The organism is Confluentibacter lentus (assembly GCF_002806995.1).
Classification (GTDB): Bacteria; Bacteroidota; Bacteroidia; order Flavobacteriales; family Flavobacteriaceae; genus Confluentibacter; species Confluentibacter lentus.
On sequence record NZ_NIHE01000001.1, the window covers coordinates 403,701 to 634,386 of the forward strand.

205 protein-coding genes and 1 tRNA gene (2 of these 206 only partly in view) are annotated in these 230,686 nt (G+C 34.0%); 76 read left to right on the plus strand and 130 right to left on the minus strand.

Translation table 11 applies throughout. The features are described from left to right. The 8 genes from CDH50_RS01755 to CDH50_RS01790 form a co-directional block, all read right to left on the minus strand. A protein-coding gene (locus CDH50_RS01755) for a cytochrome c oxidase subunit I (protein ID WP_100610162.1) crosses the window boundary here: on the minus strand, window positions 1-505 show its start. Its footprint begins 1,298 nt before the window's first position; only the first 505 of its 1,803 coding nucleotides appear in the window; its start codon is at window positions 503-505; the stop codon falls past the left edge of the window. Between the two features lie 34 nt (window positions 506-539). Next, window positions 540-1,670: a cytochrome c oxidase subunit II gene (locus CDH50_RS01760; RefSeq protein WP_100610163.1), complete on the minus strand. Its 1,131-nt coding sequence runs from the start codon at window positions 1,668-1,670 to the stop codon at window positions 540-542. 29 nt (window positions 1,671-1,699) lie between these two features. Further along, window positions 1,700-3,034 (minus strand): quinol:cytochrome C oxidoreductase, encoded by a 1,335-nt coding sequence (locus tag CDH50_RS01765; protein ID WP_100610164.1) that lies wholly within the window; start codon window positions 3,032-3,034, stop codon window positions 1,700-1,702. A gap of 13 nt (window positions 3,035-3,047) precedes the next feature. Next, window positions 3,048-3,605, minus strand: a complete 558-nt coding sequence (locus tag CDH50_RS01770) for a c-type cytochrome (protein WP_198513419.1) — start codon at window positions 3,603-3,605, stop codon at window positions 3,048-3,050. Between the two features lie 8 nt (window positions 3,606-3,613). Further along, window positions 3,614-4,144 (minus strand): DUF3341 domain-containing protein, encoded by a 531-nt coding sequence (locus CDH50_RS01775; protein ID WP_100610165.1) that lies wholly within the window; start codon window positions 4,142-4,144, stop codon window positions 3,614-3,616. 3 nt (window positions 4,145-4,147) lie between these two features. Continuing rightward, window positions 4,148-5,605, minus strand: a complete 1,458-nt coding sequence (gene nrfD, locus CDH50_RS01780) for an NrfD/PsrC family molybdoenzyme membrane anchor subunit (RefSeq protein ID WP_100610166.1) — start codon at window positions 5,603-5,605, stop codon at window positions 4,148-4,150. Window positions 5,606-5,634: 29 nt separating this feature from the next. Further along, on the minus strand, window positions 5,635-8,751 hold the full coding sequence (locus CDH50_RS01785; RefSeq protein WP_100610167.1) for a TAT-variant-translocated molybdopterin oxidoreductase: 3,117 nt from the start codon (window positions 8,749-8,751) through the stop codon (window positions 5,635-5,637). Window positions 8,752-8,826: 75 nt separating this feature from the next. Further along, complete coding sequence (locus CDH50_RS01790; RefSeq protein WP_100610168.1) at window positions 8,827-10,125, minus strand: c-type cytochrome; 1,299 nt, start codon at window positions 10,123-10,125, stop codon at window positions 8,827-8,829. Between the two features lie 211 nt (window positions 10,126-10,336). Here CDH50_RS01790 and CDH50_RS01795 point away from each other — a divergent pair, with 211 nt between their 5' ends. Next, a complete protein-coding gene (locus CDH50_RS01795) occupies window positions 10,337-10,726 on the plus strand; it encodes an SPOR domain-containing protein (protein ID WP_100610169.1) in 390 nt (129 codons plus the stop codon). On the opposite strand, the gene CDH50_RS01800 is transcribed toward CDH50_RS01795, so the two are convergent. The 4 genes from CDH50_RS01800 to rimP form a co-directional block, all read right to left on the minus strand. Next, window positions 10,716-11,714 carry an O-fucosyltransferase family protein gene (locus CDH50_RS01800; RefSeq protein WP_100610170.1) on the minus strand — a complete coding sequence of 333 codons (999 nt, stop codon included), beginning with the start codon at window positions 11,712-11,714 and terminating at the stop codon, window positions 10,716-10,718. The two genes, CDH50_RS01795 and CDH50_RS01800, sit on opposite strands and share 11 nt — an antisense overlap. A 428-nt stretch (window positions 11,715-12,142) precedes the next feature. Beyond that, window positions 12,143-14,950, minus strand: a complete 2,808-nt coding sequence (gene infB, locus CDH50_RS01805) for a translation initiation factor IF-2 (RefSeq protein ID WP_100610171.1) — start codon at window positions 14,948-14,950, stop codon at window positions 12,143-12,145. A 29-nt stretch (window positions 14,951-14,979) separates the two neighbouring features. After that, on the minus strand, window positions 14,980-16,212 hold the full coding sequence (gene nusA / locus CDH50_RS01810; RefSeq protein ID WP_100610172.1) for a transcription termination factor NusA: 1,233 nt from the start codon (window positions 16,210-16,212) through the stop codon (window positions 14,980-14,982). 12 nt (window positions 16,213-16,224) lie between these two features. Then, window positions 16,225-16,686: a ribosome assembly cofactor RimP gene (gene rimP / locus CDH50_RS01815; protein WP_100610173.1), complete on the minus strand. Its 462-nt coding sequence runs from the start codon at window positions 16,684-16,686 to the stop codon at window positions 16,225-16,227. Between the two features lie 135 nt (window positions 16,687-16,821). Between rimP and CDH50_RS01820 the strand changes: the two genes are divergently transcribed. Then, window positions 16,822-17,646, plus strand: coding sequence for a universal stress protein (locus tag CDH50_RS01820; protein WP_100610174.1), 825 nt, complete (start codon window positions 16,822-16,824; stop codon window positions 17,644-17,646). 57 nt (window positions 17,647-17,703) lie between these two features. Here the strand turns inward: CDH50_RS01820 and CDH50_RS01825 are convergent. Next, a tRNA-Gln gene (locus tag CDH50_RS01825) sits at window positions 17,704-17,776 on the minus strand. Window positions 17,777-17,926: 150 nt separating this feature from the next. Here CDH50_RS01825 and CDH50_RS01830 point away from each other — a divergent pair. Then, complete coding sequence (locus tag CDH50_RS01830) at window positions 17,927-21,277, plus strand: glycosyltransferase family 117 protein (protein WP_100610175.1); 3,351 nt, start codon at window positions 17,927-17,929, stop codon at window positions 21,275-21,277. A 3-nt stretch (window positions 21,278-21,280) separates the two neighbouring features. Continuing rightward, window positions 21,281-21,934: a polysaccharide deacetylase family protein gene (locus CDH50_RS01835; RefSeq protein WP_100610176.1), complete on the plus strand. Its 654-nt coding sequence runs from the start codon at window positions 21,281-21,283 to the stop codon at window positions 21,932-21,934. Here CDH50_RS01835 and CDH50_RS01840 read toward each other — a convergent pair. Together CDH50_RS01840 and CDH50_RS01845 are read right to left on the minus strand one after the other, a co-directional pair. Beyond that, complete coding sequence (locus CDH50_RS01840; RefSeq protein WP_100610177.1) at window positions 21,931-22,227, minus strand: thioredoxin family protein; 297 nt, start codon at window positions 22,225-22,227, stop codon at window positions 21,931-21,933. The genes CDH50_RS01835 and CDH50_RS01840 overlap by 4 nt on opposite strands. Before the next feature lie 148 nt (window positions 22,228-22,375). Further along, a complete protein-coding gene (locus tag CDH50_RS01845) occupies window positions 22,376-23,611 on the minus strand; it encodes a metallophosphoesterase (RefSeq protein WP_100610178.1) in 1,236 nt (411 codons plus the stop codon). Window positions 23,612-23,797: 186 nt separating this feature from the next. Between CDH50_RS01845 and polA the strand changes: the two genes are divergently transcribed. The 4 genes from polA to CDH50_RS01865 all read left to right on the plus strand — a co-directional run bounded on the left by polA (window position 23,798) and on the right by CDH50_RS01865 (window position 29,686). Beyond that, window positions 23,798-26,650: a DNA polymerase I gene (gene polA, locus CDH50_RS01850; protein WP_100610179.1), complete on the plus strand. Its 2,853-nt coding sequence runs from the start codon at window positions 23,798-23,800 to the stop codon at window positions 26,648-26,650. Between the two features lie 17 nt (window positions 26,651-26,667). Beyond that, window positions 26,668-27,513 carry a hypothetical protein gene (locus CDH50_RS01855; protein ID WP_100610575.1) on the plus strand — a complete coding sequence of 282 codons (846 nt, stop codon included), beginning with the start codon at window positions 26,668-26,670 and terminating at the stop codon, window positions 27,511-27,513. Window positions 27,514-27,609: 96 nt separating this feature from the next. Beyond that, window positions 27,610-28,506 (plus strand): alpha/beta hydrolase family protein, encoded by an 897-nt coding sequence (locus CDH50_RS01860; protein WP_100610180.1) that lies wholly within the window; start codon window positions 27,610-27,612, stop codon window positions 28,504-28,506. A 199-nt stretch (window positions 28,507-28,705) separates the two neighbouring features. Then, window positions 28,706-29,686: a LuxE/PaaK family acyltransferase gene (locus tag CDH50_RS01865; RefSeq protein WP_100610181.1), complete on the plus strand. Its 981-nt coding sequence runs from the start codon at window positions 28,706-28,708 to the stop codon at window positions 29,684-29,686. 160 nt (window positions 29,687-29,846) lie between these two features. Here the strand turns inward: CDH50_RS01865 and tyrS are convergent, their stop codons facing one another. Further along, on the minus strand, window positions 29,847-31,142 hold the full coding sequence (gene tyrS / locus CDH50_RS01870; protein WP_100610182.1) for a tyrosine--tRNA ligase: 1,296 nt from the start codon (window positions 31,140-31,142) through the stop codon (window positions 29,847-29,849). A gap of 87 nt (window positions 31,143-31,229) precedes the next feature. Here tyrS and CDH50_RS01875 point away from each other — a divergent pair, with 87 nt between their 5' ends. Further along, on the plus strand, window positions 31,230-32,231 hold the full coding sequence (locus tag CDH50_RS01875; RefSeq protein ID WP_100610183.1) for an NAD-dependent epimerase/dehydratase family protein: 1,002 nt from the start codon (window positions 31,230-31,232) through the stop codon (window positions 32,229-32,231). On the opposite strand, the gene CDH50_RS01880 is transcribed toward CDH50_RS01875, so the two are convergent. From CDH50_RS01880 to CDH50_RS01890, 3 genes are read right to left on the minus strand one after another with little or no spacing between them, the layout of a single operon-like run. Then, on the minus strand, window positions 32,203-32,691 hold the full coding sequence (locus tag CDH50_RS01880) for a DUF4296 domain-containing protein (RefSeq protein WP_100610184.1): 489 nt from the start codon (window positions 32,689-32,691) through the stop codon (window positions 32,203-32,205). The two genes, CDH50_RS01875 and CDH50_RS01880, sit on opposite strands and share 29 nt — an antisense overlap. Further along, a complete protein-coding gene (locus CDH50_RS01885) occupies window positions 32,691-34,031 on the minus strand; it encodes a dihydroorotase (RefSeq protein ID WP_100610185.1) in 1,341 nt (446 codons plus the stop codon). The genes CDH50_RS01880 and CDH50_RS01885 overlap by 1 nt, the downstream gene beginning before the upstream one ends. A 10-nt stretch (window positions 34,032-34,041) precedes the next feature. After that, window positions 34,042-34,767 (minus strand): polyprenol monophosphomannose synthase, encoded by a 726-nt coding sequence (locus CDH50_RS01890; RefSeq protein WP_100610186.1) that lies wholly within the window; start codon window positions 34,765-34,767, stop codon window positions 34,042-34,044. Window positions 34,768-34,886: 119 nt separating this feature from the next. Here CDH50_RS01890 and CDH50_RS01895 point away from each other — a divergent pair, with 119 nt between their 5' ends. Beyond that, window positions 34,887-35,531, plus strand: coding sequence for a DUF4271 domain-containing protein (locus CDH50_RS01895; protein WP_100610187.1), 645 nt, complete (start codon window positions 34,887-34,889; stop codon window positions 35,529-35,531). Between the two features lie 15 nt (window positions 35,532-35,546). Then, window positions 35,547-36,299, plus strand: a complete 753-nt coding sequence (locus CDH50_RS01900; RefSeq protein ID WP_100610188.1) for a uroporphyrinogen-III synthase — start codon at window positions 35,547-35,549, stop codon at window positions 36,297-36,299. Between the two features lie 76 nt (window positions 36,300-36,375). On the opposite strand, the gene pckA is transcribed toward CDH50_RS01900, so the two are convergent. Together pckA and CDH50_RS01910 are read right to left on the minus strand one after the other, a co-directional pair. Further along, the gene (gene pckA, locus CDH50_RS01905) at window positions 36,376-37,992 is read right to left on the minus strand and encodes a phosphoenolpyruvate carboxykinase (ATP) (RefSeq protein WP_100610189.1); all 1,617 of its coding nucleotides are present in this window, start codon (window positions 37,990-37,992) and stop codon (window positions 36,376-36,378) included. A gap of 68 nt (window positions 37,993-38,060) precedes the next feature. Continuing rightward, window positions 38,061-38,453 carry a DUF423 domain-containing protein gene (locus CDH50_RS01910; RefSeq protein WP_100610190.1) on the minus strand — a complete coding sequence of 131 codons (393 nt, stop codon included), beginning with the start codon at window positions 38,451-38,453 and terminating at the stop codon, window positions 38,061-38,063. A 90-nt stretch (window positions 38,454-38,543) separates the two neighbouring features. On the opposite strand from CDH50_RS01910, the gene CDH50_RS01915 reads away from it, so the two are divergent. After that, window positions 38,544-39,035 carry a hypothetical protein gene (locus CDH50_RS01915; RefSeq protein ID WP_100610191.1) on the plus strand — a complete coding sequence of 164 codons (492 nt, stop codon included), beginning with the start codon at window positions 38,544-38,546 and terminating at the stop codon, window positions 39,033-39,035. Window positions 39,036-39,124: 89 nt separating this feature from the next. Continuing rightward, a complete protein-coding gene (locus CDH50_RS01920; RefSeq protein ID WP_100610192.1) occupies window positions 39,125-39,595 on the plus strand; it encodes an Lrp/AsnC family transcriptional regulator in 471 nt (156 codons plus the stop codon). A 49-nt stretch (window positions 39,596-39,644) separates the two neighbouring features. On the opposite strand, the gene CDH50_RS01925 is transcribed toward CDH50_RS01920, so the two are convergent. Continuing rightward, entirely contained in the window at window positions 39,645-41,186 is a 1,542-nt protein-coding gene (locus CDH50_RS01925) for a glycine--tRNA ligase (RefSeq protein ID WP_100610193.1), read from the minus strand. Between the two features lie 125 nt (window positions 41,187-41,311). Here CDH50_RS01925 and CDH50_RS01930 point away from each other — a divergent pair, with 125 nt between their 5' ends. Next, entirely contained in the window at window positions 41,312-41,977 is a 666-nt protein-coding gene (locus CDH50_RS01930; RefSeq protein ID WP_317044644.1) for a ComF family protein, read from the plus strand. A 71-nt stretch (window positions 41,978-42,048) separates the two neighbouring features. On the opposite strand, the gene CDH50_RS01935 is transcribed toward CDH50_RS01930, so the two are convergent. The 3 genes from CDH50_RS01935 to CDH50_RS01945 all read right to left on the minus strand — a co-directional run bounded on the left by CDH50_RS01935 (window position 42,049) and on the right by CDH50_RS01945 (window position 43,217). Continuing rightward, window positions 42,049-42,393 carry a hypothetical protein gene (locus CDH50_RS01935; protein WP_100610195.1) on the minus strand — a complete coding sequence of 115 codons (345 nt, stop codon included), beginning with the start codon at window positions 42,391-42,393 and terminating at the stop codon, window positions 42,049-42,051. A 67-nt stretch (window positions 42,394-42,460) separates the two neighbouring features. Then, entirely contained in the window at window positions 42,461-42,796 is a 336-nt protein-coding gene (locus CDH50_RS01940) for a hypothetical protein (RefSeq protein ID WP_100610196.1), read from the minus strand. Window positions 42,797-42,878: 82 nt separating this feature from the next. After that, a complete protein-coding gene (locus CDH50_RS01945; RefSeq protein WP_100610197.1) occupies window positions 42,879-43,217 on the minus strand; it encodes a hypothetical protein in 339 nt (112 codons plus the stop codon). A gap of 346 nt (window positions 43,218-43,563) precedes the next feature. On the opposite strand from CDH50_RS01945, the gene CDH50_RS01950 reads away from it, so the two are divergent. Continuing rightward, a complete protein-coding gene (locus CDH50_RS01950) occupies window positions 43,564-45,699 on the plus strand; it encodes a CRTAC1 family protein (protein ID WP_198513420.1) in 2,136 nt (711 codons plus the stop codon). 97 nt (window positions 45,700-45,796) lie between these two features. Further along, entirely contained in the window at window positions 45,797-47,407 is a 1,611-nt protein-coding gene (locus CDH50_RS01955; RefSeq protein ID WP_100610199.1) for an Ig-like domain-containing protein, read from the plus strand. Here the strand turns inward: CDH50_RS01955 and CDH50_RS01960 are convergent. Continuing rightward, window positions 47,397-48,173 (minus strand): amidohydrolase, encoded by a 777-nt coding sequence (locus tag CDH50_RS01960; protein WP_100610200.1) that lies wholly within the window; start codon window positions 48,171-48,173, stop codon window positions 47,397-47,399. The genes CDH50_RS01955 and CDH50_RS01960 overlap by 11 nt on opposite strands. Window positions 48,174-48,663: 490 nt before the next feature. Here CDH50_RS01960 and CDH50_RS01965 point away from each other — a divergent pair, with 490 nt between their 5' ends. Further along, complete coding sequence (locus CDH50_RS01965) at window positions 48,664-49,461, plus strand: glycosyltransferase family A protein (protein ID WP_100610201.1); 798 nt, start codon at window positions 48,664-48,666, stop codon at window positions 49,459-49,461. A gap of 41 nt (window positions 49,462-49,502) precedes the next feature. After that, window positions 49,503-50,525, plus strand: coding sequence for a glycosyltransferase family 2 protein (locus CDH50_RS01970; RefSeq protein ID WP_100610202.1), 1,023 nt, complete (start codon window positions 49,503-49,505; stop codon window positions 50,523-50,525). A gap of 41 nt (window positions 50,526-50,566) precedes the next feature. Here the strand turns inward: CDH50_RS01970 and CDH50_RS01975 are convergent, their stop codons facing one another. From CDH50_RS01975 to CDH50_RS02000, 6 genes are all read right to left on the minus strand, one after another. Beyond that, window positions 50,567-52,339, minus strand: coding sequence for a MutS-related protein (locus CDH50_RS01975; RefSeq protein ID WP_100610203.1), 1,773 nt, complete (start codon window positions 52,337-52,339; stop codon window positions 50,567-50,569). A gap of 74 nt (window positions 52,340-52,413) precedes the next feature. Beyond that, complete coding sequence (locus CDH50_RS01980; protein ID WP_100610204.1) at window positions 52,414-53,112, minus strand: zinc metallopeptidase; 699 nt, start codon at window positions 53,110-53,112, stop codon at window positions 52,414-52,416. A gap of 88 nt (window positions 53,113-53,200) precedes the next feature. Further along, complete coding sequence (ald, locus tag CDH50_RS01985) at window positions 53,201-54,301, minus strand: alanine dehydrogenase (RefSeq protein WP_100610205.1); 1,101 nt, start codon at window positions 54,299-54,301, stop codon at window positions 53,201-53,203. Between the two features lie 231 nt (window positions 54,302-54,532). Further along, the gene (locus CDH50_RS01990; protein ID WP_100610206.1) at window positions 54,533-54,787 is read right to left on the minus strand and encodes a SemiSWEET family sugar transporter; all 255 of its coding nucleotides are present in this window, start codon (window positions 54,785-54,787) and stop codon (window positions 54,533-54,535) included. A gap of 3 nt (window positions 54,788-54,790) precedes the next feature. After that, the gene (locus CDH50_RS01995) at window positions 54,791-55,096 is read right to left on the minus strand and encodes a DUF6370 family protein (protein WP_100610207.1); all 306 of its coding nucleotides are present in this window, start codon (window positions 55,094-55,096) and stop codon (window positions 54,791-54,793) included. Continuing rightward, on the minus strand, window positions 55,096-58,059 hold the full coding sequence (locus CDH50_RS02000) for a leucine--tRNA ligase (RefSeq protein WP_100610208.1): 2,964 nt from the start codon (window positions 58,057-58,059) through the stop codon (window positions 55,096-55,098). The genes CDH50_RS01995 and CDH50_RS02000 overlap by 1 nt, the downstream gene beginning before the upstream one ends. A 165-nt stretch (window positions 58,060-58,224) precedes the next feature. Between CDH50_RS02000 and CDH50_RS02005 the strand changes: the two genes are divergently transcribed. The 3 genes from CDH50_RS02005 to CDH50_RS02015 all read left to right on the plus strand — a co-directional run bounded on the left by CDH50_RS02005 (window position 58,225) and on the right by CDH50_RS02015 (window position 60,484). Further along, complete coding sequence (locus tag CDH50_RS02005; RefSeq protein WP_100610209.1) at window positions 58,225-59,130, plus strand: DMT family transporter; 906 nt, start codon at window positions 58,225-58,227, stop codon at window positions 59,128-59,130. Between the two features lie 104 nt (window positions 59,131-59,234). Continuing rightward, entirely contained in the window at window positions 59,235-60,113 is an 879-nt protein-coding gene (locus CDH50_RS02010; protein ID WP_100610210.1) for a cell division protein FtsX, read from the plus strand. Window positions 60,114-60,229: 116 nt separating this feature from the next. Then, window positions 60,230-60,484, plus strand: coding sequence for a DUF3098 domain-containing protein (locus tag CDH50_RS02015; protein WP_100610211.1), 255 nt, complete (start codon window positions 60,230-60,232; stop codon window positions 60,482-60,484). On the opposite strand, the gene CDH50_RS02020 is transcribed toward CDH50_RS02015, so the two are convergent. Next, a complete protein-coding gene (locus CDH50_RS02020; RefSeq protein ID WP_100610212.1) occupies window positions 60,485-61,612 on the minus strand; it encodes a glycerate kinase in 1,128 nt (375 codons plus the stop codon). Between the two features lie 137 nt (window positions 61,613-61,749). Between CDH50_RS02020 and CDH50_RS02025 the strand changes: the two genes are divergently transcribed. From CDH50_RS02025 to CDH50_RS02035, 3 genes are read left to right on the plus strand one after another with little or no spacing between them, the layout of a single operon-like run. Further along, window positions 61,750-62,535, plus strand: coding sequence for an undecaprenyl-diphosphate phosphatase (locus tag CDH50_RS02025; RefSeq protein WP_100610213.1), 786 nt, complete (start codon window positions 61,750-61,752; stop codon window positions 62,533-62,535). Continuing rightward, entirely contained in the window at window positions 62,535-63,224 is a 690-nt protein-coding gene (gene truB / locus CDH50_RS02030; protein ID WP_100610214.1) for a tRNA pseudouridine(55) synthase TruB, read from the plus strand. Before CDH50_RS02025 ends, truB begins: the two co-directional genes overlap by 1 nt. 42 nt (window positions 63,225-63,266) lie before the next feature. Beyond that, window positions 63,267-63,995 carry a hypothetical protein gene (locus tag CDH50_RS02035; RefSeq protein WP_100610215.1) on the plus strand — a complete coding sequence of 243 codons (729 nt, stop codon included), beginning with the start codon at window positions 63,267-63,269 and terminating at the stop codon, window positions 63,993-63,995. Here CDH50_RS02035 and CDH50_RS02040 read toward each other — a convergent pair. Next, entirely contained in the window at window positions 63,979-64,596 is a 618-nt protein-coding gene (locus tag CDH50_RS02040; RefSeq protein ID WP_100610216.1) for a thioredoxin family protein, read from the minus strand. The genes CDH50_RS02035 and CDH50_RS02040 overlap by 17 nt on opposite strands. 94 nt (window positions 64,597-64,690) lie before the next feature. Between CDH50_RS02040 and CDH50_RS02045 the strand changes: the two genes are divergently transcribed. Next, window positions 64,691-65,257 (plus strand): DNA-3-methyladenine glycosylase I, encoded by a 567-nt coding sequence (locus CDH50_RS02045; protein WP_100610217.1) that lies wholly within the window; start codon window positions 64,691-64,693, stop codon window positions 65,255-65,257. Between the two features lie 60 nt (window positions 65,258-65,317). Here the strand turns inward: CDH50_RS02045 and CDH50_RS02050 are convergent, their stop codons facing one another. The 4 genes from CDH50_RS02050 to CDH50_RS02065 form a co-directional block, all read right to left on the minus strand. Then, window positions 65,318-65,953, minus strand: a complete 636-nt coding sequence (locus CDH50_RS02050) for an STING domain-containing protein (RefSeq protein WP_100610218.1) — start codon at window positions 65,951-65,953, stop codon at window positions 65,318-65,320. Window positions 65,954-66,131: 178 nt separating this feature from the next. Further along, window positions 66,132-67,937, minus strand: coding sequence for a glycoside hydrolase family 2 protein (locus CDH50_RS02055; RefSeq protein WP_100610219.1), 1,806 nt, complete (start codon window positions 67,935-67,937; stop codon window positions 66,132-66,134). Window positions 67,938-68,011: 74 nt separating this feature from the next. Then, window positions 68,012-68,647, minus strand: a complete 636-nt coding sequence (gene aat / locus CDH50_RS02060) for a leucyl/phenylalanyl-tRNA--protein transferase (RefSeq protein ID WP_100610220.1) — start codon at window positions 68,645-68,647, stop codon at window positions 68,012-68,014. A 107-nt stretch (window positions 68,648-68,754) separates the two neighbouring features. After that, the gene (locus CDH50_RS02065) at window positions 68,755-69,132 is read right to left on the minus strand and encodes a DUF3127 domain-containing protein (protein ID WP_100610221.1); all 378 of its coding nucleotides are present in this window, start codon (window positions 69,130-69,132) and stop codon (window positions 68,755-68,757) included. Window positions 69,133-69,278: 146 nt separating this feature from the next. Between CDH50_RS02065 and CDH50_RS02070 the strand changes: the two genes are divergently transcribed. Together CDH50_RS02070 and CDH50_RS02075 are read left to right on the plus strand one after the other, a co-directional pair. Further along, complete coding sequence (locus tag CDH50_RS02070) at window positions 69,279-70,439, plus strand: sensor histidine kinase (protein WP_100610222.1); 1,161 nt, start codon at window positions 69,279-69,281, stop codon at window positions 70,437-70,439. Then, window positions 70,432-70,776, plus strand: coding sequence for a hypothetical protein (locus tag CDH50_RS02075; protein WP_100610223.1), 345 nt, complete (start codon window positions 70,432-70,434; stop codon window positions 70,774-70,776). Before CDH50_RS02070 ends, CDH50_RS02075 begins: the two co-directional genes overlap by 8 nt. Here the strand turns inward: CDH50_RS02075 and CDH50_RS02080 are convergent. Together CDH50_RS02080 and greA are read right to left on the minus strand one after the other, a co-directional pair. Beyond that, a complete protein-coding gene (locus CDH50_RS02080; RefSeq protein ID WP_100610224.1) occupies window positions 70,759-71,166 on the minus strand; it encodes an HIT family protein in 408 nt (135 codons plus the stop codon). The genes CDH50_RS02075 and CDH50_RS02080 overlap by 18 nt on opposite strands. Before the next feature lie 95 nt (window positions 71,167-71,261). Further along, a complete protein-coding gene (greA, locus tag CDH50_RS02085; RefSeq protein WP_100610225.1) occupies window positions 71,262-71,735 on the minus strand; it encodes a transcription elongation factor GreA in 474 nt (157 codons plus the stop codon). 164 nt (window positions 71,736-71,899) lie between these two features. Here greA and CDH50_RS02090 point away from each other — a divergent pair, with 164 nt between their 5' ends. After that, window positions 71,900-72,328 carry a Rieske (2Fe-2S) protein gene (locus CDH50_RS02090; protein WP_100610226.1) on the plus strand — a complete coding sequence of 143 codons (429 nt, stop codon included), beginning with the start codon at window positions 71,900-71,902 and terminating at the stop codon, window positions 72,326-72,328. Between the two features lie 46 nt (window positions 72,329-72,374). Here the strand turns inward: CDH50_RS02090 and CDH50_RS02095 are convergent, their stop codons facing one another. From CDH50_RS02095 to CDH50_RS02130, 8 genes are all read right to left on the minus strand, one after another. Then, window positions 72,375-74,492 (minus strand): TonB-dependent receptor, encoded by a 2,118-nt coding sequence (locus CDH50_RS02095; RefSeq protein WP_232731937.1) that lies wholly within the window; start codon window positions 74,490-74,492, stop codon window positions 72,375-72,377. Between the two features lie 473 nt (window positions 74,493-74,965). Next, on the minus strand, window positions 74,966-75,373 hold the full coding sequence (arfB, locus tag CDH50_RS02100) for an alternative ribosome rescue aminoacyl-tRNA hydrolase ArfB (protein WP_100610228.1): 408 nt from the start codon (window positions 75,371-75,373) through the stop codon (window positions 74,966-74,968). Then, window positions 75,373-76,914, minus strand: a complete 1,542-nt coding sequence (locus tag CDH50_RS02105; protein WP_100610229.1) for a DUF4301 family protein — start codon at window positions 76,912-76,914, stop codon at window positions 75,373-75,375. Before CDH50_RS02105 ends, arfB begins: the two co-directional genes overlap by 1 nt. A gap of 6 nt (window positions 76,915-76,920) precedes the next feature. After that, window positions 76,921-77,484 (minus strand): AAA family ATPase, encoded by a 564-nt coding sequence (locus tag CDH50_RS02110; protein ID WP_100610230.1) that lies wholly within the window; start codon window positions 77,482-77,484, stop codon window positions 76,921-76,923. Next, window positions 77,445-78,077, minus strand: a complete 633-nt coding sequence (gene pnuC / locus CDH50_RS02115; protein ID WP_100610231.1) for a nicotinamide riboside transporter PnuC — start codon at window positions 78,075-78,077, stop codon at window positions 77,445-77,447. Before pnuC ends, CDH50_RS02110 begins: the two co-directional genes overlap by 40 nt. Next, the gene (locus CDH50_RS02120; RefSeq protein WP_100610232.1) at window positions 78,061-78,321 is read right to left on the minus strand and encodes a thiamine-binding protein; all 261 of its coding nucleotides are present in this window, start codon (window positions 78,319-78,321) and stop codon (window positions 78,061-78,063) included. Before CDH50_RS02120 ends, pnuC begins: the two co-directional genes overlap by 17 nt. Window positions 78,322-78,375: 54 nt before the next feature. After that, window positions 78,376-79,131: a geranylgeranylglyceryl/heptaprenylglyceryl phosphate synthase gene (locus tag CDH50_RS02125; RefSeq protein ID WP_100610233.1), complete on the minus strand. Its 756-nt coding sequence runs from the start codon at window positions 79,129-79,131 to the stop codon at window positions 78,376-78,378. Beyond that, on the minus strand, window positions 79,131-79,757 hold the full coding sequence (locus CDH50_RS02130; RefSeq protein WP_100610234.1) for a 4'-phosphopantetheinyl transferase family protein: 627 nt from the start codon (window positions 79,755-79,757) through the stop codon (window positions 79,131-79,133). Before CDH50_RS02130 ends, CDH50_RS02125 begins: the two co-directional genes overlap by 1 nt. A gap of 129 nt (window positions 79,758-79,886) precedes the next feature. Here CDH50_RS02130 and ahcY point away from each other — a divergent pair, with 129 nt between their 5' ends. After that, on the plus strand, window positions 79,887-81,203 hold the full coding sequence (gene ahcY, locus CDH50_RS02135) for an adenosylhomocysteinase (RefSeq protein WP_100610576.1): 1,317 nt from the start codon (window positions 79,887-79,889) through the stop codon (window positions 81,201-81,203). 117 nt (window positions 81,204-81,320) lie between these two features. Further along, on the plus strand, window positions 81,321-81,791 hold the full coding sequence (locus CDH50_RS02140) for a very short patch repair endonuclease (protein WP_100610235.1): 471 nt from the start codon (window positions 81,321-81,323) through the stop codon (window positions 81,789-81,791). A 9-nt stretch (window positions 81,792-81,800) separates the two neighbouring features. Here the strand turns inward: CDH50_RS02140 and CDH50_RS02145 are convergent, their stop codons facing one another. The 7 genes from CDH50_RS02145 to CDH50_RS02175 all read right to left on the minus strand — a co-directional run bounded on the left by CDH50_RS02145 (window position 81,801) and on the right by CDH50_RS02175 (window position 88,278). Further along, on the minus strand, window positions 81,801-82,070 hold the full coding sequence (locus tag CDH50_RS02145; RefSeq protein ID WP_100610236.1) for a hypothetical protein: 270 nt from the start codon (window positions 82,068-82,070) through the stop codon (window positions 81,801-81,803). A 109-nt stretch (window positions 82,071-82,179) separates the two neighbouring features. Further along, entirely contained in the window at window positions 82,180-82,578 is a 399-nt protein-coding gene (locus tag CDH50_RS02150; RefSeq protein ID WP_100610237.1) for a Dabb family protein, read from the minus strand. A gap of 128 nt (window positions 82,579-82,706) precedes the next feature. Further along, window positions 82,707-83,726, minus strand: a complete 1,020-nt coding sequence (locus tag CDH50_RS02155; protein ID WP_100610238.1) for a phytase — start codon at window positions 83,724-83,726, stop codon at window positions 82,707-82,709. 8 nt (window positions 83,727-83,734) lie between these two features. Then, window positions 83,735-86,581: a TonB-dependent receptor gene (locus CDH50_RS02160; protein ID WP_100610239.1), complete on the minus strand. Its 2,847-nt coding sequence runs from the start codon at window positions 86,579-86,581 to the stop codon at window positions 83,735-83,737. A 215-nt stretch (window positions 86,582-86,796) separates the two neighbouring features. Beyond that, window positions 86,797-87,057: a 50S ribosomal protein L27 gene (gene rpmA, locus CDH50_RS02165; protein WP_100610240.1), complete on the minus strand. Its 261-nt coding sequence runs from the start codon at window positions 87,055-87,057 to the stop codon at window positions 86,797-86,799. A gap of 38 nt (window positions 87,058-87,095) precedes the next feature. Further along, window positions 87,096-87,746: a 50S ribosomal protein L21 gene (rplU, locus tag CDH50_RS02170; RefSeq protein WP_100610241.1), complete on the minus strand. Its 651-nt coding sequence runs from the start codon at window positions 87,744-87,746 to the stop codon at window positions 87,096-87,098. 76 nt (window positions 87,747-87,822) lie between these two features. Then, on the minus strand, window positions 87,823-88,278 hold the full coding sequence (locus CDH50_RS02175) for a DUF4199 domain-containing protein (protein WP_100610242.1): 456 nt from the start codon (window positions 88,276-88,278) through the stop codon (window positions 87,823-87,825). A gap of 184 nt (window positions 88,279-88,462) precedes the next feature. On the opposite strand from CDH50_RS02175, the gene CDH50_RS02180 reads away from it, so the two are divergent. Then, the gene (locus CDH50_RS02180; protein ID WP_100610243.1) at window positions 88,463-88,888 is read left to right on the plus strand and encodes a hypothetical protein; all 426 of its coding nucleotides are present in this window, start codon (window positions 88,463-88,465) and stop codon (window positions 88,886-88,888) included. A gap of 9 nt (window positions 88,889-88,897) precedes the next feature. Here CDH50_RS02180 and gldD read toward each other — a convergent pair whose 3' ends face one another. The 4 genes from gldD to mutY form a co-directional block, all read right to left on the minus strand. After that, window positions 88,898-89,479 (minus strand): gliding motility lipoprotein GldD, encoded by a 582-nt coding sequence (gene gldD / locus CDH50_RS02185; RefSeq protein ID WP_100610244.1) that lies wholly within the window; start codon window positions 89,477-89,479, stop codon window positions 88,898-88,900. Beyond that, window positions 89,472-90,782, minus strand: coding sequence for a gliding motility-associated protein GldE (locus CDH50_RS02190; protein WP_100610245.1), 1,311 nt, complete (start codon window positions 90,780-90,782; stop codon window positions 89,472-89,474). The genes gldD and CDH50_RS02190 overlap by 8 nt, the downstream gene beginning before the upstream one ends. A 45-nt stretch (window positions 90,783-90,827) precedes the next feature. Beyond that, window positions 90,828-91,280, minus strand: a complete 453-nt coding sequence (locus CDH50_RS02195; RefSeq protein WP_100610246.1) for a single-stranded DNA-binding protein — start codon at window positions 91,278-91,280, stop codon at window positions 90,828-90,830. An 89-nt stretch (window positions 91,281-91,369) separates the two neighbouring features. Then, complete coding sequence (mutY, locus tag CDH50_RS02200; RefSeq protein WP_100610247.1) at window positions 91,370-92,413, minus strand: A/G-specific adenine glycosylase; 1,044 nt, start codon at window positions 92,411-92,413, stop codon at window positions 91,370-91,372. A 137-nt stretch (window positions 92,414-92,550) separates the two neighbouring features. On the opposite strand from mutY, the gene CDH50_RS02205 reads away from it, so the two are divergent. Together CDH50_RS02205 and CDH50_RS02210 are read left to right on the plus strand one after the other, a co-directional pair. Beyond that, window positions 92,551-92,841, plus strand: a complete 291-nt coding sequence (locus CDH50_RS02205) for an HU family DNA-binding protein (RefSeq protein ID WP_100610248.1) — start codon at window positions 92,551-92,553, stop codon at window positions 92,839-92,841. A 502-nt stretch (window positions 92,842-93,343) separates the two neighbouring features. Next, the gene (locus tag CDH50_RS02210; RefSeq protein ID WP_100610249.1) at window positions 93,344-94,891 is read left to right on the plus strand and encodes an Rne/Rng family ribonuclease; all 1,548 of its coding nucleotides are present in this window, start codon (window positions 93,344-93,346) and stop codon (window positions 94,889-94,891) included. Window positions 94,892-94,954: 63 nt separating this feature from the next. Here CDH50_RS02210 and CDH50_RS02215 read toward each other — a convergent pair whose 3' ends face one another. The 3 genes from CDH50_RS02215 to CDH50_RS02225 all read right to left on the minus strand — a co-directional run bounded on the left by CDH50_RS02215 (window position 94,955) and on the right by CDH50_RS02225 (window position 97,929). After that, window positions 94,955-95,995, minus strand: a complete 1,041-nt coding sequence (locus CDH50_RS02215; protein ID WP_100610250.1) for an NADP(H)-dependent aldo-keto reductase — start codon at window positions 95,993-95,995, stop codon at window positions 94,955-94,957. 184 nt (window positions 95,996-96,179) lie between these two features. Beyond that, window positions 96,180-97,139 carry an OmpA family protein gene (locus CDH50_RS02220; RefSeq protein ID WP_100610251.1) on the minus strand — a complete coding sequence of 320 codons (960 nt, stop codon included), beginning with the start codon at window positions 97,137-97,139 and terminating at the stop codon, window positions 96,180-96,182. 25 nt (window positions 97,140-97,164) lie between these two features. After that, complete coding sequence (locus tag CDH50_RS02225) at window positions 97,165-97,929, minus strand: exodeoxyribonuclease III (protein WP_100610252.1); 765 nt, start codon at window positions 97,927-97,929, stop codon at window positions 97,165-97,167. 120 nt (window positions 97,930-98,049) lie between these two features. On the opposite strand from CDH50_RS02225, the gene CDH50_RS02230 reads away from it, so the two are divergent. From CDH50_RS02230 to CDH50_RS02245, 4 genes are all read left to right on the plus strand, one after another. Further along, window positions 98,050-101,460, plus strand: a complete 3,411-nt coding sequence (locus CDH50_RS02230; RefSeq protein ID WP_100610253.1) for a hypothetical protein — start codon at window positions 98,050-98,052, stop codon at window positions 101,458-101,460. Between the two features lie 48 nt (window positions 101,461-101,508). Beyond that, window positions 101,509-101,901 carry a hypothetical protein gene (locus tag CDH50_RS02235; protein WP_100610254.1) on the plus strand — a complete coding sequence of 131 codons (393 nt, stop codon included), beginning with the start codon at window positions 101,509-101,511 and terminating at the stop codon, window positions 101,899-101,901. A gap of 75 nt (window positions 101,902-101,976) precedes the next feature. After that, window positions 101,977-106,287, plus strand: coding sequence for a CusA/CzcA family heavy metal efflux RND transporter (locus CDH50_RS02240; RefSeq protein ID WP_100610255.1), 4,311 nt, complete (start codon window positions 101,977-101,979; stop codon window positions 106,285-106,287). A 3-nt stretch (window positions 106,288-106,290) separates the two neighbouring features. Further along, entirely contained in the window at window positions 106,291-107,427 is a 1,137-nt protein-coding gene (locus CDH50_RS02245; RefSeq protein ID WP_100610256.1) for an efflux RND transporter periplasmic adaptor subunit, read from the plus strand. Window positions 107,428-107,443: 16 nt separating this feature from the next. Here the strand turns inward: CDH50_RS02245 and CDH50_RS02250 are convergent, their stop codons facing one another. The 3 genes from CDH50_RS02250 to CDH50_RS02260 form a co-directional block, all read right to left on the minus strand. After that, the gene (locus CDH50_RS02250; RefSeq protein ID WP_100610257.1) at window positions 107,444-108,364 is read right to left on the minus strand and encodes a M28 family peptidase; all 921 of its coding nucleotides are present in this window, start codon (window positions 108,362-108,364) and stop codon (window positions 107,444-107,446) included. Window positions 108,365-108,448: 84 nt separating this feature from the next. Further along, the gene (locus tag CDH50_RS02255; protein ID WP_100610258.1) at window positions 108,449-110,734 is read right to left on the minus strand and encodes an inorganic phosphate transporter; all 2,286 of its coding nucleotides are present in this window, start codon (window positions 110,732-110,734) and stop codon (window positions 108,449-108,451) included. Between the two features lie 99 nt (window positions 110,735-110,833). Further along, window positions 110,834-112,036, minus strand: coding sequence for a porin (locus CDH50_RS02260; protein WP_100610259.1), 1,203 nt, complete (start codon window positions 112,034-112,036; stop codon window positions 110,834-110,836). Between the two features lie 387 nt (window positions 112,037-112,423). Here CDH50_RS02260 and CDH50_RS02265 point away from each other — a divergent pair, with 387 nt between their 5' ends. Further along, the gene (locus tag CDH50_RS02265) at window positions 112,424-112,774 is read left to right on the plus strand and encodes a toxin-antitoxin system YwqK family antitoxin (protein ID WP_100610577.1); all 351 of its coding nucleotides are present in this window, start codon (window positions 112,424-112,426) and stop codon (window positions 112,772-112,774) included. A gap of 80 nt (window positions 112,775-112,854) precedes the next feature. On the opposite strand, the gene CDH50_RS02270 is transcribed toward CDH50_RS02265, so the two are convergent. The 4 genes from CDH50_RS02270 to CDH50_RS02285 all read right to left on the minus strand — a co-directional run bounded on the left by CDH50_RS02270 (window position 112,855) and on the right by CDH50_RS02285 (window position 118,417). Continuing rightward, window positions 112,855-113,448: a hypothetical protein gene (locus tag CDH50_RS02270; RefSeq protein ID WP_100610260.1), complete on the minus strand. Its 594-nt coding sequence runs from the start codon at window positions 113,446-113,448 to the stop codon at window positions 112,855-112,857. 66 nt (window positions 113,449-113,514) lie between these two features. Then, entirely contained in the window at window positions 113,515-114,924 is a 1,410-nt protein-coding gene (locus tag CDH50_RS02275; RefSeq protein ID WP_100610261.1) for a hypothetical protein, read from the minus strand. Between the two features lie 40 nt (window positions 114,925-114,964). Then, the gene (locus tag CDH50_RS02280; RefSeq protein WP_100610262.1) at window positions 114,965-117,775 is read right to left on the minus strand and encodes a TonB-dependent receptor; all 2,811 of its coding nucleotides are present in this window, start codon (window positions 117,773-117,775) and stop codon (window positions 114,965-114,967) included. A gap of 255 nt (window positions 117,776-118,030) precedes the next feature. Then, entirely contained in the window at window positions 118,031-118,417 is a 387-nt protein-coding gene (locus CDH50_RS02285; RefSeq protein ID WP_100610263.1) for a carboxypeptidase-like regulatory domain-containing protein, read from the minus strand. A gap of 159 nt (window positions 118,418-118,576) precedes the next feature. Here CDH50_RS02285 and dgt point away from each other — a divergent pair, with 159 nt between their 5' ends. Then, entirely contained in the window at window positions 118,577-119,917 is a 1,341-nt protein-coding gene (dgt, locus tag CDH50_RS02290; protein ID WP_100610264.1) for a dGTP triphosphohydrolase, read from the plus strand. On the opposite strand, the gene dxs is transcribed toward dgt, so the two are convergent. Further along, window positions 119,914-121,683, minus strand: a complete 1,770-nt coding sequence (dxs, locus tag CDH50_RS02295; RefSeq protein ID WP_100610265.1) for a 1-deoxy-D-xylulose-5-phosphate synthase — start codon at window positions 121,681-121,683, stop codon at window positions 119,914-119,916. The two genes, dgt and dxs, sit on opposite strands and share 4 nt — an antisense overlap. A gap of 39 nt (window positions 121,684-121,722) precedes the next feature. Here dxs and CDH50_RS02300 point away from each other — a divergent pair, with 39 nt between their 5' ends. After that, complete coding sequence (locus CDH50_RS02300; protein ID WP_100610266.1) at window positions 121,723-122,172, plus strand: nucleoside deaminase; 450 nt, start codon at window positions 121,723-121,725, stop codon at window positions 122,170-122,172. Between the two features lie 55 nt (window positions 122,173-122,227). Here the strand turns inward: CDH50_RS02300 and CDH50_RS02305 are convergent, their stop codons facing one another. The 9 genes from CDH50_RS02305 to CDH50_RS02345 form a co-directional block, all read right to left on the minus strand. After that, a complete protein-coding gene (locus tag CDH50_RS02305; protein WP_100610267.1) occupies window positions 122,228-122,461 on the minus strand; it encodes a hypothetical protein in 234 nt (77 codons plus the stop codon). Window positions 122,462-122,469: 8 nt separating this feature from the next. Next, window positions 122,470-124,284, minus strand: coding sequence for a chloride channel protein (locus CDH50_RS02310; protein WP_394337004.1), 1,815 nt, complete (start codon window positions 124,282-124,284; stop codon window positions 122,470-122,472). Window positions 124,285-124,300: 16 nt separating this feature from the next. Further along, a complete protein-coding gene (gene aspS, locus CDH50_RS02315; protein WP_100610268.1) occupies window positions 124,301-126,055 on the minus strand; it encodes an aspartate--tRNA ligase in 1,755 nt (584 codons plus the stop codon). Between the two features lie 101 nt (window positions 126,056-126,156). Then, complete coding sequence (locus CDH50_RS02320; protein ID WP_100610269.1) at window positions 126,157-129,669, minus strand: efflux RND transporter permease subunit; 3,513 nt, start codon at window positions 129,667-129,669, stop codon at window positions 126,157-126,159. A 9-nt stretch (window positions 129,670-129,678) separates the two neighbouring features. After that, a complete protein-coding gene (locus CDH50_RS02325) occupies window positions 129,679-130,839 on the minus strand; it encodes an efflux RND transporter periplasmic adaptor subunit (RefSeq protein ID WP_100610270.1) in 1,161 nt (386 codons plus the stop codon). Window positions 130,840-130,857: 18 nt separating this feature from the next. Then, window positions 130,858-132,201, minus strand: coding sequence for a TolC family protein (locus CDH50_RS02330; RefSeq protein WP_100610271.1), 1,344 nt, complete (start codon window positions 132,199-132,201; stop codon window positions 130,858-130,860). A gap of 3 nt (window positions 132,202-132,204) precedes the next feature. Then, window positions 132,205-132,810, minus strand: a complete 606-nt coding sequence (locus tag CDH50_RS02335; protein ID WP_100610272.1) for a TetR/AcrR family transcriptional regulator — start codon at window positions 132,808-132,810, stop codon at window positions 132,205-132,207. 118 nt (window positions 132,811-132,928) lie between these two features. Then, the gene (locus CDH50_RS02340) at window positions 132,929-133,252 is read right to left on the minus strand and encodes a hypothetical protein (RefSeq protein WP_100610273.1); all 324 of its coding nucleotides are present in this window, start codon (window positions 133,250-133,252) and stop codon (window positions 132,929-132,931) included. Window positions 133,253-133,262: 10 nt separating this feature from the next. Next, window positions 133,263-133,817 (minus strand): RNA polymerase sigma factor, encoded by a 555-nt coding sequence (locus tag CDH50_RS02345; RefSeq protein WP_100610579.1) that lies wholly within the window; start codon window positions 133,815-133,817, stop codon window positions 133,263-133,265. A gap of 155 nt (window positions 133,818-133,972) precedes the next feature. Here CDH50_RS02345 and CDH50_RS02350 point away from each other — a divergent pair, with 155 nt between their 5' ends. The 6 genes from CDH50_RS02350 to CDH50_RS02375 all read left to right on the plus strand — a co-directional run bounded on the left by CDH50_RS02350 (window position 133,973) and on the right by CDH50_RS02375 (window position 138,336). After that, window positions 133,973-134,947 carry a polyprenyl synthetase family protein gene (locus tag CDH50_RS02350; protein ID WP_100610274.1) on the plus strand — a complete coding sequence of 325 codons (975 nt, stop codon included), beginning with the start codon at window positions 133,973-133,975 and terminating at the stop codon, window positions 134,945-134,947. Beyond that, window positions 134,947-135,297, plus strand: coding sequence for a hypothetical protein (locus tag CDH50_RS02355; RefSeq protein WP_100610275.1), 351 nt, complete (start codon window positions 134,947-134,949; stop codon window positions 135,295-135,297). Before CDH50_RS02350 ends, CDH50_RS02355 begins: the two co-directional genes overlap by 1 nt. Window positions 135,298-135,363: 66 nt before the next feature. After that, entirely contained in the window at window positions 135,364-135,798 is a 435-nt protein-coding gene (locus tag CDH50_RS02360) for an RrF2 family transcriptional regulator (RefSeq protein WP_100610276.1), read from the plus strand. A gap of 47 nt (window positions 135,799-135,845) precedes the next feature. Then, the gene (ric, locus tag CDH50_RS02365; RefSeq protein WP_100610580.1) at window positions 135,846-136,577 is read left to right on the plus strand and encodes an iron-sulfur cluster repair di-iron protein; all 732 of its coding nucleotides are present in this window, start codon (window positions 135,846-135,848) and stop codon (window positions 136,575-136,577) included. A 117-nt stretch (window positions 136,578-136,694) separates the two neighbouring features. Beyond that, window positions 136,695-137,897, plus strand: coding sequence for a hypothetical protein (locus tag CDH50_RS02370; RefSeq protein ID WP_100610277.1), 1,203 nt, complete (start codon window positions 136,695-136,697; stop codon window positions 137,895-137,897). Further along, a complete protein-coding gene (locus CDH50_RS02375; protein ID WP_100610278.1) occupies window positions 137,878-138,336 on the plus strand; it encodes a cation-binding protein in 459 nt (152 codons plus the stop codon). The genes CDH50_RS02370 and CDH50_RS02375 overlap by 20 nt, the downstream gene beginning before the upstream one ends. 6 nt (window positions 138,337-138,342) lie before the next feature. On the opposite strand, the gene CDH50_RS02380 is transcribed toward CDH50_RS02375, so the two are convergent. The 4 genes from CDH50_RS02380 to CDH50_RS02395 all read right to left on the minus strand — a co-directional run bounded on the left by CDH50_RS02380 (window position 138,343) and on the right by CDH50_RS02395 (window position 141,952). Further along, window positions 138,343-139,056, minus strand: coding sequence for an SCO family protein (locus tag CDH50_RS02380; protein ID WP_232731938.1), 714 nt, complete (start codon window positions 139,054-139,056; stop codon window positions 138,343-138,345). Then, on the minus strand, window positions 139,053-139,832 hold the full coding sequence (locus tag CDH50_RS02385) for a formylglycine-generating enzyme family protein (protein WP_100610279.1): 780 nt from the start codon (window positions 139,830-139,832) through the stop codon (window positions 139,053-139,055). The genes CDH50_RS02380 and CDH50_RS02385 overlap by 4 nt, the downstream gene beginning before the upstream one ends. A 1-nt stretch (window position 139,833) precedes the next feature. Further along, entirely contained in the window at window positions 139,834-141,282 is a 1,449-nt protein-coding gene (gene nirK / locus CDH50_RS02390; protein ID WP_100610280.1) for a copper-containing nitrite reductase, read from the minus strand. Window positions 141,283-141,424: 142 nt separating this feature from the next. Further along, the gene (locus CDH50_RS02395) at window positions 141,425-141,952 is read right to left on the minus strand and encodes an alpha-ketoglutarate decarboxylase (RefSeq protein WP_100610281.1); all 528 of its coding nucleotides are present in this window, start codon (window positions 141,950-141,952) and stop codon (window positions 141,425-141,427) included. Between the two features lie 156 nt (window positions 141,953-142,108). Between CDH50_RS02395 and CDH50_RS02400 the strand changes: the two genes are divergently transcribed. The 4 genes from CDH50_RS02400 (at window position 142,109) to ppnP (ending at window position 147,630) form a co-directional block, all read left to right on the plus strand. After that, window positions 142,109-144,850 (plus strand): 2-oxoglutarate dehydrogenase E1 component, encoded by a 2,742-nt coding sequence (locus CDH50_RS02400; protein ID WP_100610282.1) that lies wholly within the window; start codon window positions 142,109-142,111, stop codon window positions 144,848-144,850. A 31-nt stretch (window positions 144,851-144,881) separates the two neighbouring features. After that, window positions 144,882-146,105 carry a 2-oxoglutarate dehydrogenase complex dihydrolipoyllysine-residue succinyltransferase gene (gene odhB / locus CDH50_RS02405; protein ID WP_100610283.1) on the plus strand — a complete coding sequence of 408 codons (1,224 nt, stop codon included), beginning with the start codon at window positions 144,882-144,884 and terminating at the stop codon, window positions 146,103-146,105. Window positions 146,106-146,376: 271 nt separating this feature from the next. After that, entirely contained in the window at window positions 146,377-147,210 is an 834-nt protein-coding gene (locus CDH50_RS02410; RefSeq protein WP_100610284.1) for an OmpA/MotB family protein, read from the plus strand. Between the two features lie 138 nt (window positions 147,211-147,348). Beyond that, window positions 147,349-147,630, plus strand: coding sequence for a pyrimidine/purine nucleoside phosphorylase (gene ppnP, locus CDH50_RS02415; RefSeq protein WP_100610285.1), 282 nt, complete (start codon window positions 147,349-147,351; stop codon window positions 147,628-147,630). A gap of 75 nt (window positions 147,631-147,705) precedes the next feature. On the opposite strand, the gene CDH50_RS02420 is transcribed toward ppnP, so the two are convergent. The 3 genes from CDH50_RS02420 to CDH50_RS02430 form a co-directional block, all read right to left on the minus strand. Next, window positions 147,706-150,177 carry a ribonucleoside-diphosphate reductase subunit alpha gene (locus CDH50_RS02420; protein ID WP_100610286.1) on the minus strand — a complete coding sequence of 824 codons (2,472 nt, stop codon included), beginning with the start codon at window positions 150,175-150,177 and terminating at the stop codon, window positions 147,706-147,708. A 254-nt stretch (window positions 150,178-150,431) separates the two neighbouring features. After that, on the minus strand, window positions 150,432-151,412 hold the full coding sequence (locus CDH50_RS02425) for a ribonucleotide-diphosphate reductase subunit beta (protein ID WP_100610287.1): 981 nt from the start codon (window positions 151,410-151,412) through the stop codon (window positions 150,432-150,434). A 291-nt stretch (window positions 151,413-151,703) separates the two neighbouring features. Next, window positions 151,704-152,270 (minus strand): DUF3109 family protein, encoded by a 567-nt coding sequence (locus tag CDH50_RS02430; protein ID WP_100610288.1) that lies wholly within the window; start codon window positions 152,268-152,270, stop codon window positions 151,704-151,706. Between the two features lie 105 nt (window positions 152,271-152,375). Between CDH50_RS02430 and CDH50_RS02435 the strand changes: the two genes are divergently transcribed. Further along, entirely contained in the window at window positions 152,376-152,963 is a 588-nt protein-coding gene (locus tag CDH50_RS02435) for a MarC family protein (RefSeq protein WP_100610289.1), read from the plus strand. A gap of 16 nt (window positions 152,964-152,979) precedes the next feature. Further along, window positions 152,980-153,183, plus strand: a complete 204-nt coding sequence (locus CDH50_RS02440) for a hypothetical protein (RefSeq protein ID WP_100610582.1) — start codon at window positions 152,980-152,982, stop codon at window positions 153,181-153,183. A 63-nt stretch (window positions 153,184-153,246) separates the two neighbouring features. Here CDH50_RS02440 and CDH50_RS02445 read toward each other — a convergent pair whose 3' ends face one another. From CDH50_RS02445 to CDH50_RS02455, 3 genes are all read right to left on the minus strand, one after another. Then, a complete protein-coding gene (locus CDH50_RS02445) occupies window positions 153,247-154,836 on the minus strand; it encodes a S41 family peptidase (RefSeq protein WP_100610290.1) in 1,590 nt (529 codons plus the stop codon). Further along, complete coding sequence (locus tag CDH50_RS02450; protein WP_100610291.1) at window positions 154,836-155,267, minus strand: deoxycytidylate deaminase; 432 nt, start codon at window positions 155,265-155,267, stop codon at window positions 154,836-154,838. The genes CDH50_RS02445 and CDH50_RS02450 overlap by 1 nt, the downstream gene beginning before the upstream one ends. A gap of 116 nt (window positions 155,268-155,383) precedes the next feature. Then, the gene (locus CDH50_RS02455; RefSeq protein WP_100610292.1) at window positions 155,384-155,974 is read right to left on the minus strand and encodes a HupE/UreJ family protein; all 591 of its coding nucleotides are present in this window, start codon (window positions 155,972-155,974) and stop codon (window positions 155,384-155,386) included. Window positions 155,975-156,080: 106 nt separating this feature from the next. Between CDH50_RS02455 and CDH50_RS02460 the strand changes: the two genes are divergently transcribed. Further along, on the plus strand, window positions 156,081-156,605 hold the full coding sequence (locus CDH50_RS02460; protein WP_100610293.1) for a hypothetical protein: 525 nt from the start codon (window positions 156,081-156,083) through the stop codon (window positions 156,603-156,605). Between the two features lie 71 nt (window positions 156,606-156,676). Here CDH50_RS02460 and CDH50_RS02465 read toward each other — a convergent pair whose 3' ends face one another. Next, complete coding sequence (locus tag CDH50_RS02465; protein ID WP_100610294.1) at window positions 156,677-157,387, minus strand: hypothetical protein; 711 nt, start codon at window positions 157,385-157,387, stop codon at window positions 156,677-156,679. 277 nt (window positions 157,388-157,664) lie between these two features. On the opposite strand from CDH50_RS02465, the gene CDH50_RS02470 reads away from it, so the two are divergent. Beyond that, window positions 157,665-158,132, plus strand: a complete 468-nt coding sequence (locus CDH50_RS02470) for a CBS domain-containing protein (RefSeq protein ID WP_100610295.1) — start codon at window positions 157,665-157,667, stop codon at window positions 158,130-158,132. Between the two features lie 4 nt (window positions 158,133-158,136). Here CDH50_RS02470 and CDH50_RS02475 read toward each other — a convergent pair whose 3' ends face one another. Both CDH50_RS02475 and CDH50_RS02480 read right to left on the minus strand, forming a co-directional pair. Beyond that, entirely contained in the window at window positions 158,137-158,487 is a 351-nt protein-coding gene (locus tag CDH50_RS02475) for a hypothetical protein (protein ID WP_100610296.1), read from the minus strand. A gap of 16 nt (window positions 158,488-158,503) precedes the next feature. After that, window positions 158,504-159,013 (minus strand): DinB family protein, encoded by a 510-nt coding sequence (locus tag CDH50_RS02480; protein WP_100610297.1) that lies wholly within the window; start codon window positions 159,011-159,013, stop codon window positions 158,504-158,506. A gap of 182 nt (window positions 159,014-159,195) precedes the next feature. Between CDH50_RS02480 and CDH50_RS02485 the strand changes: the two genes are divergently transcribed. Beyond that, on the plus strand, window positions 159,196-159,528 hold the full coding sequence (locus CDH50_RS02485) for a single-stranded DNA-binding protein (RefSeq protein WP_100610298.1): 333 nt from the start codon (window positions 159,196-159,198) through the stop codon (window positions 159,526-159,528). A 37-nt stretch (window positions 159,529-159,565) separates the two neighbouring features. On the opposite strand, the gene nadB is transcribed toward CDH50_RS02485, so the two are convergent. The 3 genes from nadB to CDH50_RS02500 form a co-directional block, all read right to left on the minus strand. Then, on the minus strand, window positions 159,566-161,146 hold the full coding sequence (nadB, locus tag CDH50_RS02490; RefSeq protein WP_100610299.1) for an L-aspartate oxidase: 1,581 nt from the start codon (window positions 161,144-161,146) through the stop codon (window positions 159,566-159,568). 1 nt (window position 161,147) lies between these two features. Continuing rightward, window positions 161,148-162,074, minus strand: coding sequence for a quinolinate synthase NadA (nadA, locus tag CDH50_RS02495; protein ID WP_100610300.1), 927 nt, complete (start codon window positions 162,072-162,074; stop codon window positions 161,148-161,150). A 185-nt stretch (window positions 162,075-162,259) separates the two neighbouring features. Next, window positions 162,260-164,065, minus strand: a complete 1,806-nt coding sequence (locus CDH50_RS02500; protein WP_100610301.1) for a hypothetical protein — start codon at window positions 164,063-164,065, stop codon at window positions 162,260-162,262. A 303-nt stretch (window positions 164,066-164,368) separates the two neighbouring features. On the opposite strand from CDH50_RS02500, the gene CDH50_RS02505 reads away from it, so the two are divergent. Continuing rightward, complete coding sequence (locus tag CDH50_RS02505) at window positions 164,369-166,960, plus strand: phosphoenolpyruvate carboxylase (RefSeq protein ID WP_100610302.1); 2,592 nt, start codon at window positions 164,369-164,371, stop codon at window positions 166,958-166,960. 87 nt (window positions 166,961-167,047) lie between these two features. Here the strand turns inward: CDH50_RS02505 and CDH50_RS02510 are convergent, their stop codons facing one another. From CDH50_RS02510 to CDH50_RS02530, 5 genes are all read right to left on the minus strand, one after another. Beyond that, window positions 167,048-167,386 carry a P-II family nitrogen regulator gene (locus tag CDH50_RS02510; protein ID WP_100610303.1) on the minus strand — a complete coding sequence of 113 codons (339 nt, stop codon included), beginning with the start codon at window positions 167,384-167,386 and terminating at the stop codon, window positions 167,048-167,050. A 144-nt stretch (window positions 167,387-167,530) separates the two neighbouring features. Continuing rightward, window positions 167,531-168,763, minus strand: coding sequence for an ammonium transporter (locus CDH50_RS02515; RefSeq protein ID WP_100610304.1), 1,233 nt, complete (start codon window positions 168,761-168,763; stop codon window positions 167,531-167,533). 23 nt (window positions 168,764-168,786) lie between these two features. Then, window positions 168,787-169,125, minus strand: coding sequence for a P-II family nitrogen regulator (locus CDH50_RS02520; protein ID WP_100610305.1), 339 nt, complete (start codon window positions 169,123-169,125; stop codon window positions 168,787-168,789). A 353-nt stretch (window positions 169,126-169,478) separates the two neighbouring features. After that, window positions 169,479-170,765, minus strand: coding sequence for an ammonium transporter (locus CDH50_RS02525; RefSeq protein WP_100610583.1), 1,287 nt, complete (start codon window positions 170,763-170,765; stop codon window positions 169,479-169,481). An 87-nt stretch (window positions 170,766-170,852) separates the two neighbouring features. Next, window positions 170,853-171,872 carry a porin gene (locus CDH50_RS02530; protein WP_100610306.1) on the minus strand — a complete coding sequence of 340 codons (1,020 nt, stop codon included), beginning with the start codon at window positions 171,870-171,872 and terminating at the stop codon, window positions 170,853-170,855. Window positions 171,873-172,345: 473 nt separating this feature from the next. Here CDH50_RS02530 and gltB point away from each other — a divergent pair, with 473 nt between their 5' ends. The 6 genes from gltB (at window position 172,346) to CDH50_RS02560 (ending at window position 181,809) form a co-directional block, all read left to right on the plus strand. After that, window positions 172,346-176,845 carry a glutamate synthase large subunit gene (gene gltB, locus CDH50_RS02535; protein ID WP_198513421.1) on the plus strand — a complete coding sequence of 1,500 codons (4,500 nt, stop codon included), beginning with the start codon at window positions 172,346-172,348 and terminating at the stop codon, window positions 176,843-176,845. 6 nt (window positions 176,846-176,851) lie between these two features. Further along, window positions 176,852-178,318, plus strand: coding sequence for a glutamate synthase subunit beta (locus CDH50_RS02540; protein WP_100610307.1), 1,467 nt, complete (start codon window positions 176,852-176,854; stop codon window positions 178,316-178,318). Between the two features lie 146 nt (window positions 178,319-178,464). Next, window positions 178,465-178,716, plus strand: coding sequence for a hypothetical protein (locus tag CDH50_RS02545; protein WP_232731939.1), 252 nt, complete (start codon window positions 178,465-178,467; stop codon window positions 178,714-178,716). A gap of 86 nt (window positions 178,717-178,802) precedes the next feature. Continuing rightward, complete coding sequence (locus tag CDH50_RS02550) at window positions 178,803-180,404, plus strand: SulP family inorganic anion transporter (RefSeq protein ID WP_100610308.1); 1,602 nt, start codon at window positions 178,803-178,805, stop codon at window positions 180,402-180,404. A 3-nt stretch (window positions 180,405-180,407) separates the two neighbouring features. Further along, complete coding sequence (locus CDH50_RS02555; protein WP_100610309.1) at window positions 180,408-181,037, plus strand: carbonic anhydrase family protein; 630 nt, start codon at window positions 180,408-180,410, stop codon at window positions 181,035-181,037. Between the two features lie 115 nt (window positions 181,038-181,152). Continuing rightward, on the plus strand, window positions 181,153-181,809 hold the full coding sequence (locus CDH50_RS02560; RefSeq protein WP_232731940.1) for a DUF2490 domain-containing protein: 657 nt from the start codon (window positions 181,153-181,155) through the stop codon (window positions 181,807-181,809). Between the two features lie 40 nt (window positions 181,810-181,849). On the opposite strand, the gene fbp is transcribed toward CDH50_RS02560, so the two are convergent. Beyond that, entirely contained in the window at window positions 181,850-182,857 is a 1,008-nt protein-coding gene (gene fbp, locus CDH50_RS02565; protein ID WP_100610310.1) for a class 1 fructose-bisphosphatase, read from the minus strand. Between the two features lie 120 nt (window positions 182,858-182,977). Here fbp and CDH50_RS02570 point away from each other — a divergent pair, with 120 nt between their 5' ends. The 4 genes from CDH50_RS02570 to CDH50_RS02585 all read left to right on the plus strand — a co-directional run bounded on the left by CDH50_RS02570 (window position 182,978) and on the right by CDH50_RS02585 (window position 187,749). Next, the gene (locus CDH50_RS02570) at window positions 182,978-183,457 is read left to right on the plus strand and encodes a GNAT family N-acetyltransferase (RefSeq protein ID WP_100610311.1); all 480 of its coding nucleotides are present in this window, start codon (window positions 182,978-182,980) and stop codon (window positions 183,455-183,457) included. A gap of 1 nt (window position 183,458) precedes the next feature. Then, window positions 183,459-184,709, plus strand: coding sequence for an aspartate kinase (locus CDH50_RS02575; protein WP_100610312.1), 1,251 nt, complete (start codon window positions 183,459-183,461; stop codon window positions 184,707-184,709). 110 nt (window positions 184,710-184,819) lie between these two features. Further along, on the plus strand, window positions 184,820-186,649 hold the full coding sequence (locus CDH50_RS02580; protein ID WP_198513422.1) for a GNAT family N-acyltransferase: 1,830 nt from the start codon (window positions 184,820-184,822) through the stop codon (window positions 186,647-186,649). An 80-nt stretch (window positions 186,650-186,729) separates the two neighbouring features. After that, window positions 186,730-187,749 (plus strand): carboxypeptidase-like regulatory domain-containing protein, encoded by a 1,020-nt coding sequence (locus CDH50_RS02585; protein ID WP_100610313.1) that lies wholly within the window; start codon window positions 186,730-186,732, stop codon window positions 187,747-187,749. Between the two features lie 57 nt (window positions 187,750-187,806). Here CDH50_RS02585 and CDH50_RS02590 read toward each other — a convergent pair whose 3' ends face one another. The 3 genes from CDH50_RS02590 to CDH50_RS02600 all read right to left on the minus strand — a co-directional run bounded on the left by CDH50_RS02590 (window position 187,807) and on the right by CDH50_RS02600 (window position 189,435). Continuing rightward, complete coding sequence (locus CDH50_RS02590; RefSeq protein WP_198513423.1) at window positions 187,807-188,139, minus strand: TM2 domain-containing protein; 333 nt, start codon at window positions 188,137-188,139, stop codon at window positions 187,807-187,809. Window positions 188,140-188,205: 66 nt separating this feature from the next. Continuing rightward, complete coding sequence (locus CDH50_RS02595; RefSeq protein WP_100610314.1) at window positions 188,206-188,967, minus strand: sulfite exporter TauE/SafE family protein; 762 nt, start codon at window positions 188,965-188,967, stop codon at window positions 188,206-188,208. A 12-nt stretch (window positions 188,968-188,979) separates the two neighbouring features. Beyond that, the gene (locus CDH50_RS02600) at window positions 188,980-189,435 is read right to left on the minus strand and encodes a DUF1801 domain-containing protein (protein WP_100610315.1); all 456 of its coding nucleotides are present in this window, start codon (window positions 189,433-189,435) and stop codon (window positions 188,980-188,982) included. 299 nt (window positions 189,436-189,734) lie between these two features. Between CDH50_RS02600 and CDH50_RS02605 the strand changes: the two genes are divergently transcribed. Then, window positions 189,735-190,853, plus strand: coding sequence for an ImmA/IrrE family metallo-endopeptidase (locus tag CDH50_RS02605; protein WP_232731941.1), 1,119 nt, complete (start codon window positions 189,735-189,737; stop codon window positions 190,851-190,853). 2 nt (window positions 190,854-190,855) lie between these two features. Next, entirely contained in the window at window positions 190,856-191,356 is a 501-nt protein-coding gene (locus CDH50_RS02610; RefSeq protein WP_198513424.1) for a DUF4411 family protein, read from the plus strand. A 97-nt stretch (window positions 191,357-191,453) separates the two neighbouring features. On the opposite strand, the gene CDH50_RS02615 is transcribed toward CDH50_RS02610, so the two are convergent. Then, on the minus strand, window positions 191,454-192,395 hold the full coding sequence (locus tag CDH50_RS02615) for a nicotinic acid mononucleotide adenyltransferase (RefSeq protein ID WP_100610589.1): 942 nt from the start codon (window positions 192,393-192,395) through the stop codon (window positions 191,454-191,456). 131 nt (window positions 192,396-192,526) lie between these two features. On the opposite strand from CDH50_RS02615, the gene CDH50_RS02620 reads away from it, so the two are divergent. After that, window positions 192,527-193,528 (plus strand): NAD(P)H-dependent glycerol-3-phosphate dehydrogenase, encoded by a 1,002-nt coding sequence (locus CDH50_RS02620; protein ID WP_100610318.1) that lies wholly within the window; start codon window positions 192,527-192,529, stop codon window positions 193,526-193,528. A 95-nt stretch (window positions 193,529-193,623) separates the two neighbouring features. On the opposite strand, the gene CDH50_RS02625 is transcribed toward CDH50_RS02620, so the two are convergent. The 12 genes from CDH50_RS02625 to CDH50_RS02680 form a co-directional block, all read right to left on the minus strand. Next, window positions 193,624-194,019: a hypothetical protein gene (locus CDH50_RS02625; RefSeq protein ID WP_100610319.1), complete on the minus strand. Its 396-nt coding sequence runs from the start codon at window positions 194,017-194,019 to the stop codon at window positions 193,624-193,626. An 18-nt stretch (window positions 194,020-194,037) separates the two neighbouring features. After that, entirely contained in the window at window positions 194,038-194,628 is a 591-nt protein-coding gene (locus CDH50_RS02630) for a TetR/AcrR family transcriptional regulator (RefSeq protein ID WP_100610320.1), read from the minus strand. A gap of 10 nt (window positions 194,629-194,638) precedes the next feature. After that, window positions 194,639-196,054 carry an efflux transporter outer membrane subunit gene (locus CDH50_RS02635; protein ID WP_100610590.1) on the minus strand — a complete coding sequence of 472 codons (1,416 nt, stop codon included), beginning with the start codon at window positions 196,052-196,054 and terminating at the stop codon, window positions 194,639-194,641. 4 nt (window positions 196,055-196,058) lie between these two features. Then, a complete protein-coding gene (locus tag CDH50_RS02640) occupies window positions 196,059-199,196 on the minus strand; it encodes an efflux RND transporter permease subunit (RefSeq protein WP_100610321.1) in 3,138 nt (1,045 codons plus the stop codon). Window positions 199,197-199,208: 12 nt separating this feature from the next. Next, the gene (locus CDH50_RS02645) at window positions 199,209-200,342 is read right to left on the minus strand and encodes an efflux RND transporter periplasmic adaptor subunit (RefSeq protein WP_100610322.1); all 1,134 of its coding nucleotides are present in this window, start codon (window positions 200,340-200,342) and stop codon (window positions 199,209-199,211) included. 9 nt (window positions 200,343-200,351) lie between these two features. Continuing rightward, window positions 200,352-200,852 carry a GbsR/MarR family transcriptional regulator gene (locus tag CDH50_RS02650; RefSeq protein WP_100610323.1) on the minus strand — a complete coding sequence of 167 codons (501 nt, stop codon included), beginning with the start codon at window positions 200,850-200,852 and terminating at the stop codon, window positions 200,352-200,354. Window positions 200,853-201,013: 161 nt separating this feature from the next. Then, entirely contained in the window at window positions 201,014-201,877 is an 864-nt protein-coding gene (locus CDH50_RS02655; RefSeq protein ID WP_100610324.1) for a sulfite exporter TauE/SafE family protein, read from the minus strand. A 211-nt stretch (window positions 201,878-202,088) separates the two neighbouring features. Then, window positions 202,089-203,405: a chromate efflux transporter gene (gene chrA / locus CDH50_RS02660; RefSeq protein WP_100610325.1), complete on the minus strand. Its 1,317-nt coding sequence runs from the start codon at window positions 203,403-203,405 to the stop codon at window positions 202,089-202,091. Between the two features lie 83 nt (window positions 203,406-203,488). Then, on the minus strand, window positions 203,489-206,038 hold the full coding sequence (locus CDH50_RS02665; protein WP_100610326.1) for a TonB-dependent receptor: 2,550 nt from the start codon (window positions 206,036-206,038) through the stop codon (window positions 203,489-203,491). 197 nt (window positions 206,039-206,235) lie between these two features. Beyond that, on the minus strand, window positions 206,236-206,649 hold the full coding sequence (locus CDH50_RS02670; protein ID WP_100610327.1) for an RrF2 family transcriptional regulator: 414 nt from the start codon (window positions 206,647-206,649) through the stop codon (window positions 206,236-206,238). Between the two features lie 3 nt (window positions 206,650-206,652). Then, window positions 206,653-207,672, minus strand: coding sequence for a phenylalanine--tRNA ligase subunit alpha (gene pheS, locus CDH50_RS02675; RefSeq protein WP_100610328.1), 1,020 nt, complete (start codon window positions 207,670-207,672; stop codon window positions 206,653-206,655). A 154-nt stretch (window positions 207,673-207,826) separates the two neighbouring features. Beyond that, complete coding sequence (locus tag CDH50_RS02680) at window positions 207,827-208,183, minus strand: hypothetical protein (RefSeq protein ID WP_100610329.1); 357 nt, start codon at window positions 208,181-208,183, stop codon at window positions 207,827-207,829. A 78-nt stretch (window positions 208,184-208,261) separates the two neighbouring features. Between CDH50_RS02680 and CDH50_RS02685 the strand changes: the two genes are divergently transcribed. After that, window positions 208,262-208,801 carry a CvpA family protein gene (locus CDH50_RS02685; RefSeq protein ID WP_100610330.1) on the plus strand — a complete coding sequence of 180 codons (540 nt, stop codon included), beginning with the start codon at window positions 208,262-208,264 and terminating at the stop codon, window positions 208,799-208,801. Here CDH50_RS02685 and CDH50_RS15370 read toward each other — a convergent pair. Continuing rightward, window positions 208,788-209,135 (minus strand): DUF6686 family protein, encoded by a 348-nt coding sequence (locus CDH50_RS15370; RefSeq protein WP_100610331.1) that lies wholly within the window; start codon window positions 209,133-209,135, stop codon window positions 208,788-208,790. The genes CDH50_RS02685 and CDH50_RS15370 overlap by 14 nt on opposite strands. A gap of 38 nt (window positions 209,136-209,173) precedes the next feature. After that, window positions 209,174-210,079: a DUF6607 family protein gene (locus tag CDH50_RS02695; protein ID WP_100610332.1), complete on the minus strand. Its 906-nt coding sequence runs from the start codon at window positions 210,077-210,079 to the stop codon at window positions 209,174-209,176. A 104-nt stretch (window positions 210,080-210,183) separates the two neighbouring features. Here CDH50_RS02695 and CDH50_RS02700 point away from each other — a divergent pair, with 104 nt between their 5' ends. From CDH50_RS02700 to CDH50_RS02710, 3 genes are read left to right on the plus strand one after another with little or no spacing between them, the layout of a single operon-like run. Continuing rightward, on the plus strand, window positions 210,184-212,268 hold the full coding sequence (locus CDH50_RS02700) for a TonB-dependent receptor plug domain-containing protein (protein WP_100610333.1): 2,085 nt from the start codon (window positions 210,184-210,186) through the stop codon (window positions 212,266-212,268). An 18-nt stretch (window positions 212,269-212,286) separates the two neighbouring features. Further along, complete coding sequence (locus CDH50_RS02705) at window positions 212,287-212,961, plus strand: HmuY family protein (RefSeq protein WP_232731942.1); 675 nt, start codon at window positions 212,287-212,289, stop codon at window positions 212,959-212,961. 2 nt (window positions 212,962-212,963) lie between these two features. Beyond that, a complete protein-coding gene (locus CDH50_RS02710) occupies window positions 212,964-213,413 on the plus strand; it encodes a DoxX family membrane protein (RefSeq protein ID WP_100610334.1) in 450 nt (149 codons plus the stop codon). Between the two features lie 34 nt (window positions 213,414-213,447). Here the strand turns inward: CDH50_RS02710 and CDH50_RS02715 are convergent, their stop codons facing one another. The 10 genes from CDH50_RS02715 to CDH50_RS02760 all read right to left on the minus strand — a co-directional run bounded on the left by CDH50_RS02715 (window position 213,448) and on the right by CDH50_RS02760 (window position 224,357). After that, complete coding sequence (locus CDH50_RS02715) at window positions 213,448-214,074, minus strand: carbonic anhydrase (RefSeq protein ID WP_100610335.1); 627 nt, start codon at window positions 214,072-214,074, stop codon at window positions 213,448-213,450. A 35-nt stretch (window positions 214,075-214,109) separates the two neighbouring features. Beyond that, on the minus strand, window positions 214,110-214,859 hold the full coding sequence (locus tag CDH50_RS02720; protein ID WP_100610336.1) for an SH3 domain-containing protein: 750 nt from the start codon (window positions 214,857-214,859) through the stop codon (window positions 214,110-214,112). Between the two features lie 4 nt (window positions 214,860-214,863). Continuing rightward, complete coding sequence (locus tag CDH50_RS02725) at window positions 214,864-216,627, minus strand: BatD family protein (protein ID WP_100610337.1); 1,764 nt, start codon at window positions 216,625-216,627, stop codon at window positions 214,864-214,866. 85 nt (window positions 216,628-216,712) lie between these two features. Beyond that, window positions 216,713-217,516, minus strand: a complete 804-nt coding sequence (locus CDH50_RS02730; protein ID WP_100610338.1) for a tetratricopeptide repeat protein — start codon at window positions 217,514-217,516, stop codon at window positions 216,713-216,715. A gap of 124 nt (window positions 217,517-217,640) precedes the next feature. Beyond that, window positions 217,641-218,678, minus strand: a complete 1,038-nt coding sequence (locus CDH50_RS02735) for a vWA domain-containing protein (protein ID WP_100610339.1) — start codon at window positions 218,676-218,678, stop codon at window positions 217,641-217,643. A 99-nt stretch (window positions 218,679-218,777) separates the two neighbouring features. Beyond that, the gene (locus CDH50_RS02740) at window positions 218,778-219,782 is read right to left on the minus strand and encodes a vWA domain-containing protein (RefSeq protein ID WP_100610592.1); all 1,005 of its coding nucleotides are present in this window, start codon (window positions 219,780-219,782) and stop codon (window positions 218,778-218,780) included. Continuing rightward, window positions 219,782-221,509 (minus strand): BatD family protein, encoded by a 1,728-nt coding sequence (locus CDH50_RS02745; RefSeq protein WP_232731943.1) that lies wholly within the window; start codon window positions 221,507-221,509, stop codon window positions 219,782-219,784. The genes CDH50_RS02740 and CDH50_RS02745 overlap by 1 nt, the downstream gene beginning before the upstream one ends. Window positions 221,510-221,516: 7 nt before the next feature. Beyond that, complete coding sequence (locus CDH50_RS02750) at window positions 221,517-222,383, minus strand: DUF58 domain-containing protein (protein ID WP_100610340.1); 867 nt, start codon at window positions 222,381-222,383, stop codon at window positions 221,517-221,519. Next, window positions 222,383-223,240, minus strand: a complete 858-nt coding sequence (locus CDH50_RS02755) for a hypothetical protein (protein ID WP_100610341.1) — start codon at window positions 223,238-223,240, stop codon at window positions 222,383-222,385. The genes CDH50_RS02750 and CDH50_RS02755 overlap by 1 nt, the downstream gene beginning before the upstream one ends. 115 nt (window positions 223,241-223,355) lie before the next feature. Then, a complete protein-coding gene (locus CDH50_RS02760) occupies window positions 223,356-224,357 on the minus strand; it encodes an AAA family ATPase (protein ID WP_100610342.1) in 1,002 nt (333 codons plus the stop codon). 285 nt (window positions 224,358-224,642) lie between these two features. Between CDH50_RS02760 and CDH50_RS02765 the strand changes: the two genes are divergently transcribed. Continuing rightward, on the plus strand, window positions 224,643-225,392 hold the full coding sequence (locus CDH50_RS02765; RefSeq protein ID WP_100610343.1) for an SDR family NAD(P)-dependent oxidoreductase: 750 nt from the start codon (window positions 224,643-224,645) through the stop codon (window positions 225,390-225,392). 36 nt (window positions 225,393-225,428) lie between these two features. Further along, window positions 225,429-226,562: an ATP-binding protein gene (locus tag CDH50_RS02770; protein ID WP_100610594.1), complete on the plus strand. Its 1,134-nt coding sequence runs from the start codon at window positions 225,429-225,431 to the stop codon at window positions 226,560-226,562. 152 nt (window positions 226,563-226,714) lie between these two features. Here CDH50_RS02770 and amaB read toward each other — a convergent pair whose 3' ends face one another. Further along, entirely contained in the window at window positions 226,715-228,268 is a 1,554-nt protein-coding gene (gene amaB / locus CDH50_RS02775) for an L-piperidine-6-carboxylate dehydrogenase (protein WP_100610344.1), read from the minus strand. Between the two features lie 141 nt (window positions 228,269-228,409). On the opposite strand from amaB, the gene CDH50_RS02780 reads away from it, so the two are divergent. Beyond that, window positions 228,410-230,686, plus strand: partial view of an alpha-2-macroglobulin family protein gene (locus CDH50_RS02780; protein WP_100610345.1) — the 5' portion only. The gene runs 3,294 nt beyond the window's last position; 2,277 of the gene's 5,571 nt are visible here — the first part of the coding sequence; the start codon lies at window positions 228,410-228,412; its stop codon lies beyond the right edge, outside the window.

Sequence of the window (230,686 nt, forward strand, 5' to 3'; positions counted from 1 at the left end):
GATAAATGGTCCAACCAGCTGCTGCAGGTCCAGCTTCAACAAATAAGGAAATAACCATGATTACACTTGATAAAAAGAATAACCAATAGGACACCATGTTAAGGAAACCTGAAGCCATATCTCGTGCACCAATTTGCAATGGAATCAATAAGTTACTAAACGTACCACTCAATCCAGCCGTTAATACGAAGAATACCATGATAGTACCATGAATGGTTACTAATGCCAAATAAATGTCTGCATCCATAACACCTTCTGGTGCCCATTTTCCTAATAAGGCTTCAAAAAGCACATTAGGTTCTTCCGGCCATGCAATTTGCATACGGAACATCATAGACATTAATACACCTATAACACCCATTATAGTACCCGTAATAAGATACTGTTTGGCAATCATTTTATGGTCTTGACTAAAAATATATTTAGTTACAAACGTTTCTTTGTGATGATGATGTCCGTGGTCGTCGTGAGCTTCGTGTGCGTGATTATCTTCGTGTGCTGACATAATCTTATATCGTATTATTCTTTTTAATTAGTTTCTATTGGGTTACTGTTTCTGCGACCTCTGTGGTTGTCACTTCAATTAGGGTTTCCACTTCAGCTTCATTTGTCATGGAAGCTTTAAACGTTTTTTGTTCCTTAATCCAAGCATCATATTCTTCTTGGGTTTCAACAATAATTTTCATTTGCATGTTGTAATGCGATTTTCCACAAATTTTATTACATAACAGCAAGTAATCAAACTCATAAGGCTCTAAAGCTTCACCTCCATTTGCAACTAAATCTTTACTTTTTTCAACCCTAATCTTATTAATGTTTTTAACTTTATCTACAATCTCTTGTGTTTGTCTCATTTCTGCAGTTGTCACTGTTGGTGTAAATCCAAATTGAGTTATCATACCAGGCACACAGTTCATTTGCGCTCTAAAGTGTGGCATGTAAGCTGAGTGCAACACATCTTGAGAACGCATCTTAAACAATACAGGTTTTCCAACCGGTAAATGTAATTCTGTTGTAATAACATCATCTTGTGCATTAGGATCTGCTTCATCAACACCTAATATATTGGCGCGATCGATATCAATTAATCTCACATTGGCTTTACCTAATGTGTTATCATCTCCACCATATCTAGCCTTCCAGTTAAATTGCTGCGCATATAATTCAACAATTAAGGGGTCTTCACTTTCGTCCACTCCCATGATGTTTATCCATGTATTCAAACCATAAATAATCAATCCAGCCAAAACAATTACTGGAATGATGGTCCAAATAAATTCTAACTTATTATTATCCGCAAAAAACAATGCTTTTTTACCTTTTTCACCTTTATACTTATATGCAAAATAGTGTAATAAAAATTGTGTAACTGTTTGCACAAAAAAGATAAGTACCATAGAGATAATCATCAAATTATCTATTTTAGGACCATGTTCCGATGCTGAATTTGACATTAATGGCAAATCACCCCATTTAACAAAACACACTATGGTAATGATGTATATGAAAGCCAAAAAGCCCATCATTAAATATGCATTGATTGTATTATCCTTATCGGTCGCTACTTGAGAATTTTCATTTTTAGCTTGGGCCAAATCGAATATCTTCACAATTTGCCAGATAGCAACTAAAATGAATATTAAAACTATAATTGTTAATAAAGTAGTCATTGTTCTCTCTCTTCTTTATTTAAATCTTATTAATAATGGAAATCTTTGCTTTCTTTTATAAGTGGGTTGCCTTTTGCGAGTAATGGTGCTTTAGTTAAAGCTGTAAACACAACAAATATGAACAATCCAGCAAATAATAAAATGGAACTTATTTCTGGAATACCTATAAACCATCTATCACCTACAGTTGCTGGCATGATCATCACAAAAATATCAATGTAATGTCCTGCAAGTATCACTAATCCAGCCATCACAACAAACCAAGGAATACGCTTATAATCGGCATTCATCAACATTAAAATTGGGAACACAAAATTCATAACCACCATACCTAAGAACGGTAATTTGTAATCATTGAAACGTGTTACAAAGTATGTTACCTCTTCTGGTATATTGGAATACCAAATAAGCATAAACTGTGAGAACCATAAATAGGTCCAGAAAATACTGAATGCAAACATAAATTTGGCAACATCATGTAAATGGTTTTCATTAACAAACTCTAAATAATTTCTAGACTTTAAATAAATAATCATCAAAGCAAGTACGGTAATACCACTTACAAACATAGATGCAAAAACATACCAACCAAACAATGTACTAAACCAATGTGGATCGACACTCATAATCCAGTCCCAAGACATCATGGATTCTGTATAAATAAAGAACACTAAAAATGCCGCAGAAATACGAAATGTTTTCTTAAAGTTGCTAATATCATCCGCATTATCTTGAGCGATAGAAAATTTACGAGCAAAATGTCTGTATAAACTCCATCCAGCTATGAATATGATGCCTCTAACAGCAAACCAGCCTATATTTAAAAACCCTGCTTTTCCTTTGATTAATTTATCATGCTCAACCACTTCAGGATCCATCCATACAAATAAATTGTAGTGTCCAATAGTTCCTGATGCTAAAGCAATCGCTAAAACAATCAGCGCTCCTGGCAATACGTATGCGGTAATCCCTTCCATAACCCTAAATAAAACTATGGACCAACCAGCTTGAGCGGCAAATTGTATCGCATAGAATGCTAAAATACCTAAGGCAATCATCATGAAGAAAAAAGCCGCTACATACAATGCAGACCAAGGTCTGTTTGCAATTTGGTGCATAACATGTTCTGCATGCTCATCATCATGATGTACATCGGCAGAAGCATGATTTCCTTCTTCATGGGTTCCATGACTTTCAACAACAGCATGACCTTCTCCATGATGCCCTAATGCCTCTTCAGCAAGCATTGTTTTTACTTCTTCCAAAGATTTATTAGACGTCATAAAACCATAGCCCACGCCTAATACTCCTAGAATTATTAGAATGAAAGAAAATGTCTTTAATTTATTTGAAAATGTGTACATATCTTATATAATCTTACTTTTCTAAATCTGCTTTTAACTGTAACACATAGGCTACTACTTGCCAACGTTCTTCAATACTAAGTTGGTTAACATAAGAACCCATAGTATTTTTACCATAGTGAATCGTATGATAAATACTGCCTTCTGTAATAGCTCTTCCGGCATCATTGTATGCTGGAACACCTAATATTTTTTCTCTTTTTACCAAATTTCCTTGTCCATCACCTTGGTTTCCATGACATATACCACAGTAAATATCATATAAAGCTTTTCCTCTTTCTATATCAACTTTTGTTGAATCAAGCGGACTTTTTAAAGTGGCTTTTGCTAAATCGTATCCTTCAATAGTGTTGTCTATATCAAATGGTACAAATCCTCTAGGAACCGAACCTTCAGCTGGCACCCTTGAGGCCATCCCATTTTCAAACATGGCATTCTCATTGTAAGTCTCATAGCCAACAGATTCATACATGTTAGGCATAAACTGGTAATTAGGCCTCGTATCTTTTTTACATGATACAACAGCTACTAAAACCATCACTATTGTTATTATTTTAATTAAGCTTTTCATCTGTATTATTAATGTGCTTTATCAACTATATTAATTTCTACTGCGCCCGTTTCCTTAAGCAAACTTTCAAGTTGTTCTTCGTTTCCATCAACTGTAATTTCCATTAAGAAATGATCATCAGTAGTTCTTGGATCTGGGTTCTCAGCTTTTTTAAATGGCCACATTCTGCTTCTTAAGTAAAATGTAATAACCATTAAATGTGCTGCAAAAAACACAGTTAACTCAAACATAATGGGCACAAAGGCAGGCATGTTTTCTATATAACTAAAACTTGGTTTTCCACCAATATTTTGTGGCCAATCTTTAATCATTATAAAATTCATCATCACAATAGCAACCGTCAACCCAACAAGACCATACATGAATGATGCAATGGCAATTCGTGTTGGTTCTAGTCCCATGGCTTTGTCTAGCCCGTGCACTGGAAATGGTGTATAAATTTCTTCAATATGATATCTCTCTGCCTTAACTTTTTTAACAGCCGACATTAATACATCATCATCGGTATAAATAGCGTGAATTACTTTTGAAGCTTCCATATGCTACTTGTTATTTTTTGTTTCATTAATTGAATCTCCAGATGTTCTTGCATCAGCACCAGTTCCTACTAAACTGCCACCTGCTTCTCTAATCTTTTTATATTTTTCTCCTGAAGATTTTAAAATGGTTTTAACTTCTGCTTGGGCAATTACCGGGAATGTTCTTGAGTACAATAAAAACAACACAAAGAAGAATCCAATAGTTCCAATAAAAATCCCAATATCAACAAACGTTGGGGAAAACATCGTCCAAGAAGAAGGTAAATAATCCCTGTGTAATGATGTTACGATAATTACAAAACGCTCAAACCACATTCCTATATTTACAATGATGGATATAAAGAATGAAAACATGATGCTTGTTCTTAATTTCTTGAACCACATAAATTGTGGTGAGAACACGTTACAAGTCATCATGGACCAATATGCCCACCAGTAAGGTCCTGTTGCTCTATTTAAGAAAGCATATTGTTCGTACTCAACACCTGAATACCAAGCAATAAATAATTCAGTAATATAGGCCACACCTACAATAGAACCCGTAATCATGATAACGATGTTCATCAATTCGATATGCTGTACTGTAATATAATCTTCTAGATTACACACTTTTCTCATAATAATAAGTAGTGTGTTTACCATAGCAAAACCTGAGAATACCGCTCCAGCAACAAAGTAAGGCGGGAAAATGGTTGTATGCCAGCCGGGAATCACCGATGTAGCAAAGTCAAATGATACAATGGTATGCACAGAAAGTACTAAAGGCGTCGCTAAACCAGCAAGTACTAAAGATACTTCTTCAAAACGTTGCCAATCTTTTGCTCTTCCCGACCATCCAAAACTTAATAATGAATATATTTTCTTTTGAAAAGGTTTTACAGCTCTATCACGTATCATGGCGAAGTCAGGTAATAAACCAGTCCACCAGAACACCAATGACACCGATAAATATGTTGAGATAGCGAACACGTCCCAAAGTAATGGTGAGTTAAAGTTTACCCAAAGAGACCCAAATTGATTCGGAATTGGTAACACCCAATACCCTAACCAAGGACGACCCATGTGAATGATTGGAAATAAACCTGCTTGAACAACTGAGAAAATGGTCATCGCTTCCGCAGAACGGTTAATCGCCATTCTCCATTTTTGACGGAATAATAATAATACCGCAGAAATAAGTGTTCCTGCGTGACCAATACCAACCCACCAAACGAAGTTAGTAATATCCCAGGCCCAACCAACGGTTTTATTTAAACCCCAAGTTCCAATACCTGTAGATATGGTATAAATAATACATCCAATTCCCCAAAGAAAAGCGGCTAGTGCAATAGAAAAAACTATCCACCACTGTTTATTGGCTTGTCCTTCTATAGGCCTAGCTACATCCACGGTAACATCGTGATATGATTTTTCGCCTGTAACTAAAGGTCTTCTAATAGGTGCTTCGTAATGAGACGCCATAATCCTTTTATAAGTGTTTCTTAATTAATTTATGCTTCTGTTGTATTTCTCACTTTAGTTTGATACATCACGTTAGGTTTTGTTCCAACGTGCTCTAACAAGTGATACATACGATTATCTTCTTTCAGTTTCGCAACCTTACTGCTCTTATCATTAATGTCTCCAAAAACCATGGCACCATTATTACAAGCTGCAGAACAAGCTGTATGGAATTCTCCATCTTTAATTTCTCGTCCATCACGTTTGGCATCAAGAATGGTTTTTTGTGTTTTTTGAATACACATAGAACATTTTTCCATAACACCACGAGAACGCACTACCACATCTGGATTTAAAACCATACGCCCTAAATCATCGTTCATATGGTAATCGAACTCATCGTTACCAGCATATAAGAACCAGTTAAAACGACGTACTTTATATGGACAGTTGTTTGCACAATATCTAGTACCAACGCAACGGTTGTAAGCCATGTGATTTTGACCTTGACGACCATGAGACGTTGCAGCAACTGGACAAACAGTTTCGCAAGGTGCATGATTACAATGTTGACACATGATTGGTTGGAATGCTACTTGTGGATTTTCAGAAGCATTTTCCATTTCACCAAACTCGCTTAATGAACTTCCTAAACCAGAAATATCTTCTTTTTTCTTGTTATCACCTTCAAAAGATGTTTCAGATGAATAATATCTATCAATACGCAACCAATGCATATCACGGCTACGACGAACTTCTGTTTTACCAACTACTGGCACGTTATTTTCAGCGTGACAAGCTATAACACAAGCACCACAACCTGTACAGGCATTTAAATCGATCGATAAGTTGAAATGATGCCCAATAGAACGATCAAATTCATCCCATAAATCTACTTCTGGTGAAGTTACTGCTGTTTCCTGATGATCTAAAGATACTTTAGGAACTTTATTCCATCCGTGTTCTTCATCTTCTTTATCATAGGTACTGAAAACCAATAGAGAAGTTTCTTTAATGATATCGCCACGACCCATCAATGTATTGTGTAACTGGACTGAAGCAAACTCATGCTCTCCAGCAGCTTTTTCAATAGTTACATTTTGTACACTATTAAAATTATGATATAATGCATAGGCGTTCACACCTGTTTGCATTTCTTCTTTTAAACCTTTTGTTTTACCGTAGCCAAGTGCTAAACCTACAGAACCTTTTGCTTGTCCTGGTTGAATCATTACCGGAGCAATAACAGACGTTCCATTAACGGTCAATTTAGCATAACTACCATTCAACGCACCATTGGCAACATGAATATTTTGCAATCCTAAAGTATCGGCATCCGCTTTAGAAATGGTTAAATAATTGTCCCAAGATGTTCTTGTAATTGGGTCTGGAAACTCTTGTAACCATGGGTTATTGGCTTGTTGCCCATCACCCATACCAACTTTGGTATATAGTGTTAATTCTAAGCCATTACTTTTAGCTGAAGCAGCTAATGCATTTGCAGCATTTCCTGAAGTTGTTTCAACAGTTTCTTCTACTGTTGCTTTAGGAGAGGTTGTATCTGCTGTTTCTGTAGCAATAGTTCCAACAAAAACACCGTCGTGTAATGCTTGGTTAAAAGAACTTCCTCCTAAAATACTTGAACCCCAAGCATCTTTAATATAATCATGATAAGACATGTCATTACCATTCCATTTTAACAACGCTTCTTGAAATTGTCTTGTGTTGAATAACGGACGAATGGTTGGTTGCGTTAACGCATAATGTCCTTTTTTAATTTCCACATCACCCCAAGATTCTAAATAATGAGGTGCTGCTGCAATATATTGTGTTTCTGATGCGGTTTCATCTGCTTTAAGAGAAAACGCAATAGATAATTCTGTTTTTTTCAATCCTTCAGCAAAATCTGAAGCATTTGGTAAGGTGTATAACGGATTCACGCCACTCATGATGATAGCACCAACCTTACCTGATTTCATATCAGCAATTAAAGCCTTCACGTCATTATCATTCCCTTGTCTGGTTTTAATTGGCGTGGATGCATCAAATGCTTTACTGCTTAAAAACGCATTGATTTCTAAAGCGACCGTTTGTGCATTCACATCTTGAATACCAGTAACTACAACGGCATCACTACCTGCTTTTTTCAATTCGTTAGCAGCGCTTTTAACAGCTTTATCAATGGCTTCTGGCAAACTTCCAGAAACTGATCCACCAACCACATAACTGTATAATTTAGCCAAAGCTAATTTTTGTTGGCTTGGTGTTAAAGGCACACGCTTATCTGCATTAGCACCAGTTAAAGACATATTAGACTCAAACTGAATGTGACGAGACATTTTGCCGTTTTGAGGAATTCTATTTTTTGAATATCCTGAATCAAAACCACCACCTTGCCAATCTCCTAAGAAATCTGCACCAATAGATACAATGGTCATGACTTTAGAGAAATCGTAATTGGCTAATCCGCGTTCTCCATATTTAGCTTGGTAAGCATCAAGAGCAGCAGATTCTGAAACAGCATCATACACTACATGACGAACATTACCATATTTTTCTTTAAATTCAGAAATTAACTTACTTGTTGATGGGCTAGCAAAAGTTTGTGTTAATAGTACAATTTCTTTTCCAGCAACTTTTAAATCCGTTAATTTTTGATTGGTTTCTTTATCAAAAGTACTCCAAGAAATAGATTCTCCACCTTTGGTTGGACCTTGAACTCTTAAACTGTCATACAATCCCAAAACGGAAGCATTTACTCTAGCATTCGCACCACCATTGGTAGTTGCCATGGTATTGTTTTCTATTTTAATTGGACGACCCTCACGAGTTTTTACCAAAACACTTGCAAAATCAAATCCATCAGCAATAGTAGTTGCATAATAATTAGCTACTCCTGGGATAATTTCTTCCGGCTGAACTACATAAGGAATGGATTTAACCACAGGGCCTTCACAAGCAGCAAGAGATGCCGCAGCAGTACTAAAACCTACAAATTTTAAGAAATCGCGACGAGTTGTAGATGTTGCATCCAATAAATTTTTATCGCCTAAAAATTCATCTGTAGGTATTTGTTCTACAAACTCGTTTTGTTTTAGCGTCTCAACAATAGAGCTATTTTCGTTTAGCTCTTCAACACTTTTCCAGTATTTCTTGTTTGATGACATATTTATAAAATAGTTATTAGTTGTTAGTTGTTAGTTGTTAGAATGTCTCTAAAGCTAAAACTGTTTTTTTTTAATTTAATAATGACACTTACCACATTCCAAACCACCCATTTGAGCAGCTGTCAATTCTTCTACACCATACTTTTTAGATAATTCCTCGTGTATTTTTGTGTAATAAGCATTGTCTTTTACATTCACATTGGTTGTTCTATGGCAATCAATACACCAACCCATTGTTAATGGAGCAAATTGTTCAACAACTTCCATTTCTTGAATAGGCCCGTGACATGTCTGACATTCTACACCGGCAACAGTAACGTGTTGTGAGTGATTAAAATAAACAAAGTCTGGAAGATTATGAATACGAACCCACTTAACTGGTTGCGTATTACCTGTATATTTTTGTGCTGCATCATCCCATCCAACAGCCTTATACAGTTTTTTGATTTCGCCATCATAAAACTCTTTAGAATACTCTGGAGTAGTTTCCCCATTGTACTCATAAATGGATTTATGACAATTCATACACACATTTAACGATGGAATTCCAGAATGTTTACTTGTTCTTGCAGAAGAGTGACAATATTTACAATCGATGCCGTTATCGCCAGCATGAATTTTATGTGAATAGTGAATAGGCTGAACTGGCTGATATCCTTGATCTACTCCAATTTGCATAAAATATCCATATACAAAATAAGCACTTGTTAGTAAAAAGAATATGGCAACAACCAACATTAAAAATTGGTTTTTAACAAAGGCTTTCCATAAAGGAGTTCTTTTAGCTTCTTCTGGTAATTCGATATTTTGAGCAGCAGCAAAACGACGCAATGTTTTGTTTACCACATACAAGCCAGCAGCCAATAATATAAATAAAATAGCTAAAGCCCCTAAAATAATCTCATTTGAAATACCACTACCTGAATTTGTATTTGATTGAGCATCTGCACCAGCTGCAGTTTCAACAGAAGCAGGAGCCGCTTTTTCTTCTGCTGTGTATGCTAAAATATCACTAATATCTTGATCGGATAACTGTGGAAATGCAGTCATCGCCGTTTTATTATACTCGTTGTAAATTTTATTGGCATAAGCGTCACCAGACTTAATTAAGCCTGCGCTATTGTGAATCCAATCGGCAATCCATTTTCTGTCCAATCCTTGCTCATCAGCCAAACGTGCTTCTAAATTACGAAGAGCAGGACCCGTCATTTTCTTATCTAATTGGTGACAAGCAGCACAATTGGCGTTGAATAATGATTTTCCTTTTGCTGGATCGCCTTCTTGAGCAGAAATCGATGTTGTAAACGCTAATAAAATAATTAAGCCTAAACGAAGAATGCTTTTACTTAACTTACGGTGAATCACCTGTTTCATATTGTTGGTTAAATTAACTTCTAAACTTTGGTATGATTTTTTCTTTCAATAATAGAAAAAACACAGTTATAAAATCTCAGGCAAAAGTAATATTAAAAGTCGATTTTAGAAACGCTAGTGAAGCGTAATTGGTAATTTAGAGGGATTCTAAATAATAAAATGAGCCGTAATTAAGTTTGTAACGTATACATTTGTATTAATATATTTGAAAATGAAAACATTGAATTTAAAAACAACCGTATTTGCTATTGTTTGTTTCATTTATGCATCAAATCGTTGTGATGCACAACAAGGATCAGTTTCTGTAAATCAAGATAAAAAAATAGTCACTTTATTGGATCTAAAGAAAGATATGAATAAAAATGAAAGTGATACCGATCGGTATAAAATTCAAATTTATTCAGGGAATAGAACTACTGCAGAAACTTACAGATCTGATTTTAATTCAAAATTTGATAAATGGAATTCAACCATTCAATTTGAAACGCCTAACTACAAAATTTGGGTTGGGAATTTTAGAACTAAAATAGAGGCCGATAGGGCTTTAAAAGAAATAAAACAAAAGTTTTCAAGTGCTTTTGTTTTCAAGCCTAAGAAGTAAAATTTTTAATTTTTCTTTCAAACAGTTTAATGACTCTTAATATTATTGATCTACGTTTTGTGAAGGTTTTTCTATTTTCTTTATTATAATCTTCGTAATCACATTTATTTAATTTTTTTGGAATATTTTTAAAACGATTATTAGACCCATGCATACTATAATCACAAATAGAATAATTTTTATTTGTTTTATTATCTATGAAGTAGAATGGTGAAGAATCATTAAATGTCCTTACAGAAATATCACAATTATCAACAACATACATTTCAATGCAAAACAATAAATAATTATCCTTTACAAATTGAAGTGTATCTTTAAAATCGTTATTTGAATAAAATTTATTATTGTTTATTTTATAATTTTGATCATTAGAGCAATAAAAAACCGAATTATATTTAAAATTATTTAATTTATTAATAATGGTTTTTTCACCCATACTTTCATCCAACTTTTTATTTAGTCTATCTGTTCTTCTTAAATGTAAGCCTATGACAGGCTTTTCTAGTTGATTCAAAATTTCATCTCCAATATTTTTTATTTTCTCAGTTGGTGCTACTAATGGTATTATAAATTTCACTCCAACACCATGATACAACTTTGCTAAACTAATCACATTTACATTCAAATTTTTTAAACTCCAAAAACTATCATTTTCCAAATTTCTTATAACCAAAATTTTATCACAATCATAGGCGAAACCTTTGTCTTTTATATTTAAAATATCGTTTTGACTTATATTTTTCTCTATTTCGTAAAAATTTTCCTCAAATATATAATTGACATTTAATTTATCAATATTAAAATATTCATTAACCATGTATGTTTCAATATTTTTCCCATTATTAAATTGTGATCCTAATTTAAACTTTGGAATGACTGCAATCCTGTTACTTAATTTAGCTTCTGCTAATAAGAGCATTAAACAGGATCTTCTGTCTGATAATCCTTCACCATGTTTTACTAATGTTTTATAATATAAATATTTCATCGTAAAGTGATTTAAATTTTCTAAAAAACCAAAATAGAGTTAGGAATTATAGTTTAAAATATATACTATTAAAATTGCACGTGCTTGAGTAAGTAAATATAGGAAATAAAAATTGTTAATTATATTAAAAAACAGCGGTAAAAAGAGTAGCTACTTTGATGAAAAATAAATTAAAACAAACTACCTAAGCATATTCCACTATAACTTTTTATAAAATATTTCCTATAAAATACTTATTAATTTTCTAATGACTAGAAATAAAAAAAAAGTTAATTGCGTTGAAGTTTAATATTCAATCAATACGAATCATAGAATACCAATTACAAGCCAAAATCAGGTAAATATTCAAAAAATTATTATTAAATATTTAATATATCTCTTTCTTCAGCTTATATAAAAATGCGAACAAATGGAGTTAAATTTAATAATTATTTAAGTTTCTTTTTTACTTCAACTTCATGAAATGCTTCAATAATATCACCTTCGTTAATATCATTGAAATTCTTAATTTGCATACCACAATCAAAACCTTTAGTAACTTCTTTGGCATCATCTTTAAATCTCTTTAACGATGTTAATTCCCCCGTGTGAACAACAACACCATCTCTAATTAAACGGATGCTGGAGTTTCTAAATATTTTACCGTTGGTAACCATACAACCTGCAATACTACCAATTTTAGTGACTTTAAATATTTCCCTAATTTCAGCCGTACCCGTAATTTCCTCTTTAAGTTCTGGAGATAACATACCTTCCATTGCATCTTTAAGATCATTGATGGCATCATAGATAATCGAATATGTTCTGATATCAATTTCTTCTTTATCGGCAATCGATCTTGCATTTCCAACAGGACGCACATTAAAGCCTACTATAATAGCATCGGATGCAGATGCCAATAACACATCACTTTCCGTAATAGCTCCAACACCTTTGTGTAATATATTGATTTGAATTTCTTCAGTAGATAATTTTTGGAACGAATCTGTTAATGCTTCTACAGAACCATCTACATCTCCTTTAAGAATAATATTCAGTTCTTGGAAATCTCCTAAAGCAATACGACGACCAATTTCATCAAGGGTAATGTGACGCTGCGTTCTAACAGATTGTTCACGTTGTAATTGAGCACGTTTGGAAGCTATTTGTTTTGCCTCACGTTCATCATCAAATACATTAAACTTGTCTCCTGCTTGTGGCGCTCCATCTAATCCTAAAATAGATACAGGTGTTGACGGTCCAGCAGCGACAACGTCATTTCCACGCTCATCATGCATGGCTTTTACCTTACCGCTATTTTTTCCTGCTAACACATAATCACCAACACGCAAAGTTCCTGCTTGAACTAATATGGTTGCTACATAACCACGCCCTTTATCAAGGAAAGCTTCCACAACGGTTCCAGTGGCATTTTTATTCGGATTTGCTTTAAGCTCTAATAATTCGGCTTCAAGTAATACTTTTTCTAATAACTCTTTAACTCCAGTCCCTTTTTTGGCAGAAATATCATGCGATTGGATTTTTCCTCCCCAATCTTCAACCAATAAGTTCATTTGAGCCAATCCTTCTTTAATTTTTTCAGGATTTGCATCTGGTTTATCAATTTTATTGATTGCAAAAACAATAGGCACACTTGCTGCTTGCGCATGCGCTATAGCCTCTTTAGTTTGAGGCATAATATCATCATCCGCAGCTACAACAATAATTGCTAAATCCGTTACTTGTGCACCACGCGCACGCATCGCGGTAAACGCTTCATGACCTGGCGTATCTAAGAACGCTATTTTTTGACCACCTTCTAGTACAACGCCGTAAGCACCAATATGTTGGGTAATACCTCCCGATTCTCCCGCAATAACATTTTCCTTACGGATATAATCCAATAGTGATGTTTTACCATGATCTACGTGACCCATGACGGTTACAATAGGTGCTCTAGGCAATAAATCTTCTTCTGAATCTTCTGTTACTTGAATGGATTCTTCTATATCGGCTGTAACAAATTCTACTTTATACCCAAATTCATCAGCCACAATGGATAAGGTTTCGGCATCTAAACGCTGATTCATAGTAACCATCATTCCAAGCGACATACATGCAGAAATAATTTGCGTTACTGGCACATCCATCATGGTAGCTACTTCGCTAGCCGTAACAAACTCGGTAACTTTCAATATCTTACTTTCTGCTGCTTCTAGCTCAAGATTTCTTTCGGTTTGGTCTCTATGATAATCCCTTTTCTCTCTTCTATATTTAGCTCCTTTTCCTTTAGAACCTTTTCCTTGTAATTTTTCAAGTGTTTCTCTTACTTGTTTTTTTACATCTTCGTCACTTGGTTCTTCTTTTAAAATAGGGCGTCTTGCTTGGCCAGGTTTATTATTACCTTTAAATCTATCATTTCTGTCATTTGGGCCTGGAGCTGTGCGTGGTGAGGCATCAGCAGTTGGTCTTGCTGGATTATTATTACCAGTTTGAGGTCCTCCCGCTTTACTAATTCTACGACGCTTTTTCTTATTGGCAGCATTCGCATCATTTGGTTTGGCTTCAGGTTTTTTATCTTCCTTCTTCTTCTTTGGTTTATTAAACTGACTCAAATCAATTTTATCACCAGATATTTTAGGCCCTGTAAGCTTTTGGTATTTTGTTACTAATGTTTCTTCTTCTGGAACAACCTCTTGTTCTTCTTTTACCGTTTCTTTAGCAACAGGTTTAACAACATCATTTTTTGGAATAATGGCTTCTGGTTTCTTAAACTCAGGTATTACTGTTTCAACCTTTACCTCCTTAGGGTCTTTAACCTCATCCTTAACAGGTTCGGGTTGCTTAACAACTTCTTGTTGAACAACTTCCTGTTTTACAGGCTCGGGCTTTACTTCCTTCTTTTGTGGTTCTAAATCTATTTTACCAACTTGTTTAGGACCAGAAAGTATTCTCGTAGCTTTATAAATTTCGTCTCTTTTGGCGGCTTCTTTTTGTCTTTCTTCAATTTCACGCTCACGTTGCTCACGCAACACTTCCTTTTCTTTAAGTTTTGCCTCACTGACTTCTATAGATGCCACTTTTTTATTTGCATCTATTTGAAATTCATTAGAAAGAAGCGTGTGAATCTCCTCTGATATTTTTGTATTCGGACTCTTTTCTATTTCCACGCCTTTGTCTTTTAAAAACTCCGTTGCGCGATCAATAGAAATATTGAGTTCCCTTAATACTTTATTTAATCTTACTGTTTCAGCCATAAATTGCCTTTAAAATACTCAAATATATGTTATTCTTCAAATTCTTCCCTAAGAATCCTAATAACGTCATTAATTGTTTCTTCCTCTAAATCTGTTCTTTTTACCAAATCTTGAACATCTTGTTCAAGGATACTTTTAGCAGTATCAAGTCCAGCTTTACTAAATTCTTTAATAATCCATGCTTCAATTTCATCAGAGAACTCAGATAATTCTACATCTTCTTCAGCACCTTCTCTAAACACATCTATTTCATAGCCGGTTAATTGACCAGCTAAACGAATATTATGTCCACCTCTACCAATAGCTTTACTTACTTCCTCTGGTTTTAATATGACCTCAGCACGTTTTGTTTCTTCGTTTATTTTAATGGAAGTCACTCTAGCTGGGCTTAAAGCTCTGGTAATATAAAGTTGCAAATTGTTTGTATAATTGATAACATCAATATTCTCATTCCCTAATTCGCGAACAATTCCGTGAATTCTAGACCCTTTCATACCCACACATGCTCCAACAGGATCGATTCTGTCATCATAAGAATCTACAGCCACTTTGGCTTTTTCTCCTGGAATTCTTACCACATTTTTAATGGTTATAAGTCCGTCAAAAACCTCTGGAATTTCTTGTTCAAACAATTTTTCTAAAAAAGCTGGGGAACTTCTAGACATAATGATAGTCGGTTTTGCACCTTTAAGCTCCACACTGTCTATAACCCCTTTAACGTTATCTCCTTTTCTGAAAAAGTCGGATGGAATTTGTTTCTCCTTTGGCAAAACTATTTCATTGCCTTCATCATCCAATAAAATAACAGCTCTGTGACGTATATGATGTACTTCAGCAGTATAAATCTCGCCAATTAAATCTTTAAATTGCTTGTAGACTATGGTATTGTCGTGTTCATGAATTTTAGAAATTAAATTTTGGCGCAATGCTAAAATAGCTCTTCTACCTAAATCCACTAATTTTACTTCCTCAGATACGTCTTCACCAACTTCAAAATCTGGTTCAATTTTACGTGCTTCAGATAATGAAATTTCTTGGTTAGGTTCTTGAACCTCCCCATCTGCGACCACAACTCTATTTCTCCAAATTTCTAAATCTCCTTTATCTGGGTTAACAATAATATCAAAATTGTCATCATCTCCAAATTTCTTCTTTAGTGCGTTTCTAAAAACATCCTCTAAAATAGCCATTAACGTTACACGATCAATTAACTTGTCGTCTTTAAATTCTGAAAAAGATTCAATTAACGCAATATTTTCCATACTCCTTTTGAATTAAAATTTAATCATCACTTTTGCTTCTACAATATCTTGATAAGCGATATTCGCTTGTTTTTTCACTAATACTTTTCCTTTACCAATAGCTTTAGCCTCTTTCGCTTTCCACTCTAGGGTAATCTCGTTTTCGGTGGCGTTTACCAAAACCCCTTCTATAACATCCGAAGTTGTTTTTACCTTGAGCTCACGAGACTTATTTTTTACATATTGCCTTTTATTAACCAAAGGGGATGTGGCCCCTGCCGACATAACTTCTAGTGAAAAATCTTCTTCCTCTCTATCAAGGTTATGTTCTATAGCGCGACTTACAAACATACAGTCTTCTACGGAAACACCTTGGTCGCCATCAATAACAACTTTTATATGATTATCTCCCTGGATAGAAAAATCGATAAGAAACAAATCACTTCGTTCCAATAGGGCGTTTTCTAATAAATTTTCAACCTTGGTCTTAAACATTTTTATTATAAAAAGAGGGGACTCCTTGTCCCCTCATATTTCTGTTTATCCTAACAACGGCGCAAATATATAATATTATAATTGATTTTTAAAGTAATAATTTATAAATTTATACGAATCTTACCGCCATCAATCATGAAAAAAATACTTGTCCCTACTGATTTTTCTACGCAAGCGGAAAACGCTTTAAGAGTAGCTGCGCAACTAGCAAAAAAACACCGTTGTGGCATTCACTTATTACATCTTATTGAATTACCACTTCAAAAAGTAGACCCTATCATTGCCAACAACGATTTACCTGAAGCTATTTTTTTTATGAAATTGGCAAGCAAACATTTTGAAACATTACTTAAAAAAGAGTACTTAAAAGGCATAACCATATACCAACATGTTGAGTTTAATGACATATTTAAGGGTGTATTTCACATATGCGAGAAAAATCAAATTGATTTAATAATTATGGGTTCTAAAGGATCTAGTGGTCTTTCGGAAATGCTTATTGGCTCCAATACAGAAAAAGTAGTCCGCACATCTGAAGTCCCCGTTTTAGTAATTAAAAAAGAACATGAAACTTTTAAAATAGATAATTTTGTATTTGCATCGGATTTTAATGATGAAAGTAAAATACCTTACACAAAGGCTACTGATTTCGCCAAACTTTTTAAGGCAAAAATCCACCTCCTAATGGTAAATACCCCAAATAAATTCATGACCACTCTTGAAGCGGAAGAACGCATGCTAAACTTTACCAAACACATAGATTTCAAAAATTTCACCATAAACATATATAATGATGAAACCATTGAAAATGGCATTATGAATTACGCAAAATCCATCAATGCCGATTTAATTGGCATGAGCACACATGGCAGACAAGGCATTTCCCATTTTTTTAATGGCAGCATTAGTGAAGATTTAGTGAACCATGCTAAAAGGCCTGTTATGACATTTAAAATATAAATTTTATATAAAAACAAAAAATCCTGACTCTTAACAGAATCAGGATTAACAATTATGTTGGCTTACTAGGGCTCGAACCTAGACTCTTCTGGACCAAAACCAGACGTGTTGCCAGTTACACCATAAGCCAATGTGTAATTGAGGGTGCAAATTTAGCACAAAGTTTTATTTGAACAAGCATTTTTTAAAAAATAATCTTGAATACTTAACGTTTACTTAAAAGCATTATGCTATTGCATATTTATTACTAAATTCGCCGTAGTAAAAAACAATCATATTCATGACACATTTTAACTTTAAAAAATGGAACACCTTAACAGGTTGGTTCGCTTTTTTAATAGCCTTAATAACGTACAGCCTAACTGTTGAACCCACTGTGAGCTATTGGGATGCCGGGGAGTATATTTTAACCTCATCCAAATTACAAGTTGGTCATCCACCTGGAGCACCATTATTCCAAATGTTTGGAGCATTTTTCTCTATTTTTGCTTTAGAACCTTCGCAAATTGGCTGGATGATGAATATGATGAGCGCCGTATCAAGTGCTTTTACTATTCTTTTTATGTTTTGGACCATTACTTTACTACTAAAAAAACTAGTAATTTATTCGAATTCCAACAAAGAGGATATCAACAACAATACCCCTGAAGTTTCTTTAACCAAACAACAATACTTAGCTATTTTAGGAAGTGGTTTGGTAGGCAGTTTAGCCTTTACATTTACAGATTCTTTTTGGTTTAATGCTGTCGAAACCGAGGTTTATGCCATGGCAACTTTAATTATGGCTATCTTATTTTGGCTCGGCCTACGTTGGGAACAAGACATGGATAAGCCTAGAGCCAGCAAATGGCTAATTTTAATTTCATTTGTTATAGGGCTTTCTTTTGGTGTACATTTTATGGGCTTATTAACCATTCCAGCCATTGGCCTTGTGTATTATTTCAAAAACTATAAAACGGTTACCATAAAAAACTTCATCATTGCCAACCTTGTTTCGGTAGCCATTCTGTTATTTATCTTCAAACTATTAGCCCCTAACATTCTTAAAATATTTAGTGCCCTTGAAATCTTCTTTGTAAATAGTATAGGGCTTCCTTTTAATTCAGGTTCCATAATTGCAGGCATTTTATTGGTTGCCATTATTTATTACGGATTAAAATATACCAAACAGAAAAATTACAAACATTTAAATACGGGCATTTTATGCTTAACCTTTATCATCATTGGGTTTTCTACATGGCTAATGCTTCCAATTCGGGCAAACGCCAATGTGGTTGTTAATGAAAATAATCCATCAAGTGCTAGAGAATTACTAGCATATTACAATTTAGAGCAATATCCAGAAACCCATTTATTTTATGGCCCTTTGTTTACTGACCAATATGCCTATTTGGATGACAGCAATCCGTATTCTGATGATAAACCAAAATACGAAAAGGACAAAGCCCAAGGCAAGTATGTAATTGTTAACGATTACAAAAATGCCAAACAAAATTATAATGCCGATCATGCTGCCATTCTCCCAAGAATGTGGAGTCCTGAACATGCCGAAAATTATATGATGTTTTCTGGTTTTTTAGATTTTAAATTAAAGCCAGAATACCAAATGCAGAATGAACTGCGAACAATAGTAAATGACTTTAAAAACAGCGTTGCGAAAGGCCAAGTCGATTATGAAGGTTACAATAACTTTTTAAAACGTTACAAAAGCTATATTGATGTTGAAAAGCCATCACTAGTTAGCAATATAGTTTATATGTTTCAATATCAACTTGGGTATATGTATTGGCGTTATTTTATGTGGAATTTTTCTGGTAGACAAGACGATATTCAAGGCCGATATGACAATCATGGTAACTGGATAACCGGAATAAAACCCTTGGACGAAAAATTGTTGGGCATGTCCCAAGACAATTTGCCAAGTGATATTAAAAATAATAAAGGAAGAAATGTTTATTATCTATTGCCTTTTATTTTAGGATTATTAGGTTTTTTCTTTTTATTCAATAAAGACAAAAAACTGTTTTGGGTCATGCTCGTGTTTTTCCTATTTACGGGAATAGCTATTCAATTTTATACCAATGTACGTCCTTACGAGCCTAGGGAACGTGATTATTCCGTAGTTGGTTCTTTTTATGTCTTTGCACTTTGGATTGGTTTTGGTGTTTATGCCTTATTTGAAGCTTTAAAAAAGTATGTACCTTCAAACATAACTGCGCCATTAATTACGGTTTTTTGCTTGATTTTAGTACCAGGTATTTTAGCTTCAGAAAATTGGGATGACCATGATAGGTCTGATAAATATACTGCCAATTCCATGGCAAAAATGTATCTGGATTCGTGTGCAGAAAATGCCATTTTATTCACTATTGGTGATAACGACACCTTTGCACTTTGGTACGCCCAAGAAATTGAAGGCTATAGAACCGATGTTCGCGTGGTGAATACCAGTTTATTTCAAACCGATTGGTATATAGACCAAATGAAACGTAAGGCTTATGAAAGCGACCCTATTCCTTCCCAACTCACTCATAACGATTACAAATTTGGCACTAATGAATACCTTGCTATTGAAAGTATAGTTAGCGACACATTACAAGTTAAACAACTATTGGATATTGTACAAAGTAACAACCCTAAAACAAAATACAGGTTTGTGCTTGAACAAAGGGGTTATGATGCATCAGATTTAAAACAGGTAAGAAGTCAAGATTTAAATGCCAATTATGTCCCAACAGAACATTTAAGGATTCCAGTAAATAAAGAAAATGCTTTAAAATATGGGATTGTTAAACCTAAGGATGCAGATAAAATAGTGCCTTATATTGATATCCATCTTACTGGAAGTGCGTTGTTAAAAAACAGATTGCTTATGTTGGATATTGTAGCCAACAACGATTGGAAACGGCCTATCTATTTTACAGGTGGAAGTTTTGGTGATGACGATTATATCTGGATGAAAGATTATTTACAGTTAGATGGTATGTGCTATAAATTAGTACCCATTAAAACACCTGTAAGTGAAGCAAACCCTTTTGACATGGGACGCGTGGATAGTGAGCTCATGTACCAAAAAGTTAAAAAATGGGATTGGGGAAATAGTGGTGGCGATATTTATCACGACCCAGAAACCCGTAAAAACTCTATTACCTACAGAGGTAATTTGGCTAGGCTCATTGAACAGCTTATAAACGAAAACAAACTGGATAAAGCTGAAGAAATAGCAGATATTGCTATGATTAATATGCCTGTTGATTATTTTGGATATTATACCCTTCTAGAACCTTATATTAGTGCTTATTATGAAATAGGCAACAAAGAAAAAGCGCAAAAGCTATTCAAACAAGTCGCTAAAAAATACCAGGAAAATTTAAAATACTACAGTACTTTAAAAGTAAGTAATCAAGAAACGCTATTTGAAGAGATTTATACTGACATTCAGCGTTATAAAGGATTGGTTGATGTCTTAATAAAATACGACCCTAAATTTGCTGAAAAGGAAAGTGACATATTTAATAATAATTTAAAATTGTTCCAGCATTTTTATGAAGACGAAGCTGAAGAAGACATTAAAACAGATATAGATATTCCTGTAGAAGACAGTAGTATTGAAATAACACCCGTAGAGTAAGGCATGACCTTAACACCCGTTAAAACACCATTAGTTGCAAAAAAGATGTTCCCAAACTTTGTTTGGGACATCCCAACTGATGATAAAATCATCTATCTTACCTTTGATGATGGTCCAACACCCGAAATCACTAATTGGGTATTAAACACTTTAAAATCCTTCAATGCAAAAGCGACTTTTTTTTGTATTGGGAAAAACATTGAAACCCATCCGGACATCTTTCAAAATATTTTAAATGATGGTCATGCTGTTGGAAATCACACTTACAATCACATAAAAGGTTGGAAAACTAAAGCAACAGATTATTTACTTGAGATTGATAAAACGCAGGCAATGATAGATTCTCAAATGTTGAATTTATCGTCTTTAAAAGCTAATCTCTTTCGTCCACCTTATGGGCAAATAACACCAAAGCAAGGAAAAGAATTGATTAAATTAGGATACAAAATAATTATGTGGGATGTCATATCTATTGATTGGGATAAAACTGTAAGCAAAGAAATTTGTCTAGATAATGTGATAACAAAATCCACGAATGGCAGTATTATTGTTTTTCATGACAGTATAAAAGCCTCAAAAAATATGCAATATGCATTGCCTAAAGTATTAAAACAGTTTAGTGAAAAAGGCTATAGTTTTAACCCTTTAATTTTTTAAATATATTGCTGAATGATGCCTATAAGTGTATTAGCATCTTGCTCTCCACTTTGACGCCATTTCATTTCGCCATTTTTATAGATAATCAATGTAGGCAATCCTTTAACTCGAAGCGCTTCCGCTAACTCTTCATTCTTTTCAACATCAATTTTAATTACCTTAGCTTTATCCCCCAAAGCAGCAGCAACATCTCTTAGCACAGCGTGCATAGCAGTAGACTGTTCATTCCATTCTGTAAAAAAATCCAACAAAACAGGAATATCTACATCTATAAGTTCCCCAAATTTTGACATACTTTATTGTTTATTAGTCAAATACACTTATACAAACCTACATATTTTTTTCATAATACAAATAATTGCAGTATTCAAAAATACATTTCTCAATGGATTAATATAAAAATACATAATTTCTTTACATGAATGGTGATTTCAACATCAATTAAGATACACTGGCACCCTTTTTAAGCTCTATAACAGTAATTTCTGGCCAGATGCCCACACGTCCGGGAAAAGCCAAATATCCAAACCCTCTATTTACATTAATATATTGGCCCATTTCTTTATAAATACCGGCCCAATATTTATAGCGCCACTTGGATGGACTCCATTTAATCCATCCAGGAATTTCAATACCAAATTGCATCCCGTGTGTATGGCCACTTAATGTTAAATGATAATGATAAGCATCTTGAATGACTTCATTTTCCCAATGCGATGGGTCGTGGCTCATTAATATCTTAAAATCTTTTTCATCAATATGCGTTGAGGCCTTTTTTAAATCTCCAGCCTTTTTAAACCCTCCGACACCCCAATTTTCAACTCCAAGTAACGCAATTCTATCGCCTTCTCTTTCAAGATATCTACTTTCATTAAGTAGTAAATCAAACCCTAATTGCCTTTGAATTGTTTTTAAATCTTCTAAGTTTTTGTGTTTTGCATCTTCTGATTCCCAAGACACATAATCTCCATAATCATGGTTTCCTAATACCGAAAATTTTCCGTCTTTAGCCTTAAGCTCTCCAAAAATATCCATATAAGGATGCATTTCATCAGCTTTATTATTTACCATATCGCCAGTAAACAAAATCACATCACTTTGTTGTTCGTTAACCAAATTTACTGCATACTGCACTTTTTCTATATTATCGAAACTCCCAGAATGTATATCACTTATTTGAGTAATTCTATACCCATCAAAGGCTTTAGGCAAATCTTCAAAGTGTAAAGTGTATTTTAAAACTTTAAAATTATAACGTCCTTTATAGATACCATAAATGATGGATGCAAATGGGATTGCTGCCAAGCCCAAAGCTATTTTACTAATAAACTCTCGCCTTGCAGGAAAATAATTGCCTTGTGCTGAATTGCCCTCAGTAAAATATCTGTAAATGGCATGTGGTATCCTGAAAATATCTTCGCCAAACATAACCAATAGTAAAACTATTTTTGGAACTAAAATGGCAATAAAAAAGCCCACGGCATAGGCATTAGCATGCGAAAAACCATTGCTTCTATTAAAACCGTAATAACTGTAAACAAAATTACCTACTACCAACAAAGTAAATAACCAATAAATAGCTAAAATCCAATTGTTTTTGGTAAACGTTCTAAATGCTTGAAAAGCATAAAAATCTAAAATTCCAAAAACAATTAGAAAGATAGTCCAACGAAGCATACATTTATTTTTTATCAAAGATAACGGTATTCTAAATTAATAGCCAACAAGTAAATTTTATTTAACTATTAGTTAAGATATTAACTTTTTTATAGTTACTAAATTGTATAAAAAAATAGCCTCTCCAATAATATCTGTTTTAAGCATAACTTTTTGTAGATTTGATTTTCTATCAAAACAAACCAAATGTCACATCAAAAACGCCTCTTTTTAGTAGATGCTTATGCCCTCATATTTCGTGGTTATTATGCCTTTATAAAAAACCCTAGAATCAATTCAAAAGGAACAGATACCTCTGCCATTATGGGGTTTATGAACTCCCTTTTAGATGTTATTAAACGTGAAAGACCTGATCATTTGGCGGTTTGTTTTGATAAAGGCGGCAGTGTTGATCGTGTAGAAATGTTTGAAGCCTACAAAGCCAACAGAGATGCCACACCAGAAGCTATAAAAATTGCCATTCCTTATATTCAGGATATTTTAAAAGCCATGCACATCCCAATTATGGTAAAGGAAGGGTATGAAGCCGATGATGTTATAGGAACTCTTTCTAAACAAGCAGAAAAAGAAGGTTACAAAACGTTTATGGTAACGCCCGATAAAGATTTTGCGCAATTGGTTTCTGAAAACATATTTATGTACCGACCCGTTTTTGGTGGAGGTTATGAAACTTGGGGTATTGAAGAGGTGAAAAAAAAGTTTGAGGTAAACGACCCATTACAAGTGATAGACTTTTTGGGAATGATGGGCGACTCCAGCGATAACATTCCTGGATTACCTGGTATTGGAGAAAAGACAGCTAAAAAACTGTTAGCTGAATTTGGCAGTATGGAAAACCTATTGGCAAACACACACGAGCTAAAAGGAAAAATGCGGGAGAACATAGAAAATGCTAAAGAATTAGGAATGCTTTCAAAAAAATTGGCGACTATCATGCTGGATGTGCCTGTGGATTTTAACGCAAAGGATTTTGAACTTGACCAACCCGATATTCAAAAAGTAACGGAAATATTTGAGGAATTAGAGTTCCGACAATTATTGGCAAATTTTGTAAAAACATTTGCTGTTGAAACCCAAGTCGCTTCATTAGAAAATCAAAACACAGAAACGTCTTTCGAAGAAAAACCAAAAGAAATAAAACAACCAAAAACCAATGCAGGTGCTGGTCAATTTTCATTATTTGGCGGTGATGGCGACGAAGAGGTGATAACAAATTATAGCTCAAGAAACACTGCTACCACGACATCCCATTTTTACCAAAGTGTTGCTCCTGGCATGGGCACCAAACTATTCATCAAAAATTTATTAAGTCAAAAAAGTGTTTGTTTTGATACCGAAACAACCAACATTGACCCCATTATAGCAGAATTGGTGGGTATTGCCTTTTCTTGGGAAGCAGGCAAAGGTTTTTATTTGCCTTTTCCTGAAAATCAAGAGGAAGCACAAGAGCTTATGGAGCAATTGCGGCCGTTTTTTGAAGATGAATCTATTCAAAAAATCGGTCAGAATTTAAAGTACGACATCAAGGTACTTCATAAATACAACACCAAAGTAAAAGGCAAGTTATTCGATACCATGCTGGCCCATTACCTTATCAACCCCGATATGCGCCATAATATGGATGTTTTGGCAGAAACCTATTTGAACTACACGCCGATTTCCATTACCGAACTGATTGGAAAAACTGGCAAAAACCAACTCTCCATGAGAGAGGTTCCTTTAGAAAAACAAACGGAGTACGCTGTTGAAGATGCCGATATTACCCTTCAACTTAAAGAACATTTTGAAAAGGAATTGGGTGAAGCCAATACACAAACGTTATTTGACGATATTGAAATTCCATTATTGCGTGTTTTAGCCGCTATGGAATTGGAAGGAATTAATTTAGATGAAACCTTTTTAAAATCGTTATCAATCAAATTAGATAATGATATCAAAACATTAGAACAAAACATCTATAAAGAAGCAGGAGAGTCTTTCAATATCGCCTCACCAAAACAATTGGGCGAAATTTTGTTTGATAAAATGAAGTTGATTGACAAACCAAAAAAAACCAAGACAGGACAATACGCAACTTCCGAAGATATATTGAGTTATTTGGCAAAAGACCACGAGATTATTCAACATATTTTAGATTACCGAGGCTTATCAAAATTAAAAAGCACGTATGTAGATGCTTTGCCAACCCAAGTTTTAAAAATCACTGGCAGAGTCCACACAGATTATATGCAAACCGTTGCCGCAACTGGGCGATTGAGTAGTAACAATCCGAATCTACAAAACATTCCCATTCGTACAGAACGTGGTAGGGAAGTGCGTAAAGCATTCATCCCAAGGAATGAGGATTACGTTTTACTCTCAGCCGATTACAGTCAAATAGAACTCCGTATCATCGCCGCACTAAGCAAAGAAGAAACCATGATTAATGCATTTAAAAAGGGTGAAGATATTCATGCCTCAACCGCATCAAAAGTATTTAATGTTCCGTTAAACGAGGTAACTCGAGAACAACGAAGTAATGCGAAAACCGTGAACTTTGGCATTATTTATGGCGTTTCCGCTTTCGGATTAAGCAATCAAACTAATCTTTCCAGAAGTGAAGCTAAGGAACTTATAGACACCTATTATGCTACCTACCCAAAACTAAGAAGTTTTATAGGTGAACAAATTGATTTTGCTAGAGACCATGGTTATGTGCAAACGGTTTTAGGAAGACGTCGTTATTTAAAAGACATCAACTCTAGAAACGCTGTTGTTAGAGGAGCGGCTGAGCGAAATGCGGTGAATGCACCTATTCAAGGTAGTGCTGCCGATATTATTAAAATAGCCATGATTAATATCTATGATAAGCTAGAAACTGGCAATTACAAAACAAAAATGCTTTTGCAAGTACATGACGAGTTGGTTTTTGATGTTTATAAACCTGAATTAGAAACCATCAAAGCCCTTGTAAAAACCGAAATGGAAAACGCATATAAACTGGAGGTACCGCTTGATGTTGAATTAGGTGTTGGAAATGATTGGCTAGAGGCTCATTAAATAATAAAATCATCAATATGAAATCAGAAAAAATTATCTTACTTGCTGTAGCAATTATTTTCATGTTATTTGAAAGTTGCGCTATAACCCCTGAGTCTTCAAAGGTAAGTAAATTCAATATAGAAAAAGACCTTTTATTAGTTCAATTTGATTGTAAAACTGATGTAGACGATCTACATACTGTTGCAGCTTTAATGACCATTTTGTCTGATCCAAATTTTTCAAAAATAAATTATCATGCAGTCGCTGGCACTTACGGTATCCAAGAGGGCCTTTATGTCCCACCAAATGATTTGTTTAAATTGGCATTTGGGGATAATTGGACAGATGCACATGAAAACTTAGAATCAGCTGTTCAAAAAGTGAAAACCAAAATAAAAGTAACCCTTGAAAACCAAGGTAATATTTGGATTGCAGAAGCAGGACAATCAGATTTTACTGCTGAACTTATAAAAGCCATACAAATCGATTTACCTAAAATAAAAATTTCTGAACGCATTCATGTCGTTCAACATAGTGAATGGAATGAACAATCTGCTGCTCCTGAAAGCTTAGAATTTGTAAAAAATCAGGCTGATTACTATAAAATACCTGATGGTAATGCTGTTGGGAACGGAACTCCAGGATTTCGATCCGCTGATTATACTTATTGGAAAGATAAAATAAAGAACCCCAAGTTAATTGAAATTTGGCAGCTCGCCATAGATGTATCAAATCAATATAACGGTAAAGAAGGTCGTTACTTAAACGAAGCCATAGCAGCGGGCGGTTTGGATTTCTCTGATCTATCAGAAGTTTGTTGGATTTTGGGAGTAGAAGACATTAAGGATGCTGAACACTTTTTTAATCTTTATGGCATTTAAAAAACTTAATGGCCTATGGTTGAAAATAAGTACAATAATGATTACATTAGGCATTACTAAAACCAATTAAATTCTTTTGCTTTTAAATTAACTATTATGAAAAAAATTTATGCTTTATTAGCCTTTCTTAGTATTGTTTCATTAAATCCTAATCATTCTGTTTTTGCACAAAACAGCCAAACTTCCAGAATTGTAGAAGATGGTGGCACTGGTCCTTTTAGTGCCATTATGATTTCAGAAAAAACATTGCCTACACATACCGTTTTTAGACCACAAGACCTTAGTAAATTTGGTGATACCAATAAACTGCCTATCATTGCTTGGGGCAATGGTGCTTGTGCCAATTCCCCTTGGGAACACATTAACTTTCTTTCGGAAGTTTCATCTTATGGTTTTTTAGTTATCGCAATTGGTCCAATGCCACAAGAAGGAGAGCGTGGCAGAGGTCGTTCAGAATCTAAACAACTTTTAGATGCCATCGATTGGGCTATTGCTCAAAATAGTGACAGCGAAAGCCCATATTTCAATAAAATTGATATCACAAAAATAGCGGTTAGCGGTATGTCTTGTGGTGGTTTACAAACATTGGAAACTGCTCCAGACCCACGAGTGACCACAGCAGTTATTTATAATAGTGGTATTTTAGGTGAGAGCGGTGGCATGCCCGGTATGCCTGCTCTTGTAAAAGACGATTTAAAAAAACTGCACACTCCTACCCTTTATGTTTTGGGTGGTGAGACGGACATTGCCTATAATAATGGCATGGATGATTTTAAACGTATCGACCATGTACCCGTATTTGTAGCCAACATGGACGTAGGACACGGTGGAACTTATAGCAAACCCCATGGAGGTGAATTTGCTAAAGTTGCTACTGCTTGGTACCAATGGCAATTAAAAGGGGACGAAGAAGCTGCAAAAATGTTCAAAGGGCAACCAAGTGGCTTGTCTAATTCTCCTATTTGGAAGGTAGATAAAAAGAATATGCCATAAAACAAAGATTTTGAATATTAAAAATTGTTTTTATTGGAACTTATATTCCATAAGCGAATGCTTATACATCTTAATATGAAGACTACTTTTTGATACAATATAAAAAACCAGAAAGATTAAATTTCCTGGTTTTTTTAATTTTATTAAAAACTGCTGAATTTATTTTAGGACTACTCGTATTTTTGTTCTGTTAAAAGATATGATAGACCATACATCCATTTTTAATATAAGTAGCCAAGAAGAATTTGAAGACTTAGCTCTAAGGATTTTTAAATTTCAATTTGAAAACAATAGAGTATATCGCTCTTTTTGCGACTTGCTATATATTCATTATAGTGATGTAAAAAACATACACCAAATTCCATTTCTGCCCATTCAGTTTTTTAAAACACATAAGGTTGTTAGTTCTAACAATCCTATTGAAACAACCTTTACAAGTTCTGGAACTACTGGAAGTATCACAAGCAAACATCATGTAACCGATTTAGATATCTATAAAACAAGTTTTATCAAGGGATTTGAATCGTTTTATGGCAATATTAAAGATTATACGATTTTGGCATTATTACCTTCTTATTTAGAGCGTGAAGGTTCTTCCTTAATTTATATGGTTGAAGACATGATTTCTCGGTCCATGTATAAAGAAAGTGGATTCTATCTCAATAATATTTCGGAACTAAAAGATACACTTTCAAGTTTAGATTCTCAAGGACGAAAAGTGCTTCTTATTGGTGTGTCTTTCGCTTTATTGGATTTGGTTGAAACCTTTGAATTTCATTTAAAAAACACCATAATAATGGAAACTGGCGGCATGAAAGGCAGACGAAAAGAACTGATAAGAGACGAACTTCACAAAAAATTGAAAGCAGGATTTGGCGTTGAAACCATCAATAGTGAATATGGCATGACGGAATTATTGAGTCAAGCATATTCCAAAGGAAACGGTGTTTTTAATTGTCCGAATTGGATGCGCATATTAAGCAGAGACACTGAAGACGCTTTAAATATTCTACCTATTGAAAAAACGGGAGGCTTGAATATTATAGATTTGGCCAACATTAATTCTTGTTCTTTTATTGCTACACAAGATTTAGGAAAAGTTTATAAAGACGGCTCGTTTGAAGTTATTGGACGCTTTGACGATTCTGATATTCGTGGTTGCAATCTCATGGTGATTTAATCATTAAATAGATTAATTCAAAAAAATAAAATAATTTTTGTGTAAGTTTCATAAAAATCTGTCGACAAAATAGTAGCTATGAAAAAGAAAGATTTTCTTAATTTATAGTTTAGTTTGGTTGGTTAGTTGAAAAAACCTGATGTTCCCCATCAGGTTTTTTTTATTTTAAACACAATACAAAATAGTTTTTTTTACCGCGTTGAAGCAATATAAACTTATTGTTTATCAAATCTTTTGATGTGATGCTGTAATCTTCAGCCACTTTTTCCTTATTCACAGAAATTGAATTTTCTTTTAGAGCCCTTCTAGCTTCACCTTTTGACTTTAAAAATCCTCCTTTTTCGGCTAAAGCAGCAATAATATCCAATCCGTTTTCAATGTCTGTTTTTGAAATTTCTGTTTGTGGGACACCATCAAAAACATCTAAAAAAGTTTGTTCATTAAGTTGCTTCAAATCATTACTTGTAGAATTTCCAAACAGAATCTCACTCGCTTTTATGGCATTCTCTAAATCGTCTTTGGAATGTACCATCATCGTTATTTCTTCCGCAAGACGTCTTTGTAAAACTCTCAAATGCGGTGCTTCTTTATGCTCTTTCGCTAAAGCTTGTATTTCCTCTTCAGTTAAAAAAGTGAATATTTTAATATATTTCTCGGCATCTTCATCACTGGAGTTTAACCAATATTGATAGAATTTATAGGGCGATGTTCTATTGGCATCTAACCAAACATTGCCTCCTTCGGATTTCCCGAATTTAGATCCATCAGATTTTGTGATTAACGGACAAGTAATAGCAAATCCTTTTCCGCCAGAAATCCTTCTGATTAATTCCGTTCCCGTTGTAATATTTCCCCATTGGTCGCTGCCACCCATTTGGATGGAACAGTTTTTTTCTTTATAAAGATGAAGAAAATCATAACCTTGTACCAATTGATAAGTAAACTCGGTAAAACTCATCCCTTCGGAAGCATCAGATGAAATCCTGTTCTTCACAGAATCCTTTGCCATCATATAATTTACGGTAATATGTTTACCAACATCACGAATAAATTCAAGAAAGGAGAAATTTTTCATCCAATCGTAATTATTAACTAAAACGGCCGCATTTTCAGCATTGCTTTCAAAATCCAAAAAATGGGATAATTGCTTTTTTATGGCTTCTTGATTGTGACGCAACGTTTTTTCATCCAACAAATTACGTTCACTGGATTTGCCAGATGGGTCGCCAATCATACCCGTCGCCCCACCAACTAAAGCCACTGGTTTATGTCCGCAACGTTGGTAATGCGCCAACAACATAATGGGCACCAAATTTCCAATATGTAAAGAATCGGCCGTAGGGTCAAAACCAACATAAGCATTTCGCATGCTTTCCATTAGATGTTCTTCTGCGCCAGGCATAACCGTATGTATCATGCCTCTCCACGTTAATTCTTCAACAAAATTCCTTATCATTAATTTTAATTTTTAGTAAACTAGGGCAAAGATAAAAATCAATGTATAATTACTCATGTATTATGAATAATTCTTTAATTTAGTTGCATGATTTTAGTAACTGGAGGTACTGGTTTAGTTGGTTCGCATTTACTTTACAAGCTTGTAAGGGCTGATGAAAAAGTAAGGGCTATTTATAGGAATGAGCAAAAACTAGAAAATGTAAAAAATGTGTTTTCTACCTATACAGACGACTACAAATCACTCTTTGAAACTATTGAATGGTTTAAAGCTGATATTTTAGATATTCCATCGTTAACCGAAGCTTTTAAAGATGTATCGTATGTGTATCACTGTGCTGCATTGGTGTCTTTTGAACCCAATAAATACCATGCTTTAAGAAAGGTTAATATTGAGGGTACAGCTAATATTGTGAATTTTTGTATTTCCAATAACATCAAAAAATTGTGTTATGTAAGTTCCATTGCAACGTTAGGACATACACTAAATAAAGAACCCATAACAGAGGAAACCATTTGGAATCCTGAGACCGATAACAACGTTTACGCCATTACAAAGTATGGCGCCGAAATGGAAGTTTGGCGTGCCACACAGGAAGGATTAGATGCTGTTATAGTGAATCCCGGCGTTATTTTGGGTGCTGGAATTTGGAATGATGGAAGTGGAAGTTTATTTAAAAAAGCTTACAAAGGCTTTAAGTATTACCCTAAAGGAACGGTCGCTTTAGTGTCTGTTGAAGATGTTGTTTCAATTATGATAGCGCTTTTGAAAAGTGATGTTAAAAACGAACGCTTTGTTTTAGTGGCTGAAAATTGGACTTTCAAGAAGTTTTTACATGTGTTGGCAAAATCCGTAAACAAAACTCCTCCAGAAAAATCAGCCTCCCCTTGGCTTTTGCAAATTATGTGGAGATTGGATTGGCTAAAATATTCGCTAACAGGCAAGCCAAGAAAACTAACAAAACAATTGAGCAACTCTTTATCTAGGGAAACGTATTATAGCAATGAGAAAATAAAATTGGCTTTAAATTTTGATTTTCAATCTGTTGAAGGAACTATTTCTAATATTGGGAAACTCTATCTGAAATAGGTTTAATCAATTTCCCTTTTATATCAGTTTTTGTACTAATCGCTTCTATAGAATCCTTATCCATTAACGATTGCAAAGAATCTTTCGTTCTCTGATCTTTTAATTCTTTTAGCTCTAATGCTTCGTAAAAACTACTAAGAGCTTCCAAACTGTCTTTTACTTTAGTGTAAATTTCTTCGTAATCTTCTAGATGATACGCGTAATAATTATTACTTAAGGCAAACTGTGTACTATCTATGTTATATTTTTTATAAATATATTTCTCAGATTGCACATTATTGCTATCCAGAACTTTTATATCATCTCCCGCTGTTACAGATGCTATGAGCTTTAAATCTATTAAAATATTAACCATTTCTGCCTTAGAAATTAAGTTCTTCGGTTTTTCAGGTTCTTTAAATTGATAGCACGAAACCACAAACAATAAAACAATAGTATATGGAATAAATTTTTTCAACATTATCTATTAAAAGTTAATCGTTTGGCTGCTTTTACATTACTAAATTTAGAATTATTGTAAACCAAACTTCCGTTTAAGAACGTTTGCGTAATTCTAGACTTAAACGTTGTACCTTCAAATGGAGACCAACCACATTTGTACAAAATATTTTCCTTTTTAACCGTCCAAGGATTATTCAAATCTACCACAACCAAATCTGCAAAATAGCCTTCTTTAATAAATCCTCTTTTCTCAATTTGAAATAATATGGCTGGATTATGGCACATTTTTTCTACCACCTTTTCAAGGGAAATCTTTTCTTTATGATACATTTCTAGCATGGCTGGAAGCGCGTGCTGAACCAATGGCCCACCTGATGGCGCTTGAGTGTAAACGTTTTTCTTTTCCTCTATAGTATGTGGCGCGTGGTCTGTTGCAATCACATCAATCCGATCATCTAATAAAGCTTCCCATAATACTTCTCTATCATCTTCTGTTTTAACAGCTGGATTCCATTTTATAAGCGTGCCTTTAGTATCATAATCCTTATCTGTAAACCATAAATGATGAATGCAAACTTCAGCCGTAATTTTCTTGTCCTTTAAAGGAATTTTATTGGTGAATAAATCTGTTTCTTTACCAGTTGACAAATGAAAAACATGTAATCTAGCGCCTGTTTTTTTCGCTAATGCAATCGCTTTTGATGATGATAGATAACAAGCTTCTTCGCTTCTTATTTCTGGATGGTACTTCATGGGAATATCATCACCAAACTTCTCTTTATAAACTTCGAAATTTGCTTTTATAGTCGCTTCATCTTCACAATGTACCGCGATTAACAACTTTGTTTTCGAAAAAATGTTCTCCAAAACCTTAGGGTCATCTACCAACATATTTCCTGTTGATGAGCCCAAAAACAATTTTAATGCTGCGACCTTTTTGGGGTCTACTTTTAAAATTTCATCTAAATTATCATTGGTACCACCAAACATAAACGAATAGTTTGCCGATGATGTTTTAGCAGCTATCTCAAACTTTTTCTCTAATTCTTCTATGGTTGTTGTTTGCGGATTGGTATTGGGCATTTCTATAAAAGACGTAATGCCACCTGCTATGGCCGCTCTAGATTCCGTTTCTATAGTAGCCTTTTGGGTCAACCCTGGCTCTCTAAAATGTACTTGATCATCTATCACGCCTGGTAAAACATATTTACCTTCGGCATCAAAAACAATGACATCGGCAGATTTAGCGCTTATAGAATCATTAATTTCCTTTATATAATTTCCTTCAATTAAAATATCGCCCTTACGTATTGTTCCTTCATTAACAATATGTGCGTTTTTTATAAGTATGGTTTTCATCTTCATGGTCTTAGTACTTTTTAAAAATACTTCTGAGTTTCATGGATATTACACCGAAAATAGCTTCAGAAATAATGCCTTTACTTAACTTAGATTCTCCTTCGGTTCTGTCGGTAAAGATAACAGGAACTTCAATTATTTTAAATTTTTTAAGATAGGTTTTAAACTTCATTTCTATTTGAAACGCATAGCCTATAAACTTGATTTTATTCAAATCCAAAGCCTCTAAAGTCTCCCGTTTATAGCAAACAAAACCTGCTGTGGTATCATTGATTTTCATTCCCGTAATGATCCTTACATATTTAGATGCCAAATAAGACATAAGAACTCTTCCCATGGGCCAATTAACAACATTCACGCCCGTTACATATCTGGAACCAATAGACATGTCTGCACCATCTAAGGCACAGGCATCATATAATTTTATTAAATCTCTGGGATCATGTGAAAAATCGGCATCCATTTCAAAAATATACTTATAGGTTCTGGCTAAACACCATTTAAAACCATAAATATAGGCCGTGCCTAAACCTTGTTTACCATTTCTGGAAATTAAAAATAATTTTCCCGGAAAATCATTTTGAAGTTCCTTAACCTTATTTGCTGTTGAATCTGGAGAATTATCATCAATTATAAGAATATGGATATCATTCGATTGCATATAAACAGCTCTAATAATAGCTTCTATATTCTCAATTTCGTTGTAAGTTGGAATGATGACAATAGCGTCCTTCATATAGTGATGTAAATAAAACCTGATTTTTTAGCAAATGTACATTTTTTATAAGACTCTTTTTTTTAAATATTCCTTAATAATTATATACAATGTGTGAATAATTATAATAATTTTATGGCATGCTTCGAGAGATTACTTCGTATGATTTGTTTACCGTTTTAATGGTTATTGGCTTGGTTTTTATTGCCATAGCTAAGTTAATTTCGCCCAGACGTTTCGACGATTTCATGCTTGTTATAGGAAACTCCAAATACTTAAAAATATACATAAAAGAGCAAAAATTTTTCGATAAATTTGATGCCTTGCTGTTTATTAATTTAATTATCTCAGCTTCTATTTTTGCCTTCTTAATTTACGATTTCACCATTAAACATAACCAGCCATCACCTAATATTATGTTTAAATTGATAGTTGGTATTGGGGTTTTTATTTTGATTAAAGTTCTTTTGGAACGTTTAATTGCAAGCCTCTTCGAAATTGATAAATTGATAGATGATTATCTTTTTCAAAAAATAACCTATAAGAATTATTTAGGCATTTTATTATTACCCATAAATGCATTATTGCTATTTAGTTTCCGTCCTACTTTAAAAATTCTTTACATCATTATCATTTTATTGTTAATTGTTAATATAGTTGGTGTAATTACAACATTTAAAGCCCATCAAAGTTCACTGAAAAGAAACTTGTTTTATTTTATTTTGTATCTTTGCACACTTGAAATTGCACCTTATATCATTTTATACAAAGTATTTAATGCTTAAAAACTACTTGCGCCCATGAAAGTGAAAACCATTTTGGTATCTCAACCAGAACCGAAAATAGAGAATTCGCCTTATTTCGATCTTCAGGAAAAACAAAAAGTAAAAATAGATTTTAGACCCTTTATTCATGTTGAGGGTGTTTCTGCTAAAGATGTTAGGCAACAAAAAGTAGATTTAAATAATTATACAGCAATTATATTAACAAGTCGAAATGCTGTTGATCATTTTTTTAGAGTTGCTGAAGAAATGCGTTTTAAAATTCCGGACACTTTAAAATATTTCTGCCAATCGGAAGCTGTTGCATTTTATTTACAGAAATATGTGGTTTACAGAAAGCGTAAAATATATGTGGGCAAAAGTTCTTTTTCAGAATTGTCTCCATTAATCAAAAAATATAAAGACGAGAAATTTTTATTGCCTAATACGGATAAAGTTAAACCTGAAGTTCCTGACACTTTAAATGCTTTAGGTGTTAATTGGAAACAGGCTATTTTTTATAAAACAGTTATTAGTGACCTCTCTGATTTAGCTGATGTTTATTATGATATTTTAGTGTTTTTTAGCCCTTCAGGAATAGATTCTTTATTTCATAATTTCCCCGATTTCAAACAAAACGAAACACGCATTGCTGCCTTTGGCTCTACAACCATTAAGGCTGTTCAAGATAAAGGTTTAAGAATTGATATTCCTGCGCCTACACCAGATACACCATCTATGACCATGGCTTTGGAAAAATATATTGAGAAGGCCAATAAAGGAAGTAAATAGTAATATATCATAACAATAAAAGAAAAGAGCGATTTCAAATAGGAATCACTCTTTTCTTTTTTATAAATTATTAGTATCAAAACGCATAGCGCTGTGGCCCACCACGTCTTATTTCCTCACTGCAATGCGCTTCAAATTTTTTAAAATTTTCCCTAAAGGCATTGGTTAGTTTAAAAGCTGTCTTGTAATAGGCGTCATCGTTATTCCAAGTTGTCCTAGGACTCAAAACGCTAGTTGGAACGCCAGGACATTCCCTTGGTTGAGCGACACCAAATACGGAATGAATATGGTATTTATCATAGGTATACAATCCTAAACCTCCATTTAAAGCCGCATTAATCATGGCACGTGTATATTTTAATTTCATACGCGTCCCAACACCATAAGGCCCACCAGTCCAACCCGTATTAACCAACCAAACATTTACGCCTGAGGTAATCATTTTTTCGCTCAACATCTCTGCATATTTAGCTGGGTGTAATGGCATAAAAGGTGCGCCAAAACATGCTGAAAATGACGGTTCTGGTTCTACAACGCCTGCTTCGGTTCCAGCAACTTTTGCTGTATAACCAGAAATGAAATGATAGGCAGCCTGACTTGGCGTTAATTTTGAAATTGGAGGCAATACCCCAAAAGCATCTGCCGTTAAAAAGAAAATATTCTTAACATCTTTACCAATGGAAGGTAACTGGATATTTTCAATATGATCGATTGGATAACTTACCCGAGTATTTTCAGTTATTGAGGTGTCTGCAAAATCTACATGTCCCGCAGCATCCAATATCACATTTTCTAATATAGCGCCTTTTTTTATGGCATCGTAAATCTCTGGCTCATGTTCCCTTGATAAATCAATCACTTTGGCATAACAACCGCCTTCAAAATTAAATACTTTATTATCTTTAGTCCAACCATGTTCATCATCTCCAATCAAACTTCTATTTGGATCTGTTGATAAGGTTGTTTTTCCAGTTCCGGAGAGACCGAAGAAAATAGCCGTATCACCGTCTTTCCCCACATTAGCACTACAATGCATAGGTAAGGTTTCTTTAAAAACGGGTAGCGTAAAATTTAATGCTGAAAAAATCCCTTTTTTGATTTCACCAGTATAACCGGTTCCTCCAATTAAAGCTATTTTTCTTGTGAAATCCAAAATAGCAAAATTATGTTGCCGCGTTCCGTCTTCTTGTGGATTTGCTTTAAACCCTGGCGCGTTTATTACAGTCCACTCAGGCGTGAAATGCTCCAATTCTTCTTCTGTAAGACGTAAAAACATATTGTAAGCAAACTGGTTACTCCAAGGATATTCAGTTATAACACGAATATTTGTTTGATAATCCTTATCAGCGCAAGCATAACAATCCCTGACGTATATATCTTTATTTGATAAATAGTCTGAAACTTTTTTATAAAGCTTTTCAAAAGCATCAGAATCAAATGGAATATTCACTGGGCCCCACCAAACACGATCTTTGGTAACATCATCTTTTACAATAAACCTGTCTTTTGGTGATCTGCCTGTGAATTCGCCTGTATTTATGGCTAATGCTCCAGAAGAAGCCTCAACGCCTTGTCCGTTTTTCAAAGCAATATCTTGGAGTTCCTCGGGTGATAATTGATAGTTTACAGTTGCATTTTTAATTCCATGCGTTTCCAACGAAATCGTTTTCGTAAATTGGTTGTAGTTTGCCATAATTTTTTCAAAAATTGAATTATTCTACAAAATTAAAGCTTTACATTAAAGTTTTAAGTTAAAAATATCTAATAATTTGACTTCGCTTTCATCAAATTTATAATTAAAATACCCCAAGAAACAATAAAGCATAATCCACCTATTGGTGTTATAAAGCCAATACTTTTAAAATCAAAACCCGTTAAGTCATTGGTAGCTAGACCGTAAATAGAACCAGAGAATAAAACAATTCCCAAAACAACCAAATAGTAAATAATTTTTTTAGCTTTTTCTGAAATTAATGCCGTTGTCCCAACAAACAATAAAAAAAGCGCATGGTACATTTGATAGCGGACGCCAGTTTCAAACGTTTGTTGCATTTCTGAAGAGATTAATGCTTTTAAAGCATGTGCCCCAAAAGCCCCCAAAATAATACTTATAATTCCTAAAATAGATGCTGTAATTAGTATTTTCTTGTTCATATAACTATAAATTATTAAAGACGAATTTACATAACAGTTATCTCAATTTAAAACAAAAAAGATTTACATTTATAATTATTTTTTAAACAAATGAGAAAAAACAAACTAATTTTTATAAGTTTAATTATAGCCATATTTTTCTCATGCAAAGAAATTGAAATAGAAAGCAAACCTCAACCTTTACATGAAAAAATACTCAATTTCAATTTACCTGATACTTTATATTTTGATGAATTAACTGATGGCCACTTAACATATAATGTAGATTTAGACACGATTAGTCCGCTAGAGATTCATAACAGATATATCTATTTGCATCTTACTGTAGACAAAAAAACCTTAGCATTTGAAGAAATAAAGAAATCCGACAGATTAATACTATTAGATACTGTTGGTAATGGAAATTTTAACTTCAAGCTAAGATTAAAAAAAACAGAAAGAACTATACTGAATATAGCCATTGAAGATATAATTATTTTTAAGCCTAAAATCAATCAAGAAAAAGTAAAAATAAGAACTAACGAAGTAGTTATTAATAAAGTGATGGTTATTGAGGCAGTTAAAAAACAAAGAGAAATATGATTTAGCTATAATATTGAATAATCAATAAAAAATATTCTTTGTTTCAATTTAAAACCAAATACTTACTTTTAAGTTTTAAATTGAAATATATGAAAGCAAAAAACCTAAATATAACCATTGATGGCATTGATAAAAAAATACTCCGTAAACTCATGGAAGATGCCAGAACACCCATTCTTGAAATTGCAAGATTGGTTGGTATTTCTGGAGCTGCCATTCATCAACGATTAAAGAAATTGGAGAAATCGGGGCTAATTTCGGGTTCGCAATGCATTATTGACCATAGAGTTTTAGGCTATAATACACTAGCTTTTGTGGGAGTTTATTTAGATAAAACCATGAGCCATTTGGATGCCGTAAAACTTCTTAAAAGAATTCCTGAAGTTCTGGAATGCCACTTTACGTCTGGACAATGGAGTTTATTTATTAAAGTGACAAGTAAAAATAATGCCCATTTAATGCATATTTTAAATGAGAATATTTTAACTATTTCTGGTGTGTTAAGAACCGAAACTTTTGTGTCGTTAGACCAACAAATTGATAGGCAAATACAGATATAAACAACACTTCGACTGCGCTCAGTGTGACAGTTCAGCAAACAATTTTTTATTACATTTTCATTAACCAAGAACGTACATCGACTTCTTGTTTAATAATGTTTCTTAAATCTTCTATTTTTACACGTTGTTGTTCCATAGAATCCCTATGACGAATGGTTACGGTATTGTCGTTTAAAGTATCGTGATCTACCGTAATGCAAAATGGCGTACCGTTAGCATCTTGTCTTCTATAACGTCTTCCCACAGCATCTTTTTCATCATAATCCACATTGAAATCCCATTTTAAATCGTCCACAATTTGTTTGGCGATTTCTGGCAAGCCATCTTTTTTAACTAAAGGTAAAATAGCTGCTTTCACTGGCGCTAAAACACTTGGTAATTTTAAAACGGTTCTTGTAGTACCATTTTCCAATTCTTCTTCGACCAAAGAATCTGAAAATACAGCCAAAAACATGCGGTCTAAACCAATAGACGTTTCTAACACGTAAGGCACATAGCTTTTATTTTCTTCAGGGTCAAAATACTGTAATTTTTTACCTGAGAATTTTTCGTGTTGCGATAAATCGAAATCCGTTCTAGAATGAATACCTTCTAATTCTTTAAATCCGAATGGGAATTTAAATTCAATATCACAAGCAGCATCAGCGTAATGCGCTAATTTTTCATGGTCATGGAAACGGTAATTTTCATTTCCCATTCCTAAAGATAAATGCCATTTTAATCTGGTTTCTTTCCAATGGTTGTACCATTCTACTTGTGTCCCTGGTTTAATAAAAAACTGCATTTCCATTTGTTCAAACTCACGCATTCTAAAGATAAATTGTCTGGCAACAATTTCATTTCTAAAAGCTTTACCTGTTTGGGCAATTCCGAAAGGGATTTTTAAACGCCCTGATTTCTGTACATTTAAAAAGTTAACAAAAATACCTTGTGCAGTTTCCGGACGCAAATATAAATCCATAGAGTTTTCTGCTGAAGCACCTATTTTGGTACCGAACATCAAATTGAATTGCTTGACTTCAGTCCAATTTCTACTTCCCGTTAAAGGGTCCGCAATTTCCAATTCTTCAATCAGTGCCTTAACATCGGCCAAATCTTCATTTTCCAAGGATTTTGCCATCCGAGAAAGCGTGGCATTTATTTTTTCTTGATATTCAACAACACGTTGATTGGTTGCTAAAAACTGAGCCTTGTCAAAAGCATCACCAAAACGCTTTTCAGCCTTTTCAACTTCCTTATCTATTTTAGCTTCAATTTTAGCGCAATGTTCTTCAATTAATACATCGGCTCTATAACGCTTTTTAGAATCTTTATTATCAATCAATGGGTCATTAAATGCATCCACGTGGCCAGAAGCTTTCCAAGTGGTAGGATGCATGAAAATAGCGGCATCAATACCAACAATGTTATCATGCATTTGCACCATGGCTTTCCACCAATAATCGCGTATGTTTTTCTTTAATTCAGCACCATTTTGGGCATAGTCGTAAACAGCACTTAACCCATCGTATATTTCACTGCTTTGAAACACGTATCCGTATTCCTTGGCATGAGATATTACCTTCTTAAATTTATCCTCTTGATTTACCATGCTGCAAAAATAAAAAAGCGATCCAAACAAATGAGATTGTTTGTTAAAAATTATGTGGTTAACTCATTAATTTTTTAGTTAAGTTTACAAAAGGGTAATTCTTACAATAATTTATGTTGAAATCTTTGATTGATATATTTTTCCCAAAAGTATGCTATTCTTGCCTTAATTATTTAAATGATAATGAAGATACAATTTGTATTTCCTGTCGACACGACTTACCCATTACCAATTTCCATTTTAATAATGATGATACTATTTTAAAAATATTTTATGGTCGTGCTAAGGTTGAAAATGCGACTGCCCTATTTAGGTTTGAGAAAAAAAGCCTTGTGCAACAACTTATACATGGGCTAAAATATAAAGGTTACAAGCAAATCAGTCGTTTTTTAGGTGATTGGTTAGGAGGAGAACTAAGAATTCTAAATAGTTATAAAGACATTGATATCGTAATTCCCGTTCCGCTCCATAGAAAAAAATTAAAAAGCAGAGGCTATAACCAAGTTGCGGGGTTTGGAAAGCAAATAGCAGAATCTCTTAATGCAACATATAAAGATGATGTGCTTTTAAAAATAACCAATACAGCATCGCAGACAAGCAAAAAACGATTTGCGAGATGGAATCAAACGGATGAATTATTTATTATACAAAATTCCACGTCGATTGAAAACAAACATATTCTGTTGGTAGACGATATTATCACGACGGGCGCTACTTTAGAGGCGTGTATTTCGGTTTTAAATCAAGCAAAAAACATCAAAGTAAGCGTAGCCTGTATGGCCCTAGCATAATTTAACCATAAAAAAACAGCAATACGCTTAAAACACATTGCTGTTTTTTTTATGATTTTAAAGATATAAACTTAAGATTTTACTCGGTTAAGTTTTGTTTCGCCCATCTCAGTTTTAGTTGAAATTTCGTCATCTGTTAAAAGCTCTCCCGTAACATTTATTACCATGTCACCATTGAAAGAAAGTGTATAAGAAAACTTTTTGCCGTCAACCTTTCCATTTTCTATGGGCGTGTCGCCAAATTCTGTTTTCAAAGCCCCTGTTAACTTATCACCTTCAACTTTAAAAGTGTAAGCCAATTCAAATACGCCGTTTGGAGATTCTGCGGTACCTTTCCAGTCTCCATCTATCTTACTTTGGGCGAATGTGGTGAAGCACCCAGCAAGAAATAATAAAATAAAAATTTGTTTTTTCATAATAGTTATAGTTTAATTTGTTTTGAAATTTATAAATAAATTCCGATTCTGGTATAGTTAAACAAATTTATTTCACTCGAGCAAGTTTCATATCGCCTCTTTCACTTTTAATAACAATTTCATCATCACTAACAAGTTCCCCTGTGTTTTCGATAGACATGTCATTAAAAGAAATACTGTACGAAAATTTATTTCCGTCAACTTTTCCGTTTTCCAATGGAGATTCACCAAATTGGGTTTTCCAGATTCCGGTAAGTTTTTCGCCTTCAACTTTGAATGTATAATTTAATTCGAATGTTCCATTTGGTGTTTCGCGAGTACCTTTCCAGTTACCGTCTATTTTGCTTTGTGCAAATGTGGAAAAGCAGCACACAAAAAATAATAGTGTTAATAGTTTTTTCATGATTATTGATGTATTAATTTGTTTGTGAATATAAAAAACCTCAAATAAGAAGTTCCTATTTGAGGTTTAAATAAATTTTAAATTATTGTACCCTGGTAAGTTTCATCTCTCCTCTTTGGGTTTTAATAACGATTTCGTTATCGCTAACCAATTCGCCATTGTTCTCAATAGTCATCTCTCCAAAAGACATGGTGTAAGAGAATTTATTACCATCGACTTTTCCGTTCTCAAGTTGACTTTCTCCTCTTGGAGTTGTAGAAGTTCCCGTAAGTTTGTCGCCTTCAACTTTAAATGTGTAATTTAATTCAATAGTGCCATTTTGTCCTTCACGAGTACCTTTCCATTTGCCATCGATTTTGCTCTGTGCGAATGTTGCCATGCTTCCTACAAAGAATAATAGGATAAAAATTTGTTTTGTCATAATTTTAAGTTTAATTGTTGTTAAAATGAATTTATTATTGTTGATTTTTTCAATCTTATGTTAGACTTAATCTATCTGTAATAGTTTAATTCATAGTACAATATATTTCTTTTTTAATTTAGCAAATTAAAATACTAAAAATTTCTAATCAACAAATTTTCATCCTAAAGGTTTTATCTCAAAATCTTTAAAATAATGTAAATTTGTGTAAAATTTAATTTTGCAATGAATTCAATTATTAATATTTTTAAAAATGCTTAAAACTCAAAAGTATTTATCAAAATTTTTATTCTATTCCCTATTTTTCCTCTTAGTAATTACTTCATGCGTTAAAAAAGAAATGACCATGGCTGAACACATTAAAAAAACAGCCAAAGAACAGTTTTTTGCACATGAAAATTTTTATGCTGCATCAGCTAGAGTTCTGTATTTTGATAGTATTTCTAAAGTAGCTCCAGCAAATCAGAAAGATAGTTATGATTTAAAAAAAGGTGAAGCGCTTTTATATGCTGGGAAAACAAAAGATGCTATCAAAATTTTAGAAGTTTTGTGGGAGAAAAGCAAAAAGGGTTTATTAACATATACTTTAAATACTAATGAAGAAGAAAGTATTGGCCCCTTATTGGCGATTGCTTATATGAGATTAGGGGAACAAGAAAATTGCATCCATCATCATGATGCATCGGCCTCTTGTATCGTCCCCATTCAGGCAAACGGCTTCCATCATTTACAAGAAGGCTCACGAAAAGCAATCTCACTATATGAAGAATTTCTTACTTACAACTCACACGATTACGCCAGCCGTTGGTTATTAAATGTTGCTTACATGACATTAGGCGAATATCCATCTGGCGTTCCAGAAAAATGGCTAATCCCTGAAAGTGCATTTGAATCTGAATATCCATTAAAAAAATTCGATGACGTTGCCCCTAAATTAGGCTTAAATGTCAATGAACTCTCTGGTGGTAGTGTGGTAGATGATTTTAATAATGATAACCTGTTGGATGTAATGGTTTCTAGTTGGTTTCCTACGCACCACCTAAGATATTTTGTAAACAATGGCGATGGCAGTTTTACTGAAAAATCTAAAACAGCAGGCATTATGGAAACTGGAGGCGGATTGAATATGGTGCAAGCCGATTATAATAATGATGGCTTTTTAGATGTTTTTATTTTAAGAGGCGCTTGGATGGGGACTTCGGGCAAACAACCCAACTCTTTGTTGCGAAATAATGGTGATGATACCTTTACAGATGTAACTATTGAAGCTGGTTTGTTATCATTTCACCCAACCCAAGCTGCGGTTTGGGCTGATTTTAATAACGATGGTTGGCTAGATTTATTTATTGGAAATGAATCAGAGCCAAATGATATCAATGAGAGTGAGTTATACATAAATAATAAGAATGGTACTTTTTCTAAAAACACATTAAGTGCAGGACTAACTATAAGTGAAGACAAAAACCCTAATTTTATAAAAGGGGTTGCTGCGGGAGATTTTAATAATGATGGTTGGATGGATATTTATGTTTCTACCGTTCGTCCAACAAGTAGAAATTTATTATTTATAAACAAAGGTGTTGATAAAAAGGGCAACATTACATTTGATGAGATAGGAACCAGCGTTGGATTGGATGAGGCCTTTTCTAGTTTTCCTACATGGTTTTTTGACTATGATAATGATGGTTGGCTAGATATTTTTGTAGCTGGCTATGATCGAGTGGGGTTAAATTCAATCGCATCCGAAATTGTTAAGGAATATTTAGGGGAACCTTATCGAGCAGAAACCTTACGCCTTTTTAAAAACAATAATGGTGTTTTCACCAATGTCTCTACAGAAATGGGACTAGACCGTATTGGATATGCTATGGGAGCCAATTATGGTGATTTAGATAATGATGGCTTTTTAGATATTTATTTAAGTACCGGAGAAGTTAGCTATCAATCCATTATTCCTAATATAGTATTTAGAAACAATGCTGCCGAAAACTTTCAAGACGTAACAACCGCTGGTGGTTTTGGAAATATACAAAAAGGGCATGCTGTATCTTTTTCTGATATTGATAATGATGGCGACCAAGATATAAATGTTGTCATGGGAGGTGCTTTTGAAGGCGATAATTTCTTTAATTCTTTATTAAAAAACCCTTATCAAAATGAAAATAATTGGCTAACAATTAGATTAGAAGGGACAAAAGCCAACCGTTCCGCCATTGGAAGTAGAATAGAAGTAACCACTATGGAAAATGGAAAACAACGCAAAATCTATCACACCATAAGTTCTGGAGGTAGTTTTGGTTGTTCCACTTTAAGAGCTGAAATCGGTTTAGGTAAAGCTTCAGAAATAATCCAAATAAAAATAATTTGGGCTGGTAGTCGTACGCAACAAATATTTAAAAACATCAAATTAAACTCATTCTATAAAATTGTCGAGGGGAATCCACAACCACAACATATTAATTTAAAACCTTTAGATATCTAGAAAATTTATTGATGTTTACCGCGTTATACAAAACAAACTTAACCCTTACGTTATATCTCTAAAATTATGTAGGTTTGTGCAAAAGTTTCATTTGGCAATGAATAAGACCCTTTCAAATTTCATCTTAATAGTTTTTATAAGCGCTCTTTTTATAAACTGTGCCAATCGTGGCAATCCTGAAGGTGGGCCAAAAGACCTTGACCCTCCTAGAATTATTAAAACAGAGCCAGAAAATTATTCTATCCATTTTAATGGTAAAGACATTAAAATTTATTTTGATGAATATATTAAGATAAAAGACATACAAAAACAGCTTATCATTTCTCCCCCAATGAATACGCCACCAGAAATAATACCTCTTGGAAACGCGAGTAAATATATCAGTATTAAAATTTATGACACCCTACAACCTAAAACAACATATGCCTTCAATTTTGGAAATAGTATAACTGATAATAACGAAGGTAATCCTTATCCATATTATAAATATGTCTTCTCTACGGGAGATTATATAGATTCTCTTTCGGTTAAAGGCTCTATATTGGATGCTGAAAAACTAGCTCCAGATACGTTTGTTTCTGTGATGTTGTACGAAGTGGATTCTACATTTACTGATTCCGTTATTTACAAAAACCCACCTAAATATATTACCAATACTTTAGATAGTGTTACTACTTTTTCAATAGACAATGTAAAAGCGGGCAAATACATGTTGGTAGCCTTGAAGGATGAAAATAACGATAATAAATTTCAGCAAAAAACTGACAAAATAGCCTTTCATAAAAACTTTATAGATGTCCCAACAGATTCGCTCTATACATTAAAACTTTTCAAAGAAGCTACTAACTTTAATGCAACTAGGCCACTATTGGTTGCTGGTGAAAAAATTGCTTTTGGGTATGAAGGTGATTATAAAGACATAAAAATTACTTTAAAATCTGATGTACCTGAAGATTTTACATCCAGAATTACTAAAGATATAAAAACCGACACACTTTATTATTGGTATCAGCCAAAATTAGAATTGGATTCTTTGGTTTTTAATGTATCTAAAGATGATTTTAAGCAAGATTTTGTTGTAAGACTAAAAGATAATAAAAGAGATACTTTAGCAATTAATACAACCCCCCGTGGTGGTATTGGATATGATGAGGATTTTCAAATTTCTGGCACAACACCTTTTAAATCTTTTGACATTTCTAAAATTGCTATTACAGATAAAGATTCTACGCAAGTTACTTTTACTTCGGCATTTGACACCATTAAAAACGCATTATCATTAAATTTTAAAAAAACCGAAGAGAATACTTATAATATAAGTGTGTTGCCTGAAACTTTTACAGATATTTTTGGAAATACAAATGACTCATTAAATTATAAATTAGTGACTCCCAAAAAGAATACTTTTGGTTCTTGGAGATTACAATTACTAAATGCGACATACCCTGTTATCGTTCAGTTGACTAATGACAAAGGAGAGGTTAAATATGAAAAATATTCTACAATGCAAGAAGATTTAGATTTCTTGAATTTAGTCCCAGGGAAATATCTTATTAGGGTTATTCATGATGCTAATGGCAATAGAAAATATGATACCGGAAATTATCTCAAAAAAATCCAACCTGAAAATTCAAGTCATTTCGAAATCAACACCCCTGTTAGAGCAGATTGGGACGACATACATCCTATTGAATTCCTCAAACAGTAAACATATCCATATCATCCAAAAACCGAAGCTTATTTCTATAAAAATTGATGTGGTTTTTATCTAAATCCACTATTTCAATATGCTCTTTATTTGGCTTAATGGGTGTGATGTTATTACCTAACACATCATATACTGCAGAATGTCCACAATATTCGTTATGGTCTTTATCTTCCCCAACCCTGTTCACACCTACACAATAACTCATGTTTTCAATAGCACGTGCTTTTAATAAGGTATCCCAAGCTAAAATTCTAGGTTTCGGCCAATTGGCAACATAAATTAAAGCATCATAATTCTCAGCATTTCTTGCCCAAACCGGGAAACGTAAATCGTAGCAAATTAATGGGCAAATCTTCCACCCTTTGTAATCTATAATAATTTTTTCACTGCCAGAAACAAATACTTTGCCTTCACCTGCGAGCGTAAACGTATGGCGTTTGTCATAATGTGTTACAGCTCCAGAAGGTTCTACAAAAAGCAATCGGTTATAAAATTTATTGTTTTCAGAAACAATTAAACTTCCCATGATAGCCGCATTGGTTTCGGAGGCTGTTTTTTTCATCCACACAACTGTTTTTCCATCCATGGTTTCTGCTACTAAAGAAACATTCATTGTAAATCCCGTAGTAAACATTTCTGGAAGTACCATAATATCTACACTATCACTTATGGTTTCTATTTTTTCAGAGAAATTTTTACGATTCTCTTTAGGGTCTTCCCAAACCAAATTAGATTGTATTATGGCTACTTTAAGTTTGTCTTGCATGTATTAAAAGTAATTGTTTTTAATTATTAAAACATTTAAAATGAATGATTTTTTCAATTATTATATGTAAAAATCTCATTATTAAAAAAGCCAATCATCTTCACTTTATTAAAAATGTTATTAGACAAACAAAAGTAAGTTTCTAAAAATTAACATAATTAAAATTTTAAAATAATAGTAATAGGATATTTACTAATAATATAATTTTAAATATCAATAAATACAAATGCTTTATATTTTAAAAACAGTTTGTTAATGTTTATATTTTTAATCTACAAATCAAAAAAAATGACTATTTTTCTGGCTTAAAGTCCCTTTTAAGACAAGCTCTATATTAATGTACAATTGATTATGATTAATAGCACATCATAACATCAATATATAACTTCAATCATCGTATATTAATGTAGTTTGAACGTTAAAATAATATATAAATTCCTACTTATAAAAAATTGTGTATTTTTGAGTTTAAAATTTTAATTGTGCTATCATGTTAACATTTATCATTCCTGTAAAAAGCAAAAAGGTTTCTAATTCTTGGGGGTATTTTTCTAAACTTTTTGAAAGAACCCTTAAATCTATATGTAACCAAACCTCCGATAAATTTAGGGTCGTGGTTGTTTGTCATGAGAAGCCTGACACAGATTTTGCACATTCTAATCTGGAATTCATACATGTGGATTTTGAACCACCCCTACTTACCCCCGAAACTAAAGATAAACATGATGGGTTAAAGGAAGAAGACAAAGCCAGAAAAATATTGGCAGGCTTGGACTATATAAAAAAATATGAACAAGACTATGTTATGGTTACTGATGCGGATGACTGCATCTCCAATAAAATTGCGGCTTATGTTGATGAGTATAAATCAGAAGATATATTGGGATGGTATTTTAAAAAAGGATACATTTACCGTGAAGGTGATAAGTTTATTTCCTTAAATAAGGAAAATTTTAATACACTTTGTGGCACATGTATTATTGTAAAACCAAATCTTATAAATCATATATTTAAACAAAAGCCACATTTATTATATGTCCACCAAACTATCAAATTAACCGATGATAAAGCTTTAAAACCATTCCCTATTCCAGGCTCTGTATATAGTATGGGAAATGGAGAAAATCACTACATGTCTACTAGTATGATTAAAAACCTTAATTCAACCAATCTTTTTAGTTTAACTATGATTAAAAGTATTATTAGAAAACTAAAAAAATATCGGGTAAAAACCCTCAATACAAAAATTAAAAGTGAATTCGGAATTTACCATGTAGAATACAAATAGAATACCAATCTATGATCTAATAAAAATAATCAAATTAAGATATGTTACTAAGTTTAGTGGTCCCTACATATAACGTGGAAAAATTTATTGGAAATTGCCTTCAAAGTTTATTGAATCAAGACATTCCATCAAACGACTACGAAATTATTGTCATTAATGATGGCTCTACAGACAATAGTTTATCAATTGCCTCAGATTATGCAAAAAATAATAAAAACATTCATGTACATACTCAAGAAAATCAAGGGCTGAGTGCTGCAAGGAATAAAGGTATCGACCTTGCTAATGGAAAATATATTTACTTTATTGATTCAGACGATTATGTATCAAAAAATTGCTTAGGCTACATCTTAAGATTGTTGGAAACCCATCAATTGGATGTATTATGTATCCGATATAAAAAAGTTCCAGTACTTAATGATTATGAAGCAAGTAACATACATACAATTAATAATGAAAAAATTGACGTTGTTGATGGCATTAACTATATAGCACAAAACAATTATTTAAATAATGCTTGGTGGTACTTTATTAATCGTGATTTTTTGATAAAAACAAAATTAATTTTCCCCGTGGGAAGATTTGTTGAAGACGCAAATTTTACAGCGAACCTATTTTCATATTCAAAAAGAATGGCATCTTCTTCAATAGACTTCTACCGATACTATATAAGACCCAATTCTATAATGAGAACAAAAACAGCGGCGCACAATTTCAAGATGATCTCTGATTACGAAAAGAATGTGTATGATTTTGACACTCAACTAAAACGATTGGAAAAAGTAGACCATCCAAAAATATCTGCATGCAGAGCCCGTTTAAAAACTAGACAGCAAAGCTTTGTTTTCTTCATGCTTGTTAGAATGACAAAATCAGATATCGAAATATCCAAAATCAAGGAAAAACTGTTTGAATTAAAAAAAATTAATGCTTATCCGCTAGATGAATTTTTAGGAAAGGATTATAATGGTTTTAATTATTTATTCATGTCGTTTATTTTTAATTCAAAATATTTAATATCGCCAACCATAAAAATATATCGGATATTTCGTAAATTAATTTAAAATAAACCATCAATATTCCTGCTTTCTCAGGAAAGATAAGATTAAACAATATTCATCTTTTTCAATAAAAATGAGGCATTCATGTTTTTACAAATGCCTTCTTTCAATTTATAGTCGAAATAAAGTTCATCGTTAATAATTTCAGCATCAAAATAGTAGTTTTTAACTTCATCAAGTTCATTTTCAATAGCGCATAAACTTAAATCGTGTGTCGCAATAATGCCTGTAGCATGGGAAGCTACCAACTTTTCGACGAACTTTCTAGATCCAATCGCTTTATCGGTGCTATTGGTGCCTTTTAAAATTTCATCCAGTACAATAAAATAAGGTTCTTGTTGAATGGCATCCACAATATATTTTAAACGTGTTAATTCTGAAAAGAAATACGAACTATCATCGGTTAAAGAATCGGTTGTTCGCATACTTGTTATCAGTTTTACTGGTGAATAGCCACTCGACTTCGCACAAACTGGCAACCCTACATTTGCCATAACAATATGCAAAGATATTGTTCTTAAAAAAGTACTTTTACCTGCCATGTTAGCACCTGTTACTATAAAAAATTGTTCATTATTTATGCTAACATCGCTGTCTACACGTTTCTCTTTTTTAAGTAAGGGATGCCCTAAACTTTCAGCTTTTATAACCGTTCCTTTTTCTATTATTTCGGGGAAAACAAATGCTGGGTGATTAAAAGCAAAGTTTCCTAAAGAATTGTAAGCATCAAAAAAGGATACCACTTCAAACCATTCGGCTACTTTATTGGCGTGTTCTTCAATCCATTTCTCAATATGAAAACTGTTTTTTATATCCGAAAGGAAAAGTCCGTTTCCAAAGATTGCTGAAATCAAATTATTTCTATTATCCAAAGCATCTAACGCCTTTGAAAGTTCTGTGAAAATAGCAGATGCTTTTTTACCTTCTTGCTGAATTTGTTGTTGTTTTTGTTGTAATAACTCAGAAGAAAACGATTCGTTCTCAATTAAATCCAAAAGCAAAGCATATTGTCTAAAGGTATCTTTAACCTTATCTGTGTTAGTTGACAACGCATTTATTTTTTTCACATAAATTCCACTAATACCTAAACCTAAAAGCAACCAATAACCAATAATGGCTTGATTTGTTATGATATTAAAGAATATCAATCCAAAAATAACTAGTGATGCTATAGAGAAACCCATAGGCAGCCAATTCGCGAATTTTGGTAAAAATACTTGGTAATTTTTTAACCACGTTATAATTTGTTTTACAGGCGTATCAACATGAACAAAACTGGATTTTGCCGTATAAAACTGTCGCCATTCTGGTTTAGAACTGAGTTCTTTTATGGCTTGCTGTCTCGAAACAATGTCTTCTATATTATTAGCTTTTAAAGCATTGGCTAACACTTCAGAACCTTCCTTTATGGTGGTTCTGTTTATAAATTGAAAAAAAGAACCTCGTCCGAATAAATCAATGTCTAAGCTATAAAAATGGGTTGGGTCTTGAAACTCCAATCCATCTTTTCTATTATGAAAATCGCCCGAAGCAATGATGATTTCTTCTTCATTAATTTTTACCAAGGCTTCATTAAAACGCCATTCCGTTTTTATATCATTGTATTTAGATAACAAGTAAAGAAACAGCGCAATTCCAATCACTGCAATAAGAACGGCCACTTGCCATTGTCCGAACACAAGATAAATACCATAAACCGTTAAAACAAAAACCAAAAGCCGGTACAAACTTAAAGCAGTCATTTTTTTATAAAGTTTGCTTACCTCTGCCTTATAACTTTCTAAATGTTTTTGGTAATATTCTAAAGGATTATTCATTCTTAATTTTCAATACAAATTATACAAATAAAAAAGCCCCGAAAAATTCAGGGCTTTGTAAAACTTTAATTTTTTTAATCTCTTGAGCCACCAAACACTTGGAATCCCCAATATACTAAGTTCGCTAGTGCACCAATAGCTGCCACTAAATAGGTTCTAGCTGCCCATTTAAGTGCCTCTTCAGAGCCCGCATATTCTTGTTGGGATACCATATTTTTGTTTTTTAACCAAGCCAATGCACGGTTACTAGCGTCATATTCTACTGGTAATGTGACAAAACTAAATAATGTTGCAAATCCCATCATTACTAAGCCTGCTACGGCAACCCAATATCCAAAACCAAGACCAGCTGCAGCTCCTAACATCAATCCACCAAAAACAATCCATTGAGACATCCCAGAGGTGACACTTACAATCGGCACCAAAGCAGAACGCATTTTTAACCATTCGTATGCTTTGGCATGTTGTACCGCATGACCACATTCGTGAGCTGCCACTGCTGCTGCTGCTGCATTACGGTGGTTATAAACCGATTCACTTAAGTTAACCGTTTTATTTTTCGGATTATAATGGTCTGTTAACTGCCCAGGAGTTGAAATAACCTCCACATCATAAATACCATGGTCTGCCAGCATTTTTTCGGCAATTTCTTTACCGCTCATACCATTACGCAATTGTACTTTAGAGTATTTTTCAAACTTTCGTTTTAATGTACTGCTGACTAACCAACTTACAAGTGCAATCGCACCTATTAATATATAATATCCAATCATTTCTTTTTATTTTAAAATTAATTTACGAAATAAATATAGCAATAATAACGCCAATTATACAATATGAAATTTTGTCAGATAAAAATAGTTAGGATGCCGAAAATTCCAAATTAAATGTTTCAGCAATTTCTTTGTAAACAATCTTTCCATTCACAATATTCAATCCTTTATTTAATGGCGCACTATTTTGACAAGCTTGTACCCATCCTTCGTTTGCTAATTTAATAACGTAAGGCAAGGTGACATTGGTTAACGCTACTGTAGATGTATAAGGAACGGCTCCGGGCATGTTGGCAACACAGTAATGCACTACATCATCAATAATATATGTAGGATCTTCATGGGTGGTTGGCCTAGTAGTTTCAAAACAACCACCTTGATCGACCGCCACATCTACGATGACGGTTCCGGGGCGCATGTCTTTAAGCATGTCCCTCGTGATTAATTTAGGCGCTTTGGCGCCTTTTATTAATACGCCACCAACAATTAAATCTGTTTTTGGTAAATGCCTTCTAATATTATATTCACTTGAAAACTCAGTATTCACATTTGGAGGCATAATATCTGAAATATACCGCAACTGATTCATATTAATATCCATAATAGTAACATTGGCTCCTAATCCAGCAGCCATTTTAGCAGCCTGAATACCCACAATGCCACCACCTAAAACCAACACATGTGCTGGAGGTACTCCCGGAACACCTCCCAACAAAATACCACGTCCTTTAATGGGCTTTTCCAAATATTTTGCTCCTTGTTGAATGGACATTCTTCCAGCTACTTCAGACATGGGGATTAATAATGGCAACGAACCATTGGCATCTTCAACCGTTTCATAAGCAATACAAATAGCATTGCTTTTTATCATCGCTTGAGTTAGTGTTTCACTAGAGGCAAAATGAAAATAGGTAAATACCACTTGATTGGGCTTAATAAGACTATATTCCGTTTCAATAGGTTCTTTAACCTTAACAATCATATCTGCCACAGCATAAACCTCATCAATGGTCTCAAGAATGGTGGCACCAGCCTTGATGTAATCTTTATCGAAAAAACCACTTCCAAAACCTGCATTTTTTTGCACGTAAACCGTATGGTTTCTTTTAGTTAGTTCAAAAACGCCAGAAGGCGTCATGCCTACCCTGTTTTCATTATTTTTAATTTCTATGGGAACGCCAATTTTCATCTGTAAAAATTATTTGCTTTTTTAATGGTCAGATGCCATGCGCCAACTATCCTCTTGATAAGATTCAAGATTTGTTATGGCTCATTTCATAATTATTTAATTTTTTGAATAGTCACTTCATTGCAAAATTAAAATAATAGATTGAGAATAATGGAATATATATTAGATTTTGTGAATTTTTTTAGACGAAATGATTGATTTGCTGAAAATACACTAAAACGAGTTCGTTTTTCAAGGATTTTTGGCGTATTTTATCTTGAAATAAATGAGCAAAAAGGCGGAACACAAGGTAATGGCATTTGCCATGATCATAGACGGACTGTTTTTATAATAACCATATACCAGCCAAATAAAAACCCCAACAAAAAACATGAGAAGCATGGGTAACGATAGCGCGGAAACATCCTTGGTTTTCCATGTTTTATAGACTTGTGGCAAAAAGGCTGCGGTAGTGAGTGTTGCTGCAATAAATCCGATGATTTCCATATATTAATCCAGTAACGTTATGGCTGTTACTTTAAACCTATTATTAATTAATTCGCCCTCAACTTCTGCCTTTCTAACAACTTCACAAAATCCCGAATTTTCATCATGAGCATCACCGAATTCATCTATATGCGCTCCATCTACAAAATAAGCTTTATCATTAAAACGAACTGCTAAATCGCAACCTTTTTGCGAAGTCAATCCAAATTGGCATTGGCCACAAGACAATTCTACAGTTTGCTTTTGTGTTTTATGCTTATTACAAGAAACACTTAAAATTAAGAGACACAAAAGGAAACTGCTTTTCATTAACCTACAATGTTTACTATTTTCCCGGGAACAATAATCACTTTTTTAGGAGTGCGGCCTTGTAATTGTTCTTGGGTTTTTTCATGAGCCATGACCGCTTCTTCAATTTGTTGTGCATTAAAATCCATGGGCAACTCCATAGTGAATTTCATTTTTCCATTGAAAGAAATCGGGTAATTTTTACTGCTTTCTACCAAATGGCTGGCATCAAATTTTGGAAATGGCGCTGTTGAAATGGATTCGGTATGTCCCAACTTTTCCCATAATTCCTCTGCGATGTGTGGTGCATAAGGCGACAATAAAATCAGTAAGGGTTCTAATATATCTTTGGAGGTACATTTTTGAGCCGTCAATTCATTTACCGCAATCATGAACGTGGACACTGAGGTGTTGAACGAAAAATTCTCAATATCTTCTTGTGCTTTTTTAATGGTTTTATGAAGCGTTTTTAAGTTGTCTTTAGTTGGTTCAGCATCGTTTACAAGCAATCCGTTTTCATCAACATACAATCTCCAAAGTTTTTTAAGGAACCCATGAACGCCTGTAATTCCTGCCGTATTCCAAGGTTTGTATTGTTCTAAAGGGCCTAAAAACATTTCGTAAAGACGTAAACTGTCGGCTCCGTATTGTTCACAAATTTGGTCTGGATTGACGACGTTGTATTTAGATTTGGACATTTTTTCGACTTCTCTTTTTACTTTGAAAGTTCCGTCTTCTTCTAATTTAAATTTAAAATCTTTATACTCCGACCTCCAATTCTTCAATCCCTGAATATCCAATTCATCTGATGCATTAACCAAAGAAACATCAATATGAATTGGATGAAAAGACACGATTGGTTTTCTTATCTGTTCATAACTCATAATTTCTTCTACATGCCAATTTCTATAATTATCTGGATAATTAGGATGCCAAAAATCAAAATCAAAATTTTCAATATAACTTTTGGAAACTAATATGTTTTCAAATCCACTAATCTCTATTATTTCACCAGTAGAATCTCTGAACTTAAAATCGAATCTTAAATTATATGCTAAAGCACTTGTCCCCAAAATCATCCCTTGGTTAATCAGCTTTTTGGCATATTCATCCACAGGCACCAAGCCTTTATCAAACAAGAATTTTTGCCAAAAACGGGAGTATAATAAATGGCCGGTGGCGTGTTCGCTACCGCCAATGTATAAATCGACATCTTTCCAATAGTTTAAGGCTTCTTTACTGGCAAATTCGTTTTCATTATGGGCATCCATATAACGGTTAAAATACCAGGAACTGCCTGCCCAACCTGGCATGGTGTTGAGTTCTAAAGGATGGATCGTTTTATTGTCAATTAAGTCATTTGAAACTACTTCATTTTTAGTCGTGTCCCAAGCCCAAACGGTGGCATTCCCTAAAGGTGGCTCACCAGTTTCAGTTGGTAAATATTTTTCAACTTCCGGTAATTTTATGGGTAAATGTTTGGCATCAATCATTTGTGGCATACCATCTACATAATACACTGGGAAGGGTTCGCCCCAATAACGTTGGCGACTAAACACCGCATCACGCAAACGGTAATTGGTTTTTCCTTGTCCTTGTCCTAGTTTTTCAAGTTCGGCAATGACTTTTTTGGTCGCTTCTTTATAGTTTAATCCGTTTAAAAAATCACTATTAGCAATAATGGTTTTGTCCTTATCCGCAAAAGCTTCTTTTGAAATATCTGCGCCCTGAAAAATATTTGGGATCGGGATATTAAAATGTTTTGCAAAATCGTAATCGCGCTGGTCACCACATGGTACGGACATCACGGCGCCTGTTCCATAGCCAGCTAACACGTAATCGCCAATCCATACCGGAATGGGCTCTTTGGTAAAAGGATGTTCTACATATGCTCCTGTAAACGCTCCTGAAATGGTTTTTACATCGGCCATACGATCACGTTCACTACGTTTGGCGGTGGCTTCGATATAGTTTTCAACCTCAGCTTTTTGTGCTGGTGTTGTGATTTGCGATACGAGTTCGTGTTCTGGAGCTAATGTCATGAATGACACTCCGAAAATGGTGTCGGGACGTGTCGTAAATACGGTAATTCTGAATTCTGAATTCTGAATTCTGAATTCCACATGAGCTCCAACCGATTTTCCAATCCAGTTGCGTTGGGTTTCTTTTAAGGATTCTGTCCAGTCGATGGTTTCCAAACCTTGAAGCAAACGTTCGGCATAAGCAGAAATACGCATGCTCCATTGAGTCATTTTTTTACGGATAACGGGATGGCCTCCACGTTCTGAAACACCATTGACTATTTCATCGTTTGCCAACACCGTTCCCAATGCAGGGCACCAGTTCACTTCGGTTTCAGCTAAATAGGTGAGTCTATATTGTAATAAAATTTGTTGTTGTTTGATGGTATCAAATGCTTTCCATTCTTCAGCAGAAAAAGTTTGTATAGTATCATCACAAACGGCATTTATTTTTGAATTGCCTTCCGAAGCAAATCTTTTTATCAATTCTGAGATGTCTTCGGCTTTATCACTATCCTTATTATACCAAGAATTGAACAATTGAATGAAAATCCACTGCGTCCATTTGTAATAGCTTGGGTCAGAGGTTCGCACTTCACGAGACCAATCGAAAGAAAAACCAATTTGATCTAATTGACGGCGATATGTTTTAATATTTTCTTCGGTCGTCAGCGCAGGATGTTGTCCCGTTTGAATGGCATATTGTTCAGCTGGTAAGCCAAAACTATCATACCCTTGCGGATGCAATACATTAAAACCTTGATGGCGTTTGTAACGTGCATAAATATCGGAAGCGATATACCCTAACGGATGCCCAACATGCAAACCGGCACCACTGGGGTACGGAAACATATCTAACACATAATATTTAGGCTTTTCAGAATTGTTTTCTGCTCTAAACGTTTGGTTTTTGGCCCAATATTTTTGCCATTTGGCTTCTATCTCGTTAAAATTGTAATTCATTATAATTTTTTCCGCTTATAAAAGCGCAAATTTAAACTTATTGGTTAACAATGAAAAGGTTATTTCCTATTTAATCACTTTCATCTTTCATAGAAATAAATAATCCAGTTTAAGTTTCATTTAAAATGCAAGTTGTAATTTTGCCGTTTTAAAAACACTTCCTTTTTGATAAGCAATTCAACCAAAGCCCATGCCGCTTTACTAGGAGCCAATACCATTTATGGTGCTAGTTATATCATAGCCAAAGGCATTATGCCCGAAAAAATTGATCCGACTGCGATGGTTGTTATTCGACTTGGTGTTTGTACACTTTTATTTTGGCTGATTAAATTCTCGCTTACTAGGGAACGCATTGAGAAAAAAGATTTGCTCATATTTCTTATGTGCGGCTTGTTTGGTGGTGCAGCCAGTCAGTTGTTATTTTTTCATGGTATTAGTTTAACATCGCCCATTGATGCGTCCATTATTATGACGCTAACACCTGTAGTTGTTTTGGTTTTTAGTTTGTTTATTTTAAAAGAACGCATTACAAAAAACAAACTATTAGGCATTGCCATTGGTGGTATCGGCGCCATTACACTCATTATATATGGCAATACAGCTATTGGAACCAGTTCGTTCCTCGGCAATTTGTTCATCTTTCTAAATGCCTGCTTTTACGGACTTTTTCTTGTTTTGGCAAAAAGCTTGATGAAAAAATACCATCCCATAACGGTTATTAGTTGGATGTTTTTAATTGGATTTGTCATCGTTTTTCCGTTTGGCATTGATAATGTATTAACCACAGATTTTGAAGCCTTTACTTTAAACTCCTACTTAATAGCGGGCTATATGGTGTTATTTACAACCTTTCTGGCGTATCTTCTAAATATTTATGCCCTTAATCATGTTTCGCCTTCTGTGAATAGCAGTTATATTTATTTTCAACCTGCGGTGAGTTTTATTATGGTAAGCATTTTGGCTTATACATTCATGGATGACACCTATTCAAAAGACATTAATTTAATAAAAATATTAAGTTGTTTGCTTGTAGTTGTAGGTGTGTACTTGGTAAGTAAACCACAAAAATAGCGGCAATTAAACAGGCAATAAAAAACAATATTTAAAGTTTAAACCTAGTAAACCCTAAGTAATAAGATTTCTTTATTATTTTTACAACTTCAACGACATGATGTATGGGTTCAAGATTTGAAAAAGACCAAAAACGCCGACTTATTTCTTCTTATTTTTCAGTGGTATTAAGTATTGCTTTGGTACTTTTTTTATTAGGATTATTGGGAATGTTGGTGCTTAACGCCAAAAAAGTATCTGATCATTTTAAAGAACAGGTGGTGCTTACTATCTATTTGAAAGAATCGGCAAAAGAAGTTGAAACCAAACAACTTGAAAAAAGTTTGGCTTTGTCTGATTATGTAAAGTCTATTGAATATGTTTCCAAAGAACAGGCTGCCGAGATTATGAAAGCCGAAAACGGTGAAGATTTTATGGATTTTGTGGGATACAATCCGTTGCAAAATAGTATTGATGTCCATTTAAAAGCAGATTTTGTGACTTCGGAACAACTTGAAAAAATTTCTGAAGAAGCGGCATCCAAAAACTTTGTAGATGAAGTGACTTATGATAACGACTTAGTAAACTTAATGAACGATAACGTTAAAAAAATCAGTTTTTGGGTATTGGTCATAAGTGGTATTTTTACCCTCATTGCGGTATTACTAATAAATAGTTCGATTAGATTAGCGGTATATTCCAAACGATTCACCATAAAAACCATGCAAATGGTTGGGGCTACCAAACAGTTTATTAGGCGCCCCTTTGTTTGGCAAAGTGTTCGTTTAGGCATCATTGGCGCAGTTGTAGCTTTAATTGGTATGGCCATCGTTCTGTATTATTTAAACAAAACTTTTAGTGAATTGCAATTGCTTAGCAATCCTGTATTGGTGACACTTTTATTTGTTGGTGTTTTCGCCTTGGGAATCGTGATCACTTGGATAAGCACACATATTGCCACACAACGCTTTTTAAATTTGAAGACGGACGATCTATATTATTAGGTCTTGGGTTCTGGGTCTTGGGTAGTGGGTCTTGGGTCTTAAATTAGATTTCCATTAACACTATTGTTTTAAATAAATCTGTTATTTTGCATTAAAATATTCTGAGAAAGAAAATTATGGGAGAAAAAAAACGTAAAGAAGAGTCTAAAAGCGGATTTGTTTTTGGTAGAAAAAATTACAAATTCATGTTTATAGGTTTGGCTTGTATCGCTTTGGGCTTTATCCTCATGGCTGGTGGCGGCAGTGACGACCCCAATGTTTTTAACCCAGATATTTTTAGTTGGAGACGTATTCGTTTAGCACCAACTTTAATTTTAATTGGTTTTGGTATTCAAGTATATGCTATTTTGCTAAACCCAGATAAGGAATAATTATCCCATGATACTTTTGGCAAATTTGGTTGCCATTTTTGAAAGATAATATTCAGCATTTGCTATGGCATCTTCCAAATTTTCCGCCTCATTAACAATAGAATCTAAATAGGAAATCCCCAAACTATTCGCTTTTTCTTTTGAAAGTGTTGAAATTCCGCATAATGCAGCAACAGGAATTTTATTTTGACTTGCAGATTTTAAAACCCCATGAATGGTTTTGCCCGAAAGCGTTTGTGAATCTAATCTGCCTTCACCCGTAATAATCCAATCAGCATTTTTAATTTTCTCATCAAAATCTATCAAATCCTTAACCAAAGAAATACCAGATTGCAATTCTGCATCTAAAAAAACCATCGCTCCAGCACCCATACCCCCTGCAGCTCCAGCTCCTTCAATGTTTTGAACATCTTTTTTGAAATGCCTTAGAAATATATTTGAAATATGCTTCAAACCTTCATCTAAAACTACTATTTCCTCTTTAGAAGCACCTTTTTGTGGGCCATAAATAAAAGCAGCGCCATTTTCTCCGAATAACGGGTTATTTACATCGCAGGCCACCTTAAACTTTATATGCTTTAAGATTTCTGGAACATTATCACTATTTATAAAATGAATTTTTGATAAGTTACTACCAATAGGACTGAGCTCATAACCATCCTCATCTTCAAATTTATAACCCAAAGCTTTAGCCATACCAATGCCACAATCATTGGTTGCGCTACCTCCAATTCCTAGAATAATTGTTTTTGCTCCTTTTTCAATAGCATCCTTAATAATTTCACCAGTACCAAGTGACGTGGTATAAAAACAATTCTGTTCATATGGCTTTAAAAGAGCCATGCCAGAAGCTACTGCCATTTCAATAAATGCCGTTTTGATAGAATCTATATATAGATAAGATGCATTAATTGATCTGAACAGAGGGTCTTTAACATTTACTTTTATACGTTTACTCTTTAAATTATACTCCAAAACATCAACAGTACCATCTCCACCATCAGCAAGTGGCAAAGCAAGTATTTCGGCATCTTGCAGCAACTTTTCTAAGCTTTCTTTTACAATTTTACAAAATTGCAAACCCGTTAAAGAGCCTTTAAATTTATCTGGCGCGATTACAAATTTCATACAAAACTTATCAAGGTTTGGGTCATAAACAAATATAACAAAGCCGAAAGATTTAAATGCTTTATTTTAGTTAACTCATGATATATTTATTAATATTAATTATATGTTTAACTGGTGTTATTATATATTTTTGCCATATGAATTTAATTGAATCTATTATCCTAGCCATTATAGAAGGTCTAACGGAATTTTTGCCCGTTTCTTCTACTGGACACATGATTGTTGCATCTTCATTTTTTGGTATTGCTCAAGAAGATTTTACAAAACTTTTCACCATTGTCATTCAGTTGGGAACAATTATGTCAGTTATCGTTCTTTATTTCAAGCGATTTTTCCAAAGTTTAGACTTCTATTTTAAATTGTTTGTCGCTTTCATACCAGCGGTTATTCTAGGCTTATTATTTAGCGATGCCATTGACGGCTTATTGGAAAACCCTATTACTGTTGCCATTTCATTAATTATTGGTGGTTTTTTATTATTAAAGGTTGATGATTGGTTTGGTAATGAAGAAGGCACCGAGATTTCCTATCTAACAGCTTTAAAAATTGGTTTTTTTCAATGTTTGGCAATGATTCCAGGTGTCTCTAGAAGTGGCGCGAGTATTGTTGGTGGCATGAGTCAGAAATTATCAAGAACTGTGGCTGCGGAATTTTCTTTTTTCTTGGCCATTCCAACCATGTTGGGAGCTACCGTAAAAAAAAGCTATGATTATTATAAAGCAGGTTTTGAGTTGACCCAAGACCAAGTGAACCTTTTAATTATTGGTAATGTTGTTGGTTTTATTGTGGCATTAATTGCTATTAAATCTTTCATTAATTATTTAAGCAAACACGGTTTTAAAGTTTTTGGATATTATAGAATCATCGCAGGAGCTTGCATTCTTATCATTCATTTCTTTATTCAAAAGTTAACCATCATTTAATGACTGCGGAAGACTATCAATCGGGTCAAATTTTACTCATAGACAAACCCTTGCACTGGACGTCTTTTCAAGTCGTCAATAAATTACGCTGGGAACTTAAGCAAACCTTCAAACTTAAAAACATCAAAGTTGGGCATGCTGGGACTTTAGATCCCTTGGCAACAGGACTTTTAATAATTTGCACCGGTAAAATGACCAAGCAAATAGATACGTTTCAAGCACAGGTAAAAGAATATACAGGGACATTAGTTTTAGGAAGTACTACACCTTCATACGATTTGGAAACCGAGATTAATGAAACCTTTCCAACCGAACATATCACTCCTAAATTAATTGAAGAAACTACAAAACAATTTATTGGTGACATTCAACAATATCCGCCCGTTTTTTCAGCTATAAAAAAAGATGGGAAACGTCTTTATGAATTTGCTAGAGCTGGTGAAGATGTTGAGATTAAAGCAAGAACCGTCAGCATTTCGGAATTTGAAATCACCAAAATAGATGCCCTAAATATTGACTTTAGAGTGGTTTGTAGCAAAGGTACTTACATCCGGTCTTTAACACATGATTTTGGTAAAGCTTTGCAATCCGGCGCGCACTTATCAGCCTTAAGAAGAACAAAAATTGGCGACTTTAATGTAGCTGATGCTATTACCGTTGTCGATTTTATTGCGTCACTCAACGACTAAGTTATCTAATTTTACGTATATTCGTTAAATATCTCAATAGATTTGAACCTAACAAATCAACATAAAGCCCTACTTATAACCATTTTCCTGTCTGGAACTGTGGTACTTTCTGTCTTCAATTTTAATTTAAAACAACATGAAGAATTAGCCTCGGAAAGTTACTATGAAATTGAGCCAGAAAAAGAATTGACCGAAGAAGAAGTGAAAATCATGGAAGCTTTGGAAAAAATAAATAATGCCAAAGCGGAAACCAATAGTGCTTTTAATGAAACTGCCGAAAACAAACAATTTGCCCAAGCCTACAAGCCTATTGCGCCACCAGAAGAATACGAATATAAGAGGCCAAGTGAAGATAATGATGATGGCGATGGCGATAATTCCAACGCTATTGGTGAACAAAAACCTCTTGAACCGGCAATTAAAAAAGAAGAGTTATCATCATTCAGTAAAGTAAACGATTTATTAAAAAAACAACAAGCTGAAAGTGTAAACACTAAAAGCACCATTAGCTTTTCTTTGGTTGACCGAAAAAAAGTGTACATTCCGATACCAGTTTACCTTTGTGAAGTTGATGGTAAAATAGTCATAAATATTACTGTAAATGATAAGGGATATGTTACTGATGCTTATTTAAACAACTCATCTACATCAAACAACGATTGCTTGATTGAGCATGCTCTTGAATATGCCAGAGACTCCCAATTTAGTCCTGATCCAACTAAAAAAACGCAAGTGGGGTCGATTACTTTTTATTTTATTGGCAAAAATTAGGCTCTAATCTGCAAAGTGCTTCAACAATATCTTCCATAACATTTAAGCCTTTATTGGTATTGTACCAATGTTGTAAATCTTCTTTAAATTCTGGGGTTAATTGACCATACTTCGCCTTAAATCTGTTAACATAAGCTGCCGCTTCACTCGGTCTGGGACCATAAGTATATATTACATTGTTTGACTTTTTGTCAATCATAATCAATTTGGGAATGGATCTGGTTCCATCAGTTAAAAAGGCATCCATCAATTCAGGATTTTCATCTCGCAGCACCACTTTCAATTCAATGTGTTTATTCATCTCGGCCAACTTATTAAGAACTGGTAAAATATGGGCACCGTCGCCACACCAACTTTCTACTATAACCAACCAAATAACCTGTTCATTAAACGATTTTAACTTCTTTTCAATATCTTTAGGTACTACAATGGTTTTGTCCCAACGCTTCATTCTTTTATCATTAAGCATGGTATAATTTACTAATTCTTGAGTTTTTGTATGTCCGGTCGTAGATTTTTGTTCAATTAATTGCTTAACCAAATCCCTATAGTCTTGGTAAGACATACTGTTTTGCAAACCATTTTTAATAATTGAATCCATTATGCTCTTCATTTTATAAAAACAAAATTAGTATCTTGCTATTACTTTAAAGATGACTTTTATCATGCTTTTATTTAACATTCACTAAAATATTATGATTGAAAAACACAGATGTGGTTGGTGCCTTGGTGATGCACTTTATGAAACCTACCATGATGAAGAATGGGGCGTGCCTGTTTATGATGATGATAAACTTTTTGAGTTTTTAATTTTAGAAACATTTCAAGCGGGTTTAAGTTGGATTACCATATTACGGAAACGTGAAAATTTCAGAAAGGCTTTGGATAATTTCGATTATAAGAAAATAGCCAAATACAACCAAGCTAAAATGGATGATTTATTACTGGATGCCGGTATTATTAGAAATAAATTAAAAATTAGTGCCACCGTTAGCAATGCCCAAGCTTTTATGAAAATTCAGGATGAATTTGGAAGCTTCAGTAATTATATTTGGGGATTTGTTGATGGCAAACCTATTACCAATAAACTAAGCCATTTTAAAGAAGCACAACCTACTACCACCATTAGTGATGCTTTAAGCAAAGATTTAAAAAAACGAGGTTTTAAATTTGTAGGCTCCACTGTTGTTTATGCCCACATGCAAGCCACAGGTATGGTTAATGACCATGAAGTCGAGTGTTTTAGGTATAAGGAAGTTTAGTCGAAATAATATTGACAAATAAAATACCTCAGTTTAGAGTTTACACGTTGTCCGTTACGGTTAAGTATAATAACTCTGAAAATCTGAAAATGGAATGAACATTAAATGGCTCTTATATTGTGATTGCTTATATGCCTTATTAACATACGATTTAATATCCTCAGTCATTATATGAAGCAACTGCGATACTTTCTTTTCGCTAAATCCTTCAGCCTTGGTTAAATAACTTAAACTTGCTATCCAAGATACAGGTGTATCAAAAAGAATGAGTTGATTTTTACCAATCTGTTTGCCCTGAGCAAAAATTTTACGATTCCCTGAGTTAGACAATTCTATTTCAAAACGCTCTAACTTAGCAAGGTTATCCCTAGTTTCGTTTAATTCTGCCAAACTTTGCGGAAGTACTACCAAAATTTTTAATTTATCAAAACTCACACCTCCTAAATTTAAGTTTTGATTACTGTGTATTGAATCCATTAAAGGGGCTATAAACTGCTCAACGTATAAAATAGATAAAATTTCAAGACGCTTTGCCTTTTTATCGATGCCTCTTAATATTAAAAAAATTATCACTAGAATGAGTATCGTAATTATTGATTGATAAATCATATTAGAAACTCCAAAAAATCCAGAAGTCAAAATTGCAATGATTGCCGAGATAATAATGTCCTTTATTATGGATAAAATATTGCTCATTTTTAATAAATTATTGCCAAGGTTTAACCCAAAACCTTTTAATGCTGATACTCGTTTTTAATAAGAACCATAAATCGAATTTAGCAATTTTTTTCACACAACCAACCTTTTTCAATAGCTCTGGATTTAATGTAAAATAGGCTAATCTTCTCTATAATACTTATAATTCAAAAGAAAACTAATTATTTTCTTGAAGATAATAATCACGAAGAATAAAAAAAGATTGCTTTTTCATCCCTTTCTCTGATATCAAGCCTTTTCTATTAAAATCCTCTTGTATTCTTTTCAAAGGACGTCTGGAAGAACGAAAATCCATTAAAATCCACGGAGATAATCCCGCTAAGAAATCAATGTTTCTCATCATTTCGATATTATTTTTATAAACCTCGGATTGGTATTCTTCTGTCCAACGTTCATTTTTTTCACCATGCAAACCAAACAAAGCACCGCCACCAATTTCACTCATAATCATGGGTTTATTATAGGCACTTTTCCATTTAATCTCTGCACAAGATTCTGGTGACCCGTAATACCATCCGCAGTAGTTATTAATACCTATCACATCAACCGCTTTGCCAAGAGGATCTTCAATAAGTCTTCCTTCATTGTCTTGAGATTGTGTATCTAAAGCTGCCGTAATTAAACGAGTGTTATCCAATTTTCTGGCATGTTCCGTAAGATTGGTTAAAAATGATAGTCGAGCCATTCCTTCTGGAGTTTCATTCGCAACAGACCATAAGACAACGCCTGCTCTGTTTTTATCACGTGAAATCATTTCTGTTAGTTGATTTTCTGCATTGGCATAGGTATCAGGATTTTCGAATTGAACAGTCCAATACACTGGTATTTCAGACCAAATCAAAAATCCCATTTTTTCTGCTTCCTTAATCATCGCTTCACTATGAGGATAATGCGCTAAACGAACAAAATTACAGCCTAAATCTTTTGCCCAATTTAATAGTATTTTGCATTCTTCCACAGAAGTTACTCGCCCCGATTTAAACGGTGCTTCTTCATGAATGCAAATACCTTTTAAAAAGATGTCTTTACCATTTAATACAATTTTAGAACCGTTTGTTTCAATAGTTCTAAATCCGATATTATCGGTTAATGAATCTGAATTGGTTTTTATAATTACTTGGTATAGCTTGGGATTTTTGGGCTCCCAAAGTATGGGTTTTGCATTTATGGAAAATGTGGCTTTTCCATTTTGAACCATAGCATTTATATTTTTTTTAAGCTCAGGAATGCTGATGGTTACTGTCTCGCCTTCTGTAGCATTATTAACCGTTACCCATCCTGAAATGGTATTAACTGAACCTTTTGATAATTGAATTGAATAATCTGAAATATGTGATGATGGCGTAGAAATTAAATACACCGATCTGGTGATACCACCATAATTCCACCAATCTTGGTTTACGGTAGGCACATTTTCTGCTTTCCGTTTGTTGTCTACTTTAACAACCACAAAATTATCGCCTTCCTTTAATTTGCTAGTCACATCAAATTGAAAGGGTGTGTAACCTCCAATATGTGAACCAATACGTTCACCATTAAGATAAACAATCGCTTCATAATTAACCGCTTCAAAATATAAATACACCAACTCATTCTGCTTAACAGTATGCTTAAAATCTTTTTTATACCAAACAGTACCTTCGTAATAATACAACTTTTCCATTTGCATATTCCAATCGCCCGGAACCATTAATTGATCACTGGTGTCAAAATTATATTCAATTAAATCGGAAGGGGATTTCATTTTAGCATTTCGAAAATAACCATCATTTTTTGGTTGCATACGGTGACTGTAATAACCATTTTCAAGTGGATCGATAATAATATCCCACATCCCATTCAAGGACACTTTTTCTCTAGAATCAATATTTTGTAATAAATTAGAAAACACCACTTCTTGTGCATTAAGTGTTGTATTAAAAGATAGTGCTATAACGATTAAAAAAAATCCGAATTGTTTCATTTTTTTATTACTTTTTAAGATTGATTGTGTCGCATTTAAAAACTGCGAAGGTTAAAGATACTAATTGTTTCCGTTTAAAGTGAATTATTTAAAAACTCTAAAAAAACATCTCTAGGAATTTCTTCGGCACCTAAACTTTCTAAATGATTCGTGTAAACTTGGCAATCAATTAATTTATAATTTGTGCTTTGTATGAACGTAATAAATGCCACTTTACTGGCATTACTTTCTTTGGAAAACATACTTTCGCCACAAAATACACCATTGTTTAAATCGACGCCATACAAGCCACCAACCAATTCATTGTTTTTCCAAACCTCAACAGATGTTGCATAACCTAATTCATGTAATTTTGAGTAAGCTTCAATCATACCACCAGTTATCCATGTGCCTCCTTGTCCGTTACGCTTTACTTGAGAGCATTCAGTAATCACTTTCTTAAAAGCTTGATTAACCGTTACGGTAAAATCGTTATTCCGTAATAATTGTTTCATACTTTTCGAAATTTTCAAGTTTTCTGGAAACAAGACAAAACGAGGATTTGGTGACCACCATAAAATAGGTTCTCCTTCACTAAACCAAGGGAAAATACCGTGTTTATAAGCATGCAGCAAACGTTCTACGGATAAATCACCTCCAATAGCAAGTAAACCATCTTTCGTGGCTTCGTTTACATCTGGAAATTTTATGTCTTTGGTTAGGAAATGCATTTATAATATTTCTATAAAAATAAGAAACCTCGATAGTATTTAAACATCGAGGTTTTATTTAATAAGACCCTTCGACTGCGCTCAGGGTGACATTTTCATTCTTATTATTAAAAAGGTAAATCGTCGTGATCGTCTTCGTTTAAATCGCCAGCAGGCTCAAAAGCATCCATTGGTGGTACTGGTGGTAAATTGCCATCAGAACTTGCGGCTTGTAACGCCTCCACTCTCCAGCCTTGAATGGCATTAAAATATTTGGTTTCACCTTGTGGATTTACCCATTCCCTTCCACGTAAGTTGATGCTAACTTTTACTTGTTGCCCAACTTTATAATTATTCAACAAATCTGTTTTATCCTGTACAAACTCAACTAAAATATGCTGTGGATATTGTTCATCTGTAGTTACCACTAATTCTCTTTTTCTAAATCCGCCACTCCCTACTGTTTGAGTCTCGCCAATCATTTTTATTCTTCCTTGAACTTCCATTGATTCTTGTTTATATCTTATTTACAATTATATTCGTTATAACAAATATAGCCAATCTATGTTTCAACTAAAAACCGATTTACTAACAAGTTGAACAATAATATTAACAGAATTGCATTATATTTCATATTTAAAACTAATTACTAGTGATTTTTACTGATTATAGGAACACCGTTCGCTGGATAATGATTGTCGCTTCGTTTGCCATTGTTTCCCTCATTTTGTGGAAAACTTTTGAGTTTTTCCAATATTTTAAAGTAGAGGAACGCAATAAAATGAAACAATGGTCTTTTGCACAGACTGATTTGCTAAAAAGTACAGATTTAGAGAGTAATATTGGAGACTTACCATTATACATTCTTGAAAGCAATGTGACAACACCTATGATTATTGTTCATAAAAATGGGAATATAGATTATAAAAATATTGACGACACTAAAGCTAAAGATTCTACATACCTAAATAATCTTATTCTAAAATTTAAAGAGGAAAATAAACCTATAGAAATATTATATAAAAATGATGTTTTTGCTACTTTATATTATGGAAATTCAGAATTACTAAACAAATTAAAATACTACCCATTAGCATTATTGCTCATTATTTTTCTGTTTTCAGCAGTGATTTTCTTCTTTTATAAAAGCAACAAAAATGCCATACAAAATAAATTATGGTCGGGTATGGCAAAAGAAACGGCGCACCAAATTGGCACGCCATTGTCGTCTTTAATTGGTTGGACAGAAATTTTAAAAAGTGAAAACTTAAATCCAGATTATATACTGGAAATTGAAAAAGATATTGATAGACTGCAAACTATTACCGAACGCTTTAGTAAAATTGGCTCTGTGCCCACTTTAGAAATGTTGGATATCATTAAAGAAACCATTGATTCGTATGATTATTTAAAATCCCGATCCTCAAAACTTGTCGAGTTTGAAATCATAACTCCAGAAGGTGATATTCCTGTAAATTTAAACAAGCAATTATACAGTTGGGTGATAGAAAACTTGGTTAAAAATGCTATTGACGCCATGAAAGGCCGTGGCAAACTTACTATTGAAATATCGCAACTTGAAGATGATGTAAAAGTAAGCGTTAGCGATACTGGAAAAGGCATTCCCAAAAAGCTATTTAAAAAGATTTTTGACCCGGGCTTTACAACCAAAAAAAGAGGATGGGGATTGGGCTTATCACTTACAAAACGTATTATTGAGGATTTCCATTTTGGGAAAATTAAAGTCTTACAATCTGAAATAGGTAAAGGAACCACCATACAAATTGCATTAAAAAGAGCCTATTATGCTTGAAAACCTTATAACAGTTAAAGAAGTTACCTTAAACAACAACTGTCCTGAATGTTATGGCAAAGGAGGATTAATGCTGACTTTTAAGCAAAAAATTATTGAAAACCAATTTTACAAATCCATAACAGTAGAAATTAAAGAAGGCATTCATTGCAATAAATGTAATAATATTATTTATCCTGAACGATGGACGGATGAAATTGAACGCATTGTTGAATATCACCAAAAAGCCTTTACACCCATGACAACTTCTACATATATCAAGAAAACATCTTGGATTATTATTGCTTCTATTTTATTAATCGCTCTAGTAATTTTTTTACTAGTTGCTGTTGTCTAAATCAAATTGAGTTTTAATGACATTAGCCGTTTCTTGAAGTTCTTCTGGTGTCATTACTGTTTTTTGAATGAAACGCGCATCTTCCATAGTATGCAAAGGAATTAAATGCACGTGCGCATGTGGCACTTCTAAACCAATTACTGTCATTCCAATACGTTTACATGGGATCACTTTTTTTACGACAATGGCTACTTTTCGTGAAAAAGCCATCAATCCATTATAAGTGTTTTCATCTAAATCGAAAATCTTGTCAACTTCCATTTTTGGAATACAAAGCGTGTGCCCCTTACTATTGGGATTGACATCCAAAAAAGCTAAAAAATCATCAGTTTCGGCTATTTTATAACATGGAATTTCGCCGTTAACTATTTTAGTGAAAATTGAAGCCATAACGCTGAGGGTTTTGAGAGTGTTTTGTAAATATAAAAAAGATTCCTGATTAAGATAACCAGGAATCTTTTTAAAGTCATTAACTTTTTAATTTTTTATCGTGAAATTTCTATAATATCGAATTTCATAACACCATTTGGCACTTGAATTTCGGCAACATCACCAACAGATTTACCCAACAAACCTTTACCGATAGGAGAATTCACGGAAATTTTTCCCGCTGCTAAATTTGCTTCACCATCTGCAACCAACGTATAAGTCATTTCCATACCATTGGTTTGATTTTTTATTTTCACTTTCGATAATACCAATATTTTAGAGGTGTCCATTTGCGACTCATCTATAACACGAGCACCAGCCAAAGCTTCTTCCAATTTAGAAATACGCATTTCCAACATACCTTGTGCTTCTTTGGCGGCATCATATTCTGCATTTTCACTTAAATCGCCTTTGTCTCTAGCCTCAGCAATGGCTTTTGATGCTTTTACACGTTCAACATCTTTCAATTGTTGTAATTCGTCTCTTAATTTTTTTAATCCTTCAGGTGTATAGTAAGATACTTTACTCATAACTTCATCGTTTATTTAATAAAAGATTCCGAAACATGCTTACATTAATTCGTGTAAGAGTTCGGAATAAAAAAATCCCGTTTACACGAGATCATACACAAATATACAAAATAATATCTCAATTTGCTTTTTGTTGTAAATTGCGTCTTAAAAATTAGCTATTCATGAAATCTTTTTTCTATTTATTTTTATTTATTTTTATTACGTCTTGCAGCGATAACTCTGTTGATGACAGAAACTGTAGATTCCTTTTGAATGTTGGAGTTAACGTAAGTATAAATATGAGTTTACCGCAATATAGCCAATTACAATTTATAAGCAATTCAGTATATGTTGCTAACGCTGGGAATGCAGGCATCATCGTTACAAATACAGGTTCTGGTTATCTTGCTTGGGATGCTAGCGACCCCAACCATACACCTAGTTCTTGTTCTACGCTTACTGTTTCTGGGTTAAATGCCACTTGTGGGTGCGGCGATGAAAACACCTATAGTTTAGTAACAGGACAAGCTATAGGTAATGGCGATTTACAATGTCCGTTAAAAAATTACAGGGTTGAACAGAGCGGCAATGTTCTTTTGATTTATAACTAGTTGCCTCCCCTAACCCCTCCTTTGGAGGGGAATTAAGAGGCTCTTATTAAAATTTTAAAGTCATTCCAACTAAAAAATTTGTTGTTGCTTGCGGATAATAACCCGCACCTTCAATAGTTGTGATCGTTCCTGGATTTGAAAAATCATCATCATAAGTAAAATAATAGCCATTGGATACATATTTTTCTCCAAAAATATTATTAACTAATCCAGAGAATACAATGGATTTAAAGATTGTCTTTGGATTTATTTCATAAGTAATATTAAAATCATTCACAAAATAACGCTCTAATTTTGAAGCTTCAGAATCGGTATTTCCCATAAATTGTTCGCCAACATACTTACTTAAAAATGACATTTGAAAGTTGGGTGTTGGTTGGAAAACCAGCACATTTGCCGCCACAAAATCTGGTGAAAACGAAATATTCGTTTTTCCTAAATCGACAAGTGTGCCATCTTGTGAAATGATAGTTTCCTTATTTTTATTTGAACTTATTGTGAAATTTGGTTGAATAGCAAACTTCCTTGAAATTTGAATCGCAGCATCAACTTCCAACCCCAATCGATAACTTTCGCCACTATTCGTTCTTATTGGTGCCCCAGTATTATCAAGTGCTCCCGATAATACCAATTGCTCATTGTACAGCATGTAATAGGCGTTGGCGTTGATTCTAAACTTATCATTGGTGTGCCTCCAGCCCAATTCAAAGTCGTTTAACTGTTCTGGTTTGATGTCTGGATTGCTTTCAAAATCGCTTCTACTTGGCTCTCTATTGGCTCTAGCGTATGAAACATACATATTATTTTTATCGTCAACTTCATAGGTAACACCAGCTTTCGGATTGAAAAAACCATAGTTTTCATCAATATTAAAAGGTACGACATCCGAGCTTAACCCTGTTGTTTTATAATCAACGAAACGCATCTGCAAGTCGCCATACAAACTTAATTTATCATCTATTTTATAAGTCGCTTTTGTAAATATGCTAAAGTCTTTTTTCTTGCCTTCACCATTGTAATATTGGTCGCCAATTTCAGAATCACTGGCGTATCTAGCCCAAATAATTTCACCAAAATGCTTCCCAATATAATTGCTGTATGATGTTCCAAAAGACATATCCAGATTATTGTTTTTATAATTGGCACTGGCGGTAACCACATAAAAGTCGTTATCTAACCAACGACGACGAATTAAATCGGTTGTATTAATGGTTTCGCCTCCAATCGTTATCTCAGTCAAACTATAATCGGCAAAATCCTCATCTTCCTTATATTGCTCAAAAAAACCACGCCCGTAGGTATAATTCAACCCCAGATTAGTGGACCAATTGTTATTGTGGCGTTCATTCCAATGCAATTGATAATGATCTTGTTTATAATCATCTACCTCATTATCATGAAATCTGGTAACACCATTCTCATCGGTGTACATACCTGATGGGTTGAATGTTCTATCTGTAGTCAAGGTTTCTGCATCAATGCCATTCCATGCTTGATACGTAACTTCAGCACCTCCAAAAGCCAAAGCTTTAATCAAAGTATTATCATCTTTATAGGTGCCTTGAAGGAAATACGATTTTAAATCAGAAGCAGCTCTATCCACATAACCATCTGAATTAATTTGCGACAATCGTCCAGACAATTCAAAGTAATTATTAATTAGCCCTGTACTGAATTTCACGTTGTGCCTTCTGGTATTGAAACTTCCAAAACTATTGGAAATTTCAGCATTAGCCTCATCAGAAAAAGCTTGGGTAAGCACATTAATACTGGCTCCAAAAGCCCCTGATCCATTGGTGCTGGTGCCGACACCACGTTGCAATTGAAGACTTTCAACCGATGATGTGAAATCTCCCAAATTTACCCAAAACGTTCCTAAAGACTCACTATCGTTATATGGAATGCCATTTATGGTAACGTTTGTAGACTGTGAACTCACACCTCGAACCCGAATGCCCGTATAACCAACACCGGCACCAGCATCGGAAGTTGTAACTACCGATGGTAAATAATTCAATAAAATGGGCAAATCCTGACCTAAATTACGCTTTTCTAACTGCTTTTTGGTAATGTTTGAGTGTGTAATGGGTGATGTGGCATTGACTCGGACAGCATTTACTAAAACTTCATCGAGTGATTCAATTTTTGTTGAATCTTGTTGCATTTGATTGGTTTGTGCATTGGCACTAAAAATAATTAAGAAAAAAAAGAAAACGTATAGTTTCCCTTGGAGAGATTCCTGCCTTTGCAGGAATGACAAAATTTTGAATAAATTTTTAGTTTCGTTCATTTTATTTAGAAAGGCGAAACTGAATCTCCTTAAAAAGTGATTATAACTTTTTAAAGAACTTTTAAGAATAGTAGATTTCATTACGATTACGTTAATAATCGAATAAAAAGAGGTAATTATTCTTTATTGTTAATAATTAATTTTTGATAAACGCGTGTTTAAGAATATCTGCATGTGCTCATATCACACTTTAATATATAAACAGTTATTTTATCGTTATCCCTAAACAGCATTACCTGTTCTAGGTTCATTGGGTATGATCTCAGCCGATATAGGCACCCCTTTTTGAGAACGATGCAAAGATATATTAGATTTTTGATTTACGATTTACGATTTACGAATTTATTTCAATCGACATCAGGTTTTTTTCTATATGCCTTTTTTTCAGATAGGTTACGTTTGCTTTTTAAACGTTTTTTGATAACAATTCTTGGGATTTTTGTTGGAACACGCTTTTTAGGAATGATTAAACTCTTCTCAATGAGTTCCAAAAATCGCTTGATAACGAGTTCTTTGTTTTTATGCTGACTTCTACTTTCGTCGCATTGCAACATGAGAACACCTTCTTTTGTTAATCTGTTTTGAAGTTTGTTTTGAAGCCGTTCCTTTTGTTCTTCATTGAAAATGAAAGATTCCTCTAAATTAAAAATCAATTCAATTTTTGATGACACTTTATTCACATGTTGCCCGCCAGCACCCGAACTTCGGATTGCTTTAAAAGTCAATTCATTCAGTAAAGCATCTTTATCAAACATCATTCAACTTGATGGGCTGGCTTTAATAAATCGTTTACGGTTTTTACCGGATTAAAAGTGCTCACAGGAATCTCAACAAAAATAGAGTTCCAATGTGCCATACTTCCATTCCATAAACCGGGCAATTCATAAGCTTTAATATCAACACCGCCTTGTGATTTCATGGTAATAAACGCTGCCTTTGGGTCCACAAAATCCGTTAGATTAAATTTATTGCCTTGATAGTCCCTCACCCCACAAACCAAATCGGTTGGATTAAAATGCGTAGCGCTATTGGCAATCTCTTTTTGTTCATTATTATCAAAATCTATTTGGGCAAACTCAATAATTTGTAAAGACAAATTACCGTTCTCATCTTTTACCCAAAATGGCCCTCCACCAGGCTCACCTTCATTTTTAACCATGCCACAAACGCGTATGGGTTTATTTAATTTATCACGTAAAACCCCTATTTTTTCTTCAGGGCTTAACTCTTTATAGGCTTCACCCAAATCTACATTCAGCCTATTAATGACAAACAATTCAATGTTGTAAATTTCATCTTCCAATATCTCGTCTTCATCAAATTTATGCATGTATTTAAAAGCCTGGTCTTGAATTTTCAAAAGCACACCTGCTATCAATTTTTTATAATCTGACAAAGGTTTGTTTTGCTCAAAAACCACAATATTATCGATGTTCTTAATGAAAATTAAATCGTAATCAAGCGTATTAAGATTCTCTATCAATGCCCCATGACCAGATGGTCTGAATAATAAACTACCATCTTCATTTCTGTAAAGTTCGTCATTAGATGTTATTGCAATGGTATCAGTAGATTTGCTTTGATAAGAAAATGACACATTAAATTTGGTATTGGTCTCCTTTACTAAATCTTCTTTAATGTTAGCCAATTCATTATGGAACATCTCGGTATGTGCTTCAGAAACCGTAAAATGCAAATTAGCATTGTTATTAGATGAAGCACATAAGGTAGCTTCCAGCAAATGCTCTTTAAATGCGGTAGAAACACCTGTTTTGTATTTATGAAATGGCAACAACCCTTTTGGATAAAAACTATAATTTAATTGGTTTGGATCGAGCATGGTTTTTACAAATAAAAAACATTGCTCACCCAAGGATAGTTGATCGAAATTAGGTGTTGAATCCATGGCCTTATTTCTAACAATATTATAGAAAGGCAACTTTTCAAGTCCGTCAAGAAACACCGAAATGTCCTTGTTTTTTTTTGCATAATCATCTATGCTTTCTTTATTTGCATCATATTCTTTTAAGAACTGAAACAAAAATTTAAACATACGTGAAGCAGCTCCAGAAGCTGGTACAAACTTTACAATAGATAAATTGTTACGTTTACTCTCGAATTCACTTATATAATCATCAAATTTCGTTTGAACTCTTAAAATACCATTACCAATAGCTGCTGGTTCGATTAAATGGGAATATGTCATACCAGATTTAATGGTTTCTATTTGAGAATTAATTTTTTCTACCGTTAAGCCGTAATCATTAATTTGTTGTATATCCTTTTCTGTAAACATAACATGTTATTTTTTTAATAGCTTATCTATATATTTTACAGCTGTTTCCAAGCGTTCTTTTTTATTTCCTTTTAATAAAACATAAGGGCGATTGTTATCAATCAATGCATTTTCAAAAGCCTTAAACATGGCTTCCCTATGGTCTGGTTTGTCTCTTAAATCATCGGCCTCCCAAGGGGTGTCAATATAAGTCAAAAAATATAAATCATAAGTATTCTCTAAAGCATATTTTTCAAGAATTGGGTCACAATAACCTAAATAATAAGCCTCTGAATATACTTTGGTTTCCAACAAATCCGTATCGCAAATTAAAATGCTATCTGTTTTTTGTGCAAGCTTATTCTCCAACTTCATTTGACCCATTGCAATGGGCAATAAATCATCTGCTTCACATGTTTTGCGTTCGTTGTTCCATTTGTTTTGAAGATACTCTCGCGCATACTCTGGCACCCAAACAGAATTATAATATCTTGCTAATTGCATAGACAATGTTGTTTTCCCAGTAGATTCTGGACCAAACAAAACTACTTTTACACAATTTGCTGGTTGCTGTTTAAACTTTTCTTCCATGCTTTATAACCATAAATAGCAATAACTGTAAATAATAAATATTGAAATGATGTAAACATCAATCCTTTGTAAAAGTATAATGGCACTGAAATGATATCACCTATTATCCAATAAATCCAGTTTTCCAACTTCTTTTTTGCCATAAGCCACATACCAACAAAAAATATGCCCGTGGTTAAGGTATCTATATAAGCTGTCCATGTATTGAATTTCCCATCATACAAGTAAACTGCTACCACAAACAAAATTGTAAAAATAAAAATAAATAGACTCCAAATATGTTCTTTATTAGTTGTTTTTGTAACTGGCACTTCATGGTTATTGGCATCTTTTCTTGTCCAATAATACCAACCATAAATACTCATAATAAAGTAATATACATTAATGAGCATATCTCCCAAGAGTCCATAAAACAAAAGTATATATACAAATATAGCAGTGCTTACAATACCTGTAGGATATACTAAAATATTCTCTTTTTTAGAATACCAAACACTTAAAAATCCAAAAACAACACCTGTAAATTCTAAGATGATAAGATGCGTTGGAACACCTTGATATTGTGAAAAAAACCAATCAAAAATGTGGTTCATAGTCGTATCTGTCCGATTTTACAATTTTCATATATAATAAACCACGCTCTACAAGTTCAAAAGCTTCTTTTATTTCGGTTGTAAGCACCTGCATCACTTCATCATAATCACCATAAACCTGTGTACTTAAAGGATTCTCCAATACCTTTAAATTAGAAGCCCTTAGTTTTTTAATAAAATGAATAATGGCAGGCTCATAAGTATCTTGTAATGGTGTTAATGTTAATTCTACTGATATTTTCATATTTTTTTAAGATTATAGATAATAGAAATAAGACAAAAGACTCTAAATACTCCTCTATTCTATCATCTTGATTCGTGATTCTTTATTCTTTTTTATTTCCTCAAAAAACAATTCATCTTCCTCAAAAGCGGTTCCTATGACTACTAAATCTGCTCCTGAATTATAGGCATTTTTTAATTGTTCATTGTTTCTTATACCTCCTCCAACTATCAATGGAATTTCCAATTCCTGCTTTACCAAACTAATTATTTGGTTTGTTACAGGCACTTTTGCGCCACTACCAGCTTCCAAATATATGAGCTTCATTCCCAAAAGCTCTCCTGCTTTTGCGGTGTCAATAATTTCTTGAATCCGCTCTCTTGGTATTGGTTTTGTTCCAGTTACTTTTTCAACGGCTGTTTCTTTGCCATTTTCAATCAATAAATAACCTGTCGGAATCACTTCAAGGTTAGTTTTCCTTAATTTCGAAATAGCTTCAACATGTTTCCCAATTAAATACTCTGGATTTCTTCCAGAAATTAAACTTAAAAACAATAATGCGTCCGCTTTATTTGTAATTTGAGTGACATCTCCTGGAAATAAAACTATGGGGAGATTTGTATTCTTTTTTATTTCTGAAACTAAAACTTGAGTGATGTCTTCTTCAACAATACTTCCGCCAACAAAAATATGGGTTGCCACAGATGTGTTTACCTTACTAATAAATTCTTCAACTCTTTCAATTTGAAATTTATCAGGGTCTATTAAAACTGCCAAAAGTTTTTCGCCGTTTTTTATTGAAGCTTGTATGTTTCTGTAAATTCCATTCATCAAGTAATAGCGTAAGCACAAGTAAAGCCTTCAAATTCTAAAAATTTGATATGGTATCTAAATTTTTTGTTTTCATAATCAATCCAAGCCACCGTTTCTGTTTCATTGTCCGAAACTGGAATAACCATACAATGTTTTTTAAAGCTTAGCATAGATGTTCCAAAGAGTTTATATAATGCTTCTTTCACACACCAAATGGCTGTTAATTTTTTGATATAATCTGCTTCATTTTCGTGCAAATATTCGGCCTCATAACCAATAAATTTATGAGCGATAACGGTTATTTTATCTCGCTGCTTTTCAATATCAATACCAATACTCTCATCGCTAACTATAACTGCCGAAAAATGAAACGAGTGGGTGATGGAAATTTGCTTTCCATCTTTTAAATGTGGCTTTCCACAAGCTTCATACATTAAATCAAAATCTGAATACCCAAAAACTTCCAAAAGTTTTCTAACACTTAAAAATCCACGCTGGTGCAATTCGCTCTTCATTCCTAAAACGCGTCTTAAACTTTCTGGTTTTAGGGATACAGATTGAAATAAATCTTCATAAGATTCCTCAATCTTCCAGATTTTAACACTTGTTTTAGGATTTATATTAATAGTTTTATAAAGAGGCATTTAATATTCTGAAAGTTATTACTTATCTTTGCGCAGCCTAAAGTGGCGAACATTTTTGATAAGCGAATTTAACTATTTAAGTCCGAATCCCAAGAATGTTTGGTTTTAAAAAGAAAAATAAAAATTGATATGAGTACAAAAACAATTCCTTATGTGGCTAATAAAGTGAAAGATATGTCACTTGCAGCTTGGGGTAGAAAAGAAATTGAATTAGCCGAAGCCGAAATGCCCGGTTTAATGAGTCTACGTGAAGAATACGGAAATTCACAACCGCTTAAAGGCGCAAGAATTGCTGGTTGCTTACACATGACGATTCAAACCGCCGTATTAATTGAAACTTTGCAAGCTTTAGGTGCCGAAGTGACTTGGAGCTCTTGTAACATTTTTTCAACACAAGATCAAGCTGCTGCTGCTATTGCCGCTGTGGGGACTTCTGTTTACGCTTGGAAAGACATGACCGAAGAAGAATTTGATTGGTGTATTGAACAAACCTTATTTTTTGGTGAGGACAGAAAACCATTAAACATGATTCTGGATGATGGTGGTGATTTAACAAATATGGTTTTAGACCGTTATCCAGAGCTAATTGCTGGTATAAAAGGATTAAGTGAAGAAACCACAACAGGAGTTCACAGACTTTACGAACGTGTAAAAAATGGTACGTTACCAATGCCTGCCATCAACGTGAACGATAGTGTTACAAAATCTAAATTCGATAATAAATACGGTTGTAAAGAAAGTGCTGTTGATGCCGTTCGTCGTGCTACCGATATCATGTTGGCTGGAAAACGTGTGATTGTTTGCGGTTATGGTGATGTTGGTAAAGGTACTGCTGCTTCTTTTAAAGGTGCAGGAAGTATTGTAACGGTTACTGAAATCGACCCGATTTGTGCTTTACAAGCAGCTATGGATGGTTTTGAGGTCAAAAAATTAGAAACTGTTATTGCCACTGCCGATATCATTATTACTACCACAGGCAACAAAGATATTGTTCGTAGCGAACATTTTGAAGCTGTAAAAGACAAAACCATTATTTGTAATATTGGGCATTTTGATAATGAAATCGATATGGCTTGGTTGAACAAAAATCATGGTCATACTAAAAATACCATCAAACCACAGGTTGATAAATATACCATTAACGGAAAAGATATTATCATTTTAGCGGAAGGCCGTTTGGTAAATTTAGGTTGCGCTACGGGTCACCCAAGTTTTGTAATGAGTAATTCATTTACAAACCAAACCTTGGCTCAAATTGAACTTTGGACCAATAGTGAAGCTTACGGAAACGACGTGTATATGTTACCAAAACATCTTGATGAAAAAGTAGCAAGATTACATTTAGCTAAAATTGGTGTTGAGCTTACCGAGCTTAAACCAGACCAAGCAGACTATATTGGTGTAAGTGTTCAAGGACCTTTTAAACCCGAGTATTATAGATATTAAACATTTAGAACGCTGCGCTTTCATATTGTTAGAGTGCTGCGCTTTTAGATATTTTAAAACCCTTGCAGAGATGTGAGGGTTTAATTTTTCAATAAAAATCATTAAATTCCATTGATTATGGAATACAAAGAGCCTAAAATAATAGTCCCGCGTTTTAACGAAGCTTCTGGTTTTTACACTACTAAAAAACGCTCTAAAATAATGAGCAAAATTAAAGGCATAAACTCCAAGCCAGAATTGTTGTTTCGTAAAGCTTTGTGGGCAAAAGGGATTCGCTATAGAATTAATAATAAAACACTTCCTGGGAAACCCGATATTTCCATAAAAAAATACAAATTAATTATTTTTATTGATGGAGAATTTTGGCATGGTTACAATTGGGATGAGCGAAAGGAAACCTTAAAAAGCAATCGCGATTTTTGGATTCCAAAAATAGAACGCAATATGCAACGCGACAAGGAAGTGAATCAAGAACTACAAGATATGGGGTATATGGTTTTCAGATTTTGGAGCAAGGAAATCCAAACTGAATTAGGCAAGTGCATTAATGATGTGTTGGTTTATATTAATACGGGAACTATAAATTAACCATTTGAATCAATCCACCAAATCCTCTTCAAAATACCACCACAAACTAGAATCTATACTCGCTTTCATTTTATTAATATCAATACCATCTTTTAAAAAAATAGTAAGGCTTTCATTACTTCTATTTTGAGCAACGGTTTCCCTCACTTCAATAAAATCAATCTCATTAAAACTTTCTAAATGATGCTTGATTTTCATATCTAGAGACTCATCACTCAAATAAACTTGAATGGTTTGAGCACTTGGGGTATTTCTAATTTCTGATCTAAAAGGTTCCATAAAGCTATTGATTTAATTAAAAACACTGTTTTGTAATAGCCTAAGTTACTAATTTATTGAATGAAAGTCAATTAAAATAACCCTAAATTAATTACATAAAATTTTTTTATCACAAACCAACGGAATCATAAACTACAACACGTTCCCACAAATGCTGTGATTCTTCAACAAATTTTACGTGCGCTGGTTCTTTTTGATATTTATCTTGAATGTCTTTTGAAGGAAATGTTAATATCAAAGAATAAGTGAAACTGCCATCCACAACATCTCGGGAGGTACCTGCTGGCTCGCCAATAAACTTGGTTTTGGCGTATTCACTTTTAGACATGAAATTTTTAAGTGAAGTTAAAAACGCTTTTTTGTCTTCTGCGCTATTTGGATTTTTTAGCCAAAAATAAACAACATGGGTAAAATGATGATCGAATTCGGGGTTTGGTTCTTGTGCTTGTATTTCAGAAACATTCATAATTAATAAAAATATTAAACTAGCTTTTAAAATGGATTTCATAATCTATGCTTTTCGGTTCATTCAAAAATACAATAATTTCATTTTGAAACCAGTAAATAAATCCATGGATAAAAACTAAAAACCCTTTCTACAATTAGAAAGGGTTCAAATATTCATAAAATTAGTATTTAATCGTTTAATCCTAATTTGCCCAAATCGTGGAAAAAGAAGTTCATTTCATCATTCATGGATACAAACAATCCGTTAGGGAATTTACTTCCCAAAGAAACGGTTGTCACATCACAACCATCGGTTTCAATAGTTCCCAAATTAAGTTCCTTTATAAACGCATTGGTTTCTAAATTGAAAATATTAAAGGTATGTGCTTGTTGGTTAGATACGATTAAATAGCCTTTATCTTGATACTTAGCAATAGCAATGCCTTCTATATCATCTTTAAAATGCTCGCCACCAAAAAGGGCTATTTCTACATCGCCTTTAGTTGGATTGGCATGGTATTTTCTGATACCAACGCCTTCATCTGAATAGTAAACAAATCCAGCCTTATGATCAACCGCTATGGCTTCTATTTCCTTTTGTCCGCTAAAATTGCCTACTTTTCTAAGTAAATTGGCTTTAACGCCTAATGAATCAGACACGAGTTCGTATTGATACAAATACCCTTTTGTTGGTCCGTTTTTTCTACTAACAAAAACTGAGATAGCGCCTGTTTCTGGATTTTTATAAAAGGACACTCCCATGGGTCGTTTCATTTCAATATTGGTTTCATCTTCAAAAACCTTAAATCCACCATTATCCAAAGGTGTCATATCTGGTACTGAAAACAAGCGAATTTGATGTTTTTCCCTTTCAGAAAACACCATAAGATCGGTTTCTGTGGAATCATTCAACTTAAAACCATATGCCACATCCACATTATTTGGATAGCTGATGTTGGTTAGGCTTTTTTCTTTTATGATTTTTCCATCTAAATCAAAAGCATACACGCCGCCATTAATTTCATCTTTATCCGTTCCAAAAACAATGCTTGCTTCTGGGTTGTTTTTATTTATCCAAATAGCAGGATCATCGGTGTCGTGTGGTGTTTTTTCAGTAATGGTTGTTGCGACAATTTCCGGTAATTTACTGGCGCACGACAACAACAAAACCGTGATTCCAAAAACAATATTTATTTTTATTTTATTCATGTTGCTTCTTAGTTTTTCTTAAACAAATCATACTTTAAACCAAAGGTTAAGCGTCTGCCATAATATTCCATTTGCATGGTTCTGGATTTCTCACCTTGAAAATAACGCAAAGGCTGATTGGTGATATTATTTAAATCTACGTATAAACTTAAGTTTTTATTTATTGAAATATTGGCATTGAAGTCTAAAAAGAATTGCTCATCATAATATCTGTCTTCAAAAGCACGTCCACCAATTTCATCTACATAAGAATCTGAATAATTTCCAGATAAACGTAAACTTAAGTTTTTAGTTGCATATCCTAAAGAAGCATTAAACATATTAGGTGCTGTTTGTGGCAAGTCTAAATCGTTACGCTCTTCACCATCCTCATTTTTAATGCCTTTGGCATCAGATGTTAAATACGTATAATTTAAATAAACACTTAAGTTTTTTGCAAACCCTGGTAAAAAATCCAATTGACGCTGAAATGAAAATTCGGCACCAAGTATAGTAGCACCTTCACCATTTAATGGTTGATATACTTCGTAACCATTGGTGTCTTCAGATTGACTTGTATATACAAAATCTTTAATGTCTTTATAGAATGCACCAGCAGACAAAATCCCAACGGATTTAAAATAATGTTCTGCCATCACATCAAAATTCATGGATGTTGTTGGTTCTAACTCCGAATTACCTAAATAAATTTCTTCGTCTTCATTGTTAATTTCCCTAAAAGGCACTAAATCTACATAATTTGGTCTCGCCAACGTATTTGTCCATGCAAAACGCAACACGGTATTATCTGATGCATCTAATTTTAAATGCAAGCCCGGTAAAATGTTTGTGTATGAACTCTCGTCCTTTAATTCGTTTGTTCCTGCGAAATCGCCATCAACATCAAAAATCAATTCATTTCCAATGCTATTTATTTTGGTGTGTTCTAACCTTACACCCACTAACATGCTTAAATTATTAGATAGTTTTTGGTTAGTCATCGCGTAACCTGCAAATACATTTTCATCCACATCAAAGTTTGCTGTTAAGTATTCTTCTGGTAACACTTCTGATTCAAATTGAGCGACATTATTTAATTGTAAACTTCCTAAAAACTCAGGAGTTGCAAATGCGCCAACAGCATATTGTCTTCCTGCTAAAAAATTAATATCTGAATAATCGCGTGTTGGCACACTACCTAATGATTCAAAATCAGTACTCTCAGGGCTATATTCAGTAAAATCGTTTTCTCTATTTTTGTTTTTCAATCGAGCCCTTACTCCAAATTTTAAAAAACCATCTTCTTGTTGAAAGAGATTTAGTGGTAATTTGAAGTTAGTAAATAAATTAAAATCTTTTTCTTCTGTATATTGATTTTCTTCTGTTAGCTCACCAAATTCAAAATTACTGAAATCAGCATCAGCTATGTTTAACGGTGAAAATGATGGTTTACGTTGGCTATTATTGAATATCACATCATATTCACTTTCATAAGTTAAATAACGTTCGTTTAAACGTTCTTCAGACGCTTTTGCGAACGAAGCCATCCAATCTATTTGCAAGGTATTGGCTAAATGCTCGCCACCCAAACTAAAGTTGAACATACGTTGGTCTTCTAAACGTCTGTTTTGATTACGGCTATTATCAATACCTCCTTTGGTTTGTCTTTTAGCTTCTACAGGAAATGATGTTAAATATCCATTTCCATCCACTGTAAAATCGCCAGGAGCAATATCTTCACCATCTAAAATTTCATGCTCTAATCGAAATCTGTTTTCACGATCATCTCTCCAATTATAAATAGATTTGAAAAAGAGGTTATTGTTATCATTTAATTTATAATCGAAATTTGCCGAAAAACTGCGACGAATACGTTGCACCAAATACTCTCTAATTTCAGATACTTTAGCATAAGGTTTTACATCTACTGTTTGTAAATTATCTTCATCATCAAAGGCGTTGTATTCAAACTTATCTTCCCATTCTGCTTCCACGTTATCACTTCCAAAATCAGTATCATTAAAAGACGCCGAAAGCATATAGCCAAATTTTCCGTTTTTTGATTTATCACCTAATAAAAAAGACCCATTTAGTATTCTTTTGTTAGTAATATAACTTACTCCAGAACCCGCAGTTGCTGATAAGCGAAATCCTTGTGGCGATGTTCTTGTTATTAAGTTTACCGAACCTCCCAAAGCATCAGCATCCATATCTGGTGTCACGGCTTTACTGACTTCTACTGTTTGAATCATGTCGGCAGGAATTAAATCCATTTGAACATTTCTGTTATCGCCTTCTGCGGATGGAATACGACTACCGTTTAATGTTACCGAATTTAATTGTGGAGATAAACCACGAATGATAATATTACGTGCCTCCCCTTGATCAACTTGCATGGTAATACCTGGAATACGTTTTACGGCATCACCAATATTGGCATCTGGGAATTTACCAATTTGGTCTGTTGAAACGATATTGGTAATATTTTGCTTGTTTTTTTGAATGTTTAAAGCTCTTGCTTGACCACCTAAAGAATAGCCGGTGATTTCAACTTCGTCCAATTCGGTGTTTGTAGAACGTAAGGTCACATTTATACTTATGGTTTCTGAACTTGACACCACGGCCTCTTGTTTAAAATCTGTGTATCCTAAATATCGAATTAATAAATGGTAGGTGCCTTCTGGAATATCAACTATGGTAAAATTTCCATTAAAGTCAGAAACAGCGCCTTTTTTTAGTTCTTCTATTAGTATAGTTGCCCCAGGTACAGCGATGCCGTTTTCATCTGCTATAACTCCTTTTATATTTCCATTTTGCGCAAAAGTTGCTAATGAAAATAAGAACGTAACACATAATAATACGTAGTATTTTTTCATGATTGCTTTTATTGATTAGTTATTGGCGAAATAACAAAATAGCTCAACAAAGCATTTTAAACAATTTTTATCTTACCGTTAAATTATTAAAGGAAAAACACCCTAGTTTGCAATTAATTAACATTTTATAAATATTTAAGAAAAGATGTTTTTTTGAAATAAAAAACCCTTCCTGTAAACAGAAAGGGTTTTAAATACGTTAAAAGAAAAATTTCTTAAACCTCAAAAGGCTCAATAGAAACATAAGATTTGTTATCTTTTCTTTTTGTAAATTTTACAACGCCATCAACATAAGCGTGTAATGTGTGATCTTTTGAAGAATATACATTCTCACCTGGATGGTGTGTGTTTCCTCTTTGTCTTACGATAATGTTTCCAGCTATTGCAGCTTGACCACCAAAAATCTTAACCCCTAAGCGTTTTGATTCTGATTCTCTACCGTTTTTAGAACTTCCGACTCCTTTTTTATGTGCCATTGTCTTAAGCTTTTATATTGTTAAACTTAACGGTTAGCTTATTCAGCTTTACCGCCATTTAATTCATCTTGCCATTTTTTTAGCTCATCCCATTTACCATCGGCAGCTAATTGTGCTTGTGCTGGCCAAGTATCTGTTACGTGATTTCCACGAACATCTGCAATAATTTCGGCAATCTTAGCAGCATCAGTTTTTGCTAATTGAGCAAAAGTTGTGATCCCTGCCTCTGCCAATGTTTCAGCAATTTTAGGACCAATACCTTCCACTTTTTTCAAATCATCTGCTTTAGATGGAGTAGCCTTTTTAGCAGTTGGTTTAGTTTCTGCTTTTGGTTCTGCTTTTTTCTCAGCTTTTGCTGGTGTCGCTTTTTTAGCTCCTGAAGCAGCAATGCTTTCAATGATGATTTCAGTTAAAGATTGACGGTGACCATTTTTAACACGGTATCCTTTACGTCTTTTCTTTTTGAAAACGATAACTTTATCACCTTTAAGGTGCTTAATGACTTTTGCTCCTACTTGAGCTCCGTCTATAGCTGGGGCGCCTACAGTTACATTGTCACCATCACCAATAAGAAGAACATTATCAAAAGCAACTTGCTTTCCTTCTTCGGTTTGTAAACGGTGAACAAAAACTTTTTGGTCTTTTACAACTTTAAATTGTTGCCCTGCTATCTCTACAATTGCGTACATAGCGTAACGTTTTATTAATTAATTTTGTTCAAAAATGAGTGCAAATATACTGCTAATTAATTAAACTGCAAATGTTTTATTTGTTTTGAATAATATTTCTGCTGTTTTTAAAAAGTTGCATGCAGGTAAGTGTTAAAACAACTGTAGATGCTAGTCCTTCTATTAGAATTATGAAAACTAAAATACCACTTCCATAATCAAAATCAGAAAACCAATTTTTAAGTAGATTATTGGTAAATACAGTATCTATATAAAACATATAAATACACATAAAAGCAGCAAATAAAATGGTTGCGATAAATCCTGTTGAAAGCCCTGTTTTAAAACCGCTACCATAATCAAATTCAGTCCCGCTAGCACTTTTATGGTTTTTAATCGCTATGTAAATAGCATATCCCACAATAGGCCCGTTCAATATTCTAAACCATGGGTTATTATTAAGCCCTATTAATTTTAATGCTAAAAAATATATGATTAAGGTAAGTGCTGTAAAAATACCATATTTAAGTGCTACGGATGCAGAAGATTTCATAATACAAAATTTTTGAAAATTACCAATCTACTAAAGTTCGTAAAAAAACATGTCTTATAATAATTTTTACCCATTAAATATTTAATAATAAGGTATTTGTCTCTTGAAGTAAAAAGTTAAATATGCAAAGCATAAAGTCTATTTACTTTATTCCTTAACTTTGTTTCAATTAAATTTCAATAAAATGAGACTATTAAAATTTACGCTTACCGCCTTATTTCTGTTGTTTATTGCAATAAGTTGCAAAAATGAAAACAAAGCAACAGCTAATGAAAAATCCCAAATGCAAGAGGTTTTGGCGATTCATGACGAAGTCATGCCAAAAATGGGAATGATTGGTAATTTAATAAGTCAGATTGATGAAAAAATAAAAGAAACCGATTCTACGGAGGCCCTTATAAATGCCAGCCAAGATTTAAAAGATTCCCATAAAGCCATGATGGATTGGATGAAAGGTTTTGGCGAGCGTTTTGATTCTGATGAAATCTTAAAAGGAAAAGCCTTAACGGATGAAAAACAGATGTTTTTAGATGAAGAAGAAGCAAAAATAAAAACACTGCGTGATAAAATGAATTCAAGTATCAAAAATGCTCAAGACCTTTTAAAGTAAATTAGTCATTTATTCTTTCCACTTGACCGTTTCCATAATGTGCTTAATATCTTTTCCTAAATAATTTGCTGCTGGCAAGATAGAATCGTAATTGGGTTTAGCATAAAAATAAAGCGACCCTGTTAAAAAATGATTGATACTATCGGTAACATAAAACTGTGCTTGTGATGCCACATTTCCTTTTAATTCAGAAAACATACCATATACTTTTTTCTCTTTGTTTTCATAAGGGAACACAGGAATTTCATCTGCTTTAATCATATGTTCTGTAGTGAACTTTTGAGCATCGCGCAAAAACGCAATTAAATTATCAGGATTGTTGTCTATGGATTTATAGGTTAAAAATATGGTGCCTTTTAATGATGGGTATTCAATATTAACACCATAACTTTCAGTAGTACTATTTATGGGTTTAGCCGTTATCTTGGTGGCCAATTGATTCACTTCAAAAGAGAATGGCGCCTCCCCTTGAGATTCCAGATATTTTGCCTCTGGATATTCTAACCTTAAATAGGCATTAGGCTTCGGTACAACATTATCGCCGCAAGAAGAACAAACAATAAATAATAAGAGAAAAAAAGTTTTAGTCATTAAGCATAGTTAATTTTACAAGCTTTATTCTTTTTTTATCTAAAGCTTCAATAGTAAAAACGTAATTTTTAAAATTTATTTTAGTACCCTGTTTAGGAAAACTTCCTAAGATTTCTAAAACAAAACCAGCAACGGTTTCTGCCTCTCCTTTATGATTTTCAAAAATGTTGGTTTCTTCAATTTTTAAAATTTTATAAAAATCCTTTAAAGCAGTTTTGCCATCAAAAATATAGTTATTTTCATCTAATTTTGAATAGGTCACATCTTCGTCATCAAACTCATCACTAATATCTCCTACTATTTCTTCAATAATATCTTCTAAGGAAACCAATCCAGACGTGCCTCCATATTCATCAACCACAACCGCTAGATGTACTTTTTTATGCTGAAATTCCGCCATTAAATCATCCAGTTTTTTCTTTTCAGGAACAAAAAACGGGTCACGCATTAAGCTTGTCCAATCAAATTCTTCCCTATCTATATAAGGCAATAAATCTTTAACATAAAGTATCCCAACGATTTGATCAATATTATCTTTAAAAACAGGAATTCTTGAATAACCATTTTCGATTATTTCTGGCATAATCTCTGAATATTTTTGGTCAATGTTGAGTGCAAAAATGTCTATTCTTGGTCGCATAACCTGTTTGGTATCTGTATTTCCAAAAGATACGATGCCTTGCAATATTTTTTGTTCCTCTTTTGTAGTATCGTGCTCACTTGTTAATTTAAGGGCATGCGATAGTTGATTGACATTTAAATTGGTTTTTTGCTTTCCCAGTTTTTTATGGATTACTATGGTGAAGCTTCGCATAGGCAAACTTAAAGGAGACAAAACCACATCTAAAACACTCAATGGATACGCCATGAATGTGGCAAATTTCAATTTGTTTCTACTAGCATATATTTTTGGTAGAATTTCCCCAAACAACAATATGAAAAAGGTAACAATAACAACTTCTATAAAGAATCTTAGAATGGGAGATGCAATGCCTACAAATATAAAACCTCCCAAATAAGCAAATAGAATAACGATAGATATATTTATAAAATTATTAGCAACAAGAATAGTAGCTAATAATTTTTTGGGGCGTTCTAAAAGTTTTGAAATGATTTGAATACGCTTGGATTTCTTATCAAGTCCATCTTCAATATCGGTTTTGGTAAGGGAGAACATAGCTACTTCGGCACCAGAAATAAGTGCAGAACACGCTAAAAGCAGAAACATCAAAATAAAACCAGTGACAATTGAAAAGTCAACGGTCATAATCAACAATTTAAAACTCGGGGGGTCGGGGTCCAAATATTTTGGTATTAGTTAAACAAATAAAAGTAATTCAAATATAATTTAAAAAGGCAAATCATCCTCTTCATCTTCAATAGGAGGCTCATTAACCTTGTTTTTTACTGGTTCAGGTTTTGGCATCGTTACACTATTGGATGTTACATTACCTTCACTTTCTTTTTTGGTGGTTAAAAAAGTAAAATCCGTACATTGAATTTCGGTAGAATACCTATCTTGCCCATTTTCATCCTGCCACTTTCTGGTTTTCAATCTACCTTCAATATAAACCTTGTCGCCTTTACTTAAGTACTTTTCACATATTTCAGCGCCTTTATTTCTCACTACAATATTGTGCCATTCGGTATTTGTGATACGCTCATTAGTTTGTTTGCTTATGTAGGTTTCATTTGTTGCTAACGGAAAACGACCAACGCAACCGCCACCTTCAAAATAATGCATTTTCACTTCATCGCCTAAATGCCCAATCAGCATTACTTTATTTAATGTCCCAGACATAATTGTTTTATTTATTGATAGCAAAATTACTCAATTGCCCATCATTTTTTTAAAATTAGTAAAAAATTATGATTGCCAATATATTTTTTCTACTGAAAATTAAAGGTTTCAATAAAATTTCCTATCACGATAGGCACAGCATAATTACGAACTTCGCTTATGGGAATGCCATTAGCCAATGGTGCATTTATGGTTACAATCCAAAATTTAGTGTATAAATGTTGGTGAGATAGTTTATGGATTATTGTGTCTTTATTATATAGTGAAACTTCAAAAGGGATTTTTTTCAATAAATGATGCTGTTTAATTAGTTGATTGAAAGTTTCATAATTCACCTCATGTTCTGTTTCAATTAATGGAAATTGATACAAATTCTGCCAAATACCTTTCTCTTTTCTTTTTTCCAAAACAGTCTTGTTATCTTCTGACACTAAGACCAAAAAATTAAAATATTTCTTCTTTGCCTTAGCGGCTTTAATCTTAACAGGTAATTCTGAAACTCGATTGTTTTTTAAAGCTACACAACTATCTTGAAAAGGACAAACTACACAATTGGGATTTTGAGGTTTGCATTGTAAGGCACCAAATTCCATAATGGCTTGGTTAAATTCCGCAGGGTTATTTTTATCTATAAGTTGATGCGCCAATTGTTTAAATTCATTAGCACCTTTGCTTGAGTTTATGGGTGTATCGATACCAAAATAACGGGACAGTACTCTGTATACATTCCCGTCAACAACAGCCTCTGGTTCGTTGAAGCAAATGGAAGCTATGGCACTTGCGGTATAATCACCTACACCTTTTAGCTTTAACAACTCCTGGTAGGTATTTGGGAAAACACCGTCAAGTTCATCAACGATGTACTTCGCCGTAGCGTGTAAATTTCTTGCTCGGGAATAATAACCTAAGCCTTGCCATAATTTTAAAACCTGGCTTTCTTGCGCATTGGCAAGATGAAAAATGGACGGGAACTGCTTTAAAAACGCTTCATAATAAGGCAGACCTTGAACAATTTGGGTTTGTTGCAATATGATTTCTGATAACCAAATGTAATAAGGGTTACTAGTTTGCCGCCAAGGAAGCTCTCTCTTATTGTTTGAATACCAACTAATTAAGGTTTTTGAAAATATCATGGACTCATTATATCGAGCAAACAAAAATAAACGTTTATAATCTTAAATTTTAATGAATTAGGTTTGAAATATTGAATTTTTAATTCCTATATTTGCATCCCTTTTAAATATATAATAACCAAAATAAAATATTAAAAATGACGAAGGCTGATATAGTAGCAAAAATTTCTGAGAAATTAGGAATTGAAAAAGGAGATGTTCAAGCAACTGTTGAAACATTTATGGAAGAAGTAAAAACTTCATTAGAAAGTGGAGATAATGTTTACCTAAGAGGTTTTGGTAGCTTCATTATTAAAACAAGAGCAGAAAAAACAGGTAGAAATATTTCTAAAAATACCACTATTAAAATTCCTGCGCATAATATCCCTGCGTTTAAACCTGCAAAAGTTTTTGTTGAAGGTGTTAAAGGTAGTGTTGAAGTAAAATAACGCATTAAAATAAATTATTAATCAAAAAATATACTATTTATGCCAAGTGGTAAAAAACGTAAAAGACATAAGGTTGCAACGCACAAGCGTAAAAAACGTAGACGCGCTAATCGTCACAAAAAGAAAAAATAATTCGAAGAAGTAGTTATAACAAACTACTTTTTTCGATTTAAAAAAACGCTCTTTGAAATGAGGTTTTGAAACGTATTAAACTTTTACGTGAATTAATCTCCACGGACTTAAAAAATCCTGTGAAATACCTTAACCAAATATTTGATAAAATTCGATATTGTTCAATTTAAGGTATTCAATCTGACTGTTGAAAAACAATATCAATGATCAGATTAAAAAATAATGTATAATCCATCTGTACGGTTTGGTTGTTCGTTGTTAGTTGTTGGTCGTTGGTTGATCGTTCTAAAGCTTTAAAACTTTTTTACTTTCTACTGTAGCTTTTAACTTTTAACTTTTAACTTAAAAAGTATGGATAAAAATTAACTCAATGGATAAAGAATTGATCATTAGATCTAGTTCCGAGCATGTTGATTTTGCCTTATTAAAAGATGGAAGACTTATTGAATTACAAAAAGAAGAAGGTGGTAACAACTTTTCTGTTGGTGATGTGTTTATAGCCAAAATTAGAAAATCTGTTCCTGGTTTAAATGCTGCATTTGTTAATGTAGGTTATGAGAAAGATGCATTTTTGCATTATCATGATTTAGGGCCAAAGCTCCCTTCCCTTTTAAAATTCACAAAAAATGTAAGCGCAGGTAAACAAAAAGATTTCTCTTTAAAAAATTTCCCATTTGAAAAAGATATTGATAAAGACGGCAAAATTGCCGATGTCTTAAAATCAAATCAATCGCTATTGGTACAAATAGTAAAAGAACCCATATCAACCAAAGGCCCAAGGGTAAGCTCCGAGCTTTCCATTGCCGGAAGATATATTGTTTTAGTGCCTTTTTCCAACCGTATTTCCATTTCTCAAAAAATAGAAGACAAAGAAGAAAAAGACCGGTTAAAACGATTGGTAAAAAGCATAACGCCGCCGGGGTTTGGCATTATTGTACGCACTGTAGCACAAGGCAAAAAAGTAGCCGAACTAGATAAAGATTTACAAAATTTGCTAAGTCGTTGGACTGCAATGTGTAAAAAACTTATTAAAGCACACCATCCAAGTAAAGTATTGGGAGAAATGAATAAAGCCTCGTCCATTTTACGAGACATATTTAATGATACCTTTACAAGTATTCATGTTGATGATGAAGAGCTTTATTATCAAATAAAAGATTATGTGCAGGAAATTGCACCAAATAAAGAATCAATAGTTAAATTGTATCAAGCAAACGTTCCAATATTCGAAAAATTCGGGATTGAAAGACAAATAAAAACCTCTTTCGGTAAAACCGTATCTATGGCAAAAGGCGCCTATTTAATTATAGAGCACACCGAAGCACTACACGTTATAGATGTAAATAGTGGCAACAGATCTAACAAAGCCAATAACCAAGAGGATACAGCACTAGAAGTTAATATCATCGCTGCTACAGAAATAGCCCGACAATTACGCTTGCGTGATATGGGAGGCATTATTGTAATCGATTTTATAGATATGACTAATGCCGATAATAGGCAACAGCTCTTCAACCACCTTCGTGATGAAATGAAGGATGATAGAGCAAAACACAAAATATTGCCTCCTAGCAAATTTGGATTGATACAAATTACCAGACAACGCGTTCGGCCAGAAATGAACATTGAAACCCGCGAGGAAAATCCGGACGGAGTTATTAATGGCGCTGATGTTGAAGCTCCTATAGGCATTGTGCCAAAAATAACGCACGACCTAGAGCAACTATTTAAAAAAGACTATAAAAAGCTGACTTTAAACACACATCCTTTTATAGCAGCCTTCTTAACAAAAGGTTTTCCATCAATACGTTCAAAATGGTTTTTTGAACACAAAAAATGGGTTAAAGTTTTACCAAGAGACGCTTACACATATTTAGAATACCACTTTTTTGATAAAAATGGTAATCAAATAAAATAATTAAAACCCGCTACTTTTAAAAAGTTAGCGGGTTTTTGTTTTTTAAAAAATGGATGCTAAATATCAAGTCGCAGGATTAGGAATCACCGCATGCACCTCATTAATTTGTTTCAATACCTCATCACTTAAAGTAATATTTATACTTTCTATATTTTCTTTAAGCTGTTCTAAATTGGTTGCTGCCACAATATTACTGGTTAAAAAAGGCTGTTGGTTTACAAAAGCCAATGCCATTAGCGCCAATGATAATTCATTATTGCCTGCAATTTCCATATAACGTTTGGTGGCTTTAACACATTGCTCACTGCTGTAACGCGCCATATGTGGGAATAAATTTAATCGGGAGTTTGGGTTTGCCGTACCATTTATATATTTACCTGTGAGCATTCCAAACGCTAAAGTTGAATAAGATAATAACCCAATATTTTCTCGATGTGAAATCTCGGCAATGTCACCTTCAAACGTTCTGTTAAGGAGTGAATACGAATTTTGAATGGTAATCATTTTTGGTAAGTTATGCCTTTTGTGTTCTTCTAAAAAACGCATGGTTCCCCAAGCTTTTTCATTGGACAAGCCAATATGCCTGATTCTGCCTGCCTTTATTTGTTTATCCAAAGCATGTAGCACTTCATTAAAATTATCCTTCCATGAATCTTCTGGATCGTGTTTATAATCCCTAATTCCAAACGTATTGGTTAGGCGTTCTGGCCAATGCAGTTGATACAAATCAATATAATCGGTTTGTAAGCGTTTCAATTCCTTTTCAATGGCATCGTTAATGGAATCTGGACTAAAACCATCTTTACGGATATGCGCTACATAATTGCTTGTTCTCCCAACTATTTTACTGGCTAAAATAACCTTATCTCGGTTTCCTGTTTTTTTTAACCAAGCACCTATTATTCTACTGGTTTTACCACTTGTTTCTGGTCTTGCTGGTACGGGATACAACTCGGCCGTATCAATAAAATTAATCCCTTGTTCAAAAGCATAATCTAATTGCTCATGTCCGTCAGCCTCTGTGTTTTGTTCGCCCCAAGTCATGGTACCTAAACAAATTTTACTGACTTTAATATTGGTGTTGGGTAGTGTTGTGTATTTCATGTTAGATTCTTAGAATGCTCCGCATTTAGATGCTTAGACCGTTTAGATGACAGCTAAAGATAAAAAAACCTTTCAAGTAGAAAAAACTTGAAAGGTTTTAAATTATAGTAGTTCTATTTTTGGATTTCCCCCTATCAGGATTCGAGGGAAATCGAAGATTCGACGAAAGTCAATGGCAAAATTTTTAGTTTTCGCTTAACAACTTAGAAAGCTCGTCCAATTTAGGCGTTAAAATAACTTCTATACGTCTGTTTTTTGCTTTCCCCTCTGGAGTGCTGTTGGTAGCTATAGGGGCATATTCACCACGACCAGCAGCTGTTAAGTTTTCTGGATTTATGGAAGCATTCTCCCTCAATATATTAACAATGGAGGTAGCACGTTTGGTAGATAAATCCCAGTTGCTTGTTAATTGTCCGCTACCTTGATACGGCACATTATCAGTATGGCCTTCAATTAGAACTGCAATGTCTGGATTCTCGCCTAAAACACTTCCTAATTGTTGCACAGCTCTTCTACCTTCTGTACCAACTGCCCAACTTCCAGATTCAAACAACAATTTATTTTCCATCGAAACATAAACTTTTCCATCGCGTTGTTCAACGGTTAATCCTTTGCCTTCAAAATCGGTTAAGGCCCTGGAAATTGCATTTTTTAAAGCTGTCATAGCAGCATCTTTATCTGAAATCACTTTTTCTAATTCAGCAACTCTGTTTGAACGGTCTGCCAATTCTCTTTTAAGAGCTTCCAAACGCGCATTTTCGGTAGCAAGGGCTTTTTCTTTAGCTTCTAGCTCAGCCAATAATTCTCTGTTCTTTTTGGTATTTGCAGCAATGGCAGCAGAGCTGTTTGTTTCCAAAGCATCGTAAGACGCTTTTAAGGCATCATAATTTGCTTTTGTAGCATTAAAATCATTTTGCAATCTATCACGGTCGGCTACAGCTTGGTCATACTCAGATTGTAGTTTTTTCAATTCATTTTCAGCGGCTGTTTTTTCATTTAAAAGTACTTCATTATCGTCTGAAAGTTTTCTGTTTTCAGATTTTAAATCGGCGTATTTAGCTTCCAAATCTTTATACACTTTAGGCGATACGCATGATGCAGCAAACAATAGTGTTAATGCTACCAATGAAAGTTTTTTAATCATTTTGTTTGGGTTGTTGATTTATAAATTAATTCTCAATTTCTATTAAAATGGGGCAATGGTCGCTATGAACGGCATCCGATAATATAACGGCTCTTTTTAATTTTTCTTGTAACGGTTTTGTAATCATGGCATAATCCAATCGCCAACCTTTGTTGTTAGCTCGAGAATTGGCTCTGTAACTCCACCATGTATAATTATGAGGTTCTTTGTTAAGATGTCGGAAAGAATCAATGAATCCGTTATTGATAAAATTACCAATCCATTTACGTTCCACAGGTAAAAAACCAGATACATTACTCAAACCTTTTGGGTTATGAATGTCAATTTCTTCATGGCAAATATTATAATCGCCACAAATAATAAGATTGGGAATGACTTGTTTAAGCGTATTAATATAATTTTGAAACATGTCCATATATTCAAATTTATGGTCTAGGCGTAAATCATTAGTTCCAGAAGGCAAATACAAACTCATCACTGAAAAGCCATCGAAATCGGCTCTTAAATTTCTACCTTCAAAATCCATCGAAGCAATTCCTGTGCCATATTCTACATGATTCGGTTTTATTTTACTCAAAATGGCAACGCCACTATAGCCTTTTTTTTGGGCACTAAACCAATAATGATATTTATAACCGGCTTCTTCAAAAACATCTAAATCCAACTGCTCTTTTAACGCCTTTATTTCTTGTAAACATATAACATCTGGATTGGCACTTTTTAACCAACCCATAAAACCTTTGTTAATCGCCGAACGAATACCATTCACATTATAGGATATAATTTTCATTTGTTAAAATAAGATTTTCAGCTAAAATAAATAATGCGTTACTTTTACACTATTATTTGTGGGCGGATTTATCAAAATCTATCAACAAAATATTTTAAACTTATTGTAGTTTAAGTACCAATGAGGCACATTGCAGCGATTCTTATTTTTTTAATTGGCTTTTGCGGATTTTCGCAAAACCAACCTTCAAACTATAGAACTAAAAAAGTTGCTGTAAACGATACCATTGTTATTGATAGTGTGAGTATTAATCCTAATTCGTTTTCGATAAAAGACAAAAACAATGTATTGGTAAATTCTGCATTTTACACCATTGATTTTCCTAAAGCTATTTTAATTCTGAAACAGCCTTTGGAAACGGATTCCATTACCATCGATTATTTACGATTTCCAGATTTTTTGACCAAAACCTACAAACAACTCGATGAAAATATTATTGTTGAAAATACCGAGAATCAACAAAAACTCTATAAACTATCACAACCAAACGACACTAAAAATTTTATTCCTTTTGATGGATTAACCACTTCAGGAAGCATTTCCCGTGGCGTTACCGTTGGGAATAATCAAAATTCAGTTTTAAGAAGTGAACTCGATTTACAAATAAGCGGAAAACTAAATGATAAGGTGTCTTTGAGAGCGTCTATTCAAGATGCTAATATTCCTTTACAAGAAAGCGGTTATTCACAACGTTTGGATGAATTTGATCAAGTATTTATTGAATTGTTTAGCGATACGTGGAGCATTCGCGCTGGTGATATCGATTTACAAAATACCAACTCTTATTTTGCCAATTTTTCTAAGCGTGTGCAAGGATTATTTGTAAATACCAAATTTGGTAATGAAGATAGTCAAACCAATGTGTTTGCCGCTGGTGCATTAGTGCGAGGGCAGTTTACAAGAAGCCAATTTACGGCACAGGAAGGCAATCAAGGGCCTTATAAATTACAGGGACAAAATGGTGAACTGTTTGTGCTCATTGTTTCTGGAAGCGAAACGGTTTACGTCAATGGTGTGGTAGTTCAACGTGGTGAAAATAAAGATTATATCATCGATTATAATGCGGGTGAAATTATTTTTAACTCCACATTTCCTATCACTTCTGAAATGCGTATTACGGTAGATTACCAATTTAGCGAACGTAATTATTCGCGGTTGGTAGCTTATGGTGGCGGTCATCATCAAAGTGAAAAACTGAGTTTTGGCGTTTCGGTATATTCTGAAAACGATTCTAAAAATCAACCGCTTCAGCAAAACCTCTCGGAAGAACAAGTTCAAATACTGGCTGATGCAGGCGATGATAAATCGCTTATGGTCGCACCTTCGGGAGTTTTGGAACCTTATAATGAAAACCGAATTCTTTATAAAAAGGAATTCATTAATGGTGTAGAAGCGTATGTGTTTTCAAATAATCCGGAGGACGAATTGTATCGAGTAACGTTTTCCCAAGTCGGTCCAAATCAAGGAAATTATGTATTAAGCAGCATTAATGCCATCAACAATATTTATGAATATGTGGAACCAATTGCTGGTATTCCACAGGGAAATTTCAATCCCATTGTTCAATTAGTGGCACCAACAAAACTTCAAATTGCTGTTTTAAACGGACAATACAATCCGACCGAAAAAACCAATATTCGTTTTGAAGCAGCTGGAAGTAAAAATGATTTGAATTTATTTTCGACTACAGATGATGCCAATAATGATGGCTTTGCAGGAAAACTAAAAATAACACAAACCATTTTTAAAAAAGATAGTCTATGGACTTTAGATGCTTTTGCAGATGCTGATTATATCCATAAGAATTTTAAAACCATCCAACGTTTATACAATGCCGAATTTTCCCGTGATTGGAATATTGATACGCCATTGGGAAACCAACAATTAATTATTACAGGATTGAATTTATTCCATCCAGAAAAAGGAAGCGCGAACTATCATTTCGAACATTTGGAATTCTCTGAAAATTTCAATGGAAACCGTCATGTTTTTAATGCGAATTTGTTCTTGAATAAATTCCAAATCACATCGTATTCCAGTTTTTTAAATGCGGAATCCAACATCAATACCTCAACGTTTTTAAGGTCTTTCAACAGAGTTACTTACAACATGAAAAACAATTGGGTTGGTACCAAACTCGCTATTGAAGATAATGAGCAAACCAATAAATCAACCTCACAATTAACACCATTAAGTCAGAAATTCAAATCTTATGAAGTATTTACTGGTGTTGGTGATAGTTTAAGGGTTTTTGCTGAAATTGGTTATAAATTTAGGGTGAACGACAGTATTAAAAACAATCAATTGCAAAAAGTAAATAGCTCGAATACATTTTACTTAAAGTCGAAACTGATACAAAACACGAATACCAATTTAGCTCTTTATGCCAATTATAGAACGCTTAAAAATGAAGATGAAACCATTGAGGATGAACGTTCCATCAATTCTAGAATTCAATACAATCAAAATCTTTTCAAACAACTTTTACTTTGGAATACCTTGTTCGAAACCAACTCTGGAGCCTTCCCACAACAAGATTTTACATATGTGGAAGTAGAGCCCGGACAAGGCACTTACACGTGGATTGATTATAACAATAACGGCATCCAAGAGTTAGAGGAATTTGAAATTGCGCAATTTCAAGACCAAGGAAAATACATTCGGGTATTATTGCCAAACCGGATTTTTGTAAAAACCCACCAGAATCGGTTTAGCCAAACGGTAACGTTCAATCCGTCGCAATGGGCCGTTTCAGAAGATACATCCGAAAAATTCTGGTCGCATTTTTACAACCAAACCAGTTATTTGATCGATAGAAAAATAAGGCGTGATGGCAATAATTTCAATTTAAATCCTTTTGAAAATGATGCTGATAATCAATTAGGCTTGCAATTAAATTTTAGAAATGTGTTGTTTTTTAATCGTGGCAAGCAGCATTATACAACGTCTTACACCTATTTATCAAATAAATCAACAAACACCTTATCCATTGGGTTTATTGAAAACAGTTTGAAAAGTCACCAATTGAATATCATTCATAAAATAGAAGAAAGTTGGTTGCTGAATTTTCTAACCGCTTTTGAAGCCAACGAAAGCATCAGTGAAAACTTTGCCAGTAAAAATTTTAATTTCAACCAAAACCGTTTTAATCCTAAAATCTCCTATTTACTGGGTGATAATACCCGCTTCGATTTGTTTTATCAATACGCTTCCAAAGACAATACTATTGGTGATTTAGAATCCTTAAAACAACAAAAATATGGCACCTCATTTACATTTGCCAACAATGAAAAAGGTGCCATAAATGGGGAATTTAATTATTTTTCGAATGTGTTTGTTGGAAACCCAAATACGCCCGTAAGTTACCAAATGCTTGAAGGGTTGCAGCCTGGTAAAAATTTTACATGGACTTTGTTGGCACAAAAAAAATTAACTGATTTCTTGGACATAAACTTAAGTTATTACGGTAGAAAAACTGAAACCAGCAAAACCATCCATACAGGAAGCGTTCAATTAAAAGCTTATTTTTAAAAGCTTTATGAGAAATAATCAATCATTTTTCGTAATATTACTTCTAGTATGAGTAAACTAGTTGTCATCATTTATTCTTTTTTGATTCTTTTTCAAAGTTTCAACATTAACATTGAAGACATTTCAAAGTTCAATGCCCTTTTGGAACATGCTCAGTATCACAAAGAAATGTATGGCGACACTTTTTTTGAATTTTTATCTGAGCATTATGGCGATGACATGGTATCGCATGGAAACAAACATAGCGAACATCAGGATTTACCTTTCAAAGACCACCATCATATCCTTTGCCATATTAACACTCCTTTCATACTTACACCACAATTAAACTACGTTATTAATTATCAAGAATTTACAGAAAAACCTGTGATTTTTTTATACAAAGAATCTTTTTCTTCCTTTGAAAAACCATCCGTTTTTCAACCTCCCAAACTAACCTAATTCCTTTTTATATCTTTTTAAACTATTCAAATTGAACTATTTGAGTAGCTTTTATTAATTTCTATTAAATGAATTATGTTAGAAAACATTATAAAATTCAGCTTAAAGAATAAGCTCGTTATTCTACTGTTTACAGCTTCTATTATTGGCTTCGGAATTATTTCGTTAACCCAAATTCCCATTGGTGCTGTGCCCGATATTACCAATAACCAAGTACAAGTAATCACGACGTCTAGAAATTTATCTACCCAAGATATTGAGCAATTTATTACCTACCCCATTGAACTTGAGATGGCAAATCTGCCTGGAGTAGAAGAAATTCGATCAGTTTCAAAATTTGGCCTTTCTGTAGTAACTATTGTCTTCGAAGATAATATGGGTACTTATTTACCCCGACAACTGATTGCCGAAAAAATAAAATCTGCCAGCGAAAAAATCCCTGAAGGTTTTGGGTCGCCAGAAATGGGTCCTATCACCACTGGTTTAGGTGAAATTTACCAATATATTTTAGATGTAAAACCTGAATTTAAGAATCACTACACTACCACAGAATTAAGAACTATTCAAGATTGGATTGTTAAACGGCAACTTTCTGGTATTCCCGGTGTTGTTGAAGTGAATACTTGGGGCGGACATTTAAAACAATATGAAATAGCTATAAATCCCCAAAAACTGAAAGCCATGAATATTGATTACATGGCTGTTTTTAATGCTCTAGAAAAAAATAATAGCATTGCTGGCGGCGGATACATTGAAAAAACCAACAAAGCCTTTTTTATTCGCGGTGAAGGTTTGGTAGCATCATTAGAAGATATTGAAAATATTGTTATAAAAAATGATGGCTTACCCATTTACATTAAAGATATTGGTGAGGTAGGCTTTGGTAGTGCCACTCGTTTTGGTGCCATCACAGGAAACGGTGAAGGCGAAAAAGTATTGGGGCAAGTTATGATGTTAAAAGACGGTAATTCCAAAGAAGTTATTGATGCCGTTAAGGACCGTGTTGCTTCCATTCAAAATTCCCTTCCTGAAGGTGTGTATATTAATGGTTTTTTGGAACGAAGCGAGCTTATTGGAAAAACAACGTTTACTGTTGCTGAAAACTTAATACTGGGTTCGCTCATCGTCATTTTTGTGGTGGTTTTGCTATTGGGAAATTTACGATCCGGATTGGTAGTGGCATCGGTGATTCCCTTATGCCTGTTGTTTGCTATTTCATTAATGAACATCTTCGGCATTGACGCTAATTTAATGAGCTTGGGAGCCATCGATTTCGGAATCATCATTGATGGTGCCGTTATCATAGTAGAATTTATTGCTTTTCAAATTACGTCACAAAGTGGAAAAATTAAAGCCCTATCATTTAAGGATCAGCAATCAACCATAGATGCTATTACACATAAAAGTGCAGCTAAAATGATGAACTCTGCCATTTTTGGGCAGCTTATTATTCTCATTGTATTCATTCCCATTTTATCATTAAGTGGCGTAGAAGGAAAAATGTTTAAACCTATGGCGTTAACGTTCAGTTTTGCATTAATAGGCGCCATGATTTTTTGTTTGACCTATGTTCCTGTAATTTCTTCCATGTTTTTAAAACCAAATAAACAAAGTGATAAAAATATTTCGGTTAGAATCATGACATTTTTAACCAAACTATACAAACCATCTATCCATTGGGCATTAGAAAATAAAAAAATAGTCGTCTCGCTTGCAGGACTTTTACTGGCGATAAGTATTTGGATTTTCAGTACCATGGGAGGGGAATTTGTCCCTACGTTAGATGAAGGGGATTTTGTTATTCAACCCGTTTTAAAAACAGGAACCTCTTTAAGCAAAACCATTGAAATTACCACAAAAATTGAAAAAATCCTTTTGGACAAATTTCCCGAAGTAGATCAAGTTGTTAGCAGAATTGGTGCCGCTGAAGTGCCTACAGACCCCATGAGTATGGAAGAAAGCGATGTGATTATCAAGTTAAAACCAAAAGATGAATGGGTTTCTGCAGAAAGCAAAGATGAATTAGCCGATAAATTTAAAGAAGCACTTGCTATTATTCCAGGCATGGAGGTTGAATTTACCCAACCTATTGAAATGCGCTTTAATGAGTTGATTACTGGTGTAAGAGCCGATGTGGCTATTAAAATTTTTGGAGAAGACTTATCCATTTTAACACATAAAGCAAATGAAATTAAAACGCTAATTCAAAACGTGGAAGGTGCATCAGACATCATCATTGAAAAAGTAGAAGGCTTACCGCAAATGACCGTAACGTTTAACCGAAGCAAGATTGCACGATATGGCTTGAATATCTCCGATATAAACGAATTAATCTCCATGGGATTTGCGGGTAAAACCGTGGGGACTGTTTTTGAAGGCGAAAAACGATTTGATATGGTTATTCGATTGGATGAAGCACACCGCGAAAATATAGAAAATCTAGAAAACCTATATGTTGACACACCAAGTGGATTGAAGATTCCTTTAACGGAACTAGCCGAAATACAATACAATATGGGACCTGCTAAAATTTCAAGAGATGATACGAAACGACGCATTGTAGTGGGCATTAATGTTAGAAACCGGGATTTACAATCTGTTGTAGATGATGTCAGGCAAATTATTGAAAGCAAAGTAACACTACCTGTAGGTTATAGTATTAGTTATGGCGGGCAATTTGAAAACTTGCAAAGCGCCAAAGCACGGTTAATGATTGCGGTACCTATTGCACTGATACTTATTTTTATTTTGCTTCACTTTGCCTTTGGCTCTATAAAAGAGGCTGCTATGGTATATTCAGCCATACCCCTTTCTGCTGTTGGGGGTATATTATTACTATGGATAAGGGACATGCCTTTTAGTATTTCTGCAGGTGTTGGCTTTATTGCACTTTTTGGTATAGCCGTACTTAATGGCATTGTATTAATTGAACATTTTAAAGAACTTAAAGAGGAAGGGGTAAACAATATAGAAGAGCGTATAAAAAGAGGAACGGCAGAACGATTAAGACCAGTTCTATTAACAGCCGCTGCCGCAGCTTTAGGGTTTTTGCCCATGGCTATTTCTACGAATGCCGGAGCAGAAGTACAACGCCCATTGGCCACCGTTGTTATTGGCGGTTTGGTAACTGCAACCATTCTTACCCTCATTGTTTTACCAGTTTTATACGCTTGGTTCGAAGAAAAAACTGAAATTAAAATGAATAAAAAAACCATAATATCTGTAATCATCATACTTTTTGCTCTAAAAATAGACGCGCAAAACAAACCGTTAACTGTTGATGAAACTTTCAATTTAGCCATTGAAAATAATGCCGATTTAAAAGCATATTCCTTAAAAACAGATGAAGCTAACGCCTTAATTGGCAGTGCTTTTAATTTTGATAAAACATCGGTTTATTACAACTACGATGAAAATAATTTAGCCATTAATGGAATTCCTTTAAAGGTTTTTGGAGTCTCCCAAGATTTTAAATTTCCAACGGTTTATTTTGCCGAAAAAAAAGTTAACAAAGCAAAATCGAATCTTCAGGAATCCAATTATGATATCAGATTACAGAGCTTAAAGCGGGATGTTTATTTAGCTTATTATAATTTGATTTATACCAAAAACAAAGCTAAAACTTTTAAATATTTAGATAGCTTATTTCAAAATTTTGCTAGTGCCGCAGAACGTCGTTTTGAACTTGGAGAAACCAACTATTTGGAAATGATTCATGCGAAATCTAAACGTAAATTATTAGAAACTACTTATAAAAAATCGCTACAAGACGTTGTTTTAGCCGAAGAGGAATTAAAAAAATTAGTGCAAGTGGATAGTTTAACAATCTTAGATGTTCCTCTAAATAAACTTGAATTAGAAACTATTTCTGTAGACAGCAATATAGGACTTTTATATTATGAAGAATCTAAACACTACTACAAAGCTTTAAATCAACAAGAAAAACAAAATCTGTTGCCAGATTTAAGCATTGAATATTTTCAAGGCTCCAATAGTAGTTTAAACAACATACAAGGCTATCAATTTGGATTGAAAATTCCTTTGCTTTTTAGCGGTAATGCTTCAAAAATAAAAGCATCAAAAATCGCCCAGGACATTGTTGAAGCTGAAAAACAAGATTATAAAGTTAAGTTACAAGCCGAATATAACATGTTGTTAGCCCGACTTGAGCAACAGGATGAAGCTATTCGTTATTATGATTCACAAGGAAAAACACTTTCAGAAGAAATTATCAAAACCGCCGACCGCACTTTTAAAGAAGGTGAAATCGACTTCTTTCAATATATACAAAGCATGGAAACTGCCATGGAAATTGAGTTATCATACCTCAATAGCATCCATGCATACAACCAAACCATCATCGCTATCAATTATTTAATATTATAAACAATGAAACACATATATACCATACTTTTTTCGCTTGTTTTAATAGCTTGTGGAAATTCAGATAAAAACAATCAAACAGACATTTCAGCACCATCAAACAGCAACAACGTTGTAATCACTCAATCGCAATTTACTAGCGAACAAATGCAATTGGGAAAACTGTTAGAAACATCTTTTGATGAAACTATTAAAACCAGCGGGATAATTGATGTACCTCCACAAAATAAAGCAAGCATTAGCACCTTTATGGGCGGATATATTACCAAAAACCCATTATTAATTGGCGATAAGGTAAAAAAAGGACAACTATTAGTAACGCTTGAGAATCCAGAATATGTTGAAACCCAGCAACGCTATTTAGAGATTTCAGAACAACTTAATTACTTGAAATCTGAATTCGACCGTCAAAAAACACTTTATGATGAAAAAATCACATCACAAAAAAACTTTCTAAAAGCTGAAAGTAGTTATAAAAGCAGTCTAGCACAATATAATGGCTTAAAGAAGACCTTAAACATGCTGAACATTAATCCATTGTCTGTTGAAAAAGGACAAATAACTTCAACAATCAATCTATATGCTCCCATTGATGGCTACGTCACAAAAGTGAACGCAAACAATGGCATGTATGTGTCGCCATCGGATATTATTATGGAAATTATTAATACTGAACATATTCACTTAGAATTATCAGTTTTTGAAAAAGATATTTTAAACGTGAAAAAAGACCAAAAAATACTATTTAAAATACCTGAAGCATCTAAAGACACTTTTGAAGCCAAAGTGCATTTAGTAGGCACTGTTATTGATGAAAAAAGTAGGATTGTTAAAGTACATGGACATATTATTGACGAAACTCAAGCTAATTTTATTGTTGGCATGTTTGTAGAGGCAACTATTATAAATAATGCGACCAATTATTTAGCCCTACCAAATGATGCTATTGCTGAAGTTGATGGTGATTCTTTTGTACTTGTGTTAAAAAATAAAACAAGCGACAGCTTTTACTTTGAAAAAATCAAACTCGATATAGGAATACAAACAGAAACATTTACCGCCATAGCAAACCCAGACATTTTATTGAATAAAGAGATTTTAACAAAAGGAATTTATATGCTATTGAATGAAGGTGGAGAATAGCCTTAAAAAGGATTTACTATAGCCCTAACGTATCTATTTGTTTAAAAACAGAGATGATGGTATTTACGGCATCAATGTAAAATTCTGGTTGAATATTCTCAAAGTCATCTGTAGGTTGGTGGTAGTCTTTATGGTCTGCCACACCAAAATATAAAAACGGCATATTCTTTCTGTGAAATGATGCATGGTCTGAAGAATATGTCCAATTTTCTTGTAGATTTCCTCCATCATGTCCTGCTGTAAGCTTTATTTCTCCAAAAGGTTTGAAATTTAAAATGAATCGTTTTAAGGTTTCATTATACCGTGTCCCAACAACAAACAATTCTTTATCATCACTTCGGCTTATCATATCCATGTTTAAGTTTAACGTAATTTTATTTAAAGGGATAATCGAATTTTCCACATAGTATTTAGACCCTCGAAGTCCAAGCTCCTCAGCATCAAAAGCAGCTAATATAACTGAATGCTTTGGCGGATTTTTTTTAAAATATTCGGCAAAACTAAACAAGGCACATAGTCCAGAAGCATTATCATCAGCTCCGTTAAATATATTGCCATTTTTAATCCCTTCGTGATCGTAATGGGCGCTAATGACTATAAAACTATTTGGTTTTTCGGTGCCTTTAATCCATCCCAATACATTGGTAGCTCTATAGTCCTTTCTTTGATCTACAAATGAAAATGATTGTTCAAACGTATTACCTAATGGCAATAATCCGTAACTATAAAACTGATTAATAATATATTTTCTTGTTTTAATGCCACCATCAGACCCTGTTCTTCTACCCTCATAGGCATCGGATGACAAGGTTTTCAAATGCATCAATAATAAATCCTGATTAAAGGGTAGACTGTCATTTATTTGGTTTTTTTGGGCATTTAATACTTGTAGCACAACCAAAGAAAAAAGACAGCAAATAAATATTTTTAGGCTCATAGATTTTATAGGATGACCAAATCTAAATAAAAAATCCAAAGCAATTCATATTACTTTGGATTTTTGTTCTATAAACAATGGGTTCTATTCCTCTTCTTCCGATGAAGTTACCTTTTTTGCTGGTTTTACGGAAGCATCATGCGATTTATAATATTCTTCTAGAAGATTCATGGTTGCGTTCAATAAATCCTTGGTTTCAAGCAAAAGACTAAAATATAGGGTTGTGTTCTTTGGACTAGTTTCTTCAGAACGTGTGCGACCAACCTGTTTTTGGATTTTAGATGTTACCAAACCTAAAATTTCTTGCTTTCTTCCTAAAATAACCCCAATTTGTTCAAAAGATCTGGACTCAAAAGCGGCTTGTGTATTGTTAAAGAAAATATCGAATCGATCGTCAATTTCCTTTAATTCCTTTATTTGATTAAACTTTAATTTTTTATGGTTGTTATTGACGTGCTTGTAACTTACTTTAGATATATATTCTAATGACTGAACAATATCTTGCAAATACGCTAAAATATGGATATAAAAATTACTAGCTCCAACACTGGATTCATCTAAATTTTTAATAAAATAGAAGATGTTATCGCGCAATTCGTCAACCTCGGCAGATAATTTTTTAATTTGCTTATCATTCTTTTTTAATAATGATAAATCTTGTAATGCCAATCCGTTTATAGCATTTGTGTAAATCTTATTTCCACGTTTAACCACATTGGCAATATTATCAGCACTTTCATGAATAATACCTTGGATGGAGCTACTTTCAGAAGTCCGCAAACTATCTGATGCTTTATCAGACTGCATTTTTTTAGTAAAACTAATAGAACTTTTTACGATAAGAAAACCGGCTATGAGGAATAAAACACCAATAGCAATCGGGCCACCAATATACATTAAATAAGCCAAAGTTCCCGCAACTACAAAAGCAATAATGGCGGTTAAAAACCATCCAGCTATCACGTTAAGCACACCGGCAACGCGGTAAACGGCAGTTTCGTTGTTCCATGCTCTATCTGCCAATGAGGTTCCCATCGCCACCATAAACGTTACATAGGTGGTTGACAATGGCAATTTCATAGATGTTGCCGCCGCTATTAAAATACTAGATACAATTAAGTTGATGGAAGCTCTTACTAAGTCGAAAGCAGGTAAATCTGCATTATCCTTTGCAGACACTGTAGAATTATCTTTTTCAAAGCGTTTGTTTATCTTTTCGTGTATGGAATTTGGTAAAATATATTTGTATGCATAAGATAATGCAATGGAAGAACGTACTATGGCACGCGATAAATAATTTGGCTCGAAACGTTCTTTTGCTTCACCTTCTCTGGAAAGGTTTAATTCTGTTTGGGTAACATATCTCGACTTTTTTGAAAGCCATAATGTAATCACCATAACAATTCCAGAAAAAACCAATAAAATGGCAGGTGTAGTTGCATCTTCTTTAAGACTACTCATATTATACAAGGTATCTGAAACTCCAGAAGCTTGCCATAATTCAAAGGATTGCCATGCGGTAATAGGTACGCCAACAAAATTCACCAAATCATTTCCCGCAAAGGCCAATGCCAAAGCAAACGTTCCAATGAGGATAATAAACTTATAAATATTGACTTTAAAAACAGTTGTTAGCAATGTGCTTATAGCTATCCAAAAAGCAAAATTCGCAACTAAAATCGTAAGGGTATTATTCTTGATATAACTTAAAGTATCTTTATCTATTAAAGACGTGCTTTTAAGTCCTTTTATGATAATAAAATAGGTAATAGCCGATGCTGCAATACCACCTATCAGCACATTAACCCAATTGCCGTGACGTTCAAACTTAAACGATAAAAATGCCCTGGTAACATATTGAACAAAAGAACCTACTGAAAACGCAATAACCACTGAAAGTAATATCCCATATATAATTTCTGTTGCTTTGTCCGTATTTATGTAATTATAAACATCTCCAAAAGTTCCATCAATACTATACACTTTTATAAGTGCCATGGCTACGGAAGCTCCCAGTAAATCAAAAACAATAGAAACCGTTGTTGAAGTTGGCAGCCCTAAACTATTGAAAAAATCCAATAGTAAAATGTCGGCTATCATCACAGCCATGAAAATAATCATGATTTCATTGAAACTAAACATGGAAGGATTTAAAATACCTTCACGTGCAATTTCCATCATCCCGTTTGAAAATACGGCGCCAAGGATAAGCCCAATGGAGGCAACAATCATGATGGTTTTAACAGGCACAGCTTTTGAACCTATAGCAGAATTTAAAAAGTTTACAGCATCATTGCTTACTCCTACTACCAAATCAGCAACTGCTAAAATGCCTAGGGCAATAATCATGTACAAGTAAATGTTTTCCATAATTTAACAAATAAGTTTGCAAATATCTTATGAATTTTAATAAGCTAAGTTACGCAATTGTTATTTTTTATAGCTTACTTAAATTTGAAATTAATATGCTTAAAAATTTACCTGAAACTGTAATCTTAGCAGACTTCCTTTTTGGTGGTTATCTGGATTTATGAAATCCTCATATCTTCTATCTGAAAATGTATAAGCAGCAACAAATTCTATGCTCTTGTAGGGTTGCCATTCTAAACCAAACTCAAGTTCTTTTACGTCATAGCTTCTAGCATCCAATTCGTGCTTTTTACCACCATTGTAATACTGTAACTTGGCGAATGGATATACTAATTGCCTATTAATTGGCAACTTAGCATTGAGCATAAGATAGCCGCCATGTAAATTTTGAACCTCTATACTATTTCTAACTTTATCAAACTCTGGACCTTTACCAAAATTATACTCGGCTTGAATGCCAAAAGGTTTTGGGTACAATATAGCAGATACGGCAAATCGCTGGTCTATATAAGTATTGTTTTCTCTATGTTGAACCCCTTCCGATATTTGTTTGCTATCAATAGTATAGTCACCTGTATAAGCTTGAATTCCAGCCTCAAAAATTTGCGTACCAATTTCAAAAGGATATGCTAAGCGTGCAACAATGTGTTTTTTATTGTTCAGTTCCTCTAAATTCGCGGTTTGACCGTTGTAAATACCAAATCCAAAAACACCGTAATCCCCAGAGCCTTTGTACCCATCTTTAACTAACATTGAGAAACGCTCACGGATTTTTTTAGGAGCCCAATAGAAAAACACACCCAAATCCCGTTCGTTTCTTAAGGCACTATTTAAAGCATCGTTACGGTCTAACGTTAACCTATTTTGGCTTGATTGCATGTTTTCAAAACCAAAAGGCACTTTACTTTGTCCCACTCGAAAACGAAACTCATTTTTTGAATCTAAGCCAACATCAACATAAGCATCGCGAATTTGACCAAAATGTTGGTTGGAGCCGGAAGCACTTGCAAAGTCGGGTTGAATATAAAAGTAAACCCTTGGATGAATTTGTCCATAAAATACCAAACGGATACGTCTAAAAAAGAAATCACTATCGCCTCCCCAAGATTTATCACATTGTTCGCAAGTTAAATCTGGGTTTGTTTGGATTAACCCATTGTACCTTAATTGGGCATAACCTCTTAAATTAATTTCTTCATACCACTCTTTTTCTAGGGTATCGTTTGAAGTAGGATTATTTTGCGCGATGGAAAATAATGAACAGCAGAATATAATAGTAAATACTATTAACGGTTTTTTCATTGGTAATTATTAGTTTTTGTCGCTGCAAATAACTTAACCGAATGTTAATTAAATGTTTCCTAATAATTAAGTTAACAATAAAAAAAGCTGCCTTGGCCTAAGGCAGCCTTATTAGAAATCATGATAATGTAGTCGACAAAAACTAATAGATTACATGAAAAACTAATTATTGTGTCTTAAGACTTAGCGAATATCATTCTTTAACTTTAGCTTATTGTAATGTAAATATTAACTAATTATTAATATTTACAATGTTAAATTTTATATTATTATATAATTGATTTATAATATGTTACATAATTAAAGTTAATTTAATGTTATCTAAGTGTTGTTTTAATGTTACCAAATAACTATATTTGTTATATAATGTTAAAAACCCCCATAATTATGAAGAAATGTATTTTGTTTTTTGCCTTTTTAGTTACTGTGGTTTCTTTTGGACAACAAAAGAAAGAATTAAAACTTAACACTGACACTAATTTAATTGAAGCAGTTTATTATCATGACAATGGTGTTGTAAGCCAAACTGGATCTTACACAGCAGATGGTAAATTACAAGGAGAGTGGTTAAGTTTTGATACAGCAGGCAAAAAAGTTGTTTCTGGAAATTATGATAATGGTAAAAAAGTCGGCAAATGGTTTTATTATACTAATGAAACTATTAAAGAAGTAGATTACAAAAACAATGTTATTGCTAGTTTAAAAGAATCAGAAATAAAAAGTAATTCAGATTTTTAGATTTTTTTGACTATAGTAATAGAAAAAGGGTTTCAAAATATAATTGAAACCCTTTTTTATGTTTTATTGGCACTTAAATTTTATTCCTTTTGAGACGGCTTCTTTAGAGATTCATAAGGGTTTTCTAGGGTTGAAATCCACTGTCTTTTTTTAGAATCATAATACGTGTTGGCATCAGGGAATTCAATATATTCCTCAGGTTTTGAATTTTTGAATTCATATTTTTTAACATCTTTATTCTGAATAACATCCTTAAACATTAATGCAGTTTTTTGAAAAAGTGGTGTTTCTTCCATTTTATAAGTCCGGAAAATTTCTTCATAATAAGTAATGTTATTGTTCCCATCCATTTTTAGCTTTCCAACGGTTGCTACTTTCTTTACTTTTAAACTTGGTGCAATTTTAGTAATGGCGAAATATGTTTCTCCTTTATCTTCATAATAAAATAACAAATCTACTTGCTTAGCCTGTAATTGATAGTTAGAATCAAATTGCTGATTAAACTTGGTTTCATGGGTTGCTTTGGGAGCCAATCTATCCACATACCTAATAACGGCATATTTAAATGCTTCTTCTTGATCTTCGGTAAGATAGATTTTCGGATTTATGTCAAGTTCTTTATTTTGACAGGATAATAAAGGAATAAAAAGTAATAGTAAAATAAAATATTTCATAAGTGATATTATAAAAAAGAGCCTAACCTATTAGGCTAAGCTCTTTCAAATATAAAGAATTAATTTTTAGTATGCTTTTTGAATTGGGTTAAACTCAGCCCAACCATCAGTCCAATCTGTTGCTCCAAAAGCACCTCTGTAAGTTGTAGGTGTAAAGAATGCATCTGTTAATTTTGCATTAGTAAATGAAGCCCCAGTAGCTAAAGTTCCAGATGTTACTGTAAAAGTTGCACTATTTGAATAACCTGTGCTTGTATTAGTACCAAAGAAAATATTTTGGTTTAATCCTAAATCAGCGTATACCGTATTGAAATCTGTTGAAGTAATAGTGGTGTTAGTTGCTTCCCATAAAGCTTGTACGTTTGCAGCTGTAGCCGTCATACCAGAACCAACAGAATATGTAGTTGCAGGAGCAACCATGATATTATTCAATAATGCACCTGTATTGTTATTATAATTGTCGTAAACCGATTGTTGGTTCATACGGATACCTCTTGGCATACCAACAAAAACTGAGTTTGCAATAGTAAGTGCTGTTCTTCTTCTTAAGTCTAAAGCATGTTGGTAGTTACCATTTATTGATTGACTATTTGTTAATCTTGGCCCAATACCTGTAATATTTGAAAACACACCAGTTGTTAATAACGTTGTAAGGTTATCATTAGGTCCATTATCAGTTTCAAAAATGTTAGAACCAGATTGATCGGCATAACTACCATATCTAATATCTAAGCCAAATTGCACTTTGCCAGTAAAGCCATAATCTACGTCAAAAGAATCATCCCACATACCAAAAGTGATTAGGTATTTTGAATTCACAGAACCACCAAACCATTCAAAACCATCATCACCACCAAAAGATACTTGGCAATAATCCATTACAGTACCACTTCCAACACCACCTAAAGTAATAGAGTTTGTTTCATTATTTGGCGTTAATTCAATACCAGCAAATTCTACTCTAACATATTTTAAAACACCAGAGTCATCAGCATCATTTGTACCACCAAAAACAACAGTTGGTGTAATCCCTTCAATAACTGGGTCTGCTTGATTGGTATTTGCTCTACCCAATATTACAATACCGCCCCAATCACCTCTATCTCTAGAACCTTGTGCTAAAGCAGATGTAAATACAATAGGCTCGTTAGCAGTACCTTCCGCCATTATTTTGCCGCCTCTATCAATTACCAATGTTCCTTTAGTGCCTTTATCACCAAAAATAGTAGTTCCTGGCTCAATAGTTAAAACTTGATTTTCTCTAACAAAAACCTGACCAACAAGTAAATATTTGTTATCACTTGTAAGTGTTTGTGTTTGTAAATTTCCTTGTAATTCAACATATTCCTCTTCAGGAGTTCCGCCACCGCCATTTTCAACAATAACTGTTATAGGAGGCGTTTCTTCTACAGTACAAGATGTTATAGCGAGCATAGAAAAAAGGATGCTAGCAAAGTAAAAAAGATTTTTTTTCATGATTATCAGTTTAAATTAATTGTGTTTTAGTATTTGCTTTTTAATTAAGATTGTATGTTACATTAAATGTTAACAGCGTTCCTCTTTTGAAAACTGAGGTAGCATTATCAATATTTTTTCTGATTTGTTCGTCTCTGTTTGAATCTTCAAAGAATTGATATTTAGCATTCAACAAATCTTGAATACCTAATTTATAAGTAACTTTTTTGAATTTTTTAGAAATTGTGAAATCGATATTGTCTCTTGATAGCTCGTAAATTGTTGGAAAGTTATTATCTCCAACAGAGAAGATTCTATCACCAAAACGGTTGTAAATTACATTGGCCGAAAAACCATTTTCATCCTCATAACCTAAAGCCGCATTTATGATATAAGGCGATTGTCCCTGCAAAGCTCTGTTTTGGTCTTGCGAAGTTACATTGCTACCCAAATCTACTTCCGATACAATGTAGGATGCATTGATGTTAGTAGATAGTTTGCTAATGAATGGATTATCTGAAATGTCCTTAAACGATTTACGAATTTCTATTTCCACACCGTAATTGTAAGCACTCTCTGCATTGGCATATAAGAATTGAGGCTGCTCTGTGGTAATTTCAGTAACATTTTCAATAGGATTTTTGAAGTTTTTATAGAACAATCCTAAACTCATGGTTTCTCCCATATTGGGATAAAACTCGTAACGTAAGTCGATATTATCTATTTCTGCTGTTTTAAGATCGGCACTACCACGTCTTCCCGCTTCATTTTTATAATCATAAAATACGAATGGTGCAATTTCCCTAAACTCAGGTCTGTTTACAGTTTTGCCATAAGCCAATCTTAATGTAGAACGGTCGCTTAAATTGTAAGACACGTTAAAGGATGGCAAAACAGATGTGATGGGATTATCAACTGCTACGGGTTCTGTATCGGTACTACTATCTAACTTTTGAATGTTGTGTTCTACGCGAACACCACCAGAAATATCGAACCTATTTAACGGTATTTGTGCATATAAGTAACCCGCTGTTAAAAAGTTACTTGCTTCATACGAATCAATTGGCCTTGTTCCTTCGCTTAATATCCAACCATCATTTGGATTTACATTTACAGAATTAAAAATTTCAGTTAATGGTAATTGCTTTAATTCATTTCTGTTTTCAGTAACATATCCTGGAATTAAATATGAAAAATAACGTGCCCCAAAATTTCTTTCTCTGTAATCAACCAAATACCCAGCTTTCAGAGTGGCACTGGTTCCATCTTCATCTTCAGTCTTGTTAAATGTATGAGTGAAGTTGGCAGCATTGTTAAAAGCATATTCATCTAACTGTCCAAAATATCTACCAGTATCAAATAAGTTTGATGATGCTGGGTCAATCATTTCAAACGGACCGTTTGGATTATCTGCTGCTTGTATGGTTCTAAAACGTCTTAAGTCTGGTTCAGATTCATAAATATAATTCCCTCCCAAAACCCAATCAATTTTATCAGAAGGTGACAATTTGTGTTCTCCTTCAAACTGTCCTACATAAATAGTTCTAGCTTTGTATCCAAATAAATAGTTTTTGAATAAATCATTACCTCTTTGAAGAAAATTGTTCCCTGTACGAAGTATGGTTTCATTTTCACCTATTTGATTGAAAAGGTTTTTAAATTTAAGTGTGTTATTATCGTTTAATTTTAGAATCCAGTTTGATAAAGCAGTGATTCTTGTTTCATTTTTATAAGTGTCGTCAACATAATTTAACCATTGTGGTGGTCTTGTTTCACCTGGATTTAATGTAGTATAGCGGTTAAATTGTCTTGAAAAATATTGATACCCGTTAGAATGGTTTATACTATTGATAGATGACAATCTTACACCGTTTTCAAAGTTTTTTACCCTTCCAAAACTTAATCCAAGACTATGGTCCAACCAAGCCATTGACGAGGTAGGATTAAAATTGTTTTCAAGTATTTGATTGGCAGCAGTGTTAACTCCAGGCAAATCATTGATTTGTGATTTAGTTGGAAAACCACTTGGTAACATTCTAAAATTTCGATCGAATCCTAAACCATCCGTAGAAGAACCTCTAGTTTGAAAATAATCTTCAAACGTACTATTGCTTCTATAACCAACTCCAATACTTACTTTTGTAAAGTCTGTAATGATTTCTGAAGTTGTTAAACTAATAACACCTCCCGAAAAATCTCCAGGCTTATCAGATGAAGCTGTTTTGTATATTAATATTTTATCAATGGCATCCGTTGGAATTAAATCGAACGAGAATGTACGTTTATCTACCTCGGTACTTGGCGCAATAGAATTATTGATCAGTACATTATTATAACGCTCATTCAAACCTCTAATCATAACAAATTTACCGTCCACAATAGTAACTCCGGGAACTCGTTGTACAGCTTCAGCAGCATTTCCATCAGTTCCTCTTGTTATTTGCTCAGAAGAAATCGCATTAATAATTTGTTTTGCTTTCTGCATTTCAATTAATACGGCGCTTTCTGTGTTGCTTCTTCTTGGCGCACTAATAATCACGTCATCTAAACTTACAGCTCCCGCAGCTATTGGCACATTAACTTCCGTTGTTTTCTTGTTTTCAACTTTAACGTTTGGCACTTCAATGGTTTCGTAACCAACAAAACTTACTACAATGGTATAAACTCCTGGATCAAGATTATTTACAGAATAGTTACCATCTATATCAGAAATGGTTCCTAGGGTTGTATTTTTAATTAAAATGTTTGCAAAAGCAAGTGGTTCATTATTATAATCTTTATCAGTAATTTTTCCAGAGATAGTACCCGAACCTGTTTGAGAGTAAATAAGGGATGTTGTAAAGAGGGTTAAATAAAATAATAGTTTTTTCATGTGTTGGTATCTAAATATTTTGATGCAAAGAAACCGCCACTATGTAAAGATGAAGTTACCTAAAAGTTAAACCTACTTCAAAAAACAGTTACCTGTGTGTTACGAAAAAAGGCGTTTTTATTAAAAAAGAAACATTAAGTTAACATTGAAAAACAATAAATAATTCAATACAAAAGGACACCAACTCGAGATGGCTTTAAAAAATAAAAAGTCTTGTAAAAAGCGTTATTTACTTACTTAAGTAAATAAAGTTAATTATTTAGAAGCGTTAAAAGTAATGTCTTCTTTTTTTGAAGTACTAACCAAAGAAGCTAGTTCCAGTAAAGAAACTGAGGTTGCTGATAATGACAGATTCACTTCTACTGGATTTAAAGCATAAACATGAACTTTAATCTCTTGCGTTTCGTAACCAGGAAAACTACAAACCAATGTATAATCACCTGCTTCTAAATTTTCAATCACAAATAATCCTGTTAAGTCAGTTTGAACTTCTATGGATGTTCCTTTAACAGACATATTTGCAAATACCAAAGGTGTATTGTCCATTTCATTATCCATTACTTTACCAACAATTAAGCCTGTATTTTGGGCATAACCAACCGTGGCAAACAACATGATGAATAAGTAAAAAATGTTTTTCATAAAACGGACAAATAATAACAGTGCAAATTAAAAGCTTTACTACTAAGTGAATGTTACCTAAATATTAAGCAACGGTCATTAAAATGTTAGCTTAATGTTACCAAGTTCGAGTTTTATTTTAACTGAATTTCTTTATCTTGCCTTACTTAAATCCGCACCATGAACTGGGAACAATTATTATCCTTAAAACGCTTTGGCGATACCAATAAACGCATTAGAAAAGAACAAGATGAAACCCGTTTGGGTTTTGAAGTTGATTATGACCGCATTATTTTTTCTTCTGAATTTAGAAGCTTACAAGATAAAACTCAGGTTATTCCTTTATCGCAAACGGACTTTGTCCACACGCGTTTAACCCACAGTTTGGAAGTGAGTGTGGTTGGGCGTTCGCTTGGTAGATTGGTTGGTAAAAAATTATTGGAAAAACATCCGCATTTACTAAACGTTCATGGTTATCAAGTAAACGATTTTGGCGCTATTGTAGCGGCGGCGGCCTTGGCGCATGACATTGGGAATCCGCCATTCGGACATTCAGGTGAAAAAGCGATTGGCGAATTTTTTAAAACCGGTGCTGGTAGTAAATACAAAAGCCAACTCACAGCAAAGGAATACCAAGATTTATGTGACTTTGAAGGCAATGCTAACGGTTTTAAAATTTTAACCGAAAGCCGCGCTGGAAGAAGTGGCGGTTTGCGTTTAAGTTATGCCACCTTGGGTGCTTTTACCAAATACCCAAAAGAATCGCTTCCTAAAAAGCCGACAACTCACATTGCCGATAAAAAGTATGGATTTTTTCAAAGTGACAAAGATGCTTTTGTTGATGTCGCATCTGAATTGGGTTTGATAAAACGCAGTAATAAAGATTTAAGTTTTTCCCGCCATCCGTTGGCGTTTTTAGTAGAAGCTGCCGATGATATTTGCTATACCATCATCGATTTTGAAGATGGCATCAACTTAGGGCTCATCCAAGAAGAATTTGCTTTGGAATACCTCATCAATCTAGTGCGAGATAGAATTAAAACTGAAAACTATTATGCGCTGACTAATAAAGAAGACCGTGTGAGTTATTTGCGCGCCTTAGCGATTGGTACTTTAATTGACGAAGCCGTCACTATTTTTATGAAATATGAAGATGCCATTTTAAATGGAGACTTTGATTGTGCTTTGTTGGATAAAAGCAAATACGATGCCCAAATAAAAGATATTATTAAAATAAGTGTTGAAAATATCTACCAATCCACCGAGGTGGTCGATAAGGAAATTGCGGGTTACGGCGTTTTAAACACGCTTTTAACCACCTACACCAACGCTATAAATAACATATTTGATGGCACGGCTTCCAATTACGACAAACTTATTTTTAAAAGCCTCCCAAAAACCATAAACATCGAAAATTCCAGTTTGTACCAACGCTTGTCTAGCGTGTGTTTTTATGTGTCTCTACTTTCAGATAGTAAAGCTATTTTGGAGTACAAAAAGATAAAGGGGTTTGAAATTTAAGAAAATGTATTTAAAAACTTAGCTAGACTTTCCGCATCCAAACCAATACTTTTTTGAAGTTCAGCTACACTACCATGGTCTATAAACACATCTGGAATGCCTAAAAGTTTGATATTATTTTTATAGTTATGGGTTGCAGCAAATTCTAAAACAGCACTTCCAAACCCGCCTTTAATACTGTTGTCTTCAATGGTGATAATAATATCAAATGTTTTTAAAATAATGTGTAATAATGGTTCATCTAAAGGCTTTACAAAACGCATATCGTAATGTGCGATATCATCAGGATTTTTAGATTTTTCAATAGCATCGCTGACATTCTTAGCAATAGCACCTATACTTAAAACCGTTATTTTTTTACCATCTTTTAGTTGAACGCCTTTACCAATTTCTATTTTAGAAAATGGTTGTTTCCAATCTAAAGTGATGCCTTGTCCTCTTGGGTATCTTATGGCAATAGGCTGTTGCAAACCTAGTTGTGCGGTGTACATGATGTTGCGTAACTCCACCTCATTTCTAGGTGCAAAAATGATGAGATTGGGAATACACCTTAAATACGACACATCAAAAACCCCATGATGCGTGGCACCATCTTCACCCACCAATCCGGCACGATCCAAACAAAAAATAACAGGTAATTGTTGTAGAGCGACATCATGAATAATTTGGTCGTAGGCACGTTGCAGAAACGTGGAATAGATATTACAAAACGGTATCAATCCTTGGGTCGCCATACCCGCTGCTAAAGTTACGGCATGTTGTTCGGCTATGCCCACATCAAACGCACGGTCTGGAAAAACATCCATCATATATTTTAACGAACTTCCCGTTGGCATCGCAGGTGTAATCCCGACAATCTTGCTGTTGGCCTTTGCAAGTTCCACAATGGTATAACCAAACACATCTTGATATTTAGGTGGTTGCCCAGCCGTGGATTTTGAAATTAAATCGCCTGTTATGGCATCAAACTTTCCTGGCGCATGGTATTTTACTTGGTTTTCTTCCGCTTGCTTTAAACCTTTGCCTTTGGTGGTAATGATGTGTAAAAATTTCGGGCCTTTAATCGTTTTTAAACGTTGTAATTCTGAAATGATTTTATCAATATCATGTCCGTCGATAGGGCCTGAATAATCAAAATTCAAAGCTTTAATAATATTATTTTTTTTCTGAATGCCTTTTTTAACGTTGGTCAAATATTGTTTTAAAGCCCCCACGCTTGGGTCGATACCGATGGCATTATCATTTAAAATAACCAATATATTGGCATCGGTAACGCCTGCGTGGTTCAATCCTTCAAACGCCATGCCGCTCGCAATAGAGGCATCCCCAATAACAGCAATGTGTTGCTTTTCCAAATCGCCTTGTAGTTTGGAAGCAATCGCCATACCCAAAGCCGCAGAAATAGACGTTGAGGCATGCCCAACACCAAACGCATCATACACACTTTCGCTGCGTTTTGGAAATCCGCTCACACCATTCATTTGTCTGTTGGTGTGAAAATTGTCTTTTCTGCCCGTTAAAATTTTATGGCCGTACGCTTGGTGACCCACATCCCAAATAATTAAATCTTCTGGCGTATTGAATACATAGTGTAAAGCAATGGTTAATTCTATCACACCCAAACTAGCCCCTAAATGCCCTTCTTTGGTTGCCACAATATTGATGATAAACTCCCGTAACTCTTGGGCAAGTTGGGATAAGTCCTTTTGGTTTAAAAGGCGTAGTTCTTTGGGCGAGTTAATATGGTCTAAAATTGAATTTTGCACTTGACAAAAGTACAAGAATGAATTTGTATTTTTGTTATTATGATAGAACCTTTTGATGACATCTATTTTATGAAAAAAGCATTTCAGGAAGCTGAATTGGCTTATAGTAAAGGTGAAATTCCTGTGGGTGCCGTGATTGTTATTGATAACAAAATAATAGCAAGAGGCCATAACCTAACCGAAACTTTAACCGATGTAACCGCGCATGCCGAAATGCAAGCCATTACCGCGGCTGCTAATTTCTTAGGTGGAAAATATCTTCAAAAATGCACATTATATGTTACTTTAGAACCTTGCCAAATGTGTGCCGGTGCCTTGTATTGGAGTCAGATTTCCCATATTGTTTATGGAGCGAGGGATATGGAGCGAGGGTGTATTCACTTAAACACAAAATTGCATCCGAAAACAACCATTAGAGGTGGCATCATGGAAGCTGAAGCGTCTGAGCTTTTAAAACGGTTTTTTATTGAACGGCGGAATTTGAATTGATTTGGGTGCTGGGTGTTGGGTGCTTGGTAATGCAAAGAGGGATGTTCAGTAACCTTTATTTTTCTTTATCCCGTCGGTCACGCATTTTATCTAAATTCTCTTTAGTTAGCATGTAATCTTTAATGTCTTTGTCTTTCCAACGGTAATAGGCAAATACGGGGAAAGCGACAAAAAATAGCCCTAAAACACCAAAACCAATGAGTTTTTGTGAAAACTCAGAATCTATAAGATAGCCTGTAAAGATACTTCCCAAAGTGGCTATAAATAAAAAAATGATAAAGTATTTCATGTCTTAACTTAATTAGTGAAATTAATAAGCTGCCTTCTGTAAGCAGTTAAAAGTTTGGATTTTGAAATGAACCCAATATAGACATCGTCTTTTACGACTGGTAAATTCCATGCGCTGCTATCTTGAAACTTTTTCATAATATCGGTCATTTTATCTTTATCCATATCAATTATTTCTGGAGCCGGTTGCATGATTTCGTGTGCTCTTACTTCATTATACAAATCTTGATCGAACATAATCGGTCTTAAATCATCTAAAAGAATAATCCCCATCAATTGCTTCGTTTTAGCATCAATCACGGGAAAAATATTTCTATTGGATTTAATCACAGCCGTATGGACTATTTCTCCTAAATTCATGTTCGATGTGATACTCACAAAATTGGTTTCAATCACTTTATCAATATCCATAAACGATAATACCGCATGATCTTTATCGTGTGTGATGAGTTCTCCTTTTCGACCAAGTTCCATATTATAAACAGAATGCGGACTGAAATATTTTGTAATGATAAACGAAATGGTCGCTGTCAACATTAAAGGAATAAACAACTCGTAACCGCTTGTAAGTTCCGCAATTAAAAAGATGGCCGTTAATGGTGCATGCAAAACGCCCGCCAATAAACCTGCCATGCCTACCAAAGTAAAATTACTTTCGGAAATTGGTGTGTTTATAAAACCACTATTATTAATAATCTTAGCCATGCAATTCCCCATAATACTTCCCATAAAAAGTGTAGGTGCAAAAATACCTCCCACACCTCCTGCTCCAAAAGTGAGGCAACTGGCAATAATTTTAAAGAAAACCAATCCAGCTAACAGACCAATAACAATCCATACATTGGTTAAATCCATTTGTAAAAAATTGTTTTCTAAGGCCTTCTCTGGATTTCCTGCTATTAAGTTATTGATAACCTCAAAACCTTCACCATAAAGTGGCGGAATAAAAAATATCAAAATACCCAAAAGGACACCGCCGAGAAGCAGTCGTTTGATAGGCGATTTTATTTTTTCAAAAAACTTATTAATGCGGTCATATACCTGTGCGAAATAAATAGATGTAAATGCCGCGGCAACTCCCAGAACCATATAAAAAGGCGCATCTTGAATGACGAACTTATCTTCAATTTTAAATGGCAATAAGATGTCATCACCAAAGAAAAAATAAGAGGTCAATATCGCTGAAAGTGATGCTAATAATAATGGCAATAAAGACGCTATGGTTAAATCTAAACTAAAAACTTCAATGGCAAAAATAATAGCAGCAACAGGGGCTTTAAAAATTGAAGACATCGCACCAGCGGCGGCACAACCTATTAATAAATTCCGAGTCGTTTGGTTCATGTGAAACATTCTGGAAATGTTTGAGCCAATAGCGGCTCCTGTGGCGACTGTTGGCCCTTCCAACCCTACAGAACCTCCAAAACCGACGGTAATTGGTGCTGTCAAAATAGAACCAAACATTTGATGCTGCCTCATTATCCCTTTCCGTTTCGAAATGGCATAGAGCGTTGACGGAATACCATGACTTACTTTGTTTCTTATCACATATTTCATGATAAGATACACAAATGTTAGTCCGAGAATAGGAAATAGAAAATAAAAGGCGCTATGGTAGTATTTTACCAAATTACCTTCTAAAATATGTTGAAAAAAGTGGGTTAAGTTTTTTAACACCACGGCCCCAACACCCGAAGTAAAACCAACTACAATACTTAAAATATATACAAACTGTCTGTGAGAGATGTGTTTTGCTCTCCAAATAAGTACGTGTTTTAAAATGGTTTCTTTCGGCATAATTAAATCTAGTAAAAAATCCTGCATGAAGCAGGATTGATTTTTATTTTTTTAGATGAAGCTTTAAGCTCAGTTCTTCTAATTGCTTATCGTCTAGCGGTGCTGGCGCATCAATCATCACATCGCGCCCCGAATTATTTTTCGGGAATGCAATAAAATCGCGGATGGTTTCTTGTCCGCCTAAAATAGCCACCAATCTATCCAATCCAAAAGCCAAACCGCCATGTGGTGGTGCACCATATTGAAAAGCATCCATTAAAAACCCAAATTGTGCTTTGGCTTCTTCTGGGGTAAACCCTAAATAATCAAACATTAAGGCTTGTGTTTTTTTATCATGAATACGAATAGAACCTCCACCTATTTCATTTCCGTTAAGAACCAAATCGTAGGCATTGGCTTTAACATCACCAGGATTCGTTTTTAACAAGTCTATTTGCCCTGGTTTTGGAGAAGTAAACGGATGGTGCATGGCGTGGTAACGTTTGGTTTCTTCATCCCATTCCAATAAAGGAAAATCCAATACCCAAAGTGGGGCAAACTCGTTTGGTTTACGTAACCCTAAACGTTCTGCCAATTCCATGCGCAAGGCTGAAAGTTGTGTTCTTGTTTTATTAGTTTCTCCGGAAAGTACACAAATTAAATCGCCTGCTTTGGCTCCTGTAACTTTTGCCCATTTGGACAAATCGGTTTCATCATAGAATTTATCTACAGAAGATTTAAAAGAGCCATCTTCATTACAGCGCACATAAACCATTCCTAAAGCACCAATTTGTGGACGTTTAACCCAATCAATTAATTGATCTATGTCTTTTCTTGTGTATGCATTTCCGCCAGGAACGGCAATACCAACGACTAACTCGGCCGAATTGAAGACTCCAAAATCTTTATGCTGTGCTACTTCATTCAATTCTCCAAACTGCATTCCAAATCGAATGTCTGGTTTATCATTTCCATACAAACGCATCGCATCATCATATAACATTCTTGGGAATTCCTTAACCTCAACACCATTCACTTCTTTAAGTAAATAACGTGTTAAGCCTTCAAAAACATTTAAAATATCTTCTTGCTCCACAAACGCCATTTCACAATCTATTTGTGTGAATTCCGGCTGTCTGTCCGCCCGTAAATCTTCATCCCTAAAACATTTTACAATTTGAAAATATTTATCCATGCCACCAACCATCAACAATTGTTTGAAGGTTTGGGGTGATTGTGGCAGTGCGTAAAACTGACCTTCATTCATTCTACTTGGCACCACAAAATCGCGGGCACCTTCAGGCGTGGATTTTATTAAATAAGGTGTTTCCACTTCAATAAAACCTTCATTGGATAAATATTTACGAACCTCTTGAGCTACTTTATGCCTAAAAATCAGACTGTTTTTTACTGGATTACGACGAATATCCAAATAGCGGTATTTCATACGCAACTCTTCTCCTCCATCTGTTTTGTCTTCAATGGTAAACGGTGGTAATAAGGCTTCATTCAAAATAGTTAATTCTGAAACCAAAATTTCGATATCTCCTGTTGGAATATTGGCGTTTTTTGAAGCACGTTCAATAACCGTTCCTTTCACTTGAATGACAAATTCACGCCCTAAATTTTGGGCTTTCTGCATCATTTGTTTGGATGTACGTTCTTCATCAAATACCAATTGGGTAATGCCGTAACGGTCACGCAAATCTACCCAAACAATAAAACCTTTGTCCCTTGATTTTTGAACCCACCCTGAAAGTGTTACGGTTTCATTAATATTTTCAGCTCTTAATTCGCCACAATGATGACTTCTGTACATAGTTTAAAAATTGAAGAGCAAATTTACATAAGTTATATGATTATAATAAAAAACCCTCAAACAATTTTGAGGGTTTTACTATCAATCGGATTTGAGTATTATTAAACTTCTTGAACTTTGACTTCTGTTGAACTAAATTTACTCTTTAACCACATTTTGAATAAGGTTATTAAATAGAATAATATTGGTACAACAACTAATGTTAAGAATGTAGCAATAAATAGTCCGTAAATAACCGTCCATGCCAAAGGCCCCCAGAAAATAACGTTATCTCCACCAAAATAAATATGTGGGTTAAATTCACTAAATAATGTGAAAAAATTAATATTCAATCCAATCGCCAACGGAATTAACCCTAAAATGGTTGTTATAGCCGTTAATAATACGGGGCGTAAACGTGCTTTACCTGCAACAACTATACAATCAAATAAATCGCTTGCTTGTAAATATTCGTCATCATCTAGGCCTAATTCATACTTTTTTCTATCTATCAATAATTGTGCATAATCTAGTAGCACTACCCCATTATTTACTACGATACCCGCCAAGGAAATAATCCCCATCATGGTCATCATGATAACAAAAGGCGCGCCCGTAATTACAATACCTCCAAAAACGCCGATGAGACTTAAAAAAACAGCAGACATAATAATGGCAGGTTTTGACACCGAATTAAATTGGAAAATAAGAATAAAGAAAATCAATGCCAATCCTTTAAAAAAGGCACTCATTAAAAAGGCTTGCTCCTTATTTTGTTCTTCAATTTGTCCTGTATAATCTACTTTAATAGTGCTTGGCAAACCTTCAAAATTTTTCATTTCATTTTGAATTTGATCGACTACTGCACCTGCATCAGTATATCCTGGTGACAATGCTGAATACAGCGTTACCAAACGTTTTGCTTGCTTGTGTTTTATGGCACTGTAACCAGAATTGTTGCTTTGGCTAGCTACCGTTGACACGGGTATAGCCCTTATTTGCCCTGATGCCATATCCCTAAATGTGATATTCTGATTGAAAATAGCACTTTTGTTATATCTATTCTCTTCATTAAAACGCACGTAAATATCATAATCTTCGCCCGCTTCCTTATAAACACCAGCTTTCGCTCCAAAAATGGAGTTTCTAAGTTGTTGCCCAACTTGGCCACTACTAACGCCCAACTCACCTGCTTTTTCCCTATCAACTAGCACCTGCATGCTCGGCTTGTCTTTATTAACATCAATCTTTAATTCATCAATGCCTCCTATATTTTTAGAATTGATAAAGTCACGCATTTTTTCAGCTTCAGCTATCAATTCAGAATAATCGTCCCCTTTCAATTCAATATTAATTGGTGGTCCTGCTGGTGGCCCAGCGGCATCTTTTTCAACAGAAATTAAAACCCCAGGGTAAATACCAACCAATGCTTGCTGCACTTTTTGACGCATTAATTCGCTATCCTCGCCATTACGATATTTATACTCACGCATGGAAGCCGTAATTTTTGCCTTATGGGGCATCTCTGCTGCAGAACCTCCATCGGTTTGAGGATTTCCAGCACCTTCACCCACTTGGGATACCGCACTTTCTACCATGAAGTTTTTACCATCCTCAATATACATAGCTTCATTAATGACCGCATAGACTTTCTTTTCTATGTCTTTAGTAATTTCATTGGTTTTATTAATGTCCGTTCCTTCTGGATATTCAATATAAACTACTATTTGATTAGGTTTGTTATCTGGAAAAAACTCTACTTTGGTTCTTTTGGTTGCCATAGAAACCCCAAAAGCTACAAAAGCGATAATAAGTAGCAAAAATGTGCCAATAGATATCAAATAAGGTCGTTTACCTTTTAAAGCTCTTTTCAACGTTTTTTCATAAGCATCCTCTAATCTCACTAAGGTTTTGGCTTGAAAATTATTTGCCATTTTTCTAATTACCAATCTATAAACCCAAAGCATGATGGCTGTAAACACCATAACACCACCTAAACCTCTATAAGCCCCACCAAAAATTAAAATGAGGATTCCTATAACTGAAATTATGGACGTTATTTTTATGATACGGTCTTTTGGCATATCCTTATCTTCGGTGGTCATCAATTGAGATACCAATACGGAGTTAAAGAATATGGCAACAATTAAGGAAGACCCCAATACAACCGACAATGTAATTGGGAAATAAATCATAAATTGCCCCATAAGACCAGGCCATAAACCTAGTGGGACGAAGGCCGCAACCGTTGTGGCTGTTGAAATAATAATAGGCATGGCTATTTCGCCAATACCCTTTTTAGCGGCATCTACACGGTTCATTCCTTCATCTTCCATGAGACGATAAACGTTTTCAACTAAAACAATCCCGTTGTCAACCAACATACCAAGTCCCATAATCAACCCAAAAAGAATCATGGTGTTCATCGTGTATCCTAAAGTATTTAAAATCATTATGGACATGAACATGGACATAGGAATGGCAAACCCCACAAAAAGGGCATTTTTAAACCCTAAGAAGAACATTAAAACGCCTACCACCAACATGATACCAAAAATGATATTGTTAACCAAATCGTCCACTTGCCCTAAGGTTTTTGATGATTGATCATTAGTAATATTCACTTTTAAGTTTGAAGGAAACACATTGGTTTTGGCTTCTTCAACAATCTTTCTTATTTGCTCTACGGCAGCTACTTCATTTTGACCTGACCGTTTTTTAACATCCAACATCACAACAGGGGCGCCTTCACCTATTGAGGCATCATATTCCCTCGCAAATGTGGTTTTATCTTTATCCTTAAAAGTTACTTTAGCAATGTCTGTTAGATAAATGGGGTTTTCGTTTTCAGACTTTACCACAAAGTTTTCAAGATCTGATGGTTTATCAATTTCACCAATAATCCTTATGGTTCTTCGCTGGCCACTCGCTATAAGATTCCCGGCAGACATTGTCATATTTCCATTATTAATGGCACCAATAACATCATCAAAACTTACTTGTGATGCCATCATTTTATAAATATCTACGGCAACTTCAACTTCTTTTTCTTGAGCGCCTCGGATATCAACTTGTTTGATTTCGATAAGACTTTCAATTTCATCCTCTAAATGCTCTCCATATTCCTTCAATTTATCTACTGGATAATCTCCAGAAATATTGATATTTAATATGGGCATTTCCTCAGAAAGACTTAATTCAAATACATTCGGTTCTATCTTAGCCCCATTGAATGTTGGCCAATCTTCACTTGAGGTTTCGGTACTTATTTCATCTTCTACTTTCTGCTTCGCCAGTTCTACACTAATGCCTTCATCAAACTCAACAACAATCATAGAGTAATCTTCTTGCGATGTAGAGGTAATCTCTACCACATTACTAACTGTTTTTAGCTTTTCCTCTAAAGGATCTGTTATTAGTTTTTCAATATCTTCTGCTGTGTTACCAGGATACAGAGAACTTATATATATTTTTGTTTCGTGTACTTCAGGAAAATTTTCCCTTGGCATATTAAAATATGCTGCTACACCTAAAAAGAAAATAACCACCATCACCACATACATTGAGGTTTTGTTGTGTATGGCCCATGAGGACATACCAAATTCTTTATCAACTTGTTTCTTTTGCTTACTCATAGCGTTTCTTTATTGATTGGCAATTTTAACGGTTTGGCCATCTTTAACACTTCGGGCACCTTCTTTAATGATTTCTGAATTATCATCAATCCCACTAATTACTTCTATGAAGTCGCCTTGTGTTTTTCCTGTTTCTATAATAACCCTATTTGCTTTGGCATTGTTACCATCTTTGTTCTTTACAACATAGATATACTGCTCTCCATTAGCATTTTCGGAAATAATATTTTGGGGTATTAAAATTGCCTTACTGTTTGTATAATCATTTATTTTAAGTTTTGCAGTAAGGTTTGGCTTAATCATCTTATCTGCATTGGGAACAGCCACTTCAATTCTAAATGTTCTGTTGGCGGGATTAATAAAATTACCCGCTTGTCTAATTTTACCTTGTATTGTTTTACCTAAAACTGGAAATTCAATTTGAACATTTTTACCAACAACGACGTCGGTTATATAACTTTCTGGAACATCAGTTTCAATATACATATCATCCAAATTCACCATACGTATCACTGGCGATTGCGGTGCTACCACACTTCCTTGTTCTATCATAACATCATCTACAATACCAGAAAATTGTGCTCTTAAAGAGTTTTTTGCCAATTGACTTTTTAATTGATTGACTGTTTGAAGTTGCGATTCGTAGCTTGTTTTGGCTTGTAAATACTGGATTTCACTCCCTATTTTTTGGTCCCACAAACGTTTTTGACGCTCAAAAGTTGTTTTTGCAAGATCTGATTGAATTTGAAGTTGCGCTAATTGCTGACTCAATCCGCCATCATCAATAGTCGCCAATAATTGGCCTTTTGCAACTTTATCGCCTTCCTTTACATACACTTTGGTTAAAATACCTTGTGTTTCTGGATATATGACAATGTTTTGTTTGGTATCTACATTTCCTTGAAGTTCTAAGTAATGATCAAAAAGTTCTGTTTTTGAAATAAACGTCGTTACCAAAGGCAAGTTTTTTTCAGGATCTAGCTCATGGATTTTATCTTCAAGCAATTTTATTTCTTGCAACAAAGCGTGTTGCTGGTTTACAAGTGCCTCCCTTTTAGCTTTGATTTTGGCTTCGTCATTTGTTGCTATAACGTCTGCAGCAGTTTCCTTTTTATCACCACAAGAAGTAATTACTAAGGAAAACAATAGAATATATAATATATGTTTCATGATTGTTTTTATTGTTGATTAATGATTTGTTGAGTTTAAAACGGTTTCTAGCTCTGCTTTTTTGTTGATGACATCAAGCATCGCTTGTAAATATTCTTGTTGAGAACTATATAGTTGAATCTGGGCTTGTCTTAAATCGAAACTAGAGGTAACGCCTTCAAAAAACTTGGTTTGGTTTTTACTTTCTATGCGTTCTGCCAATTGCAAATTTTGCTTTTTGTTTTCATATTCTTCTATCGCTAATTGATAATCGCTTTTTGAAGCTGCAATTTGAAGTTTTAGATTTTGCTCTGTCTCAGTTAAATTATCTTTAGATTTTTCAAGATTTATTTTAGCACGTTGTGTTGCAGCACTTCTTAATCCAGAACTGAATATGGGAATACTTAAATTAACTCCGAAAACCCCGAAGCCATAATAAGGTTGGTCACTTTCAAAAAAACTAAATGTATCACTGTATGATAAATAACCGCCAGATAAAGAAGCACTTAACGTTGGTAATGCTTTACTTTTTTCTAGTTTCACAAGCAATTCCTTAGATGTTTTATCATTTAAAGCAATTTTGTAATCTATATTGTTGTCAACAGATTCTTCGGCATTTAGTAAATCCAAATTCATATGTTGCAGGGTTAAACTTTCTAAATTATCCGTCAGGTTTATTTGAGAATTAATATCCAATCCTAAAGCAATATTTAACATTTGATATCCAATCCTTTTTAATCGCTTTACATTATTTAAATTACTTTCTATACTGGATAAGGTTATTTGTAATTGCTCTACACTTTCTTCTTCCTCTAACCCATTTTCAAAAATGGCGGTCGTTTCTTTAAGGTTCTTTTTCAGTACATCAAGATTTCGTTGTAGTATACTTTCACTTTCGGTTGTAAGCAATACATTGCCATAAGCGTTTATGATGGATTTCCTGACTTCTAAGTCAGTTTTCTCTTTGGCGTTTTCAGATATTTCCAAAAATACTTTAGCCGATTGCAAGCCCACTAAATAAGACCCATCAAACAACAACTGATTTAATGTAGCCGTCGCATTAAAGTTTTGTTTTATTCCAAAATTAATGGCAGCATATTCTCCAGCAGGACCACCAAAAGCCTGAGCCGGAACTACTTGAGTTTGTAGCTTTAAGAAATCTTGGTAACTCGCATTTCCACTTATCTGTGGCAATCCCGTTGCAATAGTTTCCCATTTTTGTTTTTCTGCGGCCTGAATATCCAAGGCTGCATTTTTTACGGTTCTATTATGTTCCAAACCGTAATTAATAGCTTCTTCCAAAGAAAAATTCTGTGGATTTTCTTGAGCTATTATTACTGCTGAAATTAATAAACTAAAAATTAAAATTAGTTTTTGCTTCATGTTTTATGATTGATTTGATGTTATAAACTTGTTTAATATTTGTAAGCCTTTGTCTGTTACTATGGCTCTTAAATGGTATTCTAAATAACTTTCCATTAAATAATCCATAGTGAAAATATTTTGGGGGAAAATGGTATCATCTTTTATTCCCGTCATCCCATTAAAGTACATTCTCGAAATAAAATCCACATTAATGTTAGGTCTGAACAACTCGGTATCAATACCTTTTTGCAAACTTTGTTTAACAGAATCGTGCATTTTTTCGAACTGCTTGATTTTTAAAAGCTCGTATATTTGGGGGTAATACTTTTTAAGTTGATATTGAGGTGATGATTTTTCGTTTTTTAAATGATGCATCACAAACATTTTTATATCGTACAATTGTTCAATAGGGTTTAATGCTGTGTTACAAATACCATCAATACCTTCACATATCCTACCAAAAAGCTCGAATGTTACAGCTTCAACCAACTTTGTTTTATTAGCAAAATGTACATATATGGTTTTTTTTGATATGCCTATTTCATTGGCAATATCATCCATGGTAACACTTTTAAACCCAAGGGTTAAAAATAATTCTGCGGCAGTATTTATAATCTGTTCTCTCATTTTGAAGGCGCAAAACTACAACAGGAAACTTTAAAAACCAAAAAAGTTTCCAAAGTTTTAATTAAAAATAACTATTTCGAAACATTCAATTTAAAAACTAAATGGTTTTTGATTGTGTTTAGCACTTATTTCTGTTATAGAATCGGCATTTCCAGGCTTCTTTAAATGCCATGCGTTCTTCTGGCGACATATTTTTAATTTTGTTGATGAACTGCCTTTTACTCCTACCATGGTTGGGATTTCCGCATTTTGAAAAACTGCCAAATAGTATTTTACTCAGCACTAAAATTCCCATGGCTTGCCAATAAGTTATGGATTTTACATAAATGATTTCGGGTAAAATAGCGTTCCAGAGCCACATTACGATAAATGTTAGTCCGAATAGAATGACTATGGGAACTAAAAAAAAGAATTTTCTTTTTGATCTGAATGTATGGTTCATAATATTTCGTTTAATCGTTGTTTAAGTCTTCGTATAATAGTTTAAGTTTGAGCCTTAAATGCTTTACGGCATAAGATTTCCTGCTTATAATGGTTTTGATGTTTTCGCCTTCGTCGTCAGCAATTTGTTGAAGTGTTTTGTTGTTAAACTCATTTTCTACATATACCAAACGTTGTTTTTCAGGAAGTTCATCAAGCGCGTTTAAAAGTGCTTGCCAAATATCTTCTTGAAAAAGTTTTAGTTCTGTAGATTCTGAGTCCATCAACAAAATATCCTTAATCATTAAGGTTTCATTGTCGTCTTCATAAGTGTAATCTTCTAAATTTTTTGTTTTCTTTTTTCGGTAATTATCAGTTATCTTATTCCGGGTCACCGAAAACAGCCAATTACTAATATTTACTATGTCCGATATATTGGTAAGATTGCTAAGTTGAAACCAAACTTCCTGCAAAATATCCTCTGCATCTTCTGCACTTCTAACTTTCGGTTTTATGAAAGTCATAAGCTTTTCGCCATACTTGTTTACGGTATGCGAAATGATATGTTCCTTTTCTTGTTTGGACATAGTAAAGGGTTCTGGTGGCCTCATATAGTATAAGACGAATGAAACCGTGTTTTACTTTAAATTATTTGTAAAATTAAAAGAAGTCTTTGTGTTATTTTGTAGTTCAAACAATAATTAGCTTGTTATTATTAAGGCTTTTCATGTATTTTTGCTTCATGCTTTCAATAGAAAAATATCAAGAAGAATTTATTGAATATCTAAACAACTATTCAATTGTAAAAGAACCTAAAGGCCTTTACAGCCCCATTGCGTATATTTTGAACTTGGGAGGCAAGCGTTTACGCCCTGTTTTAACATTACTGACTGCAGATATTTTTAATGGCGATTATAAAAAAGCATTAAGCGCCGCATTAAGTATTGAGGTTTTTCATAATTTCTCTTTGGTACATGATGATATTATGGACGATGCGCCCTTACGTCGCGGACAAAAAACCGTTCATGAAAAATGGAACATCAATACTGGTATACTCTCTGGTGATGCCATGTTAATTATGGCCTATCAATTATTTGAAAATTATGAGCCAGAAACATTTCAAGCATTGGCAAAATTATTCGGAAAAACAGCATTAGAGGTTTGTGAAGGCCAACAATACGATGTGGATTTTGAAACCAGAAATGATGTCTCCATTCCTGAATATCTAAAGATGATTGAATTTAAAACAGCTGTTTTGCTTGGTGCTGCTATGCAAATGGGCGCTATTATAGCAAATGCTTTAGAAAAAGACCAAGACCGTATTTATGAATTTGGCAAAAATTTAGGGATTGCTTTTCAGTTACAGGATGATTACCTGGATGCGTTTGGCGACCCAAAAACCTTTGGAAAACAAGTTGGTGGCGACATTATTGAAAACAAAAAAACATACCTTTATCTAAAAGCTTTAGAGTTTGCTACAGAAAGCGAAAAAGTATATTTGTTAAAGTTATTTAATGAAAAGCCTATTGACAACCTTTACAAAATAGAGCAAGTTAAAACGCTATTTTTAACAACGGGGTCGGCGGAAGCCATTCAAAAAGAAATTAAAAATTATACCAATAAGGCTTTTTCAGTTTTAGAGTCTTTGAACATTTCCGAAGATAAAAAAGACCTTTTAAAAGCATTTGGCAATCAATTAATGAACAGAACAATATAATGCAATTGCCTGCGACCCTTGAAGATTTAATTAATGAAGCCAATCAATTAAATCTATACAACAAATTGGTTCTTCAGCTGAATAAGGATTTTAAATTAGCTAATATTGAGTTAGATTTTCATGAAGACATTTTGCCCACAAGTTTAAAACTACTACTTCACGAAACCATTTATAAGCTTATTCAAGAAAAATTTACCGATTACCTAAACCTTCTTTACATTATTGATGTGCCAGAAAACAAAATAAAAGCTTTAGATGGCAACGATACATTTCAACTCTCTGAAGATGTTTCATTTTTAATATTGAAACGTGAATGGCAAAAGGTTTATCTTAAAAACAAGTACAAATAAATTAAATAAGATAAATTTGTCCTATTTAAAAATATGTCTTATATTTGTAACCATTAAATTATTAATATGTTTTCAAAAGCATGCGAATATGGTATTAAAGCGTCTATTTTCATTGCGATAAATTCGTATGAAGGCAAGCGTGTTAGTCCAAAGGAGATAGCTAAGGAAATTAACTCACCGCAGGCTTTTACAGCAAAAATTTTACAAGCTTTGGTAAGACATAAGGTTATTAATTCTGTAAAAGGTGCTTATGGCGGTTTCGAGGTTAACAAAAATGAACTTAAATACATTAAGCTATCGCAAATTGTAAAGGCCATTGATGGCGACAACATTTATAACGGATGCGGTTTAGGTTTAGAAAAGTGTGATGAAAACCATCCTTGCCCTGTACACGAGAAATTTAAAAATGTTAGGGATGAACTAAAACAGATGTTAGAAAACACCAGCTTAGAAGATCTTGCCTTGGATATTAAATCGGGCGTTTCATTTTTAAAGGCTTAAAAAATTTGAATATAAATAGGATAAATATATCCGAAATAAACCGTATTATGGAAACAATAAGTAAAAACACCCAAAAACAGATAGGGCAATTTGTTGCCGAAGATTTTAGAACCGCAGCGGTATTTTCAAAATATAAAATTGATTTTTGTTGCAATGGCAACAAAACCATTGAAGAAGCTTGCTCAAAAAAAGGTATTGACAACAATATTTTAGTAGATGAACTTAAGGCGGTTTTGAACTCTAAAACAGACCAAACGATTGATTATAAATCATGGCCTATAGACTTATTGGCCGAGTATATCGAAAAAAAACACCATCGATATGTGGAAGAAAAAATTCCGATATTAAAACAGTTTTTAGATAAGTTATGTAAAGTTCATGGCGAAAGACATCCTGAATTATTTGAAATCAACGAACTGTTTCTGGGTTGTTCGGGTGAATTGGCATCACACATGAAGAAAGAAGAATTGATTCTTTTTCCGTTTGTTAAAAAAATGGTAAAGGCAAAATTAGAAAATAGCGCTGTGCCATCGCCAGCCTTTGGGACAGTTGAAAATCCAATTGTCATGATGATGCAAGAACACGAAAATGAAGGAGATCGTTTCAGGAAAATAGCAGAGCTAACCAATAACTACACTCCACCAGCCGATGGTTGTAACACGTATAAAGTTACCTTTGCCATGCTAAACGAGTTTGAGCAAGACTTGCATTTACATATTCATTTAGAAAATAATATTTTATTTCCTGAAGCTATCAAGTTAGAGCAACAATTTAGTTAATGGTTTTAAGCAAAATTTACAGTTCTTATTTTGTTAATGAAAAAAATTCCGAAAGATTACTTTTTGTGTCTTTCGGAATTTTTATGTTATATTCAAGTTTAACTTAAAATGATTTGAATGCCTAAAAAACTTGTTTTAGTGTGTTTACTTAACTTTTTCATAGCAGCGGTTTTTGGGTTACTATTGCGTTATGCTTTTGTACAACCCATAGAAATTAATTATCGCTTTTTAACGCATGCACATTCGCATGTTGCTATGCTGGGGTGGGTGTATTTAATGCTTTATATATTAATAATTCACTACTTTATTCCTAATAAAAAGCCTATTTATAATCGTTTGTTTTGGGTAACCCAATTGGCTGTGGTTGGGATGTTATTTAGTTTTCCTTTTCAAGGGTATGCAGCGATTTCCATTTCCTTTTCAACCTTGCATATTTTTTGTAGTTACTATTTTGCCTATTTAATTTTCAAACATCATAAAACCAACCATAAAGGAACAAGTCGTTTACTTAAAATGGCATTAGCTTTCATGTTAGTTTCCACTATTGGCGTCTGGTGTTTGGGCCCAGCAGTCGCTATGCTTGGGCAAGCATCGGCATTTTATCAAATAGCTATTCAGTTCTTTTTACATTTTCAATTCAACGGATGGTTTTTATTGGCTGTTATCGCGGTGTTTTTTCATAAGTTACAACTTCAAGATCCCAAACAATTTCGATTGTTTTTTAAATTTTTAATCATTTCAATCATTCTCACTTTTGCATTGCCCATAAATTGGTTTGCGCCAAATCCAATTTTATTATGGATTAACGGTATTGGTATTATTTGCCAATTAACAGCCTTATTTTATTTTGTAATCATTGTAAAATCTCCATTAAAAAAGCTGCTTCAAACGCAAGCAACTATTACAAAATATATGTATGTGTTTGCATTGGTTTGTTTTGTCCTTAAGATTGTGTTGCAATCGGCATCATTCATTCCTGAAGTTTCAAACTTAGCATACCAACATCGAAATTTCGTCATTGGGTTCATCCATTTAACCATGTTAGGTGTTATTTCTGGATTTTTATTTGCTTTTTTATTCCAAAACAACTTGATAAAGCATTCTAAAACACTAACTTTCGGAATGTATGCCTTTATCCTAGGTTTTGTATTAACAGAACTTATTTTATTGATTCAAGGAGGCTTTTTTTATTTTGGAATAGGTCTGCTACCCAATTATTACTTAATACTATTCTTATGCAGTATGTTATTGCCTTTAGGCGTTGGATGCCTCATTTATAATATTTTAAACACTCAAGAAAATGTCCCAAAAACCACTTAAACGTCACAAAGCATTACAACCATTAAGCAGAGAGCATCACCATGGTTTATTATTATCATGGAAAATTAGAGCTGGATTTAGCAAAAATATAGCACCAGAACGCATTAAGATGTATGCGGATTGGTTTTTTAAAACGCATTTAACTTCACATTTTGAAATGGAAGAACAGTATGTTTTTTCAGTTTTAGAACCAAATAATGAGTTTGTTAAAAAAGCATTGGCAGACCATAAACTTTTAAGGCGTTTGTTTGCAGATGACAATATAGAAATGGCTTTAAGTAAGATTGAAGAAGTGCTGGATGCCCATATCCGATTTGAAGAACGCGTTTTGTTTCAAGAAATTCAAAAAGTTGCCACTGAATTACAATTAGTGGACATAGAAAAAATTCATCAAGAAACTGATTTTGTAGATAAGCTAGATGATGAATTTTGGAAATAAAACTTTTTAAGGTGTCACTTCCATAATAGACGCAATGGTTTCTTTATTATCAACTCCCAAACCTTCTTGCTGATGCTTTAATTCGCCTTGCGGATTGAATACAGAAATGATATTGGAATGTGAAAAATCTATGGGGGATATTTCTTTGTATTTAACCGATAACACATTGGCAAACTCACGAACACCACTTTCGGTACCTTGCAAAAAAGTCCAATGTGCGTCGTCCATAAAGTTTTCTTTGGCAAAGGCTTTTAGTTTTTCAGGCGTGTCGGTTTCTGGGTCAATGCTTACCATAATAAACTGCATGTTTTTTATCTTTTCGTCAGGAATTTGAGATTCAATGTTACGCATATCCGCAACCAATCGGGGACAAGCAGCTTTGCATGAGGTGTAAATCATCACCATTACCAAAGTCTTTCCTTTTAAATCTTTAAGCTGAAATGCTTCCCCTTCTTCGTTATGCCATGTAGACGTTAGATTGAAGATGGATTCTTCTGAAACACTATCATCCTCTCCTAATTTCGAGTTCTTTTCAACAAGCGCTAAGTCCATTTTACAAATAGGACAACTTCCCTTTCCATTATATGTTTTATCGCCTTCACATTGCATAGGGCACTGATATACTTCAGTAATATTCCCTTTTGATTTTTTATCTGAATTACAACTTTGAAATGCAACAAAAACTAGCAGAGCAACTATAGTATATTTTAATGTTTTCATTTTAAGTTATTTATATCTTTTACACAACGAAATCCTAAGTTTTTCATGGAATACTTGGCTTTTAAACTACCACGAATGGCATAACGCATGAAAGCGGCATAATTCATTAAATCGGTAGCATTCAAAGATGCGCTGCCACAAAAAAGACTACTGTCTTTGTCTACATCTTTCCTAGATTCTCCAGTTATTAAAATCGAATTGAAATCTAAAGTCCATTCCCAAACCAACCCATGTAAATCATAAACGCCCCAAACATTCTTCGGGTTCATCCCAATGGTATTTTCGTTAGAGCGCGGTGCTTCATACCAAGCTAAAATCTGTTCGTTATATGATGGTTTAACGCGAGCATCTTTGGTGGTTTCATCTGCCATAGCAACATATTCCCATTCGTCAACGGTTGGTAAGCGTTTGCCTTGACATTCACAATAATCTTTTGCAGCAAACCAAGACACATAGGTTACTGGACTATTGGGCTTTTCAGAATCTCTAAGTGCAAAATCGTTTTTCCAATTGGTTAAATAGCTCCCATCCACAAATAATTTGATGGCTTTCGATTTTTGCCACTTCGGATATTTCTTAACAAAAGCAACATATTCTGCATTTGTAACAGGATAGATATCCATTTCAAAATCCTTTACTTCAACAACGGTAGAATCTCTTCCGTACAATGGAATATAACGACTCCCTTTTATAGAAACCATGCCTTTAGACTGTGCAAAAACAAATGTTTGAAACACAAATAAAGCAAGCAATATTCTAAAGGCATGGTTCTTCATTTTATTTACTGTTTTTAACTTTGTCTACCATCGCTTTGGTGACTACTTTTTTGGAGTTGCCCCAACTATTATATACATAAGTTAATACATTGGCAATGTCATCGGATGATAACGATTGTCGTGTCATAACACTATTATATTTTTTACCGTTTACAGTGATTTCGCCTGTTAAACCTTTAAGTACAACGCCGATGGCTCTATCGACATCTGCATTTAAGTAATCGGATTTTGCCAATGGTGGAAAGGCATTAGGAACTCCTTGTCCTTCACCTTGGTGACAAGCAAAACAGGTTTGCATATAGGCTTGTTTCCCAAATTCCATTTGTTCTTCAAAAGATTTAGCAGGAATTTCAGAGGTTACAATTTCATCTGTAGTTGGCATGCTTTGGATGCCCGGTCCTTCAGGCAAATAAATATCGTCACGTATTTCTCCAGAGTATATTTTTTTATCTTCTTCTCCTTCTACTTTCAACATGCCTAAAGCACCTTTATTGAAAGCTCTAAAAATAGAGTGGTCAACGAGGATAAATGTGCCTGGTACATCTACACGAAATTCCACTATAGCGGCTCCTCCAGCAGGAATTAAAGTTGTTTGCACATTTTCATTAATTACATCACCTCCTTCTACATGGACTTTATCAAATATTTCCCCTATAACGTGAAAGGATGATACCAATCCTGGACCTCCGTTACCCACAAAAAGCCTAACCGTTTCCCCTACTTTGGCTGTTATGGCATTATCGCCAGTAAGTGCGCCAACTTTTCCATTAAAAACAACATAATCAGCTTTTTCATCAATAGCTTTTTGCATATCGAAAGGTTGCAACCCGCGTTCACCATTAGCACCTTTTGTATAAAAATCGCCTTGCATAATATAATATTCTTTATCTACTAGCGGTAAACCACCCTCCGGCTCCACTAAAATTAAACCATACATACCGTTAGCAATGTGCATGCCTACAGGTGCAGTAGCACAATGGTAAACATACAACCCGGGATTTAAGGTCTTGAATGAAAATACTTTTTCGTGTCCTGGAGCGACAAAAGAAGACTCCGCTCCACCACCTGGGCCAGTCACTGCATGTAAATCTATATTGTGGGGCAACTTGTTGTCTGGATGGTTCTGTAAATGGAACTCCACTTCATCACCTACTCGTGTTCTAATAAAACTACCAGGCACCGTACCTCCAAATGTCCAATATACATAGGTTACACCATCGGTCATTTCACCTTCTTTTTCAAGAATTTCCATTTTTACGATGAGTTTTTTTGCTTTTCTACTTCCAACTGGCGTTGGTACATGTGGCGGTGAGGTTAATTCTGCAAGCATTTCTCTGTTAACAGGAATGTCTGCTGCGTTATCGGAAACCGTTTCTTTGTTATCGAAACAAGATGTTAAAAATAGCATGCTGGCTATTGAAAACCCGAATAGGAAATTTGATTGTTTCATTTTTATCGTTTTCGTTTAGTATTAATAATTTAGATATCAACATATTTATAAATAAGACAATTTTATCCTATTTGTTTTAACAAAAATAATTAATAGTAAAGTTACTAAATATGATATTTGTCACTTTTAATAACTAAGAACATTAAAAATAAAACCTAACAAACGGCATCCAAGGATCGGCATAAATACTCTTCTCTTCATCATATAAAACATCATACCTAATACCGAAAGTAACGCTACCACTCCTATAACCTAAACCTAAAAATAATGCAGGTGACCAATAATTATCGTCTTGAAGATTATAAACAGCGTCATATTTCCTATTCACTCTAAGTTCTTCAAATTCAGTAGAAAGTTGCAATTCTGGAATAACATTTACCAAACCAATGACGCTTCCACCATAAATAGTCGACTTATAAAAACCTTTTCTGTTGTTAATGGTTCCATTCAATCCTAAACCCAAAGCAACAGTTTCATTAAATTCGTAAATGGCACTTGGGGCTAAAGTTCCACTAAAAAAACCATTTCCAAAACCCAATCCAATGCCACCGCCAAAACGCACATGACTCCAAAAATCATTGACCTGTTGGGATTGCACTAAATTATTAAAACCAAAAAAAAGGATAAAAATAAAGGTTGCTTTTTTGCGAATTACTATTTTTTTATTCATTGAATTGCAATTTTATAATAAATTAACGAAATCACTAACTTATTGATGAAAAGGAATCTAAAACTCTTATAAATATATTAAAAGAAACTTCTATTTTTAGCAAAAGTTGTATTTTTGACGAAATTTTGAAATCACTTTTCTGAAGTATTAATTATAATGGATAAATTTTCATTTTTAAACGCAGCACATACGGCATATTTTGCCGATTTATACGATCAATATTTACAAAATCCAGATTCTGTGGAACCAAGTTGGAGAGCCTTTTTTCAAGGTTACGACTTTGGTAGCGAGAGTTATGGTTTAACCGGTGAAATTGTTGAAGGTGTATCAACTCAAATTCCTGAAAAATTAGAAAAAGAATTTCAAGTTCTGAAACTAATAGATGGCTATAGAATGCGCGGACATTTGTTTACAAAAACAAATCCAGTTCGCGATAGAAGAAGCTATACCCCAACTTTAGAAATTGAAAACTTCGGACTTTCAGCAAATGATTTAGACACTATTTTTAATGCAGGAGAAGTATTAGGTGTTGGTGCTAAAACATTACGTGAAATTGTTAAGCATTTAGAGCGTATTTATTGTAGCTCTATAGGTGTGGAATATATGTATTTGCGTAATCCAGATGTTATCAAATGGTGGCAAGACAAACTTAATTTAAATGATAACCAGCCCAATTTTTCGGCAGAAAAGAAAAAATACATCCTTTCTAAATTAAACCAAGCCGTCACTTTTGAGAACTTTTTACAGACAAAATACGTTGGACAAAAACGTTTTTCTTTAGAAGGTGGTGAATCGTTAATTCCAGCCATTAGCAACACGCTATTTTACGCTGTTGAAAAATATCAAGTTAAAGAATGTGTTTTGGGAATGGCGCACCGCGGCCGTTTGAGCACGCTTATAAATATATTCAGAAAACCAGCTCATGAGCTTTTTAGCGAGTTTGATGGTAAAGATTTTGAAGATGCACATATAGATGGTGACGTAAAATACCATTTAGGGTTAACATTAGATAAAACCTATCAAAATGGTAAAAACATTAAGATGAATTTGGTACCAAATCCATCACACTTAGAAACCGTTGCATCTGTAGCAGAAGGTATTACAAGAGCAAAAATTGATAGTGATTATGATGGCGACAATTCTAAAATATTGCCGATTATAGTACATGGTGATGCTGCTATTGCAGGACAAGGTATTGTGTATGAAGTAGCTCAAATGAGTCAGCTCAATGGTTACAAAACAGGAGGAACCATACATATTGTGGTTAACAACCAAATTGGTTTTACGACCAATTATTTAGATGCCCGTTCAAGCACCTATTGTACTGATATTGCTAAGGTAACTTTGTCACCTGTGCTCCACGTAAATTCAGATGATGCTGAAGCTGTTGTACATGCTGTGGAATTGGCGTTAGACTATAGAATGCGCTATAAAAAAGATGTGTATATAGATTTATTAGGATATAGAAAATATGGCCATAATGAAGGTGATGAACCTCGATTTACGCAACCTAACTTATATAAAGCCATTGCAAAACATCCAGATCCTTTTGAAATATATTCTTCAAAATTAATTGCAGAAAACACCATTGACAAAGCTTATGTTCAAGCCATCAATGAAGAATTCAAGAATACTTTAGAAAGTGAATATACCAAATCGAAAGAATTAGACGCTTCAAAAGTTAGGGAATTCATGCAAGAACGTTGGCAAGGCTTTACCCGAAGTGGTTTAAATACTATGTTGGAAGGCGAGGATACCACCTACCCATCAGATAAATTAAAAAATATTGCTAAGGTAGTTTCAACGGTTCCTGAAGGTGTAAAATTTGTTAAAAAAGCAGAACGAATTCTAGAAGGAAGAGCCAGTATGGTTTTTGAAACCGATACCTTAGATTGGGGTATGGGAGAAACCTTAGCTTATGGTAGTTTGCTTGAAGAAGGTTTTAATGTGCGTATTTCAGGGCAAGATGTTGAACGTGGTACATTCAGCCACCGTCATGCTATTTTACGTGATGAAATATCTGAAGAACGTATCAACTTATTAAATACTAATCCGCAGAATAAAGGTAAAATGGATATTTATAATTCCCTTTTGTCTGAATATGCTGTTCTTGGTTTTGATTATGGTTATGCTATGGCAAATCCAAATACGTTAACCATTTGGGAAGCTCAGTTCGGTGATTTTAGTAATGGTGCTCAAATTATTTTCGACCAATATTTATCGGCCGCAGAAGACAAATGGAAAACCCAAAACGGTATTGTGGTCTTATTGCCTCATGGTTATGAAGGTCAAGGTTCAGAACATTCATCTGCAAGGATAGAACGTTATTTACAATTATGTGCTAACGATAATATGTTTGTGGCAAATTGTACAACTCCAGCAAATATTTACCATTTATTGCGTCGTCAAATGAAACGCGATTACAGAAAGCCTTTAATTGTTTTCACTCCAAAAAGTTTATTGAGACATCCTAAAGCGGTTTCCTCAATTAATGAATTGGCAAATGGCAGGTTTCAAGAAGTTATTGATGATGTTTTAGAACCTGAAAATGTGAAAAAATTAGTGTTCTGTACAGGTAAGTTTTACTATGACCTAGAAGCTCAGCGTGAAAAACTGGAAAGAAATGATGTAGCACTTGTAAGAATAGAGCAATTATTTCCATTACATCTAGATAAAATACAGAATGTTATTAATAAATATCCTCATGTTGAAAAATACATTTGGGCTCAAGAAGAACCTAGAAATATGGGATCATGGAGTTATATTGTAGAGCGTCTGACTTTAGTTAAGTTAGATGTGTTAGCAAGACCTTATAGCTCTGTGCCTGCCCCAGGATCTAGCACAAGAGACAAAAAAAGACAACAAGCGGTTATTAATGCTGTTTTTGATATAGTTTAAAAATATTATAATATAATTAAAATTATAAAGAATGATTTTAGAAATGAAAGTGCCCTCGCCGGGAGAATCCATTAAAGAAGTGGAAATAGCTACATGGCTTGTACAAGATGGAGATTATGTAGAAAAAGACCAAGCCATTGCCGAGGTAGATAGTGATAAAGCAACCCTTGAACTTCCTGCAGAAGCTAGTGGAATTATTACACTTAAGGCTGAAGAAGGTGACGCTGTGGCTGTTGGTGCCGTTGTATGCTTAATTGATACTAGTGCAGCAAAACCAGAAGGTGATGTGCCTAAAGTTGAAAAGAAAGAAGAGGCTCCAAAAGCTGAAACTCCAAAAGCTGAAGCCTCTAAACCAGTGACTGCAGAAACTAAAACATACGCAACAGGTTCTGCTAGTCCTGCTGCTAAGAAAATCCTAGCTGAAAAAGGCATCAGTGCATCTACCATTTCTGGAACAGGAAAAGATGGTAGAGTAACTAAAGAAGATGCTGTTAGCGCAGTACCTTCTATGGGAACTCCTACAGGCGGAAGCAGAGGTGCTAACAGAAGTAAAATGTCTATGTTACGCCGTAAAGTGGCAGAACGCTTGGTTGAAGCAAAAAATACAACAGCGATGTTAACTACTTTCAACGAAGTAGATATGTCTCCTATTTTTGCTTTACGCGATGAACACAAAGAAACATTTAAAACCAAACATAATGTTGGTTTGGGCTTTATGAGTTTCTTTACATTAGCTGTAGTTAGAGCTTTAAAAATGTATCCTGCTGTAAACTCAATGATTAGTGGCAATGAAATGGTAAGCTATGATTTTTGCGACATTAGTATTGCCGTTTCAGGACCAAAAGGATTGATGGTACCAGTGATACGAAATGCAGAAAATTTAAGTTTTAGAGGCGTAGAATCTGAAGTAAAACGTTTAGCATTACGTGCTAGAGATGGTCAAATTACCGTTGACGAAATGACAGGTGGCACTTTTACCATTACTAATGGTGGTGTATTTGGTAGTATGTTATCTACTCCAATTATCAATCCACCTCAGAGTGGTATTTTAGGGATGCACAACATTGTTGAAAGACCAGTTGCTATCAATGGCAAAGTTGAAATACGTCCTATTATGTACGTCGCTTTGTCTTACGACCATAGAATTATTGATGGCAAGGAAAGTGTTGGCTTTTTAGTGGCTGTTAAAGAAGCTCTAGAAAATCCCGTGGAATTATTAATGAATAATGATGTTAAAAAAGCTTTAGAACTTTAATAACACCTATTAGATAATTTAAAAATGGTCAGACTTTAAAGTCTGACCATTTTTTTTAGATTAAAATTTATAGTCTCGTGCAATTACATATCGCCACAAAAACGGACCTAAGTTATTTTGTGTTAGTTGCTTTAGTCAGTTTATTAATAAATTCCGCCATCAAAATATCAAATAAACTCCATAAAATGTGCTACTATAAAAATATTTTAACATCTAAAGCTTACTTATATCCGTAAATAAATTAAGTCTAATATAATAACATTAAAAAATTATGAGAAAAATTTCAATTCTACTAATTGCAATTATTGTAAGTTCTTGTGTTTCAAAAAAGAAATATGTAGCCTTAGAGCAAGAAAATGGGGAAATAAAAAGTGAACTACAAAAAACCAGAGTTGCTAAAGAAGATTTAGAAGCTAAATTTGATATCATCCAAGCTCGCGTTGATGAATATAATTCTAAAATTATGTCATTAAAAGAAGAAAGCGATTCTAAATATGAAGTTGTTGGAGACAATGCGGCAATTATGTCGAACGATTCCAAAAAAGTCATGCGAGAAACATTAACAAAAGTAGATGCCAATAAACTAAGCCAAGCTAGAACGCTTAAAGATTCCATGAATTTGGCTATTGCTTATAATTTAGGAAAAACAATAAGTGCCAGTAACATGAATGAAGATGAAGATATTGCGGTAGATATTAATGAAACGGTGGTTATGATTTCTATTGCCGATAATATGTTATTCAATACCGGGAGTTACCAATTGAGTTCTAAAGCAGATACAATTCTTCAAAAATTAGCGGATGTTATAAATTCTGAGCCTAGTTTAGAAGTTATGGTTGAAGGTCATACCGATTCTAGAACCATAAGTACTGCAAATATTTCAGACAATTGGGACTTGAGTGTTTTAAGAGCAACATCAGTAGTTAGAAAACTTCAAGAAAAATTTGCTGTAGCACCTGAAAAAATGATTGCTGCTGGAAGAAGTAGTTATCAACCACTTGTTGAGAATGACTCAAAAGAAAATATGGCTAGAAACAGAAGAACACGTATTGTTATTCTTCCCAACATTGATAAGTTTTTTGCTTTAATGGCTTCTAATAATTAATATAAATTATCATATAATATAACTGAAAGGCACCTTTTAAAAGGTGCCTTTTTAAATTTATGCCTTTTAAACAATTATCTTTCATCCATTCTTTATTACTTCAGCTAAGTTCTCTATTTTCGCAAAAAAATAGAACATATGATTTCAATAAACGAATATTTTGGCGGTAACGTTAAATCTTTAGGATACACGTCTTCAACAGGAAAATCCACAATTGGTGTTATGGAAGCTGGAGATTACGAATTTGGGACTTCTACCCATGAAACCATGATTGTTATAGAAGGTGAAATGACCGTTAAATTACCTAACAGTTCTGAATGGACAACCTATAAAGCTGGAGAATCATACCAAATTGATGCCAACAACAAGTTTCAGGTAAAAGTATCTGGACAAACGTCTTATTTATGTCAGTATAAATAAGTATATCAAATTAAGGTATAATAAAAAAGCATCTCTTTCGAGATGCTTTTTAACTTTAAACACTTAAATAAAAAATTAAGACCCACACATTAAGCAATCGTCGCCTTCAGCGGCTTTAGCTTGGGCAATTAAGGCTCTCATTTCTTCGGCAGACATGGGTTCTACTTCCGTATTTTGTTGGGCAAATTTAGTAGCTGCTTTAACCGCTAACTTTTTTTGTTGTGCTAAATGTGCTTCATCTATTACTTCTTCTACTTCGGCATTAGGCTCCAATTTTTGAGCTTTATCTAAAGTGAACTTAATAGCGTCTACAGCACTCTTAGTACGCAAATAGTACATACCTGTTTTTAAGCCACTTTTCCAAGCGTAAAAGTGCATAGACGTTAATTTCGCCATGGTAGCACCTTCTAAAAATAAATTAAGCGATTGTGATTGATCAATAAAATATCCTCTTTGGCGAGACATATCAATAATGTCTTTCATACTCAATTCCCAAACCGTTTTATACAATTCTTTAATATGTTGCGGAATGATGTCTACGTGTTGTACAGAACCATTGGCGCGCATGATTTCTTGTTTCAAACTATCATCCCAAAGACCTAATTCTACTAAATCTTCCAATAAATGTTTATTCACAACAATAAATTCACCAGATAACACACGACGCGTATAAATATTAGACGTGTAAGGCTCAAAACATTCATTATTTCCAAGAATTTGTGATGTTGAAGCTGTTGGCATTGGCGCTACTAATAATGAGTTACGCACACCGTGTTTCATGACTTGTTTACGTAATTTATCCCAATCCCAATTGCCGCTTAATTCTTCATCCTTCAAGCCCCACAAATTATGTTGGAATTCGCCTTTACTTATCGGAGATCCTTTAAAAGTTTGGTAAGGCCCATCTTCTTTGGCTTCTTCCATACTTGCCGTAACAGCAGCAAAATAAAGGGTCTCAAAAATATCTTGGTTTAACTTTTTGGCTTCGTCACTGGTAAAAGGCATACGTAATTGTATAAACGTATCTGCCAATCCTTGCACACCCAATCCTATGGGTCTATGACGCATATTGGAGTTTTCAGCTTCTTTTACTGGATAGTAATTTCTATCAATAACCCTGTTTAAATTTTTGGTAACACGTTTTGTAATACGGAAAAGTTCTTTATGGTCGAATTCACCACCTTTCACAAACATAGGTAACGCAATGGATGCCAAGTTACATACCGCCACCTCATCTGGAGAGGTATATTCCAAAATCTCTGTACATAAATTTGATGAACGGATGGTTCCCAAATTCTGTTGATTGGATTTACGGTTGGCAGCATCTTTATACAACATATAAGGCGTTCCTGTTTCAATTTGGGATTCTAATATTTTCTCCCAAAGTTCTCTCGCTTTAATGGTTTTACGCCCTTTACCTTCGGTTTCGTATTTTATGTACAAGGTTTCAAAAGCTTCACTATGTACTTCATCTAAACCTGGGCATTCGTTAGGACACATCAGGGTCCAATGTCCATCTTCTTGTACACGTTTCATAAACAAATCGGAAATCCACATCGCATAAAATAAATCACGGGCGCGCATTTCTTCTTTACCATGGTTTTTCTTCAACTCTAAAAACTGAAAAATATCGGCATGCCAAGTTTCAATATAAATGGCAAAACTTCCTTTACGTTTTCCGCCGCCTTGGTCTACATAACGAGCTGTATCGTTAAACACTTGCAACATAGGTACAATGCCGTTACTAGTGCCATTTGTGCCACCAATGTAACTTCCAGTAGCACGTATGTTATGAATTGCCAACCCAATACCACCGGCAGATTGTGATATTTTGGCTGTTTGTTTTAAAGTATCATATATACCATCAATACTATCTTCTTTCATGGTTAATAAGAAACAAGACGACATTTGTGGTTTTGGTGTGCCAGAATTGAATAATGTTGGTGTAGCGTGTGTAAAGTATTTTTTGGACATGAGCTCATACGTCTCAATAACCGATTCCATGTCATTTAAATGAATGCCAACAGCAACACGCATGAGCATGTGTTGTGGACGCTCGGCAATTTTCCCATTTAATTTTAGAAGATAGGACCGTTCTAAGGTTTTGAATCCGAAATAATCATACCCAAAATCACGATTGTAAATGATGGTAGAATCCAAAACATCTTTGTTAGCCATAATCACTTCATAAACATCATCAGCTAAAAGAGGTGCTTCTTTTCCTGTTCTTGGATTTATGTAGGTATATAAATCGTGCATCACGTCACTAAAAGTTTTTTTAGTGTTTTTATGTAAGTTAGAAACTGATATTCTTGCTGCAAGACGTGCATAATCTGGATGTGCGGTAGTCATAGTTGCAGCAATTTCTGCGGCAAGATTATCCAATTCGCTAGTAGTTACACCATCATACAAGCCTTCAATAACGCGCATGGCTACCTTTAATGGATCAACCAATTCATTTAATCCATAGCAAAGTTTTCTAACTCTTGCTGTGATTTTGTCGAACATCACTTGTTCTTTTCTTCCGTCTCTTTTTAATACATACATTGCTTTACACGTTTTTTAGTTTTCCTGATACACCTTCAGAAAATGGGTTAATTGGTCATTCCAAGTTTGGGCTCTAATGGTCAGTTAGATGAAACTTAGTTGGTTTTGGTTACTTTTATAAGGTTAAAATGAATTCTGAAATTCAGATTTTAAACTTACACTTAATAAAAACTTAATTAACTTTCCATTGTTAATGGAAATATCATTTTAATTGAATTCTCAAAAAATTGAACCTTTGAGAATTTAAAATTCAATTAAAAATCGGCGTCAAAGGTAAATTTGTCCTTATCTTCTTCTTTATTAAGAACACCTGCTTTTTGATATTCAGATACTCGTTTTTCGAAAAAGTTGGTTTTCCCTTGTAATGAAATCATATCCATAAAATCAAAAGGATTTGTAGCATTGTAAACTTTGTCACAACCAAATTCCCCTAATAATCTATCGGTTACAAACTCTAAATACTGCGTCATCAATTTGGCGTTCATACCTATCAAACTTACAGGAAGCGATTCGGTAATGAACATACGCTCAATATCTAAGGCGTTTGTTAATATTTCCGTAATACGTTCTTTTGAAACTTTATTTACTATGTGGTTATTATGTAGATGCACCGCAAAATCGCAATGCAACCCTTCATCTCTTGAAATCAATTCGTTTGAGAATGTTAAACCTGGTAACAATCCTCGTTTTTTAAGCCAGAAAATTGAGCAAAAACTACCTGAGAAAAAGATACCTTCTACAGCTGCAAACGCAATTAAACGCTCAGCAAAGCTTGGAGAATCTATCCATTTTAAAGCCCATTCTGCTTTTTCCTTAATGGCAGGAAACACTTCAATGGCTTTAAACAGTTCATCTTTCTCTTTGTCATCTTTTACATAGGTATCAATCAATAATGAATATACTTCTGAGTGAATATTTTCCATCATGATTTGAAAACCATAAAAGAATTTTGCCTCTGTATATTGCACTTCAGAGACAAAGTTCTCTGCTAGATTTTCGTTTACAATACCATCACTGGCTGCAAAAAATGCTAACACATGTTTGATAAAATAGCGCTCATCATCCGTTAATTTGGTGTTCCAATCTGAGAGGTCTTGGTGCAAATCAATTTCTTCCGCGGTCCAAATACTTGCTTCTTGCTTTTTATACCATTCCCAGATATCATGATGTTTGATTGGAAAAATAACGAAACGATCTTTGTTTTCTTGTAAAATGGGTTCAATAGCCTGCGACATTCTTTATGTGTTTTTTGTGAAAATTTAATCGAAAATTAGTTCCGACTTGGGATTAACAAAGATTCAAAAAAGAGCGTTAAAATGAAAGGCATAGTTATAAACATTGTCAACAAGTTTTTAACAAATCTAAGCGGCAACTTAAAAATTGACAATAATTACTTAAATTTTATATTACTGAAAATCAATTATTTAAAAAATAAAAAATTGCTTAGCTACTGTAAAATAACGATTCTTAATTTTAACAAATAAGATTAAAATATAAAACGTTAAAATATGTTTTTGAAGTTATATTTAAGTGTAAGTTTCGGCAATTTTTTCCAATTCCATATACCAATCTTCACCAAATTTTCTGATGAGTGCCTGTTTAACAAATTTGTAGACGGGTACTTGAAGTTCTTTTCCTAGCGTACAAGCATCGTCACATATTTCCCATTTATGATAATTTACCGCCGAGAATTCAGTGTAATCTGTGACCCGTATGGGGTATAAATGACAGGAAACTGGTTTTTTCCAAGTGATTTCTCCTTGATTGTAAGCCTCTTCAATAGCACAAAGCGCCACATTTTTATCATTATAGATAACATAAGCACAGTCGGCACCATCCAGTAAGGGGGTTTCAAAATCACCATCTTCCGTTGTTATAAAAGTACCTTGGGCTTCAATCGCATCAATACTTACCTGACGTAAAAATGGTTTCACTTTAGGATATATATCTTGTAAAATTTTAGTTTCTTCTTTTTCTAAAGGCGCACCTGCATCACCATCAACACAGCAAGCACCTTTACATGCCGATAAGTTGCACACAAAGTCCTTTTTTATAATGTCTTCTGAAACGATTGTTTTCCCTAATTGGAACATAATTACGTTAATATGAATGGACAAAAATAGATAAACTTTGAATTTATAAGCTGAATGTTTTATAATTATTATCGACCTTTGCCTTAAAATTTAAAACGAAGCCTTATGGAACTTGTTTTTAGGGAAATATTTACTGCATTTATGGTTTTATTTGCGGTAGTGGATATTGTTGGCAATATTCCTATTGTGATAGATTTACGAAAAAAAGTAGGCCACATAAATAGCAGAAAAGCGTCCATCATATCTGGAGTCATTATGGTTGCTTTTTTATTTCTCGGAAAAAGTATTTTAAATCTTATTGGCATCGACGTCAACTCTTTTGCAGTTGCAGGTTCTTTTATTTTGTTTTTTATTGCTTTAGAAATGATTTTAGGCATTACCCTCTATAAACAAGAAGAACACACTGCCGATACCGCTTCTGTATTTCCTTTGGCGTTTCCCTTAATTGCCGGACCCGGAACTTTAACAACCTTATTGTCTTTAAGGGCTGAATTTAAAACGGAAAACATTATTGTCGCCATTATTTTAAACGTTATTGTTATTTTTATAGTTTTAAAAACATCCAAATCCATTGAACGGTTTCTGGGTCAGAATGGCATCAACATTGTGAGGAAAGTGTTCGGAGTTGTTTTGTTGGCGATTGCCGTTAAACTATTTGCGCATAACGTTAAAGCTTTATTTGAAATCATATAAAAAATATCATCTAGACATGAAAATAATAACCATCATCATCAGTTTACTTGCCTTTGTATTAATTGTTTTTAACTTTACTAAAGTAGATTTTAATGCGCCTTTTGAAGGTGAAAGCATCACTGCGTTGATAACCATTCTAGCTGGATTTTGCGCTATATTTTTAATGCTTATATTAAGAATTTCTAAGCGAATTGAAGATAAAGTAAAAGAACACCGTTAGTGTTTTATGCTTTAAAATAGCAAGAATCGTGTTGATATGTCTGTATTAAAAGGAATAAGAAAGCTAATTTCCCTCACTCAACTTAACAACCTCTTCAATCATAATATCTTTTTGATTCATGATTTCATCAAAAGAGCCTTCACCATAAAGTTGATCGGCCAAGGTGGCTTTAATGTAATGTTTTACTTCTTCGTTATAAGCTACAAACGTGATTTTAGAACCCGTTCTCAAATTTAAGTATTCTTGGAATTTAAAAACCATATCATCTGTAACTTCAAAATTTTCTATGAAGTCTTGTTTTGGCATGCCTTCATAAGCTCTTCTATCTTTTTCTAATATTTCAAAAGCAAAGTTTGCTATATATCCACGATGTTGTATATAGCTTAGGGTTTCGTTTTGCATACTATTATCGATAGGCACAAATACATCTGGAATAATACCTCCACCACCATATACAATTTTCCCTTTTGGTGTTTTAAACTTTAATGAGTCGTGTACCTTTACTTTTTTCGAATCTAGTAATTCACCGCTTTCCAATCTAGAAAAATAATCATCGTAGTAATCTTTATGTCCATTTTTATAAGGCCGTTGTATAGAACGTCCAGTTGGTGTGTAATAACGTGATACCGTTAAACGCACGGCACTTCCATCTCCCAAATCCATTTCTCGCTGAACAAGTCCTTTACCATAAGAACGACGACCAACAATAGTTCCTTTGTCGTTATCTTGGAGCGCGCCTGCAACTATTTCACTGGCCGAGGCTGAATTTTCATTTATAAGCACATACACTTTACCATCTTCAAAATCCCCCTTCTCTGTAGCATAACTTTTCTCTATGTTCCCACGTTTATTTTTAGTGAATAGAATAAGTTTATCATCTTCTAAAAATTCATCTACCATTTGTTCTGCTATACCAAGAAATCCTCCAGGGTTGTCCCTTAAATCGAGTGCTATTTCTGTTGCCCCATAAGCAATGAGTTTATCTAAACCCATTTTAAATTCCCGATAGGTTGTTTCTGCAAACCGATTTACTTTTATATAGCCCAGTTTTTCTGTAAGCATGTAAGCGGCATCCACACTTTTTATGGGGATGTTGGAACGTTTAACCGTGAAGTTTAAAAGCTTTGGTTCGCCCTTTCTATAAATCTTAAGATTTACTTTGGAATTTATTTCACCTTTGAGTTTCTCTAAAATTTCTTTATTCTGTAATCGTTTCCCTGTCAAAGAATCATTATTTGCCATAACAATTCTGTCCCCTCCTTTAATACCAGCTCGTGCACTTGGGCCATTTTCAATGGGTCTAATAACCACAATAGTATCTTTATAAGTATAAAAACTGATACCTATGCCCACAAAATCGCCCTTCATGTTTTCGGCAACACGATCCATATCTTCTTTTGGGATATAAACGGAATGTGGATCGAGATTATCTAAAATCCCATTAACGGTAACATCTACAATACTATCTGTATTTATATCATCAACATAGTCATAATCGATATAATCGATGAGTCTGTTAATTTTATCCTTCTTACTATTTTTAGAAAAGAGCCTATCGGAAGAATCCATAAAATTTAGTTTTCCTCCAATATAAATTCCTGCTGCAATGGCAGCACCCAAAATAAGGGGCAAATATTTTTTTTGAAACTGCATTATGGGGTTAAATCTTCTATTAATTTAAGTTTTATTCCAGCTTTCTCTAAAAACCGTAAACCAGAATCATCTTTGTAGGCTTGGTTATAAACTACTTTTACAATACCTGCTTGATGAATAAGTTTACTGCACTCTTTACAAGGAGACATCGTAATATATAATGTAGCACCTTTACAAGATTGCGTAGAAGCTGCTACCTTTAAAATAGCGTTTGCTTCTGCATGTAACACATACCATTTGGTATAGCCTTCTTCATCTTCGCAAAAATTCTCAAATCCAGATGGTGTGCCATTATAACCATCAGAAATTATCATTCGGTCTTTAACAATAAGTGCTCCTACTTGTCTGCGTTTGCAATAGGACAACTTACCCCACTCTTGCGCTATCCGTAAGTAAGCTTTATCATATTTTAATTGTTTAGTTTCCGACATTAATAAAATTTAATATAGTCTATTAAAAAATTGTATAACGAATATAAATGGTTGGTATTTTAATTACAATGCAAGTTCGTTAAAGTTTTACCAAATTTGATAGGATTGGCTTCTTTTTAGACCAAATAATCACTTTTAAGTATCATAGGTATGACAAGGCCAACCACCACCGCTGAAATTACCATGGCCCAATCGCGTTTAGAGAACCTAAATAATGTTTGTACCAAATAGCCCAAAAACAAAACGATGAACACAATGATGACTTGAGCAATTTCTATGCCTAAAGCAAATTCTATCAGCAAAATTAGTTTAGAATCGGTATCGCTCAATAAAATTTTAAATTCTCTTGCAAAACCCAAACCATGAATCAATCCAAAAAACAAAGCAGATAGAAACAAAACCCCTACTTTTCCTTTTTGTGGCCCCTTGCCTGCCGTAAATACATTAAAAATAGCCGCAATTAGAATAGTTATCGGAATTAAAAGCTCGACTAAGGCTGCTTTTACATTAATAAGATTATAAACTGCCAAAACCAAAGTGAGCGTATGGCCTAAAGTAAACATAGTTACCAACAAAAAAACCCGTTTCCAATCTTTAAAAACATAGGGGACAGTTAAAGCAATTAGAAATAAAACATGGTCGTAGGCGTTAATATCAAGAACATGATTGATTCCATACTGTATATTAAACCAGATATTTTCAAGCATTTTAATTAGATTTCAGGGAACGATTCAAATATATACAATTATTTGAAATGATATAAAAAATAAACTATTGCCATATATTTGTGCCATAGGTTTTAAAATATTTAGAATGACTGTAAAGTTTTTAGTTACATGTGTATTACTAATGTGCTTGTCTTGCAAAAAGACAAGCCAAACGAGTTTAGAAAATGGTGATGACAAAACCAAAAAGAGCCAAGTTATTACCGAAAAAGATATATCTAAATTAAATTATTTGGATTTTGCTATAGACGATAGAGTGGAGCCGATTATTGAATCTTGGCAAGAATTCAATCAATTAGAAGCGATTATAGAAAACACCAAAAGGGGCGATTTATCATATTTTAAAACGGATGCCAAAAAAAATTTAAGAACTTTGTTAAGTGACATTAAGGAAACCATTCCAGACACCATAAACACACCTGCCATTTTGGCTAGAATTAAGGTTGTAGAAACCAAACTTTATAAAACAGAAAGTTTATCAAATCTTTCTACTACTAAAAAAGACGAGTTATTAGAAACCTTAAAAGAGCTTTTGGTATCATTTTCCAACCTAAGCTTTCAGCTGAACAAGAAAATGGAGAATGATTCCCAAAACATTCAAAAGCCTATTTAGTGGTTAGTTTAAAATAAAAAAAGGGCTTGTTCAATGATTGAAAAAGCCCTTTTTTTATTTATTTTTTATGATTAATTACCTTGTGCTGGTTGTGCCTGTAATGCTTGTTTTTGTCTTAACAATTCATTTTTAGTTAACTGTGTTAAGTTAAAATTTGGTGATGCTTTTAAAGCGGCATCCAAAATATCAACAGCTGCGTCAATGTTAGCTTTTTTGTCTTTATTATAAACCAACAAAGCATTCAAATACATAAAACCACTTTTTAATGCCACTTGATAAGGTGATTGTTGCTCATAATAAGTATGTTTCATATCATCCTTTGAATTCACCAATCCGTAATTAATGTGTTTTTCTGCTTCACTTAGTTTATTTAACTGTAAAGTAAGTTCTGCCAATTCGTAAGCAACTGATGGATTTGGTTCGCGCTTAAAAAGTTCTTCAAATTGAACAAGAGCTAACTCTGGTTCGTTTACAGATTTTAATGATATCGCCTTTACCTGAACTGCAATATCAGAATCATCAACCTTTTTATCTACTCCAATTGTATTTAATGCTTGCAAATATTTACCTTCTGTCATGTAAATGTATGCCAATGTATCTGTTCTTGCTACAGAAGGGGATAGTACATTTAAATGCGTCATTCCATTAATTATACCTTGAATATCACCTTGCGCTCTCATTTGCTTATTGTAAGCTTCAAAATGTTTTATTAATTCAGAATTGCTCTGCGCACCTAATTGAATTCCACTAATTAATAAAACCAATAGTAATAATTGTTTCATTTTTTTATGTTTAATTTATTTAACGGGCTAAATCTATAAAATTTTAACATTTAATATATTAAAACTTCCTTAATTCTTTCAAAAAACATGCTAATTAAAACAAGAATGGACTTATACTATGCATACAATAAATTTTTAAACATTTTAATGTATTATAAAGAACCTTGTTAATAATATAAGAATACGGAAAGTTTAGTGCTTTTTAATTATTAAAAATAGGATTATAGGAAAAATAGAAAATATTTGCTACATTTAGTAATCTTAAAATTTTAACACTATGGGAATTAAAAGTTTTTTAGCCGCACGGAAAAATCAAAACAAGATGACCACCGAAGTCCCTCTTAAGGTTAGCGATTATATGAGCAAGAAACTCATAACTTTTAAATCTGATGACAAGATTGAAACCGTTATAGACTCCCTAATTAAGCATCGGATTTCTGGTGGCCCTGTAGTAAACAGTAAAAATGAATTGATTGGCATCATATCTGAAGGGGATTGCATAAAACAATTGAGTGAAAGCAGATACCACAATTTACCTATGACCAACAATACTGTTGAAAAATGCATGGTGAAAAATGTTGAAACCATTGATGGCAATATGAATATTTTCGATGCTGCCAATAAATTTTTGGAATCTAAACGCCGTCGGTTTCCTATTCTTCAAGACGGTAAATTGGTTGGTCAAATAAGTCAAAAAGACATCCTTAAGGCAGCTTTGGCATTAAAAGGTCACGATTGGAAATAATAGATTAACTTTCTCTTTTTACCAAAGCAAAATAATCGCCTTCTATCGGTAAATATCCTTGGTCGTACACAAAGTAATAAACCGTCCCTGCTTTTGTGGTGTAAATACTTGTGAAGTAATTAAAATCAAAACCCTTTTCAATAAGTTTCGCTCTAGAAATGGTGGTTTTTTTATCTGGGTTAACGTCTTCTAATATACGATGGTTTTTTCGTAACCTGTTATTGGTATTACGAATGAGGTTTTTGCTATCCTTATTTACATTGTTATTATAGGCATTTCTACAGCCATCACTACAGAATTTTTTATCAATTCTGCCTACAATAGTATCGCCACATTCTAGACATTGTTTTGCCATATTCAGTTATTAAAATTTACCAATTGCCTGCATATTGGAGATCTATATTAATTTTTTCTTTAAAATAAAGATATTGATGCCTATTAATTTGCCTGAAATGTAAATAATCATGAGCTAACCAATTACTTAAAAATAGTTTTGCTGACATAGGACCTAATTTAGGGTGTTGATAAATATTATTCCATTTCGCATCAACACTTTTTTTTAACCAAATAACCGATTTATTTCGTTCATTTAAAAAAGCCTGCAGTATATCTGTATAATTTTGTGATATATAATCATGTTCTAAAACCCAATCTTCCGGATTAATTGAAGGCATTTCAACTAAAGGAGTTTCCAGAGTATGTTTAACTCGAGCTCTAAAATCGTCTCTTTCCTCATCAAATAAATGGCAAACTATTTCAAGAATACACCATTTTTTTGGTTCTGGTCTCCACAAATATTCATCCTTACTTTTTGATGACAATAAACCCTTAAATATCTCTTTGTTTATTTCTAATTGATTAATAATCTGTAAAATAGTCATTTATATTTTTGTATATAGGTGCTAATATATGAAATATTATCCATTTACAAACGACTACAAACATTTACAAACGATTTTAAATATTTATCAACCGAATAACATTTGGAAGCAGTCGCATCTTTGCCTTGTCGAAACATAAGAACTCGATAGTATTAACTGTTTAACATTAAAAATTTAAAATTATGAGCGCAATTAAAAACAAAGTACAGTTGATTGGTAACTTAGGAAATGATCCAGAAATCATCAATTTAGAATCGGGAAAAAGGCTTGCTAAATTCACCATAGCAACCAATGAGAGTTATAAAAATAATAAAGGTGAAAAAGTAACGGACACCCAATGGCACAATGTGGTTGCTTGGGGAAAAACCGCTGAAATCATTGAAAAATATCTAACAAAGGGAAAAGAAGTTGCTGTTGAAGGCAAGCTAACTTCTAGAAGCTACGAAACCAAAGAAGGTGAAAAACGTTACATTACTGAAGTAATTTGTAACGAATTACTAATGTTAGGAAAATAAACACTTAACCTATCTATTATTTAAATGAGACTGAAGCCTAATTTTTTGCTTCAGTCTCATTTTCTTTTATATTATCCAATTTATAAAAACCGCCTTTATTTTCTTTTCTGGCAATGGATTGATTGATAATTAAATGTGCCACATTAATCATGTTCCTTAATTCACATAGCGACGTGGATACTTTAGCTTGCTTGTAAAATTCTTCAACCTCATCGGCTATTAAATCTAAATGTTTAATCGCTTTTGTTAATCGGCTATCGCTTCTTACAATACCAACATAATCACGCATTAAAGCTTGTAGTTGCTTCAAATTATACTGAATGATAACATGTTCTCTTGGTACACTGGTGCCTTCATCATTCCATTCTGGAATATTTAATTCTAAAGTATCATATGTATGTTCAGAATGATATTTAAAAATATTGTGGGCATAAACCAAAGCTTCCAACAAGGAATTTGAAGCTAATCTATTCGCTCCATGCAATCCTGTTCTAGTGCATTCTCCGCAAGCGAATAAATTATTAATGGTTGTTTTCCCATCCATATCTACATCTATACCGCCACATAGATAATGGGACGCGGGAACCACTGGAATCCAATCGGTTTCAACATCAATATGGTTTTGTTTGCATTTTTTATAAATATTCGGGAAATGCTTTTTAAATGCTTCAATATCTATATGGGTACAATCTAAGAACACATTGGTATCTCCAGTTTTCTTTAATTCACTGTCTATACTTTGTGACACAATATCCCTGGAAGCTAATTCAGCTCGCTCATCATAATCAAGCATAAACCTGTAGCCGCTTTTGTTTCTTAAATAAGCCCCCATACCTCTTACGGCTTCAGAAATTAAAAAAGACGATTGGTCGCCTCTAGCATCGTAAAGTGCCGTTGGATGGAATTGTATAAATTCCATATCGGAAATCTTTGCCTTTGCTCTATAAGCCATGGCTATACCATCGCCCGTAGCAATTACAGGATTGGTAGTGTGCCCATATACTTTGCCGATACCGCCTGATGCCAATAAGGTACTATCTGCTTTAATGGTGAATATGGTCCCTTTTTTTTGGTCGAAAACATAAGCACCATAACAGGTATTATCCTTAGCTTGAGGATCTGTAATATGATGTTTGGTTATTAAATCGATGGCAAAATGATGGGACCACAAGGTTACATTTTTTAGTTCGTGCACTTTTTTAAGCAAAGCGCGTTCAATTTCGTAACCAGTAATGTCTTTATGATGTACAATTCTATATTCTGAATGCCCACCTTCTTTTCCCAAATTGAATTCGCCACTAGCATCGGTATCAAAATTAGCCCCCCAAAGCAATAGCTCTTCAAGGCGCTTAGGCCCTTCCTTTACAACCATTTTCACAACAGCTTCATCGCAAAGTCCATCGCCAGCAACAAGTGTGTCTTTAACGTGCTTTGTAAAGGAGTCCTTACCATCTAGAACAATAGCGACACCGCCTTGGGCATACTTCGTATTAGATTCATCTTCATTGGATTTGGTAATGATGGTGACCTTCCTGTCTGGAAATTTTTCAGCAATTTTAACAGCGAATGTTAGCCCTGCAATACCAGAACCTATAACCAAATAGTTTGTTGAAATCATATTATTTAGACAGTTCTAACATACGTTCAATGGGCACTAACGCTTTTTTTCTAATATGCTCAGGCACTTCAATCTGTGGACTTTCATTAAGCAAACAATCGTATAATTTTTGAAGTGTGTTCATTTTCATGAAATGACATTCGCTACAAGCACAAGTATTATCTTCAACAGCAGGTGCAGGTATCAATTCCGTTTCTGGCATTTCCTGCTGCATTTTGTGTAAAATCCCTGCTTCGGTAGCTACAATAAATTTATCTTTTGGATGTGTTTTTACATAATTTATCATCCCAGAAGTAGAACCAATATAAGTGGCCGTATTTAAAATATGCTCTTCAGATTCTGGGTGCGCTATAATTTTATAATCTGGATGTTTTTTGTGTAATTCTATCAGTTTATCGATCGAAAAAGCTTCGTGAACAATACAACTCCCATCCCAAAGCAACATGTCCCGACCTGTTTTTTTCATGATATATCTGCCAAGATTTTTATCCGGCGCGAAAATAATAGGGGTATCTTTTGGAATGGATTCTACGATTTTAACGGCATTGGAAGACGTACAAACAATATCGGTCAATGCTTTTATTTCTGCCGAACAGTTTACATAAGTAATCACCACATGGTCTGGATGAGCTTTTGTGAATGCCTCGAATAAATCTGGCGGACAAGAATCTGCCAACGAGCAACCGGCTTTTAAATCGGGTAATACAACAGTTTTTGTTGGATTCAATATTTTGGCAGTTTCTGCCATAAAATGCACCCCAGCAAACACAATAATGTCGGCATCAGTCTCAGCAGCTTTTTGGGATAAACCTAAGCTATCGCCTACATAATCTGCTATATCCTGTATCTCTGGCACTTGATAATAATGTGCCAAAATAACAGCGTTTTTCTCCTTTTTTAATCTTTTTATTTCTTTTACTAAATCCATTTCAACCAAAATTTTACAAATAAATAGGCAAAACTTATGCCAATATAAATTTGTTATTAATTACAAATATCTTAATTAAAATTTTATTGAAATGAGATTATCATAAAAAATACCATGTCATATAAAACAATGGCGTTTTATAAAGAAAGTTGCTTAATGATTTAGTGACAATATGCTTTATAATTTCAATTTAAAACTGCCATATTCTCAATCTCTGAATTAATAGTATTTAAAATCTTTTCGCCCTTATCCAATTCTTTTAAAACAACCTCTTTAACATCTTGAAAAGCATTTTTGGATTCTTGAAATAAATGTTTGTAATATGAAATGCCTTCATTAAGGTTGTTAGTAAAGGTCAATAAGTGTTTTTCATCTTTTTTATTCATTGAAAATTTAAAACTTTCCAATTTATTTTTTAAATAATCTATATAGATGTAAAGTTCTTTTATGAATACATTAGGCCGATCTGTTCTCGTTATCATATCATCCCTTCCATAAATATGGTCTGTGATATTTTTTAAACTCATGATCTTCGAATAATACGCCATATTGGGTCCGGGACAAATAGATACGCCTTCGCCTTCAATTTTTGTATCCAAATTGTAAGCCAACAAGGCCGAAGTGCCCAATCCTACGCAAGTACATGATTTTTCAACTATTTCATGATATTTTATTTCATAGTCATTTGAAGGCAACCCCATAGCGCCTAACTCTTTTATTTTTAAATGTTGATACTCTCTCGAGGCTGTACATATACCATTTTCCTTGAACTCTTTATTTAAAGCAACAAATTTTTTAGGGCAAGAACTTCCTGGCCTTCCTTTGTTAATCAACACATCCCTCTCGGTATCTTTTGTATTATTTCTTAAGTTGTTAAATGGCACTCCTAATGGGGAAATATTACTTAAATATAGGTCTTCTTCTTTGGCGTCAACTAATCTATTTAAGGTTTTCTCATCAACTGTTGTGGCTTCTGGAACCAATAAAAAAGGCGTTCCCCAACCTACAGAATCTAAATGGTATTCCTTAATTAAAAACTCATGCTCTTCGTGGGTACCAACACCTCCTTGGGCAGATATTTTTATTGATAAATTCTCAGGGAAAATACGATTCTGATTCAAAAATTCTTGTTGCACCAATTCCTGAAGCGTTGTTTTAAGTTCTTCTCTCTTTTCCCTAAACTCCGCCAAAACAGGCCCTAAAAGATAGCCATCAGTTGCAAAAGCATGACCCCCACAATTGAGTCCGGATTCAATTCTAAATTCTGAGATCCATAATCCTTTTTTTGCCAAAAATTTACCTTGGATTAATGCCGACCTGTAATCGCTTACTTTTAAGATAATTTTCTTTTTAAATACCCCATTTTCATTAGGATAGAAATCTTCAAACTGAGACATATAACTATAAAGTCGAGGATTTAAACCAGCAGACAACACAACCGATGAATTTAATTTACTGTTTGCAAAACCTCTTAACGCCGCATGGGCATCATTATATTCTACAGGTAATTTTTCATTTTTCAAATAGTTGTCTTTATCAACTTTAGTCATGATATTAACATCAATGCTTCCTAACTTCAAATTTTTATTAACCCAATTTTTTATTTCAGTAAAATTGTGTCCGTTTGAGGTTATTCTTTTAAAATCGGCTTTAATGGATGAGTTTTCAGGAAGCATATTTACGTAAGTATAAATAGCGTCCATTTTTTCGGCACTAACTTGTTTTAAAGCTTCGAATTTCTTTTCTATTAAATCATGTATTAAATCTAAATAAGATGTAATTCTTTTTGCTCTGTAATCATCCATCTTATTCGTAATTTCTTGGTAAGGAACTGCAAAGGTGTCGCTATACATTTTTCTTAGTTTCTCAAGCAATATATCATCCACCAAAGAAATTACAGAATCTATGCCATACTGAGCCACTTTTAAAGGTGAATCTATAGTAAATCCAATGCCCATTACTGGAATGTGGAATGCGTGTAATTTATTCATATATTCAGTTTATTTTTGAAAACAATTTGTAAATGTAGACTGTTGTATTATTGCAGAATATGACATATGTCATATTAAAAAAAAGGATTCCTTTCTTGAAAATTCTTGGTGCCATTTAGTATTGAAATAAAATCTTGATTTTAAAAGATTATTCCAATTAAAAAGATTCAACAATAGTGGCTGTTTATTTAATAATTCATAATTTGAATTCATCAAACAATAAAAATTAATAAATCTTTTGAGAGCCTGCCAAGGTTAATTATAGCTTTAGTACATTTATAACTAATTTTAACTGTAAGAATTATGCCTGTAGAGCCTAAATTAACCCGTTTCAAGCAAAACGTGCTGTCTAAATATCAAATTTACAATAGTATATTTATGACCTTGCCTTTTGATGCCATAACAAAAACTGGTGTGCTACTTCCTTTATTTCACGAAACATGTAAAAAAGGCTTTGCCAGTGGTGATGACCCTACAACCATAGTTGACACCTTCTTCAAAAAATACCAAGCGAGACGTAATAGGGAAAGTCAAATAAATTTACTTTTTAGGTTTATTCAATATATTGAAAGACAAGTGGTGTTGTTTGATGCCATTGAAGATGCCGCTTTCCCCATCGTAAATAATATGGAAGGCATTGGTACTTTAAGAAACCTTAAGGAATCAACCATTTCTCAAAATAAATTGGATGAATTAAAAGATTATTTGGAGCATTTTAAAGTTCGTATCGTATTAACGGCGCATCCTACTCAATTTTACCCAGGATCTGTATTAGGTATTATTACCGATTTAACCGAAGCCATCAAAACCAACAATTTAAATGACATTAACAATCTGTTTGGACAATTGGGAAAAACACCTTTTTTCAAACATAAAAAGCCAACACCTTATGATGAAGCTGTGAGCCTTATTTGGTATTTGGAAAATGTGTTTTATAAATCTTTTGGTGAAATCTATAACTACATTCAGCAAAACATTTTTAGTGATAATGAAGCCCACAACGACATGATAAATATTGGATTTTGGCCAGGTGGTGATAGAGATGGAAATCCGTTTGTCAAACCAAAAACAACCATAAAAGTTGCTAAACGTTTAAAGCAATCTATTTTAGCAAGTTATCATAAAGATTTGAAAGTTTTAAGCAGAAAATTAACTTTTAGGAATGTTGAAGAGCGCATTATCAAACTAGAAGAAACCATTTATAATTACAGTATCGATTTAGATTATAAAGATGCCATAACGTTGCCAGAATTGAAAAAAGAACTTATCGAAATTCGTGATATCGTTGTGAATGATCATCAGTCCTTATATCTAACAGAGATAAACAGTTTAATAAACAGGATCCATTTGTTTGGTTATAATTTTGCAACACTTGATATTAGACAAGACAGTAGAATTCATCATGATGTGTTTACAACGGTTATCGATAATTTAATAAAAGTTGAACACCCGTCGTTTCCAAAAAATTATCATGATTTAACTGAGGAAGAACAAATCGACATATTATCAACCGTTGATACAACAAACCTGATTGAAATTGATGTTTTTGAAGACGAAATGGTAAGCAATACGTTAAAAACTATTAAAGCCATCAAGCAAATTCAAGAGTCTAATGGAGAATTAGGTGCCAATAGATACATTATTAGCAATAATCAAACGGCATTGAATGTCATTCAATTATTCGCCATGCTGAAAATGGTTGCGTTTAAAGATAATTTAACCGTAGATGTTGTTCCACTTTTTGAAACCATAACCGATTTGGAAAATGCACCCATTGTCATGGAACAACTTTACAGCAATCCTGCTTATATAACCCATTTGAAAAATCGTGGCAACAAACAAACCATCATGCTAGGTTTTTCTGATGGTACAAAAGACGGTGGCTATTTAATGGCCAATTGGGGAATTTACACAGCCAAAGAAAAGCTTACTGAAATTTCCAGAAAATATGATATTACAGCCATTTTCTTTGATGGTCGTGGTGGACCACCAGCTAGAGGCGGTGGTAAAACACATCAATTTTATGCCTCGTTAGGACCAACTATTGAAGATAAAGAAGTACAACTTACCATTCAAGGGCAAACCATTAGTTCTAACTTTGGAACATTGGATTCATCGCAGTATAATTTAGAGCAATTGATTAGTTCTGGCATTTTCAATAGAATGGGTAAAGACCAACACGCCATGTGTGATGAAGACAGAATTGTTATGAATGACTTGGCCGGAACCAGTTATCAAGCTTATAAAGACTTTAAAAATCACCCGATGTTCATTCCGTACTTAGAGCGCATGAGCACCTTAAAATATTATGCTAAAACCAATATTGGCAGTAGACCATCTAAAAGAGGTAGTTCAGATAAATTGGTGTTTTCAGATTTAAGGGCCATTCCTTTTGTGGGTTCTTGGAGCCAATTAAAACAAAATGTTCCTGGTTTTTATGGAGTTGGTACCGCTTTAAAAGTATATGAAGAAAAAGGAGAGTTTTATAAAGTAGAACAGCTTTATAACAATTCTAAATTCTTTAAAACATTATTAGAAAACAGTATGATGTCCTTAACAAAATCGTTTTTCGATTTAACCATGTACATGGCAAAAGATCCTGAATTTGGAGCTTTTTGGACGATTATTTATAACGAGTATCTTACAACAAAATCGTTATTGCTAAAATTGACTGGTTACAAAGTTTTAATGGAAAATGAACCTAGTGTTAAAGCATCTATTGAAGTAAGGGAATCTATTGTACTTCCATTGCTAACCATCCAACAGTACGCATTAAAGAAAATTCAGGAACTTGAAAAAGAGGAAGTGAAAGATACCGAACTAATTGAGATTTATGAAAAGATTGTCACACGTTCTTTATTTGGCAACATTAATGCCAGTAGAAATTCGGCATAAATTTTTTGAAATAAATCTTAAATAAAATAAAGGCTGTCTCTTAAGTAAGGCAGCCTTTTTCATTATCAAACTTATAAACCACAAAAGCTATCTTAAAGTATCCCCTCCTTTTTCTCCTGTTCGTATTCTATAAGATTCTTCAATATGTGATACAAATATTTTTCCATCACCTACCTCGCCAGTTGCGGCCGATTTAAGAATTGCCTGTATTGTTGCTTCTTCAAAATTATCGTTTACAACAATGGATAAATATCTGCGTTGAATATCGCTTGTACTATATGATACGCCTCTATATACATGTCCCTCCTTTTCATTTCCAATTCCTGTAACATCCCAGTAAGAGAAAAAATTTACTCCAACTTCATGCAACGCTTCTTTGACTATTCGATATTTCGATTTTCTGATAATTGCTTCAATTTTCTTCATAACAACTTTATTTAATAGTTCTCTATCAAAATTAAAGAAATATTAGCAGTATTTTTATACTAATCTGTTATATAACAAAAAAAAGACGCTTTGTTAATACAACAAAACGTCTCTTTTGAATACTATAATTTTTATATTTATGGTTTAATGCTCATTCAATCTAAAGTCTGGATACGCATCCATACCATGTTCATGACCATCCAATCCTTCTAATTCTTCTATTTCGGATACTCTAATACCCATTGTTATTTTCAATACATAAAGTATAATGAACGAAGTAACAATACAAAATACGGCATAAGACCCAACACCAATCAATTGGCTAATAAATTGATCCATTCCTGCTAAAGAACCAAATATTCCAACAGCTAATGTTCCCCAAACACCACAAATAAGGTGTACTGCAATAGCTCCAACTGGATCATCTAGTTTAATTTTATCAACAAAAGCCACGGCTAAAACAATAAGTACGCCCGCGATAGAACCAATCAAGATAGCATCAGTAGGACTCATTTGGTCTGCACCAGCAGTAATACCAACCAAACCTCCAAGAATACCATTTAAAAACATGGTAAGATCAAGATTTTTATCTTTAATAGCCGAAGCAAGCATAGCTACAACACCTCCAGCGGCAGCAGCTAAACACGTTGTTACAAGTGTTAGAGAAGTTAAAGCCGGATCTGCAGAAAGCACAGAGCCACCATTAAATCCGAACCATCCTAACCATAATATCAATACCCCAGCAGTTGCCAAAGGCAAGTTATGCCCAGGGATAGCTTGCGGTTTACCATCTTTAAATTTACCTATTCTTGCTCCAAGCAACCAAACAGCAACTAAGGCTGCCCATCCACCAACTGAGTGAACTAATGTAGAACCTGCAAAATCATAAAAAGGGGTTTCCATGTCTTGTAAAAATCCACCGCCCCATTTCCATGAACCAGCAATTGGATAAACCAATCCTACATATACTACTGTAAAAATCATGAAAGGAATAATTTTAACACGTTCTGCAACAGCTCCAGAAACAATAGTTGCTGCTGTAGCAGCGAACATCCCTTGGAACAAGAAATCTGTCCAATACGTATAACCTCCATTATAAGTTAAATCTAAAGCACCTTCCGCTGTTAAAGGAGAACTTAAGCCAAACCCAGCGAATCCTAAAAATCCATTAAAATCGCCTGGGTACATTAAATTAAAACCTACAAAGCAATAAAGAAGCAATCCAATTGTTATTATAAAAACATTTTTAAACAAAATGTTTATTGTATTTTTTTGTCTTGTTAATCCAATTTCTAGGAACGAAAATCCTAAATGCATAAAGAATACAAGTGCTGTACAGATCATCATCCATACATTATTAGTAGTTAGTAATTCCATAATATTAATTTATTTGATGGTTATTATTTTAAGGTTTCCCCTCCTTTTTCTCCAGTTCGTATTCTATAACATTCTTGTATATCTGACACAAAAATTTTACCGTCACCAACCTCTCCTGTACCAGCTGAACTAAGTATGGCATTAATTGTTGCTTCAGCAAAATCATCGTTTACAACAATAGATAAATACCTACGTTGAATATCACTGGTACTGTAAGACACCCCTCTGTAAACATGCCCTTCTTTTTCATTTCCTAAACCGGTAACATCCCAGTAAGAAAAGAAATTAACCCCAACCGCATGCAAAGCTTCCTTCACTACACGATATTTGGATTTTCTAATAATTGCTTCGATTTTTTTCATGATATGATTTTAATAATTAAAGTTTAAAAATATAAAATAAAATTAATAGTGTATAAATTTAAAGGGGTTGAAAGTATATATATATCAAAATATCAAAATAACCCCCTTAAAATTTAGGGATATTAATATAATTGTACATATTTATAATAATTTTTAATACTGGCGATCTTCAATTTAAAATCAAAAAAAATGCAGTATAGTACTTTACTTTCTAAAAACCCTTAGCTCTAGAGCACCTAACAAATACTAATGACACTTTAAAAATAACATTTATACCTTCTTTGTAATATTTGAGAAAAAAATGCCTTAGATTTATATCTCTAAGGCATTCTAAATTTATAATATTGAAGATATTATTCCATTTCTCTTTGTCTCTTACCTGCGTAAGCAATCGTTCCATGTTCAGAAATATCAAGACCAGCAATTTCTTCTGCCTCAGTAACTCTTAAGCCACATATTTTCTTCAAAATAAACAAGAAAATAAATGATGTTCCAATAGCCCATGCAGCATATGATAAAACCCCAATGGATTGAGCGGCTAACTGAGCAACACCTCCTCCATTAAATATACCAATACCAGTGTCACCATCCACACCCCAAAGACCAATAACTAAAGTCCCCCAGGCACCACAAATACCATGTACAGATATAGCACCAACAGCATCGTCAATCTTTAATGTTTTCTCAACAAATCCTATAGCATAAACCACTAGAATACCTCCTAATAATCCAGCTAACACTGAACCACCTTCACTCATATTTCCGCAACCAGCTGTTATACTAACCAAACCAGCTAACGCACCGTTTAAAGTCATACTCAAATTTGGCTTTCCATTTTTAATCCATGTTAGTAATAACGCCCCACATGCACCAGCAGAAGCAGCTAAATTGGTTACAAGCACGACTTGAGATGCAGCAATAGCATCGTCACCACCCCAAGCTAATTGAGAACCACCATTAAAACCAAACCAGCCCAGCCAAAGGATAAACACCCCTAAAGTTGCATACATTTGGTTATGACCATGCATCTCAATTGGTTTACCATTTAAGAATTTTCCAATTCTAGGGCCAACCATCCAGGCAGCTACAAGTGCCGCCCATCCACCAACAGAGTGAACAATAGAAGAACCTGCAAAATCAATAAATTCAGCTGGCATGATTCCATCTGTATTATTCAACCAACCACCATTCCATTCCCAACCACCAGCAATAGGATAAATTAAAGCAGTCATAATGATACTGAAAATAGCATACGTTGTATATTTAGTTCTACCCGCAATAGCTCCCGACACAATAGTTGCAGCAGTTGCAGCAAATACAGTTTGAAAGAATAAATCAGCAGCACCTTGAGAAAAGATAAAACCTCCCCAATGCAAGAATCCTCCACCCGCATCTGCGCCATACATTAATGAATAACCAACAAACCAGAAGGCTAGAGAGCCAACAGCAATGTCTAGGAAATTTTTCATGGCAATGTTAACAGCATTTTTTGAATCGGTCATTCCAGATTCTACCAAGAAAAATCCTGCTTGCATAAAGAATACGAGGATACCTGAAATAAGCATCCATAGCATACCCATATCGCCTTCAACTGCGGCGGTGTCCTGTAGTAAGATAAGGGGAGTGTTTAAAATAGACATAATCATTTAGTTTTAAGGGTTAGTTAAATGAAGATAAAAAAGCAATGTGACTTGCTTTTTTATCTTTTTAAATTTTATTCTTAACTCTTAGAAAGAGTAGATTGCAGCTAACACGAATGAGCCTAAGCTTTTTGTTGGCATTAAATCGTTATCGATAAATGAATCATCAGAAGCACTATCCAATCTTATCTCTGGCTTGATAGTTAAATTATCGATTGCAAAGCTTCCTGTTAAAGTTAAAGCAAGAACACTTGTATCATCTACACCACTACCTATAGCCCCAAAATCACCATCTTCTGCAAAATACTCACCTCTTAAACCAAGCGTGAACGTATCAGATACAGAATATTGTGGGTATAAAGCGGCTCCCATAAATCCACCACCATCATCTTCTAGGCTATAATAAGCAGCATTAATTCCTAAATAGAAAGAATCAGACAAATCAAATCCTCCTGTATAGTCGATTTCAAAGAATGAAGGATCAACCAATACATTTAAGTACTGACCAACAAAACCTAATTGAGCACCAAATGCATAATCACCAGTTGGGTTAAACTCTGTTAAATCAGTATCATTCATAACACCAACCATTAAGCTGAAATCATCAGATAACGTAAAATCCGCTTTTAAACCTGTATGGCTAAATGGCCCATAAGAGAATAAATAAGATGTACTATAGTTAAAATTAGCCGTTGGAGATATAACCTCGTACCCTAAGAAAGTATTAAAGTTACCCATAGTAAGTTTTACGGATGGACTAACATTCCAGTAAGCATACAATTGGTTTACAATATTTCCAGTTGCAGAGTACATTGGAGATAAAAAAACAGCATCTGTACCTCTTGGTCCAAAAACTAAATCGGCAACAAAACCAACTTTTTCGCCCTCGTAAGAAGCAACCACATTGGCCATACCTAAAGCAAAACCAGGCAAATTAGCAAATGATGATCCTGGCGCAATGGCATTTTCATCATTTGGAGCTGTGAAGTTAGCTCTATAATAAGCATCTATACTACCACTAAGAGTAAATGTTGGCGGAGCTGGTTCTTCTTGAGCAAATAAAGCCGTTGCAACAAAAAGCATTGAAAGGGTAATAAATTTTTTCATAATGTTTAAATTTTGGTTATTAAATGTTTAAAGCTTGAGTTAATTTGCCATTAAGACACCGTAAAACTATATAAAAAAGTTTTACCCCCTAAAAAAAAGGGGGTCAATCGAGTTACTTTTATCAATATTTGAATTTTACCCCTATTTTTTTAGAGGTATGATGTTAATTTTTAATTTTTCTGATTTTTTGACAAACCATTTATTTGAATTATTGTCAGCATTATATTATGTTTAATTGCATTATTTCTTGTTATTGTGCTAATTTGTTGATATTAATGCAGAATTCCTTAATTTTACTAATTATAAGCGATTGAGTATTTATTAAAATATCCCATAATAATTGATATTATATTATTTTTATAATGGCTTAGGTTATAAAATCGAAATAATGAATTAGCCATTGTTATTATTTAAAATCTAGTGCATATCTTCGCTTATTAAGTCAAGTTTTTAAATCAAATATTTAGTTGATTATGCTGAAGAAACAAGGAATGTATTTACCTGAATTTGAACACGATAATTGTGGGGCAGGTTTTATTTGTAGTCTTAAAGGAATTAAATCTAATGACATTATACACAAAGCATTAGAAATTCTTGAAAAATTAGAACATAGAGGTGCTGTAAGTGCTGATGGAAGAACTGGAGATGGTGCTGGTATTTTAATTGATATTCCCCACGATTTCTTTGTTGCGAATTGTAAATTCAAACTCCCCGAAGCTGGTAATTACGCCGTTAGTAATGTGTTTTTGCCTAAAAAAACAAATCAACAAGTATACTCTATTGGAATTCTTGAAAAACATATCAAGGAACAAGGCCTGAAGATTATTGGCTGGAGAGATGTGCCTCTTGATGAATCTGTATTAGGTGAAATAGCCGCAAAAACGCAACCGGCTGTTAAACAGATATTTGTTGGAAAAGAAGATGATGCTCAAGATGAATTTCAATTCAACTTGAAAATATTTATTGCCAGAAAAAAAGCAGAGCATGAAATTTATAGTTCCAAACTTTCTGAAAGCTCTTATTTCTACTTACCAAGTTTATCAACTAAAATCCTTATATATAAAGGACTGTTAGTTCCAGAAGATATCAAGCTTTTCTATAAAGATTTAAACGATCCTTTGTTTGTAACCAGATTGGCTTTGGTGCACCAACGCTTTTCAACAAATACATTCCCAACATGGGATTTGGCACAACCGTTTAGATATATGTGCCATAACGGCGAAATAAACACCTTAAGAGGAAATGTTGCCAGAATGTTTTCGCGTCAGGAACTCATGGAAAGCAAATGGTTTGGTAGTGAAATAAAAAACATTTTACCTATTGTACTTCCAGGAAAATCTGATTCCGCTTCCATGGATATGGTTGTGGAATTGTTAATAATGACAGGCCGTTCGTTGCCAGAAGTGATGATGATGCTTGTTCCAGAAGCTTGGGAGAAAAACCCTGACATGTCTGAGGCTAAAAAAGCATTTTACGAATTTAACTCTTGCCTCATGGAGCCTTGGGATGGCCCAGCGTCTATTCCGTTTACAGATGGCACCTATATTGGCGCTGTGTTAGACAGAAATGGTCTTCGTCCCTCCAGATATACCGTAACAAAAGATGGCTATGTTATCATGTCATCTGAAACAGGGGTTATTGAAGTGGAACCAAAAAATGTACAACATCACGGCAGATTGGAACCAGGAAAAATGTTCTTGGTAAACATGAATGAAGGTCGTATTGTTAATGATGAAGAAATAAAAGAAAACATAGCATCAAAACACCCATATAAAAAATGGTTAGATGATAATTTAGTACATCTTAGAAATATTCCTTATAATGATTGCCCAGTATTCTTCAATGAAGAAAACTTAACAAAAAGACAGGTTATTTTCGGGTATACTGAAGAAGATATCAATACCATTATATTACCAATGGCAAAAAGTGCTTACGAACCTATTGGTTCTATGGGTACAGATACGCCTATTGCCGTGCTTTCTGAAAAACCTCAATTAATCTATAACTATTTCAAACAGTTATTTGCTCAAGTTACTAATCCTCCGTTGGATGGTATTCGTGAAGAGTTAATTACAGATATTAGTTTAACATTAGGTAGTGACACCAATATTTTTGATGTTAACGAAAAACACGCCAGAAAATTAAAAATCAAGAATCCTGTAATTTCTAAGCAGGATTTAGATAAAATAAAAAGCTTTACCAAAAATGGATTTAAAGCAACATCCATCTCTATTTTATACGATGTAAAAAGAGGCCATAACGGATTGGAAGAAGCATTGGAAAATGTTTTAGACGCTGTATCAAAAGCCATTGATGGAGGCACAAACATCGTAATTTTATCCGACAGGGATGTCAATAAAGATAAAGCTCCTATTCCTGCATTACTAGCTTGTTCATATGTAAACAGTGCATTAAGAACCTTAGGGAAACGTTCAAAAGTAAGCCTTATTGTTGAATCTGCTGAACCTCGTGAGGTTCATCATTTTGCACTATTATTCGGCTACGGTGCTAGTGCTATTAACCCATACATGGTAAATGAAATTATTGAAGATAAAATCAGTGAATTTGACGCTACTATTGATGCCGAAAAAGCTGTTGAAAATTACAACAAAGCCGTTGGAAAAGGTATTTTAAAAGTCATGAATAAAATAGGAATTTCCACGCTTAACTCGTACAGAGGTTCTCAATTATTTGAATGTATTGGCATTAATACCAATGTTGTAAACAAATATTTCCCAAACACGGCAACCAGAATTCAAGGTATCGGTTTGCATGAGATTGAAAAGGAAATTAACAAGCGTTATTCAAACGCTTATAAAGAAAGGGAGATTGCTGCCGACTTGGAATTAGAAGTTGGCGGACAATACAGATGGAGACGAAATGGCGAAGCGCACATGTTTAATCCGCTAACCATCGCCAAACTTCAAGAATCCGTAAGAGATAATAAGCCTAGTTCTTATAAAGAATATTCAGAACTTGTAAACAATCAAGCAAAACAATTAATGACTATTAGAGGTTTGTTTGAATTTACAAATTACGACCCTATATCTATTGACGAGGTAGAGCCTTGGACCAATATTGTAAAACGATTCAAAACGGGCGCCATGTCTTATGGTTCCATAAGCAAAGAAGCACATGAGAATTTAGCGATTGCCATGAATAGAATTGGTGGTAAAAGTAATTCCGGTGAAGGTGGTGAAGATGAAGAGCGTTTTTATAAAGATGCCAATGGCGATTGGAAAAATAGTGCTATTAAGCAAGTAGCCTCTGGTCGATTTGGAGTGACTTCAAATTACCTTACCAATGCTTCTGAAATACAAATTAAGATGGCTCAAGGTGCTAAACCTGGTGAAGGTGGACAATTACCTGGGCCAAAAGTAAACCCAAGTATTGCCAAAACAAGAAATTCAACACCTTATGTTGGGTTAATTTCACCTCCACCTCATCACGATATTTATTCTATTGAAGATTTATCCCAATTAATTTACGATTTGAAATCGGCTAACAGAGATGCTCGAATCAATGTAAAATTAGTATCCGAAGTTGGTGTTGGTACTGTTGCTGCCGGTGTGGCAAAAGCAAAAGCTGATGTGGTATTGATTTCTGGACACGATGGTGGAACAGGAGCATCGCCTTTAACATCTTTAAAACATGCGGGGTTACCTTGGGAATTAGGACTTGCCGAAGCCCAACAAACGTTGGTTATGAACAACCTAAGAAACCGTATCGTTGTTGAATGCGATGGTCAATTAAAAACAGGAAGAGATGTTGCCATTGCATGTTTGCTTGGTGCTGAAGAATTTGGATTTGCTACCGCTCCTTTAGTGGCTTCTGGTTGTATTATGATGCGTGTTTGCCATTTAAATACTTGTCCAGTAGGTATTGCAACCCAAAATCCAGAGTTACGTAAAAAATTCAAAGGGCAACCTGAGCATGTGGTTAACTTCATGTATTTTGTAGCTCAAGAATTAAGGGAAATCATGGCGCAACTGGGCTTTAAAACGGTTGATGACATGGTTGGTCAAGTACAAAAACTTAACCGAAATAAAACTATAAACCACTATAAAGCTCTAGGCATAGATTTATCGCCTATTCTTTATCAAATTCCTGTAGCAAAAGGAACTGTTCTGCATAATACCGAACAACAAGATCATCAGTTAGAGAAAGCCTTGGATTTTAAAATCATAAACCAAGCACATCCTGCTATTTTTAGAAAGGAAAAAATAGTTCTGGATTCTAAAATCAATAACATGGATCGTGCCTTTGGTGCCATTTTAAGTAACGAGATTTCAAAAATTTATGGCGCACAAGGATTACCAGAAAACACATTAAAAGTCAATTTCACGGGGTCTGCGGGTCAAAGTTTCGGAGCATTTGCAACCAATGGATTGACATTGGTAGTTAGTGGAAACACAAATGATTATCTTGGCAAAGGACTTTCAGGCGCAAAATTAATTGTTAAAGTTCCTGAAGAAGCCACTATTGTTCCCGAAGATAATGTCATTATTGGGAACGTTGCCTTATATGGTGCAACATCTGGAGAAATTTACATAAATGGTAAAGCTGGCGAGCGTTTTTGCGTAAGAAATTCAGGAGCTAAAGCGGTTGTTGAAGGTATTGGAGATCATGGTTGTGAGTATATGACTGGAGGTATCGCAGTCATTCTTGGAGAAGTTGGAAGAAATTTTGGTGCTGGTATGAGCGGTGGTATTGCTTATATCTACGATTCTAAAAACACATTCAAAAAGCAATGTAACACTGAAGGTTTGAATTTAGACCCGGTTATAGAACCTGCTGATATTACAATACTAAAAGGACTGATTGAAAATCATTATAACTATACTTTGAGTCCTCAAGCACAACGTATCCTTGAAAAATGGGAAACTGAATTACCAAAATTCATTAAAGTACTTCCAGAAGAATACAGACAGGCTTTAATTAGATTAGAAAAAGAAAACCTTATAACACTTTAATAGAATATGGGAAAGATCACGGGATTTTTGGAATATGAAAGAGAGGTTGAACAGTATGATGCTGTAGAAAACAGACTTAAAAATTATAAGGAATTTACCATTCCTATGGACGAAAAAGCCTTGAAAAACCAAGGTGCTCGTTGTATGGATTGCGGTATTCCGTTTTGCCACAGTGGCTGTCCGTTAGGAAATTTAATTCCTGATTTTAACGACAACGTTTACAAAGGCAAATGGAAAGAAGCTGCCAAAATATTGCATTCAACCAATAATTTTCCTGAGTTTACAGGTAGGTTATGTCCGGCGCCTTGCGAGGAAGCTTGCGTGCTTGGCATTAATGAAGATCCTGTAACTATAGAGAATATTGAAAAAAACATTGTTGAAACCGCTTTCAAAGAAGGTTGGATTACAGCAAAACCACCACAAACCAGAACAGGAAAATCTGTTGCTGTTATTGGTTCTGGGCCATCTGGATTGGCTGCCGCTCAGCAATTAAATAGAGCAGGCCATTTAGTAACTGTTTTTGAGCGAGATGCTAAAGTTGGTGGTTTGCTACGTTACGGCATTCCAGATTTTAAATTGGAAAAGCATATTATTGATAGAAGAATTGCTGTTTTAGAAGAAGAAGGTATTACGTTTAAAACTAATACACATGTTGGTGTAGATATTGATGCCAACACCTTAAAAGAAACGTTTGATGCTATTGTGCTTTGTGGTGGCGCAACCGTAAGAAGAGGCATGCCAATTAAAGGTGCTGACCTAAAAGGGGTACATCAAGCTATGGACTTCTTAAAACAAAACAATAAACGTGTTGATGGCATTACCGAATTTGATGAAATTCTAACAGCTAAAGATAAAAATGTTATTGTTATTGGTGGTGGAGATACTGGTTCAGATTGCATAGGAACATCTAATAGACATGGAGCAAAATCGGTGGTAAATTTTGAAATCCTTCCTAAACCAACCACTGGAAGACCAGCCGAACAACCATGGCCTTATTGGCCCATGCGTTTACGTACTAGCTCTTCCCACAAAGAAGGTGTGGAACGTTTCTTCAGTATTTCAACAAAAGAATTTTTGGGGGATAAAAACGGTAATTTAACAGGCCTAGTTACAACCGAAGTAGAATGGGTTTTCAAACCTGGGCAAAGACCAGAACTAAAAGAAATTCCTAATACCGAAAAAACCTGGGATTGTGAATTGGCTTTATTGGCATTAGGTTTTACTGGTGCTGAAAAAACCATCGCAGAGCAGCTTGGTATAGATATGGATTTTAGAACCAATATTCAAGCAACAACTAAAGATTATGCAACAAATGTGCCTGGTGTTTTTGCTGCAGGTGATATGCGCCGTGGACAATCGTTAATTGTTTGGGCCATTTCTGAAGGCAGGCAAGCCGCACATTATGTGGACACTTACCTTATGGGATATTCCGATTTACCATTAAAAGACGATAACGATTTACCTAGAGTATAATTTACTTTCAATTATACTTTGTATATTTAGTAGAACCATTTTAGATAATATTTAACATTTTTTGGAATGTTAAATATTATCTTTGGTTGTTATAACCCTTTTAGATGTATAAAAAAGCAATTGCAATATTTTTTATGTTCATATTTATGTCGCTTATAGTAGCGCCATCAATAATTGCTGCCATAGATGATTCAATTGATACTTCCATTGTATATTCTTTAACTGAAGAAGAAGAACATTCAAAAACAAAAATAGTAATTAATTTCTCATTGCATTACCATGATGCTTTAAGTGATTTTATCTTAAATTCGAACGAGTATTTTAGCTACCAGTTTAAAAGCTATTCCAAACCTCATCTTAATTTAATTTCCCCTCCTCCAGACCAAATCATATTATAATTTCTGTTTTACGGACTTTTAAAAAGTCAATTAATCAAGTTTAACAACTTTTGGTTATACATCCAAAAGTAAATTAATATTATAATATGTTTAAAACTATTAAAAACGACTTGCCCGCAAGTATCGTTGTATTCTTTGTTGCTTTACCTTTATGTTTAGGTATTGCTTTGGCAAGTGGAGCCCCTTTATTTTCAGGTTTAATTGCTGGTATAATTGGAGGTATTGTTGTTGGAAGCCTAAGTGGTTCGAAAGTCGGCGTAAGTGGTCCTGCAGCAGGTTTGGCCGCCATCGTTTTAACTGCCATTGGCACTTTAGGTGGTTATGAAAACTTTCTTGTGGCTGTTGTTTTAGGAGGTATTATACAATTACTTTTTGGTGTTTTAAGAGCAGGAATTATAGGGTATTATTTCCCTTCATCAGTTATTAAAGGGATGTTAACCGGCATTGGTATTATTATCATTTTAAAGCAAATTCCTCACTTTTTTGGTTATGATGCTGAACCTGAAGGAGCAGACAGTTTTATTGAACCATCAGGTGAAAATACATTTTCAGCCATTTTGCATATTAAGAATAATATTGCGGTTGGATCTATGATTGTTGGATTTATAGGATTAGGGATTATTCTTTTATGGGATAAAGTTCTTTCAAAAAAAGGAAAAATATTTCAAGTTATACAAGGCCCTCTGGTAGCTGTAGCTATAGGCATTGTTTATTTTCTAACAACTAGTGATATGGGAAATTTAGCTATTTCAGCAAAACATTTAGTAAGTGTTCCTATTCCAGAAGATGCCACTTCATTTATCGGCCAATTTAGTTTTCCAAATTTTTCAGCAATTACAAGTACCGGAGTTTGGGTAACTGCCTTTACCATCGCTTTAGTTGCAAGTTTAGAAACTTTGTTATGTGTAGAAGCTACTGATAAATTAGATCCTCACAAAAATGTAACGCCTACTAACAGAGAGTTATTGGCACAAGGAACAGGAAATATTATATCTGGTTTAATTGGGGGTTTACCCATTACCCAGGTTATCGTAAGAAGTTCAGCTAACATTCAATCAGGAGGAACAAGTAAACTATCAACTATTTTACATGGCTTTTTTCTTTTAATCTCTGTTATTTTAATCCCCCGTCTCCTTAATATGATCCCTTTATCTGTTTTGGCGGCCATTTTATTAATTGTGGGCTATAAACTTGCTAAACCAGAATTATTCAAAAAAATGTACAAACTAGGATGGAAGCAATCCATCCCATTTTTTGTAACCGTTATAGGGATTATTTTTACCGATTTACTGGTTGGAATAGGTTTAGGGCTTTTAGTAGGTATTGTGGTGATTTTAATAAAGAGCTATCAAAACTCCCATTTTTTACATAAAGAAGGTGAAGATATAGATGACGGAAGAATGAAAATGACATTGGCTGAAGAAGTTACATTTATCAACAAAGGAGCCATACTTAATGAGTTGGAAAAACTACCTAACAACTCATTTTTAGAACTCGATGTTAGAAAAACAAGATATCTTGATTATGATATTATTGAAATATTAGATGATTTTGCATTTAAAGCCAAAGAAAGAAACATTACTGTTAAGTTAGTATCTGAGCGCGGCATTGTTGAAAATCCACCTAGTTATATAGAATTTTTTACAACAAGACCAAAATTAGAAGAATTAAAATATAAGGCACAATAGAAAATGAAAGCACATACAAGAGAAACACAGGCAACAATGACACCTCAAAAGTCATTACAATATTTAAAAGAAGGTAATCAAAGATTTCAAAATAATTTAAAAGCCAATCGTAACTTATTAGAACAAGTTAACGATACAAGTGAAGGGCAATTCCCTTTTGCGACCATTCTGAGTTGTATAGATTCAAGGGTATCGGCAGAACTGGTTTTTGACCAAGGTTTGGGAGATATTTTTAGCGTTAGAATCGCTGGAAATTTTGTAAATGAAGATATTTTAGGAAGTATGGAATTTGCGTGCAAATTAGCTGGAACTAAGCTAATTGTTGTCTTGGGCCATACCAGTTGTGGGGCTATTAAAGGTGCATGTGACAATGCTAAAATGGGAAACCTTACCAAACTAATAGAAAAAATAACCCCCGCAGTTAATGCTGTTTCTGAGCCTTCGGATGTTAACAAAAGAAACTCAAAAAATGGAGAGTTTGTAGATACCGTTGCTAAAAAAAATGTAGAACTTACAATAGATAGAATTCATGCCGAAAGCCCCATTCTTTCTGAAATGGAAAAGAATGGAGAAATAATGATAATCGGAGCTATGTATGATATCAATACAGGAGAAGTAACATTCTTTGAATAAAGACAAAGTAGATTTTAAACATATTATGAAATCGCTCCAACTAAGTTTATTTTTAGTACAAACCAATAAACTTGAGTGATTGCATGTGACCATTGAAAAACAATAAAATTTACACATGAAAAAGAAAATAGGTATGGTAGCGTTAATGTTATTTTTAACGCTACCTAACTTTTTAAAGGCACAAGACAGTGATTTTGGTAATTGGTTAATTTATTTTGGGAATAAAAAATTAGACTCAAAATGGAATATACATCATGAAGTTCAATACCGAAACTACAATGCTATAGGTGATTTAGAACAATTACTTTTAAGAACTGGTTTAGGATATACTTTTAATGAGGGAAAAAATAATGTTTTATTAGGATATGGGTATATTCTCTCTGAAAATTACATAAATAATACCAATGACAAGTTAAGCATTAATGAACATAGAATTTTTCAGCAATTTATTTCCACTCAAAACATAGGTTCTGTTAAGTTGAGCCATAGGTACCGTTTTGAACAACGTTTTATAGAAGATGATTTTAAAATGCGTTTTCGCTATTTTCTAGGTTTAAATATTCCTTTTAAAAGCACCAGTCCGTTTTATTTTTCGGCTTATAATGAAATCTTTTTAAATACTAAAAGTGCTATTTTTGATAGAAACCGATTATATGGTGGCATTGGTTATCAATTAAGTGAGAACATAAGATTGGAAGCTGGATATATGAACCAATATTTTGAGACCTCTGGTAGAGATCAACTAAATTTAATGGCATTTGTTACACTATGATAAAAAATCACAAAAAAGCGAACTTCTCAGTTCGCTTTTTTTATTTAGTTTCTCTCATAAATTCTTCTACCTTTTCAACCATATTTTTACTTCCGCAAATAAACGGCACACGTTCATGCAATTCGGTGGGTTGTATGTCTAAAATTCTATTAAAACCATCACTAGCTTTTCCTTTGGCTTGTTCTGCTATAAATGCCATGGGATTACATTCGTACAACAAACGTAATTTTCCATTGGGATTTTTAGAACCTTGTGGATACAAATAAATGCCTCCTTTAATCATATTTCTATGAAAATCGGATACTAAAGAGCCAATATATCGTGATGTATAAGGTCTATCATCTTCCTCTCTTTGGCAATATTTAATGTAATTTTTTATGCCTTGAGGAAACTGAAGATAGTTGCCTTCATTCACAGAATAAATATAGCCGTTTTCTGGAAATTGCATATTTGGGTGTGATAAATAAAAAGAGCCAATGGCAGGATTTAAAGTAAACCCGTTGACCCCATCTCCCGTGGTGTAAACAAGCATCGTAGACGTACCATAAATAATATAACCAGCAGCAACCTGTTTACTGCCCTTTTGTAAAAAATCTTCAAGGGTTACAGGTGTTCCAACTGGCGTGATACGCCTGTAAATAGAAAAAATAGTCCCTACAGATACATTCACGTCAATATTTGAAGAACCATCCAATGGGTCTATCAACACCACATATTTATTTTGATGGTTTTCATCTTGGCTATTCACCGAAATAAAATCGTCTTCCTCTTCACTGGCAATACCACAAACGATGTTTCTTTTTATTAACGTTTGAATAAACTTTTCGTTAGCATAAACATCTAATTTTTGTTGGTTTTCTCCTTGAATATTGACATCTCCAGCCGCTCCAATTATATCAACCAATCCTGCCTTATTAACATCATGATTTACTATTTTTGCGGCTAGTCTGATGGAGTTGAGAAGGCTTGATAATTCGCCTGAAGAATATTTAAAAGAGGTTTGGTTTTCAATAATAAATTCTCCTAAAGTTTGTATTTTTTGAGACATGGATTGGTTTTTTAGTACTACAAATATCAACTATTTCTTTATGAACTACAACGTTTTCGCTACAGATTCATCTCTAACATATTCAAGTTTAAACTATCTTTGAATTAATAGAAAAATATTATGGGTTTCACAATTAGAAAGGCAAAAAAAGAAGATATGGCAGAAGTTTTTCAACTAATTAATGAGTTGGCTATCTTCGAAAAAGAACCTGATGCCGTACAAATTACCATTGCCGATTTAGAAAATGATGGCTTTGGCGACTTTCCTCAATTCGACTGTTTTGTTGGTGAAATAGATTCTAAAATTGAAGGCATTGCATTATTTTACAATAGATACTCCACTTGGAAAGGCAGAGCTTTACATTTGGAAGATTTAATAGTAAGAGAAAACAAAAGAGGCACTGGATTGGGCACGGCACTTTTAGATGAAGTTGTAAAATATGGTCACCTATTAGGCGTAAAACGAATTAATTGGGAAGTATTGGATTGGAATGAGCCAGCCATCACTTTTTACGAAAAAAAAGGCGCTAACGTGATGCGCGATTGGAATGTGGTTCATCTTAATGAACAAGGTATAAAAGATTATATTTCAAAATTATAATATGCAAGTATTTAAGTTTGGTGGTGCTTCTGTAAAAGATGCCAATGGCGTTAAAAATGTGGCGTCGGTTTTACAAAAAGTAGGTTATAAAAACACCTTGATTGTGGTTTCTGCCATGGGAAAAACAACCAATGCACTAGAGGTTGTTATCAATAATTATTTCAACAATAAAAAAGAGCTTCAAAGCGCCATTCAAGACGTAAAAAAATACCATAATGCTATTTTATTGGATTTATTTGATGATGAAAAGCATCCTTCATTTAAAAAAATAGCGGCTCTTTTTGATGCATTACGCAGCTTTTTAGAGATCAATAAATCGCCTGATTACAGCTTTGTTTACGACCAAGTGATTGGTTATGGCGAGTTGGTTTCTACCGTGATTATAAGTGAATACTTCAATCATATTGGTATAAAAAATAATTGGGTTGATGCTAGGGAGCACATTAAAACCGATAATTATTACAGAAGAGGCAACGTGAATTGGGAAGAAACCCAAACCCTCATTACAAAACATTTTAATAAGTCCGTTTTAAACATTACGCAAGGATTTATAGGTAGCGATGCCAACAATTTCACCACGACGCTTGGAAGAGAAGGAAGTGATTACACCGCTGCTATTTATGCGTATTGCTTAAATGCAGATAGTGTGACGATATGGAAAGATGTCCCCGGTGTTTTAAATGCCGACCCGCGTTATTTTGAGAATGCTCAATTGCTTAATAAAATATCCTATAGAGAAGCCATAGAATTGGCGTTTTATGGTGCTTCGGTGATTCATCCAAAAACATTGCAACCTTTACAACAAAAGGAAATCCCTTTATATGTTAAGTCATTTTTAAATCCGGAAGCCCCTGGAACGATGGTTGGAAAAGAGCTTATTTTAGAACCTAATATTCCATGTTTCATTGTTAAAAAAGACCAAGTTTTAATTTCATTATCGTCATTGGATTTTTCATATATTGTTGAAGAAAACATCAGCGAAATTTTCAGTCTGTTGCATACTTATAAAATGAAAGTGGATGTCATTCAAAATTCGGCCATTAGTTTTTCTGTTTGTGTGGATAATATTTATAATAATCTTGACAAATTATTACTTCATTTAAAAGCGAAATTCAAAGTAACCTGCCATGAACATGTATCGCTTTATACCATCAGGCATTATAATGAAAACGCCATCAATCAGTTAGAAAAAGGCAAAACCATTTTATTAAAACAACTCACCGAGGGCACAGTTCAAATGGTTACTACATAGGCTTTTTGTAGATTTTTATTCTCTAATACTAACTGGTTTTGTAGAATAAAAACTAATATAGTGTAGTGCCATGAAGTGATAAAAATGAAAAAAAATGATTAGGTTTGTGCATGTCTAAAAAAGAAGATATAGGTTTAGTTTCGGCAAAGGAAATAGCCAAAGTCATAAACGTTGATAACTATGGTTTTATAGGAACGTTTATTGGTTGGATATTAATGAAGGTTTTAAAAATATCTACACTAAACAAATTTTACACCCGAAATATGCATCTTAAAGATGTTGAATTTCTGGATAGTATTTTAGATGAGTTCCAAATTAAATTTGAAATCCCCGAAGAAGATTTAAAGCGTTTACCAAAAGATGGTGCGTATATCACGGTTTCCAACCATCCGCTTGGTGGTATTGATGGTATTTTACTTTTAAAATTAATGTTGGAAAGGCGAAAGGATTTTAAAATTATTGCCAATTTTTTACTGCATCGTATAGAGCCCATGAAGCCTTATATTATGCCCGTAAATCCTTTTGAAGACAGGAAAGATGTAAAATCCAGTGTCTCTGGTTTTAAGAATGCTATTTTACATTTAAGAAATGGTTCGCCTCTGGGTATTTTCCCTGCTGGAGAAGTTTCAACATATAGAGATGGGAAATTAGTGGTTGATAGACCATGGGAAGAAGCCGCTATGAAATTGGTAAAAAAAGCTGAAGTCCCAGTGGTTCCTATTTATTTCCATGCTAAAAACAGTCGTTTGTTTTATAAACTTTCCAAGATTAGCGACACCTTAAGAACCGCTAAATTACCTTCGGAAGTATTATCACAAAAACGTCGGGTTATTAAAGTGAGGATTGGAAAACCTATTTCGGTTGCCGATCAAAAAGAATACACAACCCTTGAAGAATTTTCAGAATTCTTAAGGCGAAAAACCTATATGCTTTCTAATTCTTTTGAAGATAAATCGAAAATTCTAGACAACATTTCATCTACATTAAAAACACCTAAAATTCCGAAACGTATCGTGACCCCTGTGAATGTGGATGTTATGGAAAAAGAAGTTGAAGTGCTTCGTAAAAACGATTCCAGACTTTTACAAAGTAAAAACTATGAGGTGTTTTTTGCCAAACCAGATGATATCCCAAATATTTTAAGGGAAATTGGTAGGTTACGTGAAATCACCTTTAGGGAGGTGGGCGAAGGCACTAATGAGTCTATAGATTTAGATGCGTTTGACACTTATTATTACCACATGTTCCTTTGGGATAACGACCATAAATTAATAGCTGGTGCTTACAGAATGGGCTTGGGCTCTAAAATTTTTGAACGCTATGGTATCAACGGTTTTTATTTGCAGGATTTGTTTAGGTTCGAGCCGGAGCTTTATAAAATGATGAGCCAATCCATAGAAATGGGTCGTGCATTCATCATTAAAGATTATCAACAAAAACCCATGCCTTTATTTTTACTGTGGAAAGGTATTGTGCATATCACGTTGCGACATCCAGAACATAAATTTTTAATTGGTGGTGTAAGTATCAGCAATCAGTTTTCAAATTTCTCAAAATCGTTGATGATTGAGTTTATGAAATCGCATTATTACGACCCCTATATTGCCCAATATGTGCATCCTAAAAAGGAGTTTAAAGTGAAGCTGAAGGATGCCGATAAAGATTTTGTTTTTGATGAAACCGAAGCCGATTTAAACAAATTCGATAAGGTTATTGATGAAATAGAACCAGGTGCGTTACGTTTGCCTGTACTACTCAAAAAATATATTAAACAAAATGCACGCTTGGTCGCATTTAATGTCGACCCTTTATTTAACAATGCGGTAGATGGCTTAATGTACATTAAAATAGCCGACTTGCCCGAAAGTACCGTACGCCCTGTTATGGAAGAGTTTCAAGCAGAATTGGAACGTAAGTTTATGGAGAATACCGAAGGTTAACTTTTGCTTTCATCTGTTCTTTATAAGAAAATCCCTTAACAATTCTTTTTTTACTATATTGCTTTGATTTTCAGATAATAATGAGGTATTTTATTTTCACTTTATTAATCTTTTCTATAGGCAATTTTTATTGCCATTCTCAAACTATTACAGGTACCGTCATTGATTATAACACCCAACAGCCTCTTGAAGCTGTTTCTATTTATTTTGATAATACAACCATTGGAGCCACCACCAATGCTGAAGGAAAGTTTAGCATTTCGTATAATGATGCCATACAATCCGTTTTAATAATCTCTTATTTGGGTTATCAAAAAGAAGTGATTTCAGATTATAGAGCTCAAAATAACATCACTGTATTACTTAAGGAATCCATCGATTTATTGGATGAAGTCGTTATAAACGCAGATGACGGTTTAACCAGAGAACAAAAACTTAAAATTTTTAGAAGGGAATTTTTGGGGAAATCAACATTTGCCAATTCGTGCAACATATTAAACGAGAAAGATTTGATTTTGCGCTATTACAAAAATGAACGGAAATTGAACGCGAGCTCAAAAGTTCCTATTATTATTCGAAATAACAGTCTTCAATATGAAGTGTCTTATGATATAAATGTGTTCGAAATTGATTTTATAAATGTGAAAGTAACAAACGATTATGAAGTTTTCGATGTGAAAACCGTAATCTACGAAGGCTCCGTTTTTTATAAAGATCTTGAAAATTATAATGAGCGAACTGCTAAAAGAAATAGAGACAAAGCCTATAAAGGCTCCGTATTAGAATTTATTAGAGCCATTTACAACGACGAACTAAATACTAAAGGCTACCAAATTTTTGATAAAAAATTTCTAGTGTCTCCAAGTGACCTCATCATCATTACCCCAAGTGAAAATCCCGATTTAAAAAAGCTGACTTTAAAAAAACCAATTACAATTGTGCAGAATAAAGAACGCTCTACTATGACCTTGCATATTCCTGAAATTCTAATAGATAAATATGGGAATTTTTCGAATTCTACCAAGGTTGAGTTTGCAGGATATATGGCAAATCAACGCGTGGGCGACTTGGTGCCATTAGATTATAATTTGGGAAAATAAAAAAACCGCTGAAACTAATTTCAACGGTTTTTTTTATTATTCTTAAAATCTTTTTTATTAAAACCAAGGTTTTCTACCTACCTGATATGTTCTGTAAAATTCTTCATCAGATTTGGTTAGGTAAATAATACCTTCAATAAAAGGTATTATTCCAGCAATGCCACATGTTACAATACTAATAATTATCTGTATAATCCCTTCTTTGGTATACCCTAAAATAAATTTATGGATTCCTAAAGAACCTATCAAAATAGCTAGAATTCCTGCAACAAGTTTTTTATTCTCGGCCGAAACAACTCTATCCGCTTCGTGAACAAACTCTTTAGCACTTTCTTTAGCATCATTTACCATCTCGTTGATATCGTCTTTTAAATTTTTTTCGTCAGACATGTTTTTTGGTTTTTTGGTTAGACATATAAAGGTAATAAAAAATCGAATTGGTTTGTAAACTACTCATTATCTTAATAATAAAATAATACCTCCAATGGCCGTAACAATAAAAATAAAACGCCTGTAATTCACATTAGATATTAGTTTAACAATGTAAGCGCCTATAAAAAATCCTATCACTACTGCTGGAACCAACACCGAATTCAACACCAATGTTTCCACAGTTACGGTATTCCAAATGAATATATGAAAGGGCAGTTTAAACACATTGATGATGAAAAATAGCCACGCACCCGTACCAATAAACTCATTTTTTGGCAACCTGATAGCTAAAAAATAAATATCGGCAATCGGGCCAGCCAAATTGCCAATCATACTGGCAACGCCGGCCATAAAACCAGAGCTATAGGCGAATAATCTATTATTGGGGATACTGGTTTTTCGGTTTTCCGTATAGACCATAATAAGTACAGAAAATATGATAATAATGGCCATGATTCTTTTAAAAACCAGCTCTGAAATATCATTACCCAACCAAACACCTACCAATACGCCAATGACCATAGATGGCAATAACTTGATGATGTATTTCCATTGCACGTGTTTATTATAATAAATAACCGCTAAAATATCGGCAACTATCAACATAGGAAGCAAAACACCTGTAGACGCTTTTTCACCAAAAACAAAGGCCAATATTAAGATGATAACAATCCCAATGCCTTTTATCCCCGATTTTGAAGCCCCTAATAAAATACCTGCTAAGCCAATGGCTAGCCATTGAAAAACTGATAACTGGAAGGACTGAAGAATGTGTGTGTAATCCAATAGGACGTTTAATTATTTTTTAAATGTTTTTTCATAGATTGAAATCCATTCTTCTGATGTTATTTTTTTGCATAATGCTGCCAACAATTCATAAGGAATATCATCAACGTATTTAAAACGAATACAGCTTTTACCCATATCGAGTTTACGTTTGCTGTGTTTAGGAAATTCAGCCACAAACCAATCGTGCAATTCAGGGTTTGCATACATGCCCATGTGATAAAAATTAATGGCATTTTTTTGTGACGCGATGCTCAAAAAAGGTAACGGTAATTTTGGGTCGCAATGGTACCCTTTTGGATACAGCGTATGTGGCACATAATAACCAATCATCCCATAACTGATGCCTTCTTCAAAACCATTTGGCAAATTATTTTTAATAACCTGTCTTAACTGGCTAATAGGTTCTTTCCTGTCTTCTGGCAGCTGGTTGATGTAATCCTCTGGTGAATCTGCTTGATACTGCATGTTAATATTTCTGCTGAAATAAAGGTATAATAAATCCGGGCATTAAAAAAACGGCTTTATTATTTATTGTAGGATGTTTGTGTTTGTGGGAAAATTTGTTGAACTTCGCTTAATGCTCGAAACATTAAAGCGATTTCATATCATTATAGTTGACTGTTATGTTAAAGAACTACAATGAGACATTCAAACATTAGTATTTACATAAACCCGACCTTAAAATTTGTATTTTTGAGACCTAAATGGCAAACAAAGCATTCATAACACCAAATGTTCTAAAATGGGCAAGAGAATCGGCAAGAATGACCGAAGAAACTGCTGCTGCGAAAGTTTCTGTGCCTGTTGAGAAGTTTAAGGAATGGGAAGAAGGAACCAATCAACCAACCATTCGTCAAGCACAGACATTAGCCAAAGCATATAAAAGACCTTTTGCGTTGTTTTTTTTACCTGAAATTCCTCGTGACTTTCAGCCACTTCAAGATTTCAGAAAATCAGGTTCAAAGACATTGACAACTTCATCCATTTTTATCATTCGAGAAATTCAACAAAAGCAAGCTTGGATTAGTGATGTATATTCAGAAAATCACGAAGAAAAATTGTCCTTTGTTGGTCGCTTCTCAATAAAAGACAATCCTCAAGTAGTTGCAAAAGATATTCTTGACACTTTAAAGATAAATCCTTCATTATACAAAACAGAAAATCCTATTAAAGAATGGATTGATGCCGCAGAGAAAAACGGTGTTTTCGTTTCAAGAACAAGCTTTATACACTCTCGACTTAAATTAGATTCAGAAGAGCTGCAAGGTTTTGCAATTGCAGACTACCTTGCTCCTTTTATTTTTCTAAATTCTGATGATTGGAATGCTCCACAACTTTTTACACTAGTTCATGAATTAGCACACATTTGGATTGCTGAAACTGGCATTTCCAACGAAGTTGAACCTAACTTAAAGCACAAAGACAAATTTCATCCCGTAGAATTGTTCTGCAATGAAGTAGCAGCAAATGCTTTAATGCCAAAAGAAACAGTTTTCAGTTTTGATATATCATCATTTCAAAATTCAAAAGATATTTTCAAAATCGCCAAACAGTTAGGCGTTAGTTCTTTTGCTTTATTGGTTAGAGCTTTAAATCTTAATATTATTTCAACTCCTACTTATCAGAAACTCAAAAAACAAGCAGATATTGATTATGCTCAATACTTAAAAAAAGAAGCAGAGAAAAAAGAAAAACAAAAGGAAAAAGATAAACCGGGTGGACCGAATTATTTTTTGCTTCAATTAAATAGAAACAGTAGACTCTTTACCCAAACTGTTTTAGATGCTTTTCGTGGTGGGTTTATTGAGCCGACATTGGCAAGCAACTTATTAAATGTTCAAGTAAATAAATTTCAAAAACTAGAATCCCAATTATTTAGATGAGCATGACGGCAAACAAATATTGTTTGGATGCCAATGTGTTAATCCAAGCATGGCAAAAATATTACAATCCAAAATTTTGCCCCGATTATTGGAAATTATTGATAGAACTTGGCAAACAAAATAGAATTTTTATTCCCGAATTGGTTTATTTAGAAATAACGAGAACAGAAGACGACCTTTCAAAATGGTTAAAAGGAAGTAAAATTTCAATCAACAAAATAAGTGAGCCTATTACTATATGCTTACAAAAAATTTATTCAGCTGATCCAGCACATAAAAACTTGGTTGACAACACTAAAGCTCGGTCATTGGCAGACCCTTGGGTAATTGCACATGCTCTGCATGAAAATGCAACAGTTGTAACAAAAGAAGAAAAGGTTACAGCTTTAAATTCTAACAGAATTAAAATCCCTAACGTTTGTGACAATATGGGAATTAGATGGATAAATGACTTTCAATTTATTGACGAGTTAGACATCAAATTCCAATGTTCATTACCTTAAATAACACTCGAAGATTAGAACCAAAAATGAAAACCGCCTAAAGAAATAATATCTTTAAACGGTTTCCAAAACTAAATAACCAACCAAAAATTTATGCTTAAACCCGTGTACTCTCTCTAGGGTTATCAACTTTATCGTTTTTAAACTTACGCAACTTCTCTTTTTCTGTCGCTGTTTTACCTTTAGTGTCACCTTCTTTTAAATATTGAATGTAACCTCTACCAACAAACTCATATACCGTTCCAGAACTTGGGTGATATAATTCTATCTTTCCATCATTAATAACGCTCAATTCAAAATGTTCATTGTTGAAGAAATCATAATCTAATGTTAAAGTTTTTAAATAGAAATTACCACTAATGTTTCCAACGCCATACAGTCCGGTGTAATCCCAATACAAATTATTAACATTTCTACCATTGGCATCTTGTGAACTTCTAAATTCCGAGTCATTTCCGCCAGCTAAAAATTGTAAATAATTTTCGTTATCAAATTCGTTGATGACTCCAAAATTACTGGTATATACTTTTTCCCAAGCTACGTATTCTTGCAAGAAGTAATGAATGTTATCATAAAACACAAAATCATAATCAAAATTGCTACGTTGGTAGCCATCTAAAAAGTAAGATGTGTCGTTATTTGGGTTATATAATTCTATGGTATTATTATCTATTTGAAACACATCAAACGTTTCAAACCCATCAATATCATGGTAAACATCTAAAATCATATTATAAGCATCGTAACTTGCTACATCTATACCAAATCCATTTCCGCTAGAGCCAATCCCCACTAAATTATTGTTGGCAAACATGGTTCCATTTCTAAAAGATATGGTGAATGCCTTTTGTAAAAACGGTGTGGTTCCGTAGCCTATGGTTCTATTAATATCTACATACCACAATTCATAAGAATTCAATAATTGGTTTATAGATATGGTTGGTTGTGGATTATAATCATCAACGATCACATCCGTAGAACACGAAGTAAAAAGGGTTGTTGCCAGAGCAACGCTTAAAAGTAATTTTATAGTCTTCATAACCATACATTTTAGGAATTATACTAACTAGATTTCAAAACGCGTGCCAAAAATTTTTCGTTAATACTATCTTCATCTGCCTCTCAATAATATTTTATGTATTTTTGAAGTATTGTGAATTAAACTATGTTATGGAAACGCCTTTAAAATATGCTGTTTTTGGTGCTGGTAGTTGGGCCACGGCGATTGTGAAAATGCTTTGTGAAAATTTAGATGAAGTGGGTTGGTACATGCGTAGCGTGTCTACCAAAGAGCATTTGCTGCGCGAACAGCATAATCCTAATTATTTAAGTTCGGTGGAATTTCATTTGGAACAACTGAAACTGAGCAATGATATTAACGAAATGGCAAATTATGCCGATGTGTTGATTTTTGTGATTCCTTCTGCCTTTATGCATAGCGAATTGGAAAAACTGACTGTTGATATTTCTGAAAAAACCATCGTGTCGGCCGTTAAAGGGATTATGCCTGAAAGTGGCTTGTTGGTAGGTGAACATTTTCATGAATTTTATAAAGTACCTTACGATAATATTGCCGTGATTGCCGGACCTTGCCATGCCGAAGAGGTGGCGTTGGAACGTTTATCATACCTAACCATTTCATGTTCGGATGCCAAAAAAGCAAAAGCCATTGCCAAAAACTTAGCAAGCGATTATATAAAAACAAAAATTAGCGATGATATTATTGGTGTTGAATATGCCGTAATGCTAAAGAATATTTATGCCATTGCTGCCGGCATTGCTCACGGATTGGGTTATGGAGATAATTTCCAGAGTGTGCTAATGAGTAACTCGATACGTGAAATGAAACGCTTTATTAGGAAAATGCATAAGATGAAACGTAATATTAATAATTCGGCGTATTTGGGCGATTTGTTGGTTACTGGCTATTCCATTTTTTCTAGGAATCGCATGTTTGGCAATATGATTGGCAAGGGTTATACGGTTAAATCGGCAATGATGGAAATGAGTATGGTTGCCGAAGGATATTATGCTACCAAAAGTGCGCATTTACTCAATGAAAAGAACAAACAAAAAACTAAACTTCCTATTATAGATGCGGTTTATGAGATTTTATATGAAAATAAAAATCCGAAAAAAGTGTTTAAAAAGTTGACTGAGAAGTTGGATTGATTCGTCATTGCGAACGGAGTGAAGCAATCTTTTAAATACAAAACAATAAGATTACCACGTCTCAAAAAATATTCCTGGTAATGACGTTTAAATAATCATTTTACTAAAACACCCCTAACCTCCATCAAAGGAATAGATTGCAACGCTTTTAAATTAATCGTGTTTTTTCTAAACAGATAGGTTTTATCAAACATCTTGTTTCCTTCAAAAAAGGACACTTTAAATGTGTTGTTTAAGGCAAATAATTCTTCTTGCATCAATTCGATTTTAGCGTAACTTTTTTTAGGCAATACATCTAGTTTCTTTCTGAATGTGGAAGTAATTTTTTCTTCACTATAGCCAGTGGTAACAATAAGCACCATATCTAAATCGACTTCCTTATCGTTTATGATGTAGGCATTCCAATCGTTGGTTTTGTAAATGTCGTTATATTCGTAAACAACAGCCACATACACGCCTTCGACTTTTGGAATTTCAATATCTTTTTTCATGCCACAAAAATAGACGAATTATTCAAAATAAGCATTGGTGTAATTCGCACTCGAAATACCTTTTAAATTATGAATTATTAAATGCTGCAATAAAGCTTCATTTGTATATTTTTCAAATAAATTATTGATTTTATAAGCGATGTTATCTATTCTTAAAAAGTATAATTCGCAAACCAAATTTAAATCCACATCTTTTCTAATGAATCCATTATGTTGCGCTTCCACCAATAAATTATAAACGTTATCAAAAACCACGTTGTTTCTAAACATTTCAAACACCTCACTTGCTTTCGGATAATATTTTTTCAATCCGAATATAAATGAGGGTTTAAAACATTTAAAATACCCAAATCCGATTCTATAAATTTCTATAATCTTCACAATCGGGTCTGTTTCTTGAAGTAAAGCCGAATCCATATCGTATTTGATTTTTTCAATCAAAAACCCCACACTTTCCGATACTAAATCTTCCTTATTCTTGAAATAATTGTAAATCGTTTTTTTGGACATGCCCATTTCACTCGCCAGTTCATCCAACGTGAAACTCTTGCTACCAAACTTGGTGAAGTTTGTAATGGAACATTCCAAAAGTTCTGATTTACTAATCATCTTTTAGTTTTTATTTCCAACCACCACCAAGGGCTTCATATAAATTAACAACCGAAAGTAATTGCTGTAATTTACTGTCTATAACATTTAATTCGGCACTCAACTCGCTTTGTCTGGCGGTTAATAAATCCAAATAATTAGCATACCCATTTTTTAATAATTCTTCGGAATTGCTTTCGGCATTTCGCAAAGCCTCTACTTCATTTTGTCTGTACTCGAACTTTTTAGTTTCAGCAGTATAAGTATATAATGCATTCGATACTTCATTTCCAGCCACTAAAAGTGATTTTTTGAAGTTCAACAAGGCTTGTTCTTGTTGGGCTTTGGCGACTTCGTTTTGTGTTTTAATACGTCGCTGGTTAAAAATAGGTTGCGTTAAACCACCAACCAACGTAGCGAATAATGAATTGGCACTAAGCAATTCATCTAACTCCAAACTTTGAAAACCACCAGAACCCGTTAATGTTAATGAGGGATAGAAATTACTTCTTGCCACATTTGCTAACTCAAACGACTCGATTAAACCGTATTCGGCTGCCATAACATCGGGTCGATTACGCAATAAAGTTGCAGGTACGCCCAATTTTAAATCAGTATCAATAACTTGCACATCTATTTCACTTCTTTCAAAATGCTGCGGTGCTTTCCCCAACAAAATACTTAAGGTGTTTTCTGTTCTAAAAATAGCGGCTTCCAAATCCACTTGAAGGGCTTTGGCATTATTGTACTGCGCAATATTTTGGTCGACCGCTACCTGTGTGACTTGTCCGGCATCTTTTAAAGCTTTAATGGTTTCTACACTACTTTCACGAGTTGCAATCGTTTTTTCCGTGATGGCCAATTGGGCATCTAAAGCCAATAATTGATAATAGGTTGCGGCAATACTGGATATTAATTGGGTTTTCACGGCTTGATGTGCTGCGACACTTTGTAAATAGCCTGCTTGAAACGCGCGTTTATTGCTTCTAATTTTACCCCAGATATCGGCTTCCCAAGAAAGTGAACCAGATAGTTCATATTGGTCGATAGCACCATTAAAAAAAGAACCAAACTGACTGTTTCTTGCCAATTCTTGATGCGTCATCGTCGCCTTTGCTGTTAAGGTTGGCAAATAACCCGCTTTACCTTGTTTGAAATACGCTTCTGCAGAAATTATTTGTTGCAAAGCCACACGAATATCAATATTGTTCTGAAGGCCTTCTTCAATATATTGGTTTAAATAACTATCTGTAAATAGTGTTTTCCAAGATACATCTGCCATCGATATACTATCGGTTGGCAAATTATCCGTTCTGAATAAATTTTGGGTTTCAGCCAACTCTGGTCGCTCATATTCTTTGGCTACAAAACAACTTTGCAATGTAAAAGCCATGACAATAATGAGTATGGTCTTGCCAAAAAATGTGTGTTTTATTATAGATTTCATAGTGTTATTCTTCAATAGTTTTAATAGCTGGTTTACTTGAAATTCTTTCTTGTAACCATTGAAATAAAATAAATAGAATGGGGATGACAAATACACCCAAAATAGTACCAATAAGCATCCCTCCGGCAGCTCCCGTACCAATGGACTTGTTTCCTTCGGCACCAACACCTTTAGCCAAAGCCAATGGCATCAATCCTAAAATAAAGGCGAAAGAAGTCATTAAAATAGGTCGTAACCGTGTTTTGGCTCCAAGTATGGCAGCGCTGACAATTGCTTGTCCATTTTGCCTTCTTTGACGCGCAAATTCCACAATAAGAATCGCATTCTTCGCCAATAATCCAATAAGCATGATTAGGGCAATTTGGAAGTAAATATTATTTTCCAATCCTAAGAATTTCGTGCTTATATAAGCTCCAAATACACCGAAAGGTATTGAAAACACCACCGCAAGTGGCAAAATATAACTTTCATATTGCGCGCACAACAAGAAATAAACAAACAGAATACTTAACACAAATATGAATGTTGTTTGACTTCCTGCATTCACTTCTTCACGTGTTAAACCAGAATAGGAAACGGTATAATTATTTGGTAATTTAACCGCTTCTTCCTCAATGACTCTAATGGCATCACCGGTGCTATAGCCTGGATTTATAGCACCACTGATTGTTGCAGAATTAAATAAATTAAAACGCGTCACCGATTGTGGCCCATACACACGCTTTAATGTTATGAACTGGGTAATAGGTGTCATCTCACCAGAATTTGTTCTAACATACATGCTGTTTAATGAATTAACATCGGTTCTATCGTCTGGTAATGATTGGATATAGACACGAAATTGTTTTCCGAATCTTGAAAAATCAGATGCATAAACCCCTCCTATATAACCTTGTAGCGTAGAAAAAATGCTGTTAATAGGCACTCCCTTTTCCTTGGCTAAAGGTACATTCACTTCCATTTCATATTGAGGGTAGTTTGTGTTGAAAGCCGACTGTGCATATTGTATTTCTGGATGCTTCATTAAAGCACCCATAAACTCCTGATTGTAGTTACTCAATGCTGTAAAATCACCGCCAAATTTGTCTAGTAAATTGACTTCAAAACCAGCAGAATTACCAAATCCTTGAATACTAGGTGGAGCAAAAAACACAATATTTGCTCCCGGAATGGTTGCTGCAATCCCAAATAATTGTCCTGTGATGGCTGTGGTTGATAATGATGGGTCTTCACGCTCTTTCCAATCTTTCAATTTAACAAATCCTATCGCATAATTACTTCCATTACCGCTTAACAAACTTCGTCCCCTAACAAACGAAACCCCTTCTACTCCAGATATACTGTATGTTTTATTGTATAATTCTTGGGTTATTTCATTCGTTCTATCTAAAGAAGCGCCTGCTGGCAATTCAATATTAGCAAAAATGATTCCTCTATCCTCATTAGGAACAAATCCTGCTGGCGTTGTTTTAGATGCCCAAAAAATACCAACAACAACCAATATTAGCAAAACAGCTGAAATCCATTTTTGTTTATACAAAAATTGAAGTGATCTTCCATATTTTTCGACCGTAGCGTTAAATCCGCGATTAAAAAGGGCATGGAATCGTTGAATAGGGGTTTTATTTTTTAATTCCTCATCTTCACTATGGGATTTTAAAAGAAGAGCACACAAAGCTGGACTCAATGTTAAGGCGTTTACTGCGGAAATAAGAATGGCAATAATTAAAGTGACTCCAAACTGTTTATAAAAAACACCTGTTGGTCCTTCCACAAATGTCACGGGAATAAAAACCGCCGCCATAACAAGGGTGATGGATACAATGGCCCCAGATATTTCGTGCATAGCCTCCAAGGTTGCTTTTTTGGCATCTTTCTCGCCGTGATCTAACTTGGCGTGTACTGCTTCAACTACCACAATGGCATCATCTACCACAATACCAATGGCTAAAACCACGGCAAATAAGGTTAACAAGTTGATGGAATAGCCAAATAAATTCAGGAAGAAAAACGTTCCAATAATCGATACCGGTACCGCAATAGCTGGTATTAAAGTCGATCTGAAATCCTGTAAAAAAAGAAACACCACCAAGAATACCAACAAAAAGGCTTCTACTAGAGTGCTTACCACTTTATCTATCGATGCCGTTAAAAACAAACTGGTGTCGTATGGAATAAAAATATCCAATCCTTTTGGCAGGTCTTTTTTAACCTCATCTAAAGTGATTTTTATATTTTCAATAATCTCTTGAGCATTCGAGCCTTTTGTTTGAAAAACACCCATAAAAACGGCTGGTTTTCCTAAACTCATCGCTCCAGAGCCATAAGATTGTGCATCTAATTCAATAGAAGCCACATCGCTTAATCGCAACAACTCGCCATTCGGAAGTGCTTTTACAACAATATCGGCATATTGTTTTTCTTCCTTGAAACGGCCTTTATATTTTACGACATACGAGAACGCTTCACCACTATTTTCACCTAAAGCTCCAGCGGCTGCTTCTAAGTTTTGTTCTCTTAAAACCTCCGTAATATCTGAAGGAATTAAATTATGCGCCGCTAATTTTTCTGGTTTCAACCAAATACGCATGGCATAATCTTGTTGTGAAAACACACTCACATCGCCAACACCATTGATTCGTTGAAGTGCAGGAATCACATTAATCCTTAAATAATTCTGAATAAACGTAGCGTCATAATCCTCGTTATCTGAATAAAGCGACAAAAACATCAACGCACTGGTTTGTTGCTTTTGAGTAATGACACCAATTTGTTTTACTTCTTGGGGCAATAAAGCATTCGCCCTAGATACGCGGTTTTGAACGTTTACGGCGGCCACATCGGCATCTACATTTTGTTCAAAGTATACGGTAATATCCGCTCCTCCGTTATTGGATGCCGTAGAGGTAATGTAGGTCATGCCTTCAACCCCATTTATTTGCTCTTCAATGGGAATGATGACACTTTCTAAAACTGTCTCCGCATTGGCCCCAGGATAGGACGTCGTTACCTTTATGGTTGGTGGCGCAATATCTGGATATTGTTCTATGGGCAAGCTTGAAATACTTATAAATCCAAGCAATAATATTAGGATAGAAATAACCGTAGAAAGTACAGGTCTTTCAATAAATGTTTTTAACATAATGAGAAGGTTCTAGTTTTTAAATAATGGACTAATCGGCTTAATAATACTATCAAACGGAACGCTTTGTGGCGTAATAGGCATATCGTTTCTCAACTTTCCAATGCCACTTACCACAATTTTATCACCTGCTTTAACGCCTGATTCCACAACATATAAATTATCAACACGGCCTTTAATAGTGATTAAAGCAGAGGTAATGGTATTATTTTCACCCACTTTAAAAAGCACAATATGACCTTGTTGATCTAGGGTTGCAGCTTGTGGTACCACTATGGCATTTTCATAAACTACAGGGATTTGAATCCTTCCACTATTGCCATTGGTTAATAATTGATTCGGATTATTAAACACCGCCCTAAAACTTACTGTTCCGGTATTTCGGTTGATTTGTCCCGTGCTTGTTTGGATTTTTCCTTTTTCAGGATATACATTTCCGTTGGCCAATAATAAACTTACCTCTGGGAAATTGTTGATTTTTTCATCCAAGTTTTTCCCCTTTGTATTTTGTAAAAAGTTTAAATAATCGGACTCATTCAAATTAAAAAACGCATATACCTTTTGTATATCGCTAACGGTGGTTAAGGGCGTTTCATCATTTGGACTTACCAAAGAACCTTCCCTAAAATTAATAGCACCTACATAACCGTTAACAGGACTTTTTACCGTGGCATAATCAATATTGGCTGAAATACTGCTATAATTCGCTTTGGCTTGTGCTAAATTGGCTTTAGCAGTTTCCAATTGAACAGGGCTTATGATGTTTTTTTCAACTAGAGGAATTAATTTATCAACCTCAACTTGTGCGACATTAATTCGTGCTTTGGCAGCACCCGCATCCTGACTTAAAGATTGTGTTTCAAGCTTAAATAAAATTTGTCCTTTTTGCACTTTTTGCCCTTCGTCTACATATACTTTTTGAATGTAACCCGATACTTTTGCTCGCACATCACTATTTACGATGCCTTCTATATTGGTTGGATATTCCTGACTTCCCGTTACTGTTTTACTTTCTAATTGAGATACTGGAAACGGAGCAGCTTGCGTTTGTGCTGCTTGTTGGTTTCCATCTTTATTTCCACAGCTAGCTAATATAAACACTGTTAAACTTGGAATTATAATTGATTTTAGGTTGATTCTTTTCATTTTATAGCGTTAAATTTTACTTATGTTATTGGTGATTTTTGTTTTTAATTTTAAAATGGATTTTGTGGCTTCATCTAAAAACTGGATGTAATTATCATGAAACTCTAAATCGAATTTTGACGTTTCATCAGTCGTTTTGGAATTCATAGCTTCTTTATAATCCTTGATTTCCATGTGTAATTGTTTTTGTGTGGACCATGTTTCAATCATCGCATCAATGTTTTGAATGATGTTATCACTGTTCATGACAAAATACTTTTTACGGTCTCCCGCCTTAGTGAAATAGACAATTTTCTTTAAATCCTGTAGATGATTTAAATGAGTGGAGATGGTACTTTTGCTGGCACATAATATGGTTACTAAATCTTCAAAGGTGGTTCCTCGCTTTCCTGTTAATATAATGTATGATAAAATACGAGCAGCAACGGGAGCCAATTGGTCTTTGTTTTCAATAAAAACCCCAAGTTTTTCAACTAAAGCCTGTTTTTGTACGCATACGTTTTGGTTCATAATAAAAAAACTTAACCGCAAAATTAATAAAGGTTCGTTTTTATCCGAACTAAACGAAGTTAAATAATTGTTAAATAAAAAAACCGATAGGATTATCGGTTTTTTTATTTAAGTATTTCAAAATTATAAAAGCTATAGCTTAATAGTATTTTTATAATTTATTAAGAAAATATAATATTTGAAAGCGTATATAAAGATGTCAATATAATTAAAACTCCCACAATAATCATCATGGTTTTAGTCGGCAATCGTTTAGCAATATAAGCTCCGAAAGGTGCCGCCAATGTGCCACCAACAATAAGACCTAGAATAATTTGCCAACTTTGTATCCCCGTAAAATAGATGAGGATTCCAGCACTGAAATAAGTTACAAAAAATTCTGCCGTATTTACTGTTCCAACAACGATATTTGGCGTATTTCCTTGTTTTATAAGATTGGAAGTTACAATAGGCCCCCAACCGCCGCCGCCAATAGCATCTAAAAAACCCCCAAATGCAGCATAAACTGAGGCGTTTTTCAAATTAGTTTCAGTTTTTATGGCTTTCTTGAAAGCTTTTAAAAGAATAATAATACCTAAAATCATTAAATATACATTCACATAAGGCTTTATAATATTGCCATCTATAACCGAACCCAATAAATAGGCTCCGAGAGAAGCACTCAATACACCGGGAACTACAATCTTTAAAAACAATGCCTTATTGAAATTACCAAACCTGATATGGGACAATCCAGACACTCCAGTAGTAAACACTTCTGCAGTATGTACAGCGGCAGAAGCTAGTTTCGGTGATAATCCGAACCCTAATAAAACAGAATTTGAAGTGACGCCATAAGCCATTCCTAAAGCACCATCCACTGTCTGTGCCAAAAACCCAGCCAACAAAAACCAAAAAAATGTTTCATTGAATGTCAAATCTTCTGGCGATGCATTTGGCAAATACTTAATAAGCACAATAGCTATTAATAGAAGTTTTAAAGCAACAATAACAAGCGTAATGTGTCTTAATTTAATTTTTTCCATGGAGTGCTTATTTAATTTATCCTAATCATACCTTTTTAGTATAATTTAAGCAAAAGTACACTTTTTTTAATTCCTACGAAATAAGTAGAGATTATTTTTTACTTAGAGTTTTATAATGCTTTCTTTAAACTGATATTATTCAGAAACTACATACTAACCGCTGAATCTCGGATAAGCTAATTATTCGTTAGACCTCTCTTCATTTCATCCTTTAAAGTAGGGTTACAAAGTAGGAAACAAGTCCAAAAACGGCGCTAATACAAATCCAAGTTATCATTCCAATTTTAAAGCGATACATCGCAATAAAGGAGATTATTGTCCAACCTAATGTCATGCAGTCAAGTCCGTTAAGTGAAAGTTCTTTGGGAAATATGACGGCTTTACCTAAATAAATAGTGAGGTTGAGAACAACTCCCACAACTGCTGCCGTTACAAGCGAAAGTATTTCTTTTAATTTCTTATTTTCCTGAGTCCTTTCAATAAGGGGAGCTCCTGCAAATATGAACAGAAAGCATGGAAGAAACGTGTAAAATGTTGTTGTAACCAGCCCGAGTGTTCCCATTGCAATAGAACTTCCAAAGTGGTTATGTCCTGCCATAAAGCCAACAAACACTAATACCATAATTAAAGGACCGGGCGTTGTTTCGCCAAGTGCCAATCCGTCTATCATTTGAAGGTTTGTCAACCAATTGAATTCTTCAACGCTTACTTGTGCTACATAAGGTAAGACGGCATATGCGCCTCCAAAGGTTACAAAAGCCGCTTGCGTAAAAAACAATGATAATTTTTGCCAAAACTCAAAGTCAGACGTGAAAAAATAAAAAGCTATGATGGGTAATATCCAAAGCAAAGCACCTGTTAATACTTGTTTCCAAAATCGAAGTGGATTAAAACCAATGTTTTCAACAACCGTGTTTTTGTTAATGTAATATTCACTTTCATCCATATCCTTTTTAACTGAAAAACTTTTGCTCGCCTTAAAGAATTTTGGGAATATGTGTCGACTTAATGCTGCCAAAATAATAGCCCCCAATATGATTAAAGGAAATGACACATTAAAAAAGAAGATGCAAACAAAAGCTGCAAAAGCAACAAAATAGTGAAAAGGACTTAACAATGATTTTTTTCCAATCTTGATAAGCGCTAGGATTACAATGGCAATTACTGCCGGTTTAAGTCCGTTGAACATGGCATAAATCCATGGTACATTTCCATAAGAAACATAAATAACACTCAATCCAAGAAGAATAAACATAGAAGGAAGTACAAATAAAATTCCTGCTGCCAATCCGCCGCGAATGCCGTGAAGCAACCAACCAATATATGCTGCTAACTGTTGCGCTTCAGGACCAGGCAAAATCATGCAATAATTTAAAGCATGTAGAAATTTACTATCGCTAATCCATTTCTTTTTGTCAACGAGGTATTCATGCATAATAGCAATTTGTCCCGCTGGACCCCCAAAACTTATAAAACCGAGTTTTGTCCAAAACCTTACCGCCTCTTTGAATGTTGGTTTATCATTCATAAACTTATAAATATGTTAAATAGTCAAAACTTAGGATAGAAGAAGTTATCTTCTATCCTAAGTTATTAAATTTTAATGACTAATTAAAAAGAATATCTAAGTGTTACGCCATAAGTACCTGGGTCACCCAACACTGCTGCATAATGTCCTGCACTACCTCCCGCTGGTAATAATTGCTCATAATAATCCTTATCCAATAAATTACGTGCCCAAACAAATAGTGAAAGACCATCTGTTGCACGGAATCCAGCTCTTGCGTTTACAATGCCATAACCTTGAATATTTAAGAATTGTGATGGTGATGCACTTGATGAGAATTCTGAACGGAAAAACGAATCAAATCCTAAGAAAAATTTACCTTGTTGACTTAAAAAATCTATGCTATTAGAGGTTAATTCGCCTCCAAAAGAACCTGCCCACTTAGAAATACCCGGTAATCTACCACCAGAAATATCTTTGTATGCTTGTGCCCCTCCAACTTCTTCTAATGGTACTGGGGCATTAGTGAACTTTTCATATTTAGCATCGGTATAGGTTACCGCTAAGTTAAAACTCAAATTACTGTTAACCTTTACATTGGCATCAAGCTCAACTCCTTTTGAATTTACTTTTTCTGCATTGGAGATATAACCTCTGTTAACCCCTAACTGAGCTGCCTGTACGTTAGCTTGATAATCTTCAATATTGGTGTTAAAGAAAGTAGCATTTAAATTAATATTCTTTGCTGGTGATGTTTTTAAACCGACTTCTACATGTTTAACATACTCTGGTTTGATGGTTCCCAAATCTACCGCCACGGCACCATCAATAACGGGTAACCCAGCAACGTTTACCCCCACTGGTTTGTAACTTGTGGAGTAGGTAGCATAGGCATTAATTTTATCGGTAACCTTATAGGAAGCTGTTAATTGATAGGTAAAGTTCGTTTCATCTGCTCCTGTTTCAAAAAATTGATTGGTATAGACGACGCGTTTTAAAGCCAATAAAGCGGGATCGGTAGTCTCTAAACCTCCATAGGTGACTCTGTTATAATAGACCTGTTTTTCATCATAATTAAATCTGACCCCTGGTAATATGTGTAACTTATCTGTTACCGCCCAATCTATATTTGCGAAAACGGCAGCACTTGAAGATTTAATGGAGGCATCGGTTCTAATCCCATAACCTTCAAGCAAGCCCGGTGTTTCCCAAAGCTCGCTTGTTGAATTTTGTGAAAAACGCCACTGTGCGGTACCTGATTCTTCCGTCCCATCAATTTTCACTTCTTGGTCTATAAAAAACAACCCGACAACACCACTTAATTTAGATGATATGTCACCTGCATATCTAATCTCTTGGGACCAATTTTCATGTTTAGCAGGATTTTGGGATTTTGCCAAAGCTTGCAATCCTGTAAAATCCCTATCGTTTGATGGCCCCCAATTCCAATACCTCCAAGCAGTTGTAGAAGTAAGGGTTCCTTTTCCTAATTCAAAATCGGCATTGAGCGACACACCTCCCAATTCGTTAAGCGATCGCCAAGGGGTATCATGATCTATAACCCTATCAAAAGCATTGGTGCTTGGTAAGGTATAGTTCAAATCAGCAATGATATTATTAAACTGACGATACGCAGCACGTTGGGTTTGAACCACACCCGCTACAACCTGTGCAAACCCATTCGGATTTTGTCTAGTATTATCACCAATAAAAGTGATTTTTATTTTATCACTAGGCGTAAAAAGTAATTGCCCTCTAAAACCTAAATTATTGATGTCGTTAACATATTCATCTTTTGCGATGTTATAAATATTCCCATCCCTTTGTGTTCCAGAAAATGATACTCTAGCAGCAAGCTTGTCCTTAATGATACCTCCAGTGACAGAAGCTTTGGCTTGGATAAAGCCATAATTACCATAACTTACCTCAAAATTTGCTCCAGGTGTAAAACTTGCTTTTCTTGTTGTGATGTTAAAAGCTCCAGCCGTGGTATTCTTTCCAAAAAGTGTTCCTTGAGGACCACGCAATACTTCAATACAATCAATATCAATAAAATCGAGTGTCGCTACAGCTGGACGTGCAAAATAAACACCATCTACATAAAAACCTACACCAGAATCAAGACCATCGTTGGTAAGGCCGAATGGTGATCCCAAACCTCTAATATTAATCCCTGTATTTCTTGGATTGGATGTGTAAAGTTGCACTGATGGAACCAGTTCCTTCACCAAGTTTACGTTAAATGCACCCGCATCTTCTATCTTAGCGCCTCCAACAATCGATATGGGAATAGGTATGTTTTGGGCTGTTTCAGTTCGTCTTCTGGCTGTAACAGTAACTTCATTTAAATCAGCACTTTTTGGCTTTAAGGAAATTTCTATATTAATCCACTCTGTTAATTCTACAGCTTTGCTTTCAAAACCTAAATATGACACATCAAGAAATAATGGCAATGCGCCTCTGGTATCTATTTTAAAGCTTCCGTCAATGCCCGTAATTACGCCATTGGTAGTTTCTCTTATCAAAATATTTGCTCCAGACAGAGGTTCGTTCGTTGATTCATCATAAACATACCCTGAAATAGTGTGTTGAGGAAAAGCAAATTGTATTGTAAAAATAAATGTAACCTGAATAATAATTTTTTTTGTTTTCATATGTAAATATTTATTGTTTTTTAATTGTCATATGTTATCACCTTATTCTGATTGGTGCTTGTTTATACAAACTTGAAGTTAAAGGTGATTTCATGATAATTTTTAATTTATACTTATCATACCTTTTTAGTATGAATTATAGGCAAATATATAAATTAAATTATCCCTACCTATTTGGTAGGGATAATTTTAAAATTTTATTTTTTAGATAAATCTACAATGGTTTCTTCAAGAACGGGAAGCATTTTATCTCGAAGGTCTCTGAATAAAAGTCTTAGTTTGCAGGTTTCTTCATCAATGCATTCATCACATTTTTGATAAAAATTTTCTGAAACACATGGAATAAGGGCGATGGGCCCATCAATGATTCGCATGACATCTGCAACAGTTATGGTATTAGCTGGTTTTAAAAAACGATAGCCTCCAACAGCGCCACGTTCACTTTTTATGAGTCGGTGCTGACGTAATTCCCTGAGTATTTTCTCTAAAAACTTAAACGGTATGTTTTCATGCTCTGATATGGACTTCGCCGAAACAGGTTTGTTATCGACTTCATTTTCATAAAGATATATCAAGGTTTTTATCGCATACTTTGTCCGTTTAGTGAGCATAGTCTAAATGGATGATTTAAATTGTTCCAAAAACCGTACATCATTCTCGCTCAATAAACGAATATCCCCTATTTGATGAAGTAACATAGCAATACGGTCAATGCCCATACCAAAAGCAAAACCAGAATATATTTTAGAATCTATTTTGCAATTTTCCAAAACATTCGGGTCAACCATACCGCAACCTCCAATTTCCAACCAACCAGTACCTTTTGTAATACGGTAATCGGTTTCGGTTGCCAAGCCCCAATACACATCAATTTCTGCGCTTGGTTCCGTAAATGGGAAGTAGGATGGACGTAAACGTATTTTAGATTTCCCAAACATTTGGGTTGTAAAATATTGTAATGTTTGTTTTAAGTCGGCAAAACTCACATCCTTATCAATATACAACCCTTCTACTTGATGAAAAAAACAATGTGACCGTGACGAAATAGCCTCATTTCTATAAACACGCCCTGGTGAAATAGTACGAATGGGTGGTTGATTATTTTCCATGTAACGCACCTGAACCGAACTGGTGTGCGTACGCAATAAGATGTCTGGATTGGTTTGAATAAAAAACGTATCCTGCATATCACGTGCTGGGTGGTATTCTGGTAAGTTTAATGCGGTAAAATTATGCCAATCGTCTTCAATTTCTGGACCTTCACTCACGTTAAATCCAATATTAGAAAAGATATCAATCATTTGATTTTTAACGATGGATATGGGATGACGCGCACCTATTTGGATAGGATCTCCCGGACGTGATAGATCTCCAAAGATACCTTTTACAACTTCTTTGCTTTCTAACTCTTCCTTTAAGGCATTAACTTTATCTTCAGCAGCTTTTTTAAGCGCATTAATGACTTGTCCGAATTCCTTCTTTTGGTCGTTTGCCACATTTTTAAACTCAGCAAAATACTCGTTAAGCAATCCTTTTTTTCCTAAATATTTTATTCGGAAAGCTTCAATCTCTTCTTTAGATTGTGCTGTAAAAGCTTCGGCTTCAGCTATAAGTTCTTTTATCTTATCTATCATAACATCCTTAAAATGATGGCAAATTTAATTAAATTCTCGTCATTACGAGGAGGAACTGGCGAAGTAATGTATTAAAAAGTAATCTGATTACAATGACAAACTAAATTGCTAATGGATTCCTTCTCGATAGCTATCGGGATTCGCAGGACAAAACCTAATCAATATACTCCGTTTCCAAAAAATAGTTAACAATAGCTTCTTTCATTAACACCGATTGTTCGCCTGCTTTTAAATGTGGCAAAGTTGCTAATGCTTTATAATGCGGCCAGCCTTCATCATCAACAAAATCGAGTTCATAATAGCCATAAGGCTTTAACAACTTGCAAATAGCAATATGCATTAAATCCAACTTTTGGTCTTTTTTAAATGTCATACCTATCTGCCCAAGTTCTTGAACGCCTATGAGGTAAATAATGGCATCTAAATCTAACATGTCGCCATCTGCAAACTGATCGGACAGTTTTTTTACTACCAAATCCCAGCGTTCTTTTAATTGTTCGTCTCTTGCCATTTCGTTAGTTGCAAAGTTAAAAAGTTCAAAAGTTGAACTTTTGCAAAGTTAAGTTATATTTGATAAAATATTTGCATTATGGGTATTTTGGATTTGATTTTACTTGCACTATTAATTTTAGGATTGGTGCGTGGATTTATAAACGGTTTTTTTGTGGAATTGGCTTCGGTAGTAGCTTTAATTGCTGGTATTTATGGGGCATTCCATTTTAGTAATTATTTGTCATCTTTTTTAAAGGACAAAGTAGATTGGACTGAAAACACGGTTAATATGGTGGCGCTTGTTGGCACTTTTGCCATTATTGTATTAATCATTGCTTTAGCGGGAAGGGCACTCACTAAGATAGCCGATTTTGCTATGCTGGGACTTTTCAATAAAATATTAGGTGCTGCTTTTGGCGGATTGAAAGCGGCATTGATATTAAGTGCTTTTTTAATTATATTAGATAAAATGAATGCCTATATTTTATTTGTGAAAGAAAAAGACAAGGAACAATCGGTGCTTTACAATCCTGTAAAATCTATAGTCCCCACTATTTTTCCTAATATTATTGTAAACGGTAAACCCATTGGGGAAGATCTTATTGATGATGAGCCAGACGACACTAATTCAGAATAAATTGGTAATCGATATCATCTACATTTAAAATCGCATCTGTTTGCTGTTTTAAAAGCAATGTTTTCAATTCCTCTATTTCATATCTATTAAACATTAAAACAATGTTCTGATTTACTGAAGTAATTGGTATTTTTCGTTTAAAACTGGTATGGGCATAATTTCTTTCCCAATAGTCAACATCGATTTTCAAAAGAAAGTTTTTTAACTTTTTTAAATCGAATGCACTAAGCTCAAAATACAGATTATTAAATTCCAAATGGTAACAATTGCAGCTTTCACAGAATGTTAGTTCTCCGCTTCTCACTTTTGAAATTGTTTTTAAACTATGGCACATAATACGTTAATTTTGAGCTTAATTCATTCTAAAGAAACCTATTTTACAAAGGCATCAATCATTTTGTTTATATCTTCCTCTTTATTTGAGAAATCTTCAGATAGTAAATAATCATACAACTGTTTACCTTCAACGGAGGTTTCTATACTCAAATCCCGTTTTCTGTTGAAAACAGTATCCCATTTGTCCCTGACTTTCGCCCAACTAGATTGATTTTTTTTCCACCAATCTTGAGCCGCTTTACAATAGCTATCTTCTACTTTGGTGTAAGTATCAAATCCTTTTTCTTCAGCTAGAACAACATCTTTTTCTCCTTCTTTTCTGACTACTTTTTTGTTGTCTTGGTCGTGAATCCAACCTTCCTTTACAATTGCGTGTTTATTGGTTCTTTCAATCACATTGTAATCTTTACGAATAGTATGTTCGCGTCTTGGCAACGGCGCATCGGTGGTGTTTTCCCAATAACTTTTTCCATCGGCATGAATCCAAGTCGCCGTTCCTTCATATCTTGGACTATCATCTACCTGAAATACTTTTTGTGTCCACTGACCTTTTACACTTTCTTTAGGTAAGCTTGAATAGTTCCAAGTATTATCTACATCATAGGTGTATAAATCGGTATTTTCAAAAACCCAATCTTGTCTCCAGTGTTTTACAATGTATGGGCTGTCTGGTTTTCCGACTATTAAAAGATGTTGCATAACAATTTTATTATCTGAATCTTCTACTAATTGCACCCATTCCAATCCTTTTTCATGTTTTACAGGTGATGCTTTGTAATTGCTGTCGTTGGAATACTGAAATGTTTCAGCGAAGTTGAAACTCACATCATAGCATCCACACATACTTTTAATAGCTTTTTGATCTTGATTTTTTTTGTTTTGGGCATGACTGTTACTCATTAATACCAATGCTAAAACAGCTAAAAGTGTTACTTGTTTCATTTTTTTTTAAGTGTTAGATTATAGTTGTTAAAATTTAAAATTTATTTTGTTCTTATTTAGATTAAATAAAAATAACTTATATATTTGTGGCAAATTTATATAGAATGAGTCTAAATAAAAATAATATTTTAATATTTTTTCTAATTTTTTTTAGCGGCGTTTCTTTTTCACAAGAAGAGATTATAACGATACAAGATTCAACTAAAACAAAAATTCTAGGAGATGTTATTATAACTGCAACTCGAACTATGCGACAGTTATCCTCACTACCGCTTCCTGTACAACTCATATCTAAAAAGGAAATTAGCAATGTTAATTCGATGCGATTGAATGATATTCTAAATGAACAAACAGGACTTATTACAGTGCCAGATTTTGGAGGTGGAGAAGGCATACAATTACAAGGGTTAGATTCTCAATACACACTTATTTTGGTTGATGGCGTGCCTCTCATTGGTCGATCTGCCGGCACCTTGGATATTAGTAGAATAACCGTTGGAAACATCAAACAAATTGAAATTGTAAAAGGTGCTTCCTCAAGTTTGTATGGTAGTGAAGCACTTGGCGGTGTTATCAATATCATTACTGAAACTCCTAAACATGGCCTTAACGGAAACATCCATTCCCGGGTTGGTAGCTTTGATACGTATGATTCTAACTTAAACATAGGTTACAGAAAACAAAAATTAGCAATGAATGCCTTTGTGAATAGTTTTATAAGTGGGGGATATGATTTGAATGATAATGATGCACTTAATACGGTAGAGCCTTTTAAAAATTATACGTTCAACTCAAAATTGACCTATGATTTTACTAATAAAACCAATCTATTTCTTTCTGGAAGATACTACGCTCAAAATCAAGATTATATAGCTTCAGAAGATTTAAAAGGAGATAGTAACATTAATGAATGGAATGCCCATTTAAAATTAAGCCATATGTATAGTGATAAATGGAGTAGCTATTTTGAGTTTTACACAACACGCTACAAGGCAGATGAATATTTGAACAATCCAGACAACTCCCGCTTTAGTGAAAGCAATTTTAATCAACTTTTATTGCGTCCAGAAATGAGGGCAACTTTTAGCCCAACCGATAAAAGTGCATTTATTGGTGGTTTGGGATGGAATCATGAAACATTGGTTAGAACTGACTTTTCTTCACAACCAGAATTCAATTCGCCTTACGCCTATTTGCAACATGATACCAATCCAACAGAAAAATTAAACCTGATTCTTGGAGCTCGTTTTGACAGCCATAGTGAATATGAATCACAGTTTAGTCCAAAGGCAGCCATTCGATATGAATTAACAGAAAAATTAGCAGTTAAAGGTTCTGTAGGTTATGGTTTTAAAGCCCCGGATTTTAGACAATTGTATTTTGATTTCTCAAATTCAACAGTTGGTTATACCGTTTTGGGATACAATGCGGTGATTTCAAAGATCAATGAGTTGGAAGCACAAGGTCAAATTGCAAACAGCGTTGTGCCTCTTTCTGATTTTGATGACGAGTTGAAACCTGAAAATTCCGTAAGCATCAATATTGGAGCAGATTATAACCCTACTTCCAATTTAAAATTAAGTATTAACGCTTTCAGAAATAATATAGACGATTTAATTGACACGCGTGTTATTGCCAATAAAACTAATGGGCAAAATGTGTTTAGTTACTACAACGTCCATAAAGTTTATACCCAAGGATTGGAGTTTAACAGCACTTTAAAATTAAGTAATCAATTAAAAATTTCGGGAGGTTATCAGTTGCTTTTTGCAAAAGATAAAGAAGCGGAAAGTGCATTTAAGAATGGTGATATATATGCGCGTTTAACACCAAGTTCCCCATCATTTAAACTTAAAAAAGAAGATTATTTCGGTTTGTATAATCGTTCTCGGCATATGGCAAATTTTAAGGTGTTTTATGAGTTCCCTCAATGGAATTTGGATGCTAATATTCGTGGAACGTATCGCAGTAAATATGGTTTGTTCGATACAAACGGCAATAACTATTTAGATGCTTATGATGATTTTGTTGAAGGTTATTCGGTTTGGGATATCGCCATAAATAAAACCATCTACAAAAATTACCAATTGGGCTTTGGTATAGATAATCTATTTGGGTTTACAGACACACAAAATATCAGCAATATATCTGGTAGAATCATTTACGGAAAACTTAATATTCAATTTTAATAACTATAAATAAATATCATGAACTTTTTTAAAAATCACGAACACAAAATGAACAATAGTAACTCTGTGAGTAAAACAATCAAATTTTTAACATTAGCATTACTTTTTATCGGTTTTACATCATGCAGTAATGATAACGATGACACACCCCTTTTAGAAGTGGAATCTCAAACAATAAGCAATTTACAAGCCACACAAAGTGCGGATTACACAACAACTCCGCCCACTATAATAGGTGATTATATTAAATTTTCTTTTGAAACTGGAAGCACTACAACTGGCAACGATTGGGATATTGCTTTTAGGGGTTCTACCATAATAGTAAATGGGGGCGAAGCAACAGCCCAAGATCAACCTGCAAGAACTTCTAGCACAGGCGCTTATATAGCTACAGGAACATTGGCTAGTATAACAACCGTGGATAATTCATTATTAAAATCTGATAGCTCTACAAATGGTTTGGCAATTCCAACTGGCTCTGGAAATGGATGGTATAATTATGACCCAACCAATCATATAATATCTCCAATTCCCGGAAAAATTATTGTTGTAAAAACAAATTCAGGGAAATATGCCAAATTGGAGATATTGAGCTATTATGAAAACAGTACACCTAATGATGACTTGAGTAATTCTCAATTTTATACTTTTAACTATGTATATCAACCAAATGAAGGTGTAACGACATTTTAATCATGGAGAAATCAATCAGAATACTATTCATTATTCTTCGCTTATTTTTAGGCGGATTTATGATCTACGGAGGTATACAAAAATTTCAGTCGTCTCCCATTTCCCCCATTGAAGTATTGGAAAAAGCCAATAAATTTTGTTCGTCTGAAAGTGAACCTACACTTCAGAAGATACTCTATATAAGCGGTGCCAAACAAACAGGCTATTTTTGGCAAGTTTTAGGTATTTGCGAATTTATTTTTGGCTTGCTTTTAATCATTCAATTTACAGGATTTATAGCATCACTTTTTTTGCTCCCAATCACCTTACACATTTTTTTATTTCACTTATTTCTTGAAGCAGATGAAGTTAGTGAGCTCATTCAAACAGGCGCCTTGTTTCTGGTTAATATTGTGCTTGTTTTAAAAGAAAAAGAAAAATGGAAACATTTGCTTTGGATAAAGCCTATATAATAAAAAAGACCACTTAAAAGTGGTCTTTTTTTATTTAATCTAAATGATAAATCTCTCTGATGTTTTTAAGGATATCATCAAAATCTATTTTTAAATCGATTATTTTTCCTGTATGGACATCAAAAACCCAACCGTGTACCGTTAAGCCTCGATTTCTGACTGCTTTTTGTACCGCTGCTGTTTTTATAAGATTTACACATTGCTCTTGAACGTTCAATTCAACAAGTCGGTCATACTTTTTTTCTTCATCAGAAATCTGGTTCAATTCATTTTTATGAATTCTATAAACATCCCGAATATTACGTAACCACGGATTTAAAATCCCTAAATCTACCGATTGCATAGCGGCTTTCACGCCTCCACAAGCATAATGTCCACAAACAATGATGTGTTTTACTTTTAAAAAATCTACAGCATAATTAACAACAGACATCACGTTCAAATCGATACTAATGACCATATTCGCTATATTTCGGTGCACAAAAACTTCGCCTGGTTTTGCTCCCATAAGCTCTTCGGTAGACACACGACTGTCTGAGCATCCTATATATAATAATTCTGGAGTTTGCCCTTTTCCTAGTTCCTCAAAATAATTAGCATCTACATCTAATTTATCTTGAATCCATTGTTTGTTGTTTTCGAATATGCTGTCTATGTTCATTAAAAATTTATTTCTCTAAAGATAACCTAATTAAATTAAAGAGACTTTATATCTTCTTCGGGAATCCAACCCGTTTTTCCGTCAGCCAATCTAATTTTTTTCCAGCTTTTAACGGTATCTAAAATCTGCACTTTTGTGCCTTCGTGAAGCGTAAACGATTCTTCGCTACGTAAATTAGGTTCGGCTTTCACTTTACTTTCCTGAACAAAAACAATAGCAGGTTTATCATTCTTGTCTAAATTGAATTTATGAAAAGCCAATGTTAATGAGATTACTATTAAAAATACAGATACCATACTACCTATAAAAGCCAATCGCTTTCTTAATGTAGAGTAGGCAAAATAATAAAATAGAAATAGGACAACAAAACAAAAAACTAAGATGACCGATGTTTTTGCCCACCCATCAAAGGTCATGTAATTCGTGATATTTTTTATGAGTTTAGATAAGCCTGCTTCTGGAATGGCATCAATAGCATCAATCGTCATATTTCTAGCAAATGACAAATTATTTTTGATGTCATTATCATTAGGAGCTAATTGCAACGCTTTTTCATAATAATAAATACTTGGGGCTACTTTGTTTAATTTATAATACGCATTTCCTAAATTATAATACAATTCGGCCGAATGGTTTTTTGAATCTAGAATCGTTTTGTATGCATCGATGGCTTCATTGTATTTTCCTTGATTATACAACGTATTACCTTTTTCAAATAAAGCGGTGTTTTGAGCAAAATTAATAGTGCTAAACAATAAGGCCAGAATGTAAAATAGATGCTTCATTTTATCAGGCTTGTTTATCAATTAATGAAATGGTTTTTGCAGCTTTTTCATAATCTTCCTGCATGGTCACAGCTGTAATAGGAGTATATCTTGCTAAATCGCAATTCAACATAATGTTGTTGAAGTCTGTCATCGTTTCTACTTCTACGCCTCGTTCCAAAAGCAATTCGTTGATCCTATCTTTACTTAATTCACTAGTTTCTATATGCAGTTTGGCTTTTAAATAATTGTGTAATGCTTTTTCCATGGCAATGTAAAATTCTTCTTTTTTGCCGAGTGCTTTTTTGGCATGACTTAAATATTTTTTAGCTAATCTGTCCGCCATGCGTATTCTATTTCCATAAACATCAGCATCTCTATCCGCTTTTTTTCTTCTGATAACAATCGCCAATGGAATCGCTAAAAAGGGCAATAATAATGTGCTCCAAAATAATGGCGTTTTGAGGAAATAACTTGATGTTGTAGATGAAAAATTGGTTTTTGTTTTAATGAATGCAAACTGGTCTTTGTTCAAAACTACTTGCTGCTTTGAAGTTCCCGAATTTGAATTAGCTACCGAGCCAGAAGCCGGCCCTTCTAAAACATCAATCACAATTTCACTGGAATTTAATGTTTTATAGGTTTCGGTTTTTGGATCGAAATACGAGAACGAAATGCTTGGAATAGGGTATTTTCCCTTAAACTGAGGCACTATCGTATATGTGTCTGCAATACGCCCTTGCATACCAGCCAAATCGGTTCTAACGCTTTCATTGTGCTCGGGTTCATAAACTTCCAACGAACTTGGCAAGGTCAATTTCGGTAAATTAAATAATTTTAAATTACCGTTTCCAGTTACCTCTACGGTTGCTTGTAAAGATTCTGATGCATCCAATTGTGTTTTTGTAGTAGATACTTTAAAATTGAAATTACCAACAGCCCCTGTAAAGTCAATAGGCTTTCCATTTTCAGGCAATGGCCTAACATTAATGGTCTTTTTGCCAGCAGATACCGTTTTATTTACGTTTGCCATCATTTGTCCACCAAATATATTACGCCTATTTGTTGGTACTTGTACGGCTATATCTAACGTTAAAGGTTCAATATCTAACTTACCCGTTTTTTGAGGATATAATACGGTTTTACGCAATACTAAATAACGGTATTCTTCACCATTATAAGTACCCATTTGAACCTTTAAACCTTGCGTGTCAATATTTTGACTCCAAAAATCATTAAATCTAGGGCTATCTATTTCATTCCAATTAGTAACGCCCGTTGTTGGAGACACATAAAGTTTGTAAACAACCGTAATGGCTTCATTTAGATACGGGTTTGTTTTTGAAACTTCAGCTACTAAATGAATGGTTTCATTCGCTACATACTCTGGATCGTTAGGGTCTTTAGGAATTTCAACCGCTGATGTTACTTCAACTTTTATTGGTGTGGTTTTATAAGTTTCTCCATTTATATTAATAGTGGCTTGACTTATGGTAAAATTTCCTTGCTTTTTTGGTGCTAAAAAATAACTATAGGTTTTGTGATACGATCTTACACCATTAATCCACGAATTACTAACGGATTGATTCGGCCCACCTATAACCGTGAAATCTGAAAAAGTTGGCGGATTAAAATTATCGCCATCTTGGTTCATTTCAAAATCAATGCGTAAACGCTCATTAACACCAAGCCTATTTTTACTAACTTTTGCCTCAAATTTTACTTGAGCAGACAGTATGCTTGTTGCTAGTAGAATAATTAATAGTGATATGTGTTTTATTAGTTTCATCATACATTTACGATTTTTGATTTACGAATTACGAAGATGACTTATAGAAAAATCCCAATTCGTAATTCGCAAATCCCAATTCGCTTTACCAATCTTTATCTGTTTTTACTTTAACGCCTTTTTGCTTTTCGGCATTTACTTTTTCCTGAACTTTTTGTTCTTGATTGTTCATCGCCTCTAAAAGGTTTTTTATTTGCTGAGGAGATAATTGGCCTGGTTGTGGTTTTGGTTGTTGTGGCTCTTTATTATCTTTTTCTTCTTTAGGCTTGCCTTGGTCATCTTTTTTGTCGTCGCCTTCTTTTTTATCTTGATCGCCTTTGTCCTTATTATCTTCTTTATTATCGCCCTTATCTTTGTTCTCGTCCTTTTTATCTTGGTCTTTTTTATCTTTGTCGTCTTTGTTCTCGTTGTCCTTATTTTGGTCTTTTTGCTGTTCGGCACACTCTTTTGCAATGGCTAAATTATAACGTGTTTCATCGTCTGTAGGATCATTTCTTAAAGCACTTTTATAAGCTTCAACAGCTTCCTTGCACTTTTTGTTTTTCATTAAAATGTTTCCCATATTATGAAACGCTTTGTGTTTCTCTTCTTTGGAAGTTGCTGTTTTTGAAGCCTGATCTAATCGATATAAAGCTTCATCGTAGTTTTTACTTTTATAATAAGAATTTCCTAGATTATAGATGCCCGCAGTGGTGGTTGATTTAGCTGAAATAGCTTTTCTATATGCCATTTCGGCTGAAACAAAATCCTCTTTATCAGCCAATAATGTATTGCCTTCATAGACATAATTATTGGCCTTTCTTATCACTTTCTCATCTTCCTTCTCTTGTTCTTGTGCAAAAGAAAATGTTGTGACCAACAGTATTAATATAAAAATCGATTTGTTCATGTGTTTTTAAATCTTATACCAAGATATAAAACCTTGGTTTTTTGTTAGTTAAAAAATTTATAAAATATTTTACTAATCATTTTAACCAGTGCTTTGAATTTATTGGGCTGTACTATTATAGAAACTAAAAATTCTCATTGAATAAATTCAATTTCTTTAACCAAGCTGTTTTTCGTTCCAATAAGAAAATATCCAAAAACAAAAAGAAAATTCCTAAACCTAAAAACCATTGAAACTGACTTTTAAAATCGGCATATTGTTTGGTTTCAAACTCGGTTTTATCCATTTCATTTAATATATCTCCTATGTTTTTTACAACATCATTGGTATTTTTTCCATTGATATAAATACCATTGGCAGCAGAAGCAATACCTTGTAATGTTTCTTCATTTAATTTTGTAATAACTGTTTGTCCGTTATTATCTTTTTTGTAATTTAAAACAATACCGTTCTTTTTTTCTGGAATGGGGCCGCCTTTTACATCACCAACACCTATAGTAAAAATACGAATCCCTTCCTCGTTAGCTACTTCTGCCGTGGCAACAGCTTCTTCGCTATGGTCTTCGCCATCAGAAATAATGATGAGTACTTTATTGGTTTGACTTTCGTCATCAAAATAAGTTTGGGATAACTCGATGGCTTCATTAATGGCCGTTCCTTGGGACGACATCATGTCTGTGTTCATGTTATTCAAAAACATTTTTGCTGCCGCATAGTCGGTTGTAATGGGCAATTGCGGAAATGCATTGGCTGCATAAGCAATAATCCCAATGCGGTCGCTTGCCAAATTATTGATGATTTGAGTTACCAATTGCTTCGATTTATCTAATCTATTGGGGGCAATATCTTCTGCCAACATACTTTTGGAAACATCAATGGCAAAAACAATATCGACACCTTCACGCTTAATGGTTTCTAATTTTGTGCCGATTTTTGGGTTTACAAGCGCTAAGGACAAACAAGCGAAAGCTAAACACAAGACACTAATTTTTAAAATGGATTTGAATATAGATTTATTCGGACTTAATTTATTCAATAATTGCTTTTCGGCAAATTTGCTTTGTGTTCTGTATCTCCAGATTTGAAGCACCAAAAAGATTAGGATTATTACAGGAATAATCCCTAAAACCCAAAACCATATTTTTTCATCTAATTGATACATAAATTGTTATTTGTTTTTCGTGGAGTTGTTTAGTTGTCATATACCACGAATTCACTAATTTCTTTTATCTATAATCTTTTATCTAATGTCTAACATCTATCAAACAAAACTTCTAAAAAGCGTGTTTCTTAACAGAAACTCCAAAAGCAATAATCCCAATGCTAAAAGCACCAATGGACGGTACAATTCTTCATAATTTGAATATTTGAATTCCTCAATTTCTGTTTTTTCCAACTTATTAATTTCATTGTAAATCTCTTCTAACTTTTGATTATTGGTCGCCCTAAAATATAAACCTCCAGTGGCTTTTGCAATTTCTTTTAATAAGGCTTCATCTATCTCCACTTGTATACGAGCATATTGTAATTCACCTCTAGCATCTAAACTAACTGGCGACAAAGCCATGCCGTTCGTACCTAAACCTATGGTATATACTTTAATGCCGTATTCAACCGCTAATTCACTCGCTATTTTTGGATCTATAAATCCAGAATTGTTAACACCATCCGTTAGCAAAATAATAATTCTACTTTTGGCTTTACTGTCTTTCAAACGGTTAACAGCGGTTGCCAAACCCATACCAATTGCTGTTCCACCCTCAATAACGGTATTATATTTTATATCATTTAAAGAACGTAAAACAATAGCTTTATCACTAGTAATGGGCGTTTTAGTATAACTTTCACCAGCATATTCTACTAATCCAATTCTATCATTTGGACGTCCTTTTATAAACTCAGCCGCCACTTCTTTTAAAGCATCCAATCTATTAGGAGACAAATCTTTGGCTAGCATACTGGCCGACACGTCAATAGACATAACAATATCTATACCTCGTGTTGTTTTTGTTTTGGTAGACACGTCCACTGTTTGAGGCCTTGCTAATGCCATAATTAATAATGCCAATGCTAATAAACGCAATACAAATAATGCATGTTTAAATTTTGGCAAAGAAGAGTTAACTATTTTGAACCCTTTTAAACTCGATATTTTAAGCTCGGCTGTTTGTTTTTTATGTTTTAATATATACCAGAGTATTGCCAAAGGCAAAGTCAGCAACAACCAAAAAAATTCTTTATTTACAAACTCTATTCCTTCAAACATCATTCCTCGGCTTTTTTAAGTTCGACTGAATTTAAAATACGCTCTACCATGTCATCTGCATATACATCATTTTGTCGCCATGCTATCGTAACCTGTTGAATGATTTGATTATTGGCAACAAAACTTAACAATACATATTTGCCATCAATAAAATTTTGAGTACCAGGTGATGGATATTGCATGGTCCCAAAAGTTTTAACCCCATCGGCACCATTAGGGGTAGAAAACTTGTCATTTTGCGTTAGAATATTTCTTGCGCCTTGGCTTTCCAAAGTTTTTAAATTGCTTTCTATTGCTCTTCCTATATCTATACTATCTTGCGCTTGCGTTAATGTACTAGTAGAAACAACTAGGGTAAACTGTCCTGCTTTTTCTAAACCAAATGTTGTAAGTTTCATTTTCCCTTGAAATTCATCAGGGATGGGTGTTTCAAAACGCTTTAAAACTTCTGGTGTAGAAATAGTAATAGGTGGAAAACCATACTCACTACTTACCCATTCGCCTTCCAATAATTCTTTGGTATCATGTCCAAAAATAGTGTCCTTTACATAACTGAAACCATATTTTATTGAAAATGCCGTAATGGTGGCAAACAATAGAAAAACGCATATGCCCACCGTGATAATAATCTTTTTACGTTTGGCTTTACGTTCTAGTTCTTCTTTGTATTTGGCATCTAAAAGTTTTTCTTCTTCCGTTGGTTCTGGCAATGCTTCCTTAACATGATCGATTTCCATATCAATGGTGTTTCTGTCCAGTTTTGCCAATTCAATGTCTGGAGCAGATTTCGCGAACTTAACCAAATCGGCACGCTTTAAAATGCTTTCCAAATTTCTAATATCTTCTTTACTGATGTCTATTTGATTAGCTTCTTTTAATAAAGTTAATCGGTTTATTAGCTCATCTGTGGTGCTTTCTAATGCCCTGTCATAAACCTTTTCATCCAGATATTTTCGAATAATAAACGTGAGTTCAGAATAATAATCCTTTATCGCTTCATTTTCAAGATAATTAGATTCATCTAATTTTTTTAAAGCTAATTTGGCCCTATCATACGGTGGAAGCAATGCTATTTGTTCGGCTTCCGTAAGTGGTTTTTTTCGCCAAATAAACCAATATAATAAACCGCCAACAATGGTTAAGACCAATAAAATGTAAAGCAAATATTTCCACCAATCGCTTCCAATTTCTTTAACCTCTATAATAGGTTTAATATCATACAATCCCTGTTTTGTGGTATCAACAACAATGGTATTCACCTCAACCTTTAAAGAATCGGTTAAAAATGTTTTATCACTGATGATGATTTTTTGCCGTGGAATGGTATACGTTCCAGAATCAAACTGGGTTAACCCATATTTTTTTATAAGGTTGTACTTGTCTTTATTTTTAATGGTATCGATTGGATAGGAATCAATCATTTCAAGAGGCATAAACGTTTGCCCCTCTGGAAATACTACTAAATTATCTGGATTGGTTTCAACTTCAATTTTATAGATGATTTGTTCACCAATTTTGATTTTCGCGGAATCGATAGATGATTTTACTTGTGAATGGGATATAAAAGAAAATAGACAAAAGAAAATAGACAAAAGACCAATAACGGATGACCGATGAACCAAGAACCTGGAGCCAAGAGCCAAGAGCCAAGACCTAACACCTAGTACCCAAGACCCAAGACCATTTCCAAAAGTTGTTTTATTCGTAAATCTAAAATCGTAATTCATAAATCGTTTATCCTCTTCTTTTAAAATACCCCAGCATTTTTTTCACGTAGCTTTCGTCCACACGACAATCAATAGTTCCTGCTCCAGATTTGGTAAAACTATCTTTGTAATAGTTTACTTTTTCTTGATAATACTTTCCGTAATTCAACCTTATTTTCTTGGACGATGTATTTACAAGCATCAATTCTCCTGTTTCTTCATCCTCCATTTGTACCATCCCTAAGTTTAGTATTTCTTCTTCACGCTTGTCGTAAACTCGAATACCTGTCACATCATGTTTACCCGAAACAATCTTCATGGTTTGCTGATAATCGTCTGCAATAAAATCAGATAACACAAAAACAATCGCCTTCTTTTTCATCACGTTCGATAAAAACTTTAAGGCTTCTGCTATGTTTGTGCGTTTACTTTCCGGTTGAAATTCTATCAGTTCCCGAATAATGCGAAGCACATGGGAACGTCCTTTTTTGGGCGGAATATAGAGTTCTACTTTATCTGAAAATAAAATCAACCCTATTTTATCATTATTTTGTGTTGCAGAAAACGCTAAAGTGGCAGCAATTTCGGTAACTATCTCGTTTTTAAATTGCTCCACGGTACCAAATAATTCAGAACCCGAAACATCTACCATAAGCATCATAGTCAGCTCACGTTCTTCTTCAAAAACCTTTACAAAAGGTTCGCTATATCTGGCGGTGACGTTCCAATCTATATTTCTAACATCATCACCAAATTGATATTGGCGTACTTCACTAAAAGTCATACCGCGCCCTTTGAAGGTAGAATGATATTCACCTCCAAAAATATGATCAGACAAACGCCGTGTCTTAATCTCTATTTTGCGTACTTTTTTTAAAAGTTCCTTCGTATCCATTATCTCAATGATTGATTAATCTCAAATCGATGTTTGTTTTCATTTAATACATCAAGTATCCTATCCAACTTAATTTTCCCAAAACTTTCGAGTAATAATTCATGCTCTTTTGTTATGGTATTGATAATTAATTTTGAAGGAGTATTTTGAATTCCAGAAATAGTAAAATAACTAATAACATCTTTCCAATAAATTAATATTTTCCCATCCTTATAAGATATCAGCTCATTATTAATCTTAAGAATATATTTATACCTATATATTTTATACAAATCATAAACAATTAGCAGGGTTAAAACACCTGTAAAAAATAGAGTTACTTTTAAATTATATCTTCCTGATTGATACAAATAAAACATTCCAAACATCAATATCAAAAAAACAAGAATATTCCACTTTAATGAACTCTTAAAAATGGTTTCTTTTTCAATAGCTTTATTAATATCTCTTATGAGTACCTTTTCAGCCTTCAATCTTTCATAAAAATGTAATAAATCCTTTTTTTGGGTAGTTGACTTTATTTCAATTTTTCTAAAAAAAGATGTTTCGTTAATTAAGTTTTTTATTTGAGCATCCTCATAAAATCTATGAATATCTTTTACATTTCTTCCAGCCCAAATTTTATATTTAACAACGTTAATTGCATACCAAACAAAAGGAGAAATTATTCCTAACAAAATACTACTCACTCCGCCTATGGCTAAAACCATGCTGTTTTTATCATTCCTAAAAAAATACATTAAAATAGCTGGAACTATTAAAAAGAAAAATAGTATCAAAAAAATAGCAGGCACTACCAACCATTTTTTACCTTTCTTTAATGCTTCAGAAACTTTTATGCTTTGATAATTTTTCAATGTAAATTATTCTTTAGTATCCATTTTTCAATTTACGATTGTAGATTTTTGATTTACGATTTCATTTAATTATTAAAATCACAAATCGTCATTCGTCATTCTAAAATCTAAAATCCTATGGTACTTCTATCTCGTTTATTATTTTATTGATGATATCTACGGAAGTCACGTTTTCGGCTTCAGCCTCATAAGTAATACCAATTCTATGTCTTAACACATCATAAACTACGGCACGAACATCTTCAGGAATCACATAACCACGACGTTTGATAAACGCATAGCATTTTGCGGCAGTTCCTAAATTGATACTTCCACGAGGGGACGCACCAAAAGAAATTAATGGTTTTAAATCGGCAAGCTTATATTTTTCTGGGTAACGGGTGGCGAAAATAATATCAAGAATGTATTTTTCAATTTTCTCGTCCATGTAAACCTCACGAACGACTTTTTGGGCATTTAAAATTTGTTCTACAGACACGACTGGATTTACTTTATCCCAACTCCCTTTCATATTCGCTCTCATGATTAATTGCTCTTCGGCAATTTTAGGATAATCAATCACGGTTTTTAGCATGAAACGATCCACTTGCGCTTCTGGTAATGGGTAGGTTCCTTCTTGCTCTACCGGGTTCATGGTCGCCATCACTAAAAATGGTTTATCAAGTTTGAAGGTTTCATCACCAATAGTCACTTGTTTTTCTTGCATGGCCTCCAATAAAGCAGATTGGACTTTTGCTGGCGCACGGTTTACCTCATCTGCTAACACAAAATTTGCAAAAATGGGTCCTTTTTTAATGGAGAAATCATTAAGCTTCATGTTATAGATTAACGTTCCCGTAACATCTGCTGGCAATAAATCGGGCGTAAATTGTATTCTACTAAAACTTCCATGAACAGCTTGAGCTAAGGTATTAATAGCTAATGTTTTTGCTAATCCAGGAACACCTTCCAATAATATATGACCCTGCCCTAATAAACCAATAAGTAATCGTTCAACCATGTGTTTTTGTCCAACAATCACTTTGTTCATCTCTAACATAAGTAAATCAACAAAAGCACTTTCTCTTTCAATTTTTTCATTAATAGACTTAATATCAATTGTACCTGTATCTTCCATCATTTTTTTAGTTTTTAAAGGCCGAATATACTGACCTTATTCGAGCAATGCAAATTGTTAAAATTTTTCTTGGTTTCCTGTTAATAATTGGTTAAATGTTAAAATTTAACAGCGTTAATTATAGGTTAAAAACAACAAACTTTTTTAATGTTTTTTAACATAACATTTTAGATGTGGATAACTTATTTATAATTCATGAATCCATTTAAATTATTAAAACATAATTAGGTATTTTTATAAATGAATTGAGGATTCGCTATTAGATAAGCACAAAAACTACTAAAAATGAGTAAAATAGCCCTGATAACTGGTGCAACAAGTGGCATAGGTAAAGCCACGGCTTATGAGTTTGCCAAGCATAACATCCATTTAATTTTATGCGGAAGACGGCAAAAAAGATTAATTACCATTAAAAAGGAATTGGAAAAATTCACTAAAGTTCACACGCTAAATTTTGATGTTAGCAATAAAATTGAAACGTTTAAAGCCATTGAATCCCTTCCAGAAGACCTTAAACAGATTGATATTCTTATCAATAATGCTGGAAATGCGCATGGTTTGGACCCCATTCAATCTGGACATATAGACGATTGGGATGCCATGATGGATATTAATGTTAAAGGTTTGCTATATGTTAGTAAAGCTGTTATGCCCCAAATGATAGATAGAAAATCTGGACACATTATTAATATTGGGTCTTCTGCTGGCAAGGAAGTGTATCCAAAAGGGAATGTGTATTGTGGCAGTAAACATGCTGTTTTGGCTATAACTGAAGGAATGCGTATTGATTTAAATCCATTTGGCATTAAAGTATCGGCAATAAACCCTGGTGCTGTAGAAACTGAATTCTCAAAAGTGAGGTTTAAAGGTGATAAAAAAGCGGAAGATGTTTATAAAGGCTTTGATGCTTTGCAAGCCGAAGACATTGCCGAGATTATTTACTTTGTGGTTTCCAGACCCAATCATGTGAATATTGCGGATTTATTGGTGTATCCAACAGCTCAGGCGAGTACGACTATTTTGAAAAGAAATTAAAATAATAAGATTCCTGCCTGCACGGGAATGATAGCTATGATCAACAAACGCCTACTTATAAAACACCTTTTGGCTCATAACGACGAAAATAGTTTTTATGATAAAAAGCTAAAAATAGACATCAGCCAAAAAGAAGGAAAGGCCAAGTTTTTAAAGCATATTTGTGCGCTCTCTAATAGCAATCCAAATAACAACTCGTATATTGTTATTGGTGTGGACGACTCAAACAACGAGATTGTTGGGGTCGATTTTTTTGATGATAGTAAAATACAAAACCTCATTAATGCTTATTTAACCAATGCGCCCATCGTACAATACGAGAATATTCCTTTCCCCCATTTGCCAGACGATAAAGTTGTAGGCTTAGTAACTATTAGGGCAACAGGTAAAATAACGTCTTTACGAAAAAATATTTGGAAATATTATGGTGGCTCAGTATTCTTTAGGGATGGAAGCATGAGCATGCCAAAAGTGTTTGATATCGAGATTAAAGACATCAACTCTAAAATTGTTGAAGCTATTGAAAACAATGCTCAAAATAACATCGAGCACACCTTAAATGGCGTGTTTGATTTTTTAAAAAAGCGTGTAGACTACAGCCCACAATACAAAGTATTTAAGGAATATTTTGTGTTGTGTTGGTCAGGACAAAAAAAAGTTGTTAAAAAAGACATTTATTATTCCAGAGTAGATATAGAGCTTATAAACGAACAGGTAAGACTCTTCTTTTCCACATTGGATGAAGTTTCTATTTTTTATAATGAAGACACTTTTAAAATTATTGAATATGTACAACTTGGGTTTCATAATAATTACAAATTTTACCCCTTAGAAGAAACTATTATCCGTTTTGAAAATAATGCTAATTATACCATTGATACAACCTTAATATTTGAGCCACCCCAATTTGACAAAAAAACACTGTTCCATATTTATAATAGCAACAATGCTATATTAGAAAAACTTAAAAAAGGGTTGACGCTTACTGTTAGTGAAGAAAATGACCTAAAAAATTTACCGGGTACTTATTTGATTTGTTACCTAAATTTATTTCACGAAGCCATCGACAAACTACATGAAATAAAACCATATTTAAAGAATTATAGCGATAGTCTATATAATATTCACAAAGAGTCCATGCGAATTTTGAGAAAAGTGAAATACAGTTAAGTAGCTTTTGTATTTTACGTAAATTTAACTTCAAAGTTAAACCGAAACACCTTCTATGTCAAAATAATAGTTACATTTGTTATGCTATTAATCATTTATATATACCTTGTCTTCCCCTAAAACAACTGGATCGGAGACAAGGTTTTTTTTATCTATAAATCAAATTTAATCCCTTGTGCTAACGGCACCTCAGAAGTATAATTAATAGTGTTGGTTTGTCGACGCATATACACTTTCCAAGCATCAGAGCCAGATTCGCGTCCGCCACCTGTTTCTTTTTCGCCCCCAAAAGCGCCTCCAATTTCAGCACCAGAAGTTCCAATATTAACATTAGCAATCCCACAATCGGATCCTTGAACTGATAAAAACAATTCTGCTTCCTGTAAATTATTGGTCATGATGGCAGAACTCAACCCTTGTGCCACATTATTTTGTGTTTCGATAGCATTTTCAACATCTCCAGAATATTTTATTAAATAAAGAATAGGTGCAAAAGTTTCATGTTGGACTATTTTAAAGTCTGGTTTAGCCTCGGCAATTGCTGGTTTTACATAACAGCCACTTTCATAGCCTTTACCTTTTAAAACTTCACCTTTTGCAATAATAGTTCCACCTTCCTCAACAACTTGTTTTAGGGCATTTAGATACATGTTCACTGCATCCTTATCAATTAACGGCCCAACATGATTAGTTTCATCTAGCGGATTTCCAATGCGTAATTGTTTGTAAGCGTCAACAATCCCGCTTTTTACTTTATCATAAATATCTTCATGGATAATCAACCTCCTAGTAGAAGTGCAACGCTGACCCGCAGTCCCAACAGCTCCAAAAACCGCTCCCATGACTGTCATTTTAATATCGGCATCAGGTGTTACAATGATAGCATTATTACCTCCCAATTCCAATAATGATTTTCCTAAACGGGACGCAACATCTTGCGCCACTATTTTTCCCATTCGTGTTGAGCCTGTGGCAGAAATCAATGGAATTCGATTGTCTTTTGTCATAAACCCACCTACTTTATAATCGCCATTAATTAAATTTGAAATGCCTTCTGGCAACTTATTTTTAGCTAACACCTCGCTAATTATATTTTGACAAGCAACTCCGCACAAAGGAGCTTTCTCACTGGGTTTCCAAATACATACATCTCCACAAACCCAAGCTAAAGTTGTGTTCCAAGCCCAAACAGCAACTGGGAAATTAAATGCCGAAATAATACCAACCACTCCTAGCGGATGGTATTGCTCATACATGCGGTGTCCGGGTCTTTCTGAATGCATGGTTAATCCGTAAAGTTGTCTGGATAATCCAACAGCAAAATCACAGATATCTATCATTTCTTGAACTTCTCCAAGACCTTCTTGCAAGCTTTTGCCCATTTCATAAGATACCAATTTACCTAAAGCTTCTTTTTTCTTTCTTAATTTATCACCAAACTGTCTAACAACCTCTCCACGTTGTGGTGCTGGCATGGTTCTCCAAATTTTAAAAGCAGCTGTTGCTTTTTCCATGACTGCTTCAAAATCTGCTTTCGTAGTGATGGTGACGCTTCCTATTAATTGTCCATCAACAGGTGAAAAACTTTCTAAAATAGAATTACCAGAATAATTAACAATTCCTGTAGGTGTGCCATTATTTATAGCTTTTAACCCTAATGTTTTTAATACATTTTCTATCCCAAAAAGGTTGGCTGACTCTTTCATGATTATTCATTTTATTTTTTTTTGAAGCAAATAACAATATAGTAATAAATTGTTGATTTATTTGAGTGATATTTCATATTAATCTCATTAACTTTAATACGTTTTTTCCTTTAAACCACTTTTCAATATAAATCAGATTCTATGTCAACTAAAAAACTTTTGGCTTTTATTATCATCATCATTTTAATAGTTTCTTGCAAAAAAAAGCCTGTTGAAACCGATAATTTATTTAAGTTTCGGGAATATATAAGTTATACAACTTCTGGCATCGTATCCGTTGAAAGTCCCATTATTATTAATTTAACAAAAGAAGTTGAAGGTTGGGATGTGGATAAAGAAATTCCTCAAGAACTTTTAAAAGTGGAGCCTTTTGTACAAGGAACTTTAAAAGCCGCCAACAAACATACCCTAGTTTTTACTCCAGATGAAGCCCTAAAAACGGCAACAGAATATACTGTTACCTTTAAGTTAGAAGACATTTATAAAAATATTCCAAAAGAATTTAGCAGTTACACCTTTCAATTTAAAACCATAACGCCAAACTTTAATCTTGTTACTAACAATTTACAATCCTACAGTAAAGAGTGGCAATATTTAGAATGTTTAATAACAAGTGCGGATGTTATTTCTTTAGAAAATGCCAAAAAATTAGTTGAAGCTTCTCAAAACGGAAAAAAACTATCCATTGTTTTTAATGAAATAGATAAAAAAAGTAAGGTTTTTGAGTTTAAAATTGATAGCATCCATCGTAAAATTGAAGACTCTGAAATTCTTGTGAAATGGAATGGAAGTGCTATTAAATCTGATAATAAAGGCGAAAACAAACTGACCATTCCTGGCATTAACAACTTCACTGTGGTAAGCGTCAATGTGGTGCAAATGCCCGAGCAATATCTTTCAATAAACTTTTCCGATCCCTTAAAAAAACAACAGGTTTTTGAAGGATTAGTCATGCTTCAAAACGTAAAAGACCCAAAATATGTTGTAGATGGCAATGTGCTTAAAGTCTATCCAGATTCTAGATTGGTTGGCAATATACAAGTAGATGTATTTGAAGGCATTACAAATTCCGAAAGTTATAAACTTAAAAAACCGTTTTCTGAAACTATTGCTTTTGAAGACTTAAAACCACAAGTGCGGCTCATTAGCAATGGTAGTATTTTACCAAATTCACAAGAATTAAAATTCAATTTTGAAGCCGTTAATTTAAAAGCCGTAGATGTTAGGATTATTAAAATTTATGAAGATAATATCCTCCAGTTTTTACAGGACAATGATTTATCCAACAGCAATAATTATGATATTAAAAAAGTTGGTCGCCGTATAGCCAAACAAACCATCCAACTACAAACCGAAGCTGAAAATACTGGAAAATGGAAGGCATATAGCATCGATTTATCTAAGTTTTTTAAAGCCGATCCTGGCGCTATTTACCGTGTGGAATTAAGTTTTGATAAAAGCTATTCGTTATATAATTGTGATGCTAATTCCATGATTACAAACGTAGAAAATGATGATGACTATTATGAAGAAGAATACTATGAAAACGATGATTATATTGAATCTGATGATTATGAAGATGATGAATTGCGTGAAGAAGCGTATTGGGATAATTTGACCTATCAATATAAAAACTACACTTATAATTGGCGGGAAGAGAACAATCCTTGCCATAATGCCTACTATAACCAAGAGAAAATTGTCTCTCAAAATTTATTGGCATCAAACCTGGGTGTGATTGCAAAACAAGGCACCAACAACTCGTATTATTTTGCCGTTACCAATATTTTAAACACCAATCCAGAACCTGATGCAACTATCAAGCTTTATAATTTCCAACAACAGGAAATTGCCAGCATGACTACAGATAATGAAGGATTGGCGTTGGTAGATTTAGATAAAATTGCCGCATTTGCTATTGTTTCAAAAGAAAAAAACAAGACTTATATAAAACTTGCTGATGGAAACTCCTTATCGTTAAGCAAATTTGATGTTTCTGGAAATAAATTACAACGCGGCCTTAAAGGTTACATTTACGGCGAGCGCGGTGTTTGGCGACCTGGAGACACCATTCATTTAACTTTTATTTTGAATGATTTTTCAAATCCGTTACCAAAAGGACATCCCGTAAAACTGGGAATAACCGACCCAAATGGCAAACTCATTTACAGCCATGTGACTTCAAAAAATCTTGACAATTTCTATAAATTCACTGTGCCTACTTCAATAGAAGACAAAACTGGCGATTACAACGCAAAAATAACTGTCGGCGGTGCTACTTTTTACAAAAACTTAAAAATTGAAACCGTAAAACCAAATAGGTTAAAAATTAAAGTCGATTTTGAAAACGATATCATTACTGGCACCGAACCTTTAAACGGAACCTTGGATGTTAAATGGTTACACGGCGCTCCTGCA

Excerpts from the sequence above, each read along its gene's own strand:
- CDH50_RS02485 (WP_100610298.1), top strand. The coding sequence starts at position 159,196 with ATGAGCGCAATTAAAAACAAAGTACAGTTGATTGGTAACTTAGGAAAT.
- CDH50_RS02450 (WP_100610291.1), bottom strand. The coding sequence starts at position 155,267 with ATGTCGGAAACTAAACAATTAAAATATGATAAAGCTTACTTACGGATA.
- CDH50_RS02455 (WP_100610292.1), bottom strand. The coding sequence starts at position 155,974 with ATGCTTGAAAATATCTGGTTTAATATACAGTATGGAATCAATCATGTT.
- ahcY (WP_100610576.1), top strand. The coding sequence starts at position 79,887 with ATGAGTACAAAAACAATTCCTTATGTGGCTAATAAAGTGAAAGATATG.
- CDH50_RS02300 (WP_100610266.1), top strand. The coding sequence starts at position 121,723 with ATGATAGAACCTTTTGATGACATCTATTTTATGAAAAAAGCATTTCAG.
- amaB (WP_100610344.1), bottom strand. The coding sequence starts at position 228,268 with ATGAAAGAGTCAGCCAACCTTTTTGGGATAGAAAATGTATTAAAAACA.
- nirK (WP_100610280.1), bottom strand. The coding sequence starts at position 141,282 with ATGAAACAATCAAATTTCCTATTCGGGTTTTCAATAGCCAGCATGCTA.
- nadA (WP_100610300.1), bottom strand. The coding sequence starts at position 162,074 with ATGGATTTAGTAAAAGAAATAAAAAGATTAAAAAAGGAGAAAAACGCT.
- CDH50_RS02020 (WP_100610212.1), bottom strand. The coding sequence starts at position 61,612 with ATGAAATTTGTAATCGCGCCAGATAAATTTAAAGGCTCTTTAACGGGT.
- CDH50_RS02080 (WP_100610224.1), bottom strand. The coding sequence starts at position 71,166 with ATGGCTTCAATTTTCACTAAAATAGTTAACGGCGAAATTCCATGTTAT.
- dgt (WP_100610264.1), top strand. The coding sequence starts at position 118,577 with ATGAACTGGGAACAATTATTATCCTTAAAACGCTTTGGCGATACCAAT.
- CDH50_RS01965 (WP_100610201.1), top strand. The coding sequence starts at position 48,664 with ATGTTAACATTTATCATTCCTGTAAAAAGCAAAAAGGTTTCTAATTCT.
- CDH50_RS01900 (WP_100610188.1), top strand. The coding sequence starts at position 35,547 with ATGAAAGTGAAAACCATTTTGGTATCTCAACCAGAACCGAAAATAGAG.
- CDH50_RS01835 (WP_100610176.1), top strand. The coding sequence starts at position 21,281 with ATGACCTTAACACCCGTTAAAACACCATTAGTTGCAAAAAAGATGTTC.
- CDH50_RS01990 (WP_100610206.1), bottom strand. The coding sequence starts at position 54,787 with ATGGAAATCATCGGATTTATTGCAGCAACACTCACTACCGCAGCCTTT.
- CDH50_RS02270 (WP_100610260.1), bottom strand. The coding sequence starts at position 113,448 with ATGAAATATTTTATTTTACTATTACTTTTTATTCCTTTATTATCCTGT.
- CDH50_RS01910 (WP_100610190.1), bottom strand. The coding sequence starts at position 38,453 with ATGAACAAGAAAATACTAATTACAGCATCTATTTTAGGAATTATAAGT.
- CDH50_RS02765 (WP_100610343.1), top strand. The coding sequence starts at position 224,643 with ATGAGTAAAATAGCCCTGATAACTGGTGCAACAAGTGGCATAGGTAAA.
- CDH50_RS02640 (WP_100610321.1), bottom strand. The coding sequence starts at position 199,196 with ATGTTAAAAACATTTATTGAAAGACCTGTACTTTCTACGGTTATTTCT.
- CDH50_RS02620 (WP_100610318.1), top strand. The coding sequence starts at position 192,527 with ATGGAAACGCCTTTAAAATATGCTGTTTTTGGTGCTGGTAGTTGGGCC.
- CDH50_RS01890 (WP_100610186.1), bottom strand. The coding sequence starts at position 34,767 with ATGAAGGACGCTATTGTCATCATTCCAACTTACAACGAAATTGAGAAT.
- CDH50_RS02710 (WP_100610334.1), top strand. The coding sequence starts at position 212,964 with ATGGAGAAATCAATCAGAATACTATTCATTATTCTTCGCTTATTTTTA.
- CDH50_RS02125 (WP_100610233.1), bottom strand. The coding sequence starts at position 79,131 with ATGAATGGAATTTACAGAAACATACAAGCTTCAATAAAAAACGGCGAA.
- nusA (WP_100610172.1), bottom strand. The coding sequence starts at position 16,212 with ATGGAAAATATTGCGTTAATTGAATCTTTTTCAGAATTTAAAGACGAC.
- CDH50_RS01775 (WP_100610165.1), bottom strand. The coding sequence starts at position 4,144 with ATGGAAGCTTCAAAAGTAATTCACGCTATTTATACCGATGATGATGTA.
- CDH50_RS02510 (WP_100610303.1), bottom strand. The coding sequence starts at position 167,386 with ATGAAGAAAATTGAAGCAATTATCAGAAAATCGAAATATCGAATAGTC.
- CDH50_RS02095 (WP_232731937.1), bottom strand. The coding sequence starts at position 74,492 with ATGCAACAAGATTCAACAAAAATTGAATCACTCGATGAAGTTTTAGTA.
- CDH50_RS02245 (WP_100610256.1), top strand. The coding sequence starts at position 106,291 with ATGAAACACATATATACCATACTTTTTTCGCTTGTTTTAATAGCTTGT.
- CDH50_RS02360 (WP_100610276.1), top strand. The coding sequence starts at position 135,364 with ATGTTTTCAAAAGCATGCGAATATGGTATTAAAGCGTCTATTTTCATT.
- CDH50_RS02465 (WP_100610294.1), bottom strand. The coding sequence starts at position 157,387 with ATGAAACAATTATTACTATTGGTTTTATTAATTAGTGGAATTCAATTA.
- CDH50_RS02025 (WP_100610213.1), top strand. The coding sequence starts at position 61,750 with ATGAATTTAATTGAATCTATTATCCTAGCCATTATAGAAGGTCTAACG.
- CDH50_RS02015 (WP_100610211.1), top strand. The coding sequence starts at position 60,230 with ATGGGAGAAAAAAAACGTAAAGAAGAGTCTAAAAGCGGATTTGTTTTT.
- CDH50_RS01970 (WP_100610202.1), top strand. The coding sequence starts at position 49,503 with ATGTTACTAAGTTTAGTGGTCCCTACATATAACGTGGAAAAATTTATT.
- CDH50_RS02435 (WP_100610289.1), top strand. The coding sequence starts at position 152,376 with ATGGAACTTGTTTTTAGGGAAATATTTACTGCATTTATGGTTTTATTT.
- CDH50_RS02205 (WP_100610248.1), top strand. The coding sequence starts at position 92,551 with ATGACGAAGGCTGATATAGTAGCAAAAATTTCTGAGAAATTAGGAATT.
- CDH50_RS02050 (WP_100610218.1), bottom strand. The coding sequence starts at position 65,953 with ATGAGCAATATTTTATCCATAATAAAGGACATTATTATCTCGGCAATC.
- CDH50_RS01845 (WP_100610178.1), bottom strand. The coding sequence starts at position 23,611 with ATGCTTCGTTGGACTATCTTTCTAATTGTTTTTGGAATTTTAGATTTT.
- CDH50_RS01860 (WP_100610180.1), top strand. The coding sequence starts at position 27,610 with ATGAAAAAAATTTATGCTTTATTAGCCTTTCTTAGTATTGTTTCATTA.
- CDH50_RS02130 (WP_100610234.1), bottom strand. The coding sequence starts at position 79,757 with ATGCCTCTTTATAAAACTATTAATATAAATCCTAAAACAAGTGTTAAA.
- CDH50_RS01795 (WP_100610169.1), top strand. The coding sequence starts at position 10,337 with ATGAAAACATTGAATTTAAAAACAACCGTATTTGCTATTGTTTGTTTC.
- CDH50_RS02460 (WP_100610293.1), top strand. The coding sequence starts at position 156,081 with ATGACTGTAAAGTTTTTAGTTACATGTGTATTACTAATGTGCTTGTCT.
- CDH50_RS02720 (WP_100610336.1), bottom strand. The coding sequence starts at position 214,859 with ATGAAGCATCTATTTTACATTCTGGCCTTATTGTTTAGCACTATTAAT.
- CDH50_RS02735 (WP_100610339.1), bottom strand. The coding sequence starts at position 218,678 with ATGTATCAATTAGATGAAAAAATATGGTTTTGGGTTTTAGGGATTATT.
- infB (WP_100610171.1), bottom strand. The coding sequence starts at position 14,950 with ATGGCTGAAACAGTAAGATTAAATAAAGTATTAAGGGAACTCAATATT.
- CDH50_RS02215 (WP_100610250.1), bottom strand. The coding sequence starts at position 95,995 with ATGAAATACACAACACTACCCAACACCAATATTAAAGTCAGTAAAATT.
- CDH50_RS02180 (WP_100610243.1), top strand. The coding sequence starts at position 88,463 with ATGAGACTATTAAAATTTACGCTTACCGCCTTATTTCTGTTGTTTATT.
- CDH50_RS02700 (WP_100610333.1), top strand. The coding sequence starts at position 210,184 with ATGAGTCTAAATAAAAATAATATTTTAATATTTTTTCTAATTTTTTTT.
- CDH50_RS02345 (WP_100610579.1), bottom strand. The coding sequence starts at position 133,817 with ATGTCCAAACAAGAAAAGGAACATATCATTTCGCATACCGTAAACAAG.
- CDH50_RS02225 (WP_100610252.1), bottom strand. The coding sequence starts at position 97,929 with ATGAAAATTATATCCTATAATGTGAATGGTATTCGTTCGGCGATTAAC.
- odhB (WP_100610283.1), top strand. The coding sequence starts at position 144,882 with ATGATTTTAGAAATGAAAGTGCCCTCGCCGGGAGAATCCATTAAAGAA.
- CDH50_RS02410 (WP_100610284.1), top strand. The coding sequence starts at position 146,377 with ATGAGAAAAATTTCAATTCTACTAATTGCAATTATTGTAAGTTCTTGT.
- gldD (WP_100610244.1), bottom strand. The coding sequence starts at position 89,479 with ATGACTAAAACTTTTTTTCTCTTATTATTTATTGTTTGTTCTTCTTGC.
- CDH50_RS02220 (WP_100610251.1), bottom strand. The coding sequence starts at position 97,139 with ATGATTAAAAAACTTTCATTGGTAGCATTAACACTATTGTTTGCTGCA.
- CDH50_RS02715 (WP_100610335.1), bottom strand. The coding sequence starts at position 214,074 with ATGAACATAGACAGCATATTCGAAAACAACAAACAATGGATTCAAGAT.
- CDH50_RS02140 (WP_100610235.1), top strand. The coding sequence starts at position 81,321 with ATGGAATACAAAGAGCCTAAAATAATAGTCCCGCGTTTTAACGAAGCT.
- CDH50_RS02600 (WP_100610315.1), bottom strand. The coding sequence starts at position 189,435 with ATGCAGTATCAAGCAGATTCACCAGAGGATTACATCAACCAGCTGCCA.
- CDH50_RS01950 (WP_198513420.1), top strand. The coding sequence starts at position 43,564 with ATGGCTGAACACATTAAAAAAACAGCCAAAGAACAGTTTTTTGCACAT.
- CDH50_RS02480 (WP_100610297.1), bottom strand. The coding sequence starts at position 159,013 with ATGACTATTTTACAGATTATTAATCAATTAGAAATAAACAAAGAGATA.
- pnuC (WP_100610231.1), bottom strand. The coding sequence starts at position 78,077 with ATGAACCACATTTTTGATTGGTTTTTTTCACAATATCAAGGTGTTCCA.
- CDH50_RS01830 (WP_100610175.1), top strand. The coding sequence starts at position 17,927 with ATGACACATTTTAACTTTAAAAAATGGAACACCTTAACAGGTTGGTTC.
- CDH50_RS02615 (WP_100610589.1), bottom strand. The coding sequence starts at position 192,395 with ATGAAGACTATAAAATTACTTTTAAGCGTTGCTCTGGCAACAACCCTT.
- CDH50_RS02630 (WP_100610320.1), bottom strand. The coding sequence starts at position 194,628 with ATGATTAGTAAATCAGAACTTTTGGAATGTTCCATTACAAACTTCACC.
- rimP (WP_100610173.1), bottom strand. The coding sequence starts at position 16,686 with ATGTTTAAGACCAAGGTTGAAAATTTATTAGAAAACGCCCTATTGGAA.
- CDH50_RS02555 (WP_100610309.1), top strand. The coding sequence starts at position 180,408 with ATGAAAGCACATACAAGAGAAACACAGGCAACAATGACACCTCAAAAG.
- CDH50_RS01875 (WP_100610183.1), top strand. The coding sequence starts at position 31,230 with ATGATTTTAGTAACTGGAGGTACTGGTTTAGTTGGTTCGCATTTACTT.
- CDH50_RS02330 (WP_100610271.1), bottom strand. The coding sequence starts at position 132,201 with ATGAAGCAAAAACTAATTTTAATTTTTAGTTTATTAATTTCAGCAGTA.
- CDH50_RS02670 (WP_100610327.1), bottom strand. The coding sequence starts at position 206,649 with ATGCTCACTAAACGGACAAAGTATGCGATAAAAACCTTGATATATCTT.
- ppnP (WP_100610285.1), top strand. The coding sequence starts at position 147,349 with ATGATTTCAATAAACGAATATTTTGGCGGTAACGTTAAATCTTTAGGA.
- CDH50_RS02265 (WP_100610577.1), top strand. The coding sequence starts at position 112,424 with ATGAAGAAATGTATTTTGTTTTTTGCCTTTTTAGTTACTGTGGTTTCT.
- CDH50_RS02505 (WP_100610302.1), top strand. The coding sequence starts at position 164,369 with ATGCCTGTAGAGCCTAAATTAACCCGTTTCAAGCAAAACGTGCTGTCT.
- CDH50_RS02730 (WP_100610338.1), bottom strand. The coding sequence starts at position 217,516 with ATGAACAAATCGATTTTTATATTAATACTGTTGGTCACAACATTTTCT.
- CDH50_RS02370 (WP_100610277.1), top strand. The coding sequence starts at position 136,695 with ATGCCTAAAAAACTTGTTTTAGTGTGTTTACTTAACTTTTTCATAGCA.
- CDH50_RS02745 (WP_232731943.1), bottom strand. The coding sequence starts at position 221,509 with ATGAATTACGATTTTAGATTTACGAATAAAACAACTTTTGGAAATGGT.
- CDH50_RS02075 (WP_100610223.1), top strand. The coding sequence starts at position 70,432 with ATGCTTGAAAACCTTATAACAGTTAAAGAAGTTACCTTAAACAACAAC.
- CDH50_RS02525 (WP_100610583.1), bottom strand. The coding sequence starts at position 170,765 with ATGTCTATTTTAAACACTCCCCTTATCTTACTACAGGACACCGCCGCA.
- CDH50_RS02255 (WP_100610258.1), bottom strand. The coding sequence starts at position 110,734 with ATGGAAAACATTTACTTGTACATGATTATTGCCCTAGGCATTTTAGCA.
- CDH50_RS01955 (WP_100610199.1), top strand. The coding sequence starts at position 45,797 with ATGAATAAGACCCTTTCAAATTTCATCTTAATAGTTTTTATAAGCGCT.
- CDH50_RS01975 (WP_100610203.1), bottom strand. The coding sequence starts at position 52,339 with ATGAATAATCCTTTAGAATATTACCAAAAACATTTAGAAAGTTATAAG.
- CDH50_RS02385 (WP_100610279.1), bottom strand. The coding sequence starts at position 139,832 with ATGAAGAACCATGCCTTTAGAATATTGCTTGCTTTATTTGTGTTTCAA.
- CDH50_RS02685 (WP_100610330.1), top strand. The coding sequence starts at position 208,262 with ATGGGTATTTTGGATTTGATTTTACTTGCACTATTAATTTTAGGATTG.
- CDH50_RS02235 (WP_100610254.1), top strand. The coding sequence starts at position 101,509 with ATGAGTAAACTAGTTGTCATCATTTATTCTTTTTTGATTCTTTTTCAA.
- CDH50_RS02425 (WP_100610287.1), bottom strand. The coding sequence starts at position 151,412 with ATGTCGCAGGCTATTGAACCCATTTTACAAGAAAACAAAGATCGTTTC.
- arfB (WP_100610228.1), bottom strand. The coding sequence starts at position 75,373 with ATGTTTGATAAAGATGCTTTACTGAATGAATTGACTTTTAAAGCAATC.
- CDH50_RS02605 (WP_232731941.1), top strand. The coding sequence starts at position 189,735 with ATGACCGAAGAAACTGCTGCTGCGAAAGTTTCTGTGCCTGTTGAGAAG.
- rpmA (WP_100610240.1), bottom strand. The coding sequence starts at position 87,057 with ATGGCACATAAAAAAGGAGTCGGAAGTTCTAAAAACGGTAGAGAATCA.
- CDH50_RS01925 (WP_100610193.1), bottom strand. The coding sequence starts at position 41,186 with ATGGTAAATCAAGAGGATAAATTTAAGAAGGTAATATCTCATGCCAAG.
- CDH50_RS02055 (WP_100610219.1), bottom strand. The coding sequence starts at position 67,937 with ATGAAACAATTCGGATTTTTTTTAATCGTTATAGCACTATCTTTTAAT.
- CDH50_RS02520 (WP_100610305.1), bottom strand. The coding sequence starts at position 169,125 with ATGAAAAAAATCGAAGCAATTATTAGAAAATCCAAATATCGTGTAGTG.
- CDH50_RS02580 (WP_198513422.1), top strand. The coding sequence starts at position 184,820 with ATGTCTAAAAAAGAAGATATAGGTTTAGTTTCGGCAAAGGAAATAGCC.
- CDH50_RS02010 (WP_100610210.1), top strand. The coding sequence starts at position 59,235 with ATGGGTTCAAGATTTGAAAAAGACCAAAAACGCCGACTTATTTCTTCT.
- CDH50_RS02750 (WP_100610340.1), bottom strand. The coding sequence starts at position 222,383 with ATGGATACGAAGGAACTTTTAAAAAAAGTACGCAAAATAGAGATTAAG.
- CDH50_RS02355 (WP_100610275.1), top strand. The coding sequence starts at position 134,947 with ATGCAATTGCCTGCGACCCTTGAAGATTTAATTAATGAAGCCAATCAA.
- CDH50_RS02725 (WP_100610337.1), bottom strand. The coding sequence starts at position 216,627 with ATGAAACTAATAAAACACATATCACTATTAATTATTCTACTAGCAACA.
- CDH50_RS01945 (WP_100610197.1), bottom strand. The coding sequence starts at position 43,217 with ATGACAAAACAAATTTTTATCCTATTATTCTTTGTAGGAAGCATGGCA.
- CDH50_RS01895 (WP_100610187.1), top strand. The coding sequence starts at position 34,887 with ATGCTTCGAGAGATTACTTCGTATGATTTGTTTACCGTTTTAATGGTT.
- CDH50_RS02280 (WP_100610262.1), bottom strand. The coding sequence starts at position 117,775 with ATGAAAAAACTATTATTTTATTTAACCCTCTTTACAACATCCCTTATT.
- CDH50_RS02340 (WP_100610273.1), bottom strand. The coding sequence starts at position 133,252 with ATGAACCATACATTCAGATCAAAAAGAAAATTCTTTTTTTTAGTTCCC.
- CDH50_RS02320 (WP_100610269.1), bottom strand. The coding sequence starts at position 129,669 with ATGAGTAAGCAAAAGAAACAAGTTGATAAAGAATTTGGTATGTCCTCA.
- CDH50_RS02445 (WP_100610290.1), bottom strand. The coding sequence starts at position 154,836 with ATGCAGTTTCAAAAAAAATATTTGCCCCTTATTTTGGGTGCTGCCATT.
- CDH50_RS02210 (WP_100610249.1), top strand. The coding sequence starts at position 93,344 with ATGGATAAAGAATTGATCATTAGATCTAGTTCCGAGCATGTTGATTTT.
- CDH50_RS02145 (WP_100610236.1), bottom strand. The coding sequence starts at position 82,070 with ATGGAACCTTTTAGATCAGAAATTAGAAATACCCCAAGTGCTCAAACC.
- CDH50_RS02335 (WP_100610272.1), bottom strand. The coding sequence starts at position 132,810 with ATGAGAGAACAGATTATAAATACTGCCGCAGAATTATTTTTAACCCTT.
- CDH50_RS01855 (WP_100610575.1), top strand. The coding sequence starts at position 26,668 with ATGAAATCAGAAAAAATTATCTTACTTGCTGTAGCAATTATTTTCATG.
- CDH50_RS01935 (WP_100610195.1), bottom strand. The coding sequence starts at position 42,393 with ATGAAAAAACAAATTTTTATTTTATTATTTCTTGCTGGGTGCTTCACC.
- CDH50_RS01790 (WP_100610168.1), bottom strand. The coding sequence starts at position 10,125 with ATGAAACAGGTGATTCACCGTAAGTTAAGTAAAAGCATTCTTCGTTTA.
- CDH50_RS02160 (WP_100610239.1), bottom strand. The coding sequence starts at position 86,581 with ATGAAAAAATACTACGTATTATTATGTGTTACGTTCTTATTTTCATTA.
- CDH50_RS02260 (WP_100610259.1), bottom strand. The coding sequence starts at position 112,036 with ATGAAAAAACCGTTAATAGTATTTACTATTATATTCTGCTGTTCATTA.
- CDH50_RS02150 (WP_100610237.1), bottom strand. The coding sequence starts at position 82,578 with ATGAAATCCATTTTAAAAGCTAGTTTAATATTTTTATTAATTATGAAT.
- CDH50_RS02430 (WP_100610288.1), bottom strand. The coding sequence starts at position 152,270 with ATGTTCCAATTAGGGAAAACAATCGTTTCAGAAGACATTATAAAAAAG.
- CDH50_RS01885 (WP_100610185.1), bottom strand. The coding sequence starts at position 34,031 with ATGAAAACCATACTTATAAAAAACGCACATATTGTTAATGAAGGAACA.
- mutY (WP_100610247.1), bottom strand. The coding sequence starts at position 92,413 with ATGATATTTTCAAAAACCTTAATTAGTTGGTATTCAAACAATAAGAGA.
- CDH50_RS02585 (WP_100610313.1), top strand. The coding sequence starts at position 186,730 with ATGAGGTATTTTATTTTCACTTTATTAATCTTTTCTATAGGCAATTTT.
- CDH50_RS02530 (WP_100610306.1), bottom strand. The coding sequence starts at position 171,872 with ATGAAAAAATTTATTACCCTTTCAATGCTTTTTGTTGCAACGGCTTTA.
- nadB (WP_100610299.1), bottom strand. The coding sequence starts at position 161,146 with ATGATTTCAACAAACTATTTGGTTATAGGTTCTGGTATTGCAGGGCTA.
- CDH50_RS02310 (WP_394337004.1), bottom strand. The coding sequence starts at position 124,284 with ATGCAGGATTTTTTACTAGATTTAATTATGCCGAAAGAAACCATTTTA.
- CDH50_RS02645 (WP_100610322.1), bottom strand. The coding sequence starts at position 200,342 with ATGAAAAGAATCAACCTAAAATCAATTATAATTCCAAGTTTAACAGTG.
- CDH50_RS02240 (WP_100610255.1), top strand. The coding sequence starts at position 101,977 with ATGTTAGAAAACATTATAAAATTCAGCTTAAAGAATAAGCTCGTTATT.
- CDH50_RS02275 (WP_100610261.1), bottom strand. The coding sequence starts at position 114,924 with ATGAAAAAAAATCTTTTTTACTTTGCTAGCATCCTTTTTTCTATGCTC.
- CDH50_RS02105 (WP_100610229.1), bottom strand. The coding sequence starts at position 76,914 with ATGTTTACAGAAAAGGATATACAACAAATTAATGATTACGGCTTAACG.
- CDH50_RS02155 (WP_100610238.1), bottom strand. The coding sequence starts at position 83,726 with ATGAATAAAATAAAAATAAATATTGTTTTTGGAATCACGGTTTTGTTG.
- CDH50_RS02655 (WP_100610324.1), bottom strand. The coding sequence starts at position 201,877 with ATGGAAAAAATTAAATTAAGACACATTACGCTTGTTATTGTTGCTTTA.
- CDH50_RS01920 (WP_100610192.1), top strand. The coding sequence starts at position 39,125 with ATGAAAGCAAAAAACCTAAATATAACCATTGATGGCATTGATAAAAAA.
- CDH50_RS02040 (WP_100610216.1), bottom strand. The coding sequence starts at position 64,596 with ATGGATTCAATTATTAAAAATGGTTTGCAAAACAGTATGTCTTACCAA.
- CDH50_RS02350 (WP_100610274.1), top strand. The coding sequence starts at position 133,973 with ATGCTTTCAATAGAAAAATATCAAGAAGAATTTATTGAATATCTAAAC.
- CDH50_RS01880 (WP_100610184.1), bottom strand. The coding sequence starts at position 32,691 with ATGTTGAAAAAATTTATTCCATATACTATTGTTTTATTGTTTGTGGTT.
- CDH50_RS02770 (WP_100610594.1), top strand. The coding sequence starts at position 225,429 with ATGATCAACAAACGCCTACTTATAAAACACCTTTTGGCTCATAACGAC.
- CDH50_RS02500 (WP_100610301.1), bottom strand. The coding sequence starts at position 164,065 with ATGAATAAATTACACGCATTCCACATTCCAGTAATGGGCATTGGATTT.
- CDH50_RS02375 (WP_100610278.1), top strand. The coding sequence starts at position 137,878 with ATGTCCCAAAAACCACTTAAACGTCACAAAGCATTACAACCATTAAGC.
- CDH50_RS02590 (WP_198513423.1), bottom strand. The coding sequence starts at position 188,139 with ATGTCTGACGAAAAAAATTTAAAAGACGATATCAACGAGATGGTAAAT.
- CDH50_RS02175 (WP_100610242.1), bottom strand. The coding sequence starts at position 88,278 with ATGAAATCTTCTGCATCCGTAGCACTTAAATATGGTATTTTTACAGCA.
- aspS (WP_100610268.1), bottom strand. The coding sequence starts at position 126,055 with ATGTACAGAAGTCATCATTGTGGCGAATTAAGAGCTGAAAATATTAAT.
- CDH50_RS02680 (WP_100610329.1), bottom strand. The coding sequence starts at position 208,183 with ATGGCAAGAGACGAACAATTAAAAGAACGCTGGGATTTGGTAGTAAAA.
- CDH50_RS02575 (WP_100610312.1), top strand. The coding sequence starts at position 183,459 with ATGCAAGTATTTAAGTTTGGTGGTGCTTCTGTAAAAGATGCCAATGGC.
- ric (WP_100610580.1), top strand. The coding sequence starts at position 135,846 with ATGGAAACAATAAGTAAAAACACCCAAAAACAGATAGGGCAATTTGTT.
- chrA (WP_100610325.1), bottom strand. The coding sequence starts at position 203,405 with ATGAATGATAAACCAACATTCAAAGAGGCGGTAAGGTTTTGGACAAAA.
- aat (WP_100610220.1), bottom strand. The coding sequence starts at position 68,647 with ATGCATTTCCTAACCAAAGACATAAAATTTCCAGATGTAAACGAAGCC.
- CDH50_RS02475 (WP_100610296.1), bottom strand. The coding sequence starts at position 158,487 with ATGGCAAAACAATGTCTAGAATGTGGCGATACTATTGTAGGCAGAATT.
- CDH50_RS02610 (WP_198513424.1), top strand. The coding sequence starts at position 190,856 with ATGACGGCAAACAAATATTGTTTGGATGCCAATGTGTTAATCCAAGCA.
- CDH50_RS02120 (WP_100610232.1), bottom strand. The coding sequence starts at position 78,321 with ATGAAAATATCAGTAGAATTAACATTAACACCATTACAAGATACTTAT.
- greA (WP_100610225.1), bottom strand. The coding sequence starts at position 71,735 with ATGAGTAAAGTATCTTACTATACACCTGAAGGATTAAAAAAATTAAGA.
- polA (WP_100610179.1), top strand. The coding sequence starts at position 23,798 with ATGTCACATCAAAAACGCCTCTTTTTAGTAGATGCTTATGCCCTCATA.
- CDH50_RS02305 (WP_100610267.1), bottom strand. The coding sequence starts at position 122,461 with ATGAAATACTTTATCATTTTTTTATTTATAGCCACTTTGGGAAGTATC.
- ald (WP_100610205.1), bottom strand. The coding sequence starts at position 54,301 with ATGAAAATTGGCGTTCCCATAGAAATTAAAAATAATGAAAACAGGGTA.
- pheS (WP_100610328.1), bottom strand. The coding sequence starts at position 207,672 with ATGATAGATAAGATAAAAGAACTTATAGCTGAAGCCGAAGCTTTTACA.
- CDH50_RS02540 (WP_100610307.1), top strand. The coding sequence starts at position 176,852 with ATGGGAAAGATCACGGGATTTTTGGAATATGAAAGAGAGGTTGAACAG.
- truB (WP_100610214.1), top strand. The coding sequence starts at position 62,535 with ATGACTGCGGAAGACTATCAATCGGGTCAAATTTTACTCATAGACAAA.
- CDH50_RS01940 (WP_100610196.1), bottom strand. The coding sequence starts at position 42,796 with ATGAAAAAACTATTAACACTATTATTTTTTGTGTGCTGCTTTTCCACA.
- CDH50_RS01800 (WP_100610170.1), bottom strand. The coding sequence starts at position 11,714 with ATGAAATATTTATATTATAAAACATTAGTAAAACATGGTGAAGGATTA.
- CDH50_RS02665 (WP_100610326.1), bottom strand. The coding sequence starts at position 206,038 with ATGAAAACAAAAAAAATTATTATTCAGGTTACATTTATTTTTACAATA.
- CDH50_RS02550 (WP_100610308.1), top strand. The coding sequence starts at position 178,803 with ATGTTTAAAACTATTAAAAACGACTTGCCCGCAAGTATCGTTGTATTC.
- CDH50_RS02440 (WP_100610582.1), top strand. The coding sequence starts at position 152,980 with ATGAAAATAATAACCATCATCATCAGTTTACTTGCCTTTGTATTAATT.
- CDH50_RS01865 (WP_100610181.1), top strand. The coding sequence starts at position 28,706 with ATGATAGACCATACATCCATTTTTAATATAAGTAGCCAAGAAGAATTT.
- CDH50_RS02230 (WP_100610253.1), top strand. The coding sequence starts at position 98,050 with ATGAGGCACATTGCAGCGATTCTTATTTTTTTAATTGGCTTTTGCGGA.
- CDH50_RS01785 (WP_100610167.1), bottom strand. The coding sequence starts at position 8,751 with ATGTCATCAAACAAGAAATACTGGAAAAGTGTTGAAGAGCTAAACGAA.
- CDH50_RS02760 (WP_100610342.1), bottom strand. The coding sequence starts at position 224,357 with ATGGAAGATACAGGTACAATTGATATTAAGTCTATTAATGAAAAAATT.
- CDH50_RS02570 (WP_100610311.1), top strand. The coding sequence starts at position 182,978 with ATGGGTTTCACAATTAGAAAGGCAAAAAAAGAAGATATGGCAGAAGTT.
- CDH50_RS02090 (WP_100610226.1), top strand. The coding sequence starts at position 71,900 with ATGAAATCTTTTTTCTATTTATTTTTATTTATTTTTATTACGTCTTGC.
- CDH50_RS01765 (WP_100610164.1), bottom strand. The coding sequence starts at position 3,034 with ATGTACACATTTTCAAATAAATTAAAGACATTTTCTTTCATTCTAATA.
- CDH50_RS01760 (WP_100610163.1), bottom strand. The coding sequence starts at position 1,670 with ATGACTACTTTATTAACAATTATAGTTTTAATATTCATTTTAGTTGCT.
- CDH50_RS02515 (WP_100610304.1), bottom strand. The coding sequence starts at position 168,763 with ATGGAATTACTAACTACTAATAATGTATGGATGATGATCTGTACAGCA.
- CDH50_RS01960 (WP_100610200.1), bottom strand. The coding sequence starts at position 48,173 with ATGCAAGACAAACTTAAAGTAGCCATAATACAATCTAATTTGGTTTGG.
- fbp (WP_100610310.1), bottom strand. The coding sequence starts at position 182,857 with ATGTCTCAAAAAATACAAACTTTAGGAGAATTTATTATTGAAAACCAA.
- CDH50_RS02395 (WP_100610281.1), bottom strand. The coding sequence starts at position 141,952 with ATGAATAAAAAAATAGTAATTCGCAAAAAAGCAACCTTTATTTTTATC.
- tyrS (WP_100610182.1), bottom strand. The coding sequence starts at position 31,142 with ATGATAAGGAATTTTGTTGAAGAATTAACGTGGAGAGGCATGATACAT.
- CDH50_RS01995 (WP_100610207.1), bottom strand. The coding sequence starts at position 55,096 with ATGAAAAGCAGTTTCCTTTTGTGTCTCTTAATTTTAAGTGTTTCTTGT.
- CDH50_RS02065 (WP_100610221.1), bottom strand. The coding sequence starts at position 69,132 with ATGGAAGTTCAAGGAAGAATAAAAATGATTGGCGAGACTCAAACAGTA.
- CDH50_RS02625 (WP_100610319.1), bottom strand. The coding sequence starts at position 194,019 with ATGAAAAAAGATATTGAAATTCCAAAAGTCGAAGGCGTGTATGTGGCT.
- CDH50_RS02635 (WP_100610590.1), bottom strand. The coding sequence starts at position 196,054 with ATGAAATCTATAATAAAACACACATTTTTTGGCAAGACCATACTCATT.
- CDH50_RS02705 (WP_232731942.1), top strand. The coding sequence starts at position 212,287 with ATGAACTTTTTTAAAAATCACGAACACAAAATGAACAATAGTAACTCT.
- CDH50_RS02250 (WP_100610257.1), bottom strand. The coding sequence starts at position 108,364 with ATGAGCCTAAAAATATTTATTTGCTGTCTTTTTTCTTTGGTTGTGCTA.
- CDH50_RS02380 (WP_232731938.1), bottom strand. The coding sequence starts at position 139,056 with ATGAAAACATTAAAATATACTATAGTTGCTCTGCTAGTTTTTGTTGCA.
- CDH50_RS01915 (WP_100610191.1), top strand. The coding sequence starts at position 38,544 with ATGAGAAAAAACAAACTAATTTTTATAAGTTTAATTATAGCCATATTT.
- CDH50_RS01980 (WP_100610204.1), bottom strand. The coding sequence starts at position 53,112 with ATGATTGGATATTATATATTAATAGGTGCGATTGCACTTGTAAGTTGG.
- CDH50_RS02325 (WP_100610270.1), bottom strand. The coding sequence starts at position 130,839 with ATGAAACATATATTATATATTCTATTGTTTTCCTTAGTAATTACTTCT.
- CDH50_RS02045 (WP_100610217.1), top strand. The coding sequence starts at position 64,691 with ATGATTGAAAAACACAGATGTGGTTGGTGCCTTGGTGATGCACTTTAT.
- nrfD (WP_100610166.1), bottom strand. The coding sequence starts at position 5,605 with ATGGCGTCTCATTACGAAGCACCTATTAGAAGACCTTTAGTTACAGGC.
- CDH50_RS02420 (WP_100610286.1), bottom strand. The coding sequence starts at position 150,177 with ATGTATGTATTAAAAAGAGACGGAAGAAAAGAACAAGTGATGTTCGAC.
- CDH50_RS01840 (WP_100610177.1), bottom strand. The coding sequence starts at position 22,227 with ATGTCAAAATTTGGGGAACTTATAGATGTAGATATTCCTGTTTTGTTG.
- CDH50_RS01770 (WP_198513419.1), bottom strand. The coding sequence starts at position 3,605 with ATGAAAAGCTTAATTAAAATAATAACAATAGTGATGGTTTTAGTAGCT.
- pckA (WP_100610189.1), bottom strand. The coding sequence starts at position 37,992 with ATGGCAAACTACAACCAATTTACGAAAACGATTTCGTTGGAAACGCAT.
- CDH50_RS02195 (WP_100610246.1), bottom strand. The coding sequence starts at position 91,280 with ATGTCTGGGACATTAAATAAAGTAATGCTGATTGGGCATTTAGGCGAT.
- gltB (WP_198513421.1), top strand. The coding sequence starts at position 172,346 with ATGCTGAAGAAACAAGGAATGTATTTACCTGAATTTGAACACGATAAT.
- CDH50_RS02695 (WP_100610332.1), bottom strand. The coding sequence starts at position 210,079 with ATGAAACAAGTAACACTTTTAGCTGTTTTAGCATTGGTATTAATGAGT.
- CDH50_RS02400 (WP_100610282.1), top strand. The coding sequence starts at position 142,109 with ATGGATAAATTTTCATTTTTAAACGCAGCACATACGGCATATTTTGCC.
- CDH50_RS15370 (WP_100610331.1), bottom strand. The coding sequence starts at position 209,135 with ATGTGCCATAGTTTAAAAACAATTTCAAAAGTGAGAAGCGGAGAACTA.
- CDH50_RS02545 (WP_232731939.1), top strand. The coding sequence starts at position 178,465 with ATGTCGCTTATAGTAGCGCCATCAATAATTGCTGCCATAGATGATTCA.
- CDH50_RS02110 (WP_100610230.1), bottom strand. The coding sequence starts at position 77,484 with ATGGAAGAAAAGTTTAAACAGCAACCAGCAAATTGTGTAAAAGTAGTT.
- CDH50_RS02560 (WP_232731940.1), top strand. The coding sequence starts at position 181,153 with ATGAAAAAGAAAATAGGTATGGTAGCGTTAATGTTATTTTTAACGCTA.
- CDH50_RS01820 (WP_100610174.1), top strand. The coding sequence starts at position 16,822 with ATGAAAAAAATACTTGTCCCTACTGATTTTTCTACGCAAGCGGAAAAC.
- CDH50_RS02000 (WP_100610208.1), bottom strand. The coding sequence starts at position 58,059 with ATGAATTACAATTTTAACGAGATAGAAGCCAAATGGCAAAAATATTGG.
- CDH50_RS02650 (WP_100610323.1), bottom strand. The coding sequence starts at position 200,852 with ATGAACCAAAACGTATGCGTACAAAAACAGGCTTTAGTTGAAAAACTT.
- rplU (WP_100610241.1), bottom strand. The coding sequence starts at position 87,746 with ATGTACGCAATTGTAGAGATAGCAGGGCAACAATTTAAAGTTGTAAAA.
- CDH50_RS02470 (WP_100610295.1), top strand. The coding sequence starts at position 157,665 with ATGGGAATTAAAAGTTTTTTAGCCGCACGGAAAAATCAAAACAAGATG.
- CDH50_RS02740 (WP_100610592.1), bottom strand. The coding sequence starts at position 219,782 with ATGTTTGAAGGAATAGAGTTTGTAAATAAAGAATTTTTTTGGTTGTTG.
- CDH50_RS02285 (WP_100610263.1), bottom strand. The coding sequence starts at position 118,417 with ATGAAAAACATTTTTTACTTATTCATCATGTTGTTTGCCACGGTTGGT.